Origin of the sequence: Ferrigenium kumadai (genome assembly GCF_018324385.1) — a bacterium.
In the GTDB taxonomy this organism is placed as follows: Bacteria; Pseudomonadota; Gammaproteobacteria; order Burkholderiales; family Gallionellaceae; genus Gallionella; species Gallionella kumadai.
This window is the reverse complement of record NZ_AP019536.1, coordinates 2,267,476-2,495,089: the sequence shown is the minus strand read 5'-3', so window position 1 is coordinate 2,495,089 and position 227,614 is coordinate 2,267,476. Positions and strand designations below refer to the sequence as shown.

General features: G+C 60.4%; 215 protein-coding genes, 2 other RNA genes and 3 riboswitches (2 of these 220 running past the window's edge). Of the genes, 131 read left to right on the top strand and 86 right to left on the bottom strand.

All coding sequences use genetic code 11. The features are described from left to right. The 31 genes from FGKAn22_RS12070 to FGKAn22_RS11920 all read left to right on the top strand — a co-directional run. On the top strand, positions 1-1,149 hold the 3' portion of the coding sequence (locus FGKAn22_RS12070) for a glutamate-1-semialdehyde 2,1-aminomutase (RefSeq protein WP_212785882.1). Its footprint begins 216 nt before the window's first position; only the last 1,149 of its 1,365 coding nucleotides appear in the window; its start codon lies beyond the left edge, outside the window; the stop codon is at positions 1,147-1,149. Further along, positions 1,146-1,934, top strand: a complete 789-nt coding sequence (locus tag FGKAn22_RS12065; RefSeq protein WP_212785881.1) for a nitrilase-related carbon-nitrogen hydrolase — start codon at positions 1,146-1,148, stop codon at positions 1,932-1,934. Before FGKAn22_RS12070 ends, FGKAn22_RS12065 begins: the two co-directional genes overlap by 4 nt. After that, positions 1,915-3,030 (top strand): UDP-2,4-diacetamido-2,4,6-trideoxy-beta-L-altropyranose hydrolase, encoded by a 1,116-nt coding sequence (pseG, locus tag FGKAn22_RS12060; protein WP_212785880.1) that lies wholly within the window; start codon positions 1,915-1,917, stop codon positions 3,028-3,030. Before FGKAn22_RS12065 ends, pseG begins: the two co-directional genes overlap by 20 nt. Next, positions 3,023-3,550, top strand: a complete 528-nt coding sequence (pseH, locus tag FGKAn22_RS12055) for a UDP-4-amino-4,6-dideoxy-N-acetyl-beta-L-altrosamine N-acetyltransferase (protein WP_212785879.1) — start codon at positions 3,023-3,025, stop codon at positions 3,548-3,550. Before pseG ends, pseH begins: the two co-directional genes overlap by 8 nt. Continuing rightward, positions 3,543-4,601: a pseudaminic acid synthase gene (pseI, locus tag FGKAn22_RS12050; protein ID WP_212785878.1), complete on the top strand. Its 1,059-nt coding sequence runs from the start codon at positions 3,543-3,545 to the stop codon at positions 4,599-4,601. Before pseH ends, pseI begins: the two co-directional genes overlap by 8 nt. Positions 4,602-4,619: 18 nt before the next feature. Beyond that, a complete protein-coding gene (locus tag FGKAn22_RS12045; protein WP_212785877.1) occupies positions 4,620-5,903 on the top strand; it encodes a hypothetical protein in 1,284 nt (427 codons plus the stop codon). Then, entirely contained in the window at positions 5,872-7,164 is a 1,293-nt protein-coding gene (locus tag FGKAn22_RS12040) for an O-antigen ligase family protein (protein ID WP_212785876.1), read from the top strand. The genes FGKAn22_RS12045 and FGKAn22_RS12040 overlap by 32 nt, the downstream gene beginning before the upstream one ends. A gap of 19 nt (positions 7,165-7,183) precedes the next feature. Beyond that, positions 7,184-7,924 (top strand): class I SAM-dependent methyltransferase, encoded by a 741-nt coding sequence (locus tag FGKAn22_RS12035; RefSeq protein WP_212785875.1) that lies wholly within the window; start codon positions 7,184-7,186, stop codon positions 7,922-7,924. A gap of 33 nt (positions 7,925-7,957) precedes the next feature. Then, positions 7,958-9,307, top strand: a complete 1,350-nt coding sequence (locus FGKAn22_RS12030) for a lipopolysaccharide biosynthesis protein (RefSeq protein WP_212785874.1) — start codon at positions 7,958-7,960, stop codon at positions 9,305-9,307. 81 nt (positions 9,308-9,388) lie between these two features. Continuing rightward, on the top strand, positions 9,389-10,438 hold the full coding sequence (locus FGKAn22_RS12025) for a glycosyltransferase family 2 protein (protein WP_212785873.1): 1,050 nt from the start codon (positions 9,389-9,391) through the stop codon (positions 10,436-10,438). Positions 10,439-10,512: 74 nt separating this feature from the next. Beyond that, entirely contained in the window at positions 10,513-11,292 is a 780-nt protein-coding gene (rfbF, locus tag FGKAn22_RS12020) for a glucose-1-phosphate cytidylyltransferase (protein ID WP_212785872.1), read from the top strand. Beyond that, a complete protein-coding gene (rfbG, locus tag FGKAn22_RS12015) occupies positions 11,277-12,356 on the top strand; it encodes a CDP-glucose 4,6-dehydratase (RefSeq protein ID WP_212785871.1) in 1,080 nt (359 codons plus the stop codon). The genes rfbF and rfbG overlap by 16 nt, the downstream gene beginning before the upstream one ends. Before the next feature lie 6 nt (positions 12,357-12,362). Next, a complete protein-coding gene (locus FGKAn22_RS12010; RefSeq protein WP_212785870.1) occupies positions 12,363-14,315 on the top strand; it encodes a DUF6044 family protein in 1,953 nt (650 codons plus the stop codon). A gap of 2 nt (positions 14,316-14,317) precedes the next feature. Beyond that, complete coding sequence (locus tag FGKAn22_RS12005; protein ID WP_212785869.1) at positions 14,318-15,298, top strand: glycosyltransferase family 2 protein; 981 nt, start codon at positions 14,318-14,320, stop codon at positions 15,296-15,298. A gap of 10 nt (positions 15,299-15,308) precedes the next feature. Beyond that, entirely contained in the window at positions 15,309-16,007 is a 699-nt protein-coding gene (locus tag FGKAn22_RS12000) for a class I SAM-dependent methyltransferase (protein ID WP_212785868.1), read from the top strand. A 317-nt stretch (positions 16,008-16,324) separates the two neighbouring features. Continuing rightward, positions 16,325-17,551: a class I SAM-dependent methyltransferase gene (locus FGKAn22_RS11995; RefSeq protein WP_212785867.1), complete on the top strand. Its 1,227-nt coding sequence runs from the start codon at positions 16,325-16,327 to the stop codon at positions 17,549-17,551. 42 nt (positions 17,552-17,593) lie between these two features. Then, complete coding sequence (locus tag FGKAn22_RS11990; RefSeq protein WP_281411877.1) at positions 17,594-18,802, top strand: Gfo/Idh/MocA family oxidoreductase; 1,209 nt, start codon at positions 17,594-17,596, stop codon at positions 18,800-18,802. Positions 18,803-18,890: 88 nt separating this feature from the next. Continuing rightward, a complete protein-coding gene (locus FGKAn22_RS11985; protein ID WP_281411876.1) occupies positions 18,891-20,030 on the top strand; it encodes an N-acetyl sugar amidotransferase in 1,140 nt (379 codons plus the stop codon). Next, positions 20,027-20,641 (top strand): imidazole glycerol phosphate synthase subunit HisH, encoded by a 615-nt coding sequence (hisH, locus tag FGKAn22_RS11980; protein ID WP_212785864.1) that lies wholly within the window; start codon positions 20,027-20,029, stop codon positions 20,639-20,641. The genes FGKAn22_RS11985 and hisH overlap by 4 nt, the downstream gene beginning before the upstream one ends. Before the next feature lie 6 nt (positions 20,642-20,647). Beyond that, positions 20,648-21,439, top strand: coding sequence for an AglZ/HisF2 family acetamidino modification protein (locus FGKAn22_RS11975; protein ID WP_212785863.1), 792 nt, complete (start codon positions 20,648-20,650; stop codon positions 21,437-21,439). After that, positions 21,436-23,592 (top strand): bi-domain-containing oxidoreductase, encoded by a 2,157-nt coding sequence (locus tag FGKAn22_RS11970; protein WP_212785862.1) that lies wholly within the window; start codon positions 21,436-21,438, stop codon positions 23,590-23,592. The genes FGKAn22_RS11975 and FGKAn22_RS11970 overlap by 4 nt, the downstream gene beginning before the upstream one ends. A gap of 11 nt (positions 23,593-23,603) precedes the next feature. Beyond that, positions 23,604-24,737 (top strand): non-hydrolyzing UDP-N-acetylglucosamine 2-epimerase, encoded by a 1,134-nt coding sequence (gene wecB, locus FGKAn22_RS11965; RefSeq protein WP_212785861.1) that lies wholly within the window; start codon positions 23,604-23,606, stop codon positions 24,735-24,737. Between the two features lie 15 nt (positions 24,738-24,752). After that, complete coding sequence (gene wecC, locus FGKAn22_RS11960) at positions 24,753-26,030, top strand: UDP-N-acetyl-D-mannosamine dehydrogenase (RefSeq protein ID WP_212785860.1); 1,278 nt, start codon at positions 24,753-24,755, stop codon at positions 26,028-26,030. A 206-nt stretch (positions 26,031-26,236) separates the two neighbouring features. Next, positions 26,237-27,688 (top strand): heparinase II/III family protein, encoded by a 1,452-nt coding sequence (locus FGKAn22_RS11955; protein WP_212785859.1) that lies wholly within the window; start codon positions 26,237-26,239, stop codon positions 27,686-27,688. Continuing rightward, positions 27,685-28,863, top strand: a complete 1,179-nt coding sequence (locus FGKAn22_RS11950; RefSeq protein WP_212785858.1) for a glycosyltransferase family 4 protein — start codon at positions 27,685-27,687, stop codon at positions 28,861-28,863. Before FGKAn22_RS11955 ends, FGKAn22_RS11950 begins: the two co-directional genes overlap by 4 nt. Beyond that, the gene (locus tag FGKAn22_RS11945; RefSeq protein ID WP_212785857.1) at positions 28,850-29,809 is read left to right on the top strand and encodes a UDP-glucose 4-epimerase family protein; all 960 of its coding nucleotides are present in this window, start codon (positions 28,850-28,852) and stop codon (positions 29,807-29,809) included. Before FGKAn22_RS11950 ends, FGKAn22_RS11945 begins: the two co-directional genes overlap by 14 nt. Before the next feature lie 27 nt (positions 29,810-29,836). Further along, positions 29,837-30,676, top strand: a complete 840-nt coding sequence (locus FGKAn22_RS11940; protein WP_212785856.1) for a Wzz/FepE/Etk N-terminal domain-containing protein — start codon at positions 29,837-29,839, stop codon at positions 30,674-30,676. A gap of 20 nt (positions 30,677-30,696) precedes the next feature. Next, positions 30,697-31,668 carry an MraY family glycosyltransferase gene (locus FGKAn22_RS11935; protein ID WP_212785855.1) on the top strand — a complete coding sequence of 324 codons (972 nt, stop codon included), beginning with the start codon at positions 30,697-30,699 and terminating at the stop codon, positions 31,666-31,668. 115 nt (positions 31,669-31,783) lie between these two features. Then, positions 31,784-33,637, top strand: a complete 1,854-nt coding sequence (locus FGKAn22_RS11930; protein ID WP_212785854.1) for a polysaccharide biosynthesis protein — start codon at positions 31,784-31,786, stop codon at positions 33,635-33,637. Beyond that, positions 33,634-34,890: an O-antigen ligase family protein gene (locus FGKAn22_RS11925; protein WP_212785853.1), complete on the top strand. Its 1,257-nt coding sequence runs from the start codon at positions 33,634-33,636 to the stop codon at positions 34,888-34,890. The genes FGKAn22_RS11930 and FGKAn22_RS11925 overlap by 4 nt, the downstream gene beginning before the upstream one ends. After that, entirely contained in the window at positions 34,883-35,626 is a 744-nt protein-coding gene (locus tag FGKAn22_RS11920) for a glycosyltransferase family 2 protein (protein ID WP_212785852.1), read from the top strand. The genes FGKAn22_RS11925 and FGKAn22_RS11920 overlap by 8 nt, the downstream gene beginning before the upstream one ends. Before the next feature lie 13 nt (positions 35,627-35,639). On the opposite strand, the gene FGKAn22_RS11915 is transcribed toward FGKAn22_RS11920, so the two are convergent. Further along, entirely contained in the window at positions 35,640-37,616 is a 1,977-nt protein-coding gene (locus FGKAn22_RS11915; protein WP_212785851.1) for an acyltransferase family protein, read from the bottom strand. A 79-nt stretch (positions 37,617-37,695) separates the two neighbouring features. Between FGKAn22_RS11915 and FGKAn22_RS11910 the strand changes: the two genes are divergently transcribed. Beyond that, on the top strand, positions 37,696-38,829 hold the full coding sequence (locus FGKAn22_RS11910) for a glycosyltransferase family 4 protein (protein WP_343214988.1): 1,134 nt from the start codon (positions 37,696-37,698) through the stop codon (positions 38,827-38,829). Here FGKAn22_RS11910 and FGKAn22_RS11905 read toward each other — a convergent pair. The 7 genes from FGKAn22_RS11905 to FGKAn22_RS11875 form a co-directional block, all read right to left on the bottom strand. Further along, positions 38,778-40,184 (bottom strand): ArnT family glycosyltransferase, encoded by a 1,407-nt coding sequence (locus tag FGKAn22_RS11905; protein ID WP_212785849.1) that lies wholly within the window; start codon positions 40,182-40,184, stop codon positions 38,778-38,780. The two genes, FGKAn22_RS11910 and FGKAn22_RS11905, sit on opposite strands and share 52 nt — an antisense overlap. A 6-nt stretch (positions 40,185-40,190) precedes the next feature. Further along, entirely contained in the window at positions 40,191-40,580 is a 390-nt protein-coding gene (locus tag FGKAn22_RS11900) for a GtrA family protein (protein WP_212785848.1), read from the bottom strand. Position 40,581: 1 nt separating this feature from the next. Beyond that, positions 40,582-41,514, bottom strand: a complete 933-nt coding sequence (locus tag FGKAn22_RS11895; RefSeq protein ID WP_212785847.1) for a WxcM-like domain-containing protein — start codon at positions 41,512-41,514, stop codon at positions 40,582-40,584. An 18-nt stretch (positions 41,515-41,532) separates the two neighbouring features. After that, the gene (locus FGKAn22_RS11890) at positions 41,533-42,495 is read right to left on the bottom strand and encodes a glycosyltransferase family 2 protein (RefSeq protein ID WP_212785846.1); all 963 of its coding nucleotides are present in this window, start codon (positions 42,493-42,495) and stop codon (positions 41,533-41,535) included. Beyond that, positions 42,489-43,541 (bottom strand): DegT/DnrJ/EryC1/StrS family aminotransferase, encoded by a 1,053-nt coding sequence (locus tag FGKAn22_RS11885; RefSeq protein ID WP_212785845.1) that lies wholly within the window; start codon positions 43,539-43,541, stop codon positions 42,489-42,491. Before FGKAn22_RS11885 ends, FGKAn22_RS11890 begins: the two co-directional genes overlap by 7 nt. Positions 43,542-43,764: 223 nt before the next feature. Next, positions 43,765-44,982, bottom strand: a complete 1,218-nt coding sequence (locus FGKAn22_RS11880) for a hypothetical protein (RefSeq protein WP_212785844.1) — start codon at positions 44,980-44,982, stop codon at positions 43,765-43,767. A 2-nt stretch (positions 44,983-44,984) separates the two neighbouring features. Further along, positions 44,985-46,538 (bottom strand): MBOAT family O-acyltransferase, encoded by a 1,554-nt coding sequence (locus FGKAn22_RS11875; protein ID WP_212785843.1) that lies wholly within the window; start codon positions 46,536-46,538, stop codon positions 44,985-44,987. Between the two features lie 112 nt (positions 46,539-46,650). Here FGKAn22_RS11875 and FGKAn22_RS11870 point away from each other — a divergent pair, with 112 nt between their 5' ends. Then, the gene (locus FGKAn22_RS11870) at positions 46,651-47,472 is read left to right on the top strand and encodes a symmetrical bis(5'-nucleosyl)-tetraphosphatase (RefSeq protein WP_212785842.1); all 822 of its coding nucleotides are present in this window, start codon (positions 46,651-46,653) and stop codon (positions 47,470-47,472) included. Between the two features lie 314 nt (positions 47,473-47,786). Here the strand turns inward: FGKAn22_RS11870 and infA are convergent, their stop codons facing one another. The 4 genes from infA to FGKAn22_RS11850 all read right to left on the bottom strand — a co-directional run bounded on the left by infA (position 47,787) and on the right by FGKAn22_RS11850 (position 52,077). Beyond that, a complete protein-coding gene (gene infA / locus FGKAn22_RS11865; protein WP_212785841.1) occupies positions 47,787-48,047 on the bottom strand; it encodes a translation initiation factor IF-1 in 261 nt (86 codons plus the stop codon). Next, complete coding sequence (locus FGKAn22_RS11860) at positions 48,048-48,254, bottom strand: cold-shock protein (protein WP_212785840.1); 207 nt, start codon at positions 48,252-48,254, stop codon at positions 48,048-48,050. It abuts the gene before it with no gap. Positions 48,255-48,453: 199 nt separating this feature from the next. After that, entirely contained in the window at positions 48,454-50,901 is a 2,448-nt protein-coding gene (locus FGKAn22_RS11855) for a bifunctional diguanylate cyclase/phosphodiesterase (protein ID WP_212785839.1), read from the bottom strand. A gap of 12 nt (positions 50,902-50,913) precedes the next feature. Further along, a complete protein-coding gene (locus FGKAn22_RS11850) occupies positions 50,914-52,077 on the bottom strand; it encodes an ABC transporter substrate binding protein (RefSeq protein ID WP_212785838.1) in 1,164 nt (387 codons plus the stop codon). A 430-nt stretch (positions 52,078-52,507) separates the two neighbouring features. Here FGKAn22_RS11850 and FGKAn22_RS11845 point away from each other — a divergent pair, with 430 nt between their 5' ends. The 4 genes from FGKAn22_RS11845 to FGKAn22_RS11830 are packed head-to-tail and all read left to right on the top strand — an operon-like array spanning position 52,508 to position 58,097. Further along, positions 52,508-54,376, top strand: a complete 1,869-nt coding sequence (locus tag FGKAn22_RS11845) for a thiamine pyrophosphate-binding protein (protein ID WP_212785837.1) — start codon at positions 52,508-52,510, stop codon at positions 54,374-54,376. An 8-nt stretch (positions 54,377-54,384) separates the two neighbouring features. Continuing rightward, positions 54,385-55,191, top strand: coding sequence for a citrate synthase family protein (locus FGKAn22_RS11840; protein ID WP_212785836.1), 807 nt, complete (start codon positions 54,385-54,387; stop codon positions 55,189-55,191). Then, a complete protein-coding gene (locus FGKAn22_RS11835; protein ID WP_212785835.1) occupies positions 55,188-56,054 on the top strand; it encodes a citrate synthase family protein in 867 nt (288 codons plus the stop codon). The genes FGKAn22_RS11840 and FGKAn22_RS11835 overlap by 4 nt, the downstream gene beginning before the upstream one ends. 21 nt (positions 56,055-56,075) lie before the next feature. Further along, positions 56,076-58,097, top strand: a complete 2,022-nt coding sequence (locus FGKAn22_RS11830; RefSeq protein WP_212785834.1) for a TonB-dependent receptor plug domain-containing protein — start codon at positions 56,076-56,078, stop codon at positions 58,095-58,097. Positions 58,098-58,193: 96 nt separating this feature from the next. On the opposite strand, the gene FGKAn22_RS11825 is transcribed toward FGKAn22_RS11830, so the two are convergent. The 4 genes from FGKAn22_RS11825 to FGKAn22_RS11810 form a co-directional block, all read right to left on the bottom strand. Then, positions 58,194-59,075, bottom strand: coding sequence for a fructosamine kinase family protein (locus FGKAn22_RS11825; RefSeq protein WP_212785833.1), 882 nt, complete (start codon positions 59,073-59,075; stop codon positions 58,194-58,196). Beyond that, positions 59,075-59,545, bottom strand: a complete 471-nt coding sequence (locus FGKAn22_RS11820; RefSeq protein ID WP_212785832.1) for a hypothetical protein — start codon at positions 59,543-59,545, stop codon at positions 59,075-59,077. The genes FGKAn22_RS11825 and FGKAn22_RS11820 overlap by 1 nt, the downstream gene beginning before the upstream one ends. Positions 59,546-59,548: 3 nt before the next feature. Then, positions 59,549-60,487, bottom strand: a complete 939-nt coding sequence (locus tag FGKAn22_RS11815) for a carbohydrate kinase family protein (RefSeq protein ID WP_212785831.1) — start codon at positions 60,485-60,487, stop codon at positions 59,549-59,551. Between the two features lie 191 nt (positions 60,488-60,678). Beyond that, positions 60,679-63,381: a cation-transporting P-type ATPase gene (locus tag FGKAn22_RS11810; RefSeq protein WP_212785830.1), complete on the bottom strand. Its 2,703-nt coding sequence runs from the start codon at positions 63,379-63,381 to the stop codon at positions 60,679-60,681. 156 nt (positions 63,382-63,537) lie between these two features. Between FGKAn22_RS11810 and FGKAn22_RS11805 the strand changes: the two genes are divergently transcribed. Both FGKAn22_RS11805 and FGKAn22_RS11800 read left to right on the top strand, forming a co-directional pair. Next, on the top strand, positions 63,538-66,372 hold the full coding sequence (locus FGKAn22_RS11805) for a cbb3-type cytochrome c oxidase subunit I (protein WP_212785829.1): 2,835 nt from the start codon (positions 63,538-63,540) through the stop codon (positions 66,370-66,372). 13 nt (positions 66,373-66,385) lie between these two features. Further along, on the top strand, positions 66,386-66,574 hold the full coding sequence (locus tag FGKAn22_RS11800; protein WP_212785828.1) for a hypothetical protein: 189 nt from the start codon (positions 66,386-66,388) through the stop codon (positions 66,572-66,574). 15 nt (positions 66,575-66,589) lie between these two features. Here FGKAn22_RS11800 and FGKAn22_RS11795 read toward each other — a convergent pair whose 3' ends face one another. From FGKAn22_RS11795 to FGKAn22_RS11770, 6 genes are all read right to left on the bottom strand, one after another. Beyond that, a complete protein-coding gene (locus FGKAn22_RS11795; RefSeq protein WP_212785827.1) occupies positions 66,590-66,958 on the bottom strand; it encodes a diacylglycerol kinase in 369 nt (122 codons plus the stop codon). Beyond that, a complete protein-coding gene (locus FGKAn22_RS11790; RefSeq protein WP_212785826.1) occupies positions 66,955-67,254 on the bottom strand; it encodes a hypothetical protein in 300 nt (99 codons plus the stop codon). Before FGKAn22_RS11790 ends, FGKAn22_RS11795 begins: the two co-directional genes overlap by 4 nt. Positions 67,255-67,348: 94 nt before the next feature. Further along, the gene (gene gcvP / locus FGKAn22_RS11785) at positions 67,349-70,201 is read right to left on the bottom strand and encodes an aminomethyl-transferring glycine dehydrogenase (protein WP_212785825.1); all 2,853 of its coding nucleotides are present in this window, start codon (positions 70,199-70,201) and stop codon (positions 67,349-67,351) included. Positions 70,202-70,300: 99 nt separating this feature from the next. Beyond that, positions 70,301-70,690, bottom strand: coding sequence for a glycine cleavage system protein GcvH (gcvH, locus tag FGKAn22_RS11780; RefSeq protein WP_212785824.1), 390 nt, complete (start codon positions 70,688-70,690; stop codon positions 70,301-70,303). 106 nt (positions 70,691-70,796) lie between these two features. After that, positions 70,797-71,876 carry a glycine cleavage system aminomethyltransferase GcvT gene (gene gcvT / locus FGKAn22_RS11775; RefSeq protein WP_212787230.1) on the bottom strand — a complete coding sequence of 360 codons (1,080 nt, stop codon included), beginning with the start codon at positions 71,874-71,876 and terminating at the stop codon, positions 70,797-70,799. A gap of 50 nt (positions 71,877-71,926) precedes the next feature. Continuing rightward, a riboswitch (glycine riboswitch) is annotated at positions 71,927-72,008 on the bottom strand. Beyond that, positions 72,009-72,097: riboswitch (glycine riboswitch) on the bottom strand. Between the two features lie 138 nt (positions 72,098-72,235). Continuing rightward, complete coding sequence (locus FGKAn22_RS11770) at positions 72,236-72,748, bottom strand: DUF2059 domain-containing protein (RefSeq protein ID WP_212785823.1); 513 nt, start codon at positions 72,746-72,748, stop codon at positions 72,236-72,238. A 270-nt stretch (positions 72,749-73,018) separates the two neighbouring features. On the opposite strand from FGKAn22_RS11770, the gene ppdK reads away from it, so the two are divergent. Further along, positions 73,019-75,772, top strand: coding sequence for a pyruvate, phosphate dikinase (ppdK, locus tag FGKAn22_RS11765; protein WP_212785822.1), 2,754 nt, complete (start codon positions 73,019-73,021; stop codon positions 75,770-75,772). Then, a complete protein-coding gene (locus FGKAn22_RS11760; protein ID WP_212785821.1) occupies positions 75,769-76,179 on the top strand; it encodes a DUF3579 domain-containing protein in 411 nt (136 codons plus the stop codon). Before ppdK ends, FGKAn22_RS11760 begins: the two co-directional genes overlap by 4 nt. 28 nt (positions 76,180-76,207) lie before the next feature. Here the strand turns inward: FGKAn22_RS11760 and FGKAn22_RS11755 are convergent, their stop codons facing one another. The 11 genes from FGKAn22_RS11755 to leuS form a co-directional block, all read right to left on the bottom strand. Continuing rightward, complete coding sequence (locus tag FGKAn22_RS11755; protein WP_212785820.1) at positions 76,208-77,263, bottom strand: zinc-ribbon and DUF3426 domain-containing protein; 1,056 nt, start codon at positions 77,261-77,263, stop codon at positions 76,208-76,210. Positions 77,264-77,275: 12 nt separating this feature from the next. Further along, positions 77,276-78,169, bottom strand: a complete 894-nt coding sequence (prmA, locus tag FGKAn22_RS11750) for a 50S ribosomal protein L11 methyltransferase (RefSeq protein ID WP_212785819.1) — start codon at positions 78,167-78,169, stop codon at positions 77,276-77,278. Next, a complete protein-coding gene (gene accC, locus FGKAn22_RS11745; protein ID WP_212785818.1) occupies positions 78,169-79,524 on the bottom strand; it encodes an acetyl-CoA carboxylase biotin carboxylase subunit in 1,356 nt (451 codons plus the stop codon). Before accC ends, prmA begins: the two co-directional genes overlap by 1 nt. A gap of 53 nt (positions 79,525-79,577) precedes the next feature. Next, positions 79,578-80,030 (bottom strand): acetyl-CoA carboxylase biotin carboxyl carrier protein, encoded by a 453-nt coding sequence (gene accB, locus FGKAn22_RS11740; protein ID WP_212785817.1) that lies wholly within the window; start codon positions 80,028-80,030, stop codon positions 79,578-79,580. 17 nt (positions 80,031-80,047) lie between these two features. Then, entirely contained in the window at positions 80,048-80,485 is a 438-nt protein-coding gene (aroQ, locus tag FGKAn22_RS11735; protein ID WP_212785816.1) for a type II 3-dehydroquinate dehydratase, read from the bottom strand. Positions 80,486-80,559: 74 nt separating this feature from the next. Next, positions 80,560-80,928 (bottom strand): YidH family protein, encoded by a 369-nt coding sequence (locus tag FGKAn22_RS11730; protein WP_212785815.1) that lies wholly within the window; start codon positions 80,926-80,928, stop codon positions 80,560-80,562. 31 nt (positions 80,929-80,959) lie between these two features. Continuing rightward, entirely contained in the window at positions 80,960-82,747 is a 1,788-nt protein-coding gene (gene dsbD / locus FGKAn22_RS11725; RefSeq protein ID WP_212785814.1) for a protein-disulfide reductase DsbD, read from the bottom strand. A 3-nt stretch (positions 82,748-82,750) separates the two neighbouring features. After that, positions 82,751-83,071: a divalent-cation tolerance protein CutA gene (gene cutA / locus FGKAn22_RS11720; RefSeq protein ID WP_212785813.1), complete on the bottom strand. Its 321-nt coding sequence runs from the start codon at positions 83,069-83,071 to the stop codon at positions 82,751-82,753. Beyond that, positions 83,068-84,069: a DNA polymerase III subunit delta gene (gene holA, locus FGKAn22_RS11715; RefSeq protein WP_212785812.1), complete on the bottom strand. Its 1,002-nt coding sequence runs from the start codon at positions 84,067-84,069 to the stop codon at positions 83,068-83,070. The genes cutA and holA overlap by 4 nt, the downstream gene beginning before the upstream one ends. 3 nt (positions 84,070-84,072) lie before the next feature. Further along, positions 84,073-84,561 carry an LPS-assembly lipoprotein LptE gene (locus tag FGKAn22_RS11710; protein WP_212785811.1) on the bottom strand — a complete coding sequence of 163 codons (489 nt, stop codon included), beginning with the start codon at positions 84,559-84,561 and terminating at the stop codon, positions 84,073-84,075. A gap of 84 nt (positions 84,562-84,645) precedes the next feature. Then, complete coding sequence (gene leuS / locus FGKAn22_RS11705) at positions 84,646-87,240, bottom strand: leucine--tRNA ligase (protein ID WP_212785810.1); 2,595 nt, start codon at positions 87,238-87,240, stop codon at positions 84,646-84,648. A gap of 148 nt (positions 87,241-87,388) precedes the next feature. On the opposite strand from leuS, the gene FGKAn22_RS11700 reads away from it, so the two are divergent. Beyond that, a complete protein-coding gene (locus FGKAn22_RS11700) occupies positions 87,389-88,285 on the top strand; it encodes a phosphoribulokinase (RefSeq protein WP_212785809.1) in 897 nt (298 codons plus the stop codon). A gap of 108 nt (positions 88,286-88,393) precedes the next feature. On the opposite strand, the gene FGKAn22_RS11695 is transcribed toward FGKAn22_RS11700, so the two are convergent. Next, a complete protein-coding gene (locus FGKAn22_RS11695; RefSeq protein ID WP_212785808.1) occupies positions 88,394-88,603 on the bottom strand; it encodes a SlyX family protein in 210 nt (69 codons plus the stop codon). A gap of 182 nt (positions 88,604-88,785) precedes the next feature. On the opposite strand from FGKAn22_RS11695, the gene FGKAn22_RS11690 reads away from it, so the two are divergent. From FGKAn22_RS11690 to FGKAn22_RS11675, 4 genes are read left to right on the top strand one after another with little or no spacing between them, the layout of a single operon-like run. After that, complete coding sequence (locus tag FGKAn22_RS11690; protein WP_212785807.1) at positions 88,786-89,166, top strand: hypothetical protein; 381 nt, start codon at positions 88,786-88,788, stop codon at positions 89,164-89,166. Between the two features lie 37 nt (positions 89,167-89,203). Continuing rightward, complete coding sequence (locus FGKAn22_RS11685; RefSeq protein WP_212785806.1) at positions 89,204-90,109, top strand: YihY/virulence factor BrkB family protein; 906 nt, start codon at positions 89,204-89,206, stop codon at positions 90,107-90,109. Positions 90,110-90,161: 52 nt separating this feature from the next. Further along, on the top strand, positions 90,162-92,336 hold the full coding sequence (uvrD, locus tag FGKAn22_RS11680; RefSeq protein ID WP_212785805.1) for a DNA helicase II: 2,175 nt from the start codon (positions 90,162-90,164) through the stop codon (positions 92,334-92,336). Beyond that, positions 92,314-92,778 carry an MEKHLA domain-containing protein gene (locus FGKAn22_RS11675; protein ID WP_212785804.1) on the top strand — a complete coding sequence of 155 codons (465 nt, stop codon included), beginning with the start codon at positions 92,314-92,316 and terminating at the stop codon, positions 92,776-92,778. Before uvrD ends, FGKAn22_RS11675 begins: the two co-directional genes overlap by 23 nt. Positions 92,779-92,905: 127 nt before the next feature. Here FGKAn22_RS11675 and FGKAn22_RS11670 read toward each other — a convergent pair whose 3' ends face one another. The 5 genes from FGKAn22_RS11670 to FGKAn22_RS11650 are packed head-to-tail and all read right to left on the bottom strand — an operon-like array spanning position 92,906 to position 96,248. After that, positions 92,906-93,418 (bottom strand): hypothetical protein, encoded by a 513-nt coding sequence (locus FGKAn22_RS11670; protein ID WP_212785803.1) that lies wholly within the window; start codon positions 93,416-93,418, stop codon positions 92,906-92,908. Positions 93,419-93,420: 2 nt separating this feature from the next. Further along, complete coding sequence (locus FGKAn22_RS11665; protein WP_212785802.1) at positions 93,421-94,194, bottom strand: BPSS1780 family membrane protein; 774 nt, start codon at positions 94,192-94,194, stop codon at positions 93,421-93,423. A gap of 14 nt (positions 94,195-94,208) precedes the next feature. Continuing rightward, positions 94,209-95,150, bottom strand: a complete 942-nt coding sequence (locus FGKAn22_RS11660; RefSeq protein ID WP_212785801.1) for a homoserine kinase — start codon at positions 95,148-95,150, stop codon at positions 94,209-94,211. A gap of 5 nt (positions 95,151-95,155) precedes the next feature. Then, the gene (locus tag FGKAn22_RS11655; protein WP_212785800.1) at positions 95,156-95,488 is read right to left on the bottom strand and encodes a DUF2782 domain-containing protein; all 333 of its coding nucleotides are present in this window, start codon (positions 95,486-95,488) and stop codon (positions 95,156-95,158) included. Between the two features lie 43 nt (positions 95,489-95,531). After that, entirely contained in the window at positions 95,532-96,248 is a 717-nt protein-coding gene (locus tag FGKAn22_RS11650) for an LOG family protein (RefSeq protein ID WP_212785799.1), read from the bottom strand. Positions 96,249-96,272: 24 nt separating this feature from the next. On the opposite strand from FGKAn22_RS11650, the gene polA reads away from it, so the two are divergent. Together polA and FGKAn22_RS11640 are read left to right on the top strand one after the other, a co-directional pair. Continuing rightward, a complete protein-coding gene (polA, locus tag FGKAn22_RS11645) occupies positions 96,273-99,032 on the top strand; it encodes a DNA polymerase I (protein ID WP_212785798.1) in 2,760 nt (919 codons plus the stop codon). A gap of 4 nt (positions 99,033-99,036) precedes the next feature. Beyond that, entirely contained in the window at positions 99,037-99,267 is a 231-nt protein-coding gene (locus FGKAn22_RS11640; protein ID WP_212785797.1) for a DUF3820 family protein, read from the top strand. Here FGKAn22_RS11640 and FGKAn22_RS11635 read toward each other — a convergent pair. Both FGKAn22_RS11635 and FGKAn22_RS11630 read right to left on the bottom strand, forming a co-directional pair. Further along, a complete protein-coding gene (locus tag FGKAn22_RS11635; RefSeq protein WP_212785796.1) occupies positions 99,264-99,677 on the bottom strand; it encodes a hypothetical protein in 414 nt (137 codons plus the stop codon). The genes FGKAn22_RS11640 and FGKAn22_RS11635 overlap by 4 nt on opposite strands. Positions 99,678-99,821: 144 nt before the next feature. Next, positions 99,822-100,154, bottom strand: coding sequence for a hypothetical protein (locus tag FGKAn22_RS11630; protein WP_212785795.1), 333 nt, complete (start codon positions 100,152-100,154; stop codon positions 99,822-99,824). A gap of 144 nt (positions 100,155-100,298) precedes the next feature. Between FGKAn22_RS11630 and FGKAn22_RS11625 the strand changes: the two genes are divergently transcribed. The 4 genes from FGKAn22_RS11625 (at position 100,299) to FGKAn22_RS11610 (ending at position 102,725) form a co-directional block, all read left to right on the top strand. Continuing rightward, entirely contained in the window at positions 100,299-100,592 is a 294-nt protein-coding gene (locus FGKAn22_RS11625; RefSeq protein WP_212785794.1) for a DUF167 domain-containing protein, read from the top strand. Between the two features lie 69 nt (positions 100,593-100,661). Beyond that, positions 100,662-101,198 (top strand): flavin reductase family protein, encoded by a 537-nt coding sequence (locus tag FGKAn22_RS11620; RefSeq protein WP_212785793.1) that lies wholly within the window; start codon positions 100,662-100,664, stop codon positions 101,196-101,198. 20 nt (positions 101,199-101,218) lie between these two features. Beyond that, complete coding sequence (locus tag FGKAn22_RS11615) at positions 101,219-101,632, top strand: DUF3617 domain-containing protein (protein WP_212785792.1); 414 nt, start codon at positions 101,219-101,221, stop codon at positions 101,630-101,632. Between the two features lies 1 nt (position 101,633). Then, positions 101,634-102,725: a PQQ-dependent sugar dehydrogenase gene (locus tag FGKAn22_RS11610; RefSeq protein ID WP_212785791.1), complete on the top strand. Its 1,092-nt coding sequence runs from the start codon at positions 101,634-101,636 to the stop codon at positions 102,723-102,725. A gap of 196 nt (positions 102,726-102,921) precedes the next feature. Here FGKAn22_RS11610 and ppx read toward each other — a convergent pair whose 3' ends face one another. From ppx to rpiA, 3 genes are all read right to left on the bottom strand, one after another. Continuing rightward, positions 102,922-104,400 carry an exopolyphosphatase gene (ppx, locus tag FGKAn22_RS11605; protein WP_212785790.1) on the bottom strand — a complete coding sequence of 493 codons (1,479 nt, stop codon included), beginning with the start codon at positions 104,398-104,400 and terminating at the stop codon, positions 102,922-102,924. Then, complete coding sequence (phoU, locus tag FGKAn22_RS11600; RefSeq protein ID WP_212785789.1) at positions 104,400-105,107, bottom strand: phosphate signaling complex protein PhoU; 708 nt, start codon at positions 105,105-105,107, stop codon at positions 104,400-104,402. Before phoU ends, ppx begins: the two co-directional genes overlap by 1 nt. Positions 105,108-105,176: 69 nt before the next feature. Next, a complete protein-coding gene (gene rpiA, locus FGKAn22_RS11595) occupies positions 105,177-105,842 on the bottom strand; it encodes a ribose-5-phosphate isomerase RpiA (RefSeq protein WP_212785788.1) in 666 nt (221 codons plus the stop codon). Positions 105,843-105,987: 145 nt separating this feature from the next. On the opposite strand from rpiA, the gene FGKAn22_RS11590 reads away from it, so the two are divergent. From FGKAn22_RS11590 to FGKAn22_RS11555, 8 genes are all read left to right on the top strand, one after another. Then, the gene (locus FGKAn22_RS11590) at positions 105,988-107,619 is read left to right on the top strand and encodes an alpha-D-glucose phosphate-specific phosphoglucomutase (RefSeq protein ID WP_212785787.1); all 1,632 of its coding nucleotides are present in this window, start codon (positions 105,988-105,990) and stop codon (positions 107,617-107,619) included. A 93-nt stretch (positions 107,620-107,712) separates the two neighbouring features. Then, positions 107,713-108,099, top strand: a complete 387-nt coding sequence (locus FGKAn22_RS11585; RefSeq protein WP_212785786.1) for a RidA family protein — start codon at positions 107,713-107,715, stop codon at positions 108,097-108,099. Between the two features lie 9 nt (positions 108,100-108,108). Then, the gene (gene recG / locus FGKAn22_RS11580) at positions 108,109-110,139 is read left to right on the top strand and encodes an ATP-dependent DNA helicase RecG (RefSeq protein ID WP_212785785.1); all 2,031 of its coding nucleotides are present in this window, start codon (positions 108,109-108,111) and stop codon (positions 110,137-110,139) included. Further along, positions 110,120-110,701 carry a chorismate--pyruvate lyase family protein gene (locus tag FGKAn22_RS11575; RefSeq protein WP_212785784.1) on the top strand — a complete coding sequence of 194 codons (582 nt, stop codon included), beginning with the start codon at positions 110,120-110,122 and terminating at the stop codon, positions 110,699-110,701. Before recG ends, FGKAn22_RS11575 begins: the two co-directional genes overlap by 20 nt. Positions 110,702-110,755: 54 nt before the next feature. Then, positions 110,756-111,616 carry a 4-hydroxybenzoate octaprenyltransferase gene (ubiA, locus tag FGKAn22_RS11570; protein WP_212785783.1) on the top strand — a complete coding sequence of 287 codons (861 nt, stop codon included), beginning with the start codon at positions 110,756-110,758 and terminating at the stop codon, positions 111,614-111,616. Between the two features lie 173 nt (positions 111,617-111,789). Next, positions 111,790-113,091 carry a GGDEF domain-containing protein gene (locus FGKAn22_RS11565; protein ID WP_212785782.1) on the top strand — a complete coding sequence of 434 codons (1,302 nt, stop codon included), beginning with the start codon at positions 111,790-111,792 and terminating at the stop codon, positions 113,089-113,091. Positions 113,092-113,259: 168 nt separating this feature from the next. Then, complete coding sequence (locus tag FGKAn22_RS11560; RefSeq protein ID WP_212785781.1) at positions 113,260-113,895, top strand: class I SAM-dependent methyltransferase; 636 nt, start codon at positions 113,260-113,262, stop codon at positions 113,893-113,895. Between the two features lie 167 nt (positions 113,896-114,062). Next, positions 114,063-115,706 carry an OFA family MFS transporter gene (locus FGKAn22_RS11555; RefSeq protein WP_212785780.1) on the top strand — a complete coding sequence of 548 codons (1,644 nt, stop codon included), beginning with the start codon at positions 114,063-114,065 and terminating at the stop codon, positions 115,704-115,706. 79 nt (positions 115,707-115,785) lie between these two features. Here the strand turns inward: FGKAn22_RS11555 and hemF are convergent, their stop codons facing one another. From hemF to dusB, 6 genes are all read right to left on the bottom strand, one after another. Continuing rightward, positions 115,786-116,712, bottom strand: a complete 927-nt coding sequence (gene hemF, locus FGKAn22_RS11550; RefSeq protein ID WP_212785779.1) for an oxygen-dependent coproporphyrinogen oxidase — start codon at positions 116,710-116,712, stop codon at positions 115,786-115,788. 82 nt (positions 116,713-116,794) lie between these two features. Then, entirely contained in the window at positions 116,795-117,352 is a 558-nt protein-coding gene (gene tsaC / locus FGKAn22_RS11545; protein WP_212785778.1) for an L-threonylcarbamoyladenylate synthase type 1 TsaC, read from the bottom strand. Continuing rightward, the gene (gene purD / locus FGKAn22_RS11540; protein WP_212785777.1) at positions 117,353-118,627 is read right to left on the bottom strand and encodes a phosphoribosylamine--glycine ligase; all 1,275 of its coding nucleotides are present in this window, start codon (positions 118,625-118,627) and stop codon (positions 117,353-117,355) included. It lies immediately after the preceding gene. 118 nt (positions 118,628-118,745) lie between these two features. Further along, complete coding sequence (gene purH / locus FGKAn22_RS11535) at positions 118,746-120,311, bottom strand: bifunctional phosphoribosylaminoimidazolecarboxamide formyltransferase/IMP cyclohydrolase (protein WP_212785776.1); 1,566 nt, start codon at positions 120,309-120,311, stop codon at positions 118,746-118,748. A gap of 80 nt (positions 120,312-120,391) precedes the next feature. After that, positions 120,392-120,643: a Fis family transcriptional regulator gene (locus FGKAn22_RS11530; protein ID WP_212785775.1), complete on the bottom strand. Its 252-nt coding sequence runs from the start codon at positions 120,641-120,643 to the stop codon at positions 120,392-120,394. Continuing rightward, positions 120,640-121,647, bottom strand: a complete 1,008-nt coding sequence (dusB, locus tag FGKAn22_RS11525) for a tRNA dihydrouridine synthase DusB (protein WP_212785774.1) — start codon at positions 121,645-121,647, stop codon at positions 120,640-120,642. Before dusB ends, FGKAn22_RS11530 begins: the two co-directional genes overlap by 4 nt. Before the next feature lie 51 nt (positions 121,648-121,698). Between dusB and FGKAn22_RS11520 the strand changes: the two genes are divergently transcribed. Genes FGKAn22_RS11520 through FGKAn22_RS11510 form a run of 3 tightly spaced genes read left to right on the top strand, consistent with a single transcriptional unit; the run spans position 121,699 to position 124,599 of the window. After that, positions 121,699-122,904, top strand: a complete 1,206-nt coding sequence (locus tag FGKAn22_RS11520; protein ID WP_246487407.1) for a UbiH/UbiF family hydroxylase — start codon at positions 121,699-121,701, stop codon at positions 122,902-122,904. Between the two features lie 11 nt (positions 122,905-122,915). Continuing rightward, on the top strand, positions 122,916-123,635 hold the full coding sequence (locus FGKAn22_RS11515; protein ID WP_246487406.1) for a DsbC family protein: 720 nt from the start codon (positions 122,916-122,918) through the stop codon (positions 123,633-123,635). Positions 123,636-123,645: 10 nt separating this feature from the next. Next, positions 123,646-124,599 (top strand): diguanylate cyclase, encoded by a 954-nt coding sequence (locus FGKAn22_RS11510; protein ID WP_212785773.1) that lies wholly within the window; start codon positions 123,646-123,648, stop codon positions 124,597-124,599. Here the strand turns inward: FGKAn22_RS11510 and mltA are convergent. The 3 genes from mltA to FGKAn22_RS11495 are packed head-to-tail and all read right to left on the bottom strand — an operon-like array spanning position 124,592 to position 128,526. Next, the gene (gene mltA, locus FGKAn22_RS11505; RefSeq protein ID WP_246487405.1) at positions 124,592-125,773 is read right to left on the bottom strand and encodes a murein transglycosylase A; all 1,182 of its coding nucleotides are present in this window, start codon (positions 125,771-125,773) and stop codon (positions 124,592-124,594) included. The genes FGKAn22_RS11510 and mltA overlap by 8 nt on opposite strands. Further along, a complete protein-coding gene (apaG, locus tag FGKAn22_RS11500; protein WP_212785772.1) occupies positions 125,760-126,143 on the bottom strand; it encodes a Co2+/Mg2+ efflux protein ApaG in 384 nt (127 codons plus the stop codon). Before apaG ends, mltA begins: the two co-directional genes overlap by 14 nt. Before the next feature lie 55 nt (positions 126,144-126,198). After that, on the bottom strand, positions 126,199-128,526 hold the full coding sequence (locus tag FGKAn22_RS11495) for a diguanylate cyclase domain-containing protein (RefSeq protein WP_212785771.1): 2,328 nt from the start codon (positions 128,524-128,526) through the stop codon (positions 126,199-126,201). A gap of 262 nt (positions 128,527-128,788) precedes the next feature. Here FGKAn22_RS11495 and ilvA point away from each other — a divergent pair, with 262 nt between their 5' ends. The 12 genes from ilvA (at position 128,789) to FGKAn22_RS11435 (ending at position 143,458) form a co-directional block, all read left to right on the top strand. After that, on the top strand, positions 128,789-130,306 hold the full coding sequence (ilvA, locus tag FGKAn22_RS11490; RefSeq protein WP_212785770.1) for a threonine ammonia-lyase, biosynthetic: 1,518 nt from the start codon (positions 128,789-128,791) through the stop codon (positions 130,304-130,306). A 5-nt stretch (positions 130,307-130,311) separates the two neighbouring features. Beyond that, a complete protein-coding gene (locus FGKAn22_RS11485; RefSeq protein WP_212785769.1) occupies positions 130,312-130,899 on the top strand; it encodes a 5-formyltetrahydrofolate cyclo-ligase in 588 nt (195 codons plus the stop codon). 29 nt (positions 130,900-130,928) lie between these two features. Beyond that, the gene (gene aceE / locus FGKAn22_RS11480) at positions 130,929-133,586 is read left to right on the top strand and encodes a pyruvate dehydrogenase (acetyl-transferring), homodimeric type (protein WP_212785768.1); all 2,658 of its coding nucleotides are present in this window, start codon (positions 130,929-130,931) and stop codon (positions 133,584-133,586) included. Between the two features lie 18 nt (positions 133,587-133,604). Beyond that, positions 133,605-134,888, top strand: coding sequence for a dihydrolipoyllysine-residue acetyltransferase (gene aceF / locus FGKAn22_RS11475; protein WP_212785767.1), 1,284 nt, complete (start codon positions 133,605-133,607; stop codon positions 134,886-134,888). Between the two features lie 2 nt (positions 134,889-134,890). After that, positions 134,891-135,550, top strand: a complete 660-nt coding sequence (gene nadD, locus FGKAn22_RS11470) for a nicotinate-nucleotide adenylyltransferase (RefSeq protein ID WP_212785766.1) — start codon at positions 134,891-134,893, stop codon at positions 135,548-135,550. After that, positions 135,544-135,906 carry a ribosome silencing factor gene (rsfS, locus tag FGKAn22_RS11465; protein WP_212785765.1) on the top strand — a complete coding sequence of 121 codons (363 nt, stop codon included), beginning with the start codon at positions 135,544-135,546 and terminating at the stop codon, positions 135,904-135,906. The genes nadD and rsfS overlap by 7 nt, the downstream gene beginning before the upstream one ends. 3 nt (positions 135,907-135,909) lie before the next feature. After that, positions 135,910-136,380 carry a 23S rRNA (pseudouridine(1915)-N(3))-methyltransferase RlmH gene (gene rlmH / locus FGKAn22_RS11460; RefSeq protein ID WP_212785764.1) on the top strand — a complete coding sequence of 157 codons (471 nt, stop codon included), beginning with the start codon at positions 135,910-135,912 and terminating at the stop codon, positions 136,378-136,380. Between the two features lie 6 nt (positions 136,381-136,386). Further along, positions 136,387-137,007: a Maf family protein gene (locus tag FGKAn22_RS11455; protein ID WP_212785763.1), complete on the top strand. Its 621-nt coding sequence runs from the start codon at positions 136,387-136,389 to the stop codon at positions 137,005-137,007. After that, positions 137,004-138,458: a ribonuclease G gene (gene rng, locus FGKAn22_RS11450; protein WP_212785762.1), complete on the top strand. Its 1,455-nt coding sequence runs from the start codon at positions 137,004-137,006 to the stop codon at positions 138,456-138,458. The genes FGKAn22_RS11455 and rng overlap by 4 nt, the downstream gene beginning before the upstream one ends. Before the next feature lie 85 nt (positions 138,459-138,543). After that, entirely contained in the window at positions 138,544-139,263 is a 720-nt protein-coding gene (locus tag FGKAn22_RS11445) for a carbonic anhydrase (protein WP_212785761.1), read from the top strand. A gap of 203 nt (positions 139,264-139,466) precedes the next feature. Beyond that, positions 139,467-140,477, top strand: a complete 1,011-nt coding sequence (locus tag FGKAn22_RS11440; RefSeq protein ID WP_212785760.1) for a cytochrome-c peroxidase — start codon at positions 139,467-139,469, stop codon at positions 140,475-140,477. Continuing rightward, positions 140,474-143,458 (top strand): EAL domain-containing protein, encoded by a 2,985-nt coding sequence (locus tag FGKAn22_RS11435; RefSeq protein ID WP_212785759.1) that lies wholly within the window; start codon positions 140,474-140,476, stop codon positions 143,456-143,458. The genes FGKAn22_RS11440 and FGKAn22_RS11435 overlap by 4 nt, the downstream gene beginning before the upstream one ends. A 15-nt stretch (positions 143,459-143,473) precedes the next feature. Here the strand turns inward: FGKAn22_RS11435 and FGKAn22_RS11430 are convergent, their stop codons facing one another. From FGKAn22_RS11430 to FGKAn22_RS11415, 4 genes are read right to left on the bottom strand one after another with little or no spacing between them, the layout of a single operon-like run. After that, the gene (locus FGKAn22_RS11430; RefSeq protein ID WP_212785758.1) at positions 143,474-143,761 is read right to left on the bottom strand and encodes a DUF167 domain-containing protein; all 288 of its coding nucleotides are present in this window, start codon (positions 143,759-143,761) and stop codon (positions 143,474-143,476) included. Position 143,762: 1 nt separating this feature from the next. After that, positions 143,763-144,332 carry a YggT family protein gene (locus FGKAn22_RS11425; protein ID WP_212785757.1) on the bottom strand — a complete coding sequence of 190 codons (570 nt, stop codon included), beginning with the start codon at positions 144,330-144,332 and terminating at the stop codon, positions 143,763-143,765. Next, positions 144,329-145,141: a pyrroline-5-carboxylate reductase gene (gene proC, locus FGKAn22_RS11420; protein ID WP_212785756.1), complete on the bottom strand. Its 813-nt coding sequence runs from the start codon at positions 145,139-145,141 to the stop codon at positions 144,329-144,331. The genes FGKAn22_RS11425 and proC overlap by 4 nt, the downstream gene beginning before the upstream one ends. Continuing rightward, entirely contained in the window at positions 145,138-145,836 is a 699-nt protein-coding gene (locus FGKAn22_RS11415) for a YggS family pyridoxal phosphate-dependent enzyme (RefSeq protein WP_212785755.1), read from the bottom strand. Before FGKAn22_RS11415 ends, proC begins: the two co-directional genes overlap by 4 nt. Positions 145,837-145,895: 59 nt before the next feature. Between FGKAn22_RS11415 and FGKAn22_RS11410 the strand changes: the two genes are divergently transcribed. Both FGKAn22_RS11410 and FGKAn22_RS11405 read left to right on the top strand, forming a co-directional pair. Continuing rightward, positions 145,896-146,939: a type IV pilus twitching motility protein PilT gene (locus FGKAn22_RS11410; RefSeq protein ID WP_212785754.1), complete on the top strand. Its 1,044-nt coding sequence runs from the start codon at positions 145,896-145,898 to the stop codon at positions 146,937-146,939. Positions 146,940-147,095: 156 nt separating this feature from the next. Next, positions 147,096-148,232: a PilT/PilU family type 4a pilus ATPase gene (locus tag FGKAn22_RS11405; protein ID WP_212785753.1), complete on the top strand. Its 1,137-nt coding sequence runs from the start codon at positions 147,096-147,098 to the stop codon at positions 148,230-148,232. A gap of 42 nt (positions 148,233-148,274) precedes the next feature. Here FGKAn22_RS11405 and FGKAn22_RS11400 read toward each other — a convergent pair whose 3' ends face one another. The 7 genes from FGKAn22_RS11400 to FGKAn22_RS11370 form a co-directional block, all read right to left on the bottom strand. Continuing rightward, positions 148,275-149,414 carry a THUMP domain-containing class I SAM-dependent RNA methyltransferase gene (locus tag FGKAn22_RS11400; protein ID WP_212785752.1) on the bottom strand — a complete coding sequence of 380 codons (1,140 nt, stop codon included), beginning with the start codon at positions 149,412-149,414 and terminating at the stop codon, positions 148,275-148,277. A 3-nt stretch (positions 149,415-149,417) separates the two neighbouring features. After that, positions 149,418-149,828 (bottom strand): protoporphyrinogen oxidase HemJ, encoded by a 411-nt coding sequence (gene hemJ / locus FGKAn22_RS11395; RefSeq protein ID WP_212785751.1) that lies wholly within the window; start codon positions 149,826-149,828, stop codon positions 149,418-149,420. A 190-nt stretch (positions 149,829-150,018) separates the two neighbouring features. Next, entirely contained in the window at positions 150,019-150,804 is a 786-nt protein-coding gene (locus FGKAn22_RS11390) for an ABC transporter permease (RefSeq protein WP_212785750.1), read from the bottom strand. Positions 150,805-150,817: 13 nt separating this feature from the next. After that, positions 150,818-151,732, bottom strand: a complete 915-nt coding sequence (locus FGKAn22_RS11385) for an ATP-binding cassette domain-containing protein (RefSeq protein WP_212785749.1) — start codon at positions 151,730-151,732, stop codon at positions 150,818-150,820. Continuing rightward, the gene (locus tag FGKAn22_RS11380) at positions 151,729-152,349 is read right to left on the bottom strand and encodes an alpha/beta hydrolase (RefSeq protein ID WP_212785748.1); all 621 of its coding nucleotides are present in this window, start codon (positions 152,347-152,349) and stop codon (positions 151,729-151,731) included. Before FGKAn22_RS11380 ends, FGKAn22_RS11385 begins: the two co-directional genes overlap by 4 nt. After that, positions 152,349-152,660: a (2Fe-2S) ferredoxin domain-containing protein gene (locus tag FGKAn22_RS11375; protein ID WP_212785747.1), complete on the bottom strand. Its 312-nt coding sequence runs from the start codon at positions 152,658-152,660 to the stop codon at positions 152,349-152,351. Before FGKAn22_RS11375 ends, FGKAn22_RS11380 begins: the two co-directional genes overlap by 1 nt. Positions 152,661-152,691: 31 nt before the next feature. Continuing rightward, a complete protein-coding gene (locus tag FGKAn22_RS11370) occupies positions 152,692-153,822 on the bottom strand; it encodes a VanZ family protein (protein WP_246487404.1) in 1,131 nt (376 codons plus the stop codon). A gap of 132 nt (positions 153,823-153,954) precedes the next feature. Between FGKAn22_RS11370 and FGKAn22_RS11365 the strand changes: the two genes are divergently transcribed. From FGKAn22_RS11365 to FGKAn22_RS11355, 3 genes are all read left to right on the top strand, one after another. Then, entirely contained in the window at positions 153,955-154,965 is a 1,011-nt protein-coding gene (locus tag FGKAn22_RS11365) for a sulfate ABC transporter substrate-binding protein (RefSeq protein ID WP_212785746.1), read from the top strand. Between the two features lie 8 nt (positions 154,966-154,973). Further along, entirely contained in the window at positions 154,974-155,888 is a 915-nt protein-coding gene (locus tag FGKAn22_RS11360; protein ID WP_212785745.1) for an EAL domain-containing protein, read from the top strand. 124 nt (positions 155,889-156,012) lie between these two features. Continuing rightward, positions 156,013-157,065, top strand: coding sequence for a sigma-54 interaction domain-containing protein (locus tag FGKAn22_RS11355; protein WP_246487403.1), 1,053 nt, complete (start codon positions 156,013-156,015; stop codon positions 157,063-157,065). Between the two features lie 56 nt (positions 157,066-157,121). Here FGKAn22_RS11355 and FGKAn22_RS11350 read toward each other — a convergent pair whose 3' ends face one another. The 6 genes from FGKAn22_RS11350 to FGKAn22_RS11325 form a co-directional block, all read right to left on the bottom strand. Continuing rightward, positions 157,122-157,961, bottom strand: a complete 840-nt coding sequence (locus tag FGKAn22_RS11350; protein WP_212785744.1) for an ABC transporter ATP-binding protein — start codon at positions 157,959-157,961, stop codon at positions 157,122-157,124. A gap of 33 nt (positions 157,962-157,994) precedes the next feature. Further along, on the bottom strand, positions 157,995-158,774 hold the full coding sequence (locus FGKAn22_RS11345; RefSeq protein WP_212785743.1) for an ABC transporter permease: 780 nt from the start codon (positions 158,772-158,774) through the stop codon (positions 157,995-157,997). 15 nt (positions 158,775-158,789) lie between these two features. Beyond that, complete coding sequence (locus FGKAn22_RS11340) at positions 158,790-159,635, bottom strand: ABC transporter permease (RefSeq protein WP_212785742.1); 846 nt, start codon at positions 159,633-159,635, stop codon at positions 158,790-158,792. An 88-nt stretch (positions 159,636-159,723) separates the two neighbouring features. Then, positions 159,724-160,794 carry an ABC transporter substrate-binding protein gene (locus FGKAn22_RS11335; RefSeq protein ID WP_212785741.1) on the bottom strand — a complete coding sequence of 357 codons (1,071 nt, stop codon included), beginning with the start codon at positions 160,792-160,794 and terminating at the stop codon, positions 159,724-159,726. A gap of 30 nt (positions 160,795-160,824) precedes the next feature. Next, a complete protein-coding gene (locus FGKAn22_RS11330; protein ID WP_212785740.1) occupies positions 160,825-162,330 on the bottom strand; it encodes a hypothetical protein in 1,506 nt (501 codons plus the stop codon). Between the two features lie 42 nt (positions 162,331-162,372). After that, positions 162,373-162,561, bottom strand: a complete 189-nt coding sequence (locus FGKAn22_RS11325; protein ID WP_212785739.1) for a hypothetical protein — start codon at positions 162,559-162,561, stop codon at positions 162,373-162,375. Positions 162,562-162,867: 306 nt separating this feature from the next. Here FGKAn22_RS11325 and FGKAn22_RS11320 point away from each other — a divergent pair, with 306 nt between their 5' ends. The 14 genes from FGKAn22_RS11320 to FGKAn22_RS11255 all read left to right on the top strand — a co-directional run bounded on the left by FGKAn22_RS11320 (position 162,868) and on the right by FGKAn22_RS11255 (position 176,245). Next, positions 162,868-163,344 carry a rhodanese-like domain-containing protein gene (locus FGKAn22_RS11320; protein ID WP_212785738.1) on the top strand — a complete coding sequence of 159 codons (477 nt, stop codon included), beginning with the start codon at positions 162,868-162,870 and terminating at the stop codon, positions 163,342-163,344. A 41-nt stretch (positions 163,345-163,385) separates the two neighbouring features. Next, positions 163,386-165,722 carry a DUF1549 and DUF1553 domain-containing protein gene (locus FGKAn22_RS11315; protein WP_246487402.1) on the top strand — a complete coding sequence of 779 codons (2,337 nt, stop codon included), beginning with the start codon at positions 163,386-163,388 and terminating at the stop codon, positions 165,720-165,722. A gap of 20 nt (positions 165,723-165,742) precedes the next feature. Beyond that, on the top strand, positions 165,743-167,188 hold the full coding sequence (locus tag FGKAn22_RS11310) for a DUF1501 domain-containing protein (RefSeq protein ID WP_212785737.1): 1,446 nt from the start codon (positions 165,743-165,745) through the stop codon (positions 167,186-167,188). 25 nt (positions 167,189-167,213) lie between these two features. Next, positions 167,214-167,597, top strand: coding sequence for a hypothetical protein (locus FGKAn22_RS11305; RefSeq protein WP_212785736.1), 384 nt, complete (start codon positions 167,214-167,216; stop codon positions 167,595-167,597). Between the two features lie 3 nt (positions 167,598-167,600). Then, a complete protein-coding gene (locus tag FGKAn22_RS11300) occupies positions 167,601-168,182 on the top strand; it encodes a peroxiredoxin (RefSeq protein ID WP_212785735.1) in 582 nt (193 codons plus the stop codon). Further along, a complete protein-coding gene (locus FGKAn22_RS11295) occupies positions 168,179-168,814 on the top strand; it encodes a c-type cytochrome (protein ID WP_212785734.1) in 636 nt (211 codons plus the stop codon). Before FGKAn22_RS11300 ends, FGKAn22_RS11295 begins: the two co-directional genes overlap by 4 nt. 156 nt (positions 168,815-168,970) lie before the next feature. Then, a complete protein-coding gene (locus tag FGKAn22_RS11290; protein WP_212785733.1) occupies positions 168,971-170,614 on the top strand; it encodes a PepSY-associated TM helix domain-containing protein in 1,644 nt (547 codons plus the stop codon). Between the two features lie 45 nt (positions 170,615-170,659). Further along, positions 170,660-172,246 carry an SMP-30/gluconolactonase/LRE family protein gene (locus FGKAn22_RS11285; RefSeq protein ID WP_212785732.1) on the top strand — a complete coding sequence of 529 codons (1,587 nt, stop codon included), beginning with the start codon at positions 170,660-170,662 and terminating at the stop codon, positions 172,244-172,246. Between the two features lie 15 nt (positions 172,247-172,261). Continuing rightward, the gene (tatA, locus tag FGKAn22_RS11280; protein WP_212785731.1) at positions 172,262-172,447 is read left to right on the top strand and encodes a Sec-independent protein translocase subunit TatA; all 186 of its coding nucleotides are present in this window, start codon (positions 172,262-172,264) and stop codon (positions 172,445-172,447) included. Between the two features lie 12 nt (positions 172,448-172,459). After that, complete coding sequence (locus FGKAn22_RS11275; RefSeq protein WP_212785730.1) at positions 172,460-173,158, top strand: cytochrome b/b6 domain-containing protein; 699 nt, start codon at positions 172,460-172,462, stop codon at positions 173,156-173,158. 43 nt (positions 173,159-173,201) lie between these two features. Further along, positions 173,202-173,666 (top strand): c-type cytochrome, encoded by a 465-nt coding sequence (locus tag FGKAn22_RS11270; protein WP_212785729.1) that lies wholly within the window; start codon positions 173,202-173,204, stop codon positions 173,664-173,666. A 219-nt stretch (positions 173,667-173,885) separates the two neighbouring features. Beyond that, positions 173,886-174,377: a rhodanese-like domain-containing protein gene (locus FGKAn22_RS11265; protein WP_212785728.1), complete on the top strand. Its 492-nt coding sequence runs from the start codon at positions 173,886-173,888 to the stop codon at positions 174,375-174,377. A gap of 28 nt (positions 174,378-174,405) precedes the next feature. After that, positions 174,406-175,380: a cysteine synthase A gene (gene cysK, locus FGKAn22_RS11260; RefSeq protein WP_212785727.1), complete on the top strand. Its 975-nt coding sequence runs from the start codon at positions 174,406-174,408 to the stop codon at positions 175,378-175,380. Positions 175,381-175,504: 124 nt separating this feature from the next. Further along, positions 175,505-176,245, top strand: coding sequence for a 2OG-Fe dioxygenase family protein (locus tag FGKAn22_RS11255; RefSeq protein WP_212785726.1), 741 nt, complete (start codon positions 175,505-175,507; stop codon positions 176,243-176,245). A 56-nt stretch (positions 176,246-176,301) separates the two neighbouring features. On the opposite strand, the gene FGKAn22_RS11250 is transcribed toward FGKAn22_RS11255, so the two are convergent. After that, positions 176,302-176,499 carry a hypothetical protein gene (locus FGKAn22_RS11250; protein WP_212785725.1) on the bottom strand — a complete coding sequence of 66 codons (198 nt, stop codon included), beginning with the start codon at positions 176,497-176,499 and terminating at the stop codon, positions 176,302-176,304. Positions 176,500-177,000: 501 nt separating this feature from the next. On the opposite strand from FGKAn22_RS11250, the gene FGKAn22_RS11245 reads away from it, so the two are divergent. The 7 genes from FGKAn22_RS11245 to rnpB all read left to right on the top strand — a co-directional run bounded on the left by FGKAn22_RS11245 (position 177,001) and on the right by rnpB (position 183,284). After that, the gene (locus FGKAn22_RS11245; protein WP_212785724.1) at positions 177,001-178,005 is read left to right on the top strand and encodes a sulfate ABC transporter substrate-binding protein; all 1,005 of its coding nucleotides are present in this window, start codon (positions 177,001-177,003) and stop codon (positions 178,003-178,005) included. Positions 178,006-178,012: 7 nt separating this feature from the next. Next, on the top strand, positions 178,013-178,837 hold the full coding sequence (locus FGKAn22_RS11240) for an EAL domain-containing protein (RefSeq protein ID WP_212785723.1): 825 nt from the start codon (positions 178,013-178,015) through the stop codon (positions 178,835-178,837). A gap of 110 nt (positions 178,838-178,947) precedes the next feature. After that, positions 178,948-179,778: a sulfate ABC transporter permease subunit CysT gene (gene cysT, locus FGKAn22_RS11235; RefSeq protein WP_212785722.1), complete on the top strand. Its 831-nt coding sequence runs from the start codon at positions 178,948-178,950 to the stop codon at positions 179,776-179,778. Continuing rightward, a complete protein-coding gene (gene cysW / locus FGKAn22_RS11230; RefSeq protein WP_212785721.1) occupies positions 179,778-180,641 on the top strand; it encodes a sulfate ABC transporter permease subunit CysW in 864 nt (287 codons plus the stop codon). The genes cysT and cysW overlap by 1 nt, the downstream gene beginning before the upstream one ends. A 90-nt stretch (positions 180,642-180,731) precedes the next feature. Continuing rightward, the gene (locus FGKAn22_RS11225) at positions 180,732-181,763 is read left to right on the top strand and encodes a sulfate/molybdate ABC transporter ATP-binding protein (protein WP_212785720.1); all 1,032 of its coding nucleotides are present in this window, start codon (positions 180,732-180,734) and stop codon (positions 181,761-181,763) included. 89 nt (positions 181,764-181,852) lie between these two features. Further along, positions 181,853-182,797 carry a CysB family HTH-type transcriptional regulator gene (locus FGKAn22_RS11220; RefSeq protein WP_212785719.1) on the top strand — a complete coding sequence of 315 codons (945 nt, stop codon included), beginning with the start codon at positions 181,853-181,855 and terminating at the stop codon, positions 182,795-182,797. Between the two features lie 134 nt (positions 182,798-182,931). Next, positions 182,932-183,284, top strand: an RNA gene (rnpB, locus tag FGKAn22_RS11215) — RNase P RNA component class A. Positions 183,285-183,388: 104 nt separating this feature from the next. Here rnpB and FGKAn22_RS11210 read toward each other — a convergent pair. Continuing rightward, complete coding sequence (locus FGKAn22_RS11210) at positions 183,389-184,648, bottom strand: hypothetical protein (protein ID WP_212785718.1); 1,260 nt, start codon at positions 184,646-184,648, stop codon at positions 183,389-183,391. A gap of 407 nt (positions 184,649-185,055) precedes the next feature. Between FGKAn22_RS11210 and mraZ the strand changes: the two genes are divergently transcribed. From mraZ to FGKAn22_RS11125, 18 genes are all read left to right on the top strand, one after another. Then, entirely contained in the window at positions 185,056-185,502 is a 447-nt protein-coding gene (mraZ, locus tag FGKAn22_RS11205) for a division/cell wall cluster transcriptional repressor MraZ (RefSeq protein ID WP_212785717.1), read from the top strand. Further along, the gene (gene rsmH / locus FGKAn22_RS11200) at positions 185,499-186,440 is read left to right on the top strand and encodes a 16S rRNA (cytosine(1402)-N(4))-methyltransferase RsmH (RefSeq protein WP_212785716.1); all 942 of its coding nucleotides are present in this window, start codon (positions 185,499-185,501) and stop codon (positions 186,438-186,440) included. The genes mraZ and rsmH overlap by 4 nt, the downstream gene beginning before the upstream one ends. Beyond that, complete coding sequence (gene ftsL / locus FGKAn22_RS11195; RefSeq protein ID WP_212785715.1) at positions 186,424-186,726, top strand: cell division protein FtsL; 303 nt, start codon at positions 186,424-186,426, stop codon at positions 186,724-186,726. Before rsmH ends, ftsL begins: the two co-directional genes overlap by 17 nt. Then, positions 186,723-188,453, top strand: coding sequence for a peptidoglycan D,D-transpeptidase FtsI family protein (locus tag FGKAn22_RS11190; protein WP_212785714.1), 1,731 nt, complete (start codon positions 186,723-186,725; stop codon positions 188,451-188,453). Before ftsL ends, FGKAn22_RS11190 begins: the two co-directional genes overlap by 4 nt. After that, a complete protein-coding gene (locus FGKAn22_RS11185) occupies positions 188,450-189,940 on the top strand; it encodes a UDP-N-acetylmuramoyl-L-alanyl-D-glutamate--2,6-diaminopimelate ligase (RefSeq protein WP_212785713.1) in 1,491 nt (496 codons plus the stop codon). The genes FGKAn22_RS11190 and FGKAn22_RS11185 overlap by 4 nt, the downstream gene beginning before the upstream one ends. Further along, the gene (locus FGKAn22_RS11180) at positions 189,937-191,343 is read left to right on the top strand and encodes a UDP-N-acetylmuramoyl-tripeptide--D-alanyl-D-alanine ligase (RefSeq protein WP_246487401.1); all 1,407 of its coding nucleotides are present in this window, start codon (positions 189,937-189,939) and stop codon (positions 191,341-191,343) included. The genes FGKAn22_RS11185 and FGKAn22_RS11180 overlap by 4 nt, the downstream gene beginning before the upstream one ends. Then, entirely contained in the window at positions 191,328-192,431 is a 1,104-nt protein-coding gene (gene mraY / locus FGKAn22_RS11175) for a phospho-N-acetylmuramoyl-pentapeptide-transferase (protein WP_212785712.1), read from the top strand. The genes FGKAn22_RS11180 and mraY overlap by 16 nt, the downstream gene beginning before the upstream one ends. After that, a complete protein-coding gene (gene murD / locus FGKAn22_RS11170) occupies positions 192,428-193,801 on the top strand; it encodes a UDP-N-acetylmuramoyl-L-alanine--D-glutamate ligase (RefSeq protein WP_212785711.1) in 1,374 nt (457 codons plus the stop codon). Before mraY ends, murD begins: the two co-directional genes overlap by 4 nt. Further along, positions 193,801-194,964: a putative lipid II flippase FtsW gene (ftsW, locus tag FGKAn22_RS11165; RefSeq protein WP_212785710.1), complete on the top strand. Its 1,164-nt coding sequence runs from the start codon at positions 193,801-193,803 to the stop codon at positions 194,962-194,964. Before murD ends, ftsW begins: the two co-directional genes overlap by 1 nt. Further along, entirely contained in the window at positions 194,961-196,028 is a 1,068-nt protein-coding gene (gene murG / locus FGKAn22_RS11160; protein WP_212785709.1) for an undecaprenyldiphospho-muramoylpentapeptide beta-N-acetylglucosaminyltransferase, read from the top strand. Before ftsW ends, murG begins: the two co-directional genes overlap by 4 nt. A 112-nt stretch (positions 196,029-196,140) precedes the next feature. Beyond that, entirely contained in the window at positions 196,141-197,541 is a 1,401-nt protein-coding gene (murC, locus tag FGKAn22_RS11155; protein ID WP_212785708.1) for a UDP-N-acetylmuramate--L-alanine ligase, read from the top strand. Further along, complete coding sequence (gene murB, locus FGKAn22_RS12565) at positions 197,538-198,455, top strand: UDP-N-acetylmuramate dehydrogenase (RefSeq protein WP_246487400.1); 918 nt, start codon at positions 197,538-197,540, stop codon at positions 198,453-198,455. Before murC ends, murB begins: the two co-directional genes overlap by 4 nt. Beyond that, positions 198,452-199,363: a D-alanine--D-alanine ligase gene (locus tag FGKAn22_RS11150; protein WP_246487399.1), complete on the top strand. Its 912-nt coding sequence runs from the start codon at positions 198,452-198,454 to the stop codon at positions 199,361-199,363. The genes murB and FGKAn22_RS11150 overlap by 4 nt, the downstream gene beginning before the upstream one ends. Further along, a complete protein-coding gene (locus tag FGKAn22_RS11145) occupies positions 199,353-200,057 on the top strand; it encodes a cell division protein FtsQ/DivIB (RefSeq protein WP_212785706.1) in 705 nt (234 codons plus the stop codon). Before FGKAn22_RS11150 ends, FGKAn22_RS11145 begins: the two co-directional genes overlap by 11 nt. Positions 200,058-200,076: 19 nt before the next feature. Further along, on the top strand, positions 200,077-201,315 hold the full coding sequence (ftsA, locus tag FGKAn22_RS11140) for a cell division protein FtsA (RefSeq protein ID WP_212785705.1): 1,239 nt from the start codon (positions 200,077-200,079) through the stop codon (positions 201,313-201,315). A 57-nt stretch (positions 201,316-201,372) separates the two neighbouring features. Further along, positions 201,373-202,557 (top strand): cell division protein FtsZ, encoded by a 1,185-nt coding sequence (gene ftsZ, locus FGKAn22_RS11135; protein WP_212785704.1) that lies wholly within the window; start codon positions 201,373-201,375, stop codon positions 202,555-202,557. Positions 202,558-202,624: 67 nt separating this feature from the next. After that, complete coding sequence (gene lpxC / locus FGKAn22_RS11130) at positions 202,625-203,536, top strand: UDP-3-O-acyl-N-acetylglucosamine deacetylase (RefSeq protein WP_212785703.1); 912 nt, start codon at positions 202,625-202,627, stop codon at positions 203,534-203,536. Between the two features lie 23 nt (positions 203,537-203,559). Beyond that, complete coding sequence (locus FGKAn22_RS11125; RefSeq protein WP_212785702.1) at positions 203,560-203,760, top strand: hypothetical protein; 201 nt, start codon at positions 203,560-203,562, stop codon at positions 203,758-203,760. Here the strand turns inward: FGKAn22_RS11125 and FGKAn22_RS11120 are convergent. Then, positions 203,757-204,191: a DciA family protein gene (locus FGKAn22_RS11120; protein ID WP_212785701.1), complete on the bottom strand. Its 435-nt coding sequence runs from the start codon at positions 204,189-204,191 to the stop codon at positions 203,757-203,759. The two genes, FGKAn22_RS11125 and FGKAn22_RS11120, sit on opposite strands and share 4 nt — an antisense overlap. Before the next feature lie 20 nt (positions 204,192-204,211). On the opposite strand from FGKAn22_RS11120, the gene FGKAn22_RS11115 reads away from it, so the two are divergent. The 6 genes from FGKAn22_RS11115 (at position 204,212) to FGKAn22_RS11090 (ending at position 211,703) form a co-directional block, all read left to right on the top strand. Next, on the top strand, positions 204,212-205,132 hold the full coding sequence (locus tag FGKAn22_RS11115) for a M23 family metallopeptidase (protein ID WP_212785700.1): 921 nt from the start codon (positions 204,212-204,214) through the stop codon (positions 205,130-205,132). 77 nt (positions 205,133-205,209) lie between these two features. Next, a complete protein-coding gene (gene secA / locus FGKAn22_RS11110; RefSeq protein WP_212785699.1) occupies positions 205,210-207,924 on the top strand; it encodes a preprotein translocase subunit SecA in 2,715 nt (904 codons plus the stop codon). Positions 207,925-207,946: 22 nt separating this feature from the next. After that, the gene (locus FGKAn22_RS11105; protein WP_212785698.1) at positions 207,947-208,432 is read left to right on the top strand and encodes a Crp/Fnr family transcriptional regulator; all 486 of its coding nucleotides are present in this window, start codon (positions 207,947-207,949) and stop codon (positions 208,430-208,432) included. Positions 208,433-208,536: 104 nt separating this feature from the next. Then, a complete protein-coding gene (argJ, locus tag FGKAn22_RS11100; RefSeq protein ID WP_212785697.1) occupies positions 208,537-209,763 on the top strand; it encodes a bifunctional glutamate N-acetyltransferase/amino-acid acetyltransferase ArgJ in 1,227 nt (408 codons plus the stop codon). Between the two features lie 151 nt (positions 209,764-209,914). Further along, positions 209,915-210,778: an ATP-binding protein gene (locus FGKAn22_RS11095; RefSeq protein WP_212785696.1), complete on the top strand. Its 864-nt coding sequence runs from the start codon at positions 209,915-209,917 to the stop codon at positions 210,776-210,778. Then, positions 210,765-211,703: a Nudix family hydrolase gene (locus FGKAn22_RS11090; RefSeq protein WP_212785695.1), complete on the top strand. Its 939-nt coding sequence runs from the start codon at positions 210,765-210,767 to the stop codon at positions 211,701-211,703. Before FGKAn22_RS11095 ends, FGKAn22_RS11090 begins: the two co-directional genes overlap by 14 nt. Here the strand turns inward: FGKAn22_RS11090 and FGKAn22_RS11085 are convergent. The 7 genes from FGKAn22_RS11085 to lgt form a co-directional block, all read right to left on the bottom strand. Then, positions 211,691-211,882 carry a DNA gyrase inhibitor YacG gene (locus FGKAn22_RS11085; protein ID WP_212785694.1) on the bottom strand — a complete coding sequence of 64 codons (192 nt, stop codon included), beginning with the start codon at positions 211,880-211,882 and terminating at the stop codon, positions 211,691-211,693. The genes FGKAn22_RS11090 and FGKAn22_RS11085 overlap by 13 nt on opposite strands. A gap of 2 nt (positions 211,883-211,884) precedes the next feature. After that, positions 211,885-212,646, bottom strand: coding sequence for a cell division protein ZapD (zapD, locus tag FGKAn22_RS11080; RefSeq protein WP_212785693.1), 762 nt, complete (start codon positions 212,644-212,646; stop codon positions 211,885-211,887). 63 nt (positions 212,647-212,709) lie between these two features. Beyond that, entirely contained in the window at positions 212,710-213,333 is a 624-nt protein-coding gene (gene coaE, locus FGKAn22_RS11075) for a dephospho-CoA kinase (RefSeq protein ID WP_212785692.1), read from the bottom strand. Then, positions 213,330-214,142 (bottom strand): prepilin peptidase, encoded by an 813-nt coding sequence (locus FGKAn22_RS11070; protein ID WP_212787222.1) that lies wholly within the window; start codon positions 214,140-214,142, stop codon positions 213,330-213,332. Before FGKAn22_RS11070 ends, coaE begins: the two co-directional genes overlap by 4 nt. A 56-nt stretch (positions 214,143-214,198) precedes the next feature. Continuing rightward, entirely contained in the window at positions 214,199-215,416 is a 1,218-nt protein-coding gene (locus FGKAn22_RS11065; RefSeq protein WP_212785691.1) for a type II secretion system F family protein, read from the bottom strand. 78 nt (positions 215,417-215,494) lie between these two features. Next, a complete protein-coding gene (locus tag FGKAn22_RS11060) occupies positions 215,495-216,775 on the bottom strand; it encodes an HlyC/CorC family transporter (protein ID WP_212785690.1) in 1,281 nt (426 codons plus the stop codon). Positions 216,776-216,830: 55 nt separating this feature from the next. Beyond that, positions 216,831-217,613: a prolipoprotein diacylglyceryl transferase gene (lgt, locus tag FGKAn22_RS11055; RefSeq protein WP_212785689.1), complete on the bottom strand. Its 783-nt coding sequence runs from the start codon at positions 217,611-217,613 to the stop codon at positions 216,831-216,833. A gap of 63 nt (positions 217,614-217,676) precedes the next feature. On the opposite strand from lgt, the gene ilvD reads away from it, so the two are divergent. The 4 genes from ilvD (at position 217,677) to FGKAn22_RS11035 (ending at position 221,587) form a co-directional block, all read left to right on the top strand. Then, positions 217,677-219,524 carry a dihydroxy-acid dehydratase gene (ilvD, locus tag FGKAn22_RS11050; protein ID WP_212785688.1) on the top strand — a complete coding sequence of 616 codons (1,848 nt, stop codon included), beginning with the start codon at positions 217,677-217,679 and terminating at the stop codon, positions 219,522-219,524. A gap of 26 nt (positions 219,525-219,550) precedes the next feature. Further along, positions 219,551-220,462: a D-hexose-6-phosphate mutarotase gene (locus FGKAn22_RS11045; protein ID WP_212785687.1), complete on the top strand. Its 912-nt coding sequence runs from the start codon at positions 219,551-219,553 to the stop codon at positions 220,460-220,462. A 32-nt stretch (positions 220,463-220,494) separates the two neighbouring features. Then, positions 220,495-221,121: a c-type cytochrome gene (locus tag FGKAn22_RS11040; RefSeq protein ID WP_246487398.1), complete on the top strand. Its 627-nt coding sequence runs from the start codon at positions 220,495-220,497 to the stop codon at positions 221,119-221,121. Positions 221,122-221,266: 145 nt separating this feature from the next. Continuing rightward, positions 221,267-221,587 carry a c-type cytochrome gene (locus FGKAn22_RS11035; RefSeq protein WP_212785686.1) on the top strand — a complete coding sequence of 107 codons (321 nt, stop codon included), beginning with the start codon at positions 221,267-221,269 and terminating at the stop codon, positions 221,585-221,587. Positions 221,588-221,657: 70 nt separating this feature from the next. Here the strand turns inward: FGKAn22_RS11035 and FGKAn22_RS11030 are convergent, their stop codons facing one another. From FGKAn22_RS11030 to FGKAn22_RS11005, 6 genes are all read right to left on the bottom strand, one after another. Continuing rightward, a complete protein-coding gene (locus FGKAn22_RS11030) occupies positions 221,658-223,061 on the bottom strand; it encodes an amino acid permease (protein WP_212785685.1) in 1,404 nt (467 codons plus the stop codon). An 85-nt stretch (positions 223,062-223,146) separates the two neighbouring features. After that, positions 223,147-223,938, bottom strand: coding sequence for a sulfite exporter TauE/SafE family protein (locus FGKAn22_RS11025; protein ID WP_212785684.1), 792 nt, complete (start codon positions 223,936-223,938; stop codon positions 223,147-223,149). 2 nt (positions 223,939-223,940) lie between these two features. Then, entirely contained in the window at positions 223,941-224,402 is a 462-nt protein-coding gene (locus tag FGKAn22_RS11020; protein WP_212785683.1) for an EVE domain-containing protein, read from the bottom strand. Positions 224,403-224,453: 51 nt separating this feature from the next. Next, a non-coding RNA gene (gene ssrS / locus FGKAn22_RS11015) (6S RNA) lies at positions 224,454-224,631 on the bottom strand. Positions 224,632-224,633: 2 nt separating this feature from the next. Continuing rightward, positions 224,634-224,945 carry a cell division protein ZapA gene (locus FGKAn22_RS11010; protein WP_212785682.1) on the bottom strand — a complete coding sequence of 104 codons (312 nt, stop codon included), beginning with the start codon at positions 224,943-224,945 and terminating at the stop codon, positions 224,634-224,636. Further along, a complete protein-coding gene (locus FGKAn22_RS11005) occupies positions 224,942-225,142 on the bottom strand; it encodes a hypothetical protein (RefSeq protein WP_212785681.1) in 201 nt (66 codons plus the stop codon). The genes FGKAn22_RS11010 and FGKAn22_RS11005 overlap by 4 nt, the downstream gene beginning before the upstream one ends. Before the next feature lie 104 nt (positions 225,143-225,246). Next, positions 225,247-225,447, top strand: a riboswitch (cobalamin riboswitch). Between the two features lie 119 nt (positions 225,448-225,566). Here FGKAn22_RS11005 and FGKAn22_RS11000 point away from each other — a divergent pair. Both FGKAn22_RS11000 and FGKAn22_RS10995 read left to right on the top strand, forming a co-directional pair. After that, a complete protein-coding gene (locus FGKAn22_RS11000; RefSeq protein WP_212785680.1) occupies positions 225,567-227,393 on the top strand; it encodes a TonB-dependent receptor domain-containing protein in 1,827 nt (608 codons plus the stop codon). A 65-nt stretch (positions 227,394-227,458) separates the two neighbouring features. Then, positions 227,459-227,614 carry the 5' portion of a hypothetical protein gene (locus FGKAn22_RS10995; RefSeq protein WP_212785679.1) on the top strand. 417 nt of this gene lie beyond the right edge of the window, so 156 of the gene's 573 nt are visible here — the first part of the coding sequence; it begins with the start codon at positions 227,459-227,461; the stop codon falls past the right edge of the window.

The window sequence follows — 227,614 nt, the reverse complement described above, 5'->3', positions numbered from 1 at the left end:
GATCAGGTATGTGCCGCTATTCGTAAAGGTACCAACTTTACTCGGCCAGGAATTTTAGAATATGAACTTGCCGAATATTTAGTGGGTCTTTGGCCGTGTGCGGAGATGGTCAAGTTCGGAAAAAACGGTTCAGATGTTACTACGGCCGCGGTCAAATTATCCCGTGCTTATACCGGACGCAAATATGTGCTGGTTTGCAGTTCCCATCCGTTTTTTGCAATCCACGATTGGTTCATTGGCTCAACCGAAATGAACTCTGGCACGCTGGATACCGAGCGCCAATACACGCTTAAGTTTAAATATAACGATATCGAAAGCGTGGAGCAGGCCTTTGATCAATATCCGGGGCAGATTGCTGCAGTAATTCTAGAACCCGTAAAAAACGATTCTCCTTATGCAGAGCCGAGGGATAGTGACTATACCGTGGAAGGGATTAGCCGTAATGGAGATAACAATACGAATTTCCTGAAATATCTGCGAGAAAAAACCGAAGCGACTGGCACGGTTCTGATTTTTGATGAAAACATTGCGGGCATGAGATTTGATATTCGAGGGTCTCACCATAGGTATGGCATCTATCCAGATTTGGCAGCCTTTGGCAAAGCCATTGCTAATGGCTACTCTTGCTCTGTTCTGGCCGGTAAGCGGGAGCTTATGGAGTTGGGAGGGATTCACCATGATAAGGAACGCGTGTTCTTATTGTCTCAAACCCATGGTTCTGAAACTGTAGGCCTGTCGGCGACTCTTGCGACTTTGAAGGCTTGCGATAGGCTAAACGTCACTTCCCATGTCTGGTCTTTAGGCGGGCGCATGAAAGCTCGCGTCAAAGACGCCATATCGAAAAATAGCTTAAACGATCACGTTAAAATTATTGGTTTCGACGCCAATCCGCAGATACTTTGTACGAAAGCCAATGGCGATTTTTGGCCGGAACTGCATACGCTTTTCCATCAATACATGGTTGATAAAGGCATATTGATTCCTTGGATAAGCATCACGCACTCGCATAATGACGAGCATTTGAATTACACCGTGGAAGCAATCGAGGAAACGGGGGCTAAGCTGCGCTCAGTAATTTCAAATGATGCGGTGTCAAAAGAGTTGATAGGCGATGCCGTAAAGCCAGTATTTAGGAAATGGAATAATTGAAAATAGCGGTTTCGTCTCTAGATCAGGCTTGGAAGAACAAGGCGGTCAATCGAATTGCTTGTGAACGGCAATGCGCCCGCGCCGCAAAGGAGCGGGCTCAACTAATTGTCTTTCCAGAGATGACGTTGACCGGCTACTGCATGGAGGCGGAATCGCTTGCCGAGGTCATATCGGATTCTGAAACCACCCATTTTTTTCAATCAATCGCACGAAAATACTCAATTGCGGTGGTGTTTGGTTATATCGCCAAGGACAAAGGGTTCTACTTGAATCGAGCCGTACTTGTTGATTCGAAGGGCATCGTCCTGGCCGAATATGACAAGATTCACCCGTTTGTCCATGCGGGGGAAGATCGGGTCTTTAAGGGCGGGGAGAAGCTTGCCGTAGCGAATATCGACAATGTCAATATTGGGCTAACCGTTTGTTACGACTTGCGCTTTCCTGAGGTGTATACCGCGATGGCGCGTCGTGCCGACCTCGTCATCAATATTGCAAATTGGCCAGCCCGTCGGTTCCTGCATTGGGACACTTTGCTTAGGGCCAGGGCCATCGAGAATCAGTACTGCATGCTGGGGGTGAATCGGACGGGAACGGACGGCAATGGTGTTGAATACTGCAAAAGCACGTGTTGTTATTTTCCTTCCGGTGAAAAATTGCCCATGATTGCACTTGAGGATACTCTCGATTTGATTGTCCTCGATACACAAGCCTTGGGCAATTACCGTGCTGAGTTCCCAACAATCTCCTCGCGACGGGATGCAGTTTATGCAGGAATCCATGCGTGATGTCGTTTTTCGTGCCGACGCTTCGCTTAACATCGGCACGGGCCACGTCATGCGATGCCTTACTCTTGCCGACGCCCTGCAGCAGCGGGGTGCGCGCTGTCGATTTGTCTGCCGCGCACATCCAGGGAACCTTACCGATTTGATTCGTCAACGCGGTTTTAAGGTTCATGTTCTGCCTGAGCTGGAATACGCTCACTACAATTCGTCCTCGGCGAGGGAATGTACGCACGCTGCCTGGCTCGGTTCTGACTGGCCCACAGATGCGGCGCAGACAAAAATTGGCATTGGCGAGACCGTAGCTGACTGGCTGGTTGTCGATCATTACGCCATCGATGCCAACTGGGAACGGCAACTCCGCCCCGCCTGCCGTCATCTGATGGTTATTGACGACCTTGCAGATCGCCTGCACGATTGTGATCTGCTGCTGGACCAAAATTCTGGCCGAGTTGCTGCCGACTACTTTGACTTGGTGCCGGCCGGCTGCACGGTCCTCGTCGGTCCGAAATACGCATTAATTCGCCCCGAGTTCGCTGCTCTGCGCAATTACAGTCTCGCGCGTCGTGCCTCGCCACAGCTCAAGCACCTGCTAATTACCATGGGTGGTGTCGACAAAGACAACGCCACCACCAGAGTACTCGATGCTCTGAAAGATTCCTCTTTGCCTGCGGACTGTCGGATTACCGTCGTGATGGGGCCACATGCGCCGTGGTTGACTAAAGTACGAGAAAAGGCCAAGGAGACTCCTTGGGCAACAGAAGTTCTGGTGAACGTTCAGGACATGGCGAAACTGATGGCCGACAGCGATCTGGCGATTGGGGCCGCAGGTACTTCAGCTTGGGAGCGCTGCTGTTTGGGCTTACCAACTCTTACAATGGTATTGGCGGACAACCAACGGGAAGGCGCTGCTGCACTCAAGGAAATGGGTGCCGTGTTACTTTTGGAAAGCGGCGATCAACTTGCCGTAGAACTACATGAAAAGATTTCGCTCTTGCTGGGCGCGCAAAGGTTACTGGCCATGCAGCAAGCCTGTATCGCAGTTACCGACGGGGCTGGCGTTAGCCGCCTCGCAGCTATGATAACGAATGCAAATGACTGAGAAGAATTGCCAAATCCGTAGCATGACAAATGCTGATCTCGAGCAGGTATTGGCTTGGCGTAATGAGCCCGACATACGCCGCTATATGCTGACTCAGCATGAGATTTCATTGACTGAGCACCGGCAATGGTATGAACGGAACTCCCAAGATCCCACGCGGCGTCTTCTGATCGTAGAAGAGGATGGGATGGCGCTCGGTTTTGTTCATTTTAGTGGCGTGGCGCCGGGGGGCATCGCTGACTGGGGATTCTACGCTGCGCCGGGGGCAGCGAAAGGCTCAGGACACAAACTCGGTGTGACAGTGCTCAATTTCGCCTTCGGGACGTTAGGGCTTCACAAGGTATGCGGTCAAGCGTTAGATTTTAATGAGGCCTCAATCCGTTTCCATCGTAAACTTGGCTTTCAGCAGGAGGGAGTGTTGCGCCAGCAACATAAAGGCGCTGACGGCTATCACGACCTGATCTGCTTTGGGCTTTTGCGCGAAGAATGGAACTCAAGAACTGAGGTAAATAATGGATGAAGTGCAACGTATCCATATAGCTGGCCGCACAATAAGTGCAGACTCACCACCCTATGTCATCGCCGAGCTTTCAGCCAACCATAATGGTAAGCTTGAGACGGCGCTACGCATCATCGAAGAAGCAAAGAAAGCTGGCGCCGATGCCGTCAAGTTGCAGACTTACAAGCCTGACACAATCACGCTGGATTGCGACAGCGAAGATTTCAGGATTCGGGGCGGTTTGTGGGATGGACGCACGTTATACGACCTTTATCGCGAGGCTCACATGCCTTGGGAGTGGCATGCTCCGCTCTTCGAACATGCTCGCAGGATCGGTATCACCCTTTTCAGTTCCCCCTTCGACAATACGGCAGTCGATCTGCTTGAGGACCTCAACACCCCAGCCTACAAGATCGCCTCGTTCGAGGCCGTTGATCTGCCGCTGATCAGGTATGTCGCGGGCACAGGAAAGCCGATGATCATCTCCACCGGGATGGCCGATGCGGAGGAAATCCGGGAAGCAGTCGAAGCGGCCCGCGAGGGCGGCTGCAAGGAGCTTGCCATCTTGCATTGTGTCAGCGGTTACCCCGCTCCAGCGGCGGATTACAACCTGCGTACCATCCCTGATATGATTCGCCGTTTTGGTTTGGTAACCGGCCTGTCCGACCACACTCTGGATAACACTACTGCAATTGCGAGTGTGGCACTGGGGGCCTCGATTATCGAAAAACACTTTACCTTGAACCGAGATGGAGGAGGCCCGGACGACAGCTTTTCTCTGGAGCCGGCGGAACTGGCTGCTCTGTGCCAGGGGGCCAGAACCGCATGGGAAGCATTAGGGCGGGTAGATTACGGGCGCAAGTCCAGCGAGCTGGGGAATGTAAAGTTCCGGAGATCCCTGTATTTCGTAAAAGACCTGAAGGCTGGCGACGTGATTACCGAGGACTCGGTGAGGAGCGTTCGCCCGGGATTTGGGTTGGCCCCCAAATATTTGATGAATATTATTGGTAAGCGTGTGGTAGTGGATGTTGACAGATACACACCAGTGCTTTTGCCGCTCATCGATGAGTGAAATTTTACTGATTGGCCGATGAAAACGATTTTGGGTTTTGACAGCTGGACGGAAGGTAGTCCACATTTTGAACGTCTCGTACCGGAACTGGAAAAGCGAGGCTATCGCCTCATTCTGGTACACATAGGATCTTGGGGACACGATCTGAATCGCCCTGTTGAGGAGAAGATCGGACGGCTGGAGGTCAGGGACATCTCCTACTATGGAAGGATGTCCTTCAGGCAAATATTGGAAAAGGAGCAGCCAGCGGCCGTCCTTTTCTTTTCAACTCGCGCGCTGGCACACCAGGCCTTCAACAATTACTGCCAGTATCTGGGAATTCCGACTCTGCATGTTTACCACGGTCTAGTCACCGTTCAGGCGGTCGACCCCGGCACAGACCGGCCCTACAAGCTTAACTGGATTAAATTGCTGAATCTTGTCCGGACGCGCCTGGGCAAGAACCTGACCAAGATCTGGCCGGTTTACTGGAAGTCGTTGCTTGATACTGGAGCCCCATTGTCGGTGTGGCTGGATTTCGTCCGTGAAATATCGGCGAAGTTGCAGTTGAAGAATATCCCCGCGCCTCGAGCAGCAACCACGACGGCAGGTTGTGTGTATGCGGAGGCAGATGTCTCACACATGGCAAGAACCTACGGGATTCCTGAAAGATGTATTCATACAGTAGGCAATCCGGATCTGCTTGGGTTCGGTCTGCAGGAAAAGGATCTCGGGAGTTGGCTTTCATTCGATCGAGAAAAAAGTGCCGAGATCATTTACATAGACACCGCTTTGATTGAAGCCGGGGTTGTTTTTGCTAATCAGGATGCGTTCATTAGCCACCTTGCGGATACCCATGCGGCGCTTGATCGGCAAGGGCTGCATCTCGTGGTCAAGCTACACCCGGCGCATTACCGCACCGGATTGCCTGAGCGGCTGAAGGAGTTGGGGATTGCCCTATGCGGCAAAGAGGAATTCGTGCACCGATTGCAGGGAGCCCAAGCGGCATTGGTCGAGCCTTCTTCGGCGGCTGTGATTCCCAGCCTGTTAGGGATGCCGCTGCTACTGGCCCAATACGGCAAGCTCGCCGGCCAACGCTATGGGACCGTGCTCACCAGCTACCCCATGTCTGCATTCGTACACGATCTTGCCGACGTTGGCGGGTTGCTCGAAGAACTGCGGAGGAGAATGAGTCGCGAGGATATCGCGGACTGGATCAAGACCAACAGCGGTCCGCTGCCTGCAGAAGATATGCCCACGCGAGTGGTTGAAGTCATCCAGAACCTCTGTCATGAACCTGGAAGCGAGCGACCGCGTGCATAACCGCTTCAAAACGATCCTGTTTACGCTGTTCCTGTGGCCAATCTCGATAGGCGAGCTCAGTGTAAACTACAGCTTCGTTTTGTTCGCTGCCGTGTCATTGTTTGTGGCGCATAAAGTCTATAAACCGAACGAGTGGGTTTCGGTTGCCGCCGTCATTTTTTCCCTGATTTTTCTTTTTAGCCTGCCCTTCACATTGCTGGCCTCCGGAGATCAGTTTCTACGGGCAACCGTGAGCTTTGCGATTTTCATGACGGTATTTGCATTTGCCATTACACGCATTGGGATGCCGGAGATAAATAGTTTCCGGTGGGCGCTCGTTGTTATTTCCTGCTTGTTCGCAGGGGAGGCTCTTGTGGGCTTCCTCGCTGCGGGGGGTAATGCGGCCGGTTGGGAATTGAAGAATATAGTGGGTTCGCAACGATTTGGCTTTATTTACATCCTTGGTTTTTTCGTCCTCCTTTATTTCCCTGCCCGGACCGCCTTCCTTAAGCTTGCAAAGCTTGGTGCTCTTTCTCTGATCCTTGCCGGGATATTGCTGACTTTCTCCCGCTCATCTGTTATCGCCCTCAGCTTTGCGGTCGGGCTGTATCTCTTGTCGAGCGTCATACATCGAAAAAATTGGTCTTGGCGGGGCCTTCGCATTGCTACAACTGGTGCATTGGCAAGCGTGTCCTTGATTGCAGTGGCCTACATGTTTTTTCCGGTGGTTTTCGAGTTCTTCAGCGAGACTATTCTGGTGCGCTATGGCCAGTTCTTTGCAATGATAATTCCGGCAGAGTTGCTCTCAGCCGGCGCGCCGCCACCAGATGATGTCCTGATCTCGAAAGGCTCGGAGGGAACAAGGCTGGTCATCTGGACGGCCATTCTCCAACACACCCTTGAAAATCCCATCCTCGGGTCCGGGTACCTCGGGAGTTGGGTTTTGAGCAACGTAACTACCGGTTCCGCTCACAACCAGTACATGGACGTGCTTCTGCGGGTGGGTTTTCTGGGTTTTCTGGTTTGGATACTCATTCTTTACAACGTGTTTCGGTTTTTGCGGCGTCACCATGCGGATTTATTCTGGGGTGGGGTCGGAATTTTGATCTATGGTTTTTTTCACGAAACCTTCAAGGAATCCCAAGGTGCATTCATCCTGGCTTTCCTGGTGGGAATGTATGTGAATCACGTCCGGGACTGCGCGCGGTCCAGAAATGCTTTACTCACTCAGAGTGATCCTGTGCGGCTCCATACACAGGCTACTACTCACACGGCCCTTTAATTACAGGAGTTCGGTTGCCATGCATTCAGTGCACTTGAAACAATTCTATGAAGATGACGCGTTACGCTTTTGGGATCCCCGGGACGGGATGCGGGGGCGTGACCTGACTATTTATCCACTATTAGAGGGTCTGTCGGGTTCGGTTCTCGAATATGGTGCTGGATCGGGCTCCCTGTTGTTGTCGTTGGCACTGGAGCAACGATTTACTTCCTTAACCGGAGTCGACATCAGTGAGGGTGCACTGAAGAATATCGCGGACGCCTGGAATGACATGAGTCAGACGCGTGGCGTCGCCAACGGCAAATTAACCCTGACTACTCCGGTCAACGATACCCTTCCCATGGTTCAGGACAATTCGGTGGACCTGATTCTGTCGCTCGACACCATCGAACATGTCCTGAACCCATATATCGTTCTGGATGAGTTTTACCGCATTGGCTCGCGCGATTCTACCTTTGTGATCAGCGTGCCAAATTATGGGTACATTAAATACGTAGTTCAGCTTTTGCTGGGGAAACAACCGCTTACCGGGTCTGGAAGGCCGGTCGACGAATGGCGTAAGGAGGGCTGGGATGGCTGGCATCTTCATACTTTCACCCGGCAGTCGCTTGATATCCTCTTGCGTGATTGCGGTTGGCAACCCGTTCTTTGGACTGGATACGGAGACAAAGGAAAGCAGTTCGGTTTGGATATCCTGCGCCAGCGGTTTCCTGCTGTCTGGTCAGGAGCGCTTACCGTCGTTTGTAAACGCAAGCCGTGACCAGGCTCCATGCACAGATGCTCAGTGCACCTCTTGAAAAATCGGCGGCTTGATTTGAAAGCAGGGGCTCTCACAACGGAAAGACGGCAGATTTTTTTCTGGACCGTGTTGTTTACAGGGGCGAATATTGGAGTCAAAGGCGCCCTTGTTCTCGTCGTCATGTTGCTGGCGTCGGTGCTGTCGCCAGCTGCCTATGCTGATTTTGGGATGCTTTACGCTTTGCAGGGCGCTATGGCCACGTTTGCGGTGATGGGACTGACAGAGGTTACCGCTGGACGTCTGAAGACTCACAGCTCTGGTCGTCGTCGGCAATTTCTGTTTCGACAGATGTCTGGTCTCTTTTGGGTGATGGCATCGTTATCCCTGATTCTGGTAGCGCCGATTATTGCTATGGTCGTTCTGAAGAGGGATTTGCTGGGCCCGGCTATTTTTGCGATATTGCTTGGCGCGTCGATTAGTTACGGAGTTCTGCAAGCCAGTTTCCATCGCATTGAGGAGCGTCATGCAGCTTCGCTGCTATCGAGTGCCGGCATTCCTCTAGGTGGCGTCATCGGGTTGGTGGTTGGTGGTTGGTGGTCTCAAGACTTGGGTACGATTTTTGGCCTTGGCTTTCTGGGTGCAGGCCTTGCTCTCGTGGCTCTGTTTTTGGCGGGGAAGATCTACGTTGGCCAAGTTCGTAACTTTTTGCGCGTACGGCGCGACATTGTTGTTCTCGCCCCGTTTTTGGCCATGGGAATTTTCGGCTGGCTCAGCGGATACGGCATGAATTTCATTATCGATCTGCGGTTCGAGCCCAGTTATGTTGCATCCTTTACCTTCCTGTTTACGGTCGCGTCCATCGGCCAGATGATTGCCAATTCTTTAAACATGGTATGGGCGCCACGTTTCTACCGGATGTTCAACGAGGGTCACTTGGATCAAGCTGAGCCACAGAATCGATATTTTTTTTCCATTCTTGCCGTTGTACTTGGCGTAGCCGGTGCTCTTGCTGTCGGCCTGCTGCCCTGGGTTACTGGATTCATTGGCGGGAATTTAAATTATTACGGAAATTACCGCCTCGAATTTGCTTTATTGATAGTGGGATATATTGTCTGTATTCCTTGGTGGCACGGCCAAAATTACTACCTCGTGGCTGGATTCGGGCGTGAGTTGATGCGTCTTGCATTATGGTCAGGAGGCGTGGGGCTGGTGGTTTGGGTAATCTGCATGATTGCTCTTGGGCCAATCGGGATTTTCCTGGGGTTCCCCCTCCAAATGGTGATTAAGTCCATTACAATGTGGATGGCAGGAAGTCGGCATTGGACAATCAGGCCGCCATGGACGATATTGGCGCTTGCTTCTGCAATGACATTCGCTGCAGTGTTTTTGCCCCTTCCCGCATGATGGAGCGATGTAATGTTTCGCGAGAGATGCTCTTGGCATAAGTTTACTGACAGCATCTTGCACATTTCCTGAAGATTGACCATGACCGAAATAAAGACGTTCAGCCGCATCCCCCTACTAACGATCGCAATCCCCACTTGGAACCGCCAAGAGTATCTGCGGCAGAACCTTCGGCAGCTGAAGGCGGAAATTGACACCGTCGGTCACCATTTGGTCGAGGTCCTTGTCTCGGATAATTGCAGCACGGATGCGACCCCGGACGTTGTTCGTGAAGCACAGGAGGACGGTCTGCCTGTCCGGTATGTGCGCAATGCGGAGAATCTGGGTTGGGCACTGAACTTTGCGCAGTGCGTCGATCTCGCTAACGGAAAGTACCTGCTGCTATTCGGGGATGACGATGTGCTGTGCAACGGAACACTTAGCCTGCTTCTGGAACAGTTGGCCGCGGGCGACTATGGAGTGATTTGTCTTCGACCTTACGGGTATGACAAGGATTACAGGCTTGAGAACCCTGGTGGGGAGGGGCGGATACGCCGGTTCGACGACGCTGGCAGGTTCTTGGTTTCCATTAGCCAGTATTTCACTCTGACATCTGCCTTGGTAATCAACCGCACCATGCTAAGCAATGTAGATAGCAGGCAGTTCATTCATACCAATTTGGCAACCTTCCATTTGGTCTTACGGGCTGCGCTGGCCGCTAAGAGTAACTTGTATATTGAAAAGTTTCTCGTTGCCAGCAAGCGCCAAAATTCATTCTCCTACGAATATTACAAGGTATTTGTAAATGAATTCTGGTCGATCATCGATCAGCACGTTCAATACGGTCTTAGCAAAGAAGCGCTTCGGTCCTTGGAGACATGGCGGCTTCTCACTTATTATCCTTTTTATATGCTGGATTTGCGGACATCGGGACGCGGTGATCTGGAGGGGACTGATCTGGCCCTGAATGCCCGTTTTCATGATCGCCTGTTATTTAAGTACTGGGTTCGCCCGATTCTCCGCTTGCCAAGGCCGCTGGCCATCATGTGGGGGACTTTGGCTATGACCTTGGGGCGATTGGCCAGGGGGGACCTAAGGCGGGGCATGAGTTTTATTCGTGATAGGTTGAGGCGATTGCTGCAGAGGTCGTAGGCGTGGAGTGATGTCACGCTAGATTAATTTTGTTTTGATAATGGTCTTCTATAATCTGAAGGGTTGATTAAAATATGAAAGTTGTAATTCTGTGTGGTGGAAAGGGGACGCGTTTAAGGGAAGAGACGGAGTATCGTCCTAAGCCAATGGTTCCGGTAGGAAATCACCCTATTCTTTGGCACATCATGAAGATTTATGCGGCTCATGGGCACAAGGAGTTCATTTTATGCCTGGGATATAAAGGGGAGGTCATCAAGGACTGGTTTAGAAACCTCAACTGGATGACATCCGATGTCCGCATGACCCTTGGAGATTCCGGCAAGGTTCATTTTTATGACACCATGGAAGAGCGCGACTGGACTGTTACCCTGGCCGACACCGGCCAAGAAACCATGACCGGCGGGCGTATCAAGCGTATTGAAAAATATCTCGACGGTGATGAGGAATTTTTGCTGACTTATGGGGATGGATTAGGCTCGGTTGATATTACGGCATCCATCGAGTACCACCGCCTGCATAATCGGGTCCTCACTCTTACTGGTGTCCGCCCTCCAGGGCGTTGGGGTGAACTCAAGGTAACCGATGGGCATGTCACCAACTTTTTTGAGAAACCTCAGACTTCGAGCGGGATGGTTAACGGGGGCTTTTTCGTCGCCAACCGCAAGCTCTTCACTTATCTTAACGATGATCCAATGCTCGTTTTTGAGCAGAATCCCCTTAATACATTAGCGCGTGAAGGGGAGTTGGGGTGCTACGCACATGACGGCTTTTGGCAACCCATGGATACTTATCAGGAGTTTATGCTACTGAACAAGATGTGGAATGAGGGCAGGGCTGAATGGAAAATATGGTGATGCATCGCGCCCAGCCCCCAGTCCTGAACCTTCGGGGTCTTCGTGTCCTGGTGACGGGGCACACTGGATTCAAGGGGGCGTGGCTCTGCGAGTGGCTGCTTCAGGGTGGAGCCTCCGTGTCTGGCTTGGCGCTTCCTCCCGAAGGCCCGCTTTCCTTGTTTGACGCGCTTCGGTTAGAGGAGCGGCTGGCTCGCCATATTATTTGTGATATCCGGAATCCTGGCGGCGTGGCGCAAGCCGTGCGCGAAACTGAGCCTGAAGTCATATTCCATCTTGCGGCCCAAGCGCTGGTGCGACGAAGTTATCAGCAACCTTTGATGACTTGGGAGACCAATGTGAGCGGAACCCTGAACCTTCTGGAAGCAGCCCGAGGGCTCGGACGCCCTGTCACGGTGATCGTCGTGACTACGGATAAAGTTTACAAGAATCGTGAGTGGGAATTTGCTTACCGCGAGGAGGACGAACTGGGCGGCCATGATCCGTACAGCGCGTCCAAGGCCGCGTGTGAACTGGCCGTGGATTCATGGCGCTCATCCTTCGGTGCTGCTGACGGTGTTACCGTAGTAACGGCACGGGCCGGTAATGTAATCGGTGGCGGTGATTACAGCGAGGACCGTATCGTTCCCGATTGTTTCCGCGCGTGGAGCAAAGGTCGGCCGGTGGAACTTCGCAATCCGAAATCAACTCGTCCTTGGCAGCATGTTTTGGAGCCGTTATCCGGCTACATGGCACTGGCCGCGCATGTTCGCGATGGATCTCCGGTAATCAAAGCCTGCAACTTTGGTCCGGGAAGTGACGGAGATCACAGCGTGGAAACTTTGGTCACCATGATGGCTGCGCGGCAGCCGGGCCGCGCGTGGACAGTGACTACTGCGGCACAGCCCCATGAGGCTCGCGCCCTTTCTCTGTCCATTGACCGGGCAAAACACATTCTGGGGTGGTCTCCAAGGCTGACATTCGAGGAAACGGTAGCTTGGACAGATGCCGGTTATACCACGGGGCTGGGCAATCTCCCTGATCTTGTCCGGCAACAGATCGCAGATTTTGTGAACAAAGAATTTTAATTTCTCATGTTTGAAGCACGGCCCATGCCCTTTGTGGCGGATCGCAAATTGATGCAAGGAGGGCGTAAGGAGCCGCGGCTGACCATCCTGCATGCGGGCGCTATCTGTTTGATTGTGGCATACCTGTGGCCGTATTGGATCAATGGACAGGCCGCTTTTCTTCTGGTGCACGATCAGCTCGACAGTCTTTTTGTGAGCTACAAGATCCTGGCCGAAAGCGGTATGCTGTTTGCACATCCCGATGCACTTGTTCCCGGGATAGGTGGCGAGCTGCCTCGCGCCGTTTACCCCTCGCCCTTTTTTGTGGTGCCGTGGATGTTCAAGTTGTTCGGCCCCTTCCACGGTTTCGTTGTGAACCAGCTGCTTATCCGGTTCATCGCTTACTGGGGGATGTACAGGCTGCTGACCAAGCACCTGCTTACTGATGAGGGCAGTCGAATCCCGGTCGTTTTTGCCTCCGTGGCCTTTGCCTGCCTTCCCTACAACAGCCTCTTCGGCTTGGGGGTTGCCGGCCAGCCACTGTACTTCAGCAGTCTGCTGGCCATCCGGAAGCGGCAGGAGGGCGCTATGGACTGGGCTGTATGTGCTCTGTTTCCTGCCTATTCCATCCTGGCGCTCGGAGGATTGTTTGCTATAGCCGTGGGCGGCTTGATTTGGTGTGTCGACCTGATTTCCCGTAGACCGGGCGCCAGCCGGCTTTTCAAAGCATTGGCGCTTACTCTTGCCGCAGCCCTGATTGTTGACTATCAAATGTTAATGATCGTCCTTGGGTTTGCTGACGGATTCAAGTCCCATCGTATTGAAATATCCCTTCCCTCTCCGGACTTCTGGTCGGCGACGGCCGCTGCCTGGGATAATTTCAAGTGTGGACAGTATCATGTTCCTTCGCTGCAAGATCATTTTATCTTGCCGGCAATATTGGGCATTCTGGGGCTTGTGGTGTGGGGGAAAGAGGGATTCCCAAGAAGCCCGATGGGGCGGCTCTCAGTGTTGCAGATGTTGGCGTTTACCTGTTTCCTTGTTTCGCTCTTCGTGTTGCTAGCGTTCGATGGTCGAATGTCCGCCCTCAATAAAGGAGAAATGGTCATTCTGCTGGCTTTGTCACTGTTGGCTACTTGTTTGGGTGCTAATAACGCCAATCGCGCGACAGCGGTTCTGCTCTGGAGCCTGCTTGCGGCGTTGGTGATCTCCCTGTGGTATGGCTACTGGCCCATGTTGTGGCCACAAGTGTCCGCCGGCGCGCCGCAGCTGCCATATATGAACCTGTCGCGGTTCCACTATCTGCATCCTTTGTTGTGGTATATAGCCATGGCGGCCGTTTTAACCGTTATGTGGACACGTTGGCATATCGTGGGAAAAGGCATCGCGGTCGTCCTGATCGTTTTGCAGGCGGTGGAATTGGGCGAGCGGACTGAGGATCTGCAAGCGCGGACTGCGGGTGATCCGTCATATCAGGAGTATTTTTCCTCTCAACTTTTCGATGAGGTATCTCGGCGCATCGGGCAGGACAAAATTACATACAGTGTGGTGTCCTTGGGGCTTCATCCAAGCATCGCCGCATATAATGGCTTCCGCACTTTAGATGGCTACACGGGCAACTACCCTTTGCGCTACAAGCATGCCTTCCGAAACATCATTGCGGGAGAACTGGATAGGGATCCGGCATACCGTAGTTATTTCGACGACTGGGGCAGCCGCTTTTATATTTTCTCAAGTGAGTTGGGGAAGACAGATGCGGCCTTCATGCTGACTAAAGATCGTGTCGAGCGTCTAGGAGTGCGCGTTACTGACCTGCGCTTTAATACCTCGGCCTTCGTGTCCATGGGGGGACGCTATGTTATCTCCGCCGTGAGGATTGAGAATGCCACCAATTTGGATTTGGTTTTGGTCTCTACCTTTGAGAATCCGGCCTCTCCTTGGCGAATATTTCTTTATAGAGCAACTTCTACGCTGTCTTGATCATGTCCAGCCCAATGCGGAAAACACTAATATCTGTTGTCATTCCTGTCTATAACGAAGAAGACAATATTGAAGCGTCATACGAGGCTGTTTTGCGGGAATTTAATGCCTATGATGATATTGACGTAGAAATCATATTCACTGATAACCATAGCGTCGATAAGAGTTTCTCAATTCTTTCCGATATCGCAAAACGCGACAGACGCGTGAAAGTGCTACGATTTACCAGGAATTTCGGGTTCAATAAGTCCATCCTGGCTGGCTATAGACACGCTTCTGGAGACGCGGCCATCCAGATTGACTGCGACCTGGAGGATCCTCCGTCACTTTTTCATGAGTTTATCCGGTTGTGGAGAGATGGGCATGATGTCGTGGTTGGTATACGTGCGCAACGGAAGGAAAGTCGCGCAAAGGCTTTAGTGCGGCGATCCTTCTATGCACTGCTTAACAATTTGTCAGACGTTAAGCATGAGGTGAATAGCGGGGATTTTCGTCTCATAGACCGAACGGTTCTTGATCAGCTGAAAATTATCCAAGACCCCCATCCCTTTGTTCGTGGACTGGTTTCGGAGCTATCGATTAATCCGGCGTCCGTTTCGTTTTCCCGTAATAGCCGTCAGTTTGGCGAGAGCAAGTTTCCCCTCCGTCAATTGATTCGCTTGGCATTGGAGGGGGTTTATGCGCATTCCACAGCACCCCTGAAGTTGGCAACCTATGCGGGCCTGATCATTGCGCTTTTGATGGCCCTGTTAACAGGATGCTATATCATAGCCAGACTTCTGGCACCCGGCGAATGGCCTGCGGGCTTTGCAACGACCACAATTCTAATTTTGTTTGGCATCAGTCTGAATGCACTGTTTCTTGGGATCATTGGCGAATACATCGCTCGTATCTATCAGCAGGTTCGGATGCGGCCCTATGTGGTGATTGAAAAAGCACTTAACATCGAAGCCTCTGGCGGTGTGTACAACGAAAAAATTTAAAGTTACTGGCATGCCAAAAAATACGACAGATTTCAATGCTCAAAAATTCACCTATAAAGAGGTAATTGAAGAAAAAATTAGTTTTGCTGGTAAAGGACTGGATTTCTATACCAAAGTCAAAGCTGATTTTATAAAACTAGTTATTTCAAAACATCTTTCGGATGCATGCAGGCCTAAGGTTTTGGATATCGGTTGTGGGCATGGCTTCATACATCCTATGCTGCATAGTTTTGGATATGATGTAACAGGAGTAGAGCCGGCGGAAGAGGTGCTGTCGCTGGCTCAGATGAGTAACCCAGAAAATCGTTATTGCGCATATGATGGGCAAGTCCTTCCGTTTGCCGAGGCTAGCTTTGATGTGGCGCTGGCCATTTGTGTTATGCACCATGTGGCACCATCGCAATGGGCTCAATTTCTCGCGGAAGCTCGGCGTGTTCTTAGGCCTGGCGGGCAAATAATAATATTCGAGCACAATCCGCTGAATCCATTGACCAGCTACGTTGTGGCGCACAATGACATCGATGTGGGCGCAGTCTTGTTACCCCACCGAAAACTTGCAGATATGCTCAGGCAGGCAGGATTTGAAAACGTGTACGCCCGATCAATCCTCTTTACACCTTTTGCACACCATGCTTTTCGCCGACTTGATGAGAGGCTTGGCTGGCTTCCTTTCGGAGCTCAATACTATGCTACGGGGACGGTGGTATAGAATTTTCAATTATTGTTATAATTTGAAAGTTTTGGTTTCCGCTGAGCTTGAGTTTCAGCAGGGCCCTTGTTAAGAATATGAGTACGTTTGGCCGAGCCTTTGGCCACGTCAGGTGTGTGTTGTCCAATGGGGCGGAAGTATTACGGGTAACTGTGAAAGAAATCCATTGGGTTGCAGAAGTCAGAGGTGTTTGGTAGTGGCTTCATGTGGTAAGAACAATTGGTCGAAGTAATGGCCATAAGCGGCGTTGGCCGTAACTTAAAGCCCATGCCTTTGGGGTCTGGGTGCTAATTGAAAAAGTTTATATGAAACCTCAAATGAATGAAATTTCCCGTTGCGAAGTTTGCGGCAATAAGGATCTATCCTTGGTTCTTGATTTGAACCTCCATCCAATGTGTGATGACCTCGTGCCAGTAGGCGACAACCGGGTCTGCGTTGAGTATCCCATCCAAATCTTGTACTGCGAGACCTGTCGTACGGCACACCAGAAATACCAGGTTCCCAAGCACGATCTCTTCCCGATGACTTATCACTACAGGTCTCGCTTTACAGCTGACGTCCTCAAGGGGATGCAAGGCTTTGTGGAGAGCTGCGAAAACAGGTTTGGCAGCCTGAAGGGGAAGAAGGTTCTGGATGTCGGCTGCAATGATGGCAGTCTCTTGGGCTTCTTCCGCGAAAAGGGAGCCGAAACGATCGGAGTGGAACCCACGGGCGCGTGTGCTGATGCAGCAGGGCAGGGACACGCTGTGTACAACAATTATTTGACGCCTGACTTGGCTACTGCCATTGCGGCAGAGCGGGGCTTGCCAGACTTAATCGTCTTCACCAACGTTTTCGCCCACATAGAGGATCTGACCTCGGTATTGGAGTCACTGCGCCGCCTGATGTCTCCGGGTACAGTTGTTGTGATCGAGAACCACTACTTGGGTGCGGTTCTGGACGGAAATCAGTTCGATACTTTCTATCACGAGCATCCTAGGACGTACAGCTACACTTCATTTGTTCATATTGCCAAGTCGCTGGGCGTTGCGGTTTCTGGGGTGGAATTTCCTTCGCGCTACGGCGGTAATATCCGGGTGTTCTTGGGGCCTGCCAATGCCTCGGCGCAGGTGGTGAGCGATGAGGTTCGTGCCATTTTGGATCGGGAGGCCGCTTTCCCCGAACGTTTCCGACGCATGCAGAAGAATGTGGAGTTGTGGCGTGCCCGTAAGAAGGCCGAAATAGAAGGCTTGGTTCGCCAGCACGGAAAGCTTGCCGCCAAGGCTTTCCCCGGTCGCGCGGCTATTCTCGTCAAACTTCTGGGTCTTGATGCTGATCTTGTCTCTGCGGTATACGAGAAACCGGGCTCCATGAAGATCGGTCATTATTTGCCGGGCACACGTATTCCTATCATGTCAGACGACGATCTTTTTTCAGGCGGGGACCTCTCCAAGCCACTGTTGAATCTTGCCTGGCATATTTCCGGCGAGATTCGCAGCTATCTGACGGCTCGGGGATACACCGGTCCGATCATTGACATCGTTAGTCCGGAGGACTTCGTCTGACATCTGGCTTGTCTGAAACGATCAAGCGTGGGGTATCGGCCCATGGTGGCGGTTGAACGAGACTGTGATTTTCCAGGAAGCTTGCCAGACCATATTCTTATCCTCGGCGGAGGGCGATGGGCTCGCGTGCTGGTGGACGTCCTATGCGGCCTTTTGCCCGCGTCCGTTGGGCTTGCGGTTTGCTCCCCGCGAGGTGCCGAAGCACTAAACACATGGATACGCGAGCGAGGCCTTGGCAACCGTCTGCAGGTGCTGGACGGGCGGCCTGAACGGCTCTCTCGGGGGCATACCGCTGTGATTATTGCAAATGCGGCCAGGGACCACGTGACTGCCGCAAGCTGGGCGCTTGGGCAGGGGGCCGCGGTTCTGGTGGAGAAGCCTTTTGCTTTGACCCTCAATGATGCATACAGCCTTTCCGCTCAAGCTGCGGAACGGGGCCAATTTCTTGCAGCAGCTCATGTGTTCCGGTTTGCGCGTTATCTTGAAACATTTGCACATCATGTGGCCGCCGCAGGGGAGGTTCAGTCGATCGCAGTGGAGTGGGCCGACTCTGTTGGAGAAAGGCGTTATGGGGAAAACAAACAGTATGACCCAGGCGTGCCAGTGTATGTGGATTGCCTGCCTCATGTAGTTTCAATCTTGCAGACAGTTTTTGCCTCCTTTCCGATGGCAGGCGGACCGGTGGATGTCGAAGCGGGTGGTAGCAGGGTGAGGATCCCGCTGACGCTTGCTGGTCATCCTTGTCAAATCACCTTGGAACGCAATGCACCCCAGCGCCGACGGGTGATTGCGGTGGAGACCACTAAGGGTACTTTGGAGTTGGACTTTTCAACGGAGCCGGGAGTTATACGGCAGGGTGCAGTGATGCACAATGCCGACGATACTTGGGGTGTGGCCCCGCGCCCGCTGGCTTCGTTGCTGAAGGCGTTCTTGGTCGCCGCCGGCGGTGGTCCGATCGATCCACGTCTGGGTCTCGACACCGCTTTCCGAGCTTGCGGCCTGATTGAAACGACGGCGTCGTCGTACCAGGCGGCTGTATTGCCTTGGGTGACTGAAGCGTTGGCGGCCGGTGTAACGGTGGATGGCAGCCTGCGCTATGCGTTACGTGAACTGCTGGAGGCGGAGGGGCCGCTCACCACGGGTGATTTGGAAGCGCAGATCGCTCGGTTGCGCGCTCGGTTTCGAGTGCTTCAGTCTGTTGACGAACTTCAAGCGTTGCCCAATGTAATTCGTGCCTGCGCCAAGGGCTGACGGGGCGCAGGAGAACTGATATTCTTGCAGGGTTTTTCCAGGTACATCCTTGGTTCCCATAACATCACGCTCCGGATCCTGAATCACAATGTCAACCAGACCCTATCAAATCTGCTCCAACTGTGTGATGGACACATCGGATTCACTGATCGTATTTGACGATCAGGGCGTCTGCGACCATTGCAACACCTTTTACCAACATACTTTACCGAACTGGCATCAAGATGAGCAGGGGCAGCGTGAGTTGCATGACCTTGTTGAAAAGATCAAGCGGGCTGGGGTTGGCAAGGACTTTGATTGCATCATCGGTATGAGCGGCGGCATCGATAGCTCGTATTTAACATACATTGCCAAGGAGACACTTGGTTTGCGGCCTTTGGTATTCCACGTAGATGCGGGATGGAACTCTCAGGAAGCCGTTAACAACATCGAAAAACTGGTAGATGGCTTGGGGCTGGATTTATACACAGAAGTGATTGATTGGGAAGAAATGCGCGATCTTCAACTCGCGTTCTTCAAATCCGGCGTGCCCCATATTGATACGCCGCAGGATCACGCTTTCTTCGCGACTATGTACAAATTCGCGGAGCAGTACAACGTCAAATATATTCTGACCGGAGCCAATCTTTCGACGGAATGTGTTCGCAATCCGCTGGAGTGGATGTATTACCAATCGGACTCAATCCAGTTGCGGGACATTCATCGCCGCTTCGGGGCTCGACCGCTCGTGCGCTATCCCGTTACATCGATCTTGTGGCACAAGATCTTTTTACCTTATGTAAAAAGGATCAAGGTAGTGCGGCCGCTTAATTATGTGCCCTACATCAAACAAGATGCGGTCAAATTGCTGGTGGAGAAATTTGGGTGGCAGCCTTACCCGCAGAAGCACTTTGAGTCGCGGTTTACTCGGTTCTATGAGGGATACTGGCTGCCTAAGAAGTTCGGCTATGACACTCGAAGAGTGCAATTTTCCAGCCTGATTCTGACTGGTCAGATGACACGGCAAGAGGCGCTTGAAAAACTGGTTACGCCTCCCTATGACGAGGCTACAGTTGCGCAGGACTTTGAGTATGTGGCGACCAAGCTAGGTATTTCTGTGACGGAGTTGCAAGGCTATATGGATGCGCCCAACAAAAGTTATAAGGACTATCGGTCGCAGGACTGGATTTACACCCTGGGGGCGAGGGTGATGAAGGCGCTGGGTTTGGAAGTGGGCGGCAAACGGTGATCACCCTGGTCGATTATGGCTTGGGAAATATCCAGGCGTTCGTCAATATCTACAAACGGTTGAACATTCCGGTTACTGTGGCGCAGACAGCAGACGCACTGACTGCAGCCGAAAGAATCATTTTGCCAGGGGTGGGGGCGTTTGACTGGGCTATGACGCGGCTTAATGAATCTGGGATGCGCGACTGCCTGGACGAACTGGTGTTGGTTAAAAAGCGGCCGGTGTTAGGTGTGTGTGTAGGCATGCAGATGATGGCCCGGCGTAGCGATGAGGGTAAGCTGCCGGGACTGGGGTGGATCGACGCAGAGGTTGTGCGTTTTGATGAGGCGGGGTTTAGTCAAAAGACACACCTGCCACATATGGGCTGGAATGATGTGCAACCGCGTGATTCAAGCATCCTGTTCAATGGGATGACTTCACCGAGGTTTTATTTTTTGCATTCCTACTACTTTGCGGCAAGGAATGCAGATGAGGTTGTGGCGTGGACGGATTACGGTATTTCGTTTGCTTCGGCAGTGCAGTCAGGTAACGTATTCGGCACCCAGTTTCATCCCGAAAAGAGTCATCAGTGGGGCGTTCAACTACTGAAAAACTTTGCTGAACTCACATAGGAAACGATGCCAAGAATGTTGCGCCCAAGAATTATCCCCTGCTTGCTTGTTAAAAATGGTGGGCTGGTTAAGACAGTTCGTTTTGGCGAGCCAAAGTATGTAGGGGACCCAATCAACGCGGTTCGCATCTTTAACGAGAAAGAGGTCGACGAGCTGGTTGTTGTGGACATTGATGCCACTATGCATAATCGCGCACCCAATTACACACTGATTGCCAATCTGGCTGCGGAATGCCGTATGCCTTTGTGTTATGGGGGGGGGGTAACGAGTGTCGATCAAGTAGAAAAGATCATCAGTCTCGGGGTCGAGAAGGTGGCAATTGGTGCGGCGGCTGTAAAGACGCCGGAATTGATTTCCGAGGCTGCCATTCGTGTAGGCAATCAAAGTATCGTCGTGGTGTTGGATGTAAAGAAGGTCGGGTTATTCCGTCGCTACGAAGTTTTTATTCAAAACGGCACGCTGGGGACTGGTTTTGAGCCGGCGGAATTTGCGCGGCGGGCGGAGGCGCTTGGGGCTGGAGAAATAGTTGTAAATAACATAGATCGGGATGGTGAGATGAGTGGCTATGATTTAGAACTGATTTCTCGCGTAAGAGACGCCACTTCCTTGCCAATGTCGGTGCTGGGTGGAGCGGGGTCCCTAAATGATATACGGGACTTGGTTCACAAATTTGGAATAATTGGCGCGGCAGCCGGTAGCTTGTTTGTTTTTAAGGGGAAATACCGGGCCGTATTGATAAATTATCCGGGGCGCGCCGAGAAAGACGCGTTGTTATTGAATAGTAAGGGTAATACGTGAAACAAGTCCTGCAGTCTCTCAAAACCGGCATTACCGAAGTTGCCGAAGTGCCCTGTCCGGCGGTCAAGCGCGGGCAGTTGTTGATCCATTCTTCACAAACCCTGGTCTCTGCGGGCACGGAACGCATGTTGGTCGAATTTGGCAAGGCGGGCTGGATAGAAAAGGCTCGACAGCAGCCGGATAAGGTGCGGATGGTCCTGGACAAGATTCGCACCGACGGATTAATGCCAACGATTGAAGCGGTTTTTAACAAGTTGGACCAACCACTGCCGCTGGGGTACTGCAATGTAGGGCGGGTATTGGAAGTCGGCGGTGGGGGCACGGCATTCGAGATTGGCGATCGAGTGGTTTCTAACGGTAAGCACGCCGAGGTGGTGAGTGTCCCCATCAACCTTTGTGCGAAAGTGCCGGAGGGGGTATCTGACGAGGAAGCTGCCTTTACGGTTTTGGGCGCTATCGCACTACAGGGCATCCGGCTGGTAAAGCCTACGCTGGGAGAGGCGGTAGTGGTGACCGGCCTTGGCTTGATTGGCTTGGTGACGGTGCAACTCTTACGTGCGCATGGTTGCCGGGTGTTAGGTATCGACTATGATCCGGCTAAGCTTGAGATGGCGAAACGCTTCGGGGCGGAAGTGGTGAACCTTTCAACGGGAGAAGATCCTGTTGCGGCAGCGCAACGTTTTTCGCGTGGGCGTGGGGTAGATGCCGTGATCATTACGGCTTCTACCAAGAGCAATGAACCTGTCCACCAAGCGGCGCTGATGTGCCGCAAGCGCGGGCGCATCGTGTTGGTTGGCGTGACTGGTCTCGAGCTATCGCGGGCCGACTTTTTTGAGAAGGAATTGACGTTCCAGGTTTCGTGTTCCTATGGTCCCGGCCGCTACGATCCGAACTATGAAGACAAGGGCCACGATTACCCTGCGGCGTTTGTGCGCTGGACAGAGCAGCGCAATTTCGAGGCCGTGTTAGACATGATGGCCGATGGGAGATTGGACGTAAAACCGCTGATTTCACACCGGTTTGCCATTGATAAGGCGGAACAAGCGTATGAAGTGGTGGCGGGGGGCGGGGCATCGCTTGGGATACTTCTGAACTATCCTCAGAGTGAAGAATCGGCGAAGGGGGTACGGCGGCAGACGGTAGATCTTGGTTCCCATGCGTCTTCTCGCCCCCAGCCTCTTTCTCGCACAGAGAAGAAGGATGTATGTCCCGCATCGCTCGGAGTAATCGGGGCGGGGAATTACGCTACGGCGGTGTTGATTTCAGCCTTCAAGGCCACCGGAGCCCGGTTGAAAACTGTGGCATCGGGAGGGGGCGTGAGCGGCTTGCATGCTGGACGCAAGTTTGGTTTCGAGGCGACGACCACCGACACGGCAAGCGTGCTGGCGGATGCGGAAGTGAATGCTGTGATTATTACGACACGGCACGACAGTCATGCAAGAATGGTTTGCGATGCACTGGCTGCAGGTAAGCACGTTTTTGTAGAAAAGCCCTTATGTTTGAAGGTGGATGAGCTTGAACAGATCAAAGCGGCGCATTCGTCCTTTAGCACTGCGCCTTTAGCGTCGCCTGTAGTGATGGTTGGGTTCAATCGCCGTTTTGCCCCTCAGGTGCAAAAGATGAAGGAGTTGCTGGCTGGGGCCACGGGGCCAAAGGCCTTTGTGATGACGGTGAACGCCGGGGCGATTCCTGCGGAGCACTGGACCCAAGATCCCGAAGTGGGGGGAGGGCGCGTCGTTGGGGAGGCATGCCATTTCATTGATTTGCTGCGTTTCCTGGCCGGGGTGCCTATCGTGGAATGGCGCAGAACATCAATGAATTCCGCTACTCAGGATACAGTGAACCTGGAGCTCGTTTTTGCCGATGGGTCGGTGGGTACCGTGCATTACTTTGCCAACGGTAGCAAGTCCTTCCCCAAGGAGAGGTTGGAGGTATTTACGGGAGGTCGAGTATTGCAGCTCGACAATTTCCGGCGGCTGACAGGCTACGGGTGGCCGGGTTTCTCGAAAATGAACCTGTGGCGACAGGACAAAGGACAGAAGAATTGTGCGAAGGCGTTTGTTGCTGCAATTGAGGGCGATAGTTCGCTTCCGATCCCATTTGAGGAAATTATTGAGGTCAGCCGTATCTCCATTGAATTAGCAGGGAACTGAGGGGCGGCCAGGTGAAAATACTTACTGTCTTTGGTACGCGGCCGGAGGCCATCAAAATGGCACCGCTGGTCGTGGCGCTTGCCGCTGATAGCAGGTTTGAGTCCCGCTTGTGTGTCACCGCTCAGCATCGTGAAATGCTTGACCAAGTTTTGGCATTGTTCGGGTTGAAGCCGGATTTTGACTTGGATGTGATGAAGAAAAGTCAGGGCCTGACGGAGATAACCACATCGATTCTCACAGGGATGCAGGAGGTTTTTGCGGCGTTCAAGCCCGACATCGTCCTGGTGCATGGTGATACCGCAACGACTTTCGCAACCGCTCTGGCCGCCTACTATCAGCGGATTCCGGTTGGGCATGTCGAAGCCGGATTGCGTACCGGCAACCTTTATTCCCCGTGGCCGGAGGAGGCGAACCGGAAGCTTACCGGTGCACTGGCTGCCTTGCACTTCGCGCCTACTGATACTGCCCGGACTAACCTTCTGAAAGAAGGGGTGTCGCCGGAACGGGTGTTCGTGACAGGCAATACGGTCATTGATGCGTTACTGCAGGTAGTGCAGAAACTCAGGACAGACAATTCCCTTCAGGCGGTATTTCGCAAACAATTCTCGTTTTTGCCGACCGATCACCGGCTGGTGCTGATCACCGGGCACCGGCGAGAAAGCTTTGGCGGTGGGTTTGAGCGGATATGCCATGCTTTGATCGATAGCGCCAAGGCATTTCCGGATGTCGAATTTGTTTACCCCGTCCATCTGAATCCGAATGTGCAGGAGCCGGTATCCCGGTTGCTGCAGGGTATTCCCAATATCCACCTTCTGGAGCCTCTGGATTACCTGCCTTTCGTCTATTTAATGGACCGCGCCTACCTGATTCTTACAGACTCCGGCGGGATTCAGGAAGAGGCGCCTTCCCTTGGAAAGCCTGTGCTGGTGATGCGCGATACAACCGAGCGCCCCGAGGCGGTTGCGGCGGGAACAGTAAAGTTGGTCGGCACTGATACAGATGCCATCAAGGCTGGATTGCATTGTCTCCTCACCGAATCAGAAGCGTACCGCCAGATGAGCATTGCCCATAATCCTTATGGACAAGGAAATGCCTGTGCGCAGATTCTCGATATCCTTTCACGCATCGAAACTTTTACCAACTAAAAAAGCAAGCTGATCATGCCATTTCAAACCATTTCAGTCATTGGCCTTGGTTATATAGGATTACCCACCGCCGCCGTCATTGCATCACGGAAAATCCACGTTATCGGGATCGACATCAATCAGCATGCCGTGGATACGATTAACCGTGGCGAGATTCATATCGTCGAGCCCGATCTTGATAGCATTGTCCGGGCTGTAGTGACGACCGGTCACTTGAGGGCTTCCACAAAGCCGGAACCAGCAGATGCATTCGTGATTGCAGTGCCGACACCATTCAAAGATCACCACGAGCCGGACCTCAAGTTCATTGAAGCGGCCTGTGCCTCAATTGCCCCAGTATTGAAGCCGGGAAATCTGGTCATCCTTGAATCGACCTCGCCGGTTGGGGCCACCGAGAAGCTGGCGGATTGGCTGGCCGCGGCACGGCCAGACCTTAGTTTCCCCCAACATGCCGGCACAGCCTCGGATATTCGCATCGCTTATTGTCCGGAGCGAGTGTTGCCTGGCAAGGTGTTGCACGAGCTGATAGAAAACGATAGGGTCATTGGCGGCATGACCGAAAAATGCTCCCAGGCAGCGGTTGCCCTTTACAAGACGTTTGTGCAGGGAGAATGTTTCGTCACCAATGCTCGCACAGCAGAGATGTGCAAACTGACTGAAAACAGTTTCCGCGACGTAAACATCGCATTTGCAAACGAACTGTCACTGGTCTGCTCTCGGCTTGGAATCGATGTATGGGAACTCATCCGGCTCGCCAATCGGCATCCCCGGGTAAATATTCTTCAGCCGGGCCCAGGGGTCGGGGGTCACTGTATTGCCGTCGATCCGTGGTTCATCGTTGATTCCGCACCAGAGGAGGCTCGTCTGATCCGGACGGCTCGGGAAGTCAATGATTACAAACCTCAGTGGGTGATTGAGCGTGTACAGTTGGCGGTGGCGGCTTACCTCCAGGCCAACCCGAAACAGACCGCGCGCGACGTCGTGATCGCATGCTTTGGATTGGCATTCAAGCCGGATATTGACGACCTTCGTGAAAGCCCGTCGCTGGCGATTACTGCTACGTTGGCAAGTGCCCACCCAGGGGTGGTGCTGGCGGTGGAGCCGAATGTAGAAACGCTGCCAGCCTCGCTGGAAGGAAAAAATGTAAGGCTGGAATCGATGTTCGGGGCTGTAAAGAAAGCGCACATCATCGTTGGTTTGGTTGCTCATCGCCCGTTCAAGGAATTGGACGTCGATACCTTAGGTGAGAAATCGGTTGTAGATGCCTGCGGTGTTTGGCGTCATAACTCTTGAAACTGTCACGACTATTCTGGACGGTTCGGTATCTCCGGCCTGAGCAAATCTGGCACAGGCTGGTTTTCCGGATAATTCGCCGATCTCCAGATCTGGCAGAGGCTCCCTCACTGCGCAATAGAGGCGGCAATTGGGTTCTTCCGGCCCCACGCCGGTGCAGCATGACCGGCCCTTCGTGCTTCACGTTCCTGAGCTCGAAGATCGAATTGAGCGACGCAGCAGCTTGGAATGCCCCCCAGCTCGAGAAGCTACATCTATACAATCTTCATTACTTTGATGATCTTAACGCCTCCAGTGCCATTGAGCGTTCGGACTGGCACAGGGCGTTGATCGACCGGTGGGTGGCGGAGAATCCGCCGGTGGGAGGGGCGGGATGGGAGCCGTACCCGCTTTCACTGAGAGTCGTCAACTGGATCAAATGGTCGCTTTCAAAAAATGCACTAAGCCACTCGGCGATTCATTCACTGGCGATCCAGGTCCGATATTTGACAACACGGCTGGAGCGGCATTTGCTCGGCAACCACCTGTTTGCCAACGCCAAGGCTTTGGTATTCGCAGGTTGTTACTTCGAAGGTGATGAGGCTGCAGAGTGGCTCCGCTGTGGCATGCGAATACTTGAAGGCGAGATTTCAGAACAGATCCTTGCGGATGGGGGGCACTTCGAACGCAGCACCATGTATCACGCACTCGCGCTTGAAGACATGCTGGACCTGTTGAATTTGTCGAGGATGTTTCCTGACGTATTCCACGAGTGGCGGGAATTGGTTGATAGGTTGCCTGCGGTGGTGGAGCAAATGAAGAAGTGGCTCGCTGCAATGTGCCACCCGGATGGCGAAATTTCATTTTTCAATGACGCGGCGATAGGTATTGCGCCACCTCCAGAAGAACTTTTTTTGTACTCAAACAGGCTCGGCTGCACGTGTGAAACAGCGACGGTAGACGGGGTCACTTGGCTGAAAGAATCCGGCTACATACGTGTTCAGGATGGTGATACTGTCGCCATCCTGGATGTTGCCCCAGTCGGTCCGGATTATCTGCCAGGGCATGCTCATGCGGATACGCTGAGCTTCGAACTCTCGGTCGGGAAGAGGCGCGTGATTGTTAATTCCGGCACATCCCGTTATGGGCTGGGCCCTCAGCGGGAACATCAGCGATCTACCGCTGCCCACAGTACAGTTGCCATTAATGGCGAAAATTCTTCAGAGGTTTGGGCGGGATTTCGCGTGGCACGGCGTGCCTATCCTTTTGACGTCACGGTTGAAGAGACAGATGAAGGGATTTGTGTCAGTGGATCTCATGACGGCTATCGCCGTTTGCCGGGCCGGCCGGTGCATAGAAGGCAGTGGACGATAAGAGATGGTTTCATCGAGGTATCCGACCGTATAGAAGGCGATTTTTCGGAGGCCGTCGCGCGATACTTTCTACATCCCGATGTCCAGGTTGAGCGAGGTGTCGGGAAAAGTTCGGCCCGGCTAGGGGATATCGGGCTGGCCTGGAAGGCAGAGGGCGCGCTAATGCAGGTCGTGGAATCAGAGTATTTTCCTGAATTCGGGATTGTGTGCCCATCGTCATGCATCGAGCTAAAGGCATCCAACAGCCAGTTCGGATTTCATCTGGATTGGGGCGTGCGATGCCCGGAAACTGGATTGCGCCAATGAAAATATTATTGCTCACTTTTTATTATAGGCCCGACCTCAGTGCGGGGTCTTTTCGCGCGACGGCGTTGACAAAAGCGCTAAAGGAGGTCGATCCCTCGGCAGAAATACATGTGGTGACGACACTGCCGAATCGCTATCAGTCCTTTAGTCAGGATGCCTTGGCGTTCGAGCGGGAGAATGGGATTACTGTCGATCGTATCGCCCTCCCGTCTCACAAAAGCGGAATGATTGATCAGTCGAAAGCTTTCTGGTCCTTCGCAAGACAGGTCCGTCAAATCGTTCGTGACAAGCAGTACGACCTTGTCTTTGTCACATCAAGTCGGCTTATGACGGCGGCCTTGGGGGCCTATATAGCGTCCAAGAAAAGGGCGCCGCTGTATCTTGATATCCGCGACATTTTTGTCGATACGATCAAGGACGTGTTGCCGAGGCATTTTGCCATCCTGGCCAAACCTGTTTTTGCACTATTGGAGCGCTGGACGGTAAACCGCGCAAGCAGGGTGAATCTGGTATCGCAGGGCTTTGCCGGGTATTTTCGGGAGCGCTATCCCGATCAACACTTCTCCTTTTTTACCAACGGGATCGATGATGAGTTTTTGTCGGCGGCCCCTCGAATGCTGCAGGAACGCCAGGGAGGCGCGGTAGAAGTGCTCTATGCGGGAAACCTGGGGGAAGGGCAGGGATTGCACGCGATCGTTCCCGATTTGGCAAAAAGAATGCACGGACTAGTGCATTTCAAAATCATCGGGGACGGGGGAAAGAAGGATGCGTTAAGGACGGCACTGGCCACAGCCGGCGTGGACAACGTTGAGCTACTGCCGCCAATGAGTCGGACGCAATTGATCGAGGCCTACCAGGTTGCGGACGTGCTGTTCCTGCATTTGAATGATTACGATGCGTTCAAAAAAGTATTGCCCTCGAAGCTCTTTGAGTATGGAGCAATGGGCAAGCCGATTTGGGCGGGTGTCTCCGGTTATGCTGCCGAATTTGTGCGTGCCGAGCTGGATAATTCGGCGGTGTTCCAGCCATGCGATGCAGCAGAAGCCGTGCGTGTGTTCAGCCAACTCCGGTTGCAGAATGAACCTCGGGACAGATTTGTTGCCAAGTTCGCCCGAATGAACATCGCGAGGGAAATGGCCGCCGATATCATGGAGTTGGGTAATGAGCGAAAATAGACCGAAAGTGCTGGTAACTGGTGCCAATGGATTCGTCGGTCGAGTCGTGTGTGAAGAGTTGAGGGCGGGCGGGTATTTCGTGCGAGTGGCCGTGCGGTCTCAATCCCATTACCCCGGAATTGAGATTGTCCATGTGGGAACTGTCGATGGGCATACGGACTGGCGCGAAGCAGTACGCGGTATTGACGTGGTCATCCATTTGGCGGCACGGGTGCATGTAATGCATGATGAAGCGGCCGATCCGCTGGAAGAGTTCCGTAAAGTGAATACGACGGGAACCGAGCAATTGGCACGGACCGCCGTTGCGCTGGGAGTAAGACGTTTTGTGTATGTCAGCAGCATCAAGGTGAATGGTGAGGTAACGCATGGCGAGGAGCGCTTTACCGAGAGGGATGTGCCCGCTCCCCAGGATCCATACGGAGTATCCAAATGGGAGGCAGAGCAGGCGTTGCATCGCGTCGCTGAGGAAACGGGGCTAGAGGTTGTGATCGTGCGCCCCCCGCTTGTATACGGCGAGGCGGTGAAAGGCAATTTTGCACAGATGATGCGGGTAGTCGCGCGCGGACTCCCTTTGCCGTTTGCTTCTGTGCGTAATCGGCGTGATTTGATCTATGTCGGCAATCTGGCTGACGCGCTGGTCGCTTGCGCCGTGCAACCTGAAGCTAAAGGGCAAACCTATCTCGTGAGCGACGGGGAAAGCATCTCTACTCCTGATTTGCTGAGACTATTGGGAAGTCTAATGGGCGTTAAATCACGGGTGTTCCATTGTCCGCCAACGTGGCTGAGATTGGCAGGAATGCTAGTCGGCAAGTCCGCGCAAATCGAGCGGCTTCTGGGGTCGCTGCAAGTGGACAGTGGTAAAATCTGCCGCGAGTTGAATTGGAAACCGCCTTATACTTTGCAGCAAGGGTTGCATAAAACCATAGCCGCAACTTTAGACAAATAGCGTTTGATAAAGCCAAGGAAGAATGCAATGACACAAGCAGCGGAAGAATTTGAAATTAGCCTCAACGATATATGGCAGACGATTAAGCGGTATAAACAAACCATTCTGATCGCTCCGGTCGTTTGCGGAATTGCAGCATATGTTCTGGTTTCGTTTGTGATGGCGCCCAAATGGGAGGCTTCCGCCATTTTCCGGATTGGGCAGATCGGGGGCGAAAAAACAATAGAGTCCGCTGGGAGCGTTATGGCAAGGATGCAACATCCTACATTTGCGGCGGATGTGATGAGCCGGACAAAATTGGCATCGGCTGATTTGCGGGATGCAAAGAATCTCTATGAAGACTCACTGAAGGTCAAGAAAATTGACAATGAGGATCTGGTCGAGCTCAAGGTGTGGGGATACTCCCCCGAAACGGCGCGTGCTTTGGCGGCCAACAGCGTAAGTTACTTGCAGGAAATTGAAAACGACAAGCTAACAGGGAGCGTAGCAAGTATCAAAGCGCAACTTCAGCATGTTGATGAAGAAATCCAGAAAATCGTGCTGGAGAGGGATTTCATGAAGAAACAATTGCATGGGGACCGCAATTGGAATTCATATACGGCCACGATTGCGGCAACTGTTCTTGAGGATGAGTCAAAACAGCTGCGGGACCTGGAACAGCGAAAGCATGAGTTGACCGAACAATTGCGTCCATATGCCACATATGCAACAAAGGTAATCGGGGGCGTTTGGGTTTCTGAAAGACCGGTGAGCCCCAAGAGGTCTGCCATTGTCGGCATGGCGCTATTGCTTGGGTTGTTCGGGGGGCTCGCCATTGCGTTTGTACACAATGCGCTGAGCAAAAGCAATGTTGATTCGAAGTGTTGATGCCGCTGCCGGTCTAACCAATGATCCATTACGCACCACTGATTTCCGCCCTGGTTTCCATCCTGTTGATCTCTTTCTTGCTTTCCAGCAAGGCGGGGAAATCCATTCAAGATATTCCTAACGAGCGTTCCCTGCATTCCGCACCCATCCCCCGAATAGGTGGAGTAGGACTGATGGCAGGTACGCTGTCGGGCTGGATATTTGTCCCGGGTGTATGGGTATGGTGGGCGGTGTTGCCGATGTTGATCCTGTGCGGCGTTTCACTGCACGATGACATGCGAGGCCTTCCCGTGCGTCAGCGCTTGATGGCCCATTTCGTAGCCGCTGTCCTTTGGATCGCCGGTTCCGGTTTGCTTACGCAATATGGAATATGGGTAGGGGTGGTGGCGTTGCTGTTCGTGGTATGGATGACCAACCTCTATAACTTCATGGATGGTTCGGATGGACTGGCGGGAGGCATGGCGCTGTTCGGCTTTGCGTGCTATGGCGTTGCGGCGCTGATCGCTCATGACGATACGCTTGCGATGCAGAACTTCTGCATCGCAGCGGCGGCGCTGGGCTTTCTATACCATAATTTCCCCCCTGCGAAAGTATTCATGGGCGATGCCGGTTCCATCCCGCTTGGTTTTCTTGCTTCAGCGATGGGGCTGTGGGGGTGGCAGCAAGGCCATTGGGCGGCGTGGTTTCCGTTGCTGGTGTTTTCGCCCTTTATTGTGGATGCCAGCGCAACGCTGGTGAAGCGAAGCCTGCGAGGGGCGAAGGTAACCGAGGCTCACCGTGAACATTACTATCAGCGCGCGATACAGCTGGGTTGGGGGCATCGCAAAGTGGCGTTGGCAGAATATGTTTTGATGGCGAGCGCCGGCGTTAGCGCACTGTGGGCATTGCGGAGGGACGACATGGTGCTAGTCATCGCACCGCTGTGGCTGGCAATCTATATTATTCTGATGCGCTGGCTGGATGCGCGTTGGCTGACCCGGGCAGGCGGGTAAGCGATAGATTTTGGCGAAGGAGGACGAGCGCGTACCGGGGAAAAGGCGCGGCGAGTCCTGTGCTGCGGGCCACTGCATACGCCATCAATAACTAAAAATTGACGATTTGATTGTGATGAACTTAACCAAAAAAAGAATACACAATTTGCGTGTGGCCTTGGCCGTCCTCCACGATTTCGTGGCAGTGATGGCGGCATGGACGCTGGCCTATTTGTTGCGATTCAACTTCGATTTGCCGGATGATTTTGAAGCTGAATTACTCCGTACCATGATCTGGGTGGCACCACTGCAAATGCTGATTTTCTGGCGGTTTGGTTTGTATCGAGGTATCTGGCGCTATGCCAGCACCGCTGATTTGCGTCACATCATACTGGCAATATTTATGTCTGCCGCGGCCATCCCGTTGCTGTTCTGGATGTTGCGCCTCGGCTTGGTGATACCCCGTGCGGTGCTGGTGATCAATCCACTGTTGCTGATCCTGATGATGGGGGGGAGCCGTTTTATATACCGTATGTGGAAGGAGCAGGGGCTATACGGCGACATCAAGTTGCGCGGCGAGCCGGTGCTGATCCTGGGGGCAGGTGACGCCGCAGTCAGCCTTGCCAAGGAATTGAACAAGAGTAATGACTGGCGGCTGGTGGGATATCTCGACGACAACCGTGAGCAGCATGGCCTTACGCTCAATGGCGTTCGCGTGCTGGGACCGCTGGATGACATGCCCTACTGGACCGAGCGGATGGGAGTGTCACAAGTCATCATCGCGATGCCGTCTAGTTCGCATCAACAGCGCAAGCGGGCCATCCAGTTATGCAATGCTGCAAAGGTGAATGTCCTGACGGTGCCGTCTTTTGACGATCTTATGAGCGGGAGGGTAGCGGTCACGAAGCTGCGACCGATCGAACTTGACGACTTGCTGGGACGCGACCCGGTTCAACTGGACGATGCTGGGTTGCATGGCTTGCTGACCGGCAGGGTCGTGTTGGTTACCGGCGCCGGCGGTTCCATCGGTTCTGAGCTGTGCCGTCAGATTGCCCGCTTCGCGCCGGCACAGCTGGTGCTGTTTGAGTTGTGCGAATTCGCGCTGTACACCATCGAGCAGGAACTGAGTCGAAGCTTCCCCGATCTGGACTTCGTCTGCCTGGTCGGCGATGTGCGCGACGCGGCGCGTGTGGACGAAGTGATGGGTATGTATTGCCCTGCGGCGGTATTCCATGCCGCGGCGTACAAGCATGTGCCGATGATGGAACAGCACAACGCCTGGCAGGCGATCCGTAACAACGTGCGGGGCACTTGGACTGTGGCACGGGCTTCACAGCGCCACGGCGTCGGCAAGTTCGTGTTGATTTCCACGGACAAGGCAGTGAATCCGACCAACGTGATGGGAGCCTCCAAGCGGCTGGCCGAAATGGTGTGCCAAGGTCTGCAGCGGGAAGATGGAACACGCTTTGTTATGGTGCGCTTCGGCAATGTGCTGGGCAGTACTGGCAGCGTGATTCCCAGATTCCGCGAACAGATCGCCGAGGGGGGGCCGGTTACCGTCACCCACCCCGAGATCACCCGCTACTTCATGTCTATCCCGGAAGCGGCCCAGTTGGTGCTTCAGGCGGGTTTGATGGGGGAAGGCGGTGAGATCTTCGTGCTTGATATGGGTGAGCCAGTGAAAATCGTCGATTTGGCCAAGGACCTGATCCGACTGTCCGGCTTTAACGAAGAGGAAATCAAGATCGAGTTTACCGGCCTGCGGCTTGGCGAGAAGCTGTATGAGGAGTTGCTTGCAGACAACGAACACACCCTGCCCACGCCGCATCCCAAGTTGCGCGTCGCCCGTGCGCAACGGGTCGATGATATCTGGTTGGGAGCGCTGCTGGAATGGACGGACTCTGTCACCATGCCGGATAAAGAAGTGCGTACCGCGTTGAAGAAGTGGGTGCCGGAATATCATCCGAACGAAGGGGGTAATGGCGCATGAAATTGTCAGGCGCTGAACTCCAGCGCTGGACTCGACCGCCGTTGCGGATGAGTACCATATTGATCGGATTCACGGTGCCAATTTCAGTTGCGCTGGATAATCTGCTGCTGGCCGTCGTGCTTCTGGGGGCGATTTTCAATGCGCGGGCTGTCTGGCAGTTGGGCGCACATCATCCCGTCGCCCGTGCGGCCTTGTTGCTGTTCGGTTGGCTGTTTGTTGCCATGTTTTATGGCACAGCTTCGCTGTCAGAGGCGGCAGGCATTCTTGGCAAATACCTGGACTTGGCTTTCATTCCGTTGTTCATGCTACTGCTTACCGGACCAAGGGAGAGGCAATGGGCGCAATATTCCTTCCTGGCCTCGATGGGGCTGACCTTGTTGCTGTCTTATCTGGTGGGCTTGGGCATACTTGCGCCGCAGCACTGGATGTGCGCGGATGCCGGGACAGCCAATCCGGTTATCTTTCATAGCCACATTACGCAAAACAACATGATGGCGTTCGCGGCCTTCCTTGCGCTGCTCAATATGCGTAAGGCCTTCTCCCGACGTGCACAGCTGGCATGGGGGGTGTTCGCCTTGCTGGCGATGGTCAATGTGCTGTTCATGGTGCAGGGGCGAACCGGCTACATGATCCTCTCGATATTGCTCGCATGGTCTGCCTGGTCAGCATTGTGTGGTTACTTTCGTTCTCGCGGAAAGGTTTGCGGCTGGAAACAGGGTCTCGGGCTGTTGCTTGCCCTGGTCGGATTTGCGCTGGCAGCCTATTACACATCGCCGCGCTTGTCCGAGCGGGTGAGTCAGGTGAGCGCGGAATACCAGGTCTGGCAACCGAACCGGGGCGGGGACAGTTCTACCGGATTGAGATTGGATTTTTATTACAACACGTTGCACATAGTGCAACAGCACCCGTTGTTCGGCGTCGGGACAGGTGGTTTCCCTGAAGCCTATGCGCAGCAGACACAGGGGAAAGATGTAATGAAAATTCGGAATCCTCACAACGAATACCTGATGATTGCGGCGCAGACTGGTGTGTTCGGACTGCTGTTGCTGCTGCACCTGTTTTATGCGCAGTGGCGAAATGCACCGGGACTGGACACACCATTTGAACGGGATGCCGCACGTGGACTGGTGCTGGCCTATATGGTGAATTGTCTGTTCAATTCCGCGTTGCTGGATCATGCGGATGGCCTGTTCTTCGCTTTCATGACGGCTGTGTTGTTCGCCGGAATGAATCGGGAGAAAAAAATTGGCTAGGCTTTCGGTCATCCTAATCACTAAGAACGAGGCAGCGAACATACGTGCCTGTCTGGACTCGGTGGCATGGGCGGATGAGATCATCGTGGTTGATTCCGGCAGCACGGACGGGACAACGGCGATCGCGCGTGACTTTACGCAGCACGTCTATGAACACGACTGGCCCGGTTTCGGTCCGCAAAAGAATCGTGCGCTGGATTACGCGACCGGCGAGTGGGTGCTGTCACTGGATGCCGACGAGCGGGTGACGCCGGAGTTGCGGGCGGAAATCACTGCGGTGCTTGCAAGCCCGCGCGCCGAGGGTTACCGGATTCCCCGCCTGTCCAGTTTTTGCGGACGTTTCATGCATCATTCCGGCTGGAGACCGGACTATGTGCTGAGGCTGTTCCGGCGCGATAAGGGACGATTCAGCGATGCGCTGGTCCACGAAGCGGTGCAGGTTCATGGGCGTGTTGAGGATCTGAAGCATGACCTGCTGCATTTCAGTTACCGCGATTTTGACGATGTGCTGGCCAAGCTGAACGGATATTCAAGCGCCGGCTCGGAAATGCTGCAGCGTCGCGGCAAGCGTGGCGGCCTCGCTTCCGCGCTATTTCACGGGTTATGGGCATTCATCCGCACATATTTCTTGCGGGCCGGGTTCCTCGACGGGCGTGAGGGATTCATGGTCGCGATCATGAACGCCGAAAACAGTTACTACCGCTATATCAAACTGTGGCTGAAGCAAAGGCATTGATAGGGATACAAACTTAGGGTGTATCCAACTGACGGATCATCGGCACCATATCCCGGGCTATCATCGAGTTGGCGTAGTCGGAGATATGATCGCCATAGCTGTATAGAAACTTCCCTTCGCGCGTCACCGCGCACACATTATTCGGCACGTCGCACAACAATGGCGCGGGGTCGTAAATCACCAGGCCCGGATGACGTTGCTGCAAGGCCTTGACGAATTCCCTGTAGATTCTTGTTCCTTCCATATGCGCGGCGTAACTTACTGTGCAATGAGGATTCTCCTTGCGGCGCAGAAACTGGTTTAATGCCGGACTGGATGTGGCTCCGCCGCTGATGCAACTGCGCGGATCCGGGAAGGTCGGGTTATCGATGATGAACACCACGCGTTTGCCTGCATGCTCCAGCGCGGCGACCAAGTGGCTGTAGCTATCGAGTGGCGGCGGGGGCTGAATGTTACTGGAGATAAACCCGGTATCCTTGTCCAGCGAAAATATCCCTCTGAGCGCGACGGCAATACCTACGACCCGGATAGCCGGGTTGTCGATGACCGCTTGCAGCGCAAGGTGATTCTTGAGTTCCTGCTTGTTTTCCAGATTCGGATTAGGGCCGGGCGGGGAGACCGATCCAATCATCAGCCATTGCATGTTTGCCGGCGATTCCCGCACTAGTCCATAGAACAGCGCCTCGGCCTTGCTGTCACCGAGCAGTGCGTAACGGGGTTCCTGCGCGCCGCGCAAACAATACTGGAACAGGGATTTTTTCGATTCGCTCAATCCGCACTCGTGCTGCAACCTGTCCCGGTCGGCGCCAAGGACCAACGTGGCAGGATCACCGTTGAGCATGTCGAGTTTGCGAGTCTTGATGCCGTCAAGTTTCCTGACGGCCTCCCCAGTGAGAAGAAGCGCAATCATCGCTATGCTGAGCGCAAGTACGATGCTGCGGGATCGCGGCCTGGAACGGATCGGCCGCTCAACCAGTTTCCAGGTCAGCCAGGCCAGGACGAAACTTGCTGCGACTAACACCAGCCGGATGGCCGGTTCAGGCGTGGCGGATTCCATGATCCGTGCAAAGGAAAGCAGCGGCCAGTGCCACAGATACAGCGGGTAGCTGATCAATCCGACCCATACCAGCCAGGGATGCGACAGGAGTTGCCTGTTCAATCGGGTTGTTTCTCCGGCCTGGATCAGGCAGGCTGCGCCCACTGTAGGGAGCAGTGCCCACGCGCCGGGGAAGGGGGCACGGTTGTTGAGTACGACGATACCCGACACTATCAACGCCAAACCGAACCACGCCAGCAGTTCGCGTTGCAAACCGTTCAGTGTGAATTTGCGTATGGCTTCGTGTGCCAGGACTGCACCCAGTGCCAGTTCCCAGAAGCGGGTCAGCGGCGAATAGAAATCCGCCACCGTGTCGTTCCGCACCACCATCATGCTGTAGAAGAACGATGCGCCCAGCAGGGATGGGAGCATCCAGCCTGCGTGGTGAGGTTGGCGCCACAGGAAAGCCAGAATCAATGGCCATGCGATATAGAACTGTTCCTCGATGCCGAGCGACCAGAGGTGCAAAAGTGGCTTGGTATCGGCGGCGTTATCGAAATAGCCCGCTTCTTTCCAGTAAAGGATGTTGGAAACGAAGCCGGCGCCGCCTTCGACATGTTTGCCGAGCTGTTCGTATTCGCCGGGAGACAAGATTAGCCAGCCCATGCCCAGGCAGGCAAACAGTACTACTGCCAGCGCCGGGAAAATGCGTCTGACGCGGCGGGCATAGAACGTCTTGATGCTGAACGTCCGCGACTCGAGCTCTTCCCAGATATGTTTGGAAATCAGGAAGCCGGAGATCACGAAGAAGATATCCACCCCGATGAAGCCGCCGGGTACCAGTACGGGAAACGCGTGAAACCCGATTACCGACAATACCGCAATGGCGCGCAAGCCATCGATGTCGGGGCGGTAATCCGGCTTCAGATAGGAAATGCGCGGAAGCTGTGACATGAACTGGTGATGGCCTCAATCAGTGCAGGCTGGAAAAGCGGCCTGCCGGGGATGGCCTTTCGGTGAGCTTTTGCATACCATGCGGGTCTTTGAATTCGAGCCCGGATTATACCGGCTCCAGCCCTCTTTCATGGCAGACGGAAAAATGAAGTTGTTGCATGTCGTGCGCCGCTACGGTCCAGTCGGCGGTATGGAGCGTTATGTTTGGGAGCTGACCCGCGAACTGGCCGCGCTCGGCCATCGGGTCGAAGTGGTGTGCGAGCGTTGCCATGTCGAGAAACCGCCTGGCATCAAGGTAGTCGAGCTGGGTGAGATAGCCCAGCGTCCGCGCTGGCTGTCGTATCTGCGGTTTGGCCGCAGTGTGGCGCGCTGGCTTCGGAACAATCCCCATCCTGGTTGGCTTATCCACAGTCATGAGCGGCTTGGCATGCACCAGGTCACCACCTTCCATGGCCCCCCCTTTGCCAGTGTGCGCGAACGGCCGTGGTGGAAAAAGCTGTCGCTGCGCGTAGCGATGCAACTCTATCTGGAGCGCCGCGAACTGGCGACGGCGCAGGCCATCATTCCGAACTCGGAGTTCATACGTCGCCAGTTGGCGCACTATTATCCCGAGTATGCCGGCAAGCTGACTGCGCCAGTCGTGCCCGGCGTGTTGCCCGGTCCGGTGCGGGAGCCGCATCAGGTCGAGCCGGGCGGGGGCGTGATCGGATTCGTCGGGCGCGAATGGAAGCGTAAGGGGCTGCCGCATGCGGTCGAGATTGTTTCGCAATTGCGCTGCGCGCGGCCGAACCTTGAGTTGTGGGTGGTCGGGCCGCGTCCCGAAGAGGTGCAGCACCTGTTCGCTGGTTGGTCCGGCGGCTACCGGTTACTGGGCTGGCGTGAACAGGCACCCTATGTTGAGTTCGATGTATTGCTGCACTCGGCGCTAGCCGAGCCGTACGGCATGGTGATCTCCGAAGCGATGTCCGCACGAGTTCCGGTGGTGGTGTCTGATGTGTGCGGGGCAGCGGCGCAGGTTGGTCCCGAGGCCGGCGAGGTCTTGCCATTGTCGGCCTCCCCCGATGTCTGGGCCGGTGCGGTCGAACGGCAACTGGCCCGCGGGGGGGCGGTGCCTCAGTTCGTGCGCGGCTGGGATGAGGTCGCCAGGGAATGCGAGCCCATTTATTTGTCGACAGGCGCATCGCCGCAGGCAGAGCCGCGGCATAGCAGGTAGATTTCGTCCCCGGCCAGTTTGTAGGTCTCGGCGACTCTGCCGGCGCGCTCGTCCGGTACTGGCGAAAGCACAAAACCATCATCCCATCCGGCGGGCGGATGCACCAATGGTGCTTGAGGGAGGCGTCCCGCATCGATGTAGCCGGTGATTGACAGGCCGATCGAGCGGCTATCGTTGATATACAGAGGGAAGCCCTGCGTGCGCTCCACGATGGTTTGTGCGGCCTGCGCATAGTTCTCCCCGCGGTAGTGGCTCTGGTAGTAGGGGAACAGGATCAGCGCGAACACGAACTTGAAGGCGATGATGCTGGCGAACCAGCGTAACGCCAGGGTTCTGCCGGACTCTCCTGCGCGCCAGATGATTCGTGCGCCGACCAGCGCAACCAGGGGATAAACCGGCAGCAGGTAGCGGATCCCCCCCTGCGGCGAGAGCCAGTACGGCGCAACGGACAGGGCCGCAATAAACAGTCCTGTACGGAAGACATCCGGCCGCGTTTCCGGGAGCATCAGGCGTTTGCGCCACCACAGGTAAACGGCGAGCAACACCGTCGGCGATAGCCAGATGGCCGTTTCAAGCGGATAGGTGACGAGTCTTGCGAGGTATCCGGCGCCGTCCTGGATCGAAATTTTTTGCACGATCTCGCTCAGCATGCCCGCACTGTGTCCGCCCGCATGTGGCAGCGAAGTGAACCACGCGAACGGCACGGCCAAGGCCAGTGCGAGAATGAACAGCGCCGTCGGCGACAACAGGAAGCTGCGCGCGGGCCGTTGCCACAGCAATACCAGGCCCACTGTGCCGTAGAAGATGTACGCGGTGAAGGCCTTGGACAACATCGCGCAGCTGACCAGCAGCACGGAAACCAGCAGCCAGCCCTTGTGCCGCTCCAAGGCGGCGATCCACAGCGTGGCCATCGCGCCGAAGGTGAAGAAGGCGAAGACCGGGTCGGTGTAGCTGAGCCAGCCGCGATAGAGCAGCAGGTCGGCTAGCGACAAGGCGGCCAGCGCGGCAAACAGGGCGAAGGATTTATCGGCAAACAGCCTCCGGCCCAGCCAGTATAACCAGCCGGCCATGCCCAGCGTCGCGGCCACCGACACGGTGCGGGTGGCAATGGCGACATGCTGCCAACCGATCAGATTGGCCAGCGGCATGATCAGCCAGTTCACCAGCGGCGGGCGCCCGTTGTCGGCGCCATACATGATTTGTTGTAGCCAGTTCTGGCTGTGCCACATCTCCATCGAGGTGATGGTGTAAATTCCCTCCTCGCCCGTCAGATAGAAGAATAGGGTGGGCGCGAAGCTCAGGGCGCCGAGCAGCACCAGCCAGAGGGTCAGTTTTTCAGGGTTGCGGTTCAGCATGGATGATTATCTTTTGCGGAGGACGAAGCGGCTCATCAGGAAGGTGATGGGAACGGTCGCGGCAATCACCCCCACCATTGCCAGCGCGGGCGCTACGCCGCTTTGTTCGACCAGCAGCCAGAGTATCAGCGCACTCAGGCAATACTGGCTGATGTATACGACAGGGAATGCGAGGAAAGTGGCAAGGCTGACGTGTCGCTTGAAGACGAAGCGGATATTCAGGAAATAGGAAATCACGATGCCGGTGCAGTAAGAAAGCGAATAGGCGATCAAGTAGGGAAAGAAGGCGAGCAGCAACAGGTACAGCAGGTACGTCGACAGGGTGTTGGCCGCACCGACGATCAGGAAGCGTGCAAATTCTCCGTGTATACCTTGCATCCGGCGCGGGACTTCCATATCAGGACTGCTTGCCGACCAGCGCCTTGAATTCGGCGTAGTCCCTGATGTAGTCGGCGGCGTCGTAGTAGTCGGAGGCGAACACCAGCAGCACGGCATCGCTGGAATACTTGTATTGCGTTCCCCACACCATGGGAGGCAGGTAGATGCCGAGTTCGGGCCGGTCCAGCAGGTACTCGCGGCGGTTCTTGCCGTCGTCCGCGACCACCGAACAGCTGCCCCTGACGCAGATGAGGAACTGCTGGCAATGCCGGTGTGCATGTTCGCCGCGGACCTCGCGGCTGGGCACGTCGAACACCAGGAAATAGCGTTTCGGTATGAACGGGATGGAGCGCTCGAACTCGCCTACGCTCAGAGTGCCGCGCATGTCCTCGATGCGCGGCAGTTCGTGCAGGGTGACGCCGTCGACCTCGGAGGGAATGACCCCTCCGGTTATCGTGCCCGGCGTGGCTGGCGGGACATCCTGTGTGCCGACGTAGCCGATGATGCGTGCCGGGTTGCCGACGGCGATGGCGTGGGGCGGCACCGAGCGGGTGATCACCGCGCCGGCTCCGATCATCGCACCCGCGCCGATCTCCAGGCCGGGCAGTATGGTCGCATTGGCGCCGATGGAAGCGCCCTTGCGCACGACGGTCTTCGCGAACTGTTCGGGATATATCTTGCTGCGCGGGAAGCGGTCGTTGGTAAAGGTGGCATTCGGGCCGATGAACACATCGTCCTCGACGGCCAGTCCGTCCCACAGCTGCACGCCGCATTTCACCGTGACGCGATCGCCCAAGACGACGTCATTCTCGATGAACACGCCGTCGCAGATGTTGCAGTCCGCGCCGACGACGGCCTTGGGCAGGATGTGCGCGAAAGCCCAAACCCGGGTGTTGTCACCGATGCTGGAGGATTCGCAGATTGCTTTTTCATGCACGAAATAATTTGCCATGACTACTTCCCGATCGAGTTATTTCTTGTCCGTGCCGTCGAATTTCTGCTCGAGCATGACCACCGAAAGCGGCCGTCCCTTGGTGTTCTCGTAGGCGCGCCAGGCATAGGCCCCGATGATGCCGAAGCCCAGCGAGTTCAGGGCGCCGAAGAAGATCACCGTCAGCACGGTGGCGGCATAGCCTGGTACGGCAATCCCGCCGAGGATCTTCGCAAGGATGATAATGGTGCCGAGTATCGCCGAAGCGATGATGCCGAGCAGGCCGAACAGGCTCAGCAACTTGATCGGCAGGTCAGTGAACGAGAACACGCTGTCGAGCAGGTAGTTGATCTTCTTCTTCAGTGTCCATGCGCTCTTTCCGTGCTGGCGGATGCGCCGGTCGTAGGAAACCTCGGCACGGCGGAATCCCAGCCAGAAGATCAGACCGACCAGCGAGCTGTTCGCTTCCTCCAGCGACAGCAGCTTGTCGCGGAATGTCCTGTTGCAGCCGAACACGTCCACGCCCTTCTCCGGGATGTCGTGGATGATGAATTTCTTGTACAACTTCCAGAACAGGTCGGAGGCGATGCGGGTGAGCAGCGGGTCCTCGCGGTTCTCCCTGCATCCCACCACGACATCGCAATCTCCGGGGATGAGGCGTTCGAGGAACTGCAGCACCAGTTCCGGCGGCTCCTGAAGATCGGCGGCGATAACGCCGAAGTACTGGCCGGTCGCGGCCTGAAGCCCGGTGCGGATAGCCGCAAAGGAACCGAAGTTGCGCGAGTGCAGCAGCAGCTGCGAGGCGAACGGCGCCGCAGGCAGCGATTGCGCGAGGACGGCGTAGCTGTTGTCGGGGCTGCCGTCCACGACGAACACCACCTCGACCGCGCAATCGAAATCCTGCCTGGCCTTGTGCGCGACGTCCGACAATGCGGCGATCAGCGTTGGTATCGATCCCTCGTTGCGATAGACGGGGATCACTACGGAAAGGGCGTTCACCATGAGTTCACGCGCGCGATGATGAAATCGACTTCGTCGTCCGCCATTTCCGGGAAGCACGGCAGCGTCAGCACCTCGCCGCATGCCTGCGCGGTGACGGGCCGGTCCACGCCTTCGAACAGATGGCGGCAGGCTTCCTGCGCATAGTCGGGAACCGGGTAGTGGATATCGCAGGGGATGCCGGCACCGGCAAGGTGCTGCTTCAACCGGTCGCGCTCGGGAGTCCGGATCACGTACAGATGGGCTACGTAATCATCGCCGTGAATTGCCGGAACGGTCACCTTCGGATGTTCGATTCCTCGGGAATAACGCGCGGCGATCTCTCGGCGGCGCGCATTCCACTGGTCGAGCCGAGGCAGCATCACACGCAGCACTGCTGCCTGCATCTCATCCAGGCGGCTGTTGCGACCGCCGGGAAGCTCGGCGTGGTACTTGCCGCTCCAGCCATACTGGCGCAATTGCCGGACCTTGCCGGCCAGGTCGTCGCGCGAAGTGACGATGGCACCGCCATCGCCTAATGCGCCCAGATTTTTCGTCGGATAGAAACTGAAGCAGGCAATGTCCCCGAATGAACCCGCCTTGCGGCCGTCCCGCACCGCGCCGTGCGCCTGGGCGCAGTCCTCGATGACGGGTATGCCGCGGGCACGCGCCAACTCAATCACTTGCCGGATATCGCCGAGCAATCCGTAGAGATGGGTGACGATGATGGCGTCGATCTTTTCGTGCTCCAGTATGCGCGCGACGTCGGCCGTGTCCACGAGCAGCGTGTCGGGGCGCACCTCGGCATAAACCGGCTTGGCGCCGGCTGCCAGGATGGCGACGGTGCTGTACATCCCTGCGTTCGCCACGGTCAGAACGGCCTTGCCTTCGCCGATGTCTAGCGCACGCAGCGCTAGTTCCAGGGCGTCCGTCCCGTTCGCCAGCGACACGCAGTGCTTCGCGCCGCAATAGGATGCAAACTCCGCTTCGAAGGCGGATACCTCGGGGCCGAGCACGAACCACCCGCTGCGCAGCACGCGGTCGATGGCGGCGCTCAGTTCAGTTTGCATGGAAAGAGTGTGCCGACCGAGATCGTTTATCGCTTTCAAAGGTTGCATGGATTCAGTTACAGGTTCTGGACGTAGGGCACGTCAAAATCGGAATATCCGCCATTTTGCCAGAAATCCCGGAATATCTTGCGGTATCAGGTTGGGGCGGCTGACGCTCAATCATTTAGACCGAACGTGGATACGAGCCCGCCAAAAAAAGCGGCGGACTGTCATAACGGCGAAACTATGAATTTTCTCCTTGTTTGTCTGGACAGTGCTTCAGGCGACTTACGTCCCTTGCCACCTTTTCAAGCTCGCCGGTGTCTTGTGCATGGCTCGACCGATAGCGGTTTCGCGAGGCTCGTATCTTTTCCAGATGAACATCAAGATTATCCGAATTTAGCCTGGCTCCCCAATCGGCCGGGACACTGTCTGCCATGCCGGAGAACATGCGCTGCACGACATTCCTCCCCAATTCCGGGGTGTAATGTGACGAATCGGTGTACCAGCGCATGGTTCGGGGGTCTGATGAGACTGGCACCTCTTCACCGGAGACTTCATCATAGCCGCTGAAGTCCCATATCGGCAGAGGTGGCCTGTTGAACAGCAGCGCCACTTCTTCATTGATTTGAACCAGTCTGCGTTTCCAGTCCTCCCATTCATCCCACAGCCCCGCGGCAGCCAGTGTCTCCCATTGCCGTGCGTGCGATGGTGAAACGAATAAGCGCAGATCCACTTGATGCTGGTGCGCCAGCTTCACGATCTCGCGAAAATCATCAAGCGTGTCCCCCCCTTTCTTTTTCGTGAAGGAAAAAGCGCATTCCGGGTACGGCAGATATTTTTCCAGCAGATACATGCGTTCATTGGCGGCGAACTGCTGCCGATAGCTTCCGGCATAACGAGATAGGTCCTGCGGAGTGCGGAACCCGTCGGCATAGCAGCAGTCTCCGTCTGCAGGCCCTTTTCGCCGCAATGCACGCCATGAATCCGACAATGTACTGACAGACAACATCAGACTGTAAGGGCGTAACGGGCTGTAATTTTCCTCGACATAATCCGAGGGCGGTACAAACAATGCATTGAAGGCAAAAAAGTCGAGACCGAGGATCGCTGTCTGCGGATTACCCTGCGTTACGGCGAGTTCCATTAGTTGACGTGTTTCGCGTATCGGCTGTCCGAAAGTCGCCAGACTGAGAACACGCTTGCCTTCAAATTCCGGATAGCCCCTGCCGATCCCGATATCCGTACGTGACGATCCCAGTACCACCATGTCAGACTTGGCTCGTGCCAAGGCGACGGTTTTGAATACGCGCTCGTTCATTATTAGCATCGGTGCAGACCGCTCCAGCAGCTTCTCATGCTTACGGTAGATACCATACGGATCGATCCACCAGTTGAAGCCGGCGATCATGCAGGCCAGCGATAGCACTGAGACCAGGAAGTGAGTGAGGTAGCGGCGCATGGTCAGAACTGGAAGTACAGGAAGTCACGTACACGCGACATGAAAGAAAGCGACAGAACGAAAATCAGTCCCGAAGCCCATGCAAAACCGGCGTTGAAACGCCAGCGCAAGCGAGACCCGGCGATCTCGGCCTCTTCCAGCGCCGGGCGGTAATGCCGCAACATCTGCTGTACATTGGGCAGCCACCAAACGATCATTAATCCCAGGATGATGAGGATCAATGCGCGGTCCGGATTCACCTTGGAGAGCGGTGTCAGTCCGTTCATGGCGACGTTCTCCAGCCATTGCGGATGGGTCTCGTTGAGATGGCGCCAAGCCGACTCGGATAGCGACAATCCGTTCTGCCCCAGCATGCCGGACAGCATTGAAATGGCTGAGGTGAAACTCTCGGCACGGAAGAACACCCAGGCTACAACTACCGCCAGAAAGGTGAGTGCGATGGAGAGCAGACGTCCAGGTGTGCCGCCATTACCCAGTCCCAGCCTGTGCTTGAAAGCCCGCCAGGCGTGATTGATGACGAGATAGACGCCATGCAGGCCGCCCCATATGACGAAGGTCCAGCCGGCACCGTGCCACAGGCCGCCGAGCAGCATGGTGGCAAACAGGTTCATGTAGCGGCGGAATTTGCCCTTGCGGTTACCGCCCAGCGGAATGTAGAGATAGTCGCGCAGGAAGCGCGATAGCGTCATGTGCCAGCGCCGCCAGAAGTCGATGATGCTAGTGGCTTTGTAGGGCGAATTGAAGTTCAGCGGCAGGCGCACGTTGAACATCAGCGACAGGCCGATGGCCATGTCGGAATATCCGGAGAAGTCGAAGTACAGTTGTAGGGTGTAGCTCAATGCGCCGATCCATGCCTCAAAGAGCATCGGTTGACCGCCTGCCTCCGCGGCCGAGAAGATCGGCCCGGGGAATTCAGCCAGCGAATCGGCGATTAGCACTTTCTTGGCAAGCCCGAGCAGAAAGATCGTCATTCCGAGGGCGAATGTTTCGCTATGGAAAAGGAAAGTCGAGGGGCGGGCGAACTGCGGCATCATCTCCTTGTGGTGCAGCACCGGTCCCGCGATCAGGTGCGGGAAATAGGTCACGAACAGGATGTAATGGATGAAGTTGTATTCCTTAACCTCGCCGCGGTAGGTGTCGACCAGGAAGGCGATCTGGGTGAAGGTGAAGAACGAGATGCCCAGCGGCAACATGATCTCGCCCAGGCCCCACGATGTCCCCGCCACATCGTTGACGCTGCCGACGAAGAAGTTGGCGTACTTGTAATAGGCCAGCAATGCCAGGTTGGATGCGATGGCCACGATCAACAGGCGTTTCTTGCGCACCTCCTCGCGCCGCACACCCGCCTTGGCGATCCACAGGCCGAAAGCGTAGTTGCAGACGATGGAGCCCAGCAGCAGGCCGATATAGGCCGGGTTCCAGTAACCATAGAAGAACAGCGACGCCAGCGCCAGCCAGCCGGCAGCGAAGGTGTGATTGATCCTTGCCAGCCAGAAGAAGCCGAACAGCACGACCGGCAGGTAGGCGAAGATGAATGCGTAGGAGTTGAACAGCATGGTGCGCTAGCGGCTGGGTTCAGTCCGCAGGCGGACACGCAACGTAAGTTTCATCGGAGTGCAAAGGAAATCTGGTACGCTATTTTACAGGCAAACATCATTGGGAAACGCGATGGCGATATACGCGGTAGGCGATGTGCAGGGGTGTCACACCGAACTGGTGCAGTTGCTGGAGCAGATACGCTTCGAGCCGGCGAAGGACAAGCTCTGGCTGGTGGGCGACCTGGTGAACCGTGGTCCCGGTTCGCTTGAGGTGCTGCGCCTGATCAAATCGCTGGGCGACAGCGCCATCACCGTGCTGGGCAACCACGACCTGCACTTGCTCGCCGTCGCCGAGGGCACCGCGGAACTGCACCGTACCGACACGCTGGACGAGATACTCGACGCACCGGACCGCGACGAACTACTGCACTGGCTGCGCCACCAGCGCCTGATGCACGCCGAGGGCGGCTACGTGCTGGTGCATGCCGGCCTGCTGCCGCAATGGAGCGTAGCACAGGCGCTAGCCTTGGCCCGCGAAGTGGAAGCGGCCCTGCAAAGCGACGACTACGCGACCTTTCTCGCGCGCATGTACGGCAACAACCCGCCCAACTGGTCCGACGACCTCACCGGCTACAAGCGCCTGCGCGTGATCACCAATGCGCTGACGCGCATGCGCATCTGCACCAATGAAGGCGAGATGGAATTCAAGTTCAAGGGCGAGTACCCGAACATCCCCGAAGGCTACCGCGCCTGGTACGAAGTGCCGGGCCGCGCCAGCCGTGACGCCACGGTGATCTTCGGCCATTGGTCGGCGCTGGGCCTGTTGCTAAAGGACAACGCCATCGCGCTCGACACCGGCTGCCTGTGGGGCGGCCCGATGACCGCCATCCGCCTCGAAGACCGCAAGCTGTTCCAGGTCGAGTGCTGCAATCCGGTGGCGAAGCATTGGTGATCGTGGGGAGTTCCTGAGATCGTTCCTCGGTGTATCGAGGGATGGGCGACTCCCATAGGACTACAAACCAAAACCGTCGGGGGTAGCCCGACAGCTGGTTACTTTTCTTGTCTTGCCAAGAAAAGTAACCAAAAGAAGGCGCCCCCGGTTTGCCGCCGCTTCACGGTTCCCTGCGTTGCTCGACTGGTCAGGCGGCTGCGGAACTCGCACGATCCGCTTCGCGGCCACGTGCTCAAACAGTCCTCGCCGCCTGCGCTACTCGGCGGCGCACAGGGGTAAAAACGCAAAACCTCAGCGTATCAGGTATCGAACGGTCAATATCTTCGCCGCTGCTGAGGAACCGCGGCGCCGCGTCCTTCGATATGCCGGAAAGTGATGCGTCCCTTGCTCAGGTCATACGGAGATATCTCCAGCGAAACCTTGTCGCCGGCGATGATGCGGATGTGGTTCTTCTTCATCCTGCCGGCGCTATAGGCGATGAGACCATGGCCGTTTTCCAGTGTGACGCGGTAACGCGAATCCGGCAGGACTTCGTCTACCACGCCGTTCATTTCAAGCAGTTCTTCCTTCGCCATTTATTCGGCTCCGCGGATGTTCGATGCCTGCTGGCCTTTTGGACCTGCGGTGATGTCGAAACTCACGCGCTGGCCTTCCGCCAGCGTCTTGAATCCCGAACCCTGGATCGCGGAAAAATGCGCGAAAAGATCAGCGCTGCCATCTTCCGGGGTGATGAAACCGAACCCCTTGGAATCGTTGAACCACTTCACGGTACCTGTTGCCATGTCTTGAATCTCCTGAAAAACAAACAAAGGGGAGCAGCCCCCCGGTAGGGGCGATGGTCAAGACGGCAAGGAGATGAGGGGAGGAATACCGCAGGGTGCGGGTACTGAACCGGGCAGCAACGAGAGTGCTTGAGAATCGCTGGCGCGCACTATGCGCCGTATCGGGCGCAATAGCAAATGAATTGAAGCCGTTGCATATCTACCGCACCGTCAACAAAGCATCGAACTCTTCACGCGGAACGGGCCTGCTGAAAAGATACCCTTGGTATAGGGTACAGCCATTCGCCTCGAGGAAATCGCGTTGCTCCTGCGTTTCCACGCCTTCGGCAATCACTTCTATGCCCAGATTGTTGGCCATGCCGATGATGGTCTGAATGATGGTTGCATCCGACTCCTTGGTGCCGATGTGGCGTACGAACGATTGGTCGATTTTGAGCTGGTTGAGCGGCAATTGGGTCAGGTAGGACAACGATGAATAGCCGGTCCCGAAATCATCCATGGAGAAACTTACGCCAAGTTGTCTGAGCGCATGCATCTTGGCGATGGTGTCGGCGACATCGTCGAGCACGATACTCTCGGTCAGTTCAAGCTTGAGGCGATTCGGGTCGATGGCGGTCCGGTCGAGGATTTCGCTCACTTGGGCAACGAAATCCTTTTGACGGAACTGCCGTCCGCTGACGTTGACGGCAAGCTGTAACTCATGGGCGTGCTGCTCTTTCTCCCATGCCTTGATCTGCTGACAGGCACTTTCCAGTACCCATCGCCCGATCGGAAGAATGAGTCCGGTCTCTTCCGCCAGCGGGATGAATTTAAGCGGTGAGATCAAGCCTTGTTCAGGGTGGATCCAGCGCAGCAGAACTTCCGCCCCCAGAACGCTTCCGGCGTGGTTGACCTGCATCTGGTAATAGAGCTGGAATTCCTGCTTGCGCAATGCTTCCCGCAAACCGACTTCAAGCTGGGCGCGAACTTCCAGTTCATCCTGCATCACTGGATCGAAGAAGCGCAGGGTATTGCGCCCCGATTTCTTTGCTTCGTACATGGCTGTATCGGCCTGTTTAAGCAATTCATCGAGCTTCTCCTGGTAATCGACGAACAGGGTGATGCCCATGCTCGATGAGCTATGGAACTCGCTACCTTCGAGAAGGTAGGGCTGATTGAGCGCTTCAAGCACTTTCTCACCTACTCCCTGTGCTTGCACGGCGGCCTGCGCCTTGTCTTCGCTCAAGCCCTCCAGCAACAGCACGAATTCATCTCCGCCGAAACGGGCCACGGTGTCGCCCTCGCGAACACATGCCTGCAGGCGCTTGGCTACCTCGATCAACAGCAAGTCGCCGATGCCGTGCCCCTTGGTGTCGTTCAGAGTCTTGAAATTGTCGAGGTCGATGAACAGCAGCGCGCCGCCGGTCTGGTTGCGTGCGCCGGTCGCTACCGCCTGCCGCAGGCGATCAAGCAGCATGCGCCGGTTGGGCAGTTGGCTGAGCGGGTCGTAAAAAGCGAGATGGTGGATCTCGTTTTCGGCCTGTTTGCGTTCCGTGAAGTCAATGAATGTCCCGACATAATTCGTGACTTTTCCGTCGTTGCCCACAACGGCGGTAATGTTCAGCCATTCCGGATAGATCTCCCCGTTCTTGCGCCGGTTCCAGATCTCGCCTTGCCAGATATTGTCGCGGTGCAGGGTTTCCCACATGAGCTGGAAAAACTCTGCATCATGGCGATCGGATCTGAGCATGGTCGGGTTCCTGCCGATCGCTTCCTCGGCGCTGTAGCCAGTCAGCCGGGTGAACGCCCGGTTGACGCGGATGATCACCGCATTCTCATCGGTCACCATCATGCCTTCCTCGGTCTCGAAGGCGATGGCGGCGACACGCAACGCTGCTTCGCGCTCTTCCTGCACCGACATCATGCTGTTGAACGCATGCGCCATCTTGGCGATGTCCTTCGGGCCGGCAGGCACGGCGACACGCACTTGTGATTCGCCACTTTGGGCGCGCCCCATGCTGGCCGACAACTGGTTGAGCGGTCGCACCATGTTGCGGGTAAGGAAGCGGATGAGGAACAGAAACAGCAGCGCAAAAGAGAACGATGTGGCCAGGTTGGTGATGAAAATGTCGGAGGTCATCCGGGTCAGCGCCGCTTTGCTCATGACGATCGAAACGCGTCCGAGCAGCTCGGGATTGGGCGCCTCGCTAAATGGCGATTCCGCGGGGGGTTGCGAATAGACCGGCGCGGCAAAGTTCCACGCGCTGGAGCTTTCTGCGTTGAGCAGGGCGGCGGCATGCAACCCGCCCCCCTCGTCAGCCTGCTCGAAAAATTCGGCAGGGTTGGTTTTGCCGCGCGTCAACAATACGCGCCCGTTGGCATCGCGTATCTCCACACTGACCACGCCGGGGAAAGCCATGGTGGCATTCACCGCTTCGGCGGCATTGTCGGCGGAAGAATAGATCAGCGCCAGGGAGCTTTGGTGTGCCAGATTTTCGGTGATGCGCCGTCCCTGCTCGATCAGGTCGTCGCGCACACGCTTGTTGCCTTGCCACGAACCCACTATCGATGAAAACAGTGCCAGGAAGAGGATGCCGAGCGTTACCGTGATGCCGATCTGGCGCTGGAATGTGAGCTTCTGGAAAAATGCGGTAAACATCTTGTTCATGATCGGCGTGCCTTATTGCTCGGGGAACACCATGTCGGAGCCATGCAGTCGGCTGGTGTTGATTCCAAGATGCTTGGCTGTGCGCAGGTTGATCGCCATCAGCACTTCACGTAACGGAACCATGCCGGACATCCCCTTTTCGCCGGAAGACAGAAAGCCGAGAGCGGAACCCGCCAGATGACGGCCCAGTTCAACGTTGTTGGGGTAAAGAGAGAACAGTATGCCGCGCCTGACATGGCCGAAACTGCTGGAGAACACCGCCAGGTTGCGTGTCCAGGACTCATGCAGCACCAGCGGCATCACTGAGCTGTCTTCCACCGTGGTGGAATCCTGAGGCAGCCACAAGGCATCCTGGCTACTGTCGGCGACGGCAAGTATTTCCTGATAAGCATGCATCGCGCTACGCAGATCCTGTGCTTCGTAGGCTTCGAGTTCCAGCCCCTGGGCGCGAGCAGCCTCTTTTGCCAGGCGCATCATCCAGGCATTCTGGCGGGGATCGTACACGGTGAACACTCGCCGCACCTTGGGCATCATGCCCTTCAGGCGTGAAAACAGCAGTGCCGGATCCGGAGACAAGCTGTTTACCTGAAGATTGCGAGTTTCATTTTCCTGGGCCGTCAATACACCGCCTACCACCACACCGATGTTGCTATCCAGCGCGGAGGCGACTTTCATTCCTTGACGGCCCAGCGCGATCACCACTCTGGTGTCGTTTCGGCGCAGGGAATTATTCAGCTCGCCGACATCCACGTTCGGTCCCACCGCGAAATTGGCAACACGCCCCTTGGCCTTGGCTTCAATGCCGTCAATGATCTGGGCGAATACACTCCGATAAGGCTCGCCGATGTCCGGGTAGATCACTGTGATGGCATTTGCTCCCGAGACCTGCGCGATCTTGTTGGCAAGGCTCCTCGTTGTCGTGGCGACGATGGGGCCCGCGACCTGAATGGGAAAAACTACGACGTCCGGAAAGGCTTCAATGGCACGAATCACCTCAGCGTAATCTTCCTGTGCCGACTCGAGCAAGGCCGGCGGCGGGAGTAGCGGGGCTACGGGGCGAGTCAGCGTGAGGCGGTCTTCTTGCAGGAGTATGTCGTTGTGGGGCAAGGGGGCGGGGACTCCGGGAATCGCCCACGCCGGAGCAGCGACAGTCGTCAACAGCGAGACTGCCAACAACCACGTCCCCAAGTCAACCCGCGGCCGAGGCAAGGACGTGGTGGAGGACAGAGAAATTATGCCCATGATCACTTTATTATTTTTCAGGGTCGTTCTAGTAAGCTCGGTCACGCAAGCCGTCAATATTTCCGCTAAATTTTTCCTTGTGTTGCCTTTTCATGTCTGCACTGACCGGTGCTCAGTTGAGCAGGGAGATGAAAATTGCCCCTGCCAAAACATCGGCGCACTAAAGCGCTGGATGATCGTTAGTCATTGCACTTGCGCAAGATAATATCAGGGTTTGCACTATACCCTATAGCTTTCATGGTTAAAAAAAGAAAATTGCGGTAGCATGCCTTCCTGCAAGGAAAGCTGGCTCCAGACCGGCACGTCAAGCTTGATTGGCAAAAATAATGAGATGTTGTTTCACATCACCGGGAGGGGCCCCGCCATGGGTGCTAGCATTTCACTTGTTCATAACCATACGGGAATAGCCGGGGGAAGTCCCGGAATCATTCCGGCTCAAACACTGGAAGTGGCCGACCTGCTGGTCGCCTATCTGGAGCAGATGGGCGTCGAATATGTATTTGGCGTTCCTGGCGGCGCCATTGAACCGCTTTATAACGCCCTCGCCAGAAGTGCGCGCAGGGGGGGGGTACGTCACATCCTGGCGCGGCACGAAGCCGGAGCCGCCTTCATGGCCGACGGCTACGCCCGAGAGAGCGGCAAGATCGGTGTCTGTTGTTCTACTTCAGGTCCCGGCGCCACCAACCTCATCACCGGCGTCGCCTGCGCCTACGACAACAATATCCCGATGCTGGTGATCACCGGGCAGCCTGCATTGCCAGCCTTCGGCAAGAACCCGCTGCAGGAATCGAGCTGCACTGGAATCAATACGCTGGGCATGTTCCGCCATTGCACTCGCTACAACTCCCTGGTGTCGCACCCGAAGCAAATGGAAACCAAGCTGGTTTCCGCGCTGCAGCGCGCCGTCCGGACGCCAAGAGGGCCGTGTCACCTGAGCGTACCGGTGGACGTTTTTCGCAGTACCAGCCCCCATCAAATCCCCTCTTACGATCTGAATAGCCTGCTGGCCCCTTCATCTCTGGTGGACGACGATGCGATTGAAAAGCTGCGCGAAATGTTGTCCAAAGCCAATAATGTCGTGCTGTTGATCGGTGGCGGGTGCGGCGAGGCGATCGGTTCGATACTCCAGTTCGCTGCACTGAAAGACACCCCCTTTGTTACAACACCGGATGGCAAAGGACTGGTAAGCCCGCGGCATCCGCTGTTTCGCGGCGTGTTCGGTTTTGGCGGGCATTCTTCGGCCGACGCCGCGTTGCGCGACCCGTCTGTGGATCTGATCCTGGCGATCGGTACCAGCATGGGCGAATGGAACAGCGGCGGCTGGTGCGAAAGCCTGCTCAATGAGCGGCTGGTGCATATCGACGAATCGGAAGAACATTTGTCGCGCACGCCGATGGCGCGTCTCCATGTCCGCGGACGTATCCTGTCGGTCTTCAACCGGCTGTTCGAACAGCTGCATGAACAACACAGGAACAGCAATTCAGACTATCACCGGCGGCGCGTCTCGCTCGATCCGGATGGCACTGTATGGGAACCGCACCATATGCTGTCGGCGCCGGACAAATATGAAAGCGATGCGGTCCCGATCACGCCGCAACGGCTGATGCGCGAGTTGGGCCAGCTTTTCCCGCCGACCACCCGCTTCCTCGCCGACACCGGCAACAGCATCTCCTGGTCCGTCCACTATCTGCATCCCGCCGTAGACCGGCGGCTGGGAGAACGGCGGCTGGCAGGAGGCGGGCGCAAGATAACGCAGGGGCAGCGCAAGACAAATGGCGGCTGGCTGCGCGTCACCATGAACTTCGCCTCGATGGGATGGGCCATCGGCGGCGCGGTCGGAACGGCGGCGGCCAATCCCGATGCGCCGGTGGTTTGCATCACCGGCGATGGCAGCATGCTGATGAACGGCCAGGAGATCTCCGTCGCTGTCGCCGAAAAACTGAGTGTCATCTTCGTCGTGCTCAATGACCGGGCGTTGGGCATGGTCAAGCATGGCCAGCGGATGGCGGGAGCAGAGCAGATCGGTTGCGAACTGCCGCCCACGGATTTCGCCGCGCTGGCACGTGCGATGGGCGCCGACGCGCACACCATCCGCTCTCCGGAAGAACTGTCAGGGTTGGATATCGCCGCCTTATGTGCACGCAAAGGTCCGACCTTGCTGGACGTTCTCGTCGACCCCGAAGAGGTCCCGCCGATGAATGTACGGATGCGTGTTTTGGCCAATGCACTTTAGAGGACGGCATGAGTAACTCGGAAAAACCACACACAATTCGCAGCCGCATCTGGCGCGAAGAGCCGGAACATGACAATCCCTTCGCCACCCGAGCCGCTTACTGCCGGGGTTATGATGTTTACGGCGAGATGCTGGGGCATGCGCGCTGGGTCGAGATGCTTTACCTGTTGTTCCGTAACGAAGCGCCAACGGCATCGCAGGCGGATCTGCTTGAGGCGTTGGCCGTGGCATTGGCCAATCCCGGCCCGCGAGATGCTTCGGTGCATGCTGCCATGTGCGGCGGCGTATGCGGTTCGACCGCGGCCTCATCGCTGATGGCCGCGCTGGCAGTAGGCGCCGGTCAACTGGCCGGAGGCCATGAGGTATTCCTGGCGATGGAAGGCTGGGCGGAATGCGGCACTGATCTCGATGCCTGGCGTCAGCGGCTGGCTGAACAAACTGCGATTCCCGGCAGCATCTGGCCGGCACAGGAACATCCTCCGGGCTTCGATCCTCATGGTGTCAGCACTGCCACTTCAGTGAAGCAGACGCTCTCCTGTCTCGCCAGCTGCAGTTCGGGAGCATACCTGCCATGGCTACAGCAGAATTCGTCGGCGATGGAAGCCGCAGCGGGCTGCCCTCTCGCCCTGTCCGGCGTCGCTGCGGCCGCTTTTGCCGATCTGGGTTTCAGTCCCGAACAAGGCGAAATGCTGCATCTGCTGTTGCGCCTGCCCGGTGCGGCGGCCCATGCGCTGGAACAGCGTCCCCTCGGGTATAAAAAATTCCCATTCGGCACTGTAGAACTGGAAAACGAATCCATCAAGGAGACGGCATGAGCGCACGCACCAACGGCCCCGATTTGTTGCAGGAAAACGTCGGCGTGCTGAAGAGCCGCATGGGGACTTTCTATCCCGGCAGCCATGTGATCTTTCGCGGACACGACCTGCATGCCGATTTGAAGGACATGGACTGGGTCGAACTTTACGTCTTCGGCATCACCAACCGTCGCTTTACCAAGGAACAATTGCGGTTGATGCATTCCATCTGGACCTATACCAGTTATCCGGATGTTCGCCTGTGGAACAACCGTGTTGCGGCATTGGCAGGCAGCTCTCGCAGCACCGGCAACCTGGGGGTCGCAGCGGCACTGGCAGTATCGGAAGCATCCATATATGGACGCGGTATCGACATGCGAGCCATAGACTTTCTCATCCGCACCCGGCGGGAGTTGGAAGAGGGGGGCGACCTTACCGAATGTATCCGGAAAGAATTGGAGTGTCATCGCAGCATCGCTGGTTATGGCCGCCCACTTGTCAACGGCGACGAGCGTAACCGTCACTTGCTGGCTCTGGCTCAAAGCCTGGGGCTAGATCAGGGACCGCATTTGCGCCTCGCCTTCGCTATCGAAGAAACTTTACTCAGCGGACGGTGGCGCATGAAAATGAACTATGCAGCATTGGTCGCTGCACTAGGAGCCGATATTGGACTCACGCCACGTGAGTACTATTTGTTCATGTTTCCGGCATTTCTGGCCGGAATGCAGCCGTGTTATGTTGAGGCATCTGATCGCCCGGAAGGTACGTTGTACCCAATTCCTTGTGCCGACATTTTGTATGAGGGAGAATCCAAGCGAAGTTGGCTAGGCAGAAAAGAATCGGCAAAAAGTGCCGATCATAAAAAAACAATCAGTAACCGGTAACGATCAGGGGGAAGTTCCGCTATGCAAACATTACATCGTCAAGCGCTCTATACCTTTCTGGTTTTAGCCTGGGCCGGTACAGTTGCAGCGCAACCTTCTGAAGAAGACGATCTGGCGCTGGCCTACGGCGACAAATCCACCGTCAGCATCGCGACGGGAAGCCGGCAACCCATCACACGCGCACCTGCGGTAGCCACCGTGATCACTTCCCGTGACATCGAGGCCATGGGCGCAGCAGACCTGGACCAGGCATTGGAAAGCGTGCCGGGGTTGCATGTTTCCATGGTTCATGTCGGCATGAATCCGATCTACAGCTTTCGAGGCATTCATACCCGCTACAACCCGCAAGTCTTGATGCTGGTCAACGGCATCCCTATCACGAACGTGTTTTGGGGAGATCGCAGCCAGCTTTGGGGCGGCATGCCGCTGGAGAATGTGGCGCGCATCGAGGTGATCCGCGGGCCGGGGTCTGCGCTCTATGGCGCAGATGCCTTTTCGGGCGTGATCAATGTCATCACCAAGACGGCGGAAGATATCAACGGCACTGAAGTGGGGGGGCGTGCCGGTAGTTTCAACAGCCGCGATGCATGGGTACAACACGGCGGCAAGCTGGGGATGCTGGATGCCGCCTTCTATCTTCGCACGGGGAATACCGATGGACAGAAGGGCATCGTTCAGGGGGATGCCCTGAATACCGCCGGTCCGATCAGTGCGGGACGCAAGGCGGTCGATGCACGTGCCGATCTGTCCAGTGAGGCGTGGCGCGTTCGCGCGGGTTATCAAGATAGAGAAGTTGGTATGGGCGGGGGGCTTGCCGGGAGTCTGGATCCGAACTCGCGCGGGCACTCGTCCAGAACGTATCTCGACCTGAGTTATGAGCAAGCCAATTGGGCGAAGGATTGGGATATATCCGGAGTCGCCGGTTATTACGACAACAAGGAAAAGGGCGATCCCCCCTACATGTTGTTTCCGCCCGGGGCCATCCCCGGTTTCCCCAATGGGATGATCGGCAACCCCGGACATGCCGAGCGCCACACCCATGCCAGCATTTCAGCTTTTTACAACGGTTTTGAGCAGCATCGGGTGCGTGTCGGTATAGGTCATCGAGTCGAGGATTTGTATCAAACGACGGAGCTCAAAAACTACAATGCGGCATTCGCTCCGCTGCCCGGTCTGGTAGATGCGACAGGCAATCCGGCCCTGGTCTATTTGTTGCCGCACAAACGCAACGTGTCCTATGCATTCGTCCAGGATGAGTGGAGTCTCGCAAAGGACTGGACCCTGACCGCAGGCGTACGGCACGACAGGTATTCCGATTTCGGCGGCACCACCAATCCGCGCCTGGCCCTGGTATGGGATGCGGACTACAACGTCGTGGTCAAGGCGATGCACGGGACGGCTTTCCGCGCCCCCTCTTTTGCGGAGCTGTACAACATCAACAATCCGGTCGTGATCGGCAGTCCCAATCTCAGACCGGAGACCATCACCACCGATGAACTGGCGTTTTCCTGGCAACCTGTCGCTGCGCTGCAAAACAATCTGAATTTTTTCCGTTACCGCATGCGCAATATCATCCTGCCTGTTGCGGCGGTGTATCAGAATGCGGGCGATCAGACCGGGCGAGGCCTGGAACTGGAATCCACGTTCGATGCGACGAACAATCTGCGGCTGACCGGCAGTTTTTCCTTGCAGCATTCCACTGATCAGGCCACCGGGCAGGATGCGGGCATGGCGCCGCATCGCCGTCTGTTCGCGCGGGCCGACTGGCGCTTCATTCCGCTGTGGCAGGTCGGTACCACGATCAACCATGTGGCAAGCAGGATGCGTGAACCGGGCGATGCTCGGGCCAAGGTTCCCGATTACACCACGGTGGATTTGATCTTGCGGCGCGAGAAATTCGCCGACGGATGGGACGCGCGCGCCATGGTGACCAACCTGTTCGATCGTAAGGCATGGGAACCCACCTTCAGATCGGCGGGGATGCCTTCCGACCTGCCGCTTCCCCGACGCGCCTTTTACATCCAGCTCCAGCTCGATATCTAAGGGACGCTGACGTACCAAACTGCACGGCCAAATTCATTTTGAAGAGCTCGCCTGCCGCACGCGACAGGCGAGCTCCCTACCGTTGTTAACTACCGATCAGCCGATCGCAGCCAGTGACCTTTGCATCATCTGCTCCGCCTGCCTCGCATAGCTGCCGCCGAACAAGTTGGTGTGGTTGAGGATGTGGTACAGGTTGTACAGCTCCTTGCGCACCGCATAACCCACATCCAGTGGCCACGTGGCGCGGTAGGCAGCATAGAAATCCCCGCCGTAGCCGCCGAACAGTTCCGTCATCGCGAGGTCGCATTCTCGGTCGCCGTAGTAGGGCGCGGGGTCGAAGATCACCGGCATGCCGTCGGCTAGAAATGCATGGTTGCCGCTCCACAGATCGCCGTGCAGCAGCGACGGTTGTGGTGCATATCCGGTGAAGAAAGCGGGCAGGGCGTCCAGCAGTTTTTCGCCCAAGCGCTGCAGATTCCCGCCGTAGCCGTTCTCTGCCGCAAGCTGCAACTGAAAGCCCAGTCGGTGTTCGCGCCAGAACGGCACCCAGTCGCCTGTCCAGCCGTTCGGTTGCAGCGTGGTGCCGAGGAAATTGTCCTGTGGAAAGCCGAATCGGTTTGAAGTGCTGCGGTGCAGCGCGGCGAGCTGCTCGCCGAGCTGTCTTGCGTTGCCGCGTCCGTTCAGGTCGAGGTGTTCCAGTACCAGATAGCTCTGGCGTCCGGCGGTGCCGTGTGCGATTGGTTGCGGCACGCGGAGGGTATTCGTCGCGGCGATCGTTTCGAGTCCCGCGGCTTCCGCGACGAACATGGAGTGATGCCGCGCATCGTTGAGTTTGACGAAGTAACGAGTGCCATCTTCGCCATCAAGCGTGTACGCCTCGTTGATGCAGCCACCGCCATTTGCGTGACGGCTGGCGAGCTTGAATGGTTTTCCGCTTGCAGAGGTGATTGCCGCCGAGATGCGCGACCAGTCCGTCATCAGGGCTTGGGGGAATCTTTCGGCGTTTCGGTGACGGGAATCGGCTCGACGAGTGTTTCCCCTTTTTTGCTCACCACGCGCACGCGGTCGCCGACCCGGAAGGCATCGGGCTTGCCGGGCTGCATCACGTAGGTGCTCTTGCCGGTCTCGTCCAGCTTGACCCAGATCTCGAGGCCGGGCGTGGTGGCGATGCCCGCCTGTTGCCCCAGCGTACTGCCGACCACGCCGCCCAGTATCGAGCCGACCACCCCTCCGCGTCCGCCGCCGCTGGCACCGCCGACCTGGCCGAACACGCCGCCGACGTTCGCGCCAGCATAGGAGCTCGCATCCAGTTCGATGGGCGTGACGCTCTCGATCACGCCCAGCTTGACGACTTCCTTGGGCGCCTCGGCGGCACGGCTGCCGATTCCTCCCGGGCCGCCGGCACAACCGGCGAGCAGCAGGGCGACGATGAGCAGCAGTTTGCGCATGGCTTACAGCGGCACGGCGAACCCGAAGTGCTGCTGGAACTGCGCCTTGAGCTCGTCCTTGGTCGGCGCGTGGTTCTGGCCGCCGCGGCTGGCGATCTTGATGGTGCCGAGCAGCGAGGCCAGGCGCCCGGTGGTTTCCCAGTCCCAGCCTTGCTGGATGCCGTGCAGCAGGCCGGCGCGATAGGCGTCGCCGCAGCCGGTCGGGTCGATCACCGCCGTGGGCTTGGCGCAGGGGATGACGATCTCCTTGCCGTCGGCGTAGATGGTCGAGCCTTCGCCGCCGCGCGTGACGATGAATGCGCGCGTGCCCTTGGCGAGTTCCTCGATCTTCTTGCCGGTCTTGTCCTGCAACAGTTGTGCTTCGTAATCGTTCACCGTCACGTAGTCGGCCTGCTCGACGAAACGCAGCAGCTCATCGCCGCCGAACATCGGCATGCCCTGGCCTGGATCGAACACCCAGGGGATACCCGCTTCATGGAATTGGCGCGCGTGCTGCAACATGCCTTCGCGCCCGTCAGGAGAGACGATGCCGAGGCTGACGTTGCTCGCATCGCCGACGCTGTTCTGCTCGGAAAAGCTCATCGCGCCGGGATGGAAGGCGGTGATCTGGTTGTCGTCGAGGTCGGTGGTGATGAACGCCTGACCGGTATAGCTGCCGGAGATGTGGCGGATGTAGGCTTGCGAAAGGCCGAGCTTCTGCAGGCGCAGCGCGTAGGTGGAGAAGTCATCGCCCACCGTCGCCATGATCATCGGGTCGCCGCCCAGCAGCTTGAGGTTGTAGGCGATGTTGCCGGCGCAGCCGCCGAACTCGCGGCGCATCTCGGGCACCAGGAAGGCGACATTGAGGATGTGGATCTGCTCGGGCAGGATGTGTTTCTTGAACTGGTCGGGGAACACCATGATGGTGTCGTAGGCCATCGAACCGCAAATCAGGGTGTGCATCGCGTAAACCTTGGCTGAATTGAGAGGTGCGAATTGTAACATCCAGCACCGCCGAGGCTAGCGGCCCGAATGCTTCTCCTGACGCTGGTGGCCGTCACTGCCTGCTGCCGATCGATCATCGCCGCGCCTTTCTCGGACAACTCAAGCAGACATTCGACGCGCACGGCAGCGGGATGGCTTAGCCAGACCGGTTAACGGCGCTGCCGTCTCCTGAACAACAATTTCTCCGTTTCCACGATCACGAACAGCAGCGCGCCGAACAGCAGGATGCGCCACCATGCCGCCCCGTCGAGGGCGACGGTGCCGAACATTTTCTGGAACAGCGGAGCGTAGGTGAACAGCGCCTGCAGCGACACGACGCAGAGGATGGAGACGAGCACCGGGCGCGACTGGGTGAATCCGCGCCAGTTCCAGGAAGGCGCGAGCAGGAAACGGCAGTTGAACAGGTAGAAGATCTCGCCCATCACCAGCGCGTTAACCGCCATTGTGCGCGCCGCCTCGATGCTGGCTCCGCGCGCCTGCTCCCAGAGGAAGAAGCCCAGCGAGCCTGCCACCATCAGGAGCGAGACGAACAGGATGCGCCACAGCAGGAACCCATTGAGCAGCGGCTCGGATGTCGAGCGGGGCGGACGGCGCATCACGCCGGACTCGGGAGGTTCGAAGGCCAGGGCCAGCGACAGCGTGATGGCGGTGACCATGTTCACCCACAGGATCTGCACCGGCGTGATCGGCAGGGTCAGGCCGAGCAGGATCGCCGCGATGATCACGGCTGCTTCGCCGCCGTTGGTGGGCAGGACGAACACGATGGACTTCTTCAGGTTGTCGTAGACGGTGCGTCCCTCTTCCACTGCCGCGGCGATCGAGGCGAAATTGTCGTCGGCCAGCACCATCTCGGCCGCCTCCTTTGCTGCCTCAGTCCCTTTGCGCCCCATCGCCACGCCGACATCGGCGCGCTTCAGCGCGGGTGCGTCGTTCACGCCGTCGCCGGTCATCGCCACCACTTCGCCGTTGGCCTGCAGCGCCTGCACCAGCGCGAGTTTATGTTCCGGGCTGGCGCGCGCGAAGATCTCCGCCTCGGTCACCGCGCGGCGCAGTTCGTCCGGGCTCATCTGCTCGATGTCGCTGCCGGATAACACACGTTCCGACGACAGGCCGAAGCGTGCGCCGATGGCGCGCGCGGTGTCGAGGTGGTCGCCGGTGATCATCTTGACGTGGATGCCGGCCGCCTTGCAGTGGGCGACCGCGCGGATCGCTTCGTCGCGCGGCGGGTCGGCGATGGCGAACACGCCGAGCAGTGCGAAGCCGCCCCGCATGTCGGTGAAGTCCAGGTTGCGTTGCGTGTCTGCGGTAGGGCGCATCGCCACCGCAAGCAAACGGAAGCCTTGGCGTGCGGCATCCTGCATGGCCTGTTGCCACCAGGCATGATGGAGCGGTTTATCTTCTCCATCGGCACGCTCGGCGACGCACACTTCCATGACCTGTTCCGGCGCGCCCTTGAGGAAGATGAAACCATGCCCCTCCATGTCGTGATGCAGCGTGGCCATGAAGCGGTGTTGAGACTCGAACGGGATCAGGTCGGTACGCGGCAGCGCTTCTCGCTCGAAGGTCAGATCCAGTCCGGCCTTTGCCGCCAGGGTGAGCAACGCTCCTTCGGTCGGATCACCTTCCACTACCCATTCACCGTCATCGTGGTGCAGCGTGGCATCGTTGCAAAGCAACGCGGCGCGTCCCAGTTCGAGCAGTTCGGGGTAGGTCCCCACGGACACTTCGCGTCCGTCGATGGCAAAACCGCCGCGCGGCGCATAGCCGCTGCCGCTGACCTCGAACGTCTTTCCGGCGGTGATGATGCGCTGCACGGTCATTTCGTTCCTGGTCAGCGTACCGGTCTTGTCTGAGCAGATCACCGTCACCGAGCCCAGCGCCTCCACTGCCGGCAGACGCCGGATGATGGCGTTGCGACGCGCCATGCGCTGCACACCGAAGGCCAGCACGATGGTCATGATGGCGGGCAGGCCTTCCGGTATCGCAGCGACCGCGAGCCCCACGGCGGCGAAGAACATCTCCGACCAGCCGTAGCTGCGCACCCACACGCCGAACAGGAAGGTCAGCACAGCCAGCAGCAGGATGGCCCAGGTCAGTTGCTGGCCGAAGCGCGTCATCTGGCGCAGCAGTGGCGTCTCCAGCCGGTCCACCGCCGAGATCAGGCTGCTGATGTGTCCGATCTCGGTCGCGCTGCCGGTAGCGACGGCGACTCCGCGTGCCTGGCCGTACACGACCAGCGTGCCTGAGTAGGCCATGCAGCGGCGGTCGGCGACCACGGTTTTTGCGTTCACCGCTGCGATGTTTTTCTCCACTGCTTCCGATTCGCCTGTCAGTGCGGCTTCCTCGACCCGCAATTGGCGTGCCTCGATCAGGCGCAGGTCGGCGGGAACCTTGTCGCCCGAGGCAAGCAGCACCACGTCGCCGGGCACCACCTGCTCGGCGGGAATCTCGCGCCGCCGCCCTTCGCGCAGCACCGTGGCGGTAGGTGACAGCATGTTGCGGATGGCGTCCATGGCGCGTTCCGCCTTGCCTTCCTGAATCACGCCGATGACGGCGTTGATCAGAACCACGCCGACAATCACACTGCAGTCCACCCAGTGGTTGAGCAGCGCGGTGATGGCGGCGGAAGCCAGCAGCACGTAGATCAGCGCATTGTCGAACTGGCGCGCGAAACGCACCGCGAGGCTATCGCGCGGCGCGGCGGGCAGGCGGTTCGGGCCGTGTTGTTGCAGGCGTCGTGACGCCTCGTCCAGCGTCAGCCCCGCATGATCCGCGTTCAGTTCGCGCAACACTTCCTGTGCCGGCAGGTTGTGCCACTCGGTTTTGGATTGCGCCGTTGCGTCGATGTTCATATCGGTTCCATTTCCAGTTCGATAAGACAGCTTCCAGTCATAGTACAACGAACCGGTGTGACATCAACTACCCTGCATTGCGCTCGAAAATACAGGGAATCCGGTATCCGTGCGGTAGGGGGGCTAGGCTACATTCGCACACGAATGGAGGTGCGAATGATTGTCGCAAATAATGCCCAGGGTACTCCGCTGGTCAACCGAGAACTGGTCAGGGCCTGGCTGGCCTGGGGGCTGGTGTGGTCGACCGTTTTCCCGCTGATAGGCCTGCTGGTTTCCATCAAGTTCAATGTCCCCACATTCCTCGGCGAGACTTCCTGGCTGACGTTCGGGCGCTTGCGTCCGGTTCACGTCAACGGAGTGATCTTCGGTGCGTTTTCCGCGCCCTTGCTCGGGCTGTTGTATTACATGGTGCCCAAGCTGTGCGGACGGCCGATGGTAGCGGAACGTCTTGGCTGGTGGACGCTGTATGGCTGGAACCTATTCCTCATCGCAGGCTCGCTCTCGCTGCTGATGGGCTACAACTCCGGCTTCGAGGCGGCGGAGTATCCGTGGCCCGCCAACATCCTGCGCTACGCCGTGCTGGCTGTCGTCACGTATCAGGTGCTGGCCACCATCTTCCGACGCAAGGAAGCGGGATTCTATGTGGCGCTGTGGTACGTCATGGCGGCGCTGGTGTGGACGCTGCTGAACCTGATTCTCGGCGGCGTCATCCTGCCTTATCTGCCCATGTCGGGCATCAGCAATACCACGCTGCACGGCCTGTACATCCACTATGTGGTTGGCCTGTGGATCACTCCGGCGGGGCTGGCCGTAATGTACTACTTCATGCCTCTGGCGGCGAAGAACGCCCTGTACAGCCATCGCATCTCGCTGCTGGGCTTCTGGAGCCTTGCGCTGTTCTATCCATTCGTCGGGCTGCACCACTACGTGTTCAGTCCCATCCCCTATCAGCACCAGACCATCTCGATCATGACCAGCATGATGCTGATCGTCCCGGTGTGGGCCGTGGTCACCAACATCTTCGGCACCGCGAAAGGTTACTGGGGCGAGATCATCGGCGGCAATACCGCCGATCACTATTCCGCCAAGTTCATCCTGCTCTCCGCGCTGTATTACCTCCTGGCCTGCTTCCAGGGCTCGACTGAGGCGTTGCGGCGCATGCAGGAGATCACCCATTTCAGCGACTTCGTCATCAGCCATTCGCATGGCACGATATTCGGCACCTTCGTCATCGGCGTGGTCGGCGGCATGTACTACGTGTGGCCACGCGTGACCGGCCGCCAACTGTGGAGCGCGAAGCTCGCGAGCTGGCATCTGTGGCTGACCATCGCCGGTTCAGCACTGATGTTCATCGGCCTGGCGGCGCAGGGCTTCATCCAGGGCAGCATGCTCGAATACGGCGCGAACTTCGTCGATACGGTGAAGGAGATGAAACCGTGGTGGGTGGCGCGCACCCTGGCGGGCGCCACCATGGACATCGGGCTGGTGCTGATGATGGTGAATTTCTATTGCACCGCGCGATACGGCAAGCCGTTCGAGGAACCCTACGCCGAGGTCGGCCTGCGGCTCGAAGTCAAGCCTGCGGGCGAGCACAAGGATTGGCTGGCCCAGCCGTCGGCGGTGTTCCTCGTGGCAGGACTGGGCTTCTTTGCCGCCGCCGTGCTGATGCAGGGCATCATGCCCAGCATGACCATGGAGGCGACCAGCAACCAGGTCCAGGATGTGGCGACCGGCATGCCGATCCGCGCCGCCAATTACACGCCGCTGGAAAAACACGGACGCCAGGTGTACATCCGCGAAGGGTGCTGGTACTGCCATTCCCAATACATCCGCCCCGTCACCGGCGAGACGATGCGCTGGGGGCCGCTGTCTCAGGCGGGCGAATACGCCTGGGACCAGCCGCAGATGCTGGGCACGCGGCGCATCGGCCCGGACCTCACCCGTATCGGCCGCAAATACGGCGACGACTGGCATGCCGCACACCATTGGGACCCGCGCCACGTGGTGCCCGATTCGGTGATGCCGCGCTTCCCCTGGCTGTTCGAAACCGGCAAGGGCGGCGTGCCGGAATACAACGACGACGGCAAGGCGCTGCTCGCCTACATCCAGCGGCTGGGCACCAACATCGGCGACTGGCGCGAGACTTTCGCCCCCACGCGCCTGAGTGCGGGCGACTCGGCACAGACGTCTACCGCTGACAAAGAGGCACTGCTGAAGCTCGGCGAGCAGGTCTACCAGCGGCGCTGCATCGGCTGCCACGGCGCCGAAGGCGACGGCAAGGGGCCGTCCGCGGCGCAGCTCGGCATCAAGCCGCGCAATTTCACCACGGGCATCTTCAAGTTCCATTCCACGCCGGGCGACGACGCGCTGCCCACCGACCAAGACCTCTTCGTCACCATCAGCCACGGCCTGTGGGGCACGCCCATGCCGCCCTGGTACGACATTTCGGCGGAACAGCGCATGGCCGTGATCCAGTTCATCAAGACCTTCTCCATGCGCTGGCTGACCGAGGAAATGAAGGCTCCGCTTGCCGTGCCGCCGGAGCCCGAGGTCAGCATGCAGTCCATCAATCATGGACATGAACTGTATTCCACTATCTGTGCGTTCTGCCACGGCGAGAACGGACACGGCGACGGCGTCGCGGCGGCGGGGTTGACGGACACTTGGGGCAACCAGGTGATGCCGGCCGATTACACGCTGCCCGCGGGCGCACCCGGCGGCGTCAAGCTCGGCCACGACGGGCGGCACCTGTTCCTGGCTGTGATGAACGGCGTCGGCGGTACGCCGATGCCCGCTTTTGCCACGAATCTGAGTCCGCAGGACGTGTGGGATGTGGTGCATTTCATCCAGTCGTTGCGCGTCGAGGCGCACATGAATGAGTTGCAGCGGGCGGGGCTGTCCGGCGTCAAGGTGCATGAAGCGCGCCTCAAGCTATGGCAGGACATCTCGGCCGCAGCCGCAAAGGGCGGGATCGAAGCGGCGGTTCAATGAAAGGGAACGACCGATGGAACAGAACAAGGGAACTGGCGACAAGCCGAATCATGGAGACCAGCAGGAATCCGTTTATTCCTACGGGGTTTCGGGCATCGAGGAGAGGCACGGCCATGTTCCGTTGTGGCTCTGGGGTGTTGCAGTAGTCCTGGTGCTCTGGGGTGTGTATTACCTTATCGCGAACTGGTCACCGCCGGCCTGAAATCGAACTGCGGATTCAGGCCGACAGCACCAGAACCCACACGACCGCCGCATTCACGATGCTCAGCAGCACCGCCGCGCTGGCGACGTCCTTGGCGCGCTTCGCGAGCGGGTGGCGTTCCAGCGAGGCGAAATCCACCGCAGCCTCGATTGCGGAGTTGAGCAGCTCGACTATCAGCACCAGCAGGATGCTGCCGACCAGCAGGGCTTTGCCGACATTCGAAACGGGCAGGAACAGTGCGACGGGAATGGCGATGGCGGCGACAAACAATTCCTGGCGGAAGGCATCCTCGTGCTGCCACGCGTCGCGCAATCCGGCGAGCGCGGTCAGGGACGAATGCCAGGCGTGCAACAGGCCGCGAGGATGTTTGTTCGGATTGCTCATTCCTTTTTCTGCGGGACCTTTTCCACCTTGAAGTAATACCACAGGTAGTAGATACCCAGCACAGTGCCGATGGGGAAAGAGAACAGCGACAGCGCCGAGCAGGGCAGACAGACCCAGGAAGAATTGCGCAGGTTCGCCAGCAACGCGAAGCCGGCGCCAACGAAGAGCGAGCCTTCCGCGATGCCGAGGGCGACCATCATGGGTTTGCCGGCGTTGAAGCTCAGCACGATCAGGGAAAGGACCAGCGCCCCGAAGGAGATCCAGCTGATGCCGATGATTTGCTTGTGCAGATTCATGCTTGAAGACATTCGTAGTTTTGGTCGCGAACTATAGCATCGCTGACCGGTGAAAAAACAGCGGCCATGCCGGATCACAGCATAGCCGAGCTACTTAGGCGCCGTAGGACTCGACCGGCGGGCAGGAGCACACCAAATGCTTGTCGCCGTACACGTTGTCCACGCGTGCGACCGCGGGCCAGAACTTGTTGTCGCGCACCCAGGGCAGCGGGAACGCAGCCTGTTCGCGCGAGTAGGGTCGGTCCCACTCGTTGGCGCATACCGACTTCGCGGTGTGCGGCGCGTGCTTGAGGATGTTGTCCTTCTTGTCCACCTTGCCGGTAACGACTTCGTCGATCTCCTTGCGGATGGCGATCATCGCGGCGCAGAAGCGGTCCAGCTCGGCCTTCGATTCGCTCTCGGTCGGCTCGACCATCAGCGTGTCCACCACCGGGAAGGAAGTGGTAGGGGCGTGGAATCCGAAGTCCATCAGGCGCTTGGCGATGTCCGCGACTTCCACACCTTCCTTCTTCCACTCGCGGCAGTCGAGGATCATCTCGTGCGCGCAACGGCCGTTGCTGCCGCTGTACAGCGTAGCGTAATGGTCCTTCAGCGATTCCTTGATGTAGTTGGCGTTGAGGATGGCCATCTTCGTCGCTTCGGTGAGTTCTTTGCCGCCCATCATCCTGATGTAGCCGTAGGAGATCAGCAAGATCAGCGCGCTGCCGTAGGGCGCGGCCGACACCGCGTGGATGCCTTGTGCGCCGCCGGTCTTCACCACGGGGTGCGAAGGCAGGAAGGGCGTGAGGTGTTCCGCGACGCCGATCGGGCCTACGCCCGGCCCGCCGCCGCCGTGCGGGATGGCGAAGGTCTTGTGCAGGTTGAGGTGGCACACGTCCGCACCGATGTTGCCGGGACTGGTGAGTCCGACCTGCGCGTTCATGTTCGCGCCGTCCATGTACACCTGTCCGCCGTTCGCGTGGATGATGGCGGTGATGTCCTTGATGCTTTCCTCATACACGCCGTGCGTGCTGGGGTAGGTCACCATCAGGCAGGAAAGCGTGTCCTTGTGTTCCTCGGCCTTCGCGCGCAGGTCTTCCACGTCGATGTTGCCCCTGGCGTCGCACTTCACCACTACGATGTCCATGCCGCACATCGCCGCGCTGGCCGGGTTCGTGCCGTGCGCGGACGAGGGGATCAGCACCACGTTGCGCTGCGCTTCGCCTCGCGAACGGTGGTACGCCTGGATCACCAACAGGCCGGCGTATTCGCCGGACGCGCCGCTGTTGGGCTGGAAGCTCATCTGCGCGAAGCCGGTGATTTCGGACAATGCTGCATCCAGTCCGGCGATGATCTCCTGATAACCCGCAGCCTGTTCCATCGGCACGAAGGGATGCAGTCCGGCGAACTCGGGCCAGGCCAGCGCCAGCATCTCGGATGCCGCGTTCAGCTTCATGGTGCATGAGCCCAGCGAGATCATCGAGTGCGTCAGCGACAGATCCTTGTTCTCCAGACGCTTGATGTAACGCATCATCTCCGTTTCGGAATGGTAGCTGTTGAACACCGGGTGGCTCAGGATGGCCGACTGGCGCGGCTTCACCAGTAATGTTTGGGCATCGAACTGGGCTGCGGTGATGGTCGGTGCCGCCTTGCCCGCGGCCTGCGCGAACACGGCAAGGATGGCGTTGAGGTCATCCACCGAAGTGGTCTGGTCGAGCGAGATGCTCAGGCCGTCGCCGGTGTAGCGGAAGTTGATGCATGCCGCGTCGGCGAGCGTGTGGATCTTCACGTTGTCGGTGTGCATCAGCTTCAGGGTGTCGAAGAACACGCCTTCGGCGACGGTGTAACCGAGCTTCTTCAGTTCAGCTGCCAGCGCAGCAGTGGAGCGATGCACCTGCTCGGCGATGCCGCGCAGGCCATCCGCGCCGTGATACACCGCATACATGCCGGCCATGATCGCCAGCAATGCCTGCGCAGTGCAGATGTTGGAAGTGGCCTTCTCGCGGCGGATGTGCTGTTCGCGCGTCTGCAGCGCCATGCGCAGCGCGGGGTTGCCGTCGGCATCCACCGACACGCCGATGATGCGGCCGGGCATCGAGCGCTTGTAGGCGTCGCGGCAGGCGAAGTACGCCGCATGCGGGCCGCCGTAGCCCATCGGCACGCCGAAGCGCTGGCTGGAGCCGAGCACGATGTCCGCGCCCCATTCGCCCGGCGGCGTGAGCAGCACCAGGCTCAGGATGTCGGCCGCGACCGCGATGGTCATGCCGTTGGCCTTGGCGCGCGCGACGAAGTCGGCGTAGTCATGCACCGTGCCGTCGGCGGTCGGATACTGCAGCAACGCGCCGTACATCTTGTCGCTCAGCGTGACAGTCTTGAAGTCGCCGATCACCAGTTCGATGCCCAGCGGTTTCGCGCGCGTCCTCAGCAGCTCGATGGTCTGCGGAAAACATTCGTGCGACACGAAGAAACAATTCTTGCCAGCGGCGGTGTCTTCGCGCGAGCGCAGGCCGTGCATCATGGTCATCGCTTCGGCGGCGGCGGTCGCCTCGTCCAGCAGGGACGCGTTGGCGATCTCCATGCCGGTCAGGTCCATGATCATGGTCTGGAAGTTCAGTAGCGCCTCCAGGCGGCCCTGCGCGATCTCGGCCTGGTAGGGCGTGTAGGCGGTATACCAGCCGGGGTTCTCCAGCACGTTGCGCTGGATCACGGGGGGTAGCACGGTGTCGTAATAACCCAGTCCGATGTAGCTCTTGTACAACTTGTTCTTCGCCGCGATGCCGCGCAGATGCTGAAGATACGCATGTTCGCTCATGCCTTCCGGCAGGTTCAGCGGCTGCTTCAAACGGATGACCGCGGGAACGGTCTGGTCGATCAGCGCATCGAGTGAGGGCGCATTGATCTTCTTCAGCATGGACTGAACGTCCTGCGCGCTCGGGCCGTTATGGCGATTCACAAATTGATCTGACATAGGATTCGGGATCCGGGATACAGGATTCAGGAAGGGATGCGGAACTCAGGGTGAGGAGAAGGTTTTCCCTGTCTCCCGTATCCTGAATCCCGGATCCTGTTAGTGTGCTTCGCTGTCGACCACAGCCTGGTACGCGGTCGCATCCAGCAGCGCCGCGACGTCGGCGGCGTTATCCGGCTTCATCTTGAACATCCACGCGCCGTATGGGTCGGCGTTGATCGCTTCCGGAGCGCTGTCCAGCTCGCTGTTCACCGCGGTCACCTCGCCGGACACCGGCGCGTACACGTCGGCGGCGGCCTTCACGGACTCGACCACGGCGACTTCTTCCTTGGCCTTGACCTTGCGGCCGACGGCAGGTGTCTCGACGAACACCATGTCGCCCAGCAACTCTTGGGCATGCTGGGTGATGCCGATGGTGATGGAGCCGTCGGCTTCGGTTCGGACCCACTCGTGGGATTCGGTGTACTTCAGGTCTGCGGGGTTGCTCATGTCGTGTTCTCCTTTAGTTAATTCGTAGGTCGGGTTAGGCGTAGCCGTAGCCCGACGTTGTGCAATGTCGGGTTACGCGATGAAATCGCTAACCCGACCTACATCTTTAAATCAAACCCTTGCCGTTGCGCGCGAACGGGTACTTTACCACTTGCGCGTTCAGCTTCTTGTCGCGAATCTCCACTTGCACGGTGTCGCCGATCTTCACGCTGTTCGGCACGCGTGCCAGCGCGATGGATCTTTCCAGTGTGGGCGAGAAGCTGCCGCTGGTGATTTCGCCTTCTCCTTGCGCGGTGAATACCTTCTGGTGGCCGCGCAGCACGCCGCGGTCCAACAGCACGAGGCCGACCAGCTGCTTGCTCGGCGGGTTCGCCAGCAACGCCGCCTTGCCGATGAAGTCGCGCTCGCTCTTCAGGTCAACGGTCCAGCCGAGGCCGGATTCCAGCGGGCCCACGCTCTCGTCCATGTCCTGGCCGTAGAGGTTCATGCCCGCCTCAAGGCGCAGCGTGTCGCGCGCGCCGAGGCCGATGGGCGGCACGCCCGCCTTGTTCAGCGCATACCAGAATTCCTCTACCTTCTCCTTCGGCAGCATCACCTCGAAGCCGTCCTCGCCGGTGTAACCGGTGCGCGCCACGAAGTACTCGCCGCAGTCGGCGGCCTGGAAGTTCACCAGCTTCTCGGTCGCGGCCTTGGTCTGCGGCAGCACCTGCCACACCTTGGCGCGCGCGTTCGGGCCCTGGATGGCGACCATCGCCAGATCGTCGCGCGAAGTGATGGTCAGGCTGGGCGCGTGTGTCGCGGCCTGTTCCTTCATCCAAGCGATGTCCTTGTCTGCCGTGCCCGCGTTCACCACGATGCGGAACCACTGCTCGCTCATGAAGTAGATGATGAGGTCGTCGATCACGCCGCCGTTCGGGCGCAGCATGGCGGAGTAGAGCGCCTTGCCGGGGATGGTGATCTTGTCGGCATTGTTCGCCAGCAGGTAGCGCAGGAAGGCGCGCACGCCGTCGCCCTTCGCATCGACGACTCGCATGTGGCACACGTCGAACATGCCGACATCGTTGCGCACCTGGTGGTGCTCGTCGATCTGCGAGCCGTAGTTCACCGGCATGTCCCAGCCGCCGAAATCCACCATCTTCGCGCCCATGGCGCGGTGGGCTGCATTCAAAGGAGTCTTTTTGAGCATCATATTGTTCTCTCTGGAATAAAAAAGGCGAAGCAGCCATCGCTGCTTCGCCCCATCTGTCCTTGGTACCTGAGAGATTACGGATTACCGCCTGCCCCTTCGGTGGTCACTAAATGACGCTCTCCAGATTTGCCTGTCCCGATAGTTCTTGAGCCTGAGCGGTTGCGGGTGTTGCGCCTTCGGCGGTGCCAAAAATCAGCACTCTCTCCCATCGGTCTGAACGGCAGGGGGATTATACCCAAAGAGATTGGGCGGACAAGATTTCTGCGCATGGGAAAGACAACTTCGCCGGGGGCAGCAAGATACTTTTTTCTTGCTGCCGGTGCGAAGGCCACTAGAACAGGCAGTGGCCTATGGCATCATTTCTTCTGAGACGCTTTAAGTTGTGTGATCGCATCGCGTTGGATTTGCTGTAGCTTCGGCATCATTATCGCCATGCGCCCCTGCATTGCCTGCATAGAGTTCTGCATAACGATTGGCATCTTGGCCAGCATAGCCTGACCTGCCTTGGACTTGTAAAAAGTGAGCATGTCATTCAGCTCGTTTTGAGTAAACGACTTACGGTATATGTCGATCAGTATCGGTTCCAGGCTTTCCCATTTCATGTCCTCTTTGAAGACAGAAACCATTTTGCTTTGCATCTCAACCATAATTTTCTTCTGCTCGGCCGTGGGAGTCTGTCCAGCGAGTGCCTGATTCATCGAAGTTTGGAAAATGGCATCCATTCGTGCCATAAGACTATCAAACATGTTTTTCGCTTGAGTTACTTCAATCAACTCTCGTACCGATGCTTCGCTCGCCGGCGCCTCCGCTGCCATGGCCGGTTGAAGACCAAGTAGCACGCAAAAAAGTCCGATTCCAAAAAAACGCATTACGACTCCTCCTGAATTGTTGAGTTAATGGGGCAGCTTCGCTTCTTGTTGCCGCCGATTTTTTGCCTCCCGCACCGTACCTGCCCACTGACAGCCGGTCAATATGCCAAACGGCCTATATATTCTCGAGCAGCAGTTCGCCCATGTTTTAGCTCGAGCAGTAGGGCATTCAAGGTACTCCCCGCCAAGAAGAAAGCTGCTAGCATGCTTCCTCGCCTGCAATAGGCAACCGTGTGTGCTTCTTGAATCGATAGTTTCGGAGGGCGCGTCATGAACCAGAAGAAATTCGTCTACTCCTTTGCGGAGGGTGATGGCAAGAACAAGAAACTCTTGGGCGGGAAGGGCGCGAATCTGTGCGAGATGACGCAGATCGGGCTGAACGTGCCGCCGGGTTTCACCATCACCACCGAGGCCTGCCTCGACTATCTGGATGCCGGGCACAAGCTGCCTGAAGGCCTGATGGATGCGGTGCGCAATCACATGACGCAGCTGGAGCAGGCGACCGGCAAGGGTTTCGGCGACTTGAACAATCCGCTGCTGGTGTCGGTGCGTTCCGGCTCGGCCATGTCCATGCCGGGCATGATGGATACCATCCTCAACCTCGGGCTCAACAGCCAGACGCTGCAGGGCCTCATCTGGCAGACGGATGACGAGCGCTTCGCCTACGATGCCTATCGCCGCTTCGTGCAGTTGTTCGGCAAGGTCGCGCTGGGCATGCCCGACTCGCTGTTCGAGGAGCCCTTCGAGGCCATCAAGCAGCGCGAGGGCGCGATGGAAGACATCGCGCTCACCGCGGACAACCTGCGCGAGGTCACCGATCTGTTCCTCGATGCGGTGCACGGCCATACCGGCAAGCCTTTCCCGGAAGATCCCTACGAGCAACTCGAGATCGCCATCCAGGCGGTGTTCAATTCCTGGATGGGCAAACGCGCCGTGGACTACCGGCGCGAGTTCAAGATCACGCCGGAGATGGCCAACGGCACGGCGGTCAACGTGTGCACCATGGTGTTCGGCAACCGCGGCTTCGATTCGGCCACCGGCGTGGGCTTCACGCGCAATCCGGCAACGGGCGAGAACCAGATGTTCGGCGAATATCTGGTGAACGCGCAGGGCGAGGACGTCGTAGCGGGCATCCGCACACCCAAGCCCATCGCGCGCATGGCCGAGGAGATGCCGGACCTGCACCGGCAACTGGTCGAGTTGCGCGACAAGCTGGAGAGCCACTACCACGAGGTGCAGGATTTCGAGTTCACCATTGAGCGCGGCACGCTGTACTGTCTGCAGACGCGCAACGGCAAGATGAACGCGCACGCCATGGTACGCACCTCGGTTGAGATGACCGAGAGCGGCCTGATCAGCAAGGAGCAGGCGCTGCTGCGCATCGACCCCGAGGTGCTGCAGCAGATGCTGTTCCCCCGTCTCGATCCGAAACACGGGGCGATCTCCCTGGCCAAGGGCTTGCCCGCCTCGCCCGGCGCGGCCTGCGGGCGCGCGGTGTTCGATGCCGACCGCGCCGAAGAGATGGGCCACAGCGGACAGCTGGTGATCCTGGTGCGCGAGGAGACCAAGCCGGAGGACATCCACGGCTTCTTCGCCGCGCAGGGAATCTTGACCAGCCGCGGCGGCAAGACCTCGCACGCGGCGGTGGTGGCGCGCGGCATGGGCAAGCCCTGCGTCGCGGGTGCCGAGGGCATCCACGTGGATACGCAGGCGCGCAAGGCGACCATCGGCGAGACGGTGATCCGGGAAGGCGACCTCATCACCATCGACGGCACCACCGGCGATATCTATCTGGGCGCGGTGCCCATGGTGGAGGCCGAATTCACCGATGATCTGCGGACCCTGCTTTCCTGGGCCGACCAGGCGGCGAGGCTGAAAGTCATGGCGAATGCCGACAGTCCGCAGGATGCGCAACGCGCCCTGAGCTACGGCGCGACGGGCATCGGCCTGTGCCGCACCGAGCGTATGTTCAATGCCGCAGATCGGCTGCCCATCGTGCTGGAGATGATCGTCGCGGACACGCTGGAACAGCGGCAGGAGGCGCTGGACAAGCTGTTGCCGATCCAGCGCAGCGATTTCCAGGCGCTGTTCGAAGTGATGTCGCCGCGCCCGGTGACCATACGCCTGCTCGATCCGCCCATCCACGAGTTCCTGCCGACCGAGTCGCAACTAGTGGCCGAGCTCGAACATCTGCGCCAGCTGCGCAGCACGGCCCGCGGCGTGGATATCCTGATCGACACGATTCGCCTGTTGCCGCCGGGCGATGCGGCGATGCACGAAATCAGTTCATTGGCCGACTCGGGCGTGGTGGATGCAGCCATCGAGAAAAAAGAGGCCATCCTGAAAAAGGTGCGCTCGCTGCATGAGGTCAATCCCATGCTGGGACACCGCGGCGTGCGCCTGGGTATCACCTTCCCGGAGATATATTCCATGCAGATCCGCGCCATCCTCGAGGCCTCGGCGGAATGCACGCGGCGCGGTATCGCCAACCATCCGGAGATCATGGTGCCGCAGGTCTGCACCTCGGAAGAACTGAAGGCGGTGAGGACGTTCGTCGATGACCTCCGGCAACAGGTTGAGGCTTCCACAGGCCAGCAGTTGGATTTCAAGTTCGGCACCATGATCGAAGTCGTGCGCGCCTGCCTGCGTGCCGACAAGCTGGCCGAGGAGGCGGATTTCTTCAGCTTCGGGACCAACGACCTCACGCAGGCGACGTTCTCATTCTCGCGCGAGGATGCCGAGAACAAGTTCCTGCCGATGTACAACGCGGTGAAGATCCTGCGCGACAACCCGTTCGAGGTGCTGGATACGCAAGGGGTCGGCAAGCTGATGGAGCTGGCCGTCAACTGGGGACGTGAGGTCAAGCCGGAGTTGAAGATCGGCATCTGCGGCGAGCACGGCGGGCATCCCGCTTCCATCGGTTTCTGCCACCGCATCGGACTCAGCTATGTCTCCTGCTCGGCGCCGCGCGTGCCCATCGCCCGGCTCTCGGCCGCGCATGCGGCGTTGAAAAATAACGCTTGAGCGGCTTGCTGGGAACCAGTTTCTTTGCCAACATTCTCCCCTTGGCTGTATCGATCAATAAAGGGGAAAAAATGCTGAGCAGCTTGACCGAGTTTGTGATTCTCGGAATGACCACCGAAGGTGAGCCGTTCAATGTACCCGGTTGGGGAGACAGGCTTTGTGGCCTGATTGCAGATCAGGGGCAGGGGAATCGTGTCGTTTACTCCAACTATCTGCATCCCGCGGTTATCGGCGGATTGCCGGCGGTGATCATGTCTGCCGGCCTGGCAAAGGATGATCCCGTTGCGTATCAGACGATTCAGCAATTCGTTCAAGAAAATAAACTGAAGGTCCGTTCCGGGCGCATCGGTAGCGTTTCCGGTTCCTATCCGGCCATCCAGGAGCGCCGCGAATACATCAGGAGCTAGCCGCGGGCGGCTGTCCGGCTTCGGAAGTTCAATTCACTGCAGGGTAGAACAGCACCAGCCGATATCCGGTCGGCTTGAGGTCGCCGACGTCGAGGCGCAGTTTGACCACGAGTTCATGGTTGGGCAGCAGGCCGATCTGTTCCTTTTCGACTGGAGGCAGATAGTCGGCGGGGCGGAACACGCGACGCGCCAGCGCCTTGTCGTCGATGTCGTTCAGCGTGAGTTCCAGCTCGGGGAAGGCTTGCGCATAAGACGCACGGTTGCGCAGCAGCGCATGCAACGTAATGAGGTTCCCATGTGCCGGGTCGGCCTCGAGGTCGGACGATTCGATGCCCATCAGTTCGTTGTTGTGCGGCAGCGGCACTTCGCATTTGAGCGGCTGGCACCAGGCAATCAGCGCGGGCTTCAGGCCGGGCATGCGCGCGGCGAGTTCGACGCGGAAGAAGTAGGCGGCCTGTGCCAGTAACACGATGGTCAGCAGCGATGCGCTCACGGCCCAAGGCCAGATGAGCTTCTTTCGCGGCTGGGATTCTTCAGTCTCTTCCTCGACGATGGCGACCCGTTCGGCCAGCGTCATCGGCTGTGATGCTTCCCCTTCGTGGTGGACTTTCAGTTCGTCGTGCCCGGCTTCGCTTTGCGCAGCGGTGACCGCCTCGAGGAAGTCCAGCGTCTCGTGGTCTGTGGCTTCTGTCGGTGCCGCCGCCGCTTCGGCGATCTCTTCCGTCGTGGGGGCGGTCGAGATGTCGACTGTGGTTTCGGGTTGCGGAGATGCCGGTTCTTCCTGCGTCAGCGGTTCCGGGAACCCGGCCGCGCTCAGGAGCTCATCCACCTCGTCGCGGACCACCTCTTCGGCAGGAACTTGGATGGACACTTCCTCAACGGCGTGCGACTCAGGCTGCGGAGCCGCTTCTTCCAGTATCGGCAGTTCGAGTTGGGGAATGGGTTCGTCTGGGATGAAGCCGGGACGGGCGTCGAACGCCTGCAGGCAGTGCCCGCAGCGCACCATGCCGTGGTGCGCTTCCAGTTGCGCCTCGGCGATCTTGAAGCGGGTGTTGCAGTGGGGGCAGAGCGTGGTGCCGTCCATGCGTGACGCCTCCTAGCGTTTCGTCCCCGACAGGCAGGACCAGCCGTCCTCGAACACGGGGGCGTCCAGGTCGAACCATTGTGCGTAGATATCCATCACGTCTTGCGCCTGCTCCTCGAGTATCCCGGAAAGCACGATGCGGCCGCCCTGTCTCGTTGCGTTCGCCAGCAAGGGGGCGAGCATGCGCAGCGGGTTGGTCAGGATGTTCGCCACCACCACGTCGTAGGTGTCCTTGGGCGCATAGTTCGGCATGTAGAACTGCACGTTCTCGACCTGGTTGGCGACGGCGTTGTCGCGGCTCGCGACCACCGCCTGCGAGTCTACATCAACGCCGACGGCGCGTGCAGCTCCGAGCTTGAGTGCGGCGATGGCGAGGATGCCCGAGCCACAGCCGTAGTCCAGCACCGATTCGCCGCCCTTGATGTTGTTGTCCAGCCAGCGCAGACAGAGGCGCGTCGTGGGGTGGCTGCCGGTGCCGAAGGCGAGGCCGGGGTCGAGCACGATGTTGATCGCGTTCGGGTCGCTGGGCGTATGCCAGGTCGGCACGATCCAGAGGCGCGGCGAGATCGGGATGGGGTCGAACTGCGACTGGGTGAGGCGCACCCAGTCGTTGTCGGCCAGCGTCTCGATGCGGTGCTCGGGCAGGTCCTTCAGTCCGATCTTGTTCGCTGCCTGGCGCAGGATCGCGGCAACGTCCTGGTCGTCGTTGAACAGGGCGCTGACGCGGTTGTGCTGCCACACGCCGGGAGGCGGTTCGCCGGGCTCGCCGAAGATCGCCTGTTCGTCCGGCGTGTCGGCGTCAGCGTCGAGCAGGTCCACCGACAGCGCGCCCAGTTCGAGCAGCGCTTCGCTCAGCGCCTCGGCGTGTTCCGCGTCAGTGTCGGCGATGAGGGTCAGCCAGGGCATTACTTGCTCTTGCTGCGTTCGGCCAAACGCTCTTCGAGGTAATGGATGCTGGTGCCGCCGTTCATGAACGCGGCGTCCTGCATCAGCTCGCGATGCAATGCGAGGTTGGTGTCGATGCCTTCGACCGCCATCTCGGACAGCGCCGTGCGCATGCGCGCCATGGCCTGCTCGCGCGTGTCGCCGTAGGCGATGAGCTTGCCGATCATCGAGTCGTAGTGCGGCGGCACGAAGTAGTTGGCGTACACGTGCGAATCCACGCGGATGCCGGGGCCGCCGGGCACATGCCAGGAGGTGATGCGTCCGGGCGATGGGATGAACTTGTACGGGTGTTCCGCGTTGATGCGGCACTCGATGGCATGGCCGCGGAACTCGATGTCGCGCTGCTTGAACGGCAGCTTTTCGCCCGCGGCGATGCGGATCTGCTGCTGCACGATGTCGATGCCGGTGATCATCTCGGTGACCGGGTGCTCGACCTGCACGCGGGTGTTCATCTCGATGAAGTAGAACTCGCCGTTTTCGTACAGGAACTCGAAAGTGCCGGCGCCGCGGTAGCCGATCTTGCGGCAGGCTTCGGCGCAGCGCTCGCCGACCTTGTTGCGCAGGCGCGGGTTCAGCAGCGGAGCCGGGGCTTCCTCGATGACCTTCTGGTGACGTCGCTGCATTGAGCAGTCGCGCTCGCCCAGGTACACGGCGTTGCCGTGCTGGTCGGCCAGGATCTGGATCTCGATGTGGCGCGGGTTTTCCAGGAACTTCTCCATGTAGACCATGGGGTTGTTGAAGGCTGCAGCTGCCTCTGTCCTGGTCATGGTCACGGCGTTGAGCAGCGCGGCCTCGGTGTGCACCACGCGCATGCCGCGTCCGCCGCCGCCGCCCGCCGCCTTGATGATGACGGGGTAGCCGATGGTGCGCGCGATCTTGATGATCTCGGCAGGATTGTCCGGCAATGCGCCGTCCACGCCGGGCACGCAGGGCACGCCGGCTTTCTTCATTGCCGCCTTGGCGGAGACCTTGTCGCCCATCAGGCGGATGGTGTCGGCGCGCGGGCCGATGAAGACGAAGCCGCACTTCTCGACGCGCTCGGAGAAGTCCGCGTTCTCGGACAGGAAGCCGTAGCCGGGGTGGATGGCCTGCGCATCGGTGACCTCGGCCGCGCTGATGATCGCAGGGATGCTCAGGTAGCTCTGGTTCGACGGCGCAGGGCCGATGCACACCGACTCGTCGGCCAGCTTGACGTATTTCGCGTCGGCGTCCGCTTCGGAGTGGACGACGACAGTCTTGATGCCCAGCTCGCGGCAGGCGCGCTGAATTCGGAGGGCAATCTCGCCGCGGTTGGCGATCAGGATCTTTTCAAACATTTTGGATGCTCCGGACTCTGGATGAGGCGCGCTTGCGCGCGCCTGCGACGGAATTAACCGATGACGAACAGCGGCTGACCGAACTCGACCGGCTGGCCGTTCTCGACCAGGATGGCCTTGATGACGCCGCCCTGGTCCGCGTCGATCTCGTTCAGCAGCTTCATCGCTTCGATGATGCACAGCGTGTCGCCGCTGTTTACGCTCTGGCCGACGTCCACGAAGGCCTTCGCGCCCGGGGACGGCGAGCGGTAGAACGTGCCGACCATCGGCGACTTCACGATGTGACCTTCCGGCGCCGCTGGAGCGGCTGCCGCGGCTGCAGGTGCGGCTGCGGGAGCGGCGGCCACCGGTGCTGCGGCGACTACGGTCTGCGCTGGGGCGACGATGTGTTGTGCGGCTACGGTGCGGGTGATGCGCACGCGCTCTTCGCCCTCGCTGATTTCCAGTTCGGCGATGCCGGAGCCTTCAACCAGCTCGATCAGTGTCTTGAGCTTGCGTAAATCCATGATGACCTCCTAAAGATTTAGTTTTTATGGTTCAGTGCATAACGCACTGCGGATTCGTAACCTGATGCGCCGAGGCCGCTGATCACGCCGACGGCGAGATCGGAGAAGAACGATTCCTTGCGGAATGCCTCGCGCGCGAACACATTGGAAAGATGCACTTCGATGAAAGGGATGCCCACCGCCGCCAACGCGTCGCGCAAGGCTACGCTGGTGTGGGTGAACGCCGCCGGATTGATGACGATGAACTGTGTGCCGTCGTTGCGTGCCTGTTGGACCCGCTCGATCAGCGCTGCTTCGGCATTGCTCTGGAAGCAGAACATGTTTGCGCCGTTCTCGCCCGCTAATGCCATTAATTTCTCGTTAATTTCATCCAACGTGACGCGACCATACACCTCCGGCTCGCGTGTTCCGAGCAGGTTCAGGTTGGGTCCATGCAGTACGAGGATGTTTTTCATGCGCGCAGTTTGCCGCAAATTGGGTTGGTTTGTCTACCTTTTCGCGGCAATTGCACGAAGGAGGATATCGAGGGCTAGACACCCATAAAGAAGTAAACGGTGAGGGCGATGCCCAGCAATGCGACGGCCAGGTTGGTGACGATGCCGGGGCTGACCCGGTAACCATCCGGGATTTCGACGGGCTTCAGCGTCCTGAGAACCTTGCGGAATTGCACCGTCGAGTAGGCGGCGACTGCCGCGCCCAGTACCACGAAGGCCAGTCCCGTCCAGAACGAGAGGCCGCGCTGCAGGGGCAATGCTTGCTGGGGCATGAGGATGGCAACGAACAGTCCGAATCGCTCGATGACGAAGCCGAAGGCCATCAGGGCGAGGCTGGTTCGGTTCCAGGCCAGCAGTGTCCGCTCGGCGGCGAAGAACACTCTCGGATCGTTCAGGTCTGACATGGCTTCCTCGCTTTATTAAGCGGCATTGCCTTTACAGCCCCGCGGCCTGCAGCGACTGCAGGAACTGCGCGGCGTCTTGGTAGCCCGTCACGCGGTGGTCGATCTCCTTGCCCTGGGTGTCGAAGAACAGCGTGGCGGGCGGGCCGAACAGCTGGAAGCGCTTGAGCAGCGCCTTGTCGTCGTCGCTGTTGGCGGTGACGTCGGCTTGCAGCAGCACGGTGTCCTTCAGTCTGGCCTGCACCGTCGCGTCGCTGAATGTGAAGCGCTCCATCTCCTTGCAGGAGACGCACCAGTCCGCGTAGAAATCCAGCATTACGGTCTTGCCTCTGGCCTGGGCGATGCGGGCATCGAGTGCGGCGAGGTTGCGGACGCGCTCGAATTGCAGGCTCGCAGGCGCCTCGACGGTGCCGCGCCCGAGGTTGCCCAGCGGACGCAGGATGTCGCGCGCGCCGGAAAGCGCGCCGATCAGGTAGGCCGCCCCGAGCAGCAGCGCGAGGATGCCGAGCCCCTTGCCGAGCTTGCGCATCCCGTGCGCGTTATGCGGCAGCGGGTCGAGGGCGTGCAGGTAGATGGCCGAGAAGATCAGCAGCGCCGCCCACAGCATCATCTGTGCGGAAACGGGGATGACCGGCGAGACGATCCAGATCGCCAGCGCCAGCAGCAGCACGCCGAAGAAGCGCTTCACCGCCTCCATCCAAGCGCCCGCCTTGGGCAGCAGTACCCCCGCCGAGCTGCCGATCAGCAGCAGCGGCGCACCCATGCCCAGCGCCAGCGCGAACAGGGCGGCCCCGCCCAGCACCGCGTCGTGGGTCTGTCCTATATATAGGAGTGCGCCCGCCAGCGGGGCGGCGACGCAGGGTCCCATGATGATGGCGGACAACGCGCCCATGGCGAATACGCCGGACAGATGGCCGCCGTGCAGTTTGTTGCTGGTGTCGGTGAGCTTGCTTTGCAGCGCGGAGGGCAGCTGCAATTCATAGAAGCCGAACATCGACAGCGACAGGATCACGAACAGCGCGGCGAAGCTACCCAGCACCCACGGCGTCTGCAGTGCATTGGAGATCAGGTGGCCCGAATAACCCGCTGCCACACCCGCAATGGCATAGGTGATGGCCATCCCCAGCACATAGGCCAGCGACAGGATGAAGGCGTGCATGTGGGTGATCTTGTGGCCGCGTCCGACGATGATGCCGGACAGGATGGGGATCATCGGGAACACGCAGGGTGTCAGCGCGAGCAGCAGGCCGAAGCCGAAGAAGCTCGCGATGACCAGCCAGAAGCTGCCTCCCTTGAACAGGTCCGCAATGCGGGCGTTGTCGTCACCGGCCGGCGGCAGCGCCTTCGGCGGCGCGGCGGGCGCGTTGCTCAGCGCGGGCAGCAGGCTGACGGTGATGGTCTTGTCGATGGGCGGATAGCACAGCCCGTCGTCGCTGCACCCCTGATAGCGCGCATTCAGCGTCAACGGCTGGGCGGGATCGGCCTGTTCCAGCGTCAGCAGCGCCTGGAACGGCTGGTGGTAGACCTGGATCAGGCCGAAGTTCGGATCGTTCTTCTCTTCGCCCTTGGGCAGATCGACGCGCGCGATCTTCGTCTTGCCGCCGGCGACGCTGAACTCGACCTTGTCGCGATACAGGTAGTATCCGGGCGTGACGCTGAAGCTGGCCTGCAGCGTGTTCGCGTCGCGCACGGCGACCTGCAGTCCGAACGCCTCGTCCGGCGGCAGGAAGGTCGGCTGCTTGCCGCCGCCGAGGTTGTCGAGGAATCCGGCCTGGGTGACGGGAGCGACGAGACACATCAATAGCAGCAGTACAAAACGCATGGTCTATTCCTTGGTTTCCTGATTTACCCAATCGAGATAGGCGGGCAGGCCCTGGTCAATCGAGACCGCAACGATCTCGGGAAGTTCGTAGGGATGCACCTCGCGGATCAACTGCTCGAGGCGCGGATAAGCCGCCCGGGTGGTCTTGATCAGCAGCGGCACTTCCGTGGCTGTCTCGACCTTGCCCTCCCAGCGATAGATCGAGGTGCAGGGCGCGAGCCGGTTGACGCAGGCAGCGGCGCGTTGCTCGATCAATCGCTGCGCAAGTGCCGTGGCGGACTGTTCGTCCGGCAGGTTGGTGAACACCAGCAATGCGTCGGTCATTTGGCGAACCGCAGTCCCAGTTGCAGCAACTCGTCCCACACGTCGCCCTGGCGCAGGCCCTTGATGGTCTTGTCCAGGCGCGCGGCCTGTTGCATGGCGCGCTCGATGTGCGGGAATTTCATGCGGCGCGCCGCGTTCTCGATCAATCCCTGGCGCGGGCCCCAGACCCGCGCGTCGCGCATCGCGTTGGCGAGGTTGCCGCCGCGCTGCACTGCCTGCAGTACCTTGCCCAGCGTGCGGACATCCTCGGTGATCGCCCACAGCACCAGCACGGTGGCGGTGCCTTCGGCGCGCAGCCCCTCCAGGATGCGTGCGAAACGCGCCGCGTTGCCGGTCAGCATCGCCTCCGACAGCTTGAAGATGTCGTAGCGCGCCACGTCCATCACCGCGTCCTTCACATCATCGAGCGACAGCTGTCCGGCGGGGAACAGCAGCGCGAGTTTCTGGATCTCCTGGAACGCGGCGAGCAGGTTGCCCTCGCAGCGGTCGGCGAGGAATTCCAGCGTGGCGTTGTCCGCCGTCTGTTCCTGCCGCTTCAGACGTCCCGCGATCCAGCGCGGCAGGGCGCCGCGCGGCACGTCGTCGGCGGTCACCATCACGCCATTCCGTTCCAGCGCCGCGAACCATTGGCTCTTGCGCGCGGTGTTGTCGAGCTTGGGCAGGGTGATCAGCGTGAGTATGTCCGGGCTGAGGTTGGCAACGTATTCCTGCAGCGCCTGCCCGCCCTCGACGCCCGGCTTGCCTGACGGGATGCGCAGGTCGATGACCTTGCGTTCGGCGAACAGCGATAGGCTCTGCGCGCTGTTGCGCAGCTCGGCCCACTTGAAATGCTGCTCGACGGTGAATGTGTCGCGCTCTGCATATCCGGCGGCGCGTGCCGCGGCGCGGATGCCGTCCGCCGCCTCGATCGCCAGCAGCAGCGCGTCGCCGTACACCACGTACAGCGGCTTCAGTCCCGAAGCGAGATGGCGCGGCAGGTCGTCGCTGGCGATTTGCATGGCTTATTGCGGCGGCAGTGCCTTGGAACGGCTCAGGCGGCGGATGATCTGTTGCACCATGTCGGTACGCATGCTCTGGACGAGCATGGCCTCTTCCTGTTCCTTGGCGAGGATCTTCGTGTCGTCGTAGGAGTAGTCGCGGCGTATCTCCATTATTTCGGTTGGTATCCAGTCCCGCTGCTGGTTGTCGTACGCGCGTACCGAGACGCGGTAGAACAGCTGGAACTCGCTCACGCGCCCGCCTCCGGAAAGCGACAGGATCTGTTTGTCGAGCACTTCGGATTCGATGCTGAGGATCACGTCCGCCTTCTCGGCGCTGTTCACCAGTTTGATGTTGTTTACCGTCAGGTTCTGGCGCAGGTCGGCGATGAACGGCGTGTTGGGATTGGCCGCGTTCAGGTACAGGGTACTGAAAGGCATCCCGGCATGGCCGCGCAGGTGGAAGCCGCATGCAGTGAGCAGCAGGGACATCAACAACACAAAGACACGCATGACGCTCTCCCGTAGGGGCGGGTTTCAAACCCTCCCATTGATGTATTGAAAGATAACGGGCGGGTCTCAGACCCGCCCCTACGATTACACAACCACGTTGATCAATCGGCCCGGTACCACCACGACCTTCTTCGCGATGCCTCCCGCCAGTTGCTTCACCACCACCTCATGCGCCAGCGCGAGCTGCTCGATGGCCGCCTTGTCGGCATCCTTCGATACGCGCAGGCTGCCACGCAGCTTGCCGTTGATCTGGATCACCAGTTCGATCTCGTCCTGCACCAGCGCCGCCGGGTCCGCCTTGGGGAAGGACTGGTCGAGCAGGTCGCTGCCCGGGCGCAGCTCGGACCACAGAGCCTGGCCCAGGTGCGGCACGATGGGGCTCAGCATCAGCACGATGGCTTCCAGTGCTTCCTGCATCACATGACGCGCAGCGGGAGTCTGCTCGGTGAATTTGCCCAGCGCATTGAGCAGCTCCATGTTCGCCGCGATCGCGGTGTTGAAAGTCTTGCGGCGGCCGAGGTCGTCGTCCACCTTGGCGATGGTCTGGTGCAACTGGAAGCGCAGCGCCTTGGCAGCCGCGCTCAGCTCGCCTTCGCGGTAGGCTGCGACCACGCCCGGCGCGACGTGGTCGGACACGGCCTTCCACACGCGCTTGAGGAAGCGGTATGAGCCTTCCACGCCGGCATCCGACCATTCCAGCGACTGGTCCGGCGGAGCGGCGAACATCATGAACAGACGCGCGGTATCGGCGCCGTATTCGTCGATGATGGCCTGAGGATCGACGCCGTTGTTCTTCGACTTCGACATCTTCTCCGTGCCGCCGATGACGACAGGCAGGCCGTCGGCCTTGAGCGTCGCGCCCGTCGGGCGGCCGCGCTCATCGGTTGCCACATCCACCTCGGCCGGATTGATCCACAGCTTCTTGCCGTTGGATTCCTCGCGGTAGAAGGTCGGCGCGATCACCATGCCTTGCGTCAGCAAATTCTTGAACGGTTCATCGCCCGGCACCAGGCCTTCGTCGCGCATCAGCTTGTGGAAGAAGCGCGCGTACAGCAGGTGCAGGATGGCGTGCTCGATGCCGCCGATGTACTGGTCCACGGGCAGCCAGTGCTGCGCGCTGGCCTTGTCCACCATACCGGTCTTGCACTGCGGGCTGCTGTAGCGCGCGTAGTACCAGGACGACTCGACGAAGGTGTCCATCGTGTCGGTCTCGCGCTTCGCCTTGCCGCCGCACTTGGGGCAGGTGCACTCGTAGAACTCGGGCATCTTCGCCAGCGGCGAGCCCGCGCCGTCCGGCACCACGTTCTCGGGCAGCACCACGGGCAGCTGGTCGTCCGGCACGGCTACGTCGCCGCAGCTCGGGCAGTGGATGATGGGGATCGGGCAGCCCCAGTAGCGCTGGCGCGAGATGCCCCAGTCGCGCAGGCGGAACTGCACCTGCTTGTCGCCCAGGCCCTTGGCCTTCAGGTCGGTGGCGATAGCGTCCACGGCGGCGCCGTAGCTCAGGCCGTCGTACTTGCCGGAATAGATGCACACGCCTTTTTCCTTGTCGCCGTACCACTCGGCCCACGCGTCGGTGGAGAAGGTCTCGCCCGCGACCTGGATGGACTGCTTGATCGGCAGGTCGTATTTCTTGGCGAAGCCGAAGTCGCGCTCGTCGTGCGCTGGCACGGCCATCACCGCGCCTTCGCCGTAGCCCATCAGCACGTAGTTGCCGACCCATACCGGCACCTGTTCGCCGGTGAGCGGGTGGGTGACCTTGAGGCCGGTGTCCATGCCCTTCTTTTCCATCGTGGCGATATCGGCCTCGGCCACGCCGCCCTGCTTGCATTCCTCGATGAAGGCGGCGAGCGCCGGGTTGTCCTGCGCGGCGCGGGTCGCAAGCGGGTGCTCGGCGGCCACGGCGACGAAAGTCACACCCATGATGGTGTCGGCGCGGGTGGTGTAGACCCACAGCTTCTCGTCGTTGCCGTGCGTGAACGCGAAGCGCACACCGTAGCTCTTGCCGATCCAGTTCGCCTGCATGGTGCGGACCTGCTCCGGCCAGCCCTCGAGCTGGTCGAGGCCGGACAGCAGTTCCTCTGCGTATTGCGTGATGCGGAAGAAGTACATCGGGATGTCGCGCTTCTCGACGACGGCGCCGGAGCGCCAGCCGCGGCCGTCGATCACCTGCTCGTTCGCGAGCACGGTCTGGTCGATCGGGTCCCAGTTCACCGTCGAGGTCTTCTTGTAGATCACGCCCTTCTCGAACAGGCGCGTGAACAGCCACTGCTCCCAGCGGTAATACTCCGGCGTGCAGGTTTTCACCTCGCGCGACCAGTCGATGCCCAGCCCCAGCGACTTCAGCTGCTGCTTCATGTACTCGATGTTCGAGTAGGTCCAGGCGGCGGGCGGCACGTTGTTCGCCAGCGCCGCGTTCTCGGCGGGCAGGCCGAAGGCGTCCCAGCCCATCGGCTGCATTACGTTGTAGCCCTTCATCCGGTGGTAGCGCGAGAGCACGTCGCCGATGGTGTAGTTGCGCACATGGCCCATGTGCAGCTTGCCCGAAGGGTAGGGGAACATCGACAGGCAATAGTACTTGGGCTTGTCGCCGGATTCGACGGCGAGGAACGCCTTGCGGTCCTCCCAGTGCTGTTGGGCTTGTTGTTCGATGGAGGCCGGGTGGTAGTTCGGTTGCATGTTTCTGGATTTTGGGCTGAATTCGATGGATTGCGCATTATAGCGGCCTTGGCAGGGGGCTGCGTAGCTCTCTGGTGCGCTCGGGGGGGATTCTGTTATAGAATCCCGCCTCAAAATTTTTATTAATGTTGTTTCAGGAGAGTGGATTATGTCCCGTAAGCATCCCGTTATCGCCGTCACCGGTTCGTCCGGCGCAGGCACTACTACCGTCAAGCGCGCGTTTGAGAACATCTTCCGCCGCGAAAGCATCAAGGCCGCCGTCATCGAAGGCGACAGCCTGCACAGCCTGGACCGCATGGCGTTCCGCGCTGCGGCAGCCGAGCACAGCAAGAACGGCAACAACCATTTCAGCCACTTCGGCCCGGAAGCGAACCACTTCGAGAAGATCGAAGAGATGTTCAAGACCTACGGCGACACCGGCATGTGCAAGCGCCGCTACTACGTGCACAGCGACTTCGAAGCCGAAGAGCACAACAAGCACTTCAACTTGACCGACCTCAAGGCCGGCGTGTTCACACCGTGGGAAGACATCGAAAGCGGCACCGACCTGCTGTTCTATGAAGGCCTGCACGGCTTGGCGCAGAACGAGGAGAAGGGCGTCGATGCCGGCCGTCACGTGGACCTGGGCATCGGCGTGGTTCCCATCGTCAACCTCGAGTGGATCCAGAAGATCCATCGCGACAAGGCAGAGCGCGGCTATTCCGCCGAAGCGACCGTGGACACCATCCTGCGCCGCATGCCGGACTACATCAAGTACATCACTCCCCAGTTCTCGCGCACGCACATCAACTTCCAGCGCGTGTCGACCGTGGACACCTCCAACCCCTTCATCGCGCGCGACATCCCGACTCCGGACGAGAGCTTCGTGGTCATCCGCTTCCGCGATCCGAAGGGCGTGGACTTCCCATACATGCTCAACATGATCCCGGACTCCTTCATGTCCCGCGCCAACACCCTCGTGGTGCCCGGCGGCAAGATGAGCTACGCGATGGAAATCATCCTCGCACCGATCATGCACGAGATGATCGAGAACAAGAAGAAGTAAGCAACACTGTCATGCCGGACTTGCTCCGGCATCCAGAGAACGGGGAAGCGGCGACGCTTCCCCGTTTTGTTTGGGGCAATGCCAAGGCCTAGCTGTGCAGACTGCGCTCTAATAGTGCGGCGGCCTTTCGTTTGCCGGCGGCTTTCCCTCACTTCCCGCTTCGGCCAGCGCCCTGAGTTGTTTTGCGAGCGCTTCGCAGATCGCTTCCAGTCGTTCTATCTTCTGTTGCTGCTGGTAGATCGTCTTGTTCAGTTCCTCGCTCAGGTCTTCCTGGTAGGTGATCTTTGTTTCGATGTTGATTAGACGTTCTTCAATCATGGGGCGATCCTGAGGGTTCGGCGACTGGCCGGGAAAATGGCGGCCATTCTAGCGCGGGGCCGCGATTCATGCCTGGCTTCGGGCTCCGCACATTACCCCATTATCATTTCTCCTGGAAAAGTCTAGGATGGCGGTCCGCAGTGCCAGTGATTGTCCGTTCAATTCATACCAAGGAGGCAGCCATGAAGAGCAGATTTCTTTTGGTTTTGTTGTCTGTAGCGGGCCTGATGCTGGGCGCGCAGTCCGCGCTGGCCGCCAGCGCGGCGGTGCGTGAGATGGCGGGAATCATGATGCATCTGGAGCATTATCCCAGCGATGCGGAGAAGGTCAGGCTGAACGCCATCGCCGCCGACAAGGGCAGCACTGGTCAGGAGCGCGTGATCGCAACCGCGATCGGGAACCTGAGGCACGAGGTCGCCGCCGGGGATGCGGACAAGCTCAGAAAGGTGACAGGCGACATGTCCGCGCCGGCAGAGGTGCGCGACCTGGCCGGCATCGTCCTGAACATCAGCCACATGCCGAGCGCGGCGGATAAGCGCAAGCTGGAAGCGATGATGAAGTAGGCGGCATGGCCCTTTCTGCCTGTCAGTTCCGACCACCATGCAACTCATCAATCCGCGCACGCTGCATGTCTTGAGACACCCTGTTGCCTTTGCGCTTCAGGTGCTGAAAGCGTTTCGGGCGAATCAGGGCCTGCTGCTTGCCGGTGCGGTGGCCTACTTCGCGTTGCTCTCCATCGTGCCACTGCTCATCCTCATGGTGATCGCGCTGTCGCAGGTGATCGATCAGGGGGCGCTCCTGGCCACGGTGCGCAGGGCGCTGGAATACGTCGTACCGGGCGAAAGCAGGGCGGTGGTGATAGAGCTGAAGGCGTTCCTTGATAACCGTGCGGTGATCGGATGGGTGCTGTTGATCACGATGCTGTTCTTCAGCTCGCTCGGCTTCAGGGTGCTTGAGAGCGCAATGTCGGTGATCTTTCGGCACAGGATGCAGAGGCTTCGGCGGAATTTTCTCGTTTCCCTGCTGCTGCCCTTCGGTTACATCACTTTTATCTGCGCGCTGCTGTTCGCGGGCGCGATCGTGATCGCCGATCTGGTGGCGATGGGCGCCGAGAATGTCGTTCTGTTCGGGCACAGCTGGTCGCTGAGCGGCTTCTCGCACTTTCTGATCTACAGCGGCGGTCTCCTCGGGGAAGTCCTGCTCATTTCGGCGATCTATTACTTCATGCCGGTCGGCAGACTGCCGGTACATCACGCGCTGATCGGCGGCGTGACGGCTGCCTTGCTGTGGGAGGTCGTCCGCTTCGCGTTGCGCTGGTACTTCGGCACCCTGTCTCAGGTGAGCGTGGTGTACGGGTCGCTGACCACGGCCATCGTCCTGCTGACCAGCCTGGAGGTGGCCGCCACGCTGCTGTTGCTGGGGGCACAGGTGATCGCGGAATACGAACGCATCGAAGTCGGTGAGGCCACGACCCTGCAGATGCGGATGCGTACCAAGATCAAGTAGGAGCGGGCCGATGCGTTAAGTGCCGAAGCGCCGCCTGTGGGATAATTGCGCCATGAATTCCCATCTGCTTTCCGGTCTCAATCCCGAACAACGTGCCGCCGTCGAACTTCCCGCCCAATCCGCGCTGATCCTTGCGGGGGCGGGCAGCGGCAAGACGCGCGTGCTGACCACGCGCATCGCCTATCTCATCAGCACCGGGCAGGTCAGCCCCCACGGCATCCTCGCTGTGACTTTCACCAACAAGGCGGCGAAGGAGATGGTGACGCGATTGTCGGCGATGCTGCCGATCAACACGCGCGGCATGTGGATCGGCACTTTCCACGGGCTGTGCAACCGCATGCTGCGCGCGCATTTTCGCGAGGCGAACCTGCCGCAGACGTTCCAGATCCTCGATTCGGGCGACCAGCTCTCCGCCATCAAGCGCGTGATGAAGGCGCTCAACGTCGACGACGAAAAGTATCCGCCGCGCGAGATGCAGTGGTTCATCAGCGGCAGCAAGGAGCAGGGGCTGCGCGCGCACGAGGTGGAGGCCTACGATCCCTATACCAAGCGCAAGGTGGAAGTGTTCGCCGAGTACGACGCGCAGTGCCAGCGCGAGGGTGTGGTGGATTTCTCGGAGCTGCTGTTGCGCTGCTACGAGCTGCTGTCGCGCAATACGCAGCTGCGCGAGCATTACCAGGAGCGCTTCAAGCACATCCTGGTGGATGAGTTCCAGGATACCAATCCTTTGCAATACCGCTGGCTGAAACTCCTGGCAGGCAAGGAAAATGCGCTGTTCGCGGTGGGCGATGACGACCAGTCGATCTACGCTTTCCGCGGCGCGAACGTGGGCAACATGCAGGAGCTGCTGCGCGACTTCCACGTCGAGAGCGTCATCAAGCTGGAGCAGAACTACCGGTCGCACGGAAACATCCTCGAGGCGGCGAACGCGCTGATCGAGCACAACCGCAACCGCCTCGGCAAGAATCTGTGGACCTCGGAAAGCGGCGGCGAGAAGCTGCGCGTGTACGAGGCTCCGACGGATGTGGACGAGGCCGCTTTCATCGTCGAGGAGATCCAGCAGCTCAAACGCGAGGGCGTGAACCTCACCGAGATGGCGCTGCTGTACCGCTCCAACGCGCAGTCGCGCGTGCTGGAACATGCGCTGGTGTCGGCGGGGCTGTCGTACCGCGTATACGGCGGACTGCGCTTCTTCGAGCGGCAGGAGATCAAGCACGCGCTGGCCTACCTGCGCCTGATGGAGAACACCGACGACGACAATGCGCTGCTGCGCATCATCAACTTCCCCACGCGCGGCATCGGCGCACGCAGCCTCGAGCAGTTGCAGGAAACGGCCAGGATGAACGGCACCACGCTGTGGGATGCGGCGGCGCGTGCGGGCGGCAAGGTCTCCGCCTTCGTCGCGCTGATCGAGTCGCTGCGCAGCGCGACGAAGGATCTGCCGTTGCCGGAGATCATGGATCATGTGCTGGAGCACAGCGGTCTGGTCGCGCATTACGAAAGCGAGAAGACCTCTGCCTCGAAGAAGCGCGAGGCGGAAGAGCGGCTGGAGAACCTGAACGAACTGGTCAATGCCGCGACACTGTTCGTGCACGAGAACGAGGACGACAGCCTCACCGCTTTCCTGACCCACGCTTCGCTCGAAGCGGGCGAGCATCAGGCGGGCGACAGCGAGGATGCACTGCACCTGATGACGGTGCATGCAGCCAAGGGCCTGGAGTTCCACACCGTGTTCATCACGGGGCTGGAAGAGGGATTGTTCCCTCACCAGAACAGCCAGAACGTGGACGGCGGACTGGATGAGGAGCGCCGCCTGATGTACGTGGCGATCACGCGCGCGCGGCGCCGGCTGTACCTCACCTTCGCTCAGAGCCGCATGCTGCACGGCAAGGTGAACTACGGCATGGCGTCGAGCTTCCTGCGCGAGCTGCCGGAAGAGCTGCTGCTCTGGCTGACGCCGCGCGTGAGCGCACGCCGGACATTCGGCAACAGCAGCTACGAAACGAGCAGCTACGTTGCGGCGTTTGGCGGGGCATCAGCAGAGCCCGCACCTCCGCCACCCGGTGCGTTGTGGAAGATGGGTCAGCGCGTGTTCCACCAGAAGTTCGGCGAGGGCACCGTCACCGGCATCGAGGGCGGCGGCGCGGACGCGCGCGTACAGGTCAACTTCAAACACGCGGGCAGCAAGTGGCTCGCGCTCGAATATGCCAAGCTCACTGCCGTCTGACGTGGTGCAGGATGAGCGGCTGCGGCTCATCGTCGACAGCTACCGTCGACTGACAGGCAGACCGCTGCTAGACGAAGTGCCGGGAGGCGATGAGGCGTTGCGCCTCGCCCTCTGGGAAGCGCCGCGCGCCATCGTCGCTCATGGCACCGAAGCCGACCCCATATTTTTCTACGGCAACCGCCTGGCGCTGGAATTGTTCGAGATGAGCTTCGAGGAATTCTCCCGCCTGCCTTCGCGCCTTTCCGCCGAGCCATTGGCACAGGAGGCGCGGGTGAAGCTGCTGGCGAAGGTAGCGCAGCGGGGCTATGTGGACGGCTATTCCGGTATGCGCATCGCCAGCAGCGGCAGGCACTTCATGATTTCGGACTGCACGGTGTGGAACCTGGCGGATGAGGCGGGTATTCCGCACGGCCAGGCGGCGGTGTTCGTTCCACAGCTTTAGTCCCTTGCCGGATCGCAAGATGCTCGCGGTTTTGTAGGAGCGTGCCCTGCACGCGACAAGCGTCTTCGCGTGCAAGGCACGCTCCTACAAGCCACCTCTCTGGTTTTGGCTCGTCCGGCTTGACGACTTAATCAGCGTTGTCCTGGCTTTGTTGGGCGGGCGGCGGGAAGTTCGCGGCGATCTTGTCCGGCACTTCGCGCTTGGCGGCCTGTGCGGAGGCGCTGAATTCCAGCACCGCGGTGATCATCACCACGATCAGCGTCGGCATCAGGGCGATGCGCGTGAGCGCGGTCCACAGGATGTGCGCCATGTTCGGGTCTTTCGAGGCGCCGCTGACCAGCCAGGCGATGAAGATCAGCGCCGCCGTGATCGCATAACCCAGCATCAGCACCCTGGCGCGCGCGAAGGCGAGTTTCCAGTGAGCGTCGACGAACCAGCTGGTGGCCTTGCGGCTGCGCAGGTAGATGAAGGCGATCAGCGAGCCGGAGCAGACAAGCGGGATCAGCAGCCCGGCCATGCCGATCTTCATGCCGATCACGGCCGGGGTCATGAACAGGTCGAACAGGAACAGGCCCGAGATGAATAGGTTGTGCGGCGTCTGCGCCTTCTTGATTTCTGCTGCGGTTGCCTGGAATTGCATTTCTAGAGTGTGCCCTCGGTCGGTTTGTCGTCGTCGCCTGCGGCGGGCGCGGACTCGCTCTCTTTCTGCGGCGGGAAGATGCCGCTGTAGCAGGCATACAGCGAGGTGATCATGACGGGCATCAGCACCAGCCAGCCCAGCATCATCGGGATGCTCGCCAGGATCGCGAGCAGGATGAATGCGACGCCGTACACCAGCATCGGGCCGATGTTGGCGAGGAAGGCGCGGAAGCTGAGCTTCATCGCTTCGACGGGCGCGATGCCGTTGAAGTAGACCAGCATCGGTGCGAACTGCATCGCCATCAGCAGGACGCTGAACAGCGCGACGCCGATCAGGACGGCGAATCCCGCACCGGCGATGGCCTGTGCCATGACTTGCGGATCTTGCGGCGGCTGGCCGCTCATCAGGATGCTGACCAGGGTGGCGCCGCCGACCATCATCATCAGGCCGAAGATCAGGAATTGCCCCACCAGTGCGATGCCGCCCAGCGTGACCAGTTGCGCGGTATGCTGCTGGAAACCGCTGAACAGGTGCGCCAGTTCCAGTTCTTCGCCCTGTTCCAGCGCGCGGCAACCGACCATCAGGCCGACCATCACCGCGGGCAGCAGCAGGCTGGAGAGCGGTTCGCCCACGACGGGGATGGCGGACAGGCCCGCCATCGCGATGAAGCAGATCAGCAGCAGCACCATCCACAGCAGCGGCGCTTTCATGAACAGGGCATAACCTTGCTTCATCCACTGCCAGCCTTGCCCTGCCTGCAAGCGTTGCGGTTCCATATTGATCCCCTGTGTCATAGCCAGACGGTTTGTTGCGTTGAGATGTGGTTCTTCAGCACGCGTTCGAAGTGGCCCGGGTCGTGCGCATTGACCAGTTCGCCGTCGCGCGGCATGTGCTTGTCGTATAGGCGCGAGATCCAGAAGCGCAACGCGGCGAGGCGCAGCATCAGCGGCCAGGCCGCGCGTTCGCCGTCCGACAGCGGCCGCACCGCATGATACGCGCGCAGGAAACTTTGCGCCCGTGCGTCATCCAGCTTGCCGTCCGCATTCATGCACCAGTCGTTGACGGTGATCGCCACGTCGTACAACAGCGCGTCGCTGCAGGCGAAATAGAAATCGATCAGACCGCCGACGCGGTTCTCTTCGAGCAGCACGTTGTCGCGGAACAGGTCGGCGTGGATCACGCCCTGCGGCAGCGATGCGAAATTATTCTGCGCATGCAGCGCGACCTCACTGTCCAACAATGCAGCCTGCTGTGCGTCGAGGAAGGGGCGCACCTGCGGTGCCGTTGCGGCCCGCCATGCCGCACCGCGAGGGTTGGGCATCACCTGGCTAAAGCTTTGTCCGGCGATGTGCATCTGCGCCAGCATCGCACCGATGGCCGCGCACTGTTCATGGTTCGGCGCGGTGGTGGACTTGCCGGGAAGACGGGTGGCGATGCAGGCGGGCTTGCCGTTGAGCGTGCCGAGCAGCTGGTTGCGACGGTTCGCCACCGGGCTGGGGCAGGGAATGCCGTGCCGCGCCAGGTGCGCCATCAGGTTCAGGTAGAAGGGCAGGTCGTCCGCCGTGAGCTTCTCGAACAGCGTGAGCACGAAACGGCCGTTGCTGGTCGTGACGAAATAGTTGGTGTTCTCGATGCCGGCTGAGATAGGCTGCAATTCGAGCAGTTGGCCGAGCGAATAATCGCCCAGCCAGGCGGTCAGCTCCGCCTCGGAGACGCTGGTGAAAACGGCCATATCTTTTAGAACGTGTGAATGACCCAGCGCGGAACGCGCAAGCCGGAATCGAGGCTTTCCTGGCGCGAGAACTTGCCGTCGCCGCGGTCGTCGATCAGGTAGTAGGGCACGCCGTGCTTGGGCGTGACCTTGATCATGTACAGCTTGCCGTTGGCGCGGTATTCCTCCACGGTCTGTTCCTTTTCCGTGGTGATGGTCACCTCGGGCTCGTCCGCCGGCGCCTCCTGCGAATTGAACGCGGGAGGCGGAGGCAGAGGCTCGAGGTTGGCTGGAACCGGCGGCTGGGCGAAAGCGGAAAGGGACAAACCGCTCAGGAGCAAAAAGGCAGGGAGGCGCATCGCAGTGGTCTCGATGGATTGGAATGAGCGTATTTTAGCCGATTTACAAGTACAGCTGGCGCTCGCGTTCCGCCTCCGACGGCTCGAAGCCGCGCGTTTCGTAATGCTTGAAGATCGCGCTGACCACTTCCTCGGGATTGTCGGTGACCTGGATCAGGTCCATGTCCTCCGGGCTGATGAGTTTTTCCGCCAGCAGGGCGCTGCGGAACCACTCGATCAGTCCGCCCCAGAACTGGGTGCCCACCAGGATGATCGGCATCTTGCGGGTCTTGCCGGTCTGCACCAGCGTCAGCGCCTCCATCAGCTCGTCCAGCGTGCCGAAGCCGCCGGGCATCACCACATAGGCGCTGGCGAACTTCACGAACATCACCTTGCGCGCGAAGAAGTGCTGGAAGGTCTGGCTGATGTTCTGGTACAGGTTGCCGACCTGCTCGTGCGGCAGCTGGATGTTCAGGCCGACGCTGGGGGACTTGCCGTAGAACGCGCCCTTGTTGGCCGCTTCCATGATGCCGGGGCCGCCGCCGGAAATGACCGAGAATCCCGCGTCGGACAGCAGCCGCGCGATCTCCTCGGTAAGCTTGTAATAGGGCTGGCCGGGCTTGGTGCGCGCGCTGCCGAAGATGCTGACGGCGGGATGGATGCGGTTGAGGCGTTCGGTGGCAGAGACGAACTCTGACATAATGCCGAACACTCGCCAGGCTTCTTTGGAATTCCACCCGTCCGGTGTTGCGGGGGTGGGCAGTTTGGACAGAGTATTCATGCAATTATCCTTACGCAAAAAATTATGAAAAGCTCTTATCCCGGCACCGGGAAGACATTGCTCCTGGTGGACGGTTCGTCGTTCCTTTACCGCGCATTCCATGCCATGCCGGACTTGCGCAACCGCGAAGGTTTCCCGACCGGCGCGATCTACGGCGTGCTCAACATGCTGCGCAAGCTGCGCCATGACTACCCGGCGGATTATAGCCTGTGCGTCTTCGATGCCAAGGGCAAAACCTTCCGCGATGACATGTATCCCGAATACAAGGCGCACCGGCCCTCGATGCCGGAAGACCTCGCGCGCCAGATCGAGCCGCTACACCAGGCCATCGTTGCCTCGGGCTGGAACATCCTTGCGCTCGAGGGCGTGGAGGCCGACGACGTAATCGGCACGCTGGTGCAGCAGGCCGCGCGCGACGGCGTGCGCAGCATCGTCGCCACCGGCGACAAGGACCTCGCGCAGCTGGTGAACGAGCATGTCACGCTGGTCAACACCATGAGCAACGAGACGCTGGATGTGCCGGGCGTTTCCGCCAAGTTCGGCGTGCCGCCGGAACGTATCATCGATTACCTCACGCTTACCGGCGACGCGGTGGACAACGTGCCGGGCGTGGAGAAGGTCGGTCCCAAGACCGCCGTGAAATGGCTCACCCAGTATGGCACGCTGGACAACGTGATGCAGAGCGCCGGAGGGATCGGCGGCGTGGTCGGAGAGAACCTGCGCAAGGCCCTCGACTGGCTGCCGCAGGCTCGCCGCCTGCTCACGGTGAAGTGCGACGTGGAGTTGCCGCAGCCCTACAGTGCACTCGTCGCGCCGTCCGCGGACTACGAACAGTTGCGCACGCTGTATGAAAGATTCGAATTCAAGAGTTGGCTGCGCGAACTGAACGGCGAAGCACCTTCCGCCGCCCCCGCGAGCCGGGCGAAGAGTGCCCCCGTCACGGAGGACATGTTCGGCACCGAGCCGACCAATACCGGCCATGCACAGTATGACACCATCCTCACCGAGGCCCAGCTCGACGCCTGGCTGGAGAAGCTGCTCGCCGCGGAACTGGTATGCGTGGATACCGAGACCACCGGCCTCGACGTGATGGATGCGCAACTGGTCGGCATGTCGTTCGCCATCACGCCGCACCATGCCGCCTACCTGCCGCTGGCGCACATCTATCCCGGCGCGCCGGACCAACTCAAGCGCGAGCAGGCGCTGCACAAGCTCAAGCCGTGGCTGGAGAGCGCGCGCCACCACAAGGTCGGGCAGAACCTCAAGTACGACATGCACATCTTCGCCAACCACGGCATCGTGCTCGCGGGCATCCACGACGACACGCTGCTGCAGTCCTACGTGCTCGAGAGCCACAGGCCGCACGACATGGACAACCTCGCGCTGCGCCATCTCAACGTGAAGACCATCAGCTACACCGAGGTGGTGGGCAAGGGCGCGAAGCAGATCGGCTTCGATCAGGTGGATATTGACACCGCGACGCGCTACGCCGCGGAAGATGCCGACATCACCCTGCAGCTGCACCAGGCCTTGTCGCCGCAGATCGCGGTGCAGAGCGGGTTGCAGCACGTGTACCGCGACATCGAACTGCCGACCATGCAGGTGCTGTACCGGATGGAGCGCAACGGCGTGCTGCTGGATTGCGCGCTGCTTCAGGTGCAGAGCCGCGAACTGGGCGAGAAGCTGCTCGCGCTCGAAGCCAAGGCGCACGAGGCCGCAGGCCAGCCGTTCAACCTCAATTCGCCTAAGCAGATACAGGAGATCCTGTTCAACAAGCTGCAGCTGCCGGTGAAGAAGAAGACGCCGAGCGGCACACCCTCGACCGACGAGGAGGTGCTGCAGGAGCTTGCGCTGGATTACCCGCTGCCGAAGATCCTGCTCGACTACCGCGGCATGGCGAAACTGAAATCCACCTACACCGACAAGCTGCCGCAGATGGTGGATCGCAATACCGGGCGCGTGCACACCAGCTATTCGCAGGCGGTCGCCGTCACCGGGCGGCTCGCTTCGAGCGATCCCAATCTGCAGAACATCCCGGTGCGCACCGCCGAAGGCCGCCGCATCCGCGAGGCCTTCGTAGCCCCCCAGGGCAGCCGCATCGTCTCCGCCGACTACTCGCAGATCGAGCTGCGCATCATGGCGCACCTGTCCGGCGACGAGGGTTTGTTGCGTGCATTCGCCAACGGCGAGGACATCCATCGTGCCACCGCCGCCGAGATATTCATGGTCGCGCCAGACGCGGTCGACAGCGAGCAGCGCCGCTATGCCAAGGTCATCAACTTCGGTCTGATCTATGGTATGTCCGCGTTCGGCCTGGCCAAGCAGCTCGGCATCGAGCGCGGCGCGGCTACCGCCTACATCGACCGCTACTTCGCGCGCTATCCCGGCGTGGCCGACTACATGCAGCGCACGCGCGAACAGGCCAAGCAGCAGGGTTTCGTGGAGACCGTGTTCGGTCGCAGGCTATGGCTGCCCGAGATCAACGCCAGCAACGGCATGAAGCGCCAGGCCGCCGAACGCGCCGCGATCAACGCGCCGATGCAGGGCACGGCCGCGGACCTGATCAAGCTCGCGATGATCGCCGTGCAGCACTGGCTGGAAAAGGAAAAGCTACAGACGCAGCTCATCATGCAGGTGCACGACGAACTGGTGCTCGAAGTGCCGGAAAACGAATTGCCGCATGTGAAGGAGAAGCTGCGCGAACTCATGTGCCATGTCGCCGAACTCAAGGTGCCGCTCGAAGTGGGGCTGGGAGAGGGTGCGAACTGGGAAGCGGCACACTAGGGTTATGAACCCTGAACACCTGCAACTGCTGGTCACGCGCACCATGCCATTCGGGAAATACAAAGGGCGTTTGATCGCCGACCTGCCCGGGCATTACCTGAACTGGTTTGCCCGCGAGGGCTTTCCGCCCGGGCAGATCGGCCAGCTCCTCGCGTTGATGCAGGAGCTGGATCACAACGGCCTGTCCTCGCTGCTGGACCCGTTGCGCAAGCAACCTTCTGCCCGCGCAGATTAACTGCCTTGCTGTTGTTTCAACTTCTTGATTAGCTCGAGCAGCGCTCTCCTCCGATCTTCCAGTTCGAGATAGCGTGCCGAAAGGCCTTTCAGTTCGTTGGTGTAGTGCTGGATGCGTTGTTCGCGCTCCATCTGGGTGCGGACGACATCGTCGTAGTTCGGCGGGGGCGTGTTGATGTCCGTTCCATAGATGCTCTTGCCGTAAGGGTACTGCGACGTCGGCGGGCTTCCTTCCTGCACTTCCAGTCGGCGCAGGTCCCTGGTCATCTGGTAGTTCTGGTATACGGCCTGCTGTTCCTGGCGCACGTCGTTTAGCTCCGCTTCGAGCCGATTCAGTTTATCTTGCGTGCTCGTCTCGGCGAACACCCAGCTCGACGCGGTCAGCAACAGGAAGAGAAGGATTTGTTTCATGGCTGCTCCGGAAGAGGACACGAGAGCGTGTCGTGCCGTTGTGGCCGTCAGTTTTCCTGACGGGGCTGGAGCAACTTAACAAGAACCAGGCCATGGCTCAATAAACTGAACCATGTAGGTGGATAGGGGGCGATGGCCCGGCGTTTATGCCGCGGCGGTCTTCAGATAGGCGGAGACGCCGCTCGATGCGGTCTTCTGGGGCGCAGCGCCACCGCCTCCGGTTTCGCCTTCCATGAACTGGATGGCCGGCGACTCGGAACTTTCCTTGCTTGGAGCTTCGGTGCTTTCGCCAGTCGAACCGGGTCTGTCGCTTCGGTTCAACAGCTGCCCTTGCGTGGATAGCTGGACGATAGTGGACTGCTGGTTTCTTTGGCTATTCTGGGCTGAGCTGACGAGCGGCTGCGCATTCGCCTTGGTCACGTCGGAGATCGTGGAAGGGGCGATGCTGGTAGTGGTCATTGCATTGCTGATAATCATCTTCAAGTCTCCTTGCTGGATGGGGTATGCGAACAGTGCGTCCGGTCAGCCGAGCGGGTATTATCCGGTATTCGGTACGAATTGCCAAATATTGTTAATTAAATCAATCGGCAGGCAGGATTGCCTGCCCTTTTTGGAGTGGTGATGTCGTCGTTTTGTCATTGGGAGGGGGATACCCTCGTGCTGAATATCCTGGGCCGGCCGCGCGCGAAGAAGACGGTGATCGGCAAGGTGATCGGCAAGCAGCTGGAGATATATGTTGCCGAGCAGCCGGTGCGCGGGCGGGCTACCGCGCATTTGGTGCGGTTTTTGGCGGAAGAATTTGATGTTCCGGAGAGTTCGATCACGGTGGTGTTCGGGGTATACAACGTCAACAAGCAGCTGCGCATCAAAGCGCCGAAGCGCCTGCCTTCCATGATCCCGCCGGCCGGCGCATAAGCAATACTGGGTATCGCCCGCGCCATTTCGCCGTGTTACCGTTTTCGGGCAACCAGAACGGAGGTCGAGATGGCGAAGAAAGCGTTTCCGTTAGCCAATGTCTACAAATTGCTCGAACCGGGCCCGGTGGTGATGGTCACCACCGCGCGCAAGGGGCAGGCGAACGTCATGACCATGTCGTGGCTGACGATGATGGAGTTCACGCCGGCGCTTATCGGCACCGTGATCAGCGGCAACAATTACAGCTTCGACGCATTGGTGAAGACGAAGGAGTGCGTCATCAATATCCCGACGGCGGACATGGCGAAGACGGTGGTGAAGGTCGGCAGCGTCAGCGGCGCCAAGGTCGACAAGTTCGCGAAATTCGGCCTGACGCCGGTTCCCGCCTCGCAGGTACAGGCGCCACTGATCGACGAGTGCTATGCCAATCTGGAGTGCCGGATATACGACTCCCGGCTGGTGAACAAATACAACTTCTTCGTGCTCGAGGTGGTCAAGGCCTGGATCGACCCAGCGAAGAAAGACCCGCGTACGCTCCACCATCGCGGCCGCGGCCTGTTCGCGATCGACGGCGAGACGATCAAGTTGCCGTTCAACAAGCCATGAGCGTCCGTGGCATACAGATCATGGCTGGCATCCTGGCGGCAACCCTGGCCGGTGCGTCATTCGCCGCGGAAATTCAGCCCGGCTTGTGGGAGCTGGTTGTAGAAAACCGCGGGTTGGACTCACCCGATGTTACTTCCGAGCCCATTACCATAAGTCGTTGTCTGACGGAGGAAGATGCACAGGATCCTTCCGGGGTTCTCGGCGGTGTGGCGAATCCGGGAATGGCGGATTGCACCTACACCCAGCGGAGTTTCTCGGGCAATACGTTCCGCTTCAAGATGCGATGTGACGGTTCGCTCGGCCTTCAAGCCAGGGGCGAGGTCACTTATTCGGCTATATCGATGGATGGCAGCATCATCTCGATGGCGAACATGGACGGTCAGGCGATTATGCTGGAGAGCAAGATTACTGCCCGTCGACGGGGAGGCTGCTAGCATGTTGCGGGAGGCGACCGCATTCATCCTGCTGCTGGCTGTCAGCCTGAACGCTTGTTGCCGCGAGTTGCCTCTCGACAGGATCAAGCTGCCGCCGGGATTCAAGATCAGCCTGTATGCCGATAATGTGCCGGGTGCGCGTTCGATGGTGCTGGGGCCGGATGGCTCGCTGTATGTCGGCACGCGTGGCGACAAGGTGTACGCAGTGCGCAATGACGGCAAGCGCGCGGGCGCGGTCTTCATCATTGCCGAAAATCTCAATATGCCGAATGGCGTGGCCTTCCGCGACGGCGCGCTGTATGTGGCCGAGGTCAACCGCATCCTGCGTTTCGACAACATCGCATCGCGCCTGCGCAACCCGCCAAGACCGGTGGTGGTGAACAACAGCTTCCCGGGCGAAACGCATCACGGCTGGAAATTCATCCGCTTCGGCCCGGACGGATTGCTGTACGTTCCGGTGGGCGCGCCATGCAACATCTGCGAGCCCGATCCCTTGCGCTATGCGGCGATCTTCCGCATGAGGCCGGACGGCACCGGACTCGAGCAGTATGCGCGCGGCGTGCGCAACACCGTGGGCTTCGATTGGGACCCGGATAGCAATGAGCTGTGGTTCACCGACAACGGGCGCGACTGGCTGGGCAACAACGTGCCGCCCGACGAGCTCAACCACGCGCCGCGGCCCGGCATGAACTTCGGCTACCCCTATTGCCACGGCAAGTCGGTATCCGATCCCGATTTCGGCGGCCAACACTCATGCAGTGAATCCACCCCGCCCGCAATGGAGCTCGGCCCCCACGTGGCGTCGCTGGGCATGCGCTTCTACTCCGGAAAGATGTTCCCGGAGTCTTACCACAAGCAGATATTCATCGCCGAACACGGTTCGTGGAACCGCTTCCCGCCCATCGGCTATCGCATCACGCTGGTACGCCTGAAGAATGGGCAGGCGGCGAACTATGAAACGTTCGCGGAGGGCTGGCTGCAAGGTCTGACCGCATGGGGGCGGCCGGTGGACATCCAGGAGATGCCGGACGGCGCGCTGCTGGTGTCGGACGACAAGGCGGGTGCCATCTACCGCATCAGCTACGGAGAGTAACAGGTGTTGCAAAACTACTGCGGTGGCCATCTGCGGCGTTGCGCGGTACTCGGAATCCTCATGTACTGAATGTACATTCCGGTTCCTGCGCTCCGTGCGCCTTGCATCTGACCATCCTCGCTACGTTTTTCAACGGCCTGTAAGAGAGTAGGTCGGGTTACGCTACGCTAACCCGACCTACAGTTGCTGCATATATTTACTTGGCGACTACCTGCATGCTCATTCCCTGCGACTTCCACTGCTTCTCTTCCTCCTGCAGCGCGGTTTCGGTCAGCGGGCTTTGCGCCAGCCAATCCGCATCGATGGCGAGGTGGAACTTGGTGCCGCTGAAGCGGCCGCGCAGGGCAGGCAGCCCGCCGTCGCTGCGGTTGCGGTAGAACAGCACGGCGAGGCGCAGGCTCATTGCCAGCACGTAGTCCTCGATGTCCTTCAGCTGTCCTTCGAGCTTGTCCAGGCTGCCGCGCTGCGCCAGCGCCAGCAGGCTGAGGCGCGCCTGTTCCTTTTTCGAGAAGCCCGGCATGTCGGCATTCTTGAGTATGTAGGCGGTGTGCTTGTGGAAGCCGCTGTGCGCGACGCTGATGCCGATCTCGTGCAGTCGTGCGGCCCAATCGAGCACCTGCAGCGCGGTCTCGTCGGCGTCCTCGCCCAGGAATTGCAGCGCGAAGGTGTGCGCCAGCTTGGCCACGCGTCCGGCCTGCACCATGTCCACATGGTAACGGTGCATGAACCGCTGCACCGTGACCTCGCGCATGTCGTGGTGGTGGAAACGCCCCCACAGATCGTAGAGTACGCCCTCGCGCAGTGCGCCGAGCGCGGGCTGCATCTGGTCGATGCCGAGCTCGCAGAACGTCGCATACATGATGGCGAAGCCGCCGGGCAGCACGGGAATGCGGTCGGGCTTCAGCCCTTGCACGTCGAGGCGTTGCACGTCACCCGCGTCCAGCAGTTCTTCCCGCAGCCGTTCCAGCCCGTCGCGGGTGATGCCGCTCTTGCTGTAGCCGTTCAGTTCGAGGATATCGCACAGTACGCGTGCGCTGCCGGAGGAGCCTAGTGCGACGTTCCAGTGTTTGCACGAGAACTCTTTTGCGATGGTCTGCAGTTCGTTGCGCGCGGCGAGTTCCGCCTGCTTGAGGTTCTGCTTGGTGATCTTGCCATTCGGGAAATAGCGGCTGCTATAGCTGACGCAGCCCATGTACAGGCTTTCCAGCTTTTGCGGCTCGAGGTTGTTGCCGATGATGAATTCGGTGGAGCCGCCGCCGATGTCCATCACCAGCCGGTTGTCGGGCGACTGCGGCAGGCCGTGCGCCACGCCGAGGTAGATCAGGCGCGCTTCCTCGATGCCAGCGATGACTTCGATGGGGAAGCCCAGCACATGCTCGGCCTGCGGGATGAAGTCTGCGGCGTTCTTCGCCACGCGCAGGGAGTTGGTGCCCACCGCGCGCACCGCCTCGCGCGGCAGGCCGCGCAGGCGCTCGGCGAACTTCGACAGGGCGTCGAGTGCGCGCTGCTGCGCATCGGAATCGAGATGGCGGTCGGGGGTGAGTCCGGCGGCGAGGCGCACCGGCTCGCGCAGCCCGTCCAGCATGTAGAGCTGGTCATTCTCGACCCGCGCGATCTGGAGCCTAAAACTGTTCGACCCCAGATCGACGGCGGCTATGATGGGTTGGTGCTGCACTACTTCTGGACTTCGCGCTCGATCTCGTCGACGGTGACATGGCGCACGTCGCGCCCCTTGACCATGTACACCACGTACTCGGCCATGTTCTTGGCGTGGTCGCCGATGCGCTCGATGGCCTTGGCCACGAACAGGATCTCCAGCGAGGTGGAGATGGTGCGCGGGTCTTCCATCATGAAGGTGATGAGGTAGCGCATGATAGCGCGGAATTCCTCATCGACCTGGTCGTCCTGACGCACCACCTGCGCGGCCAGCGCCACGTCCAGGCGCGCGAAGGCGTCCAGCGACTTGCGCAGCATGTCCAGCGCGAGGTCGGCGGCATGCTTGATCTCGTGGTAGCGCGGCAGGTTGAGCGCGCTCTTCTGCGACAGCAGCTTGGCCATGCGCGCGATCTTCTCGGCCTCGTCGCCGATGCGCTCGAGGTCGGTGATGGTCTTGACCACGGTCATCACCAGGCGGAGGTCGCCCGCGGTCGGCTGGCGGCGTGCGATCACCTGGCTGCACGCCTCGTCGATCTTCACTTCCAGCGCGTTGACGCGATGGTCGTCCTCGATCACGCGGGTCATCAATGCGACATCGCCGGAGATCAGCGATTCCACCGCGCTCTTGATCTGGCTTTCGACCAGGCCACCCATTTGCAGCACGTTGGCGCGGATGGCTTCCAGCTCGGCATCGAACTGGCGGGAGATGTGATCATTGCTGGGCATGCTATCGTTCCTTAAAGTGGACTGTATAGTTTAAGCGGCGAATATGAACGTCAGATGACGGCGTTTTCCTTATTCCGCCGTCATCGTCTTCACGCCTTCAGGCGTGCCGAGCAGCAGCACGTCTGCAGCGCGGCGCGCGAACAGGCCGTTGGTGACCACGCCGGCGATGTGGTCCAGCGTGGATTCAAGCTCCACCGGGTTCATGATCTGCAGGTTGTGCACATCGAGGATGATGTTGCCGTTGTCGGTGGTGAAGCCCTCGCGCAGCTTGGGCTGGCCGCCCAGCTTCACCAGTTGGCGCGCCACCGAACTGCGCGCCATCGGGATCACCTCGATCGGCAGGGGGAACTTGCCGAGCACATCCACCAGCTTGCTGGCGTCGCACACGCAGATGAACTTCTTGCTGGCCGCCGCGACGATCTTCTCGCGCGTCAGCGCGCCGCCGCCGCCCTTGACCATGTGCATGTGGCGCGTGATCTCGTCTGCGCCGTCCACGTACACCGGCAGGTCGCCCGCGTCGTTCAGCGACAGCACTTCGATGCCGTGTGCCTGCAGGCGCTTGGCTGATGCCTCGGAGCTGGCGACCGCGCCGCGGATCTTGTGCTTGATCTTGGCCAGTTCGTCGATGAAGAAGTTGGCGGTAGAGCCTGTGCCCACGCCGACGATGCAATCGACCGGCACGTATTCGATGGCGGCCTTCGCTACCGCTTGCTTCATTTCGTCTTGAGTCATCATGCTGCTTTTCCCTTTTTTTGGTGTTGTCTTGTTTGTATGCGCGATTATTGCAGGAATCCGGCGTTTTGTGGGGGCCGGCGGACCGAATCGGCAATTGTCCGGTGGTAAGATGGCGGCCCTGACACAGGATAACGGGAGAAAAAGAATGCAGATCCGTAAGGTCGCCACCACCCCTTACGCCGACCAGAAACCCGGCACCTCAGGCCTGCGCAAGCGTGTGCCCGCCTTCAAGCAGCTGCACTACCTGGAGAACTTCGTCCAGTCCATCTTCGATACCATCGCCGCACCCCAAGGCTCGACGCTGGTGCTGGGCGGCGACGGCAGATACTACAACCGCGAGGCGATCCAGGTCATTTTGAAGATGGCCGCCGCCAACGGCTTCGGTCGCGTCATGGTGGGCAAGGGCGGCATCCTTTCCACACCCGCGGCCTCCTGCGTGATTCGCAAATACCAGACTTACGGCGGCATCATCCTGTCCGCGAGCCACAACCCCGGCGGGCCGGACGGCGACTTCGGCATCAAGTACAACACGGCCAACGGCGGCCCCGCGCCGGAGAAGATCACCGAGGCGATCTTTGCGGCGAGCAAGCAGATCTCTCAGTACTGCATCGCCGACGCGCCCGATGTAGCGTTGGACGCCTGCGGCGACAGCAAGCTGGGCGATATGACGGTGTCAGTGATCGACCCCGTCGTCGACTACGCCGAGCTGATGGAATCGCTGTTCGACTTCAAGGCGATTCGCGCGTTATTGAGTAGCGGCTTCCGCATCAAGTTCGACGCCATGCACGCCGTCACCGGCCCGTATGCGAAGGAGATATTGGTGAACCGCTTGGGGGCGTCCGCGGACAGCGTGATGAACGCCGTGCCGCTGCCTGACTTCGGCAACGGCCATCCAGACCCCAACCTCACCTACGCGCACGAACTGGTCGAGATCGTGTACGGCAAGGATGCGCCGGATTTCGGCGCGGCCTCGGACGGCGACGGCGACCGCAACATGATCCTCGGCAATGGCTTCTTCGTCACGCCTTCCGACAGCCTGGCCGTCATCGCCGCCAACGCGAAGCTCGCGCCCGGCTACAAGCAGGGCCTTGCGGGCATCGCGCGCTCGATGCCGACCAGCGCGGCGGCCGACCGCGTGGCGCAGGCCTTGGGCATCCCCTGCTACGAGACGCCGACCGGCTGGAAGTTCTTCGGTAACCTGATGGACGCGGGCAAGGTCACGCTGTGCGGCGAGGAGAGCTTCGGCACCGGCTCGAACCATGTGCGCGAGAAGGACGGTCTCTGGGCGGTGCTGTTCTGGCTGAACATCCTTGCGGCGCGCAAGCAACCGGTCGAGTCCATCGTGCGCGAGCACTGGGCGAAGTACGGGCGCAATTTCTATTCGCGTCACGATTACGAAAGCCTCCCGACAGAGGCCGCGAACAGTGTGATGAATCTGCTGAAGGAAGGCTTCGCTGATCTGCCTGGGAAAACACTCGGTCCCTATATCGTCAAGACCTGCGACGACTTCAGCTACACCGACCCGGTGGATGGCAGCGTCAGCGCGGGACAGGGGATACGCATCCTCTTTGAAGACGGTTCGCGCATCGTGTTTCGTCTCTCCGGAACGGGTACGGAGGGGGCAACGCTGCGCCTCTATCTCGAAAGCTACGAACCGGATGTGAGCAAGCACCACCTCGACGCCCAGGAGGCGCTTTCCACGCTGATCGGCATCGCGCTGGATGTTTCGGAGTTGCGTGCTTGTACCGGAAGGGACAAGCCGACGGTCATCACCTGAGCCGGTATAATTGCAAACCTATTTCCCGTTCGTCCTGAGTACCGCGCGTAGCGCGGTGTATCGAAGGAGCGAATTACTTAGAAGGAGCCGAACATGAGCAACAAAAAATTCATCCAGACCCCCGATGCCCCCGCCGCGATCGGCACCTACTCGCAGGCGGTGCGCGTCGATCACACGGTCTACCTGTCCGGTCAGATCGGCCTCGATCCGACCAGCATGCAGATGGTCGACGGCATCGACGCGCAGATCCACCGCGTGTTCCAGAACATGCGCGCCGTCGCCACCGCCGCTGGCGGCAGCATGGACGACGTGGTGAAGCTGAACATCTTCCTCACCGACCTCGGCAACTTCGCACGCGTGAACGAGATCATGGCGACCTATTTCCACCAGCCCTATCCGGCACGCGCCGCCGTGGGCGTCGCCTCGCTGCCGCGCGGCGCGCTGGTCGAGGCGGACGGGGTCATGTATCTGCAAGACTAAGCAGCACCCTTGAGCACGCCAGCGAAAATCCCGCCTGCCACGCTGGCCAAGCTCGCCAAGCTGGGCATCCACCACCGTTCCGACCTGTTGCTGCACCTGCCGCTGCGCTACGAGGATGAGACCCATCTCGCGCCCATCGAGTCGGTGCAGCCCGGCGAGACGGTGCAGGTGCAGGGCGTCATCACCCACAGCGAAGTGGCGTTCCGCCCGCGCCGCACCCTGGTGTGCCGCTTGCAGGACGGCAGCGATGAACTGTACCTGCGCTTCCTCAATTTCTATCCCAGCCAGCAGAAGCAGCTCGCCGTGGGCAAGCAGATACGTGCCGTCGGCGAGGCTCGCATGGGCTATTTCGGGCTGGAGATGGTGCACCCGAAATGCCGCGCGGTGGACGACGATACGCCGCTGAACTCCAGCCTCACGCCGGTGTACCCGACCACGGCGGGGCTTTCACAGGCGACGTTACGCAAGCTGATCTTCAATGCGCTGGAGACGCTGCCGCTCACTGATACGTTGCCGGATGCGCTGCTGCAGCGGTTGCGCTTCGCGGATTTCGCCGACAGCCTCAAGCTGCTGCACAACCCGCCGCCGGATGTGTCGGCGAGCAGCCTGGAGCAGCGCAGCCACACCGCATGGCGGCGCATCAAGTTCGACGAATTGCTGGCGCAACAGTTGTCGATGCGCGTGCATCACCGCGAGCGAAGCAAGCGCATCGCGCCCAAACTCGCGGCGCAGCACCGCCTGACCGATGCACTGCTCAGGGCCCTGCCGTTCGTGCTGACCGGCGCGCAGCAGAAGGTATATGCCGAGATCGCTCACGACCTCGCGCAGCCGCATCCGATGCAGCGCCTGCTGCTGGGCGATGTCGGCAGCGGCAAGACCATCGTCGCCGCGCTCGCCGCCTTGCAGGCCATCGAGAACGGTTATCAGGTCGCGCTGATGGCGCCCACCGAAATTCTCGCCGAGCAGCATTACCTCAAGTTGCGCGAGTGGCTGGAACCGCTCGGCGTCACGCCCGTGTGGCTGTCCGGCAGTTTGAAGAAGAAGGAAAAGACCGTCGCCGCGGAACGCATCGCGTCGGGCGAGACCCCGCTCGCCATCGGCACGCACGCACTGTTCCAGCAGAACGTCGAGTTCCCGAAACTCGGCCTCGCCATCGTCGACGAGCAGCACAAGTTCGGCGTGCAGCAGCGACTTGCACTGCGCAACAAGGGCAACGAACCTCACCAGCTGATGATGAGCGCGACTCCCATTCCGCGCACCCTGGCGATGAGCTACTACGCCGACCTCGATGTGTCGGTGATCGACGAGCTGCCGCCGGGGCGCACGCCCGTCGTGACCAAGCTTGTCGGCGATGCGCGCCGCGAGGAGGTGTTCGAGCGCGTGCGCGCCGCCTGCGTCGCGGGCAAGCAGGCGTACTGGGTGTGCCCGCTGATCGACGAATCCGAGGCGCTGCAGTTGCAGACGGCGATCGAGACGCATGAGACGCTGACGCAGACCTTCCCCGAGCTGCGCGTGGGCCTCGCACACGGCAAGCTTCCTCCGGCGGAAAAGGCGGCGATCATGGCCGCGTTCAAGGCGGGCGAGCTGCAGCTGCTGGTCGCCACCACGGTGATCGAGGTCGGCGTCGACGTGCCGAATGCCAGCCTGATGGTGATCGACCACGCCGAGCGCATGGGACTGGCGCAGCTGCACCAGCTGCGCGGGCGCGTCGGGCGCGGCGCGGCGGAGAGCATGTGCGTGCTGCTCTACCAGCAGGACAGGCTGTCCGAACTGGCGCGGGCTCGGCTGAAGATCATCTACGAGAGCAACGACGGCTTCGCCATCGCCCAGCAGGACTTACAATTGCGGGGCCCGGGCGAATTGCTCGGTGCGCGCCAGAGCGGCGTGGCGATGCTGCGTTTTGCCGACCTGGGCGAAGACGAAGATTTACTGGAAGAGGCGCGGCTCGCCGCCGACGAGCTGCTGCAACATCACCCCGATGCAGCGCGGGCTCACCTGCACCGCTGGATGGCAAGCAAACATGACTATCTGCACGTCTGACAAATACTGGCACGGCGCGGCCGTGGGCTGCGAAACCACGCTTGTGCCGTGGCTGCACGACCGCGGCTCTCTGACGCAGCGCATTCGCGACCGCTGCGGGCAGTTCGATGTGCGTCCGGTGCGCAGCGGCCTCGCGCGCATCGCCTTCGACGAATCTGCCGTGCTGGGCATCGCACCTCACCAGCTTGCCTGGTCGCGCGAAGTGTTCCTTTGCGCCGATGGCCAGCCCGTGGTGTTCGCACACTCCGCTTGCGCTGTGCAGCACCTGCGAGGCGCGTGGAATGCCGTGCGCGGCTTGGGCAGCCAACCGCTCGGTGCGCTGCTGTTCGCCCACCCGCAGGTGGAGCGCAGGCCGCTGCACTACAAGTCTCTGCACGCGCACCATCCCCTGTACCGCAGTGCAGCGGCCGCCGTGCCGGGCGTTACGCCGGACCGTTTGTGGGCGCGACGCTCGCTGTTCACCCTGCATGGCGCGCCGCTGCTGGTGACGGAAGTGTTCCTGCCGGAGATATTGAAATTAGGCGTCAGGAGCCAGGATACGGGATACAGTAGAGCTGGCTAAACTTGATGGATCGGCCTTACACTGAATCCCGTATCCTGAATCCCATATCCTGAAATGCTCACCGAACGCCTCTCCCTCTACATCCAGCTCACCCGCCTGAACCGCCCCATCGGCATCCTGCTGTTGCTGTGGCCCACGCTGTGGGGCGTGTGGATCGCAGGTGCGGGACATCCCGCGATCCACATCGTGCTCATCTTCACACTCGGCACCGTGCTGATGCGTTCCTCCGGCTGTGCCATCAACGACTACGCCGACCGCCATATCGACAAGCACGTGAAGCGCACCAGGGAGCGCCCGCTCACCAGTGGCAAGGTCAGCGAGCGCGAGACGGTGTGGCTGGCCGCCGGGCTGGCGTTCGTGTCCTTCCTGCTCATCCTGCCGCTCAACCCGCTGACCTGGCTGCTCGCCTTCCCCGCGGCCTTCCTCGCCGCGAGCTATCCCTTCACCAAGCGCTTCTTCGCTATTCCGCAGGCCTATCTCGGAATCGCCTTCGGCTTCGGCATCCCCATGGCGTTTGCCGCGCAACTCGGCGAAGTGCCGGCGGTGGCTTGGGTACTGCTGCTCGCCAACGTGTTCTGGGCCGTCGCCTATGACACCGAATACGCGATGGTGGACCGCGACGACGACACCCATCTTGGCATCCATTCCTCGGCGCTGTTCTTCGGCAAGCACGACGTGTTCGCCGTGATGATGTGCTATGCGCTGACCCTGATGTTGCTGGCAGCGGCTGGCTGGCTGGCTGGCTTGGGGATGATCTACTTCATCGGGCTGATCGTTGCGGAAGGCATTTCGCTTTATCACTACATCCTCATCAAGAACAGAAGCCGCGAGAAATGCTTTGCGGCGTTCCTGCACAACAACTGGTTCGGGGCGGCGGTGTTCGCGGGCGTGGTTGGGGATTATCTGGTGAAGTAGGCGCAGGGCGAAATAAGCGAGTCCTGAGCTTGGTCAAAGGGCGCAGCACACGGGCCTGACGCTATTGACCATGCGGCCAATGCGGGCTAGGGTAAGCACCGAAAGCTTAGCCCCTTATTGTCGGCAGGCATTGGCTGACAAGAGGGTGAGCCACACTCCACAAAGAAGAGGTGATGATGAACCTTGCTCATGCTGGTGTGCAGGAAGATTCGGGTATCGAAGTGCTGGGGTCCATGCTTGCTGGCTTGGTGCAAGCGCTTCGGAACGTCCATGTTCTGAGCGGTGAACATGGAGCCAATCTGGTCAAGAATATCGAATCGAATGCATGGTATTCGATGGCGATTTTCTTTCGGCTGCTGGATGACCTGGACAGGTTCGAAGTCGATACGGGCCCCATCCTGTTTCATGCCGGGGCCTGTTTTGCGCGTGACTGGTTCGAGAATGGCAACAACCATCTTGTGAATTGCGCGTCCGACTTCCTGCGGATGCAGGGAAACAGCGTCGGCTATTCGATGGCACACCGCGGGGACAGGGAAAAGATCGGCTGGTTGGACCTGGCTGAGTTCGACGAATCCGCTGGTTATGCAAAGCTGGTTTGTGTAACCCCCTACCCGAGCGAATTCGAACGTGGGCTGTTCCATTGTGGCACGTATCTGGCTGGCGATGTCGATTACGTCCATATCGACACCACTGAAGAACCATGCAGCACCTATCTCAGCAAGAAGACTCATACCATCCGTTTCCACAAGAAGGCGGATGAGGCGGTAAACGCGAACCTCGAAGCTCTTTTGTTGCGACTGACCCCGGTTTCAGCCATTGCCATCCCCGAGGAGTTGCAGGAACCCATGGCTTGGCGGCTGAAGGCATTGGAAGAGAGATACGAGCAGGACCAGCGCTTCAATGAGCAAAGCGGGTTGCTGCTTTCCAATGCCGCGAGCCAGGTCTGCATGCTGTCTGATCGCCTGCACAGATTGGCACACCGTGACCATTTGACAGATGTATTGAACCGGCGCGCGGCCCTGGAGAACACGCAAAACATCCTTGCACTGGCTGCCCGAAACGGCTTGTCGGTCGGTTTTATCATGGTGGATGTTGACCACTTCAAGTCTATCAATGACATCTGGGGCCACGAAGCCGGAGATGAGGCATTGTGTAGTGTCGCGGCCATACTGGGGGACAATATTCGCGATTCTGACGTGCTTGGGCGGATGGGCGGAGAGGAGTTCCTGATCGTTTTGCCCGAAACCGACCTCGACGGTGCTCTTGTCGTGGCCGAGAAGTTGCGTATGGCCGTGCAGGAGCAAGGCCTTCCCTCGAAATACAAGGCGGATCGGCCGCTCACCATCAGCGCGGGAGTCTCTGCAACTGGAGCGGCCCCGGGTGCAAGGTTCCTCGATTGCCAGGACTACATCAGGCAGGCAGATCATGCCTTGTATCGATCGAAGCAGAATGGCCGGAATCGGGTCTCCACATAGCCTGTTTACGCAACCAGCAGCACTTCGCGCGCGGTACGCACCACGGTTTTCTGCTCGGCCGATGGTGAGCTCAGGATGCTCTCCTTGTTGTTGGGTACTTGACGCAATACGCACAACTAGTGACACACCGTATATCCGCTCCTGCGAAATTTTTACTACACTCCCCTCATGAAGAATCCCGGCCAACCCTGGCGCCAGAACCCGCTGCTGCGCATCAGCTATCGCTTCGTCGCGCCGTTGTATGACCTCGTCATCGAGCTTCCGATGCGCGAGGCGCGCAGGCGATCGCTGCGCGCCCTGCCGCAGGATGTGCCGGGGCGCGTTCTGGTGAGCGGGGCGGGCACGGGACTGGACCTGCCGTTGCTGCCGCCGCTGCACCGCTATATCGCGCTGGATTTCAGCCCGGCGATGCTGGCGCGTGCGGTGCCTCGCGGGTCGTGTCTGCAGGTGGATTTCGTGTTGGGCGACAGCATGGCGCTGCCGTTCGCCGACGAGACGTTCGACCATGTGGTGCTGCACCTGATCGTCGCCGTGGTGCCGCAACCTGAGCGCTGCCTCGCCGAGGCCGCGCGCGTGCTCAAGCCCGGCGGCACAGTCATCCTGTTCGACAAGTTCCTGCGTCCGCGACAGCGCGCGCCGCTGCGCCGCCTGTTCAATGGGATCACCCGCCGCTTCGCCACGCGCATGGACGTGGTGTTCGAGGAGGCGCTGCGCGCGGCGCCGTCGTTGCAGGTGGTCAGCGACGAGCCGGCGATGGCGGGGGGCTGGTTCCGCAGCATTCTGCTGCGGAAGGTCTGGAGCTGATGCGGCGGCACGTTGCGGTCGAGTATCGACCATGAATACTCCTGGGTTTAATACCCTACTAAATCGATTTGCTTTACTGGGGGGCTTGGCAAGATAATGCCGCCCCTCGCCAGAGGCGCGCAGCGCCCATAACGGCAAAAAGGTTTTCAATCCAACGGAGTAGATCCATGCAACAAGCACGCACGCCCGGTTTTCTCGACCGGGAACGCATCATCGCCCGACCGGGCTTCAACCGCTGGCTGGTGCCGCCCGCCGCACTCGCCATCCATCTCTGCATCGGCATGGCCTACGGCTTCTCGGTGTTCTGGCTGCCGCTGTCGCATGCCATTGGTATCACCGCTGCGGTGGACTGTCCCAAGGACATGGGCTTCTTCGCCGAAATGTTTGCTGCCAACTGCGACTGGAAGATCTCCACGCTGGGCTGGATGTACACGCTGTTCTTCGTGTTCCTCGGCACCTCGGCCGCGATCTGGGGCGGCTGGCTGGAACGCGTGGGCCCGCGCCGCGCAGGCGTGGTGGCAGCGTTCTGCTGGTGCGGCGGTCTGCTGATCTCCGCACTCGGCGTGCACCTGCACCAGATCTGGATGCTGTGGCTGGGCTCCGGCGTGATCGGCGGCATCGGCCTGGGGCTGGGCTATATCTCGCCGGTGTCGACGCTGATCAAGTGGTTCCCGGACCGTCGCGGCATGGCGACCGGCATGGCCATCATGGGCTTCGGCGGCGGCGCGATGATAGGCGCACCGCTGGCCAACAAACTGATGACCTACTTCGCCACGCCCACCTCGGTCGGCGTGTGGGAGACCTTCGTCACGCTGGCCGTGATCTATTTCGTGTTCATGATGGCGGGCGCGTTGGGTTACCGCGTCCCCGCGGACAACTGGAAACCTGCCGGCTGGCAGCCGCCGGCTGAGCCCTCGAAGAAGAGCATGATCACCGACCGCCATGTGCATCTGGACGTGGCATGGAAGACGCCGCAGTTCTGGCTGGTGTGGGGCGTGCTGTGCCTCAACGTAACGGCCGGCATCGGCATCATCGGCATGGCCTCGCCGCTGCTGCAGGAAGTGTTCGGCGGCAAGCTGATCGGCCTCGACCTCGCATTCAACGATCTCGACGCCGCACAGAAGACGCAGATCGCCGCCATCGCCGCAGGCTTCACCGGGCTGCTGTCGCTGTTCAACATCGGCGGCCGTTTCTTCTGGGCCTCGCTGTCCGACAAGCTGGGCCGCAAGCTCACCTTCTCCATCTTCTTCCTGCTGGGCTGCGCGCTGTATGCGTCCATCCCCAGCATGGCAGCGGCAGGCAGCCTCGCGTTCTTCGTGGCGTTCTTCTGCATCATCCTGTCGATGTACGGCGGCGCCTTCGCCACCGTGCCGGCCTACCTCGCCGACCTGTTCGGCACCCGGATGGTGGGCGCGATCCACGGCCGCCTGCTGACTGCCTGGGCGGCCGCCGGCATCTTCGGCCCGCTGCTGGTGAACTACATCCGTGAATATCAGCTCGACCACGGCGTGGCACGCGCCGATGCCTACACCGTCACCATGTACATCCTCGCCGGCTTGCTGGTGCTGGGCTTCATCTGCAACTGGCTGATCCAGTCGGTGGCCGAACAGCACCACATGAGCGAGGAAGAGCTCAAGGAAGAGAAGAAGCAGGCCGACGACACGCACGAGCATTTCGTGCAGGACGCCAAGGCGCTGGCACACGAGGCCAGCCACAGCTGGAAGGTGACGCTGGCATGGCTGGCCGTGGGCCTGCCGCTGGCCTGGGGTTTCTGGATGACGCTGCAGAAGGCGGTGGTGCTGTTCAAATAAACAGGCTTTCCCTGCAGGGCATCTGAAGATTTAGATGCCCATAAAAACAAAACCCGCCAGCGGCGGGTTTTGTTTTTGGTTATACCCAGTCTTTGGGCACGAGGTACTTGTCGTACAGCTCCGCTTCCGGCGTGCCCTTCTCCGGATGCCAGTCGTAGCGCCACTTCACCAGCGGCGGCATGGAGAGCAGGATGGATTCGGTGCGGCCGTTCGACTGCAGGCCGAAGATGGTGCCGCGGTCGATCACCAGGTTGAATTCGACGTAACGTCCGCGACGATACAGCTGGAAGTCGCGCTCGCGTTCGCCGTACGGCGTGTCCTTGCGTTTTTCGAGCAGCGGCACATATGCCGACAGGTAGTGGTCGCCCACGCTCTGCTGGATGGCGAAGCAGGTGTCGAAATCCGGCTCCGAGAGATCGTCGAAGAAGATACCGCCCACGCCGCGCGGTTCGTTGCGGTGCTTCAGGAAGAAATAGTCGTCGCACCATTTCTTGAATTTGGGGTGCAACGAGGGATCGAACGGCGCGAGCGAGTTCTTGCAGATCTGGTGGAAGTGCTGCGCGTCTTCCTCGAAGCCGTAGTAAGGCGTGAGGTCCATGCCGCCGCCGAACCAGAACACCTTGTCGCCGTCCGGCTTGGTCGCCATGAACATGCGCACGTTGGCGTGCGAGGTCGGCGCATAGGGATTGCGCGGGTGCATCACCAGCGACACGCCCATCGCCTCCCAGCTGCACCCGGCCAGCTCGGGACGGTGCGCTGTGGCCGAGGTGGGCATCTTGTCGCCCCGCACATGTGAGAACGCCACGCCGCCGCGCTCGAGCACGTTGCCTTCTTCGATGATGCAACTGATGCCTTCGCCTTGGGCGATGCTGAGAGCCTGTCCTGAGCCTGTCGAAGGACGCTGCCACTTGTCGCGGATGAATTTCTTGCCGTCCACTTGTTCCAGACGTTCGACGATCAGTTCTTGCAGTTCGAGCAGGTATTCCTTGACGGCGTTGCTATCCATTTTTTCTCCGGTGGTTTTCCCCCTCTGCAGGTGGGAGAGGGAGCAGGTTTAAGGAATTGCTCCGGATGGAGGCGATTCCTGACTAATTTCGTATGATTCTACCATCCGCCCAGGTGCGTATGGTCGACGGTTTCCTGCGTTTGCCCACGCGTCCCGGCAGCACCAGCACCTTGCGTCCGAACATGCGCCGGCATTCCTCGTAGGTCGTCGCGGGGCGCTGGCCGCTGAGGTTGGCGCTGGTGGAAACCAGCGCACCGTTCACGCCGCGGCAGAGCCTTGAGGCGAACGGATGTGCGGTGATGCGCACCGCCAGTGTGTTGTGCATGCCGCGTAGCCAGCGAGGGCAGGAAGGCTTGGCAGGCATCAGGTAGGTGATGGCCTGCGCGCCATCGTTCTGCAACTTCGCTTGTTCGTCGGGCGTGAGCGGTTTCAGGTAGCGCGCTACTTGGCGGTAGTGTGCGGCGATGAGGATCAGTCCCTTGTGCTGTGGGCGCTGCTTGAGCTTAAGCAGGCGCAGCACCGCATTGCGGTTGCGCGGGTCGCAACCCAGGCCGTAGCAGGATTCGGTGGGGTAGGCGATCAGCCCGCCGCGCCGGAGATGCGCGGCGATGCGGCGGGACGATGCGGCGGAGCGATGCAATTATTTCCTTGGGGCGATGGCGCGATAGCCGATGTCGCGCCGCATCTGGCAACCGTCGAAATGGATGGTGTCGGCGATATCGTAGGCGCGCTTCTGCGCCACTTTCACCATGTCGCCGAGCGCCACGACGCACAGCACGCGGCCGCCGCTGGTGACCACCTTGCCGTCCTGCATCGTCGTACCGGCGTGGAATACGTGCGCATCTTCCAGCTTCTTCGGCAATCCGGTGATGACGTCGCCCTTGCGCGGAGTCTCGGGATAGTTGGCAGCAGCCATCACCACGCCCAGCGCGGTGCGGCGATCCCATTCGGCCTCGACCTGGTCCAGCGTGCCGTTGACGGCGTGCTCGACGATGGCCGCGAGGTCGCTCTTCAGGCGCAGCATGATGGGCTGCGTCTCGGGGTCGCCCATGCGGCAGTTGAACTCCAGCACCTTGATGCCGCCGTCCGGCGAGATCATCAGGCCGGCATACAGGAAGCCGGTGTAAACGATGCCCTCGCTTTCCATGCCGCGCATCACCGGCTGGATCACTTCGCGCAGCACGCGAGCATGGATCTCCGGGGTGACCACGGGCGCGGGCGAATATGCGCCCATGCCGCCGGTGTTCGGGCCCTGGTCGTTGTCCTTGAGACGTTTGTGGTCCTGGCTGGTCGCCATGGCCAGCACGTTCTTGCCGTCGGCCATCACGATGAAGCTGGCTTCTTCGCCTTCGAGGAATTCCTCGATCACCACGCGCGCACCCGCATCGCCGAGCTTGTTGTCCGACAGCATCATGTCGATGGCATCGAATGCTTCGTCCTTGCTCATCGCAACCACGACGCCCTTGCCCGCAGCGAGGCCGTCGGCCTTGATGACGATGGGCGCGCCGTGCTTCTCGACATAGGCTTTGGCCTTGGCGATGTCGCTGAAGGTCTCGAAGAACGCGGTGGGGATGTTATGGCGCGTCATGAAGCGCTTGGCGAAATCCTTGGACGATTCGAGCTGTGCGGCCGCCTTGGTCGGGCCGAAGATCTTCAGCCCTGCCGCGCGGAAAGCATCCACCACGCCCGCAGCCAGCGGAGCTTCCGGACCGACGACGGTGAGCTCGATGTTTTCACGCTGCACGAATTCGATTAGATCAGGGATCGCGGTGATCGCGACGTTCTCCAGCCCTTCTTCGAGAGCCGTACCCGCGTTGCCCGGTGCAACATAGACCTTCTGCACCTTGGCCCCTTGTGCCAGACGCCATGCCAGCGCGTGCTCGCGACCGCCGTTACCGATGACTAATATTTTCATAACGACACCTTAGAACAACTGTAATTAATCCGTTCGCCCTGAGCTTGCCGAAGGGCGGCTACTGCTTGAATGATTCCGTTCATGGTTCGACAAGCTCACCACGAACGGACTGATCGTTTTAGTGACGGAAGTGGCGGAAGCCGGTGACGACCATCGCCAACCCATGCTCGTCCGCCGCCGCAATCACTTCTTCGTCGCGCATCGAGCCGCCAGGCTGGATGACCGCCTTCGCGCCCGCTTGTGCCAGCACGTCCACGCCGTCGCGGAACGGGAAGAACGCGTCCGATGCGACTACGGAACCTGCGAGGCTCAGGCCTGCGTTCTGCGCCTTGATGCTGGCGATGCGCGTGGAGTCCACGCGGCTCATCTGGCCTGCGCCCACGCCCAGAGTCTGGCCGCCCTTGCAGAACACGATCGCGTTGGACTTCACGTACTTCGCCACGCGCCAGGCGAACAGCAGGTCGGTCAGTTGCTCTGCAGTCGGCTGCACCTTGGTGACCACCTTGAGCTGCGAGGCCTGCACGTTCAGCGCATCCGGCGACTGCACCAGCAGGCCGCCGCCGACGCGTTTTACGTCCCACTGGTTGTGGGCGTTGGACAGCGGCACGGTCAGCACGCGCACGTTCTGCTTGGCGGCGGTGACCTTCAGTGCGGCCTCGGAGGCACTCGGCGCGATGATGAGTTCGACGAACTGGTTCGCGGTGATCTGCGCTGCGGAAGCCTCGTCCAGTTCGCGATTGAACGCGATGATGCCGCCGAACGCGGAGGTGGTGTCGGTCGCGTAGGCCAGCTTGTAGGCGTTCAGCGGGGTGTCGGCGATCGCCACGCCGCAGGGGTTGGCGTGCTTGACGATGACGCAGGCGGGCTGGTCGAAGGTCTTGACCAATTCCCAGGCCGCATCGGCGTCGCCGATGTTGTTGTAGCTGAGTTCCTTGCCCTGCAACTGGGTGTAGTCGGCGATGCCGCCGGCCACCGGGTTGAGGTCGCGATAGAACGCGGCGCTCTGGTGCGGGTTCTCGCCGTAGCGCATGTCCTGCACCTTGGCGAAGTTGAAGTTGATCTGCGCGGGGAACTCGCTCTTCTTGCCGTCGCTGTCGATCGCGGTCAGGTAGTTGCTGATCATGCTGTCGTAGGCGGCAGTGTGCGAGAACGCCTTCTTCATCAGGTCGAAGCGCGTCGCATCACTGACCGCAGCGCCATTCATGCGCATTTCTTCCAGCACGTCAGAGTAGTCTGCCGGGTCGGTGACGATGGCGACATGCGCGTGGTTCTTCGCCGCGGCGCGCACCATGGTCGGGCCGCCGATGTCGATGTTCTCGATCGCGTCTTCCAGCGTGCAGCCGGGCTTGGCGACGGTCGCCGCGAACGGATACAGGTTCACCACCACCAGGTCGATGGTCGGGATGCCGTGCTTTTCCAGCGTGGCGACATGCTCGGGCAGGTCGCGGCGCGCGAGGATGCCGGCATGAACTTTCGGCTGCAGGGTCTTGACGCGGCCGTCCAGCATCTCGGGGAAGCCGGTGTAGTCGGCCACTTCGGTGCAGGGAACGCCGTTGTCGGCGAGCAGTTTGGCGGTGCCGCCGGTGGACAGGATCTTTACGCCGAGGCTATGCAGCCCCTGTGCGAATTCGAGGACGCCGGATTTGTCCGACACGCTGATGAGTGCTTGTTTGATTGCAGCCATGATGGTTCCAGTTAAATAAAAAATCTTTGAGCTATCAAACCGTAGCGCGCGGCTCGCGAACGGGCGCGCAGCCGGTTTGTTTATTCGATGCCGTGCTGCTGCATCTTCTTGCGCAGCGTATTGCGGTTGATGCCGAGCGTGTCTGCCGCGCGGGTCTGGTTGCCGCCGACATGTTCCAGCACCATTTCGAGCAACGGTTTCTCGACGCAGTCCATCACCATGTCGTACATGTTGCAGCAGGGGTTCTCGCCGTCGAGGTCACGGAAATATTCCTTGAGTGCCTTGCGCACATAGCGCGCCATATCGTTTTCGTTTATCGCGCAGTCAGTCATGCCGCCAGTTCCTCCCTGTAGCACAGTCGCGATCCGCTCTGCGCTTGTTCTGTAAAGAATGCATCCACCGCTGCGAGCTGCTCTTCGGCGCTCTCCAGCTGATTCATGTGATGGCGAAAATGCGCCGAACCGACAAGTCCCTTGGTGTACCAGGAGATGTGTTTGCGTGCCACGCGCAGGCCGGTGAATTCCCCGTAGAAGTCGTACAGTTCGTGCACGTGCGCCACCAGGATGTGGTGGATCTCGCCGACCTCTGGCGAGGGCAGGTGCGTGCCAGTCTTGAGGAAATATTCGATCTCGCGGAACAGCCACGGGCGGCCCTGCGCCGCGCGGCCTATCATCACCGCGTCCGCGCCGGTGTGTCCCAGCACAAACTTCGCCTTTTCAGGCGTGGTGATGTCGCCGTTGGCGATGACTGGGATCCTTATCTCGGTCTTCACCGCGGCGATGGTGTCATATTCGGCGTCGCCGGTGTAGGCGCAGGCGCGGGTGCGGCCGTGTATGGCCAGCGCCTGGATGCCGCTGGATTCGGCGATGCGCGCGATGTTCACCGCGTTGCGATTGGCTTTGTCCCAGCCGGTGCGTATCTTCAATGTGACCGGCACGTCCACCGCGCCGACCACCGCTTCGAGTATCTCGGTCACCAGCTTCTCGTTCTGCATCAGCGCGGAACCCGCCATCACGTTGCAGATCTTCTTCGCGGGACAGCCCATGTTGATGTCGATGATCTGCGCGCCGTGGTCGACGTTGTATTTCGCGGCCTGTGCCAGCATCTTCGGGTCTGCGCCGACGATCTGCACCGAGATCGGTTCGACCTCTCCTTCGTGATTGGCGCGGCGCTTGGTCTTTTCCGAGCCGTACAGCAGGGAGTTGGATGCCACCATCTCGCTCACCGCCATGCCCGCACCCATGCGCTTGCACAGCATGCGGAAAGGGCGATCGGTCACCCCGGCCATGGGGGCGACGATGAGATTGTTCCTGAGCTTGTAGCGGCCGATTTGCATGGTGTCTCTCGAAGGGGGCGCTGATTATAAATTAATCAGCACGGTCATGCTATGATGGCCGCGATCATTTCTGCGAAATATCCGACTATGGAATTCGACATCGTCATTATCGGCGGGGGGCTGGTCGGTGCCAGCCTGGCCGCCGCGCTCGGGCACAGCGGGCTGTCGCTGGCGCTGGTCGAAGGCCGTCCCTTGCAGCCGACTGGCGAAACGTCGCCGGACGACTGGGACAGCCGCATCTATGCCATCAGCCCCGGCTGCCGCGGCTTCCTCGAGCAGTCCGGCGCCTGGGGTTTCCTCGACGCCAGCCGCGTTGCGCCGGTCGAGGAGATGCGGGTGTTCGGCGACGGCGGGGCGGAGCTGGAATTCAGCGCCTACCAGATGGGCGCGCCGGAACTGGCCTGCATCCTGGAAAGCCGTGAACTGCAGGGCGCTATTTGGCAGGCGCTGAGGCAGCAGGACAACCTCGAGCTGCTGTGTCCGGCCAAATGCGCCGCGCTGGAGATCACCCCCGAGGCTGCGGTGCTCACGCTGGACGACGGCCGCAAGGCGAGGGCGAAGCTGGTGGTCGGCGCCGACGGGCGCGATTCCTGGGTGCGCAACCAGGTGGGCATCAGCGCCGCGCCGGTGGATTACCGGCAGCACGGTGTGGTGGCCAATTTCACCGTTGAGCGCGCGCATCGAGGCATCGCTTACCAATGGTTCCAGCCGGACGGCATCCTGGCGCTGCTGCCGCTGCCGGGCAACCGCGTGTCCATGGTGTGGTCGGTCAGCCCGGAGAAGTCCGCCGAACTGCTGGCGCTCACCCGCGGAGAGCTTTGCGCCCGCGTGTCGGTTGCATCGAATGGCACGCTGGGTACGATGAACGTCATCACCCCGCCCGCCGCTTTCCCGCTGCGACTGCTGGTGCTGCCGCAGATCAGTGCGCCGCGCGTTGCCCTGATCGGCGACGCCGCGCATAACATGCACCCGCTGGCCGGGCAGGGCGTGAACACCGGCTTCCGCGACGCACGCCAGCTCGCGCAGGTTCTGCTGGAGCGCGGGGGCTTTAGCGACTGCGGCGATGCGCAGTTGTTGCGCCGCTACGACCGCAAGCGCAAGGAAGACATTTATTCGATGCAGGCGACGACTTACGGCCTGAAGCATCTGTTCAATAACGACGATCCGCTGTTGAAGACGTTGCGCAATGCCGGCCTGAATGCCACCAACCACCTCGTGCCGCTGAAGAAGATGCTGATGCAGCACGCTTTTATCTGATGGAACCCAATATGAAAACGAAGGAAATGAGTTTGGCCAAAAAACTGCTCGGCCTGTTGATGTTCGTTCTGCTGTCTTCCGCCCATGCGGGCGAGAAGGAGATCCGCCAATCGCTGCAGAGCAAATTCCCCAACATCGGCAAGCTGGAGCATGTGGTCAAGACGCCGTATAGCGGCCTGTATGAGATCGTGGTCGGCGACCAGTTGCTGTACACCGATGCACAAGGCCAGTACCTGTTCGAAGGCAGCGTGATCGATGCGAAGAGCCGCCGCGACCTGACCGAGGAACGCCGCCGCCAGCTGTTCGCCATCGAATTCGACAAGTTGCCGCTCGACCTGGCCGTGAAGAAGGTGAAAGGCAACGGCAAGCGCAAGCTGGCCTATTTCACCGACCCGAACTGCGGCTATTGCAAGCGCCTGGAGAAGGAGCTGAGCAAGGTCAGCGATGTCACGCTGTACCTGTTCCTGTATCCGATTTTCCAGGGGTCGGACGTGATTGCGCGCAATGTCTACTGTGCGAAGAACCCGGTCAAGGCATGGGACAACCTGATGCTGAACGGCGTTGCGCCGGATACGGCGTCCTGCAAGATGCCGCTAGAGGAGATCATGGCGCTGGGCAGGAAGCATCGCGTCACTGGCACGCCGAACCTGATCTTCGGCGATGGCAGCCAAGTTCCCGGGTATTTGCCCGCGGAAGAACTGGAGAAGCGTCTGGACGCGTCAACCAAGTAGGGAGGGTGACATGGGCGATTCCGAGGAAATCTCGCGCGACCTGCTGGTCAAGGCGATCAACGAGTCGCACGACGGCATCACTATCGCCGATGCCCGCAAGAAAGGGACCCCGATCCTTTATGTCAACATGGGGTTCGAGCAGATAACCGGTTACAAGGCCGAGGAAGTGCTCGGGCGCGACTACCGTTTTTTGCAGGGCACCGACACCGCACAGCCGGAACTGGAGACGATACGTGCCGCGCTTGCGCGCGGGGAGGGGTGCACGGTGACCTTACGCAATTACCGCAAGGACGGCTCGATGTTCTGGAACGAGTTGAGCATCTCGCCGGTACACAACGATGAAGGAGTGCTCACCCACTTCATCGGTATCCAGAAAGACGAGACGGTGAAGATCATGCTCGATCAACGCTTGCACCAGTCCGGGCTGGATCTGGATGCACTGAATATGCAATTGAACACCTTGGTGTACACCGACCCGCTGGTCGGTATCAGCAACCGCCGCCGTTTCGATGAGCAGTTCACCCATATGCTTGCTGCCGCACAGCGCACCCACAGCGAACTGTCGGTGCTGATGATCGATCTGGACCGCTTCAAGCTGTTCAACCAGCGCTACGGGGAGAGCGCCGGCGATGAATGCCTGCGTATCGTCGGCGATTGCATCGCCAAGTCCTTCATGCGCTCGTCGGACTGTGCCGCACGTTATGGCGGTGCGTTGTTTTCAGTGGTGTCGCTGGGGACCAACTACGAAGACCTGCAACTGCATGCCCAGAAGCTCAGCGAAAAAGTGCGTGCACTGAGCATTCCGTACAGCGACTCGGCGCTCGGCGTGGTGACCATCAGTATCGGCGGCGTTTCCCGTATCCCTTCCCGCGACACCTCCGAGGACGAGCTGATCAAGCTGGCCGAAGTGGCGCTGTACGACGCCAAACATCACGGCCGCAATCTGGTGCACATCGTCAATTGACCGTCGGTTCGGTCCCCTTGGGGAACAGTACCCACATCTGGCCGCGCTGTTTCATCCGTCCCGCCTGGACTCCGGCCTGTTCGCCGAAGCCCCAGAAGAAATCGGCGCGTACCGCGCCTTTGATCGCGCCGCCGGTATCCTGCGCCAGCATCAGGCGGTTCAGCGGCTCGGTGGAATTCGGATAGGTGGTCGATAGCAATACCGGTGCGCCCAGCGGGATGGTGCGCGGGTCGATCGCGATGCTGTATTCATTGGTCAAAGGCACGCCCAGCGCGCCGAGCGGGGCGGACAGGCCGTTCGGCAATTCGCGGAAAAACACATAGCTGGGATTCTGCTCCAGGAGCGCGCCGAGCCGGTCCGGGTGTTGCGCGGCCCAGTTCTTGATGCCCTGCATCGACGCCTCTTCCGGCTTGAGTTCGCCCATCTCGATCAGCTTCTTGCCGATGGAGATATAAGGGTGTCCGTTCTGGTCGGCATAGCCGACCTTCACCAGACTGCCGTCCGGCAGTTCGATGCGCCCAGAGCCCTGGATCTGCAGGAAGAACAGGTCCACTGCATCGTCCACCCAGAACAGTTCGCGCCCGGGCAGAGGGGCTTTGCCGTCGTCGATCTCGGCGCGGCTGTAATAGGGTACGACGCGCTTGCCTTGCACGCGACCGCGCAGGCGCAAGTCCTTCAGTTGCGGATACACCTCGCCCAGGTCGATGGTCAGCAGGTCGTCCGGCGCGGCGTACAGCGGATAACGGAAGCGATCGGTCCTGACGCGGCTGCCGGACAGTCTGGGTTCGTAGTAGCCGGTGATCAAACCCTGAGACGATCCGTCCGCATTGATCACCTGATAGGGAGAGAAGCCTTGCTCGAAGAAGCTGCGCAATGCCGCGTTGTCAGGCTGCGCCAGTCCGTCGGCGCGTGCGCAGGTTTCCTGCCAGCCGGGCTTGGTCTTCAGCGCGCGGCAGCTCTGCAAAAAGGCCGTCCAGCTGGGTTGCAGGTCCATGGTCTGCCAGTCGGGCAGCATCTCCCACTTGCTGACGGCGAACGGCGCGGCAGGCGGCGTGGCGACAGCAGGTGGGGCGACCGCAGGCTTGGGCGGTGTGGTGGTGCAGGCGGCGAGGAACATCAATGGCAGCAGGGCTGCCTGGAGCCGTTTGCCGGCAAGGGAGTTAATGCAGAACACGCGGTACACTCAATACGAATTGTGGGATCTCGACATCAAACGTTGAACCATCGTCGGCCTGCATCTGGTAACTGCCGCGCATCGTGCCGACCTGTGTGGTCAGCACCGTGCCGCTGGTGTACTCGAAGCTCTGGTGCGGCTTGAGCAGCGGCTGCTCGCCCACCACTCCCTGTCCGCGCACTTCCTGAACGTGGTTGTAGGCATCGGTGATGATCCAGTGGCGGCTGAGCAGCTTGGCGGAATTGCGGCCGAGGTTGGTGATGCTGATGGTGTAGGAGAAAACGAAACGGTTGCCCGACTCGTCGGACTGCTCCGGCAGGTAGTTCACCTGCGTCTGGATGATGATGCCATGCGGGTCGTTTTTCTCCATGCGCGGCATTTGAACCGATTTTCAGGTGCGCTGCAAGCTGCCCGGTGCAGTCCGCCTAGGTGTTGCCGGGCTCATAGAAGCGTATGGTGTCGCGTCCGGCCGCCTTGGCCTGATACATGCCGATGTCCGCCCATTTGAGCAAGTCTTCCCTAGGGGATTCGTGATTGAGGAACATCACGATGCCGATGCTGGTGGTGCAGTGGTGCTCGATTGCGGTTTCGCCATTCTCGGCCTGCAATAGCTCCAGGCGGTAGGGGGCTCCCACTGCGGCGCGGATCTTTTCCGCCACCCCGTGCGCCCGGGTGGCGGATACTGTCCGGTCGGTATCCAGTTCCTTGAGCATCACCACGAACTCGTCGCCGCCGAAGCGGGCGACGGTGTCCTCCGCGCGGACGCAATGCACGATGCGCCGTGCGGCCTCCATCAGCAGCAGGTCGCCGACATCGTGGCCGTGCTGGTCGTTGAGGGGCTTGAAGTTGTCTAGGTCGAGGAACATCAGCGCACCATAGCGGCCGCTGCGCTTGCTGATCGCCAGTGCCAGTCCCAGGCGGTCGAGCAGCAGCCGCCGGTTGGGCAGCTGCGTCAGGGGATCGTAGAACGCCAGATTCTTCAGCTGTTCCTCGGCGATCTTGCGTTCGGTGACGTCCTGCCTCATCGTGACGAAATGGGTGATTTCGCCGCTCTGATCGCGCACCGGCGTGATGGTCGTTTCATCGTGATACAGGGCGCCGTCTTTGCGCCGGTTGGTCAGTTCGCCATGCCATACCCGCCCGGCGAGGATGGTTTGCCACATGTCCCGGTAGAACTCGTTGCCATGCAGCCCGGATTTGAGCAGTCTGCCATAGGTGCGCCCGACCGCCTCGTCGAGGCTGTATCCGGTCAGCCTGGTGAATGCCTGGTTTGCCCAGACGACATGTGCCTGCCGGTCGGCGATCGAGATCGCACTGGCGGCGACATTGAGCGCGGCATCGTGCAGCCGCAAGGTTTCGGTCGTCTGCGTGCGTTCGATGGCCAGCGCGGCGAGCGCGGCATAGTTCTCGATCAGGGTGATCTCAGCCGGCTCCGGCGTGGCGGGATGACGCTGATAGATGGCAAAGGTGCCCAGCACGCGGCCATCCTGATCCTTGACGGGCTGAGCCCAGCAGGATTGCAATCCTGCGCGGACGATCAGGGCACGGAAGTCTTCCGGGTAAGAGTGGGAATGCATGTCTTCGACGACCACGCGCTCGCCGCGGGATACCGCCATGCCACAGGCCCCAGTCGTTTCGCCGATGGCGAGGCCGTGGAGCGCCCGTTTGAAGAAATCCGGCAGGCTGGGCGCAACGCCGTGCCGCAGATGCTTGCCGTCCTTGTCGATCAGCAAGATGGCGCACAACATTTCAGGGTTGTGCAGCTCGACCAATTGGGTGAGCATCTCCAGAATGTCCGGCAATGCGGCGTGGTGGGTGATCATTTCCAGCACGGCGTTCTGACAGCTCAGTTCGGCGCTACGCTGTTTCAGTTCGGCTTCATTTTCGGCCCGCTGCTGCAAGTGCCTGACCACGGCATAGGCCATCAGCGCCGCCAGTATGCACAGCAGGCCGCCCAGCGTGCGGATGACCCAAAGCCTGGTTGTGTTGTTGCTTCCCCAGCCTGCGCGCGGAATGGCGGCGATCTCCCAGCTGCCGCCGGGCAGGGTGATCCGCCGCAGCACCGGCTGTTCGTTGAACAGGGCGGGGTCGCCGTAGATGACTTCGCCCGTGCTGCCTTGCCCGTCACGGCCGCGGATGGCAACGCTCACGGTCGGCTCCAGCACGGCTACTTCAGCCTCGCGCAACAGGCTATCGAACAATACCGGTGCGCTGACTGCGCCGAGGAAACGTTCCTCGCCCGATTTCGGATCGGTGTGGTAGACCGGGATGCGTACCACCACTGCCACGCCGCCCTGTACCAGTTCCATGGGGCCGGCGGTAACGGGTTGGCGCGTCTCCATCATTCGCTGGTAGACGGGCCACTGCGACGGCAACTGGCGGTAATCCAGGCCGATGATCTTTTCATTCCCCGCCAGCGGATAAGCGTAATTGACGACGGTGTCTCGGATCAGCGCCAGGTTGAGGATGTCCGGGCTGAGCGTCTTGGCATGCCTGGCCAACTGGATGAATTCGGTTTGCGACAGGTCCGGGCGGGTCGCGAAGATCGACGCGATGATTCCTGTGGACGCTGCAGACTTGCTGATCGCCGCCTCCAGTTTTGCGTCCAGCGCCGAGACGCGCTCCATGACGTGCAGGCGCTGGTCCTGCACGGCCTGTTTGCGCTCGAAATCGTCGAGCGTCAGCAAGGCCGAGAAGACAAGCAGTGCCGCCGATAAGGCGGCCAGTTTCGGGGTGGAGCGACGCGCTAACACAGGGTATCCGGACAGGTGTGGAAAAGCAGCCGCGGTTATACGTTGAAAGTCGTTCGATTGGTATATGTCAAAATGCCTATATAAATTTTAATAACCTTGATTATTTGGGGGATTTTCGCTGGAGCGAAGGCCGTCAGCGGTGTGCTTCGTTATGGCGTCCTGCTGGCGCGAGAATGCCTATTGCATGGCCGAATGCCGCCAAAACCGCGGCTTTTCGGGGCGTGCTGTGCTAATCTTCGCCGGTATTTTTCAGGCAACTGTTATGAACGATTATTTGAAACGCATCCTCAACGCCCGTGTCTACGACGTCGCGGTCGAGACCCCGCTGGAGCCGGCGCCCAGTCTGTCGGCGCGCCTCGGCAACACCGTCCTGTTCAAGCGGGAGGACATGCAGCCGGTGTTCTCCTTCAAGCTGCGCGGCGCCTACAACAAGATGGCGCAGCTCTCTCCCGCGCAACTCAAGCGCGGTGTGATCGCCGCCTCGGCGGGTAACCACGCGCAGGGCGTGGCGCTTTCCGCGCACCGCCTCGGTTGCAAGGCCGTCATCGTGATGCCGACCACCACCCCGCAAGTGAAGATCGACGCGGTGCGTCATTTCGGCCAGCGTGCCGTCGAGATCGTGCTTCATGGCGACAGCTACAGCGACGCTTGCAGTCATGCGTATGAACTGGAGAAAGAACAGAAACTCACCTTCGTGCATCCGTTCGACGACCCCGATGTGATCGCCGGACAAGGCACTATCGCCATGGAGATCCTGCGCCAGCACCAAGGCCAGGTCCACGCGATCTTCTGCGCCATCGGCGGCGGCGGACTGATCGCGGGCGTGGCCGCCTACGTCAAGCAGGTGCGCCCCGACATCAAGATCATCGGCGTGCAGACCACGGATTCCGACGCGATGGCTCGTTCGCTCAAGGCAAAGAAGCGTGTCACGCTCAACGATGTCGGCCTGTTCTCGGACGGTACCGCCGTCAAGCAGGTGGGCGAGGAGACGTTCCGCATCTGCAAAAAGTATGTGGATGAGATCGTGCTGGTGGACACCGACGCCGTGTGCGCGGCGATCAAGGACGTGTTCCAGGATACGCGCTCCATCCTCGAGCCGGCGGGGGCGCTGGCCGTGGCCGGCGCCAAGCTGTACGCCAAGCGTGAACAGCTCAAGGGCGAGACGCTGATCCCTATCGCCTGCGGCGCGAACATGAACTTCGACCGCCTGCGCTTCGTGGCAGAGCGTGCAGAGATCGGCGAGAAGCGCGAGGCCATCCTCGCCGTCACCATCCCCGAGACGCCCGGCAGCTTCCGCAAGTTCTGCTCGCTGCTCGGCAAGCGGAACATCACCGAGTTCAACTATCGCTACGCCGACCCGAAGGCGGCGCAGGTGTTCGTCGGCATCCAGGTCAAGGACCAGTCTGAGACCGCCAAGCTGGTCGCCACGCTGGAAAAGAACAAGCTCAGCACACTCGACCTGACCGACAACGAGATGGCCAAGCTGCATCTGCGCCACCTCGTCGGCGGCCACGCGCCTGATGCCAAGGATGAGATCCTGTTCCGCTTTGAATTCCCGGAGCGTCCCGGCGCGCTGATGAACTTCCTCAACAGCATGAACCACAGCTGGAACATCAGCCTGTTCCATTACCGCAACCACGGCGCGGACTACGGCCGTGTGCTGGTCGGCATGCAGGTGCCGCACCATGACAAGAAGGCGCTCAAGACCTTCCTCGACACCCTCGGCTACCCGTACTGGGACGAGAGCGCGAACCCGGCGTACAAGCTGTTCCTGGGCTGAGGGGCATGACGCAGTCGGACAAGCCGGTCATCCGCAAGTCCATTCTGGCCCGGCGCGAGCAACTGTCGCTCGACGAGCGCGCCGTACACGACGCGCTGATCACCGAGCGGTTGCTGCAGTTGCCGGAATACCGTAAGGCCGGGGTGGTGCTGGGCTACATGAACTTCGGTTCCGAGTATGCGAGCGAACTGTGGGCGGAGCGGGCGCTGGCCGACGGCAAGCGGCTGGTGCTGCCCAAGGTGAACCATCACACCAATCACCTCGACCTGTACTGGGCGGAGGACTTCGAAAACCAGTTGGCACAAGGCCTGTGGGGGATACGCGAGCCCGTCGTGGAACGCTGCGAGCGGCTGAATGCGCTAAATGAGGTAGAATTCGTCCTCTTGCCCGGGGTGGCGTTCACTCGCGAGGGTGCGCGGCTGGGCTATGGCGGCGGGTTTTACGACAAGCTGCTGGCCCGCATGACGCACCGCCCCGCGCTGGTCGCCGCGGCGTTTTCGCTGCAGATCGTCGAACAACTCCCGCAGGAAGCAACGGATATAAAGGTCGAACGGATCGTCACCGAGCAGGAGACGATAGCCTGTACGGCGTAACAATAAATCGCAACAAGGAGAGTGGAGAGATGGCAAACAACATCCCGGACATGGATCCGCAAGAGACCCAGGAATGGCTGGACGCGCTCGAGTCGGTGCTGGAAAACGAAGGCGCGGAACGCGCACATTTCCTGATCAGCCAGTTGATCGACAAGGCCCGACTGGGCGGCACCGACATGCCGATCAGCGCTACCACGCCCTACCTCAATAGCATCCCGCCGGAAAAGGAAGAGCGCTCCAGCGGCAACCATGAACTGGAGCACCGCATCCGCGCGCTGACGCGCTGGAACGCGATGGCCATTATCCTCAACGCCAACCGCGAATCCTCCGAACTGGGCGGCCACATCGCCAGCTTCGCCTCGGCCGCCACGCTGTACGACGTCGGTTTCAACCATTTCTTCCACGGCAAGACCGATACGCACGGTGGCGACCTGGTGTATTTCCAGGGACACTCCGCTCCCGGCATCTATGCGCGCGCCTTCCTCGAAGGCCGCCTGTCCGAAGAGCAGCTGTACAAGTTCCGCCAGGAAGTGGATGGCGGCGGACTGTCATCCTATCCGCACCCGTGGCTGATGCCGGACTTCTGGCAGTTCCCCACGGTGTCGATGGGTCTTGGCCCGCTGATGGCGATCTACCAAGCGCGCTTCATGCGCTACCTGCAGCATCGCGGCTTGGCCAGTACCGACGGGCGCAAGGTCTGGGCCTTCCTGGGCGACGGCGAGACCGACGAGCCGGAATCCCTAGGCGCGATCTCCATGGCCGGGCGCGAGAAGCTCGACAACCTGATCTTCGTCATCAACTGCAACCTGCAGCGTCTTGACGGCCCGGTGCGCGGCAACGGCAAGATCATCCAGGAACTGGAAGGCGTGTTTCGCGGCGCGGGCTGGAACGTCATCAAGGTGGTGTGGGGTCGTCAGTGGGATCGCCTGCTGGCCAAGGACAAGACCGGCCTGCTGCTGAAGCGCATGGAAGAAGTGGTGGACGGCGAATACCAGACTTACAAGGCACGCGATGGCGCTTACGTGCGCCAGCACTTCTTCGGCAAGTATCCCGAATTGCTGGAGCTGGTCGCCGACATGTCGGATGACGAGATCTGGCGTCTGAACCGCGGCGGCCACGACCCGTTCAAGGTGTACGCGGCCTATGCTGCGGCAACCAAGCACACCGGCCAGCCGACCGTGATTCTCGCCAAGACGGTGAAGGGCTACGGCATGGGTGCCTCCGGCGAGGCGCAGAACCCGACCCACCAGCAGAAGAAGATGGACGAAGAGTCGCTGCGCAAATTCCGCGACCGCTTCAACATCCCGGTGAGCGACGAGCAACTGGGCAAGACTCCATTCGTGCGCCCAGCTGAAGACAGCCAGGAAGCGAAATACCTGCGCGAACGAGGCGCGGCGATGGGTTCCGTCCCGGCACGCCGGCCTGAAGCGCAGCCGCTGGCTATGCCCGCGAGCGAGGCATTCGACCCGCTGCTGAAGGGCACCGAGGGACGCGAGATCTCCACCACCATGGCGTTCGTGCGCCTGCTGAGCGCACTGGTCAAGGACAAGAACATCGGCAAGAAGGTCGTGCCCATCGTGCCGGACGAGTCGCGCACTTTCGGCATGGAAGGCATGTTCCGCCAGCTGGGCATCTTCTCGCAGGTCGGCCAGCTGTACACGCCGCAGGACGCCGACCAGCTGATGTACTACAAGGAAGACAAGACCGGCCAAATCCTGCAGGAAGGCATCAACGAAGCGGGCGGCATGGCCGACTGGATCGCCGCCGCGACCGCCTATGCCAACCACGGCACGGCGATGATCCCGTTCTACATCTACTACTCGATGTTCGGCTTCCAGCGTATCGGCGACCTCGCCTGGGCGGCGGGCGACCTGCGCGCGCGCGGCTTCCTTCTGGGCGGTACCGCGGGGCGCACCACGCTGAACGGCGAAGGCCTGCAGCACCAGGACGGCCACAGCCACCTGATGGCGGCGACCGTCCCCAACTGCGTGAGCTACGACCCGACCTTCGCCTACGAAGTCGCCGTGATCGTTCGCGAGGGCATGCGCCGCATGTACGTCGAGCAGGAAGACGTGTTCTATTACCTGACGGTGATGAACGAGAACTACGCCCACCCGGCTATGCCGAAGGGCGCGGAAGAGGGCATCGTCAAGGGCATGTATCTGTTCAGCGAGGGCAAGAAGGCCAAGGCGCCAAAGGTGCAGTTGCTGGGCAGCGGCACCATCCTGCGCGAAGCGATCGCCGCGGCGGAACTGCTGGAGAAGGATTTCGGCGTATCCGCCGACATCTGGAGCGTGACCAGCTTCAACGAGCTGCGCCGCGACGGCCTCGATGCCGAGCGCTGGAACATGCTGCACCCGGAGTCCAAGCCGCGTGCCAGCTACGTCGAGCAATGCCTCGCCAAGCGCGAAGGTCCGGTGATCGCCGCGACCGACTACATCAAGAGCTATGCCGACCAGATCCGCTCCTACGTGCCCGCACGCTACAAGGTGCTGGGTACCGACGGCTTCGGCCGCTCGGATACGCGCAAGAAGCTGCGCGGTTTCTTCGAGGTCGATCGCCACTACATCGCCGTCGCGGCATTGAAGTCGCTGGCCGAGGAGGGCTCTATCGAGGCGGTTCAGGTGAGCCGCGCGATCAAGCTGTACAACATTAACCCGGACAAGCCGAACCCGGTCACGGTGTAAGCGGCGAGGAAGACGAGCATGGCAGAACAACAAGTACTGGTGCCGGACATCGGCAACTTCAAGGACGTGGCAGTGATCGAGGTGCTGGTCAAGGCCGGAGACACGGTCGCCGCCGAAGACAACCTGATCACGCTGGAAACCGACAAGGCGACGCTGGATGTGCCGTCGCCCTTCGCCGGCAAGGTGAAGGAAGTGAAGGTCAAGGTCGGCGACAAGGTGTCGGAAGGCAACCTGATCCTGGTGATGGAAACCAGCGCCGAGGCAGCGGCCGTGCAACCCGCTCCCGCAGCGACACCTGCCGCCGCTACTGCGCCTGCGCCCGCAGTACAACCGGCCGCGAAGCCGGCCGCCGCACCGGCTGTCACCAGCACCGTGCAGCCCGCGGCAGCGGGCGGCAAGGGGCACGCGAGTCCGGCCGTCCGTCGTTTTGCGCGCGAACTCGGCGTGGATGTCGCGCAGGTCAAAGGCAGCGGCGAGAAGGGCCGCGTCACCAAGGACGACGTGCAGAACTTCGTCAAGGCCGCGCTGGCGCAACCGCGCGGTGCGGCGGGCGGCGGCGCGCTGCCGGGCCTGCTGCCGTGGCCGGAAGTGGACTTCGCCAAGTTCGGCGAGGTCGAGAACAAGCCGCTGTCGCGCATCAAGAAGATCTCGGGGGCCAACCTGCACCGCAACTGGGTGATGATCCCGCACGTCACGCAGTTCGAGGAAGCCGACATCAGCGAGATGGAAGCCTTCCGCAAGGAACTGGGTGCGGAATACGCCAAGCAGAACATCAAGATCACCCCGCTGGCCTTCCTGCTCAAGGCGGCAGCGGCCACGCTGAAGCACTTCCCCGACTTCAACGCTTCGCTGGATGCGAGCGGCGAGAACTTGGTGCTGAAGAAATACATCCACATCGGCGTGGCGGTGGATACGCCGGACGGCCTGATGGTGCCGGTGATCCGCGACGTCGACCAGAAGGGCATCGTGCAGCTGGCGAAGGAACTTGGCGAGATCAGCGCGAAGGCGCGCGAGAAGAAGCTCACCGCTGCCGACATGCAGGGCGGCTGCTTCACCATCTCCAGCCTGGGCGGCATCGGCGGTACGGCGTTCACGCCGATCATCAATGCGCCGGAAGTGGCGATTCTCGGCGTGTCGCGCTCGAGCATGAAGCCGGTGTACAAGGACGGCGAGTTCGTGGCGCGCCTGATGTTGCCGCTGTCGCTATCCTACGACCATCGCGTGATCGACGGTGCGGCAGGCGCACGCTTCACCACTTATCTCGCGCACGTGTTGTCTGACATCCGCCGGCTTGCAGTGTAACGGTGAGCAACAGACCCATCGGCATCCTCGGAGGAACCTTTGACCCGATCCATTTCGGGCATCTGAGGCTGGCCGAGGAGATGCTGGAGCAGGCGGACCTCCAGCAGATCCGCCTCATTCCCGCCGGCACGCCGCCGCATCGCGGCTCGCCGCAAGTGACCGCGCAGCAGCGCAGTGCGATGGTGAAACTGGCCATCGCCGATCAGCCCGCCTTCGTGCTGGACGAGTGCGAGGTCATGCGCGACAAGCCGAGCTACACCGTGGACACGCTGCGCGAGTTGCGCGCCGAACTGGGCGCGGTGCAGCCGCTGTGCCTGCTGATGGGCGGCGATGCATTCCTGCAATTGCATACCTGGCACGAGTGGGAGCAGCTGTTCGAACTGGCGCACATCGTGGTGGGCTTCCGTCCCGGCTTCACGCTGGAAGAGCGCATCCACGGCGCGACGGCGGAGTTGCAAAGCCACTACCATCGCCGCGTTTGCGCCGTCGCAGAAATGTCGCAGAGGCCGAGCGGCGGTGTCGCCGAACTGGCGATCCCGAAGCTGGAGATCTCCGCCACCGATATCCGCCGACGCGTGGCCGAGGGCCGCTCCATACGCTACCTACTGCCCAATGCGGTGGCGGATTACATTCATCAACATAACCTGTACACACCATGTTAAGCATAGAAGAAAAGACCAAAGCCGTCGTCGACGCACTCGAAGACATCAAGGCCGATGACATCACCGTGATCGATACCAGCAAGCTCAGCCCGATGTTCGAGCGCATGATCATCGCCAGCGCGAAATCCACGCGCCAGACCAAGGCCATCGCCGACAACGTGGTGGTCAAGCTCAAGGAGCGCGGTGAAGAGGTTTATGGCCGCGAGGGCGAGGACAGCGGCGAGTGGATACTGATCGACCTGGGCGAAGTGCTGGTGCACGTCATGCAGCCCGCGGTGCGTCAGTACTACAACCTCGAAGAGCTGTGGAGCAAGGGCCAGGCCCTGCGTCCCAAGCTGGCCCAAAAGCCGGAGTAAACGTTGAAGCTGTTCGTCGTGTCCGTTGGCCACAAGATGCCGGACTGGATCACGGCGGGCTTCAACGAATACGCCAAGCGCATGCCGCGCGAGGCGAAGATCGAACTGGTCGAGATCAAGCCGGAGCCGCGCACCACGGGCAAGACCACGGCGCAGATCATGGAAGCCGAGGCGCAGCGCATCCTCGCCGCGCTGCCACAGGGATGTCTGCGCATCGCGCTGGACGAACGCGGCGCGCAGCCCACCACCAAACAGCTTGCCGCGCAGATGCGCGACTGGATGGGCGAGGGGCGCGACGTGGCGTTCATCATCGGCGGCGCGGACGGGCTGCACGAGTCGGTCAAGCTGGCGGCGCAGCACCTGATGGCGCTGTCGTCGCTTACGCTGCCGCATGCGATGGTACGGGTGCTGCTCGCGGAACAGTTGTACCGGGCGCACAGCCTGTTGCACAATCACCCCTATCACAGGGAATAACAAGCCATGTCCATCATCCAGCAGCGTATCTACCTCGCCTCGCAAAGCCCGCGCCGCCGCGAACTGCTCAAGCAGATCGGGGTCAATTTCGAGATGCTGCTGTTGCGTTCGGACCCGCGCCGCAACATGGATGTGGACGAAACGCCGCATGCGGGCGAGGCTCCCGAGGACTATGTGAAGCGCGTCTGCCTGGCGAAGTCCGAGGCGGGTTTCTCCGCGCTGAGGCTGCGCAACCTGCCGCCGTTCCCGGTGCTGGCTGCCGACACCACGGTGACACTGGACGGCAAGATCTTCGGCAAGCCCGGGAACGCCGAGCAGGCCGCCGCGATGCTGCGTCAGCTTTCCGGACAGGAGCACAAGGTGCTCAGCGCGGTCGCGGTGGCGCTGGGCGACCATGTCGAGTCCGCCGTTTCCATCTCCACGGTGCGCTTCGCGCCGCTCGACGATGAGCGCATCCGCCGCTACCTGCTCACCCGCGAGTACATCGACAAGGCAGGTGCCTACGCGATCCAGGGGCATGCCGGGGCGTTTATCGAACATATCACCGGCAGTTATTCCGGCGTGATGGGACTGCCGCTGTTCGAGACCGTGGAGCTGCTGCGCCACTTCGACTATCCCGTGTCATGAGCGAAGAGATTTTAATTAATGTCACGCCGCAGGAGACGCGTGTCGCGGTGATGCAAATGGGCGTGGTGCAGGACCTGCACATCGAGCGCAGCAGCAGCCGCGGCATCGTCAGCAACGTCTATCTCGGCAAGGTCAAGCGCGTGTTGCCGGGCATGCAGTCCGCCTTCATCGACATCGGCCTGGATCGCTCGGCCTTCCTGCATGTGGCGGATATCTGGAGCAACGGAGGCGAGGGCGTCGAACCCAAGCCGATCGAGAAGATCCTGTCGGACGGCCAGACGCTGCTGGTACAGGTGATCAAGGAACCCATCGGCACCAAGGGTGCACGCCTGTCCACCCAGATCAGCATCGCCGGCCGCCTCCTGGTATACCTGCCGCAGGAGACGCATATCGGCGTGTCGCAGCGCATCGAGAATGCCGAGCAGCGCGAGGCCCTGCGGGCGCGGCTGCAGGCCACCCTGCCGGAAGGGCACAAGGGGGGCTACATCATCCGCACCGTGGCCGAGTCGGCGGCCGACCTGGATTTCGAGGCCGATATCCGTTACCTGGACAAGCTCTGGAGCAACCTGCAATCCGCCGCACGGACCGCGAGCGCCCCCCAACTGCTCTATTGCGAACTGGACATCAGCCTGCGCGTGCTGCGCGACTTCGTCAGTCTGGAGACCTCGCGCATCCTGGTCGACTCTCGCAGCACCTTCCAGAAGATGCAGGAGTTCGCTGCCGATTACAACCAGGGCGCGCTCGAACGGCTGGATCATTATCCAGGGGTGCGTCCGCTGTTCGACCTGTACAGCGTGGAAGAGGAGATCGAGCGCGCCCTGTCCAAGCGCGTCGACCTCAAGTCCGGCGGCTACCTGATCATCGACCAGACCGAGGCGATGACCACCATCGACGTGAACACCGGCGGCTTCGTCGGGCTGCGCAACTTCGACGACACCATCTTCAAGACCAACCTCGAGGCCACCCAGGTCATCGCGCGCCAGCTGCGCCTGCGCAACCTGGGCGGGATCATCATCTGCGATTTCATCGACATGGACAGCCCGGAACACCGCGACGCGGTGCTGGCCGAATTCAAGAAGGCACTGGCGCGCGATCATACCCGCGTCAGCGTTAATGGCTTTTCCGCACTGGGATTGGTGGAAATGACGCGCAAGCGCACCCGCGAGAGTCTGGCGCATGTGCTGTGCGAGCCCTGCCCAACCTGCCAGGGGCGAGGCGAGGTGAAGACCGCCCAGACTGTGTGTTATGAGATCCTGCGCGAGATCGTGCGCGAGGCGCGCCAGTTCAACGCCCGCGAATACCGCATCCTGGCATCCCAGCAGGTGATAGACCTGTTCCTCGAAGAGGAATCGCAGGCGCTGGCGCAGCTTTCCGACTTCATCGGCAAGCCGATCTCGATGCAGGTGGAAACTTTATACAGCCAGGAACAATACGATGTCATCCTGATGTGACGGTTGTGCGTTAAGCGCAGGTAGTCGCCAGACTACGTTCGCGTTTTGACGCATTCCAAAATAAAACCGTCTCAGGGAGAAAAGTATGTTCAAGAAGCAAATGGCCGCAACTCTGGCCGCAATGTTCCTGTCCGCATCTGCATTCGCGCTTGATCCTCACGGTCACGGCGATTCGCAATCTCAAGTGGCGGCCTTCGTCAATCACTTGACTGTCGACAACGCCTCCTATATCGCCGCGAAAAATCCGGCGTTCTTTGCCGAGTTGTCGAAGGGACAGCACCCGAAGGCAACGGTGGTGACCTGTTCCGACTCGCGCGTGCACACCAAGGCGATCTCCACCACTCCGGAAGACGAACTGTTCATGGTTCGCGACATCGGCAACCAGATGAGCACGGCCGAAGGCTCGGTGGAATACGGCGTTCACCACCTGCACACACCGATTTTGCTGTTCATCGGCCATTCCCGTTGCGGCGCCATCAATGCTGCCGGCGGCGATTATTCCAAGGAATCGGCCCCGATCAAGCGTGAACTGGACACCATCAGCATCCCCAAGGGCGGCGAGAACATCGACGGCGTGAAGATCAACGTCAACAACCAGGTTGCCGCTGCGTCCAAGAAGTTCGCCGAAGAAGTGAAGGAAGGCCACCTGACCGTCATCGGCGCGGTGTTCGACTTCGCCGACGACATGAAGAAAGGTGCCGGCAAGCTCAATATCATCAACGTCAATGGCGAAACCGATCCTGCCAAGCTGCGCAATCTGAATGAACTTGCGGCAAAGGCCGAGCACGAACACGCTCACCATTAAGGCTTTAAATTCAGATACAAAAAAGCCGGCGCAAGCCGGTTTTTTTGTTTTACACTGACTTTGAATGGGGCCCGGTCCGGGCAAAAACTGGTGCGGTGCCCCGTCTTGGCGCGTCGACCGGGACGGCAGGATGAAATGCCGCCAGCCGCTCGCGGCTGAGCAGATGTTCCAAAATGAGGTTGATGAGATTGAAGCGCCTATTTTTGTTTGCAGTTCCCGCCTCGGCGTTGCTGCTGCTTTACGTTTTTATTGTGCCGCACGATGCGAACACCCCGGAATCGGTGAGTCGCGGGCAGGATGGCGCACAGTTCCTCGAGGTAAGCATCGGGCGCGAGCCCATTCTGCCGCTGCCGCCCGCTCCCCAGTTGGCGCCGGAGAAGGTGGCATTGGGCAAGAGGCTGTTCCACGATCCTCGTCTTTCTCATGACAACCGCATTTCCTGTGCAAGTTGCCATGACTTGAGCAAAGGCGGCACGGATCGGTCACGATTTTCTACCGGCATCAATGGCGCTGTGGGCGATGTCAACGCTCCCACGGTATTCAACGCCGGCCTGAACGTTGCCCAATTCTGGGATGGCCGGGCCAAATCGCTTGAAGAGCAGGCGGCCGGGCCTGTGCACAATCCTGCCGAAATGGGCTCAAGTTGGGATGAAGTCGTGAGCAAGCTGCGCAAGGACGAGGAATATCAGGCATCGTTCCGGCGCGTGTATCCGGACGGCATCAGCCCTGCCAATATCGCCGAGGCCATCGCCACTTTCGAGCGCTCGTTGACGACCCCCAACGCCAGGTTCGACCGCTACCTTCGCGGCGAGAAAAATGTACTTAGCCGCGACGAGCTGGAAGGCTATCGCCGCTTCGTCGATCACGGGTGTACCAGTTGTCACCAGGGCGCAGGTATAGGCGGCAACATGTTCCAGCGTTTTGGGATCATGGGCGATTTCTTCAAGGATCGTTCGCCAACCAGGGCGGATCAGGGGCGCTTCAATGTCACCGGGCTGGAAGAGGACAGGCATGTATTCAAGGTGCCCACTCTGCGTAATGTGGCGGTTACTTCCCCGTATTTTCATGACGGCTCGGCCAGGACGCTTACCGATGCAGTCAGGGTCATGGGCAAGTACCAGTTGGGCAAGGGGCTGTCCGAGCAGGATGTGCGTTTGATCGTCGCCTTCCTGCATACCCTGAGCGGCGAATGGCAGGGGGAGGTGTTGAAATGAGCCCCAGCCTCAAAATTGATCGCATGCTGCAGCCCGGAAAATTATGGGTCGTCGGCGTGATCGTTTTATCCGCTGTCTCGCTGTTGACCATCCTGTTTATGCGGGCCGCGTCCGTCTCTCCACAAGCGCACTATGACTACACCAAGAAACTGCGCGACTTGCGTGAGGCGGATGCCGAAACCAATGGAGAGGTGCTGGCTAACCGTCTGGGTGTCACGCAGAACTATGACGCGCTCACCCTGTTTCTGGAACGAGCCCAGCAGGCATCCTCCCATGCCGTTGCCGCGCCATCCTTCCTCCCGGATGACGACAGAAGGTTGGTATCGGAAAAAGCAAAGGAGCTAGGGGCGACACTGGAGAGAAAATCCCGGCTCGTCGAGGTATTCAAACGCCAGAACGCTGTCCTGCGGAATTCGCTGGCCTACTTCCCGTCGGCCGCCGATGACTTCCTCGGAGGAAGCGTGCCCGGCAATTTGAAAGGCCCGGCAGAAAACTACGTCAGGCATGTCTTGTCTTTTGCGCGCGAGGCGGATACTGAGCGCCGCCAGCAAGTCAACGAGGCTCGCCAGCGGCTTCTCGAGATGCCGCTTTCTCCTGAAGGGCGCGCGGGGATCGACCACCTTTTGCTTCACGGCGACACCATTGTGAAATATCTGCCGGAAGTGAATGGCTTGACGCATGAGATAAAGGGGTTGGGTACTGCTCATCAGCTGGAAGAATTGAACCGCTATTACGCCCTGGGGCACGAGCATGCGCAGCAGGCCGCCGGACAGTTCCGCAAACTTCTCTATGCGGTCGCCTTGCTGTTGACCGCCTATCTGGCGGTGGTCTTCATCCGCCTCGATCGCACGCGGCGCTCATTGGCCAAGGCTCATGCTGAAGTCTCCCAGCGCTATGCGGCACAGTTGATCGCGGAGGACAGGCTGCGCTTGCATGCGACGGCGTTCCACAGTTCGCACGAGGGCATCGTCCTTGCCGACGCGGACGGCAATATTCTCGACATCAATCCGGCTTTCACGCGCATCACCGGTTTTGAGCGCTCCGAGGTGATCGGGCGCAACCCGAGAATGATCAAGTCGGGCCGCCATGACCGGGAGTTTTACGCGGCCATGTGGAAAAGCATCCTTGGCAGCGGTAGCTGGCAGGGGGAGATATGGAACCGCAACAAATACGGCGAGGTTTACCCGGAACTGCTTTCCATCTCTGCGGTGCGCAATGCGGAAGGCGAACTGACCAACTTCGTTGCCGTATTCGCCGATATCAGCCGGCTCAAGGAGCAGGAGAAACAGCTGACGCAGATGGCCTACTACGATGCGTTGACCGAGCTGCCCAATCGCGTGCTGCTGGCGGACCGCCTGGCCCAGGCCATTTCCCAGACAAGACGCTCCGGAACCATGCTGGCCATTTGTTACCTCGACCTGGATGGCTTCAAGCCGGTGAACGATACCTATGGGCATGAAGTCGGCGACCGTGTGCTGGTGGAAATGGCCGGTCGGCTCAAGGAGGTGCTGCGCGGCGGCGATACCGTCGCGAGACTGGGGGGCGACGAATTCGTGCTGTTGCTGTTGGGACTGCAGAATGACGAGGAGTGCGAGCAGGCCATGCAGCGCTTGTTGCGGGCCGTAGGCCAGCCCTTGTCGGTCGTTTCGCAGCCGATAACCCTGTCTGCGAGCGTCGGCGTGTCGGTATTTCCGGCGGACGAAGCCGATTCGGATACCCTGTTGCGCCACGCCGATCAGGCCATGTACCATGCCAAGCAGGCCGGCAAGAATCGCTTCCACATCTTCGACCACGAAGAGGATCTCCATGTCCGCGTTCAGTATGACCGTGTCAGTCGGATACAGGAGGGGCTGGCGAACGGCGAATTCTCTCTCTATTACCAACCCAAGGTGGACCTGCGCAAGGGGAGCGTAGTCGGTGCGGAGGCACTGATCCGTTGGCATCACCCCGAGCGCGGGTTGGTCGAGCCAGTGGAGTTCCTGCCGCTGATCGAGGATCATGAGCTGATTGTGAGGATTGGCGAGTGGGTGATTGAAACAGCGCTACACCAGATGGATGAGTGGCATGACATCGGTTTGGAGCTGTCTGTCAGCGTCAATGTCGCCAGTCGCCAGTTGCAGGCCTCCAACTTTGTGCAACACCTGAGAGCCGCGCTGAGCAACCATCCGAATGTCGCGAGTAAGGTCGAACTGGAGATACTTGAGACATCGGCCCTGGAAGACATGGCGAAGGTCTCCCGAATCATCGAACAGTGTCGTGAGCTGGACGTTTCCTGTGCGCTGGATGATTTCGGTACCGGTTATTCGTCGCTTACCTATCTGAAGCGGCTACCGGCATCCACCATCAAGATCGACCAGAGCTTCATCCGTGAAATGGTCACGGACCCGAATAACCTGGTCATCGTACAGGGCGTTCTCGGCCTGGCTTCCGCATTCCAGCGACAGGTGGTTGCCGAAGGTGTGGAGACGGTTGAGCACGGCAGGATGCTCCTGCAACTGGGTTGTGACTATGCGCAGGGATACGGCATAGCCAAGCCCATGCCGGCAGCGCAAATGCCGGCATGGGTTGCCAATTGGCGTCCAGATCCGGAATGGTCGGCGATAAAGGATCTGCGCTGGAATGCATCGGATCGCCCCATGCTGAACGCCAAGGTGGAGCACCGCAACTGGGTTGCGCAATTGGTCCATGCCATAAAAGATGGCCTGCCTCCCCCTCCCAAGTCCCTCAACGACCCCCTTCACTGCAATTTCGGCACCTGGTACCACGGACGGGGCGCGGACTTGTACCGGCACCTCCCCAGCTTTGTCCAGGTTGCAGAGCCGCACCGGCGCGTGCATGAAATCGCCGGGGAGATCGACAAATATTGGCGCAACGGTCAGCTGGAACAGGCGAGAGGGCTGATCGAGCAATTGATCGCCCAGCGTGAGGTCGTGATTGGCGCACTCAAGAAACTGGAGATCGAAGTGGCTCAGAGCGCCTGAGCCCGGGCGCGAACGTCAGGTCTTCAGCACGCTTTCCGGTTCGATCTTGCTGCCGCTGACCGCCACGACCTTGTGGCGCGATTGTCCGCCCTGTTTCAGTTCCACCTGCCGCACCGGCACGCCGAACAATTCCGCGATGAATTTCAGCAGCGCTTCGTTGGCGCGGCCCTCCACCGGCGGGGCCGCGAGGCGTATCTTGAGGGCTTCGCCGTGCAGCCCGGCGATCTCGCTGCGCTTCGCACCCGGCTGGATGTGCAGGGTCAGCGTGACGACCTCGCCGTTGCGGCGGAACCAGTCTGCCATGTCAGAAGAACAGCCCGAGGGTGAGGCGTTCCAGCGCGCCGATGGGAACGATCACGATGAGCTGGCACACGATGAACAGCAGCAGCGGCGACAGGTCGAAGCTGCCCGCCAGCGGCACGACGTTGCGTATCGGCTGCAGGAAGCGGTGGCTGACGGACGACAGCATCGGGGCGACCGGCGAGTGCGGGTTAACCCACGACAGGATCGCCTGCGCGAACACTGCGGCCATCAGCAGGTACACGCTGATCTTGAGGAGCTTGACCATCGTCAGAGCCAGCAACCCAATCAGTGGGAATCCATGCGACAGATCGCCCTGCACCATGAACAGTGCGCTCAGGTAGAGCAGTTCGGCCAGCAGGGCGAGCATCAGGGTTGCGCTGTCCAGTCCGGCGAACGAGGGGAGGTGGCGGCGCAGCGGCAATACCATGAAGTCGGTGATCGCCATGATGAATTCGCCGATGGGATTGCGCATCGGCGTGCGCAGCCAGACGGCGTGGAAGCGGAACAGCAGGATCGCCGCGAAAGGCTGCAGCAGCGCATCGAGCAGGAACATCAGGCCTTCGCTCATCATTGCAGTGCCCCCAGTTCGTCGCCCATTTCCTTCGCGCGGTCGGCGGCGGCCTTGGCCGCCTCGACGATGTGCTCGGCGACATGGTTCGCGGCCATGCTCAGCAGGGCGCGTTCGGTGGTGCCGTTCTTCGAGGTGACGCGCGCGCGCAGCACGCTGGCGTCCTCCTCGCTGGAAGCCGCCAGCTTGCTGGCGCCGAGGAAAGTGGCGAGGCTCAGGCGGCGTGCGTCGTCGGCGCTGAAGCCCAACTTGACTGCAGCCTGCTGCATCGCCTCGATGAAATAGAACACATAGGCCGGACCGCTGCCGGAGATCGCCGTCACGGCGTCCAGCATCGCTTCATCTTCCAGCCACAAAGTTTCGCCCACCGCCGCGAGGATGTCTTGCGCCTGTTCGCGCTGTGCCGCGCTCACCGCGGGGAGCGCGTAGAGGCCGGTCATACCGCTCTGGATCAGCGCGGGCGTGTTGGGCATGGCGCGTACCACGGCCTGGCTGTCCGCCCAGCGCGCGAGGTCGCTCACGCGAATGCCGGCGGCGATGGAAATCAGCAGCTGGCCGTCGATCAGGTCGGCGAGCTGTTGTGCCATCTCGCGCAATTGCTGCGGCTTGACCGCGAGCACGATGATGTCGCTGCCCGTCACGCCTTTGGCGAGGCTGTCCATGGTGTGCACGCCGAACTGCGCCTGCAACCGCGTACGGTTCTCCGCGTTGATCTCGACCACGTTGATCTGCGTTGCGGCAAAGCCCTTGCCGAGCATGCCGCCGATGAGTGCGCTGGCCATATTGCCGCCGCCGATAAAGCAAATATTCATGTCTTGTCTCCGTAATGTCTTGCGCCAAAAATGGCCGTTCCTACCCGCACGATGGTTGCGCCTTCGGCGATGGCTGAGGGGAAGTCGTGAGACATGCCCATCGACAGGGTGTCGAGTCGCAGACCCTGCCGGTTCAATTGCTCGAACAGTTTGCGCAGGCGCGCGAAAGCAGCATGCTGCTCCGATGCATCCTCGGTCGGCGCGGGCACGGTCATCAGGCCGCGCAGCTTGAGGTTGGGCAGCGCCGCAACGGTTTGCGCCAGTGCCGCGACCTCGTCCGGTGCTACGCCGCTCTTGCTGGCTTCGCCGCTGATGTTCACCTCGATGCATACCTGAAGCGGTGGTAGATTCGCCGGGCGCTGTGCCGACAGCCGCTCGGCAATCTTCAGCCGGTCGATGCTGTGCACCCAGGCGAAATGCTCCGCGATGGGCCGTGTCTTGTTGCTCTGGATCGGGCCGATGTAGTGCCACTCGATGGGCAGGTCATGCAATGCCTCCATCTTGTGCAGCGATTCCTGCACGTAGCTCTCGGCGAAGCGGCGTTGCCCTGCCTGCCAGGCTTCGCGTATGGCCTCATATGGAAAGGTCTTGCTGACCGCCAGCAACTCGACTTCCTCCGCGCGGCGTCCTGCGGCCAGCGTTGCTGCGTGCATCGCGGCGCGCACGGCTTGCATGTTGGAAGCGATTGTTGTCATAATCCCGCGCACTCTTACGCGGCCTTTCTAACCGCTTCATCGAACGGGGAAGATTATATATGGATATCACCGAACTGCTCGCCTTCGGCGTCAAGAACAAGGCTTCCGACCTGCATCTTTCCGCCGGTCTGCCGCCGATGATCCGCGTGCACGGCGATATGCGCCGCATCAATTTGCCCGCGATGGAGCACAAGGAAGTCCACGCCATGGTGTACGACATCATGAACGACGGGCAGCGCAAGTTCTACGAAGAGAACAAGGAAGTCGACTTCTCCTTCGAAGTGCCTAACCTAGCGCGTTTCCGCGTGAACGCCTTCGTGCAGCAGCGCGGCGCGGCAGCGGTGATGCGTACCATCCCATCCAAGGTGCTGACGCTCGAAGACCTCAAGGCGCCGAAGATCTTCACCGACATCTCCCAATTCCCCCGCGGGCTGGTGCTGGTGACCGGCCCGACCGGTTCCGGTAAGTCCACCACGCTGGCGGCGATGATCAACTTCATCAATGAAACCGAACTGGGCCATATCCTGACCGTGGAAGACCCGATCGAATTCGTGCACGAGTCGAAGAAGTGTCTGATCAACCAGCGCGAAGTCGGCCCGCACACGCTGTCGTTCAACAACGCGCTGCGTTCCGCGCTGCGCGAAGACCCGGACGTGATCCTCGTCGGCGAAATGCGCGATCTGGAAACCATCCGCCTCGCGATGACCGCGGCGGAAACCGGCCACTTGGTGTTCGGCACGCTGCACACCAGCTCGGCGGCCAAGACCATCGACCGTATCATCGACGTGTTCCCGGCGGACGAAAAGGAAATGGTGCGCGCGATGCTGTCCGAATCGCTGCGTGCAGTGATCTCGCAGGCGTTGCTCAAGACCAAGGACGGTTCCGGACGAGTCGCCGCGCACGAGATCATGCTCTGTACCCCCGCGATCCGCAACCTGATCCGCGAAGCCAAGGTGCCGCAGATGTATTCCGCGATCCAGACCGGCCAGTCTATGGGCATGCAGACGCTCGATCAATGCCTGACCAATCTGGTGAAGGGCGGTGTGGTGTCTGCGGCGGAAGCGCGTGGCAAGGCGGCGAACAAGGATCTGTTCCCCGGCTAAGTGTTCCATGAGTGATGCCTCTAGAAATTTGTTTTGCGGGATGGAGCGCAAGGAGCCGCGCAGCGAATGACGAGGCATATCTGTCGGATAGACGAGGAATGAGCGAGCACGCGACACAGCGATCCGCTCGCAAAACAAATTTATAGGGGTATCACAATGGAAAGAGACCAAGCCACCGAGCTTATCCATAACCTGCTGCGCGGTATGATCAGCAAGAAGGCATCCGACTTGTTCATCACCGCCGGCTTTCCGCCTGCGTTCAAGGTGGACGGCAAGATGACGCCGGTCTCCAATCAGGCGCTGACGGCACAGCACACTCAGGAACTGGTGCGAAGCATCATGAACGACCGCCAGGCGGCCGAGTTCGAGGCGACGCACGAGTGCAACTTCGCCATCAGTCCGCCCGGCATCGGGCGCTTCCGCGTCAACGTGTTCATGCAGCAGCAGCGCGTCGGCATGGTGCTGCGTACCATCACCACCAAGATCCCAGATCTCGACGCGATGGGGCTGCCGCCGGTGCTGAAGGACATCGTGATGACCAAGCGTGGCTTGGTGATCCTGGTCGGCGCCACCGGCTCGGGCAAATCCACCACGCTCGCGGCGATGCTGGGCCACCGCAACAGGAACAGTTACGGCCACATCATCACCATCGAAGACCCGGTGGAATACGTGCACGAGCACGCCAACTGCATCATCACCCACCGCGAGGTCGGCGTGGATACGGAGAACTGGCACAATGCGCTGAAGAACACCCTGCGCCAGGCACCGGACGTGATCCTGATCGGCGAGATCCGCGACCGCGAGACCATGGAATACGCCGTCGCCTTTGCCGAGACCGGCCACCTGTGTATGGCCACGCTGCACGCCAACAGCGCCAACCAGGCGCTCGACCGCATCATCAACTTCTTCCCGGAAGAGCGGCGTGAGCAACTGCTGATGGACCTCTCGCTCAACGTCAAATCGCTGATCTCGCAACGTCTGATCCCGAAGAAGGACGGCGTCGGACGCGCCGCCGCGATGGAGATCTTGCTCAACTCGCCGCTGATCGCAGACCTGATCTTCAAGGGCGAGGTGCATGCCATCAAGGGCGTGATGGCCAAGTCGCGCGAGCTGGGCATGCAGACCTTCGATCAGGCATTGTTCGACCTGTTCGAGGAGGACAAGATCTCCTACGAAGAGGCGTTGAAGAACGCCGACTCGGTCAACGACCTGCGCCTGCGCATCAAGCTGGAGAGCAAGAACGCGATGGACCGCGATGTGATGGGCGGTACAGAGAATCTGAAGCTCACCTGATGAAACGGGCTCCACAAAAAAGCCGCGCATCGCGCGGCTTTTTCATTTGCGGTTGCTGCCCGCCACGATCTTGTATTCCAGCAAACGGCATTCGATCGGGCCGTTGAACAGCGGGATGCGCTTCGAGGGCGACAGGCGCATCAGTTTCAGGATGGCCTTGTCGGCGGTGAACAGGTAAGCCGTCCAGCCGCCGAATTTTTTCTTCAGCGCGTCGCCGAGCTTTGGGTAAAGCTCCGCCAGTTCATCCAACTCGCCCATGCGCTCGCCGTAGGGCAGGTTCGCCACCAGCGTGCCTTGTTCCGCGGGCGGGGTTATCTCCAGCACGTTGGCCTGCTTGAGCTGCACGCATTCCGCCAACCCTGCTTCCTGCAGGTTGCGCGATGCGGTCTTCAGCGCGTCGCCGTACAGGTCGCTGCCGTAGATCTCCAGCGGCTTGACCGGCAGCTGGGCGGCGATGGCCTGCTCGCGCATCTGCTTCCATTTCGCCGCATCGAAGTTCTTCAGTTTCTCGAAGGCGAAACGGCGCGCGATGCCGGGCTGGATGTTCAGCGACATCTGTGCCGCCTCGATCAGGAACGTGCCGCTGCCGCACATCGGGTCGAGCAGCGGTGTGCCGGGCTGCCAGCCGGTCATGCGCAGGATGCCCGCCGCGAGGTTCTCTCGGATGGGGGCGATGTTGGTGTGCGACCGCACGCCGCGCTTGAACAGCGCATCGCCCGAGGTGTCGAGATACAGCATCAGATTGTCGTCTTCGATGAACACATGGATGCGCACGTCGGGTTCCAGCGTGTCCACGCTCGGACGCTCGTTGCAGTGCGCGCGGAAGCGGTCGCACACCGCATCCTTGACCAGCAGGGTGATGAATTCCAGGCTCTTCAGCGGGCAGCGTATCGCCGTGGTGTTCACGCGGATGGTGTTGCCCACGTCGAACCAGCGCTGCCATTGCAGCTCGAACACCGCCTTGTAGACATCCTGTTCGCTGCGGTATCGCGTCTCTTTCACGCGCCACAGGATGCGGCTGGCGACGCGGCTTTCCAGGTTGGCGCGGTAGCACAGCGTCCAGTCTCCGGTGAAGTGAACGCCGCCTTCGATGGCGCGCACGTTCTGCGCGCCCATCGATTCAAGGTCGGTGCGCAATAAAGCTTCGAGGCCGCGGGGGCAGGGGGCGAAAAAGTCGGGCATAGGTCAGAAGGGTTTGACGACGGCGAGGATGACGACCGCAACCAGGATCAGTACCGGCACTTCATTGAAGAAACGGTAGAACACATGGCTGCGCGTGTTGCGGTCTTCGGCGAACTGCTTCACCAGATGGCCGCAGTAGAAATGGTAGCCGACGAGCAGCACCACCAGTGTGGTCTTCGCATGCAGCCAGCCGCCGGAAAAGCCGTAGCCGAACCACAGCCAGAAACCGAAGATGATCGCGAGTGCGCCGATGGGTGTGACGAATCGGTACAGCTTGCGCTCCATCAGCTTCAGCCGCGCGATCTCGGCGGGCTCGGTTGCCATCGCATGGTTGACGAAGATGCGCGGCAGGTAGAACAGGCCGGCGAACCAGCTGACCACGAAGATGATATGAAACGATTTGACCCACAGCATAAAACACCTCTATAAATTTGTTTTGCGAGCATCCGCTACGCGGATTGCCTGCTTAAATCATTCCGGGCGAATCGCGTTGTCGCGTGCTCGCTCACTCCTCGTCTATCTATCCGATATGCCTCGTCGTTCGCTGCGCGGCTCCTGGCGCTTCATCCCGCAAAACGAATTTCTAGAGGTGTTTCGGCTATTTTTACTGAGAAAGTCTTTTCCTGAACAGCGCCAGCGACAGATAGAAGCCCAGCAGCGAGTAGCCGAATAAGACACCGGCGTGCAGCAGCCAGTTCGCGGGAATCGCTTCTTTCAGCAGGGGGCGCGCGATGTCGACGGCATGCGTCAGCGGAAGTACGGAGGACACGCTTTGCAGCGCCGGCGGCAACTGGTCGACCGGAAAAAACACGCCGCATAATAGCACCATCGGCGTGATCACCAGCGTGAAGTAGTACATGAAGAAGTCGTAACCGGGTGCTAAGGCGGTCATGATCAGCCCGAGCGAGGCGAAACACAGGCCGACCAGCAGCGCGAGGGGGATGAGCCAGAGCGTCAGTGCCGAATGCGACAGTCCCAGCAGCCAGATCACCGCCAGCACGGCCAGCCCGGAAAGCAGGCTTTTGCTGGCTGCCCAGACGATCTCCGAGAAAACGATGTCGTCCAGTGTGATTGGCGTGTTGAGGATCGCCTCCCAGGTGCGCTGCTCGTACATGCGCGCGAAGCCGGAATACAGCGATTCGAAGGTCGCGCTGTTCATGGTGCTGTAGCACACCGTCCCCGCAGCGAGGAAGGCGATGTAGGACATGCCCCCGACCTCCGGCAGCATGCCGCCCAGGCCGTAGCCCAGGCCCAGCATGTAGATCACCGGATCGGCGAGATGGCCGATGATCGACGAGCCGGCCATCTTCTTCCACACCAGGAAGTTGCGCCGCCAGATGGGGATGAAGCGCAGGCTGGGGCGCGGCAAGGAAAAATGGGAAAGTTTCATTTCGATATTCCTGTTATTCCCGCATCTCTCGGCCCGTCAGCTTCAGGAACACGTCTTCAAGATTCGCCGGGCGGTGCAGGTAGCGCAGCTGTGGCTGCTGCTGCAATTCCAGCAGCAACGGCTGCGCGTCCTCCACATAGCAGAATGCCGTCTCACCGCTCACTTCGAAACGTTGCGCATGATGGCCCGCATGCTCATTCGCCCAGGCCGTGGCGTGCTCGCCGAACACCTCGACCACCTGCGGCTCGATGTTGCGTTCGATGAGCTCGCGCGGCGTGCCCTGGCTGATGATACGGCCGTTATCCATCACGGCGAGGCGGTGGCACAGGCGCTCGGCCTCGTCCATGAAGTGCGTGGTGAGCAGCAGCGTCTTGCCCTGCGAGGTCAGCTCGCGCAGGCGTTGCCAGATCAGGTGACGCGCCTGCGGGTCGAGGCCGGTGGTGGGCTCGTCGAGGAAGATGACGTCGGGGTCGTTCACCAGCGCGCGCGCCAGCGTCAGGCGCCGCTTCATGCCGCCGGACAGCGTCGGCACCCGAGCATCGCGCTTGCCGGTGAGGCTGGCAAATTCCAGCAGCGCCGGGATGCGTGCCTCGATGGCGCTGTCGCTCATTCCGAAGTAGCGTCCGTACACCATCAGATTCTCGGTGACAGTGAAGTCCGGATCGAGGTTGTCCATCTGCGGAACGACGCCGACGCGCAGGCGCGCTTCGCGCGCGTGCCGGGGCACCTCATGATTGAGCAATTCGAGCTTGCCGCCGTCCGGCGCGATCAGGCCGAGCAGCAGGCGCAGCGTGGTGGTCTTGCCCGCGCCGTTAGGACCCAGCAGGCCGAAGCACTCGCCGCGGCGGATGTCGAGGCTGACGCCGTCCACCACGCGCTGGCCGCCGTAGCTCTTGATCAGCCCTTCGGCCTTGATGACGGAGTTCATATGCGGCATCCGTGGAATTCGTGCAGCACGATCTGCTTGAGCTGGTTCAGCCGCCCGTGGAAGAAATGTCCCGCCTCGGGCAGTACCACGATGGGCAGGTGCTGCGGACGCGCCCAGTCGAATGCCTCGGCCAGCGGGATAACCTCGTCCTGTTCGCCATGCAGCACCAGTGTGTTGTGCGGTACGTGCGGCATGGCGAAACGCCCTACCGCGGGCGCAACCAGCACCAGCTTGTGCGGCTGCGGGTGCAGATGTTGCGCAGCGCGCGCCTGCACGTAGCCGCCGAAGGAAAAGCCGGAAAGTATCAGTGGCAGATGCCCGAACTCGTCGCGCACATGTCGTACCGCCGCGAGCACGTCCTCCACCTCGCCGTTGCCGCTGTCGAATTCGCCCGCGCTGTTGCCCACGCCCCGGAAGTTGAAGCGCAGCGCGGCGTAGCCCAATTCAACGAAAGTCTTGGCCAGCGTGGTGACCACCTTGTTTTCCATGGTGCCACCCATGGTCGGCAGCGGGTGCGCGACCACGGCAACGGCCTGCGGCGCATCGTCCGGCAGGTGCAACACGCCTTCGAGCTGGCCGGCGGCTCCGGCGAAAACGAGCTTGTGCTGTGCTGGCATCAGATCTTCAGGCGCTCGACCACGCGGCCGTTCTTCAGGTGCTCCTCGATGATCTCGTCGAGGTCGCTTTCGTCCACATAGGTGTACCAAGTACCTTCGGGATAGACCACGATCACCGGGCCTTCGTCGCAGCGGTCCATGCAGCCGGCGCTGTTGATGCGGATGTTGTTGTGACGCGTCGAGATGCCGAGTTCCTTCACCTTGTTCTTCACGTAGTCGCGCGCCTTCTGCGCGCCGTGGTTGTTGCAGCAGTCGCTGCCGTCCTCGCGCTGATGGGTGCAGAAGAATACGTGCTTGTCGAAAAAGCTCATGGCATGCTCCGGGGGATTGAATAAGGCGGGATTATACTTTTTTGATGCGCCAGAGATGCCACAGCAGCAGCAGGGGAAATGCCAAAGTGATGGTCTGTGCCAGGCCGTTGTAGTTGAGCAGGTGGCCGTAGTGCCAGTGATAGATCGAAGCCGCGGCAGCGGGCGAGTTCTGGTCGGAGACGAAATTCGCGATGATGAAATGGCCGACCGCCGCCAGTGCGCCGAGCGTGATCGCTGCGGCGCGCGGCAGCCACATCACTGCAATCAGCAACAGCATCCCCAGCAGCATGCCCACCATCGCTTCGCCGTTGATCCACAGCAGCAGTGCCCAGGATTTCAGCAACATCGCGGCCGTGACGAACTTCGCCAGCGCGACCGTGCTCAGCACCACCAGCAATGCGGTGGTGACGTTGCGCGGCACGCGCAGCAAGGTCAGCAGCAGGGTGCCCAGCATCAGCAGGTTCAGCGTGACCGCGCCGCTTTCCCACGGGTCGAACGGCGCGGGCGCAGGGACGGCGAAGGGCTGGCGCGCGACTTCACTGATGAACACGTTACCCAGCATCGGCAGCGAAGGGTTGATCTGCCCGAACATCCACAACACCAGCAGCGCGAGGCCGAAATCCATCTCCTTGCCGTGATGGAACAGCCTGCTGCGCCAGTGCAGCAGGCGCGAGAACAGCCAGGGCCACGAGGTGATGCTCACCGCCAGCAAAGCGCCGATCAGCGTGCCGAGGCTGTTGGTCAGCAGATCGGTGTTCGAGCTGATGCGCGAGGGCAGGTACATCTGCAGATACTCCATGCTCGCCGACAGCGCGATGCCCAGCCCCAGGCTGATGATCACGCTCGCCGTGGCATTAAGCCGCGCCCGCAATGCCAGGCCGATCAGCAGGCCGACGGGCAGGTAAGACAGCAGGTTGATCGTCGCGTCGAACGCGGTATAGGTCAGGCGCAACGGTGAGCCCAGCACCTCGGCGAAATCCAGTCCCTGCTCCTGCCAGCCGGAGAACGGCGACAGGCTGGCATAGACGATGAACAGCACATAGCCGAGCGCCAGCCAGGTGCGCAGCCGCGCGCGGGTTTCGGTGATGAAGATCTCTTTCATGGGCAGCGGAGTGTTGGCGAAATCGGCAGGGGTGTCAACACGGCGCCAGGGGCGGGCCATGCCGTATATTCAAAAAACAGATAACCAATCGAAAACTAATTATTTCACGGAATGAGGCGGCGTCCCTAGGATGCGCCCATCGCGAATTCAATCTCGTGATCAATTTTAGATAATTACAATGGAGTTCATCTCATGAAAAAGACTTTCGTCATTTCGTCGTTGCTGGCCGCGCTGCTGTCGGTGGCAACCCCCTTCGCTCAGGCAGCGGAAATCAAGCTGCTGAACGTGTCCTACGATCCCACTCGCGAACTCTATCAGGAGTACAACGCCGCATTCGCCAAGTACTGGAAAGCCAAGACCGGCGACGACGTGGTGGTCAAGGCCTCGCATGGCGGTTCCGGCAAGCAGGCGCGTTCCATCATCGACGGGCTGGAAGCTGACGTCGCCACCCTGGCGCTGGCTGCCGACATCGACGCGTTGAACAAGAACGGCGAACTGGTTCCTGCCAACTGGCAATCGCGCCTGAAGCTGAACAGCTCACCTTACACTTCGACCATCGTGCTGCTGGTGCGCAAGGGCAATCCGAAGAACATCAAGGACTGGGGCGACTTGGTCAAGCCCGGCGTAGCCGTGATCACGCCGAATCCCAAGACTTCCGGCGGCGCGCGCTGGAACTACCTGGCAGCCTGGGGCTACGCGCTGGACAAGAACAAGGGCGACCAAAGCAAGGCACAGGAATTCGTGGCCAAGCTGTACGGCAACGTGCCCGTGCTGGACTCCGGCGCGCGCGGTTCGACCGTCACCTTCTCCGAGCGCGGCATCGGCGACGTGCTGATCACCTGGGAAAACGAAGCCTACCTGGTGAAGAAGGAATTCGGCGAAGACAAGTTCGACGTGGTGTTCCCGTCGCAAAGCATCCTGGCCGAGCCGCCTGTGACCGTGGTGGACAAGAATGTCGACAAGCACGGCACCCGCAAGGTCGCCCAGGCTTACCTCGAATACCTGTATTCGCCGGAAGGCCAGGAGATCGCTGCGAAGAACTTCTACCGTCCGACCGATGAAAAGGTGGCCAAGAAGTATGCGAAGCAGTTCCCCAAATTGAAGCTGATCACCATCGACAAGGTATTCGGCGGCTGGACCAACACGCAGAAGACTCACTTCGCCGATGGCGGCGTGTTTGACCAGATTTACACCAAGAAGTAGGGGATGACATGACACACCAGCTCGATCTTGCCGATCTGAAACGCATGCTTGGAATCAACCTGTTCCTCGATCTCGATGAACATGCCCTGATGAAGACACGGCAACAAGGGCTGGTGTGTACTTGCCTTGGATTGCGTCTGGCCAGTGTTTTTCAGCCTATCGTAAAGCTCGATGGGGCTGTCATAGGACGCGAGGCCCTGTTACGTGCCTCATCGGATGCGACAGGCGAGCTGCTGCCAAACAAAGCTTTCGATCTTGCCGTGGAGTCGCAAAAGCTGGTGCAGTTCGACCGGCTGGTGCGCACCATCCACCTGCTGAATCACGCAAACGCATTTGATCAGCGTGAGTTGCTCTTCCTGAACGTGCATCCGCAGTTGTTGACCAGCGTCAGCGACCATGGGCGAACCTTCGAGCAGATATTGCATTACTACTCGGTGCCGATCACGCAAGTTGTGATCGAGATCACGGAGTCTGCGGTGAAGGATGACGCTCGGCTGGAAGAGGCGGTAAACAATTACCGCAGCGTGGGCTACCGGATCGCAGTGGACAACTTCGGTTCCGGACATAGTGCGCTAGACAAGCTGTTCCATCCCCGAGCGGGGTGGGACAAACCGGCTTCCATCGGCGGACTTCCCTGGCTGACCAGAGTGCTCGACTTGAGGCCGGATTTCGTCAAGCTGGACGGCGAGGTGATTCGCCAGGCGGAAAGCGGAACTGCCGCCGCGCTGATATTGCATCGGCTGGTGAGCCTGTTCCATGAGGCCGGCACGCAAGTGATCGCCCAGCATATCGAAACCGAACAGCAAGCCGAGATCGCCAGGAATGCAGGAGTGGACCTGCTGCAGGGACACTATTTCGGTTTTCCAGGGTTCATGGAGACGGAGCCGGACCGGTCTGATCGGTCCGGGCCGTTGGCGGCATAGTTCTAACTTCTCCTTCCCAGGGTGTGTAATACCTGGTTTCGGGGGCAGGCGACTGCCCCTTCTTTTTTACGATGTGGCGCACAGAGATCGCGATGCATCGCTGATGTCGAATTGGTGAATAAAAGTGACGGGTAGATTACTCACGTTTCCGGATCCCCAGCAGATCAGCTTGTCCGTCCGGGCGAGCGCCCTTGTTTTTGCCGACCCGGAATCGCAGAAGCTGTTGTCGTTGATAGAGCGCATCGCGCCGAGCGATGCCACGGCTTACATCAAGGGTGAGACCGGTACGGGTAAGGAACTGGTCGCGCGGCACATCCATTCGTTGAGTTCGCGGCGGAAAGGGCCGTTCGCGGCCATCAACTGCGGTGCGTTTTCCGAGACGCTGGTCGAGAGCGAACTGTTCGGCTACGAGCGCGGCGCATTCACCGGTGCGGTCTCGGCGAAGGCCGGCTGGTTTGAAAGCGCGAACGGAGGCACGCTGTTTCTCGACGAGATCGGCGACCTGCCGGTCTCTACGCAAGTGAAACTGTTGCGCGTATTGCAGGAGCGGGAGATTGTGCGCATCGGGTCGCGCAAACCTACGCCGATTGATGTGCGCCTGATCGCCGCCACCAACGTGAACCTGGAAGAGGCGGTCAAAACCGGGCGTTTCCGGGAAGACCTCTATTATCGTATCAATGTGGTGCCGATCCAACTTGCGCCGCTGCGTGAGCGTCCCGGGGACATCCTGCCGCTGGTGCAGCACTTCATTTCCATTTACAGGAACCGGTTGCATACCACCGAACCCGAACTGCATCCGGATACCGTTCGCCTGCTGCACGAATATCCGTGGCCGGGCAACATCCGCGAACTGGAGAACACCATCCACCGCGCACTGCTGGTCTGCGACGGCAACGTGCTGCGTCCATCCAGCCTGAACCTGCCGAAGATTCATTCGGCGGCCTCCGAACACGCGGAAACGGCGAGCCGGACCTTTGCGGAAACCTGCCATCTGGAAAAAGTCTTCGCGCAATTGTTCGAGGAGGAGCACGACGAGCTGCACGACCTGGTGCTGCGCAAGCTGATCGTACAGGCCTATGAACATTCGCGCATGAATCAGGTGCAAGCCGCAAAGCTGCTGGGCATCAGCCGCAACGTACTGAGGACGCAGCTGAAACATTTCGGCCTCATCGAGTAATTGTCTGCCGAAGTTTCGCAGCGATACAGTGACCACTGATCGCTGCTTTTTCATTCTTACGCCTGGTAGCTGAGTCGATGGTCTGGCTGATACGCATCCTCTTCCGCCGGCGCGGCGACTGGCTCTGTTCGCGCATCTTCCGTAGCCGAGAATTCGCGCAGCACTTCTTCCTTGATTGCCGAGAACTCCGCGCTGGAGCGGTTGCGTTCGCGAGCCAGCGGTACGTCCACGATGCGCTTGATGCGGCCGGGGCGCGGCTGCATCACCACGACACGGTCGCCCAGGTAAACCGCCTCTTCCACGTCGTGCGTCACCAGGATCATGGTGATTCCTTCCTTTTCCCAGATGTGCTGCAGCTCCTGTTGCAGGTAGGTGCGCGTGAAGGCGTCCAGTGCGCCGAAAGGTTCGTCCAGTAGCAACACTTCCGGGCGGTTGACCAGGGCGCGAGCGATGGCCACACGCTGAGACATGCCGCCGGAAAGCTGGTACGGATAGGCCTTGGCGAAGTCCTTCAGGCCGACCAGTTCGATGTGTTCCTGCACCGATCTGCGTTTTTCCTCGTCGCTGAGTTTGGTGTTGTTGAGCAAGCCGATGCCGACGTTTTGCTCCACGGTGAGCCAGGGAAACAGGCGGTGTTCCTGAAACACGATGCCGCGCTCCAGGCTGGTGCCCGCGATGCGGTTGCCGTCGAGCAGAAGCTCGCCTTGGTATTCGTCCTCCAGGCCGATGATCAGTTTCAGCAAAGTCGATTTTCCGCAACCGCTGGAACCGACGATGCTGACGAATTCGCCCGGCTTGATGGAGAGCGAGATGTTTTCCAGAACCGGCAACGATTCGCCGCGCACCTGGTATTGCTTGTTGAGTCCTTTGATTTCGAGTGTGGCTGCATGTGCCATGACGATGTTCTCCTGAATTGAATGGAAATGCGGTTAAGCCTTGTCGCCGCGCCAGACCAACAGCCTGGCTTCGATACGTGCCGCGATGTGGTTGAAGAATGCGCCGACCAGACCGATGATCAGCATGCCGAACACGATCAGTTCCACGTTGAACGCCGCCCGTCCCTTGATGACGGTGTCGCCCAGGCCGGGATCGGCGGTGACCAGCAGGAATTCGGCGCCGATGGTCGCCATCCACGCGTAGATCAGCGCAAGATGCAGGCCGGTGAGTATCTGCGGCGTAGCTGCGGGCAGGATCAGTCGCGTGACGGATTGCCAGCGGGTGAAGGCATATACCCGCGCCACTTCGAGCTGGGTGCGCGGAATGCCTCGCACTCCCTCAAAAGTATTGATGGCCACCGGGTAAAAGGCAGAAAGTGCGATGAACAGGATCTTGGCGCTGTTTCCGGTGCCCAGCCAGCTCGAGATCAGCGGCAGCCAGGCGAACAACGAAATGTGCTTCAGCGTATTGAAAGTCGGGCCGACGATGCGCTCGGTCCAGCGCGACAGTCCAAGTACGATGCCCAGCAGGATGCCGGCCGCGCTGCCGATCGCAAAGCCGGAGAGATCGCGCGTCAGGCTAGCCGCCACTGCTTCCAGGAAATTCCCGTGCGTCACGTACTTGTACGCCACTTGCACGACCTTCTCGGGCGGCACGATCAGTTTGGTGTTCACCCATTCCAGCGCGGTGACGGCATACCACGCGGCGAGCAGCCCCGCGGGCAATGCCGCGCCGCGCCAATCGCGATTGCGGATGTTGTGTATCAGGCTCATTTCTCTTGTTCCCTTCTAATGTGCGGTATGCAGCCGTCTTTGCAGGCTCGATTCCAGCCAGCGCAATACAAGGTCCAGCGTGACGCCGACGATGCCGATCACGATCACGCCGACGAACACCAGGTCCAGTTGCATCAACTGCCGTCCCCACACCATCAGGTAGCCGAGGCCTTCGCTGGAAGCGAGCAGTTCGACGAAGACCAATGCGAGCCATGCCTGCATGATGCCCTGGCGGAAGCCGCTGAACAGGCTGGGCAGCGCGGCGGGCAGCACCACGCGCAACAGCACCTGGCGGCGGCTGAAGTGGTACACCTGCGCCACCTCCAGCAGATTGCGCGGGATGTTGACGATGCCCTTGTAAGTCGCCACCGTCACCGGCACGACGACGGCGATGGAGATGGCGGCGATCTTCAGCTCCTCGTCGATGCCCAGGAAAATGATCAGGATGGGAATCCAGCCGACGACCGGGAATTGCGAGAACACCTCGAAGCTCGGATACAGGTAAGCGCGAGCGGTCTTCGACAGGCCCATCGAAAATCCCAGCAGCCAGCCGATGGCGCTGCCAGCCAACACGCTCCAGCTTATGCGTGTGAGGCTGACCGCCAGATTGCTGCTAAGGTCGCCCGAGTCCCAGAGATCCTGCAGGGATTGCCACACCAGTTCGGGCGGCGGCAAAAGCTGTATGGCGATCCATTCGTGGATTACTGCGAATTTCCAGAGACCCAATATCGCCAGCGGCAACAATAAGCCGGCAGCGCCCCAGCTCAATCGGGTGGCGAAGCTGCAGGCGGACAGGAGCATGGGTTGCAGCCATTTGGGTGTGGTCGGCCAGTAAAAGGCAGACCTTGTTGTATTGCTCATTGATTACCTCTGCTTCAATGCACTTATTTGCGTAAAGCACGGAGACGTCAGCGCGTCCCCATGCTTCATTCGACGATCAGTTCACCGATTACTTCTTGACGTTGCCGTCCTTGTCGTACTCATCCCAGTAGTGCTCCAGCTTCAGTTCCTTCAGGGCCGCATTCAGGTATTTCGGCTCGATCCAGCCGTCGATGCTCACATCGCGGCGCACCAGCTTGAAGTGCTTGGTCTCGTCGATGGATGCCTGCAGGCGGTTCACGTAATACTCGTCCAGCAAGGGATTTATGCGCTCGCGCAATTTGTATTGCTTCCAGCTTTCGACATAGTCAGAGTAGGTGTCGGTGGCCTGGCGCGACCACATCTTCATGATCTCGGCGCGGTGTTGTTCGTCCGAGGCCCACTTGGCTTCCTTGACGATAGTGGTGACGACGCGCTGCACGATGTCGGGGTATTTCTTTTCGAACTCTTCGCCCACCCAGAACGTGCTGACGCTGGTGAGCTTGGGGTCGCGAGGAATGCTGAACAACACCCGCGCAACGCCGCGTGCGACCAGGTCGTAAGGCCGGGTGATCGCGCCGTCGATGTCGCCGGTGGCCAATGCGGCCTTGATGGTGGCGGCATCGAGGCTGACCACTTTGAAGTCGCGTTCGGTGAAGCCGTTGCGTTCCAGCACGCGCGCCAAAGTCAATTGACCCGATGTCCCTTTGGTCACGCCCAGCTTCTTGCCTTTCAAGTCGGCCAATGTCCTGGCTTCGGAATTGGCGGGCACCACGAAAGAGGTTTCGCCGAACCGTCCTTGTCCCAGGATGATCTTGTGCTTCAGTCCGGTAGAGCGTCCAACGACCAGCGGCAGGTCGCCATGAGTAGCGAAGTCGATCAGGTTGTTGGCGAACTGCTCGTTGGTGGCCGGTCCCGCGCCCACGTTGAAGAACCACTTGACCTTGATGCCGTCCTTCTTGAATTCCTCTTCCAGTGCGCCATGCAAATGCGCCGTTGCCAGCGAACTGCCGCCGGCCAATGGTCGGCCGCCTGAGCCCGCGCTGGAAAATGCGATGCGGATTTCCGTGGGTTTTTCTGCCGCCTGTACGGTTGGTGCGGCCAACTGTAGCAGCGCCAATGCGCCCAGCAACCAGGAGAAACTTTTAACTTTGGTTTTCATGTGATGTTCCGAGTTTGAGTTGCGAATAAATCAAAAGCCGTACTGGAACTGGGCAATCAAGTCCCGGTATTTCGGCGTGGCAGTGTTGCGGTACTGGTAGCTGTTCACATTGACCTGGAGCTTGGTCGTTTCGGCAAAGAACAGGTTGAAGCCCAGCGTGTAAATGTCGGTCCTGGCGGTGACGTTCGCGCCTGTCGCGGCATTGTTCGCCGTGTTCGGATCCCAGCGGTCGATACGGAAAAACGGCTGGTAAGTCTTCGGCCACCAGTCGTCGTATTTTCCCTGACCGGTTCCGTTGGACGACTTGAGCCATTGTTCGCCCCAGGTGTAGAACAAGGTCAGCGTTTGTCCGACGGATTTGACCCGGCCGATCCGGCCGGTATTGGTTGCGGCGATATTGCTTGCCGTGGCGGGGAGCGCGGCGTTGGTCACGAACGTGTCGTCGCGCCCGGTCGCGTACTCGTAGGTCGCACCGAAGGGCAGGTGGTTGTAGTAGATATCGAAGCCGTAGCGGTCGCTGTTGCCGTCGCTCGCCGTGGCGGCGGTCCCTGCCAATATGTTCTTGACGCCGCGCTGGTACGACACGCCGATCTTCAATTCGCGCAACCAACTGGTGTATTCGACCGGCGCAGTGACCGCGACACGTGCCAGGTAGTCCTTCCTAGAATTGTTGTCCGACTGGTTCGGGCCGCTGCCGTTGACGACGCCCACCGCATATTCGAGCAACGGTGCGCGGTAGTTGAAACCGTAGTCCACATAGGGATCGTAATCGCCGCGCAGGATCACGCCGATCTGGCGCGTGCCCACGCCCAGCCCGGCGACGAACTGGGCGTTATTGATGGCAGGCTTCAGTTCGTCCGTGGTCTGCGCTTCCAGTCCGAATACCGTCTGTTGCTGGCCGAAACGCAGATTGAGGTTTGCGTCTTCCAGTCCAGTGACGGCGGGGTTGATGAAGTTGTACTGGATGTAGGCATCTTGCAGGTTGAAAGTGCTGGTGCCCGCTGCCGCCGTGGTTGTGGCAGTCGACTTCGCATAGCCGAACCCGACCTTGTAATCGAGGTTATGGCCCTCCCCATAGTCCTTGTACAGGCTGCCCGCGAAGGCGAGGGTCGCCAGCGGAATGTCGAAGCTCGAGTAGCGCGGCGTGGATTGAGTGGTCGCTGCCCCGGTTGTTTTCGGACTATTCGTCGAGTTGAAGCGCACCTGCACATTTCCGGAGATGGTGGTGCCGCGCTTGGTGATCGGCGTCTTGGTGTCGCGCGTGCGCTGGTTGTCGTACTTGTGGTTTTCCAGGTCGGCGCGCAGGCCATCGAGTTCGTCTTTGGTGACGAACTCTTCCTTGGGGGGCGCATTGTCCTCATGCGCCTCTGTTTTTTCCGCCTTGGCCTGCTGCTTTAAGGATTGAACGATGCTCTTCAATTCTTCGATCTGCCTCTGCAGATCTTCCGTCGTGGGCGGCGCGCCGAAGCTTGCTTCCGCATAGCCGAACAGCGCCAGCGCAAGAATTCTGTTGCTTGCTTTCAATGTGAATTTCAATTTATTCCTCTGCTTCGTTAATCGTTCACGGCAACGCCGGATTCAATTTCCATATGCGTCGCGATCCGTCTTGATGCTCATACCTCTTGAAGGTGCTTGCTTGTTCAGCACGAACCATGCCATCTGCTGAAAGGCTTGTTGAATCAGGCATTGCAGGTGGAACGGTTTCGGAGGGGAAATAAAAACTGCTGCTTGTGCAGCAGGATTGCCCGGCGGGGTGCGCAAATCCACGCACTTTCACAAGGCCTGTTGCGCTTTGAACACCATCCGCATTCAAGCTGCTGCGTTCCCAGCAGAGGGGCGGCAGATTCATGTTTTTCTTTTCCCGGAATGGGCGTGCATGCAGGCGGATGTGTGCGCGCAAATCAAGTAACGGCGCGCCTTTGCAGATGTCGCCGGGTGTTTCGTATGGCGATTGGCACGATAGTTGCCTATATGTTTGCGACGCGATGTTTCGGCCTGCATCGATCCGGGTTTTCCCGGTAGTGGTCGGTGGTAGTTGCGCAAATCCATTTACTCGATATGAAAGTGAGAATCATGAAGACGCTGAAAAAATTGTTCGTATTTGCCGTGCTGTTGCTTTCGACATCGTTCGCCTTTGCTGCGGACACCGTCGCCCCCAAGGCCGACGAACAGCCCTGGACATACAAGACGCAACGCCTCAGCCGCGTGCAGCTGGACAAGCTGCTCGGTCATCCCGAGAAGCTGCTGTTCATCGACGTGCGACGTCCCGACGAAGTGAGCAAGGTGGGCGGCTTCCCGATTTACCTCAGCGTGCAGGCGAAGAGCATCGAAGAGAGCCTGGACTACATCCCCAAGGGGCGCACCATCGTTACCGTATCCAACCGCGCGCATCGCGCCGGTGCGGTGGCGGACTTCCTGAGCGCGCATGGTTACAAGGTGGCCGGTGCGGTCGGCACCAAGGACTATGAAGAGCAAGGCGGAACCGTGACCAGGATCGCGGTCCCGGCGCCCAAACCGGCTGCGACGCCCGCACCTGCAGCGGCCAAATAGGCCATCGCAAATCCAAACATCTTGAAATTCAGGAGCAACAAATGATCGGAAAAAAACAGGTTTATCTCGCGGTGCTGCTGGCGCTGTCTGCGACCGCCGGAGCGGCGGCCGCAGAAGACAAGGCAGCAGCCGATGCCGCCAAGGCGACGCGCGCCACGCCGGCGAAGCTGTGGTCGTGGCAACCGGTGCAGCAGGTTGCCGTGCCGCAGGTGAATCAAAAGAACTGGGTGCGCACTCCCATCGATGCGTTCGTGCTGGCGAAGCTGGAAGCGAAAGGTATCAAGCCGTCGCGCGAGGCGGATCGCGCCACTTTCATACGCCGCGCCACGCTCGACGTGTGGGGCGTGATCCCGACTCCGGAAGAGGTCAGGGCCTTCGTCGCCGACCGTTCGCCCGATGCCCATGAAAAACTGGTGGATCGTCTGTTGTCGTCGCCGCATTACGGCGAGCGCCAGGCGCGCCGCTGGCTCGATCTTGCGCGTTACGCCGACAGCACCGGCTTCCAGAACGACACCACTCGTCCCAACATGTGGCGCTACCGCGATTACGTGATCGGGGCGTTCAACGAGGACAAGCCCTATGACCGCTTCATCAAGGAACAACTGGCGGGCGACGAGATTGCGCCGAACGACCAGAAAGCCCTGATCGCCACCGGCTTCCTGGCGGGCTACCCGGACAACTACAACTCGCGCGACCTGATCCAGCGCAAGTACCAGATCACTACCGACATGGTGGACACCATGGGCAAGGCGTTGCTGGGCACGACGCTGGAGTGCGCGCGCTGCCACAACCACAAGAGCGACAAGATATCGCAGAAGGATTACTTCTCCTTGCAGGCGTTCTTCGCCAACACCAGCGTGAACGAAAAAATCCTCGCCGAGAAGGCCGAGCAGGAAAAACAATTCGAGGCCGCGCAAGCTCGCTATCAGGAAGCGACCAAGGGTATCCGCGACAGGCAGAAGGCCATCCTCGACGCCTATCGCGAGCCCGGCGTGAAATACCACAAGGAGCGTTACCTGACCGACAGCCAGGAAGCGATCTTCAAGGCCGAGAAGGACTGGACGCCGCTCGACCGCTGGGTCAACCACCGTCTGGAGAACGTTTCCAGCGACCGCGATATCGAGTCTTACCTGAAGCGCGTGGGCGAGGACAAGAACCACCCGCAATACACGCCTGAACTGGCCGCGAAATGGGGCGAGTACCAGAAGCTGGCGGCCGAACTGAAGAAGTTCGACCCTCTCAAGCCCGAGTCCGGCTCCAAATATGTGTCGGCAACGACCGAGCTGGGCCATCCCGAGGCGCCGCCGACGTTCATTCGTTTCGGCGGCATACACGAGCGCCCGACGGAAGAAGTACAGCCGGCTTTCCCGGCGTCACTGACCGACGAAAAGCCGGTCATTTCGCCGTCAGCGACTTCTTCCGGGCGCCGCACTGCGCTGGCGAACTGGATCGCCAGCGGGAAAAATCCGCTGACTTCGCGCGTGTTCGTCAACCGAGTGTGGAACCTGTATTTCGGCACCGGCATCGTGCGCACGGTCAGCGACTTCGGCAAGGCGGGCGAGAAGCCGTCCAATCCGGAATTGCTGGAATACCTAGCGGACAACTTCGTCAAGGAAGGCTGGAGCGTGAAGAAGTTGCATCGGCAGATCCTGCTGTCGAGCACTTACCGCCAGGCGTCGGAACATCGTGCGGATGCGCATAAGGCCGACCCGGAAAACCGATTGCTCGCGGTGTTCCCGCGCAAGCGCTTGGAGGCGGAAGAGATCCGCGATTCGCTGCTGGTTGCCTCCGGGCAGATCAACGACAAGATCGGCGGCCCCTCGGTACTCCCGCCGCTGCCCGGCGCGATGGTGGCGGGCAACAACACCTTCGACGGCAACCCGCTGTGGAAGGTGAGCAAGGACCAGCGCGAATGGAACCGTCGCAGTATCTATGTTTTTACGCGCCGTAGCGTGCCGTATCCGCTGCTGGAATCGTTCGACATGGCCAACCCCAATATCGTGCACAGCAAGCGCGATGTGACCACCACGCCGTTGCAGGCACTGACCCTGTTCAACAGCGAGATCGTGTTCGGCTGGTCTCAGGCATTGGCGGGCAGGGTGATCAACGAAGCGGGCAAGGATGAATCGGCTCAGATCGACAGGCTCTACCAGCTTCTGCTGGCACGTGCGCCGGACAAGGCCGAGAAGACCGAACTGCGCGCCTTCCTGAACAGCCAGGAAAAGGTCATCAAGAGCAAGGCCAGCGACGGCAAGTTCGCCGTCAACCTGCCCACCGGCCTGAAGGACGGACAGGCGGGCGACCCGATCCGCCTCGCCGCTTTCGTCGATCTCGTGCACGCCGTGGCGAACTCGAACGAATTCACTTATCGCTTCTAACATTCGAAAAGGAACACATTATGGAAAACAAATCGCGCCGCGATTTTCTGATCAAAGCCGGAGTCGGCCTGGGGGGTGTCGCCCTGAGCGGTTTCCTGCCCGGCGGCGGATTCTTCTACGCACCGGCGGAGGCCGCCACGCCGTTCGATCCGCTTGCGCCCAAACAGCCGCACTTTCCGGCCAAGGCCAAGACCGTCATCTGGCTGCACATGGACGGCGCGCCCAGCACGCTGGACCTGTTCGATTACAAGCCGGAACTGGTCAAGCGCGCCGGGCAGTCGGTGCCCGCGGAGTACACCAAGGGCATCAAGACTTTTACCCAGGGCGGCGTCGGCAAATTGTTCGTGTCGAACAAGCGCACCTGGAAACAATACGGCGAGAGCGGCGCGTGGTTCTCCGACCTCGTGCCCAACCTGGCGCAGCACGCCGACAAGATCGCCTTCATCAAATCCAGCGTGACCATCGGTGCGACGCATGACATCTCCATCCTGAAGCTGAACACCGGCGACGTGAACCCGGGCCGTCCCTCGCTGGGCGCGTGGGTGAGCTACGCACTCGGCTCCGCCAATCCAGATCTTCCGTCCTATGTGGTGCTGTACAACGACAAGCAGGAGCCGCGTGCCGGTTCGGCGAACTGGAACTCCGGCTTCCTGCCTGCGGTGTACCAGGGCACAGCCTTTCGTCCCGGCGACTCTCCCATCCTTCACCTGGACCGTCCGGGATATATCGCGGCATTGGAGCAGCGCAAGTCGCTCGACCTGCTGAAGAAGCTAAACGAGAAGAATGCTGCACGCTACCCGGACGACACAGAGCTGCAGGCACGCATTCGTTCCTATGAACTGGCCGACCGCATGCAGACCTCGGCGCCGGAAGCCGTGGACATCTCCAAGGAGTCCGAGGCGACCAGGGAAGCCTACGGCCTGAACGACGAAGCGACCAAAAGCTACGGTACCGTGCTACTGCGCGCGCGCCGCCTGGCCGAGCGCGGCGTGCGCTTCATCCAGGTGGTGTCCGGCCCCGCCGTGCCGGAAGGCGAATTCCGCAATTGGGATGCGCACAGCAAGCTGGAAGAGAACCATGGCCACAACGCGAAGATGGTGGACAAGCCCATCGCTGCGCTGCTGGCCGATTTGAAGGAACGCGGCCTGCTGGATTCGACGTTGGTGGTGTGGACTTCCGAATTCGGCCGTACGCCCTGGGGCGAGAGCGGCGACGGGCGCGACCACAATCCCTGGGGCTACACGCAGTGGATGGCGGGCGGCGGCGTGAAAGCGGGCACCACCTTTGGCGCGACCGACGACATCGGTTTGCAGGCGGTCGGCAAGACGGTCGATACCTACGACCTGCACGCGACCGTGCTGCAACAGTTGGGGCTGGATCACCTGAAAGTGACCTTCCTCAACAGCGGACGTTCGGAACGACCGACCGTGGTGTACGGCGAAGTCATCAAGGACCTGCTGGCCTGATTATCGAAACGTGGATGCAATCGATATGAACAGGAAGATATTTCATTTCATCTGGATTTCCGCCCTCCTGAGCGGCAGTGTGCTGGCCAGCCAGGTCACTGTCGACGAGGATTCCATGCAGCTCATGGACGACAGGAACAAGAGCCTGTCGTCCAACATCGCGCTCAAGGATGCCTCCAGCGCGAAGGAGGATGCCCGCGCGCTGGCCGAGATGTTTGCCGATGTCGAGACGTACTTCGCACAGAAGGGCAAAGGCGATGCGGTGGACTGGTCGAAACAGAGCCGGGAACTGTCGGCGGAGATCACCCGCTATGTGGCGGCGAACGATTTCGACCATGCCTCGCAATCGGCAGTGACCTTGTCCAAGACCTGCAAGGCCTGCCACCAGATTTACAAGACCGAGGATTGAAAGATGAAAAATCTGTTGTTGTCTTTCCTGCTGATGGGCGCATTGTCCGTACCGGCCTGGGCCGCACTGCAGGAAGGCGAAACCGCTCCGGGCTTCGAGGCGCAGGCTTCGCTGGCCGGCAAGGCATTCGGTTATTCGTTGCAGGGTGCGCTGAAGAAAGGACCGGTGGTGGTGTATTTCTATCCGTCTGCCTACACCGGCGGCTGCAATGTCCAGGCGCACACCTTTGCGGAGAACTACGACAAGTTCAAGGCGGCGGGGGCGACCATCGTCGGCGTGTCGCTCGACAGCATCGCGCGCCTCAACGACTTCTCCGCCGACCCGCAGTATTGCGCGGGCAAGATCGCGGTCGCTTCCGATGCCGACGGCAAGATCGCCAGGGCCTACGAGGTGAATGTGCGTGAAGCGGCAGCGGGCAGGAAGGATACGCGCGGCGTCGAGATCGGCCACGGCTTCGCCGAGCGCACGACCTTCGTCATCGGACGCGACGGCAAGATTGCTGCCGTGCTGGGCGGGCTGAAACCGGCGGAACATGTCGAGCAGGCGCTGGCGGTTGTGCAGAGCCTGATCGAGAGGGAGTGGTGAGCCGGGAGTTCGCGCGCCTCGCTGCCGTTGCATTCATCGTATTCATGTTGCCCGTTGCGGCGTTGTCTGCGCCATCGGACGGACAGGGCGACGCCGCTTCTGGCAAGTGGAAATCTCAAGCTGAACTCTGCCAGGAGTGCCACGGCGAGGATGGCAACAGCCTGTCGATGTCCACGCCCAAACTTGCCGGACACCCCTCCGCCTATCTTGCCAAACAGTTGGACGATTTCCAGTCCGGCGCGCGCAAGCATGTCGTAATGAGCGAGATGGCCGCCAATCTGGGTGAATCCGACCGTCTCGACATCGCGGCCTACTTCGCGGGCCGCAAGCGGACGCCCGAGCCGGACAAGCTGCCCAGCCTGATGGGGCGCGACCTGTACCTGTACGGCGACATGGAGCGCGGCATCCCGCAATGCGCCAACTGCCACGGCGAGCGCGGACAAGGTGCGACGGCACGCGGCATGGGCTTCCCGGCGCTGGCCGGACAGCACCGCACCTACCTGCGCATCCAGCTCCTCAAGTGGCGCATGGGCGAACGCAGCAACAGCCCGGACGGCGTGATGAACCGTATCGCGCGGGAATTGAGCGACGACGAAATCAACGGCTTGGCCGAGTACCTGTCCGGACTGTGAGTGGGATGCACGCATTTCAACAGTTGTGCGGCGCGTCTGCTGGCCATGCAGCAGCGCAAGGGGGCTGTCCGCCGCAGCAGCCCCGGATTTCCGGCCTTCGCGCCGTGGCATCAAAGTTGCTGAAATGGATTTGATTTCATATTGGAGAACGAAGCGATGAAGCGTTTGTTATTCGAGATACACCGTTGGGGCGGCATCGCGCTGGCCCTGTTCATGGTGCTGTGGTTCTTTTCCGGCTTGCTCATCGTATTTGCCGAGCCGCCCACGCCGACGCGTGCGCAGCAACTGGCCCATGCCGAGACACTGACGCCGGAAACCGGCTGGCTGAGCGCGGGTGCGGCATGGGACGCCAGCACGGAGCAGCGCAAGGAATTCCTCCGGCTGCGCACCCCGGCCAAGCCCGCGGCCAACGGCAATGCGTCGGCGTCGGGCGAGAAAAAATCCACGCCCGCCGTCAACGGCATTGTCGATGCGCACCTGGTGCGCCAGGGCGGCGAACCGCTGTGGCTGGTCGAGGACGGGCGCGGCCAGCATCTGGCGTTGTCCGCACTGGACGGCTCGCTGCATGCCACCGATGCCGGTCAGGCGCTGAAGATCGCGCAGGTCTGGGCGGAGCGCGACGGCGCCAGGCCGGTGAGCTACGTCGAGACGCTGGACAAGCCCGCCATCCTGCGCAACCAGGACAACCTGCGCCCCTTCCACCGTATCGCCATCGAAGATGGCGCGGGCAGCGAGTTGCTGATCTCCGCGGTGACGGGCGAAGTCGTGCATGCCTCCACGCGCATCCAGCGCGGCCTGTACTGGGCCGGCAACTGGGTGCACTTGTTCCGTCCGCTGGAACTGGCGGGAGCGAGCAACGACACCCGCGTCGAAGTGCTGAAGTGGACGGCGTTCGTCGCCGTGGTCGCGTCGCTGACCGGCCTGGTCGTCGGCTGGTTGCGTTGGCGTCCCGGCTGGTTCGGCAAGAAGACTTACTCCGAGGGGCGGGTGCACCCCTACCGCAATGTCTGGTTCAAGTTGCATTTCTGGGGCGGACTGACCGGTGGCGTGTTGGCGCTCGCGTGGGGGCTCAGCGGATTCCTGAACAACAATCCGTGGCAGTTGTTTTCGCCGGCCAACCCCGGCAAGGAAGAGTTGAAGCGATATGCCGGCGGCGAAGATCCGTCCGTCGCGCAATCATGGCGGCCGACGGCGCTGGTCGGCGCCGAGGCGGATGTGGTTGAACTGGCATGGCGCCGACTGGGCGATGAAACGGTGCCGCTGGCTTACACCCGCGATGGCCGCCGCCTGCCGCAGGCGAGCGACGGCGCCGGATCCCGTTTCGGCGATGCCTCGTTGCTGGCTGCCGTGCATCGCCTGGCCGGCGATGTCCCGGTGGCATCGCAAACCCTTTTGCAGGAATACGACAACTACTACTACCTGCGCCACCACCGCGACGTGGCGGATCGTCCGCTGCCGGTGCTGCGTGTGGAACTGGCCGATGCCGCCGGCACGCATCTCTATATCGATCCGCAGGATGGCCGCTTGCTGGCGAAGCAGGATCGCAGCCGCCGCGTGTTCCGCTGGCTCTACTCGGCGCTGCACCACTGGGATTTCGGCTGGCTCTACCAGCGCCCGCTGTGGGATGCATGGATGGTGGTGTGGGTGTTGCTGGGACTGGTGCTCAGCGTCAGTGCCGTGGCGATAGGCTGGAAACGGCTGCTGCTCACTTTCCGCCGCAGGCAGCAGGATGTCCCCGATCCGGCTGCGCTGAGCGTGGCCGACTCGACGAAGTTGGCTACGGAGAGTCGGGCAGGATGAAAGTCCCTCCCGATCTATTTCAGTTATTACAAGCGAAGAGAAAAAATGAAGAAGAGTCCATTTGTAGTTTGCGCATTGCTGTTGAATCTGTCCTGCGCCTTTGCGGCGGATGCACCGGCGCCAGCCGCACCGGTGAAAGCCCCGGTGCAGCCGTTGAGTTTTTTTGTTACCAGCCAACCGGTCGGCAAGGGCGCCGATCTCGGCGGGCTGGCGGGCGCCGATGCGCATTGCCAGAAACTGGCTGAGGCCGCCGGTGCGGGTAAACGGGTCTGGCATGCTTACCTCAGCACGCAGGCGGCGAACGGCCAGCCTGCGGTGAACGCGCGCGACCGCATCGGTTCCGGTCCCTGGTACAACGTGCGCGGTGTGCAGGTCGCCAGGGATGTCGCCCACCTGCACGGAGATGTGATCGAGTCCGCGAGGCTGGGCAACAACCTGAGCCGCACGACGGCGCTGACCGAGAAGAACGAGCCGGTGAAGGGGGCGGGGGACAAGCCGAACGAGCACGACATCCTCACCGGTTCGCAACCGGACGGGCGCGCGTACACCGATGCCGCGGATCATACCTGCGGCAACTACACCAGCAGCGCGGCGGAAGGTTCGGCCCAGGTCGGCCACTTCGACCGTACCGGCGGCGGCAACATCTCGTGGAACTCCGCGCACGGCAGCCGTGGCTGCAGTCAGGAAAGCCTGGTGAAGACGGGCGGCGCAGGCCTGCTGTACTGCTTTGCCATCGCCAACACGGAAGAAACTGCGACGCCGGCGATTGACGGCGTAGTTGCCGCAGGAACGAAGATCGAACTCATCAAGGATGGATTCGAAGGCACGGAAGGCCCCATCGCATTGCCGGACGGCAGCTTGGCCTTTACTGAGACGCGCGCGAACCGCATCACGCGCATCGCGGAAGACGGCGCGCTGTCGACCTTCCTGGAGAACAGCAATGGTTCGAACGGGCTGGCCTTCAACGCGGACGGCGAGCTCGTCACGGTGCAGGTGCTGAATCCGCGCGTCGGCATCGTCTATCCGCAGGGCAAGGAGAAGGTGCTGGCCGACCAATTCGAGGGCGTGCCCTTCGTGCGTCCTAACGATCTGGTGCTGAGCAAGCGCGGCGATATCTATTTCACCGATTCCGGCGCTGCTCCCGCAGGACAGCCGCAAATCACGCCGCGTCCTGCGGTCTATCGCATCACGCCCAAGGGCGGGTTGTTGCGCATCGCCAATGATATCGAGCGTCCCAACGGCATCCAGCTGAGCCCGGACGAGAAGGTGCTGTACGTCGCCAATACGCTGGGTGAATACATCCTTTCTTACGACGTTGCCAGAAATGGCTCGATCAGCGGAAAGAGAAATTTCGCGAAGCTGGCGGGTTTCCGCAAGACCGATAACGGCGGCTACTCCAGCGGAGCGGACGGCCTCGCGGTCGATGCGAAAGGGCGGCTCTACGTGGCCTCGACGGCGGGCATCGAAGTGTTCGATGCGAAGGGCGCAGCGCTCGGCATCATCCCGCTGCCGAAGCAGCCGCAGAACCTGGCATTCGCGGGCAAGGACAAGAAATCGCTCTACGCCGTCGGGCGCGGTTCCGCCTACCGCATTGCAGTGCTGACCCCGGGTTTCACGGGACGGGCGAAATAGGACAAGGAGACAGACATGGGTTCGTTAAGCATCTGGCATTGGTTGATTGTGTTGCTGGTTGTGGTGCTGGTGTTCGGCACTAAAAAGCTGGGCGGCCTCGGCAGCGATCTGGGCAGCGCAGTGAAAGGTTTCAGAGATGGGGTGCGCGGCGAAGGGGCTTCGGCTACCCCGCAGGAGCCGCATGTCATCGATCAGAGATAAGCGGGGCGCAAAATGTCAGTCAGCATTCAAGTCTGGGATTTACCCTTGCGCATGTTCCACTGGCTATTGGCGCTGGCCGTGGCGGTTTCCATCGTCACCGGGGAAGTAGGCGGCGAGCTGATCGATTGGCACGGACGCATCGGCGTGCTGATCCTGGGACTGCTGGTATTCCGTATCGTCTGGGGATTCGTCGGCTCGACGCATGCGCGGTTCGCCGATTTCTTCCCGACGCCCGCCAGGATCGCGGCTTACCTGAAGGGGCAGTGGCAAGGCCATGGGCACAATCCGCTGGGCGCGCTGTCGGTGATTGCCCTGCTGGGGGCGCTGGCGGCATTGGTGGGCGCGGGCCTGTTCGCCAACGACGACATCGCGTTCCAGGGGCCGTTGTCCGGTCTCGTGGACAAATCGCTGAGCGACAGGCTGAGCGGTTTGCATGTGCTCGTATTCAAGGTGCTGGCGGGACTGATTGTCTTGCACATCGCGGCCATCGTCTTTTACGCCAGGGTCAAAAAGCGCAATCTGGTCGTGCCCATGCTCACCGGCAAAAAGTCGGTTCCAGAAGATCTGGCGGTTCCTGTTTCAAAGGCTGGAATGCTGCGCTTCCTGGTCGCATTCGCGGTTTCCGGTGTGGCGGTTTGGGGCGTCATCAGCGGGGTGCAGTACCTCGATCCCGTGCAGTCTGCACCCGCCGTCGCCACGCCGAATTGGTAGTCGTAGTGCTGTTCATTTTTATCTAACCATAGAGGAGTCGTAAGTGAAATTCAAATTAGCATTGGCAGTATTCGTTGCGGCGGCGAGCACGGCCGCAATCGCAGGACAAGCCGAAGACCAGCAGGTCAAGTTCCGCCAGTCGGCCTATTCGTTCGCCGCCTGGAACTGTTCGAAGATCAAGAGCCAGGTGGTCGAACATCCCGAGACCTACAACAAGGAGCAGGTCGTCGCCGCCGCGAACTCGGTCGCTGCAGTGGCTAATTCCGGCTTGGGCGCACTCTACGGCCCTGGCACGGACCAGGCCACAGGCTGGAAGAAATCGCGCCTGAAGCCGGAATTCTTCGACAAGCCGGAAGATGCGAAAAAGGCGGCAGTCGCCTTCAACAAGGAAGCCAATGAACTGGCGAAAGTGGCTGCGACCGGAGATGTCGGCGCAATCAAGACGCAGTTCGGCAAGGTCGGCGAGACCTGCAAGAGCTGCCACGACAGTTTCCGCATCCGCGATTAAATTGTTGGCTGCATGGATTGCGGAGGGAGCGTCCTGCTTCCTCCCGCCCTGCTCCCCCTCGCTCCATCCTTGGCGCATATATTCCATATTCGTCATTGCTTATAGATATTTATTATTTATTGTTCTAAGCAGAAAGTAATACGATTCCTTCCGTCGCCGACCAGGGCGCGTTCGCACGCTTGCACGTTCCCGCCGGTCGGCATGTATAAAGGAGGTCGTATGTCCGTTGCTACCCGGAGTTCACATCACGAGACGCATAGCGCTGTGCATGCGTTGCACGGCTTCGTTGCCGAATCCGTGTTCGCTGCCGCACGCGAGATCGCGCAGGAAGACGGTTTGCGATATGCCGGCGACGTCACGCCGCAGGAGGCGTGGGCGCTGTTTTCTTCCGGCGCGGCCAAACTGGTGGACGTGCGCACCGCCAGGGAATTGCAGCGCGTCGGGAGGGTGCCGGAGGCCAGTCATGTGGAGTGGCTTACCGGCGCCGGAATGTCGCAGAATCCACACTTCATCGACGAGCTGGAATCCGCAATCGGCACGGACGACGTGGTGCTGTTTCTTTGCCGCAGCGGCAAGCGTTCGGTAGCGGCCGCGGAAGCTGCTACGTATGCAGGTTTCCGTCATGCCTTCAATGTGCTGGAAGGTTTCGAGGGCGACGGCAGCCCGCGGCAAGGGTGGCTGAACCACGGCCTGCCTTCGGTTCACGATTGATTCACGTTCATTTCACAGGAGAGAAAATATGGCCAAGTGGTCAGCAGACAATTCCCAGTCCATCGGTAACACGCCGCTGGTCAAGCTCAACCGCATCCTCGACGGCGCGAAGGCCACCGTGCTGGCCAAGATCGAAGGGCGCAACCCGGCTTATTCGGTGAAGGACCGCATCGGTGTGGCGCTGATCGACGATGCCGAGAAGCGCGGCCTGCTGGGGGCGGGCAAGGAACTGGTCGAGCCGACCAGCGGCAATACCGGCATCGCGCTGGCCTTCGTCGCCGCCGCGCGCGGCATCCCGCTGACGCTGACCATGCCGGAAACCATGAGTCTGGAACGGCGCAAGCTGCTGGTGGCGCTGGGCGCCAAGGTGGTGCTGACCGAGGGTCCGAAGGGCATGAACGGCGCCATCGCCAAGGCCAGGGAGATCGCCGAGTCCGATCCGAAATATGTCTTGCTGCAGCAATTCGAGAACCCGGCCAATCCGGCGATCCATGAGGCCACCACCGGTCCGGAGATCTGGGATGCGACCGACGGCAACGTCGACATCTTCGTGTCCGGTGTCGGCACCGGCGGCACCATCACCGGCGTGTCGCGCTACTTCAAGAAGACGCGCGGCAAGCAATTCCGGTCCGTGGCGGTCGAGCCCTCCGCCAGTCCGGTCCTGACGCAGAAGCGCAACGGCGAGGAACTCAAGCCGTCTCCTCACAAGATACAGGGCATCGGCGCGGGCTTCGTGCCCGGCGTACTGGATCTGTCGCTGGTGGACGACATCGAGCAAGTCAGCAACGAAGATGCGGTGCTGTATGCCCGGCGGCTGGCGCGCGAAGAAGGCATCCTGTCCGGCATCTCCTGCGGCGCAGCGGTGGCGGTCGCGGCACGCCTGGCACAACGCCCGGAGAACGCGGGCAAGACCATCGTCGTCATCCTGCCGGATTCGGGCGAACGTTACCTGAGCTCCATTCTGTTCGAGGGTCTGTTCGACTCGGCCGGTTTGCCGCTATGAGAGGCAAGGCTTCGGGGCTGATCGAACCAAGCTTGAAGGAGTGTGGCAAACTGTGCGGCATCGTGCCGCGGTAAACGCGGCTCGTTGACGTAATATTGTGTGCGCAACCCGAGAGACCCCCGCAATGACTACCGCGATGCTTGCTCCTACCTATATCAACCCGGCATATCTCTCCGAGGCCCTGAAGGTTCATGGCCATGGGGTGCTGAGCTCGTCAGGAGTCGGCTCATTTGTCGGGCGCCCGCTGTCCGAATTGGAATCGCTGAAAGCGGATTGGGACGACCTGCCGCTCGACAACTTTCTCAGGGATGGCGGGCGCTACCGGCGCCGCCGGCATTCCAGTTTTGTCGTCGAGGGGGAAAGCGTGAGGCAAGTGCCGCACCGCGCGCATTACCAACCCCTGGAATACAACGCGCTGCACGGCGGCATGCTGCGCATGTTCGAGCCCATCGCCGAAAACACTGTCGCACAGCCGGTATGGCAGGAATTGTTGCGGGCCATCGGCCGCGTCTGTTCTGCCGTCAAGGGCGAACGCCCGTGGTATGTGGAAGCGCACCAGTTCCGCATCGATACCAGCAACGGCATCGGGCGGCCGACGCCTGAAGGCGCGCACCGCGACGGCGTGGATTTCGTCGCCATCCTGCTGGTGGCGAGGGAGAACATCCGCGGCGGTGAAAGCCGCATCTTCGAATTCAACGGGCGGCACGGACAGCGCTTCACCCTGAGCGAACCCTGGACGCTGCTCCTGCTCGACGATCAGCGCGTCATCCACGAGTCCACGCCGATCCAGCCGACGGCCGAAGGCGGGCATCGCGATACCCTGGTGCTGACTTTTCGCTCGGGTGGTTTCCTGGAGCCTGCCTGATTCGCGCCGTGGGTCTCCTGTTCTTCAGGAGGCCGCACGGTTTTAATTGGACTATCTCACTTAAGCACATCCGCCGCGGTCAACGGCGCTCCCCGCCTCAATGCCTGCTGGATGAGCGCCTGTATCCTTCCATTCGCAAGATCGTCCAGCCAATCGGGAGGCGAGCCGAAACGGCGTTCGTACAGCTGCAATGCGTCGCTGAGTTTTGGGCGGGCGGTTTGCCCTGCTGCGGATGACGATGCGATGTCCAACATGATGGTTCCTTTCCCTCTGGTTATCCGGCGTGGCCGGCTCCGGAGGGGCGGAGCGAGCAACGCTTTAGCCGGAATTTATATGCCGCCCCGGAAAGTTGTCGGTTAAATCCGGCGGCTTGGCTGCCTCGATGTCGCAGCCGTGAAATCGGTCACCCTTTCTGAAAAAGGGGGCGCCCCGGGAGGGCGCCCTTAAGGGAGGAGAAAACATGAAAGTTGTCTGCTTTCATGTCCGCATCTTATGGAAACATCCTGCGATTGCGAACCAATATCTTCAGCAATCGATAGCAGAAATTCATATATCGCCATCGATCGAAACGCGCGGCTATCCGGTGCTTGCGGAGCAATACGCATATGTTATTGCTGTCGTGAGAGCAATCGGCCGTATATAAGATATGGCTATAAACAAAGCAGTAAATATTCTTTTGTGCTCGAAACGGGATTGGATAAAGTGCGCTCCGCAAACGCGCTTTGCGCACCGTTAACCAATATCTGGAGAGAACAATGAAAGCACTTCTGCCGAAGTCCTTGTCCCTGCTGGCTGTTGCAGCCGCCTTTTCCGCATCGGCATTCGCCGCGGAGGTGAAGATACTGAACGCCTCCTACGACGTGTCGCGCGAGTTCTACAAGAACTACAACCCGCTGTTCATCAAGCAATGGAAGCAGAAGACGGGCGATGACCTGACCGTCAACCAGTCGCACGGCGGTTCCAGCAAGCAGGCGCGCGCGGTGGTGGATGGCCTGGATGCCGATGTGGTGACCATGAACCAGTCCATCGACGTGGACATCCTCGCCGAGAAGCAACTGATCCCCGCCGATTGGGCGAAACGTTTGCCGAACGGCAGCGCGCCGTTCAGTTCCACTTCGGTGTTCCTGGTGCGCAAGGGCAACCCCAAGGGCATCAAGACCTGGAACGACCTGGCGAAGTCCGGCGTGTCGGTGATCATCGCCAACCCCAAGACCTCGGGTAACGGGCGCTACGCCTACCTCGCCGCCTGGGGCTCGGTCATCAAGCAGGGCGGCAAGCCGGCACAGGCCAAGGATCTGGTCGCGAAGATATTCGCCAACGTGCCGGTGCTGGAGACAGGCGGTCGCGGCGCGACCACGACTTTCGTGCAGCGCGAGATCGGCGATGTGCTGGTGACCTTCGAGAACGAAGTGGGCCTCATCAAGCAGGAATACGGCACGGACAAGTTCGACCTCGTGTATCCGCCGATCAGCATCGTGGCCGACCTGCCGGTGAGCGTGGTGGACAAGGTGGTGGACAAGCGCGGCACCCGCAAGGTGGCCGAGGCTTACCTGCAGAACCTGTACTCGCCTGAAGCGCAGGATCTCGCTGCACAGTACGAATTGCGTCCGCGCGACGCAAAGGTCGCCAAGAAATATGCCAAGACATTGCCGCCGTTGAAGCTGTTCACCGTAGACGAGGTGTTCGGCAGCCTGAAGCAGGCCCAGGCAGAGCACTTCAAGGACGGCGGCGTGTTCGACCAGTTCTATACCAGGAAGTGAGTCCGGCGTGCCTACGCTTCACCGTTTGAACGCATTGCAGAAGGAGCTGCGCGATACGCTCAGCCTGAACGACGACTATCGCCTGGAGGTGCATGGCGATGAGGTGCGCGCCAATTTTATCGGCTTGCAGTTGCGCAGCGCGTTCCAGCCTATCGTCGATCTGGCGCGGAATGCGCCGCTGGGCTACGAGGCCTTGCTGCGCGCCTTCGACCAGAAGGGCAATGCCGTTGCCCCGCCCGCCGCGTTCCGGCAGGCGGAAGTGGCCGAGCGGCTGGTCAAGTTCGATCGCCTGTGCCGCACGCTGCACACGCTCAACTACCTGAACATGGGCAAAGGCAACGGACTGCTGTTCCTCAATGTGCATCCGGAGCTGCTGGTCGCGGTCAATTCGCACGGCAAGGTGTTCGAGCAGGTGCTGCATCACCACGACGTGCCGACCAATGAGGTGGTGATCGAGATCAACGAGAGTGCGGTGAGCGAGGAGAAGCTCCTGGCTGCGGCCATCGCGAACTATCGCGAGCGCGGCTACCGGATCGCCATCGACGATTTCGGCAAGGAACATTCCAATCTGGAGCGGTTGTGGACGCTGTCGCCGGAATACGTGAAGCTGGACGGCGGCATCATCCAGCAGGCGGAGGTCAATCCACGGCTGCAGCGCATCCTGCCCAAGCTGGTGGAGATCGTTCGCGAACTGGGGGCGGAAGTGGTTGTGGAAGGCATCGAGACCCAAAGCCAACTCGAACTGGCGCGGCATGCCGGGGTACACCTGGTGCAAGGCTACCTGCTCGGCCGTCCGGCAGCGGCGCAGCAGTGGGTGATGGAAGCGGCTTAGTCGCCGCGCTTTCTTTATTCCATTTATCGATAAAGAAATAAGAATTATTCATTTTTATATCTAACTAATCGTGGATAGACTGCGCGCTTATCCAATTACAGGAATAAGCGATGTCTCGATTCAAAGCCCATAGCGTGCTGCCAGGTTTCAATCTGGCGCTGGGTTTTACGCTGCTCTATCTCTCGCTGATCGTGCTGATCCCGCTGTCCGCGCTGTTCTTCAAGACGGCGACGCTGGGCTGGGGCGGCTTCTGGGATGTCGCGACCGGCGACCGCGTGGTGGCTTCGCTGCGCGTGACCTTCGTCACATCCTTCGCGGCGGCGGTCATCAACGCCTTCTTCGGCCTGGTGGTGGCCTGGGTGCTGGTGCGCTACCGCTTCCCCGGCAAGCGCATCGTCGATGCGCTGGTGGATTTGCCGTTTGCGCTGCCCACCGCGGTGGCGGGCATCACGCTGGCGACGCTGTATGCGCCGAACGGCTGGCTCGGCCAGTATTTCGCCGCGCATGACATCAAAGTGGCGTACACGCCGCTGGGCATCGTGGTCGCGCTCACTTTCATCGGCCTGCCGTTCGTGGTGCGCACGGTGCAGCCGGTGCTGGCGGACGTCGAGGCCGAGGTGGAGGAAGCGGCGGCCAGTCTCGGGGCTGGGCGCTGGGATGTGTTCCGCCGCGTGATCTTTCCCGCAGTCTTTCCCGCGCTGCTCACCGGCTTCGCGCTGGCCTTCGCGCGCGCCATCGGCGAATACGGCTCGGTGATCTTCATCGCGGGCAATATGCCGTTCATTTCCGAGATCGCGCCGCTGCTCATCGTCGCCAAGCTGGAGCAATACGACTACGCAGGCGCGACGGCGATCGCGGTGGTGATGCTGCTGATTTCGTTCGCATTGCTGCTGAGCATTAATGCCTTGCAATGGTGGAGTTCAAGAAAGGGGACACGCTGATGTCTGCTCAAACGACACAAAGAAGAATCTCTACGCGCGAATCTGCGGGCGTGACGCTGCTGCTCATCGGCGTGGCGCTGACTTATCTTGTGCTGTTCCTCGGCCTGCCGCTGGCGACGGTATTCATCGAGGCCTTCAGCAAAGGCTGGGAGCTGTACCTGTCCGCATTGAAAGAGCCGGACGCCTGGTCGGCGATCGAGCTGACCTTCATCGCCGCCGCCATCGCGGTGCCTGCCAATCTGGTGTTTGGCGTGGCCGCAGCCTGGGCCATCGCCAAGTTCGAGTTCAAGGGCAAGAGCTTGTTGATCACGCTGATCGACCTGCCGTTTGCCGTGAGTCCGGTGGTATCCGGCCTCGTCTATGTGCTGCTGTTCGGCGCGCAGGGTTGGTTCGGTCCGTGGCTGCAGGAACACGACATCAAACTGATCTTCGCCGTACCCGGCATCGTGCTCGCCACCATCTTCGTCACCTTCCCCTTCATCGCGCGCGAGTTGATCCCGCTGATGCAGGCGCAGGGCAAGGAAGAGGAGGAGGCCGCAGTATCGCTTGGCGCATCCGGCTGGCAGACCTTCCGGCGCGTGACGCTGCCCAATATCAAGTGGGGCCTGCTGTATGGCGTGATCCTCTGTAATGCGCGGGCGATGGGCGAGTTCGGCGCGGTGTCGGTGGTGTCCGGCCACATCCGCGGCATGACCAACACCATGCCGCTGCACGTTGAGATCCTCTACAACGAATACAACTTCGTCGCCGCCTTCAGCGTGGCTTCGCTGCTGGCTCTGCTGGCGCTGGTCACGCTGCTGGTGAAGGCGCTGGTCGAATGGCAGGCGAAACGCAGCGGCGAACCTTTGCATCACGGAGCGTAGGTATGTAGGGGCGCGATTCATCGCGCCCTGAATTTCAAATTTGACCAAGGGCGCGATGAATCGCGCCCCTACATAAAGCGGAGCATCACCATGAGCATCACGATTGAAAATCTTAACAAGCAATTCGGCAGCTACAAGGCGCTGGACAACATCAACCTCGAAGTGAACAGCGGCGAACTGCTGGCACTGCTCGGCCCTTCCGGCTGCGGCAAGACTTCGCTGCTGCGCATCATCGGCGGCATGGAACTGGCCGATTCCGGCAAGCTGCTGTTCCACGGCGAAGATGTGCAGCAGCGCGATGCACGCGAGCGCAACGTCGGTTTCGTGTTCCAGCACTACGCGCTGTTCCGGCACATGACCGTGTTCGAGAACGTCGCGTTCGGTCTGCGGGTAAAACCGAAGAAAGAGCGCCCGAACGAAGCCGAGATCAAGCGCCGTGTGCATGAACTGCTGAACCTGGTGCAACTGGATTTCCTGCATGACCGCTATCCGGCACAGCTCTCCGGCGGACAGCGTCAGCGCATCGCCCTAGCGCGTGCGCTGGCGGTCGAGCCGAAGATACTGCTGCTGGACGAACCGTTCGGCGCGCTTGACGCGCAGGTGCGCAAGGAACTGCGCCGCTGGCTGCGCCGCCTGCACGACGAGCTGCACATCACCAGCATCTTCGTCACGCACGACCAGGAAGAGGCGCTGGAAGTGGCCGACCGCGTGGTGGTGATGAACAAAGGCAGGATCGAGCAGATCGGCACGCCGGACGAAGTGTATGCCGCGCCGGCCACGCCATTCGTCTACCAGTTCATCGGCAACGTGAACCTGTTCCACAGCCGCGACCATGCGCCATGGACAGAGCATCACGGCGAGGAAGCGGTGGCGTATGTGCGCCCGCACGACATCGACATCAGCGCCACGCCGCAGGACGACACGGCCTTGCCGGTCGAGGTCAAGCTGGTGCGCGCCATCGGTTCGATCGTGCGCGTGGAAGTGGCGGCAGACGGCAGCAGCGAGTTCATCGAGATCGAATTGAGTCGCGAGCGCTTCGATGCCGCGCCGTTGGCTAGCGGCGACAAGGTCTTCATCAGGCCGCGGCAATTCCGCGTGTTCGAGGCGGGAGCGCAGGCGTAAGCCGGGTGTAGGAGCGCCCCTTGGGCGCGATTCGCACGCAGGGCGTGCTCTTACAAATGAGTCTCATCACCCATGATGGAGCAACCGAAATGAACTTCCAGCAATTGCGCATCATCCGCGAGGCGGTGCGCTGCAACTTCAACCTCACCGAGGTGGGCAACGCGCTGTTCACCTCGCAGTCCGGCGTGTCCAAGCACATCAAGGACCTCGAGGACGAGCTGGGCGTGGAGCTGTTCGTGCGTAAGGGCAAGCGACTGCTCGGGCTTACCGAGCCGGGCAGCGAATTGCTGGGGATCGTCGAGCGCATCCTGCTCGACGCGAACAACATCAAGAACCTGGTCGAGCAATACAGCAAGCGTGACGAGGGCCAGCTCACCGTGGTCGCCACGCACACGCAGGCACGCTATTCGCTGCCTCAGGTGATCACCGAATTCAAGAAGTCCTTCCCCAAGGTGCACCTCAAGCTTCACCAGGCAGGGCCGAACGAGATCGTCACCATGCTGCTGAACGGCGAGGCGGACATCGGTGTGGCGACCGAGGCGCTGGCCGACGTCACCCGGCTGGATTCGTTCCCCTACTACTCGTGGCATCACGCGGTGATCGTGCCCGCCGGGCATCCGCTGGAGAAGGTGCAGCCGCTGACGCTGAAGGACATCGCCGAATATCCCATCGTCACCTATCACGAAGGGCTGACCGGCCGCGCCAAGATCGACCGGTCATTCGCCGATGCCGGGCTGTCGCCGGAGATCGTGATGTCCGCGCTGGATGCCGACGTGATCAAGACCTATGTGGAACTGGGCATGGGCATCGGCATCATCGCATCGATGGCATTCAACCCGGCCAAGGACACCGACCTGCGCCTGCTGAAATGCTCGCACCTGTTCGGCGCCAACACCACCTACATCGCCCTGCGGCGCGGCCATTACCTGCGCAGCTTCGCCTACCGCTTCATCGAGCTGTGCTCCCCGGCGCTGGACGAAGCGACGGTGCGCGCGGGCGTTGCACCGTCTCTGCCGATCGAAGAGGCCGATTGACGCAGCTCTAAAGCCCGTTCGCCCTGAGCTAGATAAAACTACTAGCCATTCGACTAAGCCCGCAAGCGGACAAGTCGCTGGTTATGTCGAAGGGCTCCCGGGTTCGCGGAACCTAACGTGTTAAACTCCGCACCGAAGCTGGCTAGGCAGTCGCTGCGTACTTCTTGTACGGAGAGGAAAGTCCGGGCTCCACAGAGCAGGATGCCGGTTAACGGCCGGACGCCGTGAGGCGATGGAAAGTGCCACAGAAAATACACCGCCGATGGCTGCGCAAGCAGATCAGGTAAGGTTGAAATGGCGAGGTAAGAGCTCACCGCGCTGGTGGCAACATCAGTGGCAGGGTAAACCCCATCCGGAGCAAGACCAAATAGGCTGGCCATGACGTTGCTCGCGTCGCCAGCGGGTAGGTTGCTCGAGCGTCAGGTAACGAAACGCCTAGAGGAATGACTGTCCACGACAGAACCCGGCTTATCGGCCAGCTTCACTTCTTTCAATGGGTTGTTCGCGAAGTCTGTAGGGGCGGGTTTCAAACCCGCCCTTATTATTTGGTGTGCAAGCAAATGCGAAGCTGCCCCCTTTACGCTTGGGTCATCACGGTCGCCTCAGCTCGAAGGTTGTGCGAAGAGGAAGTTCCACGTTCCGTACGGCATCTCGAAGCATCACTTCGACCGACCAAGTTCCCGCTGGGTCATTCGGATCGCCGGAGAAGGCCACTACGGGAGCCGACAACCGCAGGGCGGATGGACTCCCTTGAATAGTTCCAGTAAAGCAGGTCACATCTTTCTGTTCGAGGGAGACCTTGCCAGTAGGCGCAAATATTCGGAAGTCGCATAGCACATTGGCCTTACCCTGTTGGTCAAGCTTCGGGTTTGCGAAAAATGTAAGGATGTAGATCTTCTTGCCGTAAGGAACTATCCCTGCCCTGTTGAAATTCGGCTTAGTTTCGGGAGGCGTATTCCATTTCTTCTCCCAGTCCTCATCCGTCGTCGCGAGTAGGGAACCTCCAAAGTCATCCTTGGACTTCATCGATTCCGTCTCAGCAACGGACTTGCCGCCACTGTCTCGCCAACCAGTCGTGCCCTGAACAGTTGATTTGCGTTTGAAGGTCCATTGGCCTACCTCTGTGCGAGTGAGTTCATATTTCTCGGGCATCGCCTTTGCAAGAATGGCTGACAACCAGACTTGTTCTGGTTGAGTTAACCCTCCTGAGAAGTAGGTTTGCTCGAGAATTTCGCCAACACGACGGTGTTGTCTTGCATTGGATTCCAGCGACCACATCGCCGCCTTAAATACCGCTTCAAGAATTGCATCGTTGCGGTCCTTCTCGGTCTTTTCAGACTTTGCGTACCGTTCAAGCGCACCGGAATACTTGTCGTAGTTAAGTGCAACAACAATGCGCCTGATTGGCACTGCTTCACCAGTTGCAAAGAAGTCGGCCCAAAGCATGTCCAAAAATGTGGGGTTATTTGGCTCAAGGGCTCTGATGTCGATTGGCTTCCCTAGGTACTTTTCAGCGTCCGACTGGCGGCTAAGATAGGCCTGCGCTTCTTTAGTCCCTGATAAGCTGGCTGCGAACAGCACCGTCTGGCGGTCGCCTCCCTTCAGATCACCAAGTTGGGTTAGCCAACTATCGACTTGTGTCGGATTCGCCGCTATAACTCTTCCTAGGAATACCGAAATCAGAGCGGCAGTCTTCGGATTGGAGAGGTTGCCCGCTTTGCTCAATGCATGGACTTCCGTCACAAAGCGTTCTGGCGTTGGATGTTCGTAGTAGTGACTAAGCCAGTCTTCTGCATATGCGGTTTGCGCTGTCGCAAGAAGTATGGCTGCAAGTAAACAAATGAGGCGCATAGTCTGTTTCGTTATGTGATGGCTAGCGTAATTTAGATAACAAATTCATGGCGCGGTAATGTATGCCTAATACAGCAAATATCAGTCACCATCGCATCTTCTTCGTGTCTGGTAGGACGGCCTAAAATTTCTCGGGCGGCAGCTAAAGCAACTTCTTAACAACTCCGCGCACCATATCCCAAGCCCTCAGCAGGGGCAACGGCAGTGAATATCTAGTCCATCCATCACAAAGCACTTTAGCTTATTTGTGCAATTCATTGCTTTTTAAGCACATTTGTTTTGCCTTAACTGTGCGCGCTAACTCCTTGTCCCAAAAAGGAAAATCCCGTTTTTGCGCTTGACCCGCTGGTTTTTTTTCAATATAGTGGGCCTAAGTGGTAAAAAGTGGGTGAAAGTGGGATTAAAGGATGTTCCAAGGAGCGGCTCAACTCAATCTGGATAGCAAAGGCAGGCTCGCGATACCGGCGCGGTATCGCGACATGCTGCTCGCGCATTGTGCTGGTCAGCTGGTGCTGACCGCCGATGCCGACGGCTGCCTGCTGGTTTATCCCCAGCCCGAGTGGCAGCCGATCCGTGAGAAGTTGCTCAAGCTCTCCGCGCTCAACCCGAAGATTCGCGCCTTGCAGCGTCTGCTGGTGGGTCATGCCGAGGATGTGTTGATGGATGGCGCCGGTCGTGTGCTGATCTCGCCGACGCTGCGCAGTTATGCCGCGCTGGACAAGCACGTGATGCTGGTCGGCCAGGGCAACAAGTTCGAGTTGTGGGACGAGAAGAAGTGGCAGGCGCAGCAGGAAGCAGCGCTGTCCTTCATGGAGGGCGAGTTGCCGCCGGAGCTGGAAGGGTTCTCCTTGTGAGCGAGGGCCTGGCCCACGCGACTGTTTTATTGAGTGAAGCCGTCGAAGCGCTTGCGATCAAGCCGGATGGCGTCTATGTGGATGGAACCTTCGGGCGCGGCGGCCACAGCCGCCTGATACTGGAACGGCTCGGTGCGAACGGCAGGCTGATCGCGCTGGACAAGGATCCGGCGGCGATCGCGGTGGGCAGGCAATGGCGCGATGCGCGCTTCCACCTCGAGCACAGCGGTTTCGAGCATCTGGCGGATGTGTTGCGCGAGATGAAGGTGAAGAAGGTGGACGGCATCCTGCTCGATCTGGGGGTTTCGTCGCCGCAGCTGGATGAGGCTGCACGCGGTTTCAGTTTTCGCTTCGATGCGCCGCTGGACATGCGCATGGATACCACCAGGGGGGCGACGGCAGCTGAGTGGCTGGCGTCGGTGGATGAAGGATTGCTTGCGGAGGTGGTACGTGATTACGGCGAAGAACGGTTTGCTAAGCAGATTGCAAGAGCGGTTGTTGCTGCGCGCGCGGTCCAACCGATCGAAACCACGCGGCAGCTCGTCGAGCTGGTTAGCAAGGCGGTACGTACCCGTGAAGCCGGGCAGAACCCGGCGACACGCACTTTCCAGGCTATACGGATTTATCTCAACCGGGAACTCGAAGAGCTTGAGAGCGTCTTGCCCGAGTGCGTTGCGCACCTGCAGGCAGGAGGGCGCCTCGTGGTGATCAGCTTCCACTCGCTGGAAGACCGCATGGTGAAGCACTTCATGCGCGACATGGCCGAGGGCGACAAGCTGCCGCGTAACGTGCCGATCCGCGCGAGCGAAGTGCCGCAGGGCCGGTTGCGCCTGGTCGGCAAGGCGGTGCGCGCGGGCGAGGCGGAATTGCAGGCGAACCCGCGGGCGCGCAGCGCCGTGATGCGGGTGGCGGAGCGCAGCGATGTCGCCTGGCAGTAGCGGGTTGAACGTGCTGCTGCTGGCGGCGGTGGTGATGTGCGCGCTGAGCGTGGTCAGCTCGCAGCACAAGGCGCGCAAGCTGTTCATCGAGTTGCAGAAGGAAAAGGAGCACGCGCAGCAGATGGAAGTGGAATGGGGGCAGTTGCAACTGGAGCTCAGTACCTGGGCGACCCCGGCGCGGGTGGAAAAGATTGCGGCGAGGCAGTTGCAGATGCAGTTGCCCGTCAACGGGCAAGTTCGATTTATAAGGGTTGAGCCTAACGGCCAAACAGACAAACAGCCATGAATTACGCGGCCAGCGCAAACAAGGATATCCCGGCAAGACTGCCCGGATGGCGCGCCACCGTGCTATTCGTTGCGTTGCTGCTCGGGCTGGCAGGCCTGATCGGGCGCGGCGTGTACCTGCAGGGCTTCCACAACGACTTCCTTCAGGAGAAGGGCAACCAGCGCTACAGCCGCGTGATCGAGGTCAGCGCGCACCGCGGCATGATCACCGACCGCAACGGCGACCCGCTCGCCGTCAGCACGCCGGTGGAGTCGGTGTGGGCCAGTCCCTCCGATGTGGAGGCCGACAACAAACAGGTCAAGCAGCTTGCGCAGATCCTGAACATGGACACCGAGGAACTGAAGAGCCGCCTGCTCGATACCTCACGCGATTTCGTCTACCTCAAGCGCCAGCTCCCGCCCGATCAGGCCGCGAAGGTGGTGAGCCTGAACCTTCCCGGCGTTTCCATGCAACGCGAATACCGCCGCTACTATCCTGCGGGCGAGGAGGCGGCGCAGCTGCTGGGCTTTACCGGTCAGGACGATAACGGCCAGGAAGGGCTGGAACTGGCCATGCAGGAACAGCTCGCCGGCAAACCCGGAAGCCAGCGCGTCATCAAGGACAGGCGCGGACGCATCGTCGAGGATGCGGGCAGCCTGCACGCGCCCAAGCCGGGCAGCGACATCGCGCTCAGCCTGGATGCCAACGTGCAGCATCTGGCCTACCGCGAACTGGCCGATGCGGTGAAGCAGCATCACGCCAAGGCCGGCGCGGTAGTGGTGCTCGACGCGAAGAGCGGAGAGGTGCTGGCGCTCGCAAACTATCCAGGCTACAACCCCAACAACCGCGGCACCGTCAGTCCTCAATCGATGCGCAACCGCGCCATCGCCGACCTGTTCGAGCCGGGTTCGACCATGAAGCCGTTCACGGTGGCCACTGCCATCGAGAACGGCAAGGTGCGTCCCGAGACAGTCATCAACACCGAGCACGGTAAATTTACGGTGAACAACCGCACGATCCACGACTCGCACCCCGAATCGATGCTGACCGTCGCGCAGGTCATCCAGAAATCCAGCAACGTCGGCTCGGCCAAGATGGCCCTGATGCTGCCTTCCGAAACGTTGTGGCAGAGTTTCTCGGACAGCGGCTTCGGTTCGTCGACCGGCAGCAACTTCCCCGGCGAGGCATCGGGCAGGCTGCGCGATCCCAAGACCTGGCGGCCCATCGAGCAGGCGACCATGTCCTACGGCCACGGCCTGTCGGTGAACCTGCTGCAGCTGGCGCGCGCCTATACCGTGTTCGCCAACGATGGCGAACTGAAGCCCGTGTCGCTGCTCAAGCTCGACACACCGGCGACCGGCAAGAAGGTGTTCTCCGACAAAACGGCGCGCACCTTGCGCGGGATGATGGAACTGGTGGTTCAGCCCGGCGGAACCGCGCCGCTGGCGCAGGTGGCAGGCTACCGCGTGGGTGGCAAGACCGGTACCGCGCGAAAGCTGGAGAACGGCCGCTATGTGAGCCGCTACGTGGCATCCTTCGTCGGCTTCGCCCCGGCTTCCGATCCGCGCCTGATCGTGGCGGTGATGATCGACGAACCCGACAACAGCCAGTATTACGGCGGCCTGGTAGCCGCGCCCGTGTTCAGCAAGATAACCGGTGCGGCGCTGCACGAGCTCAACGTGCCTAACGACGCGCCGCTGGACAACGTCATCGCGCCGTCGGCGGACATCGTCAAGGAGGAAGTATGACCTTTCCCCTTGAGCTGCTGAACAAGCTGAGCGTGCCTGTAACCCGACTGGTGACAGATAGCCGCGCGGTGACGCTGGGCGACACTTTTGTCGCCTATCCCGGTGAGAACAGCGACGGCCGCCGCTTCATCGCGCAGGCCATTGCGCAGGGCGCGAACGCGGTGATCTGGGAGGCGCACGGCTTTGTCTGGAATGATGAGTGGCAGGTCCCCAACCTTGCCGTGGATGACCTGCGCCACAAGGCCGGCTGGTTGGCGCATGCGGTATGCGGTGCGCCGTCGGAGACGTTGTGGGTAGTCGGCGTGACCGGCACCAACGGCAAGACTTCCACCAGCCACTGGATCGCCAATGCCTTGGCCGATGCGGGCAGGAAATGCGCGCTGATCGGCACCTTGGGCAACGGTTACCCCGGAGAGCTTCAACCCAGCGCGAACACCACGCCGGACGCGATCCGTGTGCACGGGCTGTTCGCGGATTACCTGCGCGACGGCGCGCAGGCCGTGGCGATGGAGGTTTCCTCGCATGCGCTGGCGCAGGGGAGGGTGAATGGCGTGCACTTCGACGTAGCGCTGCTGACCAACCTGAGCCGCGACCATCTCGATTACCACGGCGACATGCAGAGCTACGCGGCGAGCAAGCGAAAGCTGTTCGACTGGGAGACACTGAAGTGCGTCGTTCTCAATCTAGACGACGCCTACGGCGCACAACTCGCCGAAGAGCTGTGCGAGGGACATGCCGAAGTCATCGGCTATGGCATGTCGGATGACGCGCTGAAGTTGGCGGAGCGGCTCGGCATCCGCATGGTGTACGGCCATCTATTAGAGATGAGTGGGCAGGGCTTGCAGCTGGATGTGCATTCCAGCTGGGGCAGTGCGCGACTCGACAGCGCGCTGGTTGGGCGCTTCAACGCGGCGAACCTGCTCGGCGCGCTGGGAGTGCTGATGGTGAGCGACATTCCGCTGGATGCTGCGGTGCGATCACTGGCCAAGGTGCAGCCTGTCGCCGGGCGCATGCAGCGGTTGGGCGGCAGCGCGCAGCCGACGGTGATCGTCGATTACGCACATACGCCCGATGCGCTGGAGAAAGTGCTGCTGACGCTGCGCGAGGTGAGCGATGCGACGGGTGGCCGGCTGATCTGCGTATTCGGCTGCGGTGGCGACCGCGACCGCGGCAAGCGCCCGATGATGGGACGGGTCGCCGAGCGGTTCGCCGACCATAGCATCGTCACCAGCGACAACCCGCGCAGCGAGGATCCGCAAACCATCATCGCCGAAGTGCTGGACGGCATGGACGCATCCAAACATGAGGTCGTGGTCGATCGCGGCGCGGCCATCGCGCTCGCGATCGGTTCGGCAAGCCAGCTCGACACCATCCTGATTGCGGGCAAGGGGCACGAGGACTACCAGGAGATCAACGGCGTGAAGCATCCGTTCAGCGACGTTGCCGTCGCCGCACTGGCGTTGGAAGCATGGAGGGCTCAAGCATGAGTGACTCGGGCATGATGCTGCTGTCGCAAGCCGCCAAGGCGCTCGATGCGCGCATGATCGGCAAAGACGTGCGCTTCGATGCGGTGTCCACCGACAGCCGCAAGATCAAGACAGGCGATCTGTTCATTGCGCTGCGCGGCGAAAACTTCGACGGCTACGAATTTGCCGTGCCTTCGATGCAGACCGGCGCCGTGGCCGTCATGGTCAATGCCGACAGTTATGAAGCGCGCTCATCAACCATCGATTCATGCACCTCGATTCTGCTGGTCGAGGACACGCACATTGCTCTGGGGCGATTGGCCGCGTACTGGCGTTCCCAATTTGATATTCCGTTGGCGGCAGTCACCGGCAGCAACGGCAAGACCACGGTCAAGGAAATGCTCGCCAGCATCCTGCGGGCGGCGGCGGGCAGCGAGGATGCGGTGCTGGCGACCAAGGGTAACTTCAACAACGACATCGGCATGCCGCTGACCCTGCTGCAGCTGAATGCGAGGCACCGCTATGCCGTGATCGAGATGGGCATGAACCATCCCGGCGAGATCGACTACCTGTCGCGGATCGCGAGTCCCGACGTCGCACTGGTCAACAATGCCAGCGGAGCCCACCTGGAAGGGCTTGGCTCGGTGGAGGCGGTGGCGCGCGCCAAGGGCGAGATATTCGGCGGATTGCGCGATCACGGCACGGCGGTGATCAATGCCGACGACGCCCACGCCCCCCTGTGGCGGACACTGGCGGGCACGCATGATCTGATCGAGTTCGCGTTGGATTGCAGTGCCGATGTCTGCGGCAAGTGGCAGCCGGAGGGTACCGGCTTGCGCCTCAACGTGCAGACGCCGCAGGGTGAGTTCAATGCAACGCTCCAAGTACCCGGCGCGCACAACGCTCGCAACGCACTGGCGGCGACTGCCGCGGCCATCGCGCTGAACGTGCCGCTGGCAACCATCGCAGACGGCTTGCAGCGATTTGCGGGCGTGACGGGGCGCCTGCAGCGCAAGGCGGCGCGGCAGGGCGCAACGTTGATCGACGATACCTACAACGCCAATCCTGCCTCGATGCGCGCCGCCATCGGCGTGCTGGCGCAAGTGAGCGGCAAGCGCGTGCTGGTGCTGGGCGACATGGGCGAGCTGGGCGATGGCGCAGCGGCCTTCCACGCCGAGATCGGCGGCGAGGCGAAGCGCGCCGGCATCGAAAAGCTCTATGCGCTCGGCGAGCTGAGCCGCAACGCCGTGCGTGAATTCGGCAGCGGCGCGCAGCATTTCGAACGCATCGAGGAATTGCTGTCCGAACTAGACAAGGAACTGGACGCGAACACCACCGTGCTGGTGAAGGGTTCGCGCTTCATGAAAATGGAAAGAGTGGTGCAGCACTGCATCGCACAGGAGGAAAAATGCTGCTCGCACTAGCCCAATCGCTGTCCCAGGACATCCGCTTCTTCAGCGTGTTCAACTACATCACGCTACGCGCTGTGCTGGCGGCAATGACTGCGCTGCTCATCGGCTTCGCAGTCGGCCCTGCGATGATACGCAAGCTGGCGGCGATGAAGATCGGCCAGTCGGTGCGCACCGACGGTCCGCAGACCCACTTGGTGAAGGCCGGCACACCGACCATGGGCGGCGCGCTGATCCTGACTTCGGTCGCCATCACCACGCTGCTGTGGGGCGATCTGCACAATCCCTATATCTGGGTGGTGCTGTTCGCCACACTGGGTACGGGCGCCATCGGATGGGTGGACGATTATCGCAAGGTGGTGCATCGCAACCCCAAGGGGCTATCGGCCAAGGCCAAGATGTTCTGGCAGTCGCTGATCGCGCTGGCAGTCGGCATCTATCTGTGGAACAGCGCGACCCTGCCCGCGCAGACCGAACTGATCGTGCCGTTCTTCAAGTACCTGGTGTTCCCGCTCGGAGCCATCGGCTTCATCGTGCTGGTCTATCTGGTCATCGTCGGCAGCAGCAACGCGGTGAATCTGACCGACGGTCTCGACGGACTGGCGATCCTGCCCACCGTGATGGTGAGCACTGCGTTGGCGATCTTTGCCTATGTCGCGGGCCATGCGGTGTTCTCCAAATACCTTGGCGTGCCCTATATCCCCGGCGCGGGCGAGCTCGCGGTGTTCTGCCTGGCGATCGCCGGTGCAGGTCTGGCCTTCCTGTGGTTCAACGCCTATCCCGCCGAGGTCTTCATGGGCGACGTGGGCGCGCTGGCACTGGGCGCGGCGCTGGGCACTGTAGCGGTGATCGTTCGTCAGGAACTGGTGCTGTTCATCATGGGTGGTGTGTTCGTGGTCGAAGCGGTATCGGTGATGTTGCAGGTGTCGTACTTCAAGTACACCAAGAAGAAATACGGCGAAGGGAAACGCATCCTGCTGATGGCGCCCCTGCATCACCACTTCGAACAGAAGGGCTGGAAAGAGACCCAGGTGGTCGTGCGCTTCTGGATCATCACGATGTTGCTGGTATTGGTCGGGTTGGCGACGCTGAAGCTGAGATGACGCAATTCAAAGACAAATCGGTGCTGGTGCTAGGTCTCGGCGAGACCGGGCTCTCGCTTGCGCGCTGGCTGAGCGCGCAGGGCGCGCGCGTGCGCGTCGCCGACAGCCGAGCCAATCCGCCGGGACTGGATGTGTTGCAGCGCGACTGCCCGAAGGCAGAGATGCGATGCGGCGCGTTCGACGACAGTCTGCTGCAAGGCGTGGACCGTATCGCCATCAGCCCCGGCGTGCCTATGGCCGAACCCTTCGTGCAGCGCGCCATCGCGCGCGGCATTACTGTCGAGGGCGACATCGAATTGCTTGCGCAACAATTGGCAACCGGAAAGCTGGGCAAAGTCATTGCCATCACCGGCGCGAACGGCAAAACCACGGTCACCAGCATGGTCGAGCATCTGTGCAAGGCGGCGGGCAAGGATGTCGTCGCGGCGGGCAACATCTCGCCTGCGGTGCTGGATGTGGTGATGCAGCGCGGCGAAAAACAGCCCGAGGTGTGGGTGCTGGAGCTGTCCAGTTTCCAGCTGGAAACCACGTTCACGTTGAATGCCGATGCGGCGACGGTGCTGAACATCAGCGAGGACCATCTCGACCGTTATGCGGGAATGGATGAATATGCTGCGGCGAAGGCCCGAATTTTCCAGGGCGATGGTGAGCAGGTGCTGAACCGCGACGATGCGCGCAGCATGGGTATGGCGTTGCCGGGACGGCGTATCGTGACTTTCGGGCTGGATGCGCCGCGCAATGGAAGCGATTGGGGCATAGCTCAAGACGGCGCAGACATCTGGCTGGTGCAAGGCGACGAACGCCTGCTCAGGGCCAGCGAGCTGCAAGTGACGGGACTGCACAATGTCGCCAATGCGCTCGCCGCGCTGGCGCTGTGCCGTGCGATCGACCTGCCGATGCCGGCGCTTTTGGCCGCGCTGCGCAGCTTCAAAGGCTTGCCGCATCGCGTCGAGCGCGTGGCCGAGATAGATGGCGTCACCTACTACGATGATTCCAAGGGCACCAACGTCGGCGCGACCGAGGCCGCGCTCAAGGGGCTGGGGCGCAAGGCGGTGGTGATACTCGGCGGCGAGGGCAAGGGGCAGGACTTCTCGCCGCTCAATCCGGCTGTGGCGCAGCATGCGCGTGCGGCGGTGCTGATCGGGCGCGATGCGCCGCTGATTGAGGCTGCGCTGCAAGGCTGCGGCGTACAGTTGTTGCGCGCGAAGGACATGGACGATGCCGTGCGTCAGGCATCCCGTCTGGCACAACATGGCGATGCGGTGCTGCTGTCCCCCGCGTGCGCGAGTTTCGACATGTTCCGCAATTACGCCCACCGCGCAGAAGTGTTCATCGCGGCGGTGCGTGATTTGCAAAAGGAGGCCGCGTAATGGTCTCGATGGTCAGGACGCGCACCCGCCCGCCGCAGGCGCAGTTCGACGAACTGCTGATGTGGGTGCTGGCCGGTCTGCTCGCGATAGGTTTGGTGATGGTGTATTCCGCCTCGATCGCTACGGCGGAAGGCAGCAAGTTCACCGGTTACCAGCCAAGCTACTACCTGATGCGCCACGGCATCTTCATCGCCGTGGGTGTGGCGGCCGGGGTATTTGCGTTCCAGGTGCCGGTCGAGACCTGGAAGAACTACGCGCCTGTCCTGTTCGTTGTGGGAGTCGCATTGTTGCTGCTGGTGCTGATTCCCGGCATCGGCAAGTCGGTCAACGGCAGCCGCCGCTGGCTGTCGCTGTTTGTCATCAACCTGCAGCCGTCCGAGCTGATGAAGCTGTTTGCGGTGCTGTACGCCGCGAGCTACGTGGTGCGCAAGGACAAGGTGAGCCATCTGTTCGTGAAGGCGTTCGTGCCGATGTTCGTGGTAATGGCGCTGGTGGGCAGCCTGCTGCTGCTCGAGCCGGACATGGGCGCGTTCGTGGTTATCTGCGCCATCGCGCTGGGCACGCTGTGGCTGGGCGGCTTCAACGGCAAGGTGTTCGCTGCGCTGCTGGTGGCGCTGCCGCTGGCGTTCGCCGCCCTAATCCTTTCTTCGCCGTACCGTATGCAGCGCGTGGTCGGCTTCATGGACCCGTGGGCTGACCCGTTCGGCAAGGGTTACCAGCTTTCCCATGCGCTGATCGCCTTCGGTCGCGGCGAGTGGTTCGGCGTCGGCCTGGGCGGCAGCGTGGAGAAATTGTTCTACCTGCCGGAAGCCCACACCGACTTCCTGATGGCCGTGATCGCCGAGGAGCTGGGTCTGGTCGGTGTGGCCGCGGTGATCGTGCTGTTCGCGCTGTTCGTCATTCGCGCCTTCCAGATCGGCCGCCATGCCGCCTTCCTCGAACGCTACTACGCCGCGCTGGTCGCTCAGGGCATAGGCGTGTGGTTGGGCGTGCAGGCGATGATCAACATCGGCGTGAACATGGGCGTGTTGCCGACCAAGGGCCTGACCCTGCCGTTCCTCAGCTTCGGCGGCAGCGGCGTGGTGGTGAACTGTATCGCCGCGGCGGTGTTGCTCAGGGTCGATTATGAAAACAGACGTGTTGCGCGGGGGCTACCGGTATGAGCAACCGCTCGATCCTGATCATGGCAGGCGGCACCGGTGGACACATCATGCCGGGGCTAGCCGTCGCGGACATCCTGCGCTCACAGGGGTGGAAAGTGACTTGGCTGGGCGCGCCGGGCAGCATGGAAGCCGAGCTGGTGCCGAAGCATGGCTATGAAGTCGCATGGGTGAATTTCTCCGGACTGCGCGGCAAGGGCGTGATGCGCAAGCTGATGCTGCCGTTCACTCTGCTGCGTGCACTGGGACAGAGTGCGGCGGCGATATTCCGCCACCGCCCGGATGTGGTGCTGGGCATGGGCGGTTACATCACCTTCCCCGGAGGCGTGATGGCTGCTTTGCTGCGCCGCCCGCTGGTGATACACGAACAGAATTCCATCGCCGGGCTGAGCAACAAGGTACTGGCGCGCATTTCGCAGCGTGTATTGAGCGGTTTTCCGGATGTGCTGCCGAAGGCAAGCTGGTGCGGTAACCCGGTGCGAAGCAGCATCGCCAAGCTGGCCGATCCGCAACAGCGCTATGGTGCGCGCAGCGGGCGTCTGAACGTGCTGGTGGTGGGTGGCAGCCTGGGCGCGAAGGCGCTCAACGAGGTGCTGCCACAGGCGCTTGCTTTGATGCCTGAGGAGGTGCGCCCCAACGTGTTGCACCAGACCGGCAAGCAGCACTTCGAGGCGGTGCAGCAGCTTTACCAAAACGCTGGCGTGCAGGCCGATATCCGGCCGTTCCTCGACGACATGGCCGGCTGTTATGCGGATGCCGACCTAGTGATCTGCCGCGCGGGCGCACTGACCATTGCCGAACTGGCTACCGCTGGCGTGGCCAGCATCCTGGTACCGTTCCCGTTCGCGGTGGACGACCACCAGACGCACAACGCGCGCTTCCTATCCGAGCGCGGCGCGGCGGTGCTGCTGCCACAGACGGAACTGAACGCAGAGAAGCTCGCCCAGCAGCTGCGCGAGTTGACCCGTGAAAAATTACTGGGAATGGCGCAACAGGCGCGCAGTGTGGCGAAGGCCGATGCAGCGCTCGCCGTGGCAAACGTGTGCAAGGAGCTGGCCGAGATATGAGGCTGAAAAACACAGTCCACGAAAGACACGAAAAGCACGAAAAGGACTGTTCGGGCTGCATGGATTTTGTTTGTGTCCTTTCGTGCTTTTCGTGGACAGATAGGGTTTCGAGATGAAGCATAAAGTCAAAAACATCCATTTCGTCGGCATCGGCGGTTCGGGCATGAACGGCATCGCCGAGGTGTTGCTCAATCTCGGCTTCAAGGTGAGTGGCTCCGATCTCGCAGACAGTGCGGTGACGCAGCGCCTGCAGACGCTGGGCGCGACCATTTACCAAGGCCATGCAGCGGACAACCTTAGGGATGTCGATGCTGTGGTGGTCTCCACCGCCGTTAAGGCGGATAACCCGGAAGTGGTCGCTGCGCGCGAGCGGCGCATCCCCGTGGTGCCGCGCGCAGTGATGCTCGCCGAGCTGATGCGGTTGCGCCAGGGCATCGCCGTCGCAGGTACGCATGGCAAGACTACGACCACCAGCCTTGTGACCAGCGTGCTGGCGAAGGGCGGCTACGACCCGACCTTCGTGATCGGCGGACGCCTCAACAGCAGCGGCGCGAATGCGCGCCTGGGCACGGGCGAGTTTATCGTCGCAGAAGCGGACGAGTCGGATGCCTCCTTCCTGTACCTCTCGCCCATCCTCGCGGTGGTCACCAATATCGACGCCGACCACATGGAGACCTACGGGCACGACTTCGAGAAGCTGAAGCAGGCCTTCGTCGATTTCATCGAGCGCCTGCCCTTCTATGGCCGCGCCATGCTGTGCGTGGATGATCCCAACGTGCGCGACATCCTGCCGCGTATCAGCAAGCCGATCACTACCTACGGCTTCGGCGAAGAGGCGCAGATCCGCGCGGTGAACGTGCGCCACGAAGGGGGACGGATGCGCTTCACCGCGCAGTGCCGGCAGAACGGCACGCCGAAAGACCTGGATGTCACTCTCAACCTGGCCGGCATGCACAACGTGCTGAATGCGCTCGCGGCCATCGCCGTGGCGCTTGAAGTGGGTGTAGCGGACGACGCCATCGTCGCCGCGCTGGCCGAATTCCAGGGCGTGGGGCGGCGCATGCAGCGCTACGGCGAGATTCCGCTCGCGAGCGGCGGATCGTTCACCTTGCTCGACGACTATGGTCATCACCCCGTGGAGATGAAGGCGACGCTGGCGGCGGTGCGCGGCGCATTTCCGGGCAAGCGGCTGGTGCTGGCGTTCCAGCCGCACCGTTATACCCGGACGCGCGACCTCTTCGAGGACTTCGTGAAGGTGCTGTGCAGCGTGGATGCGCTGCTGCTGACAGAAGTGTATGCGGCGGGCGAAGCGCCCATCGTTGCTGCAAATGGACGCGCGCTGATGCATGCGCTGCGCGTGGCGGGACAGAGCGAGGCCGTATTTGTGGAACAGATCGTCGACATGCCTCAGGCCATCATGCAGATGGCGCGCGACGGCGACGTAGTGATCACCATGGGTGCGGGCTCGATCGGCGGCGTGCCGAATCTGGTCAGGCAGCTGGTACAGAAATGAACATGAGCGAACCGGGACAATTCATTGCGGAAAGCTTGCGAGGCGAATTGCGCTTCGACGTGCCCATGCGCAAGCACACCAGCTGGCGTGCGGGCGGCAATGCGCAGCGTATGTACCGGCCCGCGGACCTGAACGATCTCGTAGCCTTTATGCGCACGTTGCCTGCAGGTGAGCCACTCTATCCCGTAGGCCTCGGCAGCAACCTGCTGGTGCGAGACGGCGGGCTGCGTGGGACCGTCCTGCTGATGCACGGTGCCTTGAGCGAGCTGCGCCTCGAAGCGGATGGCAGCGTCTACGTCGAGGCCGGCGTGCCGGGCGCGAAGCTGGCGCGTTTCGCCTCGCTGCACAACTTGCGCGGTGCGGAGTTCTTCGCCGGCATCCCCGGCACGGTGGGCGGCATGCTGGCGATGAACGCCGGTTGTTACGGCAGCGAGATCTGGGAAAAAGTGCTGCGCGTGCAAGTGGTGACGCGCAACGGCGAGCTGATCGAGCGCACGCCGCAGGATTACGAGATCGGGTACCGCCATCTGGCATTGCGGAAAGCGGCGGAAGAGTGGTTCGTCTCCGCAACGATGAAGTTCGAGCAAGGCGACGGCGAGGCCGCGCGGCAGCAGATCAAGGAGCTGTTGTCGAAGCGCATCGCCAGCCAGCCGCTGAACCTGCCGAATGCGGGGTCGGTGTTCCGCAATCCGCCGGGCGACCATGCAGCGCGGCTGATCCAGCAATGCGGCCTGAAAGGCAAGCGCATCGGCGGCGCGCAGGTGTCGGAGAAACACGCGAATTTCATCGTCAACACCGGCGATGCGACGGCAGCGGACATCGAGAATCTGATCAACGAAGTGCGGCAGACAGTGGCCGCACAGACGGGGGTGCAGTTGCATCCCGAGGTAAGGATTATTGGAGAGGCAAAGTGAAACGATTTGGAAAAGTAGCGGTGTTGTTCGGCGGACGTTCCGCTGAGCGCGAGGTGTCGTTGAAGAGCGGTACGGCGGTTCTGGCCGCGTTGCAGCGCAGCGGCGTGGATGCTTATGCGTTCGACCCGGCGGTGCAGAGCCTGCAGGCGTTGAAGGATGAGGGTTACGACCGCGCGTTCATCGCGCTGCACGGGCGCGGTGGCGAGGACGGCACGGTGCAGGGCGCGCTGGAGTTGCTGGGCATTCCTTATACCGGCAGCGGCGTGCTGGCTTCCGCGCTGGGTATGGATAAGTGGCGCACCAAGCTGGTGTGGCAGTCGGCGAACCTGCCGGTGCCCGCGTATACGCTGCTGAACGAAAACAGCGATTGGGGCGCGGTGGTCGCGAAACTCGGCTTGCCGATATTCGTGAAGCCCGCGAACGAAGGTTCCAGTGTCGGCATCAGCAAGGCGAAGTCGGTAGAGGAATTGCAGGCGGCATACCGCGAGGCGGCGAAGCACGACAAGCTGGTGATCGCGGAGAGCTTCGTCGGCGGCGGTGAATATACTGCGGCGATCCTGGGCGACACGGCGCTCCCGGTCATCAAGATCGAGCCGGCCAACGAGTTCTACGACTACGAGGCGAAATACCTGCGCGACGACACCCGTTATCTGTGCCCGTGCGGCCTGAGCGTGGAAAAGGAAGCGGAGATGCAGCACCTCGCGAAACAGGCGTTCGCGCTGATTGGCGGACAGGGCTGGGGGCGCGTGGATTTCCTGATGAGCGAGAGCGGTCAGCCCTACCTGCTGGAGATCAACACCTCGCCGGGTATGACCGACCACAGCCTGGTGCCGATGGCGGCGCGGCAGGCAGGTATCAGTTTCGAACAGCTGGTGGTGAAGGTGCTGGAGCTGGCGCATGTGGGATAACGCGCCGCTGCTGCGCAACATCGCCAACGCGCTGATCTCTTTCAGCGTGCTGGCGGTGTTGTCCGGCGCGGTCTGGTATGCCGTGCATCTGCCGGGGCTGTTCCCGCTGCACAGCGTGCGTCTGAATGCAGCGCCGCAGCGGGTGGTTCCAGAGGATGTGCTGAAGGTGGCGCGCAAGGAGATCGATGGAAACTTCTTCACCGTGGACATCGAGCGCCTGCGGCAGTCGCTGGAGCAATTGCCCTGGGTGCGCAGCGTCAGTATCCGGCGCGAGTTTCCCGATCGGCTGGTTGTGCAGCTGGAAGAGCATCAGGTGCTGGCGCGCTGGAACGGCGATGCGCTGGTGAATATGCAGGGCGAGGTGTTCAACGCCTACAGTGAAGAGACGCTGCCGGCGTTCATCGGACAGGACGGCGATTCATTCGAGATCAAGCAGCGCTACGGCGAATTCGGCCAGCAACTCGCTGCGCTGAACCTGAAAGTCGCGCAGATCGCGCTGACGCCGCGGCATGCCTGGCAGCTGCACCTGAGCAACGGCATGGTGCTGGAACTGGGGCGCGAGGAGATGGAACAGCGCTTGGCGCGCTTCGTTTCGGTGTACCCATACAGCCTTGCGGCGATGGAGGGTTCGGTGAGATATGTGGATTTGCGTTACCGCAACGGCTTTGCGCTGGGCGGTGCGTTAAACGGTTAGCAGGCAGTGGAGAACAGAGATGAGTAGAAACAGCAAGGATGCCAAGAACCTGGTGGTCGGTCTGGATATCGGTACGTCCAAAATCGTGGCCATCGTCGGCGAGGTGAAGCCGGACGGCATGCTCGAAGTGATCGGCATGGGCATGCACGAGTCTAGCGGCATGAAGAAGGGCATGGTGGTCAACATCGAGGCCACTGTCGGCGCGATCCAGCGCGCGCTCGAAGAGGCCGAGCTGATGGCCGACTGCAAGATACACGAGGTCTATACCGGCATCGCCGGCAGCCATATCCGCGGCATCAATTCGCGCGGCATGGTGAAGATCAAGGAGAAGGAGGTCGCGGTCACCGACATCGATCGCGTGGTCGAGACTGCAAGCTCGATCAGTCTGCCGGGCGACCAGCAGATTCTGCACATCCTCGAACAGGAGTTCAGCATCGACGGACAGGACGGCATCAAGAAGCCGCTGGGTATGAGCGGCATGCGCCTGGACGTGGAGGTGCACATCGTCAGCGGCGCGGTCGCTGCGGTGCAGAACATCATGAAGTGTATCCACCGCTGCGGGCTGGAAGTGAACGAGCTGATCCTGCAGCCGCTGGCATCGAGCAAGGCAGTGCTGGAAGAGGACGAGAAGGAACTGGGCGTGTGCATCGTCGATATCGGCGGAGGCACCACCGATATCGCCGTGTTTACCGGCGGTGCGATCCGCCATACCGCAGTGATCCCCATCGCTGGAGACCAGATCACCAACGATATCGCGATGGCGCTACGCACGCCGACGCAGGATGCGGAAGACATCAAGATCAAGCACGGTTGTGCGCTGCGCCAGCTGGCCGACGACGGCGCGATCGAAGTGCCGGGCGTGGGCGAGCGCGGGCCGCGCATGCTGTCGCGCCAGACCCTCGCAGAGGTTATCGAGCCGCGCGTCGAGGAGCTGTATTCGCTGGTGCAGCAGGAGCTGCGCCGCAGCGGCTTCGAGGACCTGCTGTCGTCCGGCATCGTCATCACCGGCGGCAGCAGCGCGATGCAGGGCATGGTCGAGCTGGGCGAAGAGATATTCCACATGCCGGTGCGCCTGGGTATCCCCAAGTACGTCGGCGGCCTTTCGGACGTGGTGAAGACACCGCGCATGGCGACCGGCGTCGGCCTGTTGCTGTACGGGCTGGAGCACTTCCAGCGCACCGAGGAAACGCGTGCGCAGTCGGGTTCATTCAGCGACGTGTTGGCGAAGATGAAGGCATGGTTCCAGGGTAATTTTTAGCGTTTGGGTTTTGGCAGGTTCAGGGTTTGTTTTGCAATTACGAAAAGGAGAATAACGATGTTTGAAATCATGGAAGCGCAAACTCAGGATGCGGTGATCAAGGTGATCGGCGTGGGCGGCTGCGGCGGCAACGCGGTCGATCACATGATCGAGCAGGGCGTGCAGGGGGTGGAGTTCATCGCCATCAACACCGATGCACAGGCTCTCAAGCGCAGCAAGGCGCGCACCCAGTTGCAGATCGGGGCAAACATCACCAAGGGCCTGGGCGCGGGCGCGAAGCCGTCGGTCGGCCAGGCTGCGGCGGAAGAAGACCGCGAGCGCATCAAGGAACTGATCGCCGGCGCGAACATGGTGTTCATCACCGCTGGTATGGGCGGCGGCACCGGCACCGGTGCGGCACCCATCGTCGCACAGATCGCGCGCGAGCTGGACATCCTCACCGTGGCGGTGGTCACCAAGCCGTTCACCTACGAAGGCAACCGCATGCGTTTCGCCAAGGCCGGTATCGAGGCGCTGCACGAGCATGTCGATTCGCTGATCATCGTGCCGAACTCCAAGCTGATGGAAGTGCTGGGCAACGACATCACCGTGCCGGAAGCATTCAAGGCCGCCAACGGCGTGCTGCAGGGTGCAGTCGCGGGCATCGCCGAGGTCATCAACGTGCCCGGTCTGATCAACGTGGACTTCGCCGACGTTCGCACCGTGATGTCGGAAAACGGTATGGCGATGATGGGTTCCGCAATCGCCAACGGCGCTGACCGCGCGCGCACCGCTGCAGAACGCGCCATCGCAAGCCCGCTGCTGGAAGACGTGAACATGTCCGGCGCGCGCGGCGTGCTGGTGAACATCACTTCCTCGAGCAACCTGAAGCTGAAGGAGATCGACGACGTGATGGAGTGCGTACAGTTCGCCGCAGAAGAAGCGACCGTGATCGTGGGTTCCGTGTTCGACGAGGCGATGGGCGACGAGTTGCGCGTCACTGTGGTGGCAACCGGCCTGGGCGCACCGCTGGCACGCAAGCAGACGAAGCCGGAAGTGGTGTATCGCGGCGAAGAGACTACCTACCAGCGCACCGGTACCGACAACGAGCCGTTCGCCACCAGCAACCCGGGAGTGAACTACAGCGAGCTGGATACCCCGGCCGTGATGCGCCGCGGCCGCCGCGAGACCATCGATGCGATGGAGAAGTCCGGCATGGACATGCTCGACATCCCGTCGTTCCTGCGCAAGCAGGCAGACTAACGGGGGCGGGGAGCGAGGATAGTGGGCGTGGTAAAATCGCCCCATGATTTCATCGCTCAAGACACCGATGGTTAGGCAACGCACATTGAAGGGCTCCGTCAGCGTGACGGGCGTCGGCTTGCACAGCGGCGAGAAGGTCACGCTCGGGCTGCGTCCCGCCCCGGTCAACACCGGGATCGTATTCCGCCGAGTGGACGTCAAGCCGGTGGAGGAGATTCGTGCGCGCGCCGATCTGGTGCACGACACGCGGCTTTCCACCTGCATGGAGCAGAACGGCGTGCGCGTCGCCACCGTCGAGCACCTGATGTCGGCATTTGCCGGCCTGGGGGTCGACAATGCCTACGTCGATCTGGATAGTGCCGAAGTGCCGATCATGGACGGCAGTGCCGGTACGTTCATCTTCCTGCTGCAGTCGACGGGTATCGTGGAGCAGTCCGCCGCCAAGAAATTCATCCGTGTGAAGAAAAGCATCGAGGTGAAGCAGGGCGACAAGTGGGTGCGCTTCGATCCCTATAACGGCTACAAGCTGACCTTTACCATCAACTTCGCCCATCCGGTCTTTGCCAACACCAAGCAGCATGTCACGGTCGATCTGGGGGAGGAGTCCTACGTGCGCGATATCAGCCGTGCACGCACTTTCGGCTTCATGCAGGATGTCGAGAACATGCGCGCGCAGGGTTTGGCGCTGGGCGGCAGCCTGGATAACGCCATCGTGATGGATGACTACCGCGTGCTGAATGCGGACGGCCTGCGCTTCGAGGACGAGTTCGTCAAGCACAAGGTGCTCGACGCCATCGGCGATCTCTACATGCTGGGGTATCCGCTGATCGGCGCGTTCTCCGGTTTCAAATCCGGCCATGCCCTGAACAATGCGCTGGTGCGCGCCCTGCTTGCCGACGAGCAAGCGTGGGAGTTCGTCACTTTCGATAGCGTGGAGGATGCCCCGTCGTTCCTGCGCTTGCAGTTGCAAACCACCTAGCTGCGGTAAAGAACGGGGGGTTTATGCTGATCCTGCGTTTGTTCTTTGTACTTGTCATCCTGCTGGTAGTGCTCGGCGGCGGGATGTACATCTTCACGCGTGACCGCCGTTATCTGCGCTTCGCGTGGCAGACGGTGCGCTTTGCCGTGCTGGTGCTATTGGTGTCCGGACTGCTGTTCGTGCTGGAGCGTTATGTGTTGACCGGCTGGCGGGTATTTCTTTAGTCGCGGGCCAGCTTCTCAAGTGCCTGTTTGAGCGGCGATTCCTCCAGGCTCGCGCTGAGGCCATCCAGGGCATTGCGTGCCGTCCTGCTCAGTTGGCGCGGGGTGTTTTTGCGCGGGACGGGGGCGACGGAAACTTGCACCTTGACGCGGATTCCGCTAATCTCGCAGCCCCTGTTTTGCAATAAAACAACAAGTTCCGGCGCAAGTTGCCGCAGCTTGGCGGCGACAGTGGCGTTGGCGACAACGACAGTGAGGGTGCCGAATTGCAGGCCCGATACCATGCTCGATTGCGCAAGATAGGACGGTGCGACGCCTGCAAAATGGCGTTGCAGCGCTGACAGGGCCTGGGCTCTGGAGACGAGCGGGCGGAGCTCCGGGCTGCCGCTTAGTAGTGTTCCGAATCGATGCGCCACGAAGTTATAAGCAACCATAATAAGTTAGGAGGGGGAGCGTGAATATTATTCTAGTTTCCAATCGCTTGGCAAAATCCCGCAGCATCACGCTGGGTACCTGGCAGATCATGCTGCTGGTGGTGCTGGTGTCCGTGATGGTCTGGGTGGCGACCTTTACCTTGCAGTACGCGTTGGCTCGTTTTGCGCCGGAAGGCCTGAACGACGGTGTGCGCGCCTTGCTGTCCAGGATCCAGAGCGAGGAGCGCCAGAAGCGGGATTCCTACGTGAACAGCAGTCTGGATGCGATGGCGGCCCGCGTCGGGCAGATGCAGGCGCAATTGCAGCGCCTGGATGCGCTGGGTGCGCGCCTGGCCAAGTTGTCCGGCATGAAGCCGGATGAATTCCGCTTCGATCAGCCGCCCGCACAGGGCGGTCCGCTGGTGACGCTGAATCCGCAGCAGATGTCGGCGGCGACGCTGGAGCAGCAACTCAACACGCTGACCCAGTTGGTGAACGACCGCAGCGACAAGCTGGTGGCACTGGAGACCCTTCTGCAGCAGAACCAGTTGAGTCACAAGCTGTTGCCGTCGATCCCACCGATCGCCGAGGGTTTCTCTTCGTCGAACTTCGGCTGGAGACTCGACCCGTTCACCGGGGCGAGCGCGATGCACGAGGGGGTCGACTTCATGGTGCCGGAGGGGACATCCATCCGCGCCTCGGCAGGCGGCGTAGTAGCTTACTCGGATTACCACCCCCAGTATGGTAATATGATCGAGATTGATCACGGCAATGACATTGTGACGCGCTATGCGCATGCTTCGCGCTTGCTGGCCAAGGTGGGTCAGGTGGTGCGGCGCGGCGAGAAGGTCGCCGAAGTCGGCAGCACCGGGCGCTCCACCGGCAGTCACTTGCACTTTGAAGTCCGCTATAAGGGTATCGCCCAGAATCCCGTGCGCTTCCTGCAGGAAGCGCACGGTTGATGGCGAGGCAGTGATGTCCGGGGGTGAGGTGATGAATCGCCTCACCCTTTTATTTTTTGCGCAGAGAAAACGAGAACATGATTTCCAAAGTGTTGAAAAGCATCTTCGGCAGCCGCAACGACCGCCTGCTCAAGCAGTACCGCGCCACTGTCCAGACCATCAATAATCTGGAGGCCGATGTCGCGAAGCTGAGCGATGACGAGCTGCGCCAGAAGACCGAGAGTTTCAGACAACGCTTTGCCAACGGCGAATCGCTCGACGCGATCCTGCCGGAAGCTTTCGCCGTCGTGCGCGAGGCGAGCAAGCGTGCGCTCGGCATGCGCCATTACGATGTGCAGCTGATCGGCGGTATGACGCTGCATTACGGCAAGATCGCCGAGATGCGCACCGGTGAGGGCAAAACCCTGATGGCGACCCTGCCTGCCTATCTGAATGCGATCTCGGGCAGGGGCGTGCATGTGGTGACGGTGAACGATTACCTCGCCAGCCGCGACGCGGAATGGATGGGCCGGCTGTACCGCTTCCTGGGCCTGTCGGTGGGGGTGATCCTGTCGCAGATGCCTCACGACCAGAAACAGGCGGCCTATGCCGCCGACATCACCTACGGCACCAACAACGAATTCGGCTTCGACTACCTGCGCGACAATATGGCGACCCACGCCAGCGAGCGCTACCAGCGGCCGCTCAACTACGCTATCGTGGACGAGGTGGACTCGATCCTGATCGACGAGGCGCGCACTCCGCTGATCATCTCCGGTCAGGCCGAAGACAACGTCGATATCTACCTGCGCATGGACAAACTCGCGCCGCAATTGCGCCGCCAGGCAGACGAGAACAGCCCCGGCGATTTCAGCGTGGACGAGAAGAGTCACCAGATTTTGCTCTCCGAGACCGGGCACGAGCACGCCGAAGAATTGCTGGCACAGGCAGGACTGCTGCCGGAGGGTGGCAGCCTGTATGACCCGGCCAACATCTCGCTGATCCACCACCTGTACGCAGCGTTGCGCGCGCACAACCTGTATTTCCTCGATCAGCACTATGTGGTGCAGAACGGCGAAGTGGTCATCGTGGACGAATTCACCGGGCGACTGATGGCCGGTCGGCGCTGGTCCGACGGCCTGCACCAGGCGGTGGAGGCGAAGGAAGGCGTGGCGATCCAGAAGGAGAACCAGACACTGGCCTCGATCACCTTCCAGAACTACTTCCGCATGTATCACAAGCTGGCCGGCATGACCGGTACGGCGGATACCGAGGCGTATGAGTTCCAGTCGATCTACAACCTGGAGACGGTGATCATCCCGCCACACCGCCCGACCATCCGCAACGACCAGATGGATAAGGTGTACCTCACCGCCGCGGAAAAATACCGCGCAGTGATCGTCGACATCAAGGATTGCTACGAGCGTGGCCAGCCGGTGCTGGTGGGTACGACCTCGATCGAGAATTCCGAATTGCTGGCGCAGTTGCTGGAAAAGGAAAAACTGCCGCACCAGGTGCTGAACGCCAAGCAGCATGCGCGCGAGGCGGAGATCGTCGCACAGGCCGGGCGTCCCAAGATGGTCACCATCGCCACCAACATGGCGGGCCGCGGTACCGACATCGTGCTGGGCGGCAACGTCGAGAAGCAGGTCGATCAGATCCGCACTGACGAGAGCCTGGACGACGCCACGAAGGAACAGCGCATCGCGCAACTGAAGGCCGAGTGGCAGCAGGTGCACGAGCAGGTGCTGAAGAGCGGCGGCCTGCATATCATCGGTACCGAGCGCCACGAGTCTCGTCGCGTGGACAACCAGTTGCGCGGGCGCTCCGGTCGCCAGGGCGATCCCGGTTCGAGTCGCTTCTACCTGTCGCTGGAAGACCCGCTGCTGCGCATCTTCGCCTCCGACCGCGTCGCGGCGATCATGAACAAGTTCAAGCTGCCCGAGGGCGAGGCCATCGAGCACAGCTGGGTGACGCGCGCCATCGAGAACGCACAGCGCAAGGTCGAGGCGCGCAACTTCGATATGCGCAAGCAGATCCTGGAGTACGACGACGTCGCCAACGACCAGCGCAAGGTGATCTACCAGCAGCGCGCCGAGTTGCTCGAGAGCAGCGACATTTCCGAGACCATCGCCGCGATGCGCGACGGCGTGCTGGAGGATACGGTCAGCCAATACATCACGCCGCACAGCATGGAAGAGCAGTGGGATGTGCCCGGTCTGGAGAAGGCTTTGGCCGCCGAGTTCCGTCTCGAACTGCCGCTGGTGCGCTGGCTGGAGGAGGAAAAACAGCTGGATGAATCGGGCTTGCGCGAGCGCATCGCCGAGCATGCGCGGCAGTCGTACCAGGCCAAGGTGGGTCTGGTCGGGCCGGAGATGCACCACTATGAGCGCGTGATCATGCTGCAGAGCCTGGATCAGCACTGGCGCGAGCACTTGGCGGCGCTGGATCATCTGCGCCAGGGCATCCACCTGCGCGGCTATGCGCAGAAAAACCCCAAGCAGGAATACAAGCGCGAGGCGTTCGAGCTGTTCGCCATGATGCTGGAGGCGATCAAGCGCGAAGTGACGCAGGTGCTGATGACGGTGCAGGTGCGCGACCAGGCTGATGTGGAATCGGTAGAAGCCTCCCCAGCACCGGAAAATGTGCAGTATCATCACGCCGATTACGATGAGGCGCTGGGCCAGCCGGATCAGTCAACCGATGGGGAGCATCAACCGTTTGTGCGCGATGGACAGAAAGTCGGTCGCAACGATCCCTGTCCATGCGGATCAGGCAAAAAATACAAGCAGTGCCATGGTAAATTGAACTAAAAAAAGCGAAAGGGAGAACGAGATGTCATTAGTGATTGATACGCTGCGTACCTCAACCATTACCGAGGAACTGAGCGATGCGGAAGTGGATATCCTCGCCGGACTGTTCGAGGTCCGCGACTACAAGGCGGGCGAGGCAATCGTCCAGCCCAACGGGGATCATCCGGACAATCTGTACATCCTGGCTCACGGCGACATCGAGGTGAGGCTCCAGAGCGGCGAAGGCGAGTCCACCATTCACGTCCTCAAGCCGGGTGACCTGGCGGGCATGATCACCTTTGTTGGTGGTGCCGCTTCGCAGGTCAGCGCGGCACTGTATGCGGTTGGCAACACCAAGGTGCTGAGCCTGGAGCGGGCCAGGTTCGAATCCCTGATCAACTCGCACCCGATGATCGTATACAAGGTGATGCGCGGCGTGGCGCGCAACATGCACGGCATCGTGCGGCGCGTGAACGTGCAGTCCGCCGAACTGAGCAATTACATCTACCGTACTCACGGCCGTTATTAATCGACTTGTAGCTTGTGGCGGGTGGCTCGTAGCTATAAAGCAGGGTTTCGCTACCAGCCACAAGCTACGGGCTACCAGCTCCAATATCTGAATCAGGATAATTCATGCCGGTCAATCTGACTACGCCCGCCGCGGGCGAACTGCTGCCCGTCGCGGGTGTTTCTTTGGGTATCGCCGAGGCGGGCATCAAGCGCCCCGGGCGCAAGGATCTGCTGGTGATGCAACTGGACGAGGGTGCTCGCGTCGCGGGTGTGTTCACCACCAATCGCTTCTGTGCCGCGCCGGTGACCGTTGCGCGCGAGCATCTAGCGCAGGGTGGGGGCATCCGCGCCCTCGTGGTCAATACAGGCAATGCCAATGCGGGTACCGGCGAACAGGGCATGCGCGACGCGCGTGCCACCTGTGCGGCGCTGGCCGGCCTGCTGGGCTGCAAGGCCTCGCAGATACTGCCGTTCTCCACCGGCGTCATCATGGAACCGCTGCCCGTGGATAAGATCGCTGCAGGCTTGCCGGCGGCGGTCGCGAACATGCGCGCGGACAACTGGTTCGACGCCGCGCATGCGATCATGACCACCGACATCGTCGCCAAGGCGATGTCGAAGCAGGTGCAGATCGGCGGCAAGACAGTCACCGTGACCGGCATCTCCAAAGGCTCCGGCATGATCCATCCGAACATGGCCACCATGCTGGGCTACATCGCCACCGACGCCGCCGTGGCGCAGCCGCTGCTGCAACAGATGGTGAGCGAAGCGGCCAACCGTTCGTTCAACTGCATCACCGTGGACGGCGACACCTCCACCAACGATGCGCTGATGCTGATCGCCACCGGTAAGAGCGGCGCGGAGATCACCGATGCCGGCAGTGCGGGCTATGCGCAATTGCAGGCGGTCGTCACCGAAGTGGCGACGCACCTTGCCCAAGCCATCGTGCGTGACGGCGAGGGGGCGACCAAGTTCATCACCATCAAGATCGAAGGCGGTCGCGACGAAGCCGAGTGCAAGAAGATCGGCTACGCCATCGCGCATTCGCCGCTGGTCAAGACCGCGTTCTTCGCCTCAGACCCCAACCTCGGTCGTATCCTGGCAGCCATCGGCTATGCCGGCGTGGGCGATCTGGATGTCGCCGCGCTCAAGCTGTATCTCGATGACGTGCTGGTCGCGGAGAACGGTGGGCGCGCCGCCAGCTACCAGGAAGAAGACGGCCAGCGTGTGATGAAGCAGAGCGACATCACCATCCGCGTGGTGCTGAATCGCGGGGCGGTGAATGCCACGCTGTGGACGTGCGACTTCTCTTACGACTACGTCAAGATCAACGCAAGCTACCGAAGCTAGTTCATCATTCCCGCTCAAGCGGGAATCCGGATAGTTGAACAACCTCGCGTAGTGAAACAAAGTCTGTTTGTCTGCTACGCAGCAATCTTTGCTACTGCTGGATTCCCGCCTGCGCGGGAATGACGGCTGGTTTCATTCTGGACGCTTGAACATGGACAAACTCGACCGCTTCCTTAATCGCGCCGAAGGGCTGCTTTCCCGTCTGGAGAACATATTGCCCGGCGCACAGCCGCAGTCGCCTGATTGGCGGTCTGCCGCGGCGTTCCGCTGGGATCACCAACAACGCACGTTGCATCCCGTTCCCAACTTTCAGCGCATCACGCTTGCTGACCTGCTCGGCATCTCAGACCAGAAGCAGCGCATCCGGCAGAACACACTTCAATTCGTGCGCGGTGGCACGGCGAACAACGTGCTGCTCACCGGCGCGCGCGGCACGGGCAAGTCGTCTCTCGTCAAAGCCCTGCTGAACGAGTACGCGGAGCAGGGGCTGCGCGTGATTCAGATCGATAAGCAGGGCTTGATCGACCTGTCGCACATCGTCGGGCTGGTGCAGGGACGCGCAGAGCGCTTCATTCTGTATTGCGACGATCTCTCCTTTAACGATGCCGAACCCGGCTACCAGTCGCTCAAAGCCGCGCTGGATGGCGACCTAGTGGCATTTAGCGACAACCTCCTGATCTACGCGACCTCCAACCGCCGCCACCTGATGCCGGACTACATGCAGGACAACCTCGCCACGAAATACGTCGGCGACGAGGTGCATCCGGCGGAAAGCGTGGAGGAAAAAGTCTCGTTGTCCGAGCGCTTCGGCCTGTGGATTTCCTTCTATCCGTTCAGTCAGGACGAATACCTGGCGGTGGCACAACACTGGCTTGCGCATCATGGCTGGGAGCAGGGCATGACGGATGAAGTGCGCACGGCGGCGTTGCAGTGGTCGTTGATGCGGGGATCGCGCAGTGGGCGGGTGGCAGGGCAGTTTGCCAGGGACTGGTGCGGACGGAATGCAGCAGGCTAAGGTGGTCGAGGTTTCCGCTGCCGTCCTGCAACGCCCCGACGGTTCCTTTCTGTTAGCGCAACGCCCATCCGACAAAATCTGGGCTGGCTACTGGGAATTCCCCGGCGGCAAGGTGGAACCGGGCGAGACGGCGCACCATGCGCTGGTGCGCGAATTGCGAGAAGAGCTGGGCATCGAGGTGAAGACCGCCTATCCGTGGCTCACGCGGGTGTTTACCTATCCGCATGCGACAGTACGGCTGAATTTCTTTCGCGTGACGGCATGGAGCGGCGAACCCCATCCGCACGAAGGCCAGCAATTTTCATGGCAACACCCGACTGAAGTGTCAGTTGCCCCTGTCCTGCCTGCCAATGCCCCCATCCTGCGCGCGCTGGAGTTGCCCTCCCTGTATGCCATCAGCAATGCCGCCGAAGTGGGCGTGGAGGAATTCCTGCGCCGTCTGGAGGCTGCGCTATTGAACGGACTGCGGCTGGTTCAGGTGCGCGAGAAGAATCTTTCGCGCAACGAGTTGCGAGAACTGGCGCAGCGTGTGGCGGCTTTGGCCCATGCGCATGGCGCGAAGGTGTTGCTCAATGGAGATGTCGCGCTGGCGCAGGAGGTGGGGGCGGACGGCGTACAGCTGACAGCAGCGCAGCTCGTCGAATTGCGTGAACGTCCTGACGCGGAATGGTGTGCGGCTTCCTGCCACAACATGGAAGAGCTACGCCGTGCTGAGGCACTAGGCTGCGACTTCGCGTTGCTTTCTCCGGTGATGCCGACGAAATCGCATCCGGGCGCGCCGCATCTCGGGTGGGAAAAATTCACGGCTATCGCAGCGGGCTCATCCATCCCGGTGTATGCGCTGGGAGGATTGACGCACGACGATATGCAGACTGCCTGGCAACATGGCGCGCACGGCCTTGCCTTGCTGCGTCAGGCCTGGTGATCCGGTTCGGATAAGTCCTGTTCGCGTTGTTCGACGCGATATTCCTCGTTCGCCCATTTGCCCAGATCGATGAGTTTGCAGCGTTCGCTGCAAAACGGGCGGAAGCGGTTGCTGGTGTCCCATTCCATTTCCTTGCCGCAGTGAGGGCAGGCGACGACAGGTGGTGCTTTTTTGGGCATTGCTAGGAAGCGAGGCTGCAAAAGGTCAGTTCAAAGGGGACATCCTGCTCGAACAGGCTGGATTTTGCCGCATAGTTGGCGGCGATGAAGCGGATGTTGATAGCGTACTTGTTGGCGCCCACTTCGGGAATGCAGGCCAGCTCCCGGCTCAGGCTAAGGCGCAGCATTTGTGCGACACGTCCGCCCTGCATTTGCTGGAACGTCCCTTGATGCGCGGTGAAACGCAGCACCTTGCCGCTATCGCGCAGCAGCCTCAGCACGATGTTCATTCCTGAAGCTATCGGCAGCAGCGGTGCCAGCCAGCCCTGCAAATCGCTGCGGCGTGCATCAGCGGGTTGCTCCTGCCAGTAATGATAGGAAGGCAAATCGAATTCGCAGGTGCCGCCCGGCATGCAGGCGCGCTGCTTGATGCCCATCAGCCACTCATTTTCGCGCAGGTGCTGACCGATCTTGCCGCTCATGGCGAGCAAGCCGGCAGAGGCTTGGTCGATCTCGGACAGTATCGCATCCAGCGCATCTTCCGAAATCGCCGGATTGTTGTGCAGGGCGGACAGCAGGCGCTTTTGGCGTTCAAGCTCTTGAAGTAGCTCTGATTTCAGGTCGGCGCGGCCGGCGACTTCGAGAATTTCGAACAGAGTGATCAGCGCGGCGTGATGGTCCATGCTGTGTTTCTGCCCGGTGAAGTGTTCCATGCGCGCGAACAGGTCTTCGAGGCGCAACAGGGTGCGGACTTTTTCGTTCAGGGGAAACTCGTAACTGATCACGCCGTAGTCGCCAGATATGCGGTTAAATTAGTTGCGAACGATATATTGAATATCCGCATATCGTCAATTGTTGTTTTGCCCATATTTGAGGTGCAGCGCGGCGACCTGGGCGGCCAGCTCATCCAGCCCGTCTTCGTTGCGGATAACGTCGTCGGCCAGTTGCAACCTTTCGGCGCGCGGCGTCTGGCTGGCGATGATGGCGAGCACCTCCTCTTCTGTCATCTGGCTACGCATCATGACGCGCTCGATCTGGATGTGCTCGTCGCAGTCCACCACCAGCACGCGCTCCACCAGTTTCCGGTATTCCGAGCTTTGCAGAAGCAGTGGTACGACGACGATGACATAGGGAGATGCTCGCATCTGCTGCAACTGCACCTTGGTCTGTTCGAGTATCCGCGGATGCAGCAGCTGTTCCAGCCGTTGCCTGGCCTCGGCATCGGAAAAGACCAAGGCGCGCATCTTCGCGCGATCCAGGGCGCCGTTATCGCCGATGTAATGGTTGCCGAAAGCTGCGCGGATGGACGGGATTGCCGCACCGCTAGCTTGTGTCAGCTGATGTGAGATCGCATCGGTGTCGATGATGCCGGCGCCGTGTTCCGCGAACAGATGCGCCACAGTACTCTTGCCGCAACCGATCCCGCCAGTGAGGCCGACGATCAGCCTGTCCTGAGCCTGTCGAAGGGTCATGGTGCGGCGAGCAATTGCAGATAGCTTTGCGTCAGCGTTTGTCCCCAGAACAGGGCGATCAGCCCGCCGCCGGCGAGATAGGGGCCGAAGGGGATGGGAATGTGGCGGCCATGTTTCGTCGCGACGATCAGGACGATGCCGACCACTGCGCCGACCAGCGAGGACAGCAGAATGATCAGCGGCAGCATCTGCCATCCCAGCCAGGCGCCCAGTGCTGCAAGCAGCTTGAAGTCGCCGTAGCCCATGCCTTCCTTGCCGGTGGCGAACTTGAACAGCCAGTACACGGCCCACAGCGCGAGATAGCCAAAGATCGCGCCCAGCACCGCGCTGTGCAGGCTGGTGTAGGTGCCGGAGAGGTTGAACAGCAAACCGGTCCACAGGAGCGGCAGGGTGACGTCATCGGGCAGCAGTTGGGTATCGAAGTCGATCGCCGTGAGCGCCAGCAGTGCCCAGATGAGTAGCAGCGCGCCAACCGTCGCCCAGCCGAAGCCGAAGTGCCATGCCGCGTAGGCGCTCAGGATGCCGCTGACCGCCTCGATGATCGGGTAGCGCGGTGAGATGGTTGCACCGCATCCCTTGCATTTGCCGCGCAGCAGCAGGTAACTCACGACGGGGATGTTTTCCCATGCGCTGATGGCGTGGTTGCAGTGCGGGCAGGCGGAACGCGGCGCGATGAGGTTGTAGCGCGGGTGGGCGAGGGGCTCCTCGCCGCGCAGTTCGGCGCATTGCTGTTGCCAGCCGAGTTCCATCATCCTCGGCAGGCGGTGGATCACCACGTTCAAGAAGCTGCCGACCATCAGGCCGAGCATCAGGCAGGTTCCCACGAAAGCGGACGGAACCGCCTGCAGTACTTCCAGCAACGCCGTCAAACCACTTGGCCCATCTTGAAGATCGGCAGGTACATCGCAATCACCATGCCGCCGATCAGCGTGCCCAGCACCACCATAATGATGGGTTCCATCAGGCTGGACAGTGCTTCGACGGCGTCATCCACTTCGCCCTCATAGAAGTCGGCCACCTTGCTCAGCATGGCATCCAGCGAACCGGCTTCCTCACCGATGGCGACCATTTGCAGCACCATGCTCGGAAATACCTCGGTGTTCTGCATGGCGACGGTCAGGCTGTTGCCGGTGCTGACTTCGCGCTGGATGACCTTTGTGGCATCGAAATACACCGCATTGCCTGCCGCGCCCGCGACCGAATCGAAGGCCTCGACCAGCGGCACGCCAGCGGCGAACATGGTGGCAAGCGTGCGGCTCCAGCGCGCGATACTGGCCTTGCGGATCAGTTCGCCGAAGATCGGCAGTTTGAGCATGAGCCGGTCCATGACTGCCTGCATCTTTTTGCTGCGCTTCCAGAAATAGAAGAATGCGTACAGTCCGCCGCCGATGGCACCGAAGATCGCCCACCACCATGCGACGAAGAAGTCGGATACAGCCATCACGAACAGTGTCGGGGCCGGCAGGTCGGCGCCAAAGCTGGAGAACAGCTCCTTGAATGCGGGAATCACGAAGATCATGATCACGGCGGTGATGATGAAGGCCACCACGATGATGGATACTGGGTAGAACAGCGCCGATTTGATCTTGCTCTTGATGGCCTGGATCTTTTCCTTATAGGTTGCCAAGCGGTCCAGCAGCGCGTCGAGGATACCTGCGGCCTCGCCGGCGCCGATCAGGTTGCAATACAGGTCGTCGAAATACAGCGGGTACTTCCGGAATGCCTGTTGCAGGCTGCTGCCGGTTTCCACGTCGGTCTTGATGTCGAACAGCAGGCGTGCCACGGAAGGGTTGCTGTGGCCCTTGCCGACGATGTCGAAAGCCTGCAGCAGGGGGACGCCGGATTTCAGCATGGTGGCCAGCTGGCGAGTGAACAGCGTGATGTCCTTCTCGGTGACAGGTTTGGCGCTGGCACGCAGGCGTTTTACCTTCGTGACGTTAATGCCCTGGCGGCGCAGGTGGGCGGAGACGCTGGCTTCGCCGGGCGCACGCATCTCGCCTTTGACCAGTTTGCCGCTTTTATCCTTACCTTCCCAGAGGTAGGAATACTCTTTTGCTTTTTCTGTTTTCGGTGCGACAGCCATGGTGTCTCCCTTAGAGTCACTGTCTGATGTTGGCGGGCATGATGCCGAGCTTTGTGGCTATTGTCAAAGCTGGATGCCCTATTGCGGTTTCTGGGGGGGCGGCGGAAAAATGCGCGCCACCTTCACGAGGCGATCCTGGGTCTGAATGATCTCGATTGGATATCCGGCGATCTTCAGGCTGGTACCGGGTTCCGGAATGTCTTCAAGGTGATCGAGGATCAGCCCGTTGAGTGTCTTGGCCCCGTCCAGCGGCAGGTGCAGTCCCAGCTTGCGGTTCAGGTCGCGCAGGCTGCTGCCGCCTTCCAGCAGAAAACTGCCATCCTCGTGGCGCAGGAACTTGCCGGTTTGCGAGGGCGATTGTGTGGTGAATTCGCCGACGATTTCCTCGAGAATGTTCTCCAATGTCACCAGTCCGAGCAATTCACCGTATTCGTCCACCACCAGCCCCAGCCGCGTGTGGCGCTCCTGGAATTGCTGCAGTTGCTTGAGCAGCGGGGTGTCGGATGGGATGAAGTACGACTCGTGCAACACTTCGCGCAATTGCGCCGTATCCAGCTCAGGTTCCTGCAGCAGGGCCGGCACGCGCTTGATGTGCAGGATGCCGATGATATTGCTGGGGGTGTCTGCATAGACCGGGAGCAGCGAGTGGTGGCAGGTGATGATCTGCTGCCGGAGTTCGGCAGGGTCGGTGTCGATGTCGAGGGCCTCGATCTGGTTGCGCGGGACCATCACGTCGTTCACGGTGATGCGCTCGAGATCGACCAGGTTGAGCAGCATCTTCTGGTGCTTGCGCGGCAGGAAATGCTCGGCTTCCAGCACCAGCCCGCGCAACTCTTCCATCGTCATCTTGGGTTTGCTCTGGTCGGTCTGGATCTTGATGCGCAGCAACCACAGAAAGCCTTTCACCAAGGCGGTCGCCACCGAGACCACCGGATGGAACAGCGTGATCAGCGGCGCGAGCAGATAGCTGGACGGCAGCGCGACGCGTTCCGGGTAGCTTGCGGCGATGATCTTGGGCATGATCTCGCTGAATACCAGCAGGACGAAAGTGATGAGCAGCGTGCCCATCAGCAGGGCCAGTTCGCTGGCCCCGAACAGGCGCAGGATGAGGATGTTGGTGATGGCGGCCGCCGCGACGTTGAGCAGGGTGTTGCCGAACAGGATAGAACCTAACAGCTTGTCCACCTTGGAAAGCAGTCGCCCGGTCAGTTTCGCGCTGCGGTTACCCTTGCGTATCAGGTGATTCAGCCGGTAGCGGTTGAGCGCCATCATGCCGGTCTCCGCTGCCGAGAACCATGCGCCGCATACCAGGAGCAGCAGGAGGATGCCGAGCAGCGCGTTTAGGGAAAGGTCTTCCAAGGGCTATGAATCGGGAATGCGATGGCGGGAATGGTGGGCGAGCGGCCGGTGCGTGTCAAGCGGCGTGCCGCTTGCTGTAGCGAACCAGTGCGATGCCGGCGATCACCATCGGCAGGCTCAGCCATTGTCCCATGCTCATGCCGAACGACAGCAAGCCGAGAAAGTTATCCGGCTCGCGGGTGAATTCGACCAGGAACCGGAAGCTGCCGTAGCCGATCAGGAATATGCCGGACACCATGCCGAGCGGGCGGGGCTTGCGCGCATACAGCCATAACAATGCGAACAGCAGTACGCCTTCCAGCGCGAACTCGTACAGCTGCGAAGGATGGCGCGGCACGTCATCCACTTGAGGGAAGACCATCGCCCACGGCACATCGGTGGGGCGTCCCCACAGCTCGCCGTTGATGAAGTTGCCCAGCCGCCCGAACGCGAGTCCCGGCGGCACCAGCGGCGCGATGAAGTCGGTGATCTGCAGCCAGCGCAGATTCTGTTTGTGCGCGAACCACGCCATGGCTACCAGCACACCGAGGAATCCCCCGTGGAACGACATGCCGCCCTGCCATACCGCGAAGACTTCCAGGGGGTGGGCTGCGTAATAAGAGAATTTGTAGAACAGCACGTAACCTAGCCGTCCGCCGAGGATCACTCCGAGCACGCCATAGAACAGCAGGTCGTCGAGCAGTTTCGCGTTGAGTTGCGGATGGCTCAGGGTGGCGATGCGCTTGCGCCCCAGCCACAGGAAGGTCACGAAGCCGGCGAGGTACATCAGGCCGTACCAGTGGATGCCGAACGGGCCGAGATGAATGGCGACGGGGTCGAATTGCGGATGAACGAGCATGGGTGAATCGGGTAAAATCAAGGCTTCGATTATACGTGCGCTTTTATTTTTCAGAGAGACAACATGCCTGCCTACCGTTCCCGCACTTCCACCCACGGCCGCAATATGGCCGGCGCACGCGCCTTGTGGCGTGCTACCGGCATGACCGAAGGCGACTTCGGCAAGCCGATCATCGCCATCGCCAACTCGTTCACCCAGTTCGTACCGGGCCATGTGCATTTGCAGAACCTCGGCCAGCTGGTGGCACGCGAGATCGAGAAGGCGGGCGGCATCGCGAAGGAGTTCAACACCATCGCCATCGATGACGGCATCGCCATGGGACATGACGGCATGCTGTACTCGCTGCCTTCGCGCGACCTGATCGCCGACTCGGTGGAGTACATGGTCAACGCGCACTGCGCCGACGCGCTGGTGTGCATCTCCAATTGCGACAAGATCACGCCGGGCATGCTGATGGCGGCGATGCGCCTGAACATCCCGGTGGTGTTCGTCTCCGGTGGTCCGATGGAAGCGGGCGAGGTGAAGTGGGGCGGCAAGACCCGTGGCCTGGACCTGGTCGACGCGATGGTTGCGGCGGCAGACAGCCGTTGCAGCGATGAAGAGGTCGCCGCCATCGAGATTTCCGCTTGCCCGACCTGCGGTTCCTGCTCCGGCATGTTCACCGCGAACTCGATGAACTGCCTGACCGAAGCCTTGGGCCTGAGCTTGCCCGGCAACGGCTCGCTGGTGGCGACGCACGCCGAGCGCAAGCAGTTGTTCCTGCGCGCGGGGCGCACCATCGTCGAGTTGTGCAAACGCTATTACGAGCAGGACGATGCTTCGGTGCTGCCGCGAAGCATCGCCACCTTCGAAGCCTTCGAGAACGCGATGACGCTGGACATCGCCATGGGCGGCTCGACCAACACCGTGCTGCACCTGCTCGCCATCGCGCGCGAAGCAGGCGTGGATTTCACTATGAAGGACATGGATCGCTTGTCGCGCCATGTGCCGACCTTGTGCAAGGTTGCGCCTTCCTCCGAGTTCCATCTGGAAGACGTGCATCGCGCGGGCGGCATCGCGGCGATCCTGGGCGAGCTGGATCGCGCCGGTCTGCTGCACGGCGAAGTCGGTACGGTGCACAGCAAGACCTTGCGCGACGGGCTCAAGCAGTGGGACATCGCGCAGACCGACGATGAGGCAGCGAAGAAATTTTTCCGCGCCGCGCCCGGCGGCATCGTGACCACCCTCGCCTTCTCACAATCCATGCTGTATCCCGAACTGGATACGGACCGTGCCAAGGGCTGCATCCGCGACAAGGCTCATGCCTATTCGCAGGACGGCGGCCTCGCGGTGCTGCACGGCAACATCGCGCTCGACGGCTGCATCGTGAAGACCGCGGGCGTGGACGAGAGCATCCTGAAATTCACCGGACGCGCGCGCGTGTTCGAGAGCCAGGATGCGGCAGTGGCCGGCATCCTCGGTGACCAGGTCGTGGCGGGCGACGTGGTGGTGATCCGCTACGAGGGACCTAAGGGGGGGCCGGGCATGCAGGAGATGCTGTATCCCACCTCCTACCTGAAGTCGAAGGGCTTGGGCAAGGCCTGTGCGCTGCTTACCGATGGACGCTTCTCCGGCGGCACTTCGGGTCTTTCCATCGGCCACGTCTCGCCGGAAGCAGCGAGCGGCGGTGCGATCGGTCTAGTGCAGGAAGGCGACCGCATCGAGATCGATATCCCCAATCGCAGCATCAATCTGCTCATCCCCGATGCCGAACTTGCACAACGTCGCGCCGCGATGGACGCGAAGGGCAAGCAGGCATGGAAGCCTGTCGCCGAGCGCCAGCGCAAGGTATCGGCGGCATTGCGCGCGTACGCGGCGATGGTGACCAGCGCCGACAAGGGCGCGGTGCGCGACGTCACCCAGATCGAATAACAAGACAACCAACTTAAGGAACAAGCATGACCACAGCACAACAATTGAATACGCAATTCGGCATCAAGGGGCAACTGAGTTTCCGCGAGGATGCGAGCGGCTTGGTCGTCGCCGAGATCAACAACGCGCAGGCGACGGCTTCGCTGTGCCTGCAAGGTGCGCACCTGATGACCTGGCAGCCGAAAAGCCAAGCTGTGCCTGTGGTGTGGTTGTCGCGCGATGCGAAGCTGGCGGCAGGCAAGTCCATCCGCGGCGGTGCGCCGGTGTGCTGGCCGTGGTTCGGCGCGCATGCGTCGGAGAGCAGCTTCCCCGGTCACGGGTTTGCACGTACGGTGCCATGGAATGTCATTGAAACGGGCACTGAGCCGGACGGCGCGACGCGCCTGACCCTGCGTCTGGTAGAGAGCGAGAAGACCAGGGCACAGTGGCCGCACTCCTGCACGGCGGACCTGACCGTGATCGTTGGCGAGACGCTGCGCATGGAACTGACGACTGAGAATACCGGCAAGGAAGCGTTCGTCATCGGCGAAGCGCTGCACACCTATTTCCAGATCGGCGACATCGGCGCCGTGCGCGTCACCGGTCTTGAAGGCTGTGACTACTGGGATAAGGTCGGCGGCTCCACACTGCGCAAGCAGGATGGTGCGATCACTTTCTCGGGTGAGACCGACCGCGTCTACATCGACACTGCGGCCGAGTGCGTGATCGAGGACGACAGGCTCAAGCGCCGTATCCATATCGCGAAATCCGGCAGCCTCTCCACAGTGGTGTGGACGCCGTGGACCGAGAAGGCCAACAAGATGGGCGACATGGGGCAGCCGGACGGCTGGCGCGAGATGGTCTGCGTGGAATCAGTGAATGCGATCGACAATGTGGTCACGGTCGCGGCAGGAACCCGGCACACACTGATAGTCGAATACAGTGCCGAATCGTTGTAATTTTCAACCAGCCTTAGAATAAGGAGAACGTCATGCGTACACGAAATCTGTTGTTGGCATCGTTGTTGGTTGCACTGTATGGCTGTCAGCCGGAGACCCCGGCGCAGAAGTCTGCCGCACCTGCGGCGGAAACTGCGGCGGCCCCTGCCCCTGCCGAACCTGCTGCTCCGGCCGCCATGACGCCGGCGCCAGCAGCAGCTCCCGTGAAAGCTGCTGCACCTGCCCCTGCCGAAAAAGCCGCGCCGGCAGCGCAGGAAAAGCCGGCCACGGTGAAGAAGGAGACGGCCAAGCCGGCAACGCCGTCAACCACGGCGCCGGCGAGTGTCCCTCCGGCGGCAAAGGCCGAGCCGGTTCCAGCTCCTGCAGCGGTCAAGCCTGAAGTGCCGCCGGTTGCGGCTGTGTCCGAGGCCGATGGTCTTGCGCTTGCGAAGAAGAATAACTGTATGGCCTGTCATGCCATCGACAAGAAAGTGGTTGGCCCGGCCTGGAAGGACGTGGCAGCCAAGTATCGCGGCGATGTGGGTGCGGAAGCGCGGCTGATGGACAAAATCGCCAAGGGCGGCAGCGGAGCGTGGGGCAGCATGGCGATGCCGGCGAACCCGAAAATCAGTGAGGCGGATCGTCGGGCGCTGGCGAGATTCGTGTTGTCTTTGAAATAAGCTGTCAACGATTTGCGACCCGCCTGCGTTAAGGGTATTGCCGCCTTACTAACGTGGTTTTTATTGCAGGCGGAGTTGTTTAGAATCGCTGGCGAAGGCAAAGCCTTCACAGTAGTTAAGACACCTTAATCATAACGGAGAGAACATGAAATCTATCATCGTAAGCATGGTTGCAGCAGCTGGTTTGATGGTCGCAGGCAGCGCAATGGCTACCGACATGCCGGAAGTTGCGAAGAAGAATAACTGCACCGCTTGCCACGCAGTGGACAAGAAGGTGGTTGGCCCGGCTTGGAAGGATGTGTCCGCCAAGTACAAGGGTGACGACGCGGCTTACGCCAAGGTTGCCGACAAGGTCAAGAAGGGCGGCAGCGGCGCATGGGGTTCCATGCCGATGCCTGCTAACCCGAAGGTTAGCGATGCCGACATGAAGGACATCATCGCCTTCATCAAGGGTCTGTCCAAGTAAGACTGGAGCGATCCGCAAAAAAGCCGGCGCAAGCCGGCTTTTTTATTGCCCGTTATCCATCCATGCCGAGTTATTTTGCGAGCTTGCTGTGACGGATGGAGTAGGTGAAGTAGACGATCAGGCCGATGCACAGCCAGACGGTAAAGCGCATCCAGGTCTGGGCGGGCAGGAAGGCCATCAATCCGGCGCAGGAGATCATGCCCAGTACGGGGAACAGGTGGCCGAACGGGTTCTTGAACGGGCGGTGCAGATTCGGCTGGCGGATGCGCAGCACGATCACGCCAAGGCAGACCAGCACGAAAGCGGCCAGCGTGCCGATGTTGACCAGCTCCGCCAGCGCGCCGAGCGGGAACAGTCCGGCAGCGAGCGACATGATGAGGCCGGTGATGACGATGACGCGCACCGGGGTCTTCCTCTCCGGATCGACCTTGGACAGGAACGGAGACATCAGTCCGTCGCGCGACATGGACAGGATGATGCGCGTCAGCGCGTAGTACAGCACCAGCATCACGGTGGTCAGGCCGGCGATGACGCCGGTGGCGACCAGCGCCGAAGCCCAGTTATATCCCAGCAGTTGCAGTGCATGCGCGACGGGCGATGAAACGCCGAGCTGGGTGTAGGGCACGATGCCGGTCAGCAACCCGGACACGATGATGTAGATCACGGTGCAGAACACCAGCGAGGCGATGATGCCGGTCGGCAGGTCGCGTTGCGGATCCTTGGCTTCCTCGGCCGCCGTCGAGACCGCATCGAAACCGACATAGGCGAAGAACACCAGCGAGGCGCCTGCCAGCACACCGGTGGTGGTGCCGTCCGGCAGCGTGTTGAACCAGCCGTAGGGTATAAAAGGGTGCCAGTTGGCTGTGTCGACGTTGAACGCGGCGATGCTGACGAACACGATGATGGTCAGCACCTTGACGAACACCATCGCGGTGTTGAGTTGCGCGCTCTGCCTGACGCCGATGATGAGCAGCCCCATCAGGATGAGGATGATGGAGGCGGCAGGCAGGTTGATGATGCCGCCCAGGGCGGGGGCCTTGGTGAGTATCTCCGGCAGCCCCATCCCCATCGCGGAAAGCGCGTTGTTGAAATAGCCCGCCCAGCCATTGGCCACTGCCGCCACCGACACGCTGTATTCCAGCAGCAATATCCAGCCGATGATCCACGCCACGATCTCGCCGAACGCGACGTAGCTGTAACCATACGCGCTGCCGCATCCGCCCACCGCGGCGGCCAGCTCGGCATAGGCCAGCGCTGCGAAGGCGCAGGCAAAACCGGAGATGATGAACGAGAGAACGACGGCCGGGCCAGCCTGGTTGGCAGCCGCGATGCCGGTGAGCACGAAGATGCCGGTGCCAATGATGGCGCCGATGCCGAGCAGGGTGAGGTCGAATGCACTCAGGCATCGCTTCAGCCCGGTGTCGCAAGTGTCATCGGCTGCAATCGGCTTGGTTCGGAATATCGGCAATGCCATGGAGTTCTCCCTGTGAATTTTTGTGGCGCGATTATGCCCTATCGCAGCGGCCGCTGCCCGTGGAAAGGTCGGCGTTGGGATGCTTTCAGATGGCCTTGAGCAGCATCTTGGTCGCCAATGCGAGCAGCAGTACCGCAAACAGTTTTCTCAGTACGGCTACGTTCGTGCGATGGGCGGTTTTCGCGCCTATCGGTGCGGTGATCACGCTGGCGAGCGCGCAGCCCAGCACGGCGGGCAGGTACACGAATCCCAGATGCGGTGAGGGCAGCGTGGCGTTCATGCCGGTGAAGATGTAGCCGAGCGTGCCGCCGACGGCGATGGGGAAACCTATTGCCGCGGCCGTGCCGATCGCATGGCGCAACGGTACGTTGCACCAGATCAGGAAAGGAATGACGATGGTGCCGCCACCGATGGAAACCAGCGTGCTCAACCAGCCGGTGAATGTTCCGGTGAGCGAGAGGCCCGCGATGCCCGGCAATTGGCGCGAGGCGTGCGGACGTATGTCGAGCAAGATCTGCGCTGCCGCGAAATAGACGAACAGCGCGAAGAAGACCGCCAGGAAGTGCGGCGAGACGCCGGCGGCGAACAATGCGCCCAAGGCTGTTCCCAGCAGGATTCCGGGAGTGATGCCGAAGACGACGCGCCAGTTCACCGCGCCGTGCTGGTGATGCTTGCGCATGCTGGCGAGCGCGGTAAACAGGATGATTGCCATGCCACTGCCCAGCGCCAGGTGCATCGCATGCTCAGGAGGGAAGTGTTGCGCCTCGAACAGCATCAGCAGCACGGGAACCAGGATCGTCCCCCCGCCGATGCCGAACATGCCGCCGAGGAATCCCGCGACGGCACCGAGCACGAGATACGCGGCGTACCACTCCATTATCAGTGCACCAGCCGGTTCGTGATGAACGCCCACTCCGCCGGATCGAGCGGCGTGATGGACAGGCGGTTGCCTCGCTGCAGCGTGCGCATGTCGGCCAGTTCCGGATGGCGGCGCAACTCGTCGAGCGGAATCAGCGGAATCTTCTTTACCAGTTGCACGTCGACGTTGAACCAGCGCGGTTGTTCATGCGTGGCTTTCGGATCGAAGTATTTGCTTTTCGAATCGAACTGCGTCGCGTCGGGATAGGCGAGCGCGCTGACCTTTGCTATACCAGCGATGCCCGGCTCCTTGCAGTTGGAATGGTAGAACAGCACGCCGTCGCCGACGCTCATCTGGTTGCGCATGAAATTACGCGCCTGATAATTGCGCACTCCGTACCAGGCCACGGTCTGGTTCGGCATCGCGGCGAGGTCGTCGATGCTGCAATCGGAAGGTTCTGATTTCATCAGCCAGTAGCGCATGTTTCAGGTCCGCAAATAAAAAGTGCGACCCCGAAAGGTCGCACTGGAATAAAGCCCCCCGCCTGTGCCGTTGACTCAATATCTTGAACCTGAGTTCAAGAGGGCCGGTTCCCGGTTACATCAGGTACGTCCACGAGGGACGCGCACAACAGTAACATTGAGGGTCGCGGCCTTAAGCATTGCTTATTGGTTCAAAGAATTATGAGCCTCACGAGCACCGCAGGGGACAACCTAGAACAGCGTATCTTGCTCGGCTAACGCCTTATCAATTGCTGTCTCCATGGCACTTATTCTACGCTTAAAGTCGGCGAGGTCAACGCCTTTGCCGACCTTGACCGAGAGCAGTTCGTGGGTGATGTTGAGCGCGGCCATGATGGCGATGCGCTCGACGCTGGCGATCTTGCCTGCATCGCGGATCTCGCGCATTTTTCTGTCCAGATAAGCGACCGAATCGAGCAGTTCGCCGCGCTCTTCCTCGGGGCAGGCGACGCGCAATTCGCGGTCGAGAATCTTGATGTCCAGCGTTTTGACCGTGCCGCTCATGCTTGTTCTTCCGGGAGAGTGAGCAGCAGCTTTTCCAGCCGTGCTTTTGCCGTTTCCATCTTGTCGTTGCACTGGCGATTGTTGCTGAGAGCGTGCGCCAACTCCTGGCGCAGGCGGTGATTCTCCGCACGCAGCTCGCCGCTGATCTGTATCAGATGCGCAAGCTTTCCTTCCAGTGCGTTCAGTTCATTTTCCATCTGGTGACTATAGTTTGAAAAGCGCTGACGAGTCAAACGGTAAGGGCGCCTTCTGCAAGCGCTTTATGAGTCGCCGTTTGGTGAGGCAGTGGATGTCTGTGGTAAAGTGCTTGCCGCTTCTAGGTGCCCGGCAGGCAATGCCGCCGGGTTAAACGGGAAACAGGTGAGGGACGTTCCCGATGCCTGTGCTGCCCCCGCAACGGTAAGCGAGTGCGGATTTGCCATCATGCCACTGTGAGCGATCATGGGAAGGCGGCAGATCAAGACTTGCGAGCCCGGATACCGGCCTGAAGCATGGTTCAGGAAATGCTGCGGGCGGCGCATGGACGGTATCTTTGCGGCGTCTGCCGCTGTCCGCCTTCTGCGGCTTTCCTGATTTGCAACGTTCCAACGGGGATCCTTGGAGCATTTCAGGAACGCTTAGATGAAACAAAACAGGTTATTCGCCGCCATCCTCTGTGCGGTTTCTCCCTTGTCGTGCGCCGCAGCGGACGATGTTCCAGACGAGATCGTGGTGACGGCTACCCGCATCGCCCAGCCGCTGAAACAGTCGTTGAGCAGCACGACCGTCATCACTCAACAGGAAATAAGATCGTCGCAGGCGGTTGATGTGCCGTCGATATTGCGCAGCATGGCCGGTGTGGAAATCTCCCGGACTGGCGGATTTGGCAAGACGTCCGCGCTTTACCTGCGCGGCAGCAGCCAGACCGAGGTAGTGGTGTTGCTGGACGGTGTGCGCATCAATTCGGCCACCAACGGCATGACCTCGATCCAGGAGCTGATGCTGGACCAGATCGAGCGCATCGAAGTGGTGCGTGGCAATGTCAGCAGTCTGTATGGCTCGGAGGCGATCGGCGGCGTGGTGCAGATATTCACCAGGCGCGGGCGCGGTGCGCCTCATTTCAATCTCGGCGGCGGCGCGGGCAACCCGGGAACCCAACGCATGAGCGCAGGTTTCGGCGGCGCGGTGGAGGCTACGGATTTCAATGTTCAGCTTTCCGCATTCAAGACCGACGGCGTGTCCGCGATCGACCCGGCGGTTGCTCCCAAGGCCAATCCGGACCGCGATGGCTACCGCAATGCCAGCTTGTCGGCGAATGTCCGTCATGCGTTCAATGCGGACCACAGTCTGTCTGCCACACTGTTCGGCAGCCGGGGTCGCAACCAGTATGACAGCGCCTTTGGCGTAGCGACCGATCTCAATACGAACACTGCGGGGGTGAGCAAGTTTTCGCTGTCGTCCGACAACCGCTTCAGCGACATCTGGCAAAGCCGGGTGCAGCTGGCGCAAGGGGTGGACGATTATCAGGATTACAAGAACGGCTTGCCTTTGGTGGGCGGACATTACAAGACTACCCAACGCCAGATATCCTGGCAGAACACCGTGCAGGTCGGGGACGGAAGCCAGCTCCTGCTGGGGGCCGAACACCTGGCTCAGGTAGTGACCGCCGACAAGGCTTTTGCTCAGACGCGGCGCAACGTAAACAGCCTCTTTGCCGGCTACACCGGAAACTTTGGCGCGCACCAGCTGCAGGCCAACCTGCGTGAGGACCGCAGCGCCCAGTTCGGCGCTCCAAGCACCGGGCTGCTCGGCTACGGCTACTCGTTCAGCGATGCGTGGCGTGCCACGGCAAGCTACAGCACCGCCTTCAAGGCCCCCACCTTCAACGAGCTCTATTTCCCCGCCTTCGGCAACCCGGCGCTGCGTCCCGAGCGTGCGCGCAGTGCCGAGGCAGGACTCCACTACTCGGTGGGCAGCCAGCAGGTCGATGTCGTGTATTTCGACAACCACGTGCGCGATTTGGTCGTTTATGCGCCCACGCCGGTAAACCTCAATCAGGCGCGCATCGACGGCGTCGAGCTGAGCTATGCCGGGCAGTTCGGCGACACCGGCATCAAGGCCGCGCTGACGTCGCAGAATCCGCGCGACGCGGTCACCGGCCAGCAACTCGTCCGTCGTGCCCGGCTGCATTCCAGTCTGGGGGTGTCGCAACGGTTCGGTGCCTGGCAGATCGGCGGCGAATGGCTGCACAGCGATGCGCGCGAGGACAGCCATATCACGGCCTTTCCGGTGCGCCGTGTAGTCCTGCCCGGCTACGACGCGCTGAATCTGACTGCCAGCTACGCCATCGACAAGGCGTGGAAGCTGTCGCTTAGCGCGGCCAATTTCACCAACCAGAACGATGCCACTGCGCACGGCTACAACCCATTGGGGCGTACGCTGTTCGTGGGCATCAATTATCAGCCGTAAACGGTAAAATGCGGGCAGGGGCAGCGAGGCAGCCGTTCCTTCCCGCTTAACTTTAAGGAGCCAACATGTTCAGTCTTTCCAAACGCAACACCACCGTTCTCGTCGTGGCGCTATCCGCGGTGATGTGGGCGACCCGCGGCCACCATCTCGCGACGACGACCCATCTGCCCGATGCGTCGTGGGCGATCTTCTTCCTGCTGGGTTTCTACGCCGCGCGGCGC

What these genes read in the sequence shown, in the direction of transcription:
- FGKAn22_RS11710 (WP_212785811.1), bottom strand. Translation starts at nt 84,561, where the DNA reads ATGCGTGTCTTTGTGTTGTTGATGTCCCTGCTGCTCACTGCATGCGGC.
- FGKAn22_RS11520 (WP_246487407.1), top strand. Translation starts at nt 121,699, where the DNA reads ATGATGGCCGCGATCATTTCTGCGAAATATCCGACTATGGAATTCGAC.
- rfbG (WP_212785871.1), top strand. Translation starts at nt 11,277, where the DNA reads ATGGAAAATATGGTGATGCATCGCGCCCAGCCCCCAGTCCTGAACCTT.
- ftsW (WP_212785710.1), top strand. Translation starts at nt 193,801, where the DNA reads ATGGTCTCGATGGTCAGGACGCGCACCCGCCCGCCGCAGGCGCAGTTC.
- FGKAn22_RS11895 (WP_212785847.1), bottom strand. Translation starts at nt 41,514, where the DNA reads ATGGCAAATTATTTCGTGCATGAAAAAGCAATCTGCGAATCCTCCAGC.
- FGKAn22_RS11210 (WP_212785718.1), bottom strand. Translation starts at nt 184,648, where the DNA reads ATGCGCCTCATTTGTTTACTTGCAGCCATACTTCTTGCGACAGCGCAA.
- FGKAn22_RS11145 (WP_212785706.1), top strand. Translation starts at nt 199,353, where the DNA reads ATGTGGGATAACGCGCCGCTGCTGCGCAACATCGCCAACGCGCTGATC.
- FGKAn22_RS11630 (WP_212785795.1), bottom strand. Translation starts at nt 100,154, where the DNA reads ATGATTATCAGCAATGCAATGACCACTACCAGCATCGCCCCTTCCACG.
- holA (WP_212785812.1), bottom strand. Translation starts at nt 84,069, where the DNA reads ATGCAAATCGCCAGCGACGACCTGCCGCGCCATCTCGCTTCGGGACTG.
- FGKAn22_RS11695 (WP_212785808.1), bottom strand. Translation starts at nt 88,603, where the DNA reads ATGATTGAAGAACGTCTAATCAACATCGAAACAAAGATCACCTACCAG.
- FGKAn22_RS11900 (WP_212785848.1), bottom strand. Translation starts at nt 40,580, where the DNA reads ATGGAAGTCCCGCGCCGGATGCAAGGTATACACGGAGAATTTGCACGC.
- FGKAn22_RS11025 (WP_212785684.1), bottom strand. Translation starts at nt 223,938, where the DNA reads ATGGAGTGGTACGCCGCGTATCTCGTGCTCGGTGCCGTCGCGGGATTC.
- FGKAn22_RS11315 (WP_246487402.1), top strand. Translation starts at nt 163,386, where the DNA reads ATGATCGGAAAAAAACAGGTTTATCTCGCGGTGCTGCTGGCGCTGTCT.
- FGKAn22_RS11415 (WP_212785755.1), bottom strand. Translation starts at nt 145,836, where the DNA reads ATGACAACAATCGCTTCCAACATGCAAGCCGTGCGCGCCGCGATGCAC.
- FGKAn22_RS11120 (WP_212785701.1), bottom strand. Translation starts at nt 204,191, where the DNA reads ATGGTTGCTTATAACTTCGTGGCGCATCGATTCGGAACACTACTAAGC.
- FGKAn22_RS11615 (WP_212785792.1), top strand. Translation starts at nt 101,219, where the DNA reads ATGGCTGGCATCCTGGCGGCAACCCTGGCCGGTGCGTCATTCGCCGCG.
- infA (WP_212785841.1), bottom strand. Translation starts at nt 48,047, where the DNA reads ATGGCGAAGGAAGAACTGCTTGAAATGAACGGCGTGGTAGACGAAGTC.
- FGKAn22_RS11930 (WP_212785854.1), top strand. Translation starts at nt 31,784, where the DNA reads ATGAACTTAACCAAAAAAAGAATACACAATTTGCGTGTGGCCTTGGCC.
- ftsZ (WP_212785704.1), top strand. Translation starts at nt 201,373, where the DNA reads ATGTTTGAAATCATGGAAGCGCAAACTCAGGATGCGGTGATCAAGGTG.
- dusB (WP_212785774.1), bottom strand. Translation starts at nt 121,647, where the DNA reads ATGCAAATCGGCCGCTACAAGCTCAGGAACAATCTCATCGTCGCCCCC.
- FGKAn22_RS11385 (WP_212785749.1), bottom strand. Translation starts at nt 151,732, where the DNA reads ATGAACTCCGTCATCAAGGCCGAAGGGCTGATCAAGAGCTACGGCGGC.
- FGKAn22_RS11700 (WP_212785809.1), top strand. Translation starts at nt 87,389, where the DNA reads ATGTCCCGTAAGCATCCCGTTATCGCCGTCACCGGTTCGTCCGGCGCA.
- FGKAn22_RS11255 (WP_212785726.1), top strand. Translation starts at nt 175,505, where the DNA reads ATGACTACCGCGATGCTTGCTCCTACCTATATCAACCCGGCATATCTC.
- FGKAn22_RS11935 (WP_212785855.1), top strand. Translation starts at nt 30,697, where the DNA reads ATGATCCATTACGCACCACTGATTTCCGCCCTGGTTTCCATCCTGTTG.
- FGKAn22_RS11335 (WP_212785741.1), bottom strand. Translation starts at nt 160,794, where the DNA reads ATGAAAACCAAAGTTAAAAGTTTCTCCTGGTTGCTGGGCGCATTGGCG.
- FGKAn22_RS11000 (WP_212785680.1), top strand. Translation starts at nt 225,567, where the DNA reads ATGAAACAAAACAGGTTATTCGCCGCCATCCTCTGTGCGGTTTCTCCC.
- FGKAn22_RS11810 (WP_212785830.1), bottom strand. Translation starts at nt 63,381, where the DNA reads ATGAACATCGACGCAACGGCGCAATCCAAAACCGAGTGGCACAACCTG.
- ubiA (WP_212785783.1), top strand. Translation starts at nt 110,756, where the DNA reads ATGCTCACCGAACGCCTCTCCCTCTACATCCAGCTCACCCGCCTGAAC.
- FGKAn22_RS11625 (WP_212785794.1), top strand. Translation starts at nt 100,299, where the DNA reads ATGTCGTCGTTTTGTCATTGGGAGGGGGATACCCTCGTGCTGAATATC.
- murD (WP_212785711.1), top strand. Translation starts at nt 192,428, where the DNA reads ATGACGCAATTCAAAGACAAATCGGTGCTGGTGCTAGGTCTCGGCGAG.
- FGKAn22_RS11885 (WP_212785845.1), bottom strand. Translation starts at nt 43,541, where the DNA reads ATGCAAACTGAACTGAGCGCCGCCATCGACCGCGTGCTGCGCAGCGGG.
- purD (WP_212785777.1), bottom strand. Translation starts at nt 118,627, where the DNA reads ATGAAAATATTAGTCATCGGTAACGGCGGTCGCGAGCACGCGCTGGCA.
- phoU (WP_212785789.1), bottom strand. Translation starts at nt 105,107, where the DNA reads ATGCCCAGCAATGATCACATCTCCCGCCAGTTCGATGCCGAGCTGGAA.
- FGKAn22_RS11065 (WP_212785691.1), bottom strand. Translation starts at nt 215,416, where the DNA reads ATGGCTGTCGCACCGAAAACAGAAAAAGCAAAAGAGTATTCCTACCTC.
- FGKAn22_RS11485 (WP_212785769.1), top strand. Translation starts at nt 130,312, where the DNA reads ATGACGCAGTCGGACAAGCCGGTCATCCGCAAGTCCATTCTGGCCCGG.
- FGKAn22_RS11070 (WP_212787222.1), bottom strand. Translation starts at nt 214,142, where the DNA reads ATGCTCGGCCTGATGGTCGGCAGCTTCTTGAACGTGGTGATCCACCGC.
- FGKAn22_RS11430 (WP_212785758.1), bottom strand. Translation starts at nt 143,761, where the DNA reads ATGGCAGACTGGTTCCGCCGCAACGGCGAGGTCGTCACGCTGACCCTG.
- FGKAn22_RS11945 (WP_212785857.1), top strand. Translation starts at nt 28,850, where the DNA reads ATGAGCGAAAATAGACCGAAAGTGCTGGTAACTGGTGCCAATGGATTC.
- FGKAn22_RS11185 (WP_212785713.1), top strand. Translation starts at nt 188,450, where the DNA reads ATGACCTTTCCCCTTGAGCTGCTGAACAAGCTGAGCGTGCCTGTAACC.
- FGKAn22_RS11455 (WP_212785763.1), top strand. Translation starts at nt 136,387, where the DNA reads ATGTCCATCATCCAGCAGCGTATCTACCTCGCCTCGCAAAGCCCGCGC.
- FGKAn22_RS11045 (WP_212785687.1), top strand. Translation starts at nt 219,551, where the DNA reads ATGACCACAGCACAACAATTGAATACGCAATTCGGCATCAAGGGGCAA.
- FGKAn22_RS11620 (WP_212785793.1), top strand. Translation starts at nt 100,662, where the DNA reads ATGGCGAAGAAAGCGTTTCCGTTAGCCAATGTCTACAAATTGCTCGAA.
- mraY (WP_212785712.1), top strand. Translation starts at nt 191,328, where the DNA reads ATGCTGCTCGCACTAGCCCAATCGCTGTCCCAGGACATCCGCTTCTTC.
- FGKAn22_RS11995 (WP_212785867.1), top strand. Translation starts at nt 16,325, where the DNA reads ATGAATGAAATTTCCCGTTGCGAAGTTTGCGGCAATAAGGATCTATCC.
- FGKAn22_RS11770 (WP_212785823.1), bottom strand. Translation starts at nt 72,748, where the DNA reads ATGCGTTTTTTTGGAATCGGACTTTTTTGCGTGCTACTTGGTCTTCAA.
- rng (WP_212785762.1), top strand. Translation starts at nt 137,004, where the DNA reads ATGAGCGAAGAGATTTTAATTAATGTCACGCCGCAGGAGACGCGTGTC.
- FGKAn22_RS11845 (WP_212785837.1), top strand. Translation starts at nt 52,508, where the DNA reads ATGGGTGCTAGCATTTCACTTGTTCATAACCATACGGGAATAGCCGGG.
- FGKAn22_RS11855 (WP_212785839.1), bottom strand. Translation starts at nt 50,901, where the DNA reads ATGAACAAGATGTTTACCGCATTTTTCCAGAAGCTCACATTCCAGCGC.
- FGKAn22_RS11410 (WP_212785754.1), top strand. Translation starts at nt 145,896, where the DNA reads ATGGATATCACCGAACTGCTCGCCTTCGGCGTCAAGAACAAGGCTTCC.
- FGKAn22_RS11380 (WP_212785748.1), bottom strand. Translation starts at nt 152,349, where the DNA reads ATGCCAGCACAGCACAAGCTCGTTTTCGCCGGAGCCGCCGGCCAGCTC.
- purH (WP_212785776.1), bottom strand. Translation starts at nt 120,311, where the DNA reads ATGGCTGCAATCAAACAAGCACTCATCAGCGTGTCGGACAAATCCGGC.
- FGKAn22_RS11730 (WP_212785815.1), bottom strand. Translation starts at nt 80,928, where the DNA reads ATGTCAGACCTGAACGATCCGAGAGTGTTCTTCGCCGCCGAGCGGACA.
- FGKAn22_RS11245 (WP_212785724.1), top strand. Translation starts at nt 177,001, where the DNA reads ATGAAAGCACTTCTGCCGAAGTCCTTGTCCCTGCTGGCTGTTGCAGCC.
- FGKAn22_RS11180 (WP_246487401.1), top strand. Translation starts at nt 189,937, where the DNA reads ATGAGTGACTCGGGCATGATGCTGCTGTCGCAAGCCGCCAAGGCGCTC.
- FGKAn22_RS11675 (WP_212785804.1), top strand. Translation starts at nt 92,314, where the DNA reads ATGCCAAGCTCACTGCCGTCTGACGTGGTGCAGGATGAGCGGCTGCGG.
- FGKAn22_RS11290 (WP_212785733.1), top strand. Translation starts at nt 168,971, where the DNA reads ATGAAGCGTTTGTTATTCGAGATACACCGTTGGGGCGGCATCGCGCTG.
- FGKAn22_RS11640 (WP_212785797.1), top strand. Translation starts at nt 99,037, where the DNA reads ATGAACCCTGAACACCTGCAACTGCTGGTCACGCGCACCATGCCATTC.
- FGKAn22_RS11950 (WP_212785858.1), top strand. Translation starts at nt 27,685, where the DNA reads ATGAAAATATTATTGCTCACTTTTTATTATAGGCCCGACCTCAGTGCG.
- FGKAn22_RS11910 (WP_343214988.1), top strand. Translation starts at nt 37,696, where the DNA reads ATGCGGGTCTTTGAATTCGAGCCCGGATTATACCGGCTCCAGCCCTCT.
- FGKAn22_RS11515 (WP_246487406.1), top strand. Translation starts at nt 122,916, where the DNA reads ATGAAAACGAAGGAAATGAGTTTGGCCAAAAAACTGCTCGGCCTGTTG.
- FGKAn22_RS11870 (WP_212785842.1), top strand. Translation starts at nt 46,651, where the DNA reads ATGGCGATATACGCGGTAGGCGATGTGCAGGGGTGTCACACCGAACTG.
- FGKAn22_RS11005 (WP_212785681.1), bottom strand. Translation starts at nt 225,142, where the DNA reads ATGGAAAATGAACTGAACGCACTGGAAGGAAAGCTTGCGCATCTGATA.
- FGKAn22_RS11985 (WP_281411876.1), top strand. Translation starts at nt 18,891, where the DNA reads ATGTCAACCAGACCCTATCAAATCTGCTCCAACTGTGTGATGGACACA.
- FGKAn22_RS11425 (WP_212785757.1), bottom strand. Translation starts at nt 144,332, where the DNA reads ATGATGAGCGAAGGCCTGATGTTCCTGCTCGATGCGCTGCTGCAGCCT.
- FGKAn22_RS11805 (WP_212785829.1), top strand. Translation starts at nt 63,538, where the DNA reads ATGATTGTCGCAAATAATGCCCAGGGTACTCCGCTGGTCAACCGAGAA.
- FGKAn22_RS12045 (WP_212785877.1), top strand. Translation starts at nt 4,620, where the DNA reads ATGAAAACGATTTTGGGTTTTGACAGCTGGACGGAAGGTAGTCCACAT.
- aceF (WP_212785767.1), top strand. Translation starts at nt 133,605, where the DNA reads ATGGCAGAACAACAAGTACTGGTGCCGGACATCGGCAACTTCAAGGAC.
- secA (WP_212785699.1), top strand. Translation starts at nt 205,210, where the DNA reads ATGATTTCCAAAGTGTTGAAAAGCATCTTCGGCAGCCGCAACGACCGC.
- FGKAn22_RS11320 (WP_212785738.1), top strand. Translation starts at nt 162,868, where the DNA reads ATGAAGACGCTGAAAAAATTGTTCGTATTTGCCGTGCTGTTGCTTTCG.
- FGKAn22_RS11390 (WP_212785750.1), bottom strand. Translation starts at nt 150,804, where the DNA reads ATGAAACTTTCCCATTTTTCCTTGCCGCGCCCCAGCCTGCGCTTCATC.
- accB (WP_212785817.1), bottom strand. Translation starts at nt 80,030, where the DNA reads ATGGATTTACGCAAGCTCAAGACACTGATCGAGCTGGTTGAAGGCTCC.
- pseI (WP_212785878.1), top strand. Translation starts at nt 3,543, where the DNA reads ATGGATGAAGTGCAACGTATCCATATAGCTGGCCGCACAATAAGTGCA.
- FGKAn22_RS11975 (WP_212785863.1), top strand. Translation starts at nt 20,648, where the DNA reads ATGCCAAGAATGTTGCGCCCAAGAATTATCCCCTGCTTGCTTGTTAAA.
- FGKAn22_RS11990 (WP_281411877.1), top strand. Translation starts at nt 17,594, where the DNA reads ATGGTGGCGGTTGAACGAGACTGTGATTTTCCAGGAAGCTTGCCAGAC.
- rsfS (WP_212785765.1), top strand. Translation starts at nt 135,544, where the DNA reads ATGTTAAGCATAGAAGAAAAGACCAAAGCCGTCGTCGACGCACTCGAA.
- FGKAn22_RS11815 (WP_212785831.1), bottom strand. Translation starts at nt 60,487, where the DNA reads ATGCACACCCTGATTTGCGGTTCGATGGCCTACGACACCATCATGGTG.
- accC (WP_212785818.1), bottom strand. Translation starts at nt 79,524, where the DNA reads ATGTTTGAAAAGATCCTGATCGCCAACCGCGGCGAGATTGCCCTCCGA.
- argJ (WP_212785697.1), top strand. Translation starts at nt 208,537, where the DNA reads ATGCCGGTCAATCTGACTACGCCCGCCGCGGGCGAACTGCTGCCCGTC.
- FGKAn22_RS11530 (WP_212785775.1), bottom strand. Translation starts at nt 120,643, where the DNA reads ATGACTGACTGCGCGATAAACGAAAACGATATGGCGCGCTATGTGCGC.
- FGKAn22_RS11265 (WP_212785728.1), top strand. Translation starts at nt 173,886, where the DNA reads ATGTCCGTTGCTACCCGGAGTTCACATCACGAGACGCATAGCGCTGTG.
- gcvH (WP_212785824.1), bottom strand. Translation starts at nt 70,690, where the DNA reads ATGAGCAACCCCGCAGACCTGAAGTACACCGAATCCCACGAGTGGGTC.
- pseH (WP_212785879.1), top strand. Translation starts at nt 3,023, where the DNA reads ATGACTGAGAAGAATTGCCAAATCCGTAGCATGACAAATGCTGATCTC.
- FGKAn22_RS11915 (WP_212785851.1), bottom strand. Translation starts at nt 37,616, where the DNA reads ATGTCACAGCTTCCGCGCATTTCCTATCTGAAGCCGGATTACCGCCCC.
- mraZ (WP_212785717.1), top strand. Translation starts at nt 185,056, where the DNA reads ATGTTCCAAGGAGCGGCTCAACTCAATCTGGATAGCAAAGGCAGGCTC.
- lpxC (WP_212785703.1), top strand. Translation starts at nt 202,625, where the DNA reads ATGGTTAGGCAACGCACATTGAAGGGCTCCGTCAGCGTGACGGGCGTC.
- FGKAn22_RS11635 (WP_212785796.1), bottom strand. Translation starts at nt 99,677, where the DNA reads ATGAAACAAATCCTTCTCTTCCTGTTGCTGACCGCGTCGAGCTGGGTG.
- polA (WP_212785798.1), top strand. Translation starts at nt 96,273, where the DNA reads ATGAAAAGCTCTTATCCCGGCACCGGGAAGACATTGCTCCTGGTGGAC.
- FGKAn22_RS11825 (WP_212785833.1), bottom strand. Translation starts at nt 59,075, where the DNA reads ATGACGGACTGGTCGCGCATCTCGGCGGCAATCACCTCTGCAAGCGGA.
- FGKAn22_RS11360 (WP_212785745.1), top strand. Translation starts at nt 154,974, where the DNA reads ATGACACACCAGCTCGATCTTGCCGATCTGAAACGCATGCTTGGAATC.
- FGKAn22_RS12005 (WP_212785869.1), top strand. Translation starts at nt 14,318, where the DNA reads ATGTCCAGCCCAATGCGGAAAACACTAATATCTGTTGTCATTCCTGTC.
- dsbD (WP_212785814.1), bottom strand. Translation starts at nt 82,747, where the DNA reads ATGCGTTTTGTACTGCTGCTATTGATGTGTCTCGTCGCTCCCGTCACC.
- ilvA (WP_212785770.1), top strand. Translation starts at nt 128,789, where the DNA reads ATGAACGATTATTTGAAACGCATCCTCAACGCCCGTGTCTACGACGTC.
- rfbF (WP_212785872.1), top strand. Translation starts at nt 10,513, where the DNA reads ATGAAAGTTGTAATTCTGTGTGGTGGAAAGGGGACGCGTTTAAGGGAA.
- cysK (WP_212785727.1), top strand. Translation starts at nt 174,406, where the DNA reads ATGGCCAAGTGGTCAGCAGACAATTCCCAGTCCATCGGTAACACGCCG.
- FGKAn22_RS11095 (WP_212785696.1), top strand. Translation starts at nt 209,915, where the DNA reads ATGGACAAACTCGACCGCTTCCTTAATCGCGCCGAAGGGCTGCTTTCC.
- gcvP (WP_212785825.1), bottom strand. Translation starts at nt 70,201, where the DNA reads ATGTCAGATCAATTTGTGAATCGCCATAACGGCCCGAGCGCGCAGGAC.
- coaE (WP_212785692.1), bottom strand. Translation starts at nt 213,333, where the DNA reads ATGACCCTTCGACAGGCTCAGGACAGGCTGATCGTCGGCCTCACTGGC.
- FGKAn22_RS11925 (WP_212785853.1), top strand. Translation starts at nt 33,634, where the DNA reads ATGAAATTGTCAGGCGCTGAACTCCAGCGCTGGACTCGACCGCCGTTG.
- FGKAn22_RS11835 (WP_212785835.1), top strand. Translation starts at nt 55,188, where the DNA reads ATGAGCGCACGCACCAACGGCCCCGATTTGTTGCAGGAAAACGTCGGC.
- FGKAn22_RS11305 (WP_212785736.1), top strand. Translation starts at nt 167,214, where the DNA reads ATGAACAGGAAGATATTTCATTTCATCTGGATTTCCGCCCTCCTGAGC.
- FGKAn22_RS11585 (WP_212785786.1), top strand. Translation starts at nt 107,713, where the DNA reads ATGAGCAACAAAAAATTCATCCAGACCCCCGATGCCCCCGCCGCGATC.
- FGKAn22_RS11590 (WP_212785787.1), top strand. Translation starts at nt 105,988, where the DNA reads ATGCAGATCCGTAAGGTCGCCACCACCCCTTACGCCGACCAGAAACCC.
- murC (WP_212785708.1), top strand. Translation starts at nt 196,141, where the DNA reads ATGAAGCATAAAGTCAAAAACATCCATTTCGTCGGCATCGGCGGTTCG.
- FGKAn22_RS11565 (WP_212785782.1), top strand. Translation starts at nt 111,790, where the DNA reads ATGATGAACCTTGCTCATGCTGGTGTGCAGGAAGATTCGGGTATCGAA.
- FGKAn22_RS11660 (WP_212785801.1), bottom strand. Translation starts at nt 95,150, where the DNA reads ATGGCCGTTTTCACCAGCGTCTCCGAGGCGGAGCTGACCGCCTGGCTG.
- FGKAn22_RS11510 (WP_212785773.1), top strand. Translation starts at nt 123,646, where the DNA reads ATGGGCGATTCCGAGGAAATCTCGCGCGACCTGCTGGTCAAGGCGATC.
- FGKAn22_RS11405 (WP_212785753.1), top strand. Translation starts at nt 147,096, where the DNA reads ATGGAAAGAGACCAAGCCACCGAGCTTATCCATAACCTGCTGCGCGGT.
- FGKAn22_RS11275 (WP_212785730.1), top strand. Translation starts at nt 172,460, where the DNA reads ATGTCAGTCAGCATTCAAGTCTGGGATTTACCCTTGCGCATGTTCCAC.
- FGKAn22_RS11375 (WP_212785747.1), bottom strand. Translation starts at nt 152,660, where the DNA reads ATGAGCTTTTTCGACAAGCACGTATTCTTCTGCACCCATCAGCGCGAG.
- murB (WP_246487400.1), top strand. Translation starts at nt 197,538, where the DNA reads ATGAACATGAGCGAACCGGGACAATTCATTGCGGAAAGCTTGCGAGGC.
- FGKAn22_RS11445 (WP_212785761.1), top strand. Translation starts at nt 138,544, where the DNA reads ATGTTCAAGAAGCAAATGGCCGCAACTCTGGCCGCAATGTTCCTGTCC.
- FGKAn22_RS11040 (WP_246487398.1), top strand. Translation starts at nt 220,495, where the DNA reads ATGCGTACACGAAATCTGTTGTTGGCATCGTTGTTGGTTGCACTGTAT.
- FGKAn22_RS11190 (WP_212785714.1), top strand. Translation starts at nt 186,723, where the DNA reads ATGAATTACGCGGCCAGCGCAAACAAGGATATCCCGGCAAGACTGCCC.
- cysW (WP_212785721.1), top strand. Translation starts at nt 179,778, where the DNA reads ATGTCTGCTCAAACGACACAAAGAAGAATCTCTACGCGCGAATCTGCG.
- FGKAn22_RS11350 (WP_212785744.1), bottom strand. Translation starts at nt 157,961, where the DNA reads ATGGCACATGCAGCCACACTCGAAATCAAAGGACTCAACAAGCAATAC.
- FGKAn22_RS11560 (WP_212785781.1), top strand. Translation starts at nt 113,260, where the DNA reads ATGAAGAATCCCGGCCAACCCTGGCGCCAGAACCCGCTGCTGCGCATC.
- FGKAn22_RS11250 (WP_212785725.1), bottom strand. Translation starts at nt 176,499, where the DNA reads ATGTTGGACATCGCATCGTCATCCGCAGCAGGGCAAACCGCCCGCCCA.
- FGKAn22_RS11285 (WP_212785732.1), top strand. Translation starts at nt 170,660, where the DNA reads ATGAAGAAGAGTCCATTTGTAGTTTGCGCATTGCTGTTGAATCTGTCC.
- FGKAn22_RS11940 (WP_212785856.1), top strand. Translation starts at nt 29,837, where the DNA reads ATGACACAAGCAGCGGAAGAATTTGAAATTAGCCTCAACGATATATGG.
- FGKAn22_RS11020 (WP_212785683.1), bottom strand. Translation starts at nt 224,402, where the DNA reads ATGCGCTACTGGCTGATGAAATCAGAACCTTCCGATTGCAGCATCGAC.
- FGKAn22_RS11875 (WP_212785843.1), bottom strand. Translation starts at nt 46,538, where the DNA reads ATGCTGTTCAACTCCTACGCATTCATCTTCGCCTACCTGCCGGTCGTG.
- tatA (WP_212785731.1), top strand. Translation starts at nt 172,262, where the DNA reads ATGGGTTCGTTAAGCATCTGGCATTGGTTGATTGTGTTGCTGGTTGTG.
- wecC (WP_212785860.1), top strand. Translation starts at nt 24,753, where the DNA reads ATGCCATTTCAAACCATTTCAGTCATTGGCCTTGGTTATATAGGATTA.
- ppdK (WP_212785822.1), top strand. Translation starts at nt 73,019, where the DNA reads ATGAACCAGAAGAAATTCGTCTACTCCTTTGCGGAGGGTGATGGCAAG.
- cutA (WP_212785813.1), bottom strand. Translation starts at nt 83,071, where the DNA reads ATGACCGACGCATTGCTGGTGTTCACCAACCTGCCGGACGAACAGTCC.
- FGKAn22_RS11685 (WP_212785806.1), top strand. Translation starts at nt 89,204, where the DNA reads ATGCAACTCATCAATCCGCGCACGCTGCATGTCTTGAGACACCCTGTT.
- aroQ (WP_212785816.1), bottom strand. Translation starts at nt 80,485, where the DNA reads ATGAAAAACATCCTCGTACTGCATGGACCCAACCTGAACCTGCTCGGA.
- ilvD (WP_212785688.1), top strand. Translation starts at nt 217,677, where the DNA reads ATGCCTGCCTACCGTTCCCGCACTTCCACCCACGGCCGCAATATGGCC.
- FGKAn22_RS11790 (WP_212785826.1), bottom strand. Translation starts at nt 67,254, where the DNA reads ATGAATCTGCACAAGCAAATCATCGGCATCAGCTGGATCTCCTTCGGG.
- ftsA (WP_212785705.1), top strand. Translation starts at nt 200,077, where the DNA reads ATGAGTAGAAACAGCAAGGATGCCAAGAACCTGGTGGTCGGTCTGGAT.
- aceE (WP_212785768.1), top strand. Translation starts at nt 130,929, where the DNA reads ATGGCAAACAACATCCCGGACATGGATCCGCAAGAGACCCAGGAATGG.
- FGKAn22_RS11795 (WP_212785827.1), bottom strand. Translation starts at nt 66,958, where the DNA reads ATGAGCAATCCGAACAAACATCCTCGCGGCCTGTTGCACGCCTGGCAT.
- FGKAn22_RS11090 (WP_212785695.1), top strand. Translation starts at nt 210,765, where the DNA reads ATGCAGCAGGCTAAGGTGGTCGAGGTTTCCGCTGCCGTCCTGCAACGC.
- FGKAn22_RS11035 (WP_212785686.1), top strand. Translation starts at nt 221,267, where the DNA reads ATGAAATCTATCATCGTAAGCATGGTTGCAGCAGCTGGTTTGATGGTC.
- rpiA (WP_212785788.1), bottom strand. Translation starts at nt 105,842, where the DNA reads ATGATGACTCAAGACGAAATGAAGCAAGCGGTAGCGAAGGCCGCCATC.
- FGKAn22_RS11655 (WP_212785800.1), bottom strand. Translation starts at nt 95,488, where the DNA reads ATGCGCCTCCCTGCCTTTTTGCTCCTGAGCGGTTTGTCCCTTTCCGCT.
- FGKAn22_RS11010 (WP_212785682.1), bottom strand. Translation starts at nt 224,945, where the DNA reads ATGAGCGGCACGGTCAAAACGCTGGACATCAAGATTCTCGACCGCGAA.
- apaG (WP_212785772.1), bottom strand. Translation starts at nt 126,143, where the DNA reads ATGGAGAAAAACGACCCGCATGGCATCATCATCCAGACGCAGGTGAAC.
- FGKAn22_RS11575 (WP_212785784.1), top strand. Translation starts at nt 110,120, where the DNA reads ATGACTATCTGCACGTCTGACAAATACTGGCACGGCGCGGCCGTGGGC.
- gcvT (WP_212787230.1), bottom strand. Translation starts at nt 71,876, where the DNA reads ATGCTCAAAAAGACTCCTTTGAATGCAGCCCACCGCGCCATGGGCGCG.
- FGKAn22_RS11435 (WP_212785759.1), top strand. Translation starts at nt 140,474, where the DNA reads ATGAGCCCCAGCCTCAAAATTGATCGCATGCTGCAGCCCGGAAAATTA.
- FGKAn22_RS11340 (WP_212785742.1), bottom strand. Translation starts at nt 159,635, where the DNA reads ATGAGCAATACAACAAGGTCTGCCTTTTACTGGCCGACCACACCCAAA.
- lgt (WP_212785689.1), bottom strand. Translation starts at nt 217,613, where the DNA reads ATGCTCGTTCATCCGCAATTCGACCCCGTCGCCATTCATCTCGGCCCG.
- leuS (WP_212785810.1), bottom strand. Translation starts at nt 87,240, where the DNA reads ATGCAACCGAACTACCACCCGGCCTCCATCGAACAACAAGCCCAACAG.
- hemF (WP_212785779.1), bottom strand. Translation starts at nt 116,712, where the DNA reads ATGGATAGCAACGCCGTCAAGGAATACCTGCTCGAACTGCAAGAACTG.
- proC (WP_212785756.1), bottom strand. Translation starts at nt 145,141, where the DNA reads ATGAATATTTGCTTTATCGGCGGCGGCAATATGGCCAGCGCACTCATC.
- FGKAn22_RS11220 (WP_212785719.1), top strand. Translation starts at nt 181,853, where the DNA reads ATGAACTTCCAGCAATTGCGCATCATCCGCGAGGCGGTGCGCTGCAAC.
- FGKAn22_RS11125 (WP_212785702.1), top strand. Translation starts at nt 203,560, where the DNA reads ATGCTGATCCTGCGTTTGTTCTTTGTACTTGTCATCCTGCTGGTAGTG.
- FGKAn22_RS12040 (WP_212785876.1), top strand. Translation starts at nt 5,872, where the DNA reads ATGAACCTGGAAGCGAGCGACCGCGTGCATAACCGCTTCAAAACGATC.
- FGKAn22_RS11225 (WP_212785720.1), top strand. Translation starts at nt 180,732, where the DNA reads ATGAGCATCACGATTGAAAATCTTAACAAGCAATTCGGCAGCTACAAG.
- pseG (WP_212785880.1), top strand. Translation starts at nt 1,915, where the DNA reads ATGCAGGAATCCATGCGTGATGTCGTTTTTCGTGCCGACGCTTCGCTT.
- uvrD (WP_212785805.1), top strand. Translation starts at nt 90,162, where the DNA reads ATGAATTCCCATCTGCTTTCCGGTCTCAATCCCGAACAACGTGCCGCC.
- cysT (WP_212785722.1), top strand. Translation starts at nt 178,948, where the DNA reads ATGTCTCGATTCAAAGCCCATAGCGTGCTGCCAGGTTTCAATCTGGCG.
- FGKAn22_RS11300 (WP_212785735.1), top strand. Translation starts at nt 167,601, where the DNA reads ATGAAAAATCTGTTGTTGTCTTTCCTGCTGATGGGCGCATTGTCCGTA.
- FGKAn22_RS12000 (WP_212785868.1), top strand. Translation starts at nt 15,309, where the DNA reads ATGCCAAAAAATACGACAGATTTCAATGCTCAAAAATTCACCTATAAA.
- FGKAn22_RS11890 (WP_212785846.1), bottom strand. Translation starts at nt 42,495, where the DNA reads ATGGTGAACGCCCTTTCCGTAGTGATCCCCGTCTATCGCAACGAGGGA.
- FGKAn22_RS12025 (WP_212785873.1), top strand. Translation starts at nt 9,389, where the DNA reads ATGACCGAAATAAAGACGTTCAGCCGCATCCCCCTACTAACGATCGCA.
- FGKAn22_RS11345 (WP_212785743.1), bottom strand. Translation starts at nt 158,774, where the DNA reads ATGAGCCTGATACACAACATCCGCAATCGCGATTGGCGCGGCGCGGCA.
- FGKAn22_RS11800 (WP_212785828.1), top strand. Translation starts at nt 66,386, where the DNA reads ATGGAACAGAACAAGGGAACTGGCGACAAGCCGAATCATGGAGACCAG.
- FGKAn22_RS11085 (WP_212785694.1), bottom strand. Translation starts at nt 211,882, where the DNA reads ATGCCCAAAAAAGCACCACCTGTCGTCGCCTGCCCTCACTGCGGCAAG.
- prmA (WP_212785819.1), bottom strand. Translation starts at nt 78,169, where the DNA reads ATGCCCTGGCTGACCCTCATCGCCGACACTGACGCGGAACACGCCGAG.
- FGKAn22_RS11905 (WP_212785849.1), bottom strand. Translation starts at nt 40,184, where the DNA reads ATGCTGAACCGCAACCCTGAAAAACTGACCCTCTGGCTGGTGCTGCTC.
- FGKAn22_RS11830 (WP_212785834.1), top strand. Translation starts at nt 56,076, where the DNA reads ATGCAAACATTACATCGTCAAGCGCTCTATACCTTTCTGGTTTTAGCC.
- FGKAn22_RS12035 (WP_212785875.1), top strand. Translation starts at nt 7,184, where the DNA reads ATGCATTCAGTGCACTTGAAACAATTCTATGAAGATGACGCGTTACGC.
- FGKAn22_RS12010 (WP_212785870.1), top strand. Translation starts at nt 12,363, where the DNA reads ATGTTTGAAGCACGGCCCATGCCCTTTGTGGCGGATCGCAAATTGATG.
- FGKAn22_RS11105 (WP_212785698.1), top strand. Translation starts at nt 207,947, where the DNA reads ATGTCATTAGTGATTGATACGCTGCGTACCTCAACCATTACCGAGGAA.
- FGKAn22_RS11840 (WP_212785836.1), top strand. Translation starts at nt 54,385, where the DNA reads ATGAGTAACTCGGAAAAACCACACACAATTCGCAGCCGCATCTGGCGC.
- murG (WP_212785709.1), top strand. Translation starts at nt 194,961, where the DNA reads ATGAGCAACCGCTCGATCCTGATCATGGCAGGCGGCACCGGTGGACAC.
- FGKAn22_RS11820 (WP_212785832.1), bottom strand. Translation starts at nt 59,545, where the DNA reads ATGCGCAAACTGCTGCTCATCGTCGCCCTGCTGCTCGCCGGTTGTGCC.
- FGKAn22_RS11310 (WP_212785737.1), top strand. Translation starts at nt 165,743, where the DNA reads ATGGAAAACAAATCGCGCCGCGATTTTCTGATCAAAGCCGGAGTCGGC.
- FGKAn22_RS11400 (WP_212785752.1), bottom strand. Translation starts at nt 149,414, where the DNA reads ATGCCCGACTTTTTCGCCCCCTGCCCCCGCGGCCTCGAAGCTTTATTG.
- FGKAn22_RS11665 (WP_212785802.1), bottom strand. Translation starts at nt 94,194, where the DNA reads ATGGAACCGCAACGCTTGCAGGCAGGGCAAGGCTGGCAGTGGATGAAG.
- FGKAn22_RS11670 (WP_212785803.1), bottom strand. Translation starts at nt 93,418, where the DNA reads ATGCAATTCCAGGCAACCGCAGCAGAAATCAAGAAGGCGCAGACGCCG.
- FGKAn22_RS11860 (WP_212785840.1), bottom strand. Translation starts at nt 48,254, where the DNA reads ATGGCAACAGGTACCGTGAAGTGGTTCAACGATTCCAAGGGGTTCGGT.
- FGKAn22_RS11370 (WP_246487404.1), bottom strand. Translation starts at nt 153,822, where the DNA reads ATGGCCCGCCCCTGGCGCCGTGTTGACACCCCTGCCGATTTCGCCAAC.
- FGKAn22_RS11555 (WP_212785780.1), top strand. Translation starts at nt 114,063, where the DNA reads ATGCAACAAGCACGCACGCCCGGTTTTCTCGACCGGGAACGCATCATC.
- hemJ (WP_212785751.1), bottom strand. Translation starts at nt 149,828, where the DNA reads ATGCTGTGGGTCAAATCGTTTCATATCATCTTCGTGGTCAGCTGGTTC.
- FGKAn22_RS11610 (WP_212785791.1), top strand. Translation starts at nt 101,634, where the DNA reads ATGTTGCGGGAGGCGACCGCATTCATCCTGCTGCTGGCTGTCAGCCTG.
- FGKAn22_RS11365 (WP_212785746.1), top strand. Translation starts at nt 153,955, where the DNA reads ATGAAAAAGACTTTCGTCATTTCGTCGTTGCTGGCCGCGCTGCTGTCG.
- FGKAn22_RS11880 (WP_212785844.1), bottom strand. Translation starts at nt 44,982, where the DNA reads ATGCGCCGCTACCTCACTCACTTCCTGGTCTCAGTGCTATCGCTGGCC.
- FGKAn22_RS11650 (WP_212785799.1), bottom strand. Translation starts at nt 96,248, where the DNA reads ATGAATACTCTGTCCAAACTGCCCACCCCCGCAACACCGGACGGGTGG.
- FGKAn22_RS11030 (WP_212785685.1), bottom strand. Translation starts at nt 223,061, where the DNA reads ATGGCATTGCCGATATTCCGAACCAAGCCGATTGCAGCCGATGACACT.
- FGKAn22_RS11755 (WP_212785820.1), bottom strand. Translation starts at nt 77,263, where the DNA reads ATGGACGGCACCACGCTCTGCCCCCACTGCAACACCCGCTTCAAGATC.
- FGKAn22_RS11690 (WP_212785807.1), top strand. Translation starts at nt 88,786, where the DNA reads ATGAAGAGCAGATTTCTTTTGGTTTTGTTGTCTGTAGCGGGCCTGATG.
- ftsL (WP_212785715.1), top strand. Translation starts at nt 186,424, where the DNA reads ATGTCGCCTGGCAGTAGCGGGTTGAACGTGCTGCTGCTGGCGGCGGTG.